Origin of the sequence: Streptomyces sp. NPDC088252, assembly GCF_044740965.1 — a bacterium.
In the GTDB taxonomy this organism is placed as follows: Bacteria; Actinomycetota; Actinomycetes; order Streptomycetales; family Streptomycetaceae; genus Streptomyces.
In genome coordinates, this window is the sequence record NZ_JBIURS010000006.1 from 154541 (window position 1) to 385226 (window position 230686).

General features: G+C 70.9%; 204 protein-coding genes, 8 tRNA genes and 7 pseudogenes (1 of these 219 only partly in view). 145 read left to right on the forward strand and 74 right to left on the reverse strand.

What is annotated here, in order from left to right; genetic code table 11:
• Positions 1-217: 217 nt before the first annotated feature.
• The 3 genes from ACIOHC_RS14640 to ACIOHC_RS14650 form a co-directional block, all read right to left on the reverse strand.
• Positions 218-667: an ASCH domain-containing protein gene (locus ACIOHC_RS14640; protein WP_351084236.1), complete on the reverse strand. Its 450-nt coding sequence runs from the start codon at positions 665-667 to the stop codon at positions 218-220.
• 270 nt (positions 668-937) lie between these two features.
• Positions 938-2335, reverse strand: coding sequence for a gluconate:H+ symporter (locus ACIOHC_RS14645; protein ID WP_351084234.1), 1398 nt, complete (start codon positions 2333-2335; stop codon positions 938-940).
• Between the two features lie 11 nt (positions 2336-2346).
• The gene (locus ACIOHC_RS14650; RefSeq protein ID WP_351084232.1) at positions 2347-2856 is read right to left on the reverse strand and encodes a gluconokinase; all 510 of its coding nucleotides are present in this window, start codon (positions 2854-2856) and stop codon (positions 2347-2349) included.
• A 145-nt stretch (positions 2857-3001) separates the two neighbouring features.
• Here ACIOHC_RS14650 and ACIOHC_RS14655 point away from each other — a divergent pair, with 145 nt between their 5' ends.
• Positions 3002-3703 (forward strand): FCD domain-containing protein, encoded by a 702-nt coding sequence (locus tag ACIOHC_RS14655; RefSeq protein ID WP_351084230.1) that lies wholly within the window; start codon positions 3002-3004, stop codon positions 3701-3703.
• A gap of 130 nt (positions 3704-3833) precedes the next feature.
• On the opposite strand, the gene phsA is transcribed toward ACIOHC_RS14655, so the two are convergent.
• Positions 3834-5738, reverse strand: coding sequence for an O-aminophenol oxidase PhsA (phsA, locus tag ACIOHC_RS14660; protein ID WP_401842908.1), 1905 nt, complete (start codon positions 5736-5738; stop codon positions 3834-3836).
• A gap of 273 nt (positions 5739-6011) precedes the next feature.
• Here phsA and ACIOHC_RS14665 point away from each other — a divergent pair, with 273 nt between their 5' ends.
• Together ACIOHC_RS14665 and ACIOHC_RS14670 are read left to right on the forward strand one after the other, a co-directional pair.
• Positions 6012-7097: an S-(hydroxymethyl)mycothiol dehydrogenase gene (locus ACIOHC_RS14665; protein WP_351084228.1), complete on the forward strand. Its 1086-nt coding sequence runs from the start codon at positions 6012-6014 to the stop codon at positions 7095-7097.
• A complete protein-coding gene (locus ACIOHC_RS14670) occupies positions 7097-7726 on the forward strand; it encodes an MBL fold metallo-hydrolase (RefSeq protein ID WP_351084226.1) in 630 nt (209 codons plus the stop codon). Before ACIOHC_RS14665 ends, ACIOHC_RS14670 begins: the two co-directional genes overlap by 1 nt.
• A 10-nt stretch (positions 7727-7736) precedes the next feature.
• On the opposite strand, the gene ACIOHC_RS14675 is transcribed toward ACIOHC_RS14670, so the two are convergent.
• From ACIOHC_RS14675 to ACIOHC_RS14690, 4 genes are all read right to left on the reverse strand, one after another.
• The gene (locus tag ACIOHC_RS14675; RefSeq protein WP_389638416.1) at positions 7737-8672 is read right to left on the reverse strand and encodes a pseudouridine synthase; all 936 of its coding nucleotides are present in this window, start codon (positions 8670-8672) and stop codon (positions 7737-7739) included.
• Between the two features lie 117 nt (positions 8673-8789).
• On the reverse strand, positions 8790-10055 hold the full coding sequence (locus ACIOHC_RS14680; RefSeq protein WP_401842910.1) for a hypothetical protein: 1266 nt from the start codon (positions 10053-10055) through the stop codon (positions 8790-8792).
• The gene (locus tag ACIOHC_RS14685; RefSeq protein WP_351084219.1) at positions 10052-11116 is read right to left on the reverse strand and encodes a hypothetical protein; all 1065 of its coding nucleotides are present in this window, start codon (positions 11114-11116) and stop codon (positions 10052-10054) included. The genes ACIOHC_RS14680 and ACIOHC_RS14685 overlap by 4 nt, the downstream gene beginning before the upstream one ends.
• A 547-nt stretch (positions 11117-11663) precedes the next feature.
• Positions 11664-11748: transfer RNA gene (locus ACIOHC_RS14690), tRNA-Leu, on the reverse strand.
• 183 nt (positions 11749-11931) lie between these two features.
• On the opposite strand from ACIOHC_RS14690, the gene ACIOHC_RS14695 reads away from it, so the two are divergent.
• The 3 genes from ACIOHC_RS14695 to ACIOHC_RS14705 all read left to right on the forward strand — a co-directional run bounded on the left by ACIOHC_RS14695 (position 11932) and on the right by ACIOHC_RS14705 (position 14565).
• Positions 11932-13257 (forward strand): M20/M25/M40 family metallo-hydrolase, encoded by a 1326-nt coding sequence (locus ACIOHC_RS14695; protein WP_351084217.1) that lies wholly within the window; start codon positions 11932-11934, stop codon positions 13255-13257.
• A gap of 195 nt (positions 13258-13452) precedes the next feature.
• Entirely contained in the window at positions 13453-13686 is a 234-nt protein-coding gene (gene chpH, locus ACIOHC_RS14700; protein WP_365693524.1) for a chaplin ChpH, read from the forward strand.
• A 138-nt stretch (positions 13687-13824) separates the two neighbouring features.
• Positions 13825-14565, forward strand: a complete 741-nt coding sequence (locus tag ACIOHC_RS14705) for a chaplin (RefSeq protein ID WP_351084213.1) — start codon at positions 13825-13827, stop codon at positions 14563-14565.
• Positions 14566-14632: 67 nt separating this feature from the next.
• On the opposite strand, the gene ACIOHC_RS14710 is transcribed toward ACIOHC_RS14705, so the two are convergent.
• Complete coding sequence (locus ACIOHC_RS14710; protein WP_030918345.1) at positions 14633-14821, reverse strand: DUF5703 family protein; 189 nt, start codon at positions 14819-14821, stop codon at positions 14633-14635.
• Between the two features lie 47 nt (positions 14822-14868).
• Between ACIOHC_RS14710 and ACIOHC_RS14715 the strand changes: the two genes are divergently transcribed.
• The gene (locus tag ACIOHC_RS14715; RefSeq protein ID WP_351084211.1) at positions 14869-15528 is read left to right on the forward strand and encodes a hypothetical protein; all 660 of its coding nucleotides are present in this window, start codon (positions 14869-14871) and stop codon (positions 15526-15528) included.
• A gap of 58 nt (positions 15529-15586) precedes the next feature.
• Here ACIOHC_RS14715 and ACIOHC_RS14720 read toward each other — a convergent pair whose 3' ends face one another.
• On the reverse strand, positions 15587-17911 hold the full coding sequence (locus ACIOHC_RS14720) for a helix-hairpin-helix domain-containing protein (protein WP_389638423.1): 2325 nt from the start codon (positions 17909-17911) through the stop codon (positions 15587-15589).
• Positions 17908-18891, reverse strand: coding sequence for an aldo/keto reductase (locus ACIOHC_RS14725; RefSeq protein WP_365693528.1), 984 nt, complete (start codon positions 18889-18891; stop codon positions 17908-17910). Before ACIOHC_RS14725 ends, ACIOHC_RS14720 begins: the two co-directional genes overlap by 4 nt.
• Before the next feature lie 140 nt (positions 18892-19031).
• On the opposite strand from ACIOHC_RS14725, the gene ACIOHC_RS14730 reads away from it, so the two are divergent.
• On the forward strand, positions 19032-20081 hold the full coding sequence (locus ACIOHC_RS14730) for an LLM class F420-dependent oxidoreductase (protein ID WP_351084205.1): 1050 nt from the start codon (positions 19032-19034) through the stop codon (positions 20079-20081).
• 260 nt (positions 20082-20341) lie between these two features.
• A complete protein-coding gene (locus ACIOHC_RS14735) occupies positions 20342-21130 on the forward strand; it encodes a ferritin-like domain-containing protein (RefSeq protein WP_351084202.1) in 789 nt (262 codons plus the stop codon).
• An 89-nt stretch (positions 21131-21219) separates the two neighbouring features.
• Here the strand turns inward: ACIOHC_RS14735 and corA are convergent, their stop codons facing one another.
• A complete protein-coding gene (gene corA, locus ACIOHC_RS14740) occupies positions 21220-22215 on the reverse strand; it encodes a magnesium/cobalt transporter CorA (protein ID WP_351084200.1) in 996 nt (331 codons plus the stop codon).
• Positions 22216-22274: 59 nt separating this feature from the next.
• On the opposite strand from corA, the gene ACIOHC_RS14745 reads away from it, so the two are divergent.
• The 5 genes from ACIOHC_RS14745 (at position 22275) to ACIOHC_RS14765 (ending at position 29078) form a co-directional block, all read left to right on the forward strand.
• Positions 22275-22997 (forward strand): histidine phosphatase family protein, encoded by a 723-nt coding sequence (locus ACIOHC_RS14745; protein ID WP_351084198.1) that lies wholly within the window; start codon positions 22275-22277, stop codon positions 22995-22997.
• A gap of 105 nt (positions 22998-23102) precedes the next feature.
• Positions 23103-23693 carry a DUF3090 domain-containing protein gene (locus tag ACIOHC_RS14750; protein ID WP_351084196.1) on the forward strand — a complete coding sequence of 197 codons (591 nt, stop codon included), beginning with the start codon at positions 23103-23105 and terminating at the stop codon, positions 23691-23693.
• The gene (locus tag ACIOHC_RS14755; protein ID WP_351084194.1) at positions 23657-24520 is read left to right on the forward strand and encodes an SCO1664 family protein; all 864 of its coding nucleotides are present in this window, start codon (positions 23657-23659) and stop codon (positions 24518-24520) included. Before ACIOHC_RS14750 ends, ACIOHC_RS14755 begins: the two co-directional genes overlap by 37 nt.
• A gap of 155 nt (positions 24521-24675) precedes the next feature.
• A complete protein-coding gene (gene mshC / locus ACIOHC_RS14760) occupies positions 24676-25905 on the forward strand; it encodes a cysteine--1-D-myo-inosityl 2-amino-2-deoxy-alpha-D-glucopyranoside ligase (RefSeq protein WP_351084192.1) in 1230 nt (409 codons plus the stop codon).
• Between the two features lie 125 nt (positions 25906-26030).
• On the forward strand, positions 26031-29078 hold the full coding sequence (locus ACIOHC_RS14765; RefSeq protein ID WP_401842914.1) for an NPCBM/NEW2 domain-containing protein: 3048 nt from the start codon (positions 26031-26033) through the stop codon (positions 29076-29078).
• Between the two features lie 58 nt (positions 29079-29136).
• On the opposite strand, the gene ACIOHC_RS14770 is transcribed toward ACIOHC_RS14765, so the two are convergent.
• Positions 29137-30216: a PAC2 family protein gene (locus tag ACIOHC_RS14770; RefSeq protein ID WP_365693534.1), complete on the reverse strand. Its 1080-nt coding sequence runs from the start codon at positions 30214-30216 to the stop codon at positions 29137-29139.
• A 255-nt stretch (positions 30217-30471) separates the two neighbouring features.
• On the opposite strand from ACIOHC_RS14770, the gene ACIOHC_RS14775 reads away from it, so the two are divergent.
• The 5 genes from ACIOHC_RS14775 (at position 30472) to ACIOHC_RS14795 (ending at position 36343) form a co-directional block, all read left to right on the forward strand.
• Positions 30472-31806 carry an L-fuconate dehydratase gene (locus ACIOHC_RS14775; protein WP_351084186.1) on the forward strand — a complete coding sequence of 445 codons (1335 nt, stop codon included), beginning with the start codon at positions 30472-30474 and terminating at the stop codon, positions 31804-31806.
• On the forward strand, positions 31803-32582 hold the full coding sequence (locus ACIOHC_RS14780; RefSeq protein WP_351084185.1) for an SDR family oxidoreductase: 780 nt from the start codon (positions 31803-31805) through the stop codon (positions 32580-32582). Before ACIOHC_RS14775 ends, ACIOHC_RS14780 begins: the two co-directional genes overlap by 4 nt.
• Before the next feature lie 145 nt (positions 32583-32727).
• On the forward strand, positions 32728-33768 hold the full coding sequence (locus ACIOHC_RS14785; RefSeq protein ID WP_365693538.1) for a sugar ABC transporter substrate-binding protein: 1041 nt from the start codon (positions 32728-32730) through the stop codon (positions 33766-33768).
• Between the two features lie 2 nt (positions 33769-33770).
• Positions 33771-35294, forward strand: a complete 1524-nt coding sequence (locus tag ACIOHC_RS14790) for a sugar ABC transporter ATP-binding protein (RefSeq protein ID WP_365693540.1) — start codon at positions 33771-33773, stop codon at positions 35292-35294.
• A complete protein-coding gene (locus ACIOHC_RS14795) occupies positions 35291-36343 on the forward strand; it encodes an ABC transporter permease (protein WP_351084180.1) in 1053 nt (350 codons plus the stop codon). The genes ACIOHC_RS14790 and ACIOHC_RS14795 overlap by 4 nt, the downstream gene beginning before the upstream one ends.
• A gap of 112 nt (positions 36344-36455) precedes the next feature.
• On the opposite strand, the gene ACIOHC_RS14800 is transcribed toward ACIOHC_RS14795, so the two are convergent.
• The 6 genes from ACIOHC_RS14800 to ACIOHC_RS14825 all read right to left on the reverse strand — a co-directional run bounded on the left by ACIOHC_RS14800 (position 36456) and on the right by ACIOHC_RS14825 (position 43454).
• Positions 36456-37127 (reverse strand): FadR/GntR family transcriptional regulator, encoded by a 672-nt coding sequence (locus tag ACIOHC_RS14800; protein ID WP_351086597.1) that lies wholly within the window; start codon positions 37125-37127, stop codon positions 36456-36458.
• Positions 37128-37266: 139 nt separating this feature from the next.
• Positions 37267-38325, reverse strand: a complete 1059-nt coding sequence (locus ACIOHC_RS14805; protein WP_401842918.1) for an LLM class flavin-dependent oxidoreductase — start codon at positions 38323-38325, stop codon at positions 37267-37269.
• A 136-nt stretch (positions 38326-38461) separates the two neighbouring features.
• On the reverse strand, positions 38462-40072 hold the full coding sequence (locus ACIOHC_RS14810) for a glycerol-3-phosphate dehydrogenase/oxidase (RefSeq protein ID WP_351086593.1): 1611 nt from the start codon (positions 40070-40072) through the stop codon (positions 38462-38464).
• 5 nt (positions 40073-40077) lie between these two features.
• Entirely contained in the window at positions 40078-41604 is a 1527-nt protein-coding gene (gene glpK, locus ACIOHC_RS14815) for a glycerol kinase GlpK (RefSeq protein ID WP_351086591.1), read from the reverse strand.
• Between the two features lie 56 nt (positions 41605-41660).
• Positions 41661-42452, reverse strand: coding sequence for an MIP/aquaporin family protein (locus ACIOHC_RS14820; RefSeq protein ID WP_351086589.1), 792 nt, complete (start codon positions 42450-42452; stop codon positions 41661-41663).
• Positions 42453-42689: 237 nt separating this feature from the next.
• Positions 42690-43454: an IclR family transcriptional regulator gene (locus ACIOHC_RS14825; RefSeq protein ID WP_351086587.1), complete on the reverse strand. Its 765-nt coding sequence runs from the start codon at positions 43452-43454 to the stop codon at positions 42690-42692.
• 239 nt (positions 43455-43693) lie between these two features.
• On the opposite strand from ACIOHC_RS14825, the gene metH reads away from it, so the two are divergent.
• From metH to ACIOHC_RS14840, 3 genes are all read left to right on the forward strand, one after another.
• Positions 43694-47206, forward strand: coding sequence for a methionine synthase (gene metH / locus ACIOHC_RS14830; RefSeq protein WP_401842920.1), 3513 nt, complete (start codon positions 43694-43696; stop codon positions 47204-47206).
• 120 nt (positions 47207-47326) lie between these two features.
• Positions 47327-48028: an HAD family phosphatase gene (locus ACIOHC_RS14835; RefSeq protein ID WP_351086584.1), complete on the forward strand. Its 702-nt coding sequence runs from the start codon at positions 47327-47329 to the stop codon at positions 48026-48028.
• Between the two features lie 364 nt (positions 48029-48392).
• The gene (locus ACIOHC_RS14840; RefSeq protein ID WP_351086582.1) at positions 48393-50003 is read left to right on the forward strand and encodes an ABC transporter substrate-binding protein; all 1611 of its coding nucleotides are present in this window, start codon (positions 48393-48395) and stop codon (positions 50001-50003) included.
• A gap of 81 nt (positions 50004-50084) precedes the next feature.
• On the opposite strand, the gene ACIOHC_RS14845 is transcribed toward ACIOHC_RS14840, so the two are convergent.
• Positions 50085-50756 carry a response regulator transcription factor gene (locus tag ACIOHC_RS14845; RefSeq protein WP_093541287.1) on the reverse strand — a complete coding sequence of 224 codons (672 nt, stop codon included), beginning with the start codon at positions 50754-50756 and terminating at the stop codon, positions 50085-50087.
• 9 nt (positions 50757-50765) lie between these two features.
• Positions 50766-51611: a PD-(D/E)XK nuclease family protein gene (locus ACIOHC_RS14850; protein WP_351087152.1), complete on the reverse strand. Its 846-nt coding sequence runs from the start codon at positions 51609-51611 to the stop codon at positions 50766-50768.
• Positions 51612-51782: 171 nt separating this feature from the next.
• Here ACIOHC_RS14850 and ACIOHC_RS14855 point away from each other — a divergent pair, with 171 nt between their 5' ends.
• From ACIOHC_RS14855 to ACIOHC_RS14865, 3 genes are all read left to right on the forward strand, one after another.
• On the forward strand, positions 51783-53033 hold the full coding sequence (locus ACIOHC_RS14855; protein WP_351087154.1) for a site-2 protease family protein: 1251 nt from the start codon (positions 51783-51785) through the stop codon (positions 53031-53033).
• A gap of 60 nt (positions 53034-53093) precedes the next feature.
• Positions 53094-53999: a tRNA (adenine-N1)-methyltransferase gene (locus tag ACIOHC_RS14860; protein WP_351087144.1), complete on the forward strand. Its 906-nt coding sequence runs from the start codon at positions 53094-53096 to the stop codon at positions 53997-53999.
• 227 nt (positions 54000-54226) lie between these two features.
• Positions 54227-54805, forward strand: a complete 579-nt coding sequence (locus ACIOHC_RS14865) for a hypothetical protein (protein WP_351087146.1) — start codon at positions 54227-54229, stop codon at positions 54803-54805.
• Between the two features lie 39 nt (positions 54806-54844).
• On the opposite strand, the gene ACIOHC_RS14870 is transcribed toward ACIOHC_RS14865, so the two are convergent.
• Positions 54845-55156 (reverse strand): ferredoxin, encoded by a 312-nt coding sequence (locus ACIOHC_RS14870; protein WP_351087148.1) that lies wholly within the window; start codon positions 55154-55156, stop codon positions 54845-54847.
• 241 nt (positions 55157-55397) lie between these two features.
• Here ACIOHC_RS14870 and arc point away from each other — a divergent pair, with 241 nt between their 5' ends.
• The 6 genes and pseudogenes from arc (at position 55398) to prcA (ending at position 61239) form a co-directional block, all read left to right on the forward strand.
• Positions 55398-57164, forward strand: a complete 1767-nt coding sequence (arc, locus tag ACIOHC_RS14875; RefSeq protein WP_351087150.1) for a proteasome ATPase — start codon at positions 55398-55400, stop codon at positions 57162-57164.
• A 236-nt stretch (positions 57165-57400) separates the two neighbouring features.
• Positions 57401-58912 (forward strand): depupylase/deamidase Dop, encoded by a 1512-nt coding sequence (gene dop, locus ACIOHC_RS14880; protein ID WP_351079182.1) that lies wholly within the window; start codon positions 57401-57403, stop codon positions 58910-58912.
• A 120-nt stretch (positions 58913-59032) separates the two neighbouring features.
• Positions 59033-59251: a ubiquitin-like protein Pup gene (locus tag ACIOHC_RS14885; RefSeq protein ID WP_108011740.1), complete on the forward strand. Its 219-nt coding sequence runs from the start codon at positions 59033-59035 to the stop codon at positions 59249-59251.
• Positions 59252-59353: 102 nt separating this feature from the next.
• Positions 59354-59541, forward strand: a pseudogene (locus ACIOHC_RS14890) (endonuclease domain-containing protein); the annotation flags it as partial.
• Positions 59493-60338, forward strand: coding sequence for a proteasome subunit beta (prcB, locus tag ACIOHC_RS14895; protein ID WP_365691491.1), 846 nt, complete (start codon positions 59493-59495; stop codon positions 60336-60338). The pseudogene ACIOHC_RS14890 and the gene prcB, both read left to right, overlap by 49 nt.
• 58 nt (positions 60339-60396) lie before the next feature.
• A complete protein-coding gene (gene prcA / locus ACIOHC_RS14900) occupies positions 60397-61239 on the forward strand; it encodes a proteasome subunit alpha (RefSeq protein WP_351079187.1) in 843 nt (280 codons plus the stop codon).
• A 54-nt stretch (positions 61240-61293) separates the two neighbouring features.
• On the opposite strand, the gene ACIOHC_RS14905 is transcribed toward prcA, so the two are convergent.
• Positions 61294-62334: a LacI family DNA-binding transcriptional regulator gene (locus ACIOHC_RS14905; RefSeq protein WP_351079190.1), complete on the reverse strand. Its 1041-nt coding sequence runs from the start codon at positions 62332-62334 to the stop codon at positions 61294-61296.
• A gap of 132 nt (positions 62335-62466) precedes the next feature.
• Between ACIOHC_RS14905 and ACIOHC_RS14910 the strand changes: the two genes are divergently transcribed.
• From ACIOHC_RS14910 to ACIOHC_RS14965, 12 genes are all read left to right on the forward strand, one after another.
• Positions 62467-63726: an MFS transporter gene (locus ACIOHC_RS14910; RefSeq protein WP_365691492.1), complete on the forward strand. Its 1260-nt coding sequence runs from the start codon at positions 62467-62469 to the stop codon at positions 63724-63726.
• A 9-nt stretch (positions 63727-63735) separates the two neighbouring features.
• A complete protein-coding gene (gene pafA, locus ACIOHC_RS14915) occupies positions 63736-65097 on the forward strand; it encodes a Pup--protein ligase (RefSeq protein WP_351079195.1) in 1362 nt (453 codons plus the stop codon).
• Between the two features lie 127 nt (positions 65098-65224).
• The gene (locus tag ACIOHC_RS14920; protein WP_365691494.1) at positions 65225-66172 is read left to right on the forward strand and encodes an FKBP-type peptidyl-prolyl cis-trans isomerase; all 948 of its coding nucleotides are present in this window, start codon (positions 65225-65227) and stop codon (positions 66170-66172) included.
• A 43-nt stretch (positions 66173-66215) separates the two neighbouring features.
• Entirely contained in the window at positions 66216-66590 is a 375-nt protein-coding gene (locus ACIOHC_RS14925; RefSeq protein ID WP_351079199.1) for an FKBP-type peptidyl-prolyl cis-trans isomerase, read from the forward strand.
• A gap of 113 nt (positions 66591-66703) precedes the next feature.
• Positions 66704-67657 carry a WYL domain-containing protein gene (locus ACIOHC_RS14930; protein WP_351079201.1) on the forward strand — a complete coding sequence of 318 codons (954 nt, stop codon included), beginning with the start codon at positions 66704-66706 and terminating at the stop codon, positions 67655-67657.
• 12 nt (positions 67658-67669) lie between these two features.
• The gene (locus ACIOHC_RS14935) at positions 67670-68626 is read left to right on the forward strand and encodes a WYL domain-containing protein (protein WP_351079204.1); all 957 of its coding nucleotides are present in this window, start codon (positions 67670-67672) and stop codon (positions 68624-68626) included.
• 19 nt (positions 68627-68645) lie between these two features.
• The gene (locus tag ACIOHC_RS14940) at positions 68646-68915 is read left to right on the forward strand and encodes a hypothetical protein (RefSeq protein WP_351079207.1); all 270 of its coding nucleotides are present in this window, start codon (positions 68646-68648) and stop codon (positions 68913-68915) included.
• 62 nt (positions 68916-68977) lie between these two features.
• Positions 68978-69175 carry a hypothetical protein gene (locus tag ACIOHC_RS14945; RefSeq protein WP_351079209.1) on the forward strand — a complete coding sequence of 66 codons (198 nt, stop codon included), beginning with the start codon at positions 68978-68980 and terminating at the stop codon, positions 69173-69175.
• Positions 69176-69539: 364 nt separating this feature from the next.
• Positions 69540-69830 (forward strand): Sec-independent protein translocase subunit TatA, encoded by a 291-nt coding sequence (tatA, locus tag ACIOHC_RS14950; RefSeq protein ID WP_351079211.1) that lies wholly within the window; start codon positions 69540-69542, stop codon positions 69828-69830.
• 64 nt (positions 69831-69894) lie between these two features.
• Complete coding sequence (tatC, locus tag ACIOHC_RS14955) at positions 69895-70845, forward strand: twin-arginine translocase subunit TatC (RefSeq protein WP_351079214.1); 951 nt, start codon at positions 69895-69897, stop codon at positions 70843-70845.
• A gap of 17 nt (positions 70846-70862) precedes the next feature.
• Positions 70863-71771, forward strand: coding sequence for a diacylglycerol kinase (locus tag ACIOHC_RS14960; RefSeq protein WP_351079216.1), 909 nt, complete (start codon positions 70863-70865; stop codon positions 71769-71771).
• 44 nt (positions 71772-71815) lie between these two features.
• Positions 71816-74650 (forward strand): DEAD/DEAH box helicase, encoded by a 2835-nt coding sequence (locus ACIOHC_RS14965; RefSeq protein ID WP_351079219.1) that lies wholly within the window; start codon positions 71816-71818, stop codon positions 74648-74650.
• Between the two features lie 134 nt (positions 74651-74784).
• Here the strand turns inward: ACIOHC_RS14965 and ACIOHC_RS14970 are convergent, their stop codons facing one another.
• Positions 74785-75885 carry an LLM class flavin-dependent oxidoreductase gene (locus ACIOHC_RS14970; protein WP_351079222.1) on the reverse strand — a complete coding sequence of 367 codons (1101 nt, stop codon included), beginning with the start codon at positions 75883-75885 and terminating at the stop codon, positions 74785-74787.
• 231 nt (positions 75886-76116) lie between these two features.
• Positions 76117-77643, reverse strand: coding sequence for a helix-turn-helix domain-containing protein (locus ACIOHC_RS14975; RefSeq protein WP_351079225.1), 1527 nt, complete (start codon positions 77641-77643; stop codon positions 76117-76119).
• Between the two features lie 88 nt (positions 77644-77731).
• On the opposite strand from ACIOHC_RS14975, the gene ACIOHC_RS14980 reads away from it, so the two are divergent.
• The 5 genes from ACIOHC_RS14980 to ACIOHC_RS15000 all read left to right on the forward strand — a co-directional run bounded on the left by ACIOHC_RS14980 (position 77732) and on the right by ACIOHC_RS15000 (position 84418).
• A complete protein-coding gene (locus ACIOHC_RS14980) occupies positions 77732-78835 on the forward strand; it encodes a DUF917 domain-containing protein (RefSeq protein WP_351079228.1) in 1104 nt (367 codons plus the stop codon).
• Positions 78832-80172, forward strand: a complete 1341-nt coding sequence (locus ACIOHC_RS14985) for a hydantoinase/oxoprolinase N-terminal domain-containing protein (protein ID WP_351079231.1) — start codon at positions 78832-78834, stop codon at positions 80170-80172. Before ACIOHC_RS14980 ends, ACIOHC_RS14985 begins: the two co-directional genes overlap by 4 nt.
• A 97-nt stretch (positions 80173-80269) precedes the next feature.
• Positions 80270-81706 carry a purine-cytosine permease family protein gene (locus ACIOHC_RS14990; RefSeq protein ID WP_401842926.1) on the forward strand — a complete coding sequence of 479 codons (1437 nt, stop codon included), beginning with the start codon at positions 80270-80272 and terminating at the stop codon, positions 81704-81706.
• Positions 81707-81756: 50 nt separating this feature from the next.
• On the forward strand, positions 81757-83352 hold the full coding sequence (locus ACIOHC_RS14995; protein ID WP_401842927.1) for a hydantoinase/oxoprolinase N-terminal domain-containing protein: 1596 nt from the start codon (positions 81757-81759) through the stop codon (positions 83350-83352).
• The gene (locus tag ACIOHC_RS15000; protein WP_351079240.1) at positions 83345-84418 is read left to right on the forward strand and encodes a DUF917 domain-containing protein; all 1074 of its coding nucleotides are present in this window, start codon (positions 83345-83347) and stop codon (positions 84416-84418) included. The genes ACIOHC_RS14995 and ACIOHC_RS15000 overlap by 8 nt, the downstream gene beginning before the upstream one ends.
• 91 nt (positions 84419-84509) lie before the next feature.
• Here ACIOHC_RS15000 and ACIOHC_RS15005 read toward each other — a convergent pair whose 3' ends face one another.
• From ACIOHC_RS15005 to ACIOHC_RS15035, 7 genes and pseudogenes are all read right to left on the reverse strand, one after another.
• Positions 84510-84953, reverse strand: coding sequence for an SPW repeat protein (locus tag ACIOHC_RS15005; RefSeq protein WP_351079242.1), 444 nt, complete (start codon positions 84951-84953; stop codon positions 84510-84512).
• 97 nt (positions 84954-85050) lie between these two features.
• Positions 85051-85654 (reverse strand): annotated as a pseudogene (locus tag ACIOHC_RS15010) (ADP-ribosylglycohydrolase family protein); the annotation flags it as partial.
• A 230-nt stretch (positions 85655-85884) separates the two neighbouring features.
• A pseudogene (locus ACIOHC_RS15015) lies at positions 85885-86531 on the reverse strand (fasciclin domain-containing protein).
• 110 nt (positions 86532-86641) lie between these two features.
• Positions 86642-88177, reverse strand: a complete 1536-nt coding sequence (locus ACIOHC_RS15020) for a molybdopterin-dependent oxidoreductase (RefSeq protein WP_401842991.1) — start codon at positions 88175-88177, stop codon at positions 86642-86644.
• 427 nt (positions 88178-88604) lie between these two features.
• A complete protein-coding gene (locus tag ACIOHC_RS15025) occupies positions 88605-90038 on the reverse strand; it encodes a cryptochrome/photolyase family protein (protein ID WP_401842929.1) in 1434 nt (477 codons plus the stop codon).
• 13 nt (positions 90039-90051) lie between these two features.
• Positions 90052-90831: an anti-sigma factor gene (locus tag ACIOHC_RS15030; RefSeq protein ID WP_351079246.1), complete on the reverse strand. Its 780-nt coding sequence runs from the start codon at positions 90829-90831 to the stop codon at positions 90052-90054.
• Positions 90828-91412, reverse strand: coding sequence for a sigma-70 family RNA polymerase sigma factor (locus tag ACIOHC_RS15035; RefSeq protein WP_365691502.1), 585 nt, complete (start codon positions 91410-91412; stop codon positions 90828-90830). The genes ACIOHC_RS15030 and ACIOHC_RS15035 overlap by 4 nt, the downstream gene beginning before the upstream one ends.
• A gap of 117 nt (positions 91413-91529) precedes the next feature.
• On the opposite strand from ACIOHC_RS15035, the gene ACIOHC_RS15040 reads away from it, so the two are divergent.
• The 3 genes from ACIOHC_RS15040 (at position 91530) to ACIOHC_RS15050 (ending at position 94100) form a co-directional block, all read left to right on the forward strand.
• On the forward strand, positions 91530-92096 hold the full coding sequence (locus ACIOHC_RS15040; RefSeq protein WP_401842931.1) for a PadR family transcriptional regulator: 567 nt from the start codon (positions 91530-91532) through the stop codon (positions 92094-92096).
• A 214-nt stretch (positions 92097-92310) separates the two neighbouring features.
• A complete protein-coding gene (locus ACIOHC_RS15045; protein WP_389636799.1) occupies positions 92311-93324 on the forward strand; it encodes an ATP-binding cassette domain-containing protein in 1014 nt (337 codons plus the stop codon).
• Entirely contained in the window at positions 93321-94100 is a 780-nt protein-coding gene (locus ACIOHC_RS15050; RefSeq protein ID WP_401842933.1) for an ABC transporter permease, read from the forward strand. The genes ACIOHC_RS15045 and ACIOHC_RS15050 overlap by 4 nt, the downstream gene beginning before the upstream one ends.
• A gap of 9 nt (positions 94101-94109) precedes the next feature.
• Here ACIOHC_RS15050 and ACIOHC_RS15055 read toward each other — a convergent pair.
• A pseudogene (locus ACIOHC_RS15055) lies at positions 94110-94575 on the reverse strand (ABA4-like family protein).
• A pseudogene (locus ACIOHC_RS15060) lies at positions 94572-94976 on the reverse strand (hypothetical protein); the annotation flags it as partial. The pseudogenes ACIOHC_RS15060 and ACIOHC_RS15055, both read right to left, overlap by 4 nt.
• 26 nt (positions 94977-95002) lie before the next feature.
• Between ACIOHC_RS15060 and ACIOHC_RS15065 the strand changes: the two are divergent.
• Positions 95003-95626 carry a MerR family transcriptional regulator gene (locus ACIOHC_RS15065; protein WP_401842934.1) on the forward strand — a complete coding sequence of 208 codons (624 nt, stop codon included), beginning with the start codon at positions 95003-95005 and terminating at the stop codon, positions 95624-95626.
• Positions 95627-95714: 88 nt separating this feature from the next.
• On the opposite strand, the gene ACIOHC_RS15070 is transcribed toward ACIOHC_RS15065, so the two are convergent.
• Both ACIOHC_RS15070 and ACIOHC_RS15075 read right to left on the reverse strand, forming a co-directional pair.
• Positions 95715-96557: a siderophore-interacting protein gene (locus tag ACIOHC_RS15070; protein WP_351079257.1), complete on the reverse strand. Its 843-nt coding sequence runs from the start codon at positions 96555-96557 to the stop codon at positions 95715-95717.
• 46 nt (positions 96558-96603) lie between these two features.
• Positions 96604-97512 carry a 5'-3' exonuclease H3TH domain-containing protein gene (locus ACIOHC_RS15075; RefSeq protein WP_389636840.1) on the reverse strand — a complete coding sequence of 303 codons (909 nt, stop codon included), beginning with the start codon at positions 97510-97512 and terminating at the stop codon, positions 96604-96606.
• 345 nt (positions 97513-97857) lie between these two features.
• Between ACIOHC_RS15075 and ACIOHC_RS15080 the strand changes: the two genes are divergently transcribed.
• From ACIOHC_RS15080 to ACIOHC_RS15095, 4 genes are all read left to right on the forward strand, one after another.
• The gene (locus tag ACIOHC_RS15080) at positions 97858-98922 is read left to right on the forward strand and encodes a glycine betaine/L-proline ABC transporter ATP-binding protein (protein ID WP_365691507.1); all 1065 of its coding nucleotides are present in this window, start codon (positions 97858-97860) and stop codon (positions 98920-98922) included.
• Complete coding sequence (locus ACIOHC_RS15085) at positions 98915-101548, forward strand: ABC transporter permease/substrate binding protein (protein ID WP_401842937.1); 2634 nt, start codon at positions 98915-98917, stop codon at positions 101546-101548. Before ACIOHC_RS15080 ends, ACIOHC_RS15085 begins: the two co-directional genes overlap by 8 nt.
• A gap of 149 nt (positions 101549-101697) precedes the next feature.
• On the forward strand, positions 101698-102243 hold the full coding sequence (locus tag ACIOHC_RS15090; protein WP_351079264.1) for an XRE family transcriptional regulator: 546 nt from the start codon (positions 101698-101700) through the stop codon (positions 102241-102243).
• Positions 102244-102259: 16 nt separating this feature from the next.
• Complete coding sequence (locus ACIOHC_RS15095) at positions 102260-102967, forward strand: helical backbone metal receptor (RefSeq protein ID WP_351079266.1); 708 nt, start codon at positions 102260-102262, stop codon at positions 102965-102967.
• Here ACIOHC_RS15095 and ACIOHC_RS15100 read toward each other — a convergent pair.
• Positions 102906-104057: a TDT family transporter gene (locus ACIOHC_RS15100; RefSeq protein ID WP_365691510.1), complete on the reverse strand. Its 1152-nt coding sequence runs from the start codon at positions 104055-104057 to the stop codon at positions 102906-102908. The two genes, ACIOHC_RS15095 and ACIOHC_RS15100, sit on opposite strands and share 62 nt — an antisense overlap.
• 70 nt (positions 104058-104127) lie before the next feature.
• Between ACIOHC_RS15100 and ACIOHC_RS15105 the strand changes: the two genes are divergently transcribed.
• Entirely contained in the window at positions 104128-105051 is a 924-nt protein-coding gene (locus ACIOHC_RS15105; RefSeq protein WP_351079271.1) for a LysR family transcriptional regulator, read from the forward strand.
• 45 nt (positions 105052-105096) lie between these two features.
• Here the strand turns inward: ACIOHC_RS15105 and ACIOHC_RS15110 are convergent, their stop codons facing one another.
• Both ACIOHC_RS15110 and ACIOHC_RS15115 read right to left on the reverse strand, forming a co-directional pair.
• A complete protein-coding gene (locus ACIOHC_RS15110) occupies positions 105097-105849 on the reverse strand; it encodes a gamma-glutamyl-gamma-aminobutyrate hydrolase family protein (protein ID WP_365691511.1) in 753 nt (250 codons plus the stop codon).
• 143 nt (positions 105850-105992) lie between these two features.
• Complete coding sequence (locus ACIOHC_RS15115) at positions 105993-106688, reverse strand: FCD domain-containing protein (protein ID WP_351079350.1); 696 nt, start codon at positions 106686-106688, stop codon at positions 105993-105995.
• 125 nt (positions 106689-106813) lie between these two features.
• Between ACIOHC_RS15115 and ACIOHC_RS15120 the strand changes: the two genes are divergently transcribed.
• Genes ACIOHC_RS15120 through ACIOHC_RS15130 form a run of 3 tightly spaced genes read left to right on the forward strand, consistent with a single transcriptional unit; the run spans position 106814 to position 110367 of the window.
• Complete coding sequence (locus tag ACIOHC_RS15120) at positions 106814-108181, forward strand: glutamine synthetase family protein (protein WP_365691512.1); 1368 nt, start codon at positions 106814-106816, stop codon at positions 108179-108181.
• 8 nt (positions 108182-108189) lie between these two features.
• Positions 108190-109569, forward strand: coding sequence for an aldehyde dehydrogenase family protein (locus ACIOHC_RS15125; protein ID WP_401842940.1), 1380 nt, complete (start codon positions 108190-108192; stop codon positions 109567-109569).
• Positions 109570-109575: 6 nt separating this feature from the next.
• Positions 109576-110367 (forward strand): 3-oxoacyl-ACP reductase, encoded by a 792-nt coding sequence (locus tag ACIOHC_RS15130; protein ID WP_351079279.1) that lies wholly within the window; start codon positions 109576-109578, stop codon positions 110365-110367.
• 215 nt (positions 110368-110582) lie between these two features.
• Here ACIOHC_RS15130 and ACIOHC_RS15135 read toward each other — a convergent pair whose 3' ends face one another.
• Positions 110583-111785 (reverse strand): amino acid deaminase/aldolase, encoded by a 1203-nt coding sequence (locus ACIOHC_RS15135; RefSeq protein ID WP_351079281.1) that lies wholly within the window; start codon positions 111783-111785, stop codon positions 110583-110585.
• A 619-nt stretch (positions 111786-112404) separates the two neighbouring features.
• Between ACIOHC_RS15135 and ACIOHC_RS15140 the strand changes: the two genes are divergently transcribed.
• Together ACIOHC_RS15140 and mycP are read left to right on the forward strand one after the other, a co-directional pair.
• Complete coding sequence (locus tag ACIOHC_RS15140; protein ID WP_401842994.1) at positions 112405-113313, forward strand: hypothetical protein; 909 nt, start codon at positions 112405-112407, stop codon at positions 113311-113313.
• The gene (mycP, locus tag ACIOHC_RS15145; RefSeq protein ID WP_365691515.1) at positions 113310-114503 is read left to right on the forward strand and encodes a type VII secretion-associated serine protease mycosin; all 1194 of its coding nucleotides are present in this window, start codon (positions 113310-113312) and stop codon (positions 114501-114503) included. Before ACIOHC_RS15140 ends, mycP begins: the two co-directional genes overlap by 4 nt.
• Positions 114504-114527: 24 nt before the next feature.
• Here mycP and ACIOHC_RS15150 read toward each other — a convergent pair whose 3' ends face one another.
• A complete protein-coding gene (locus ACIOHC_RS15150) occupies positions 114528-115439 on the reverse strand; it encodes a serine hydrolase (protein ID WP_351079286.1) in 912 nt (303 codons plus the stop codon).
• A 132-nt stretch (positions 115440-115571) separates the two neighbouring features.
• Here ACIOHC_RS15150 and ACIOHC_RS15155 point away from each other — a divergent pair, with 132 nt between their 5' ends.
• Entirely contained in the window at positions 115572-116300 is a 729-nt protein-coding gene (locus tag ACIOHC_RS15155) for an SseB family protein (RefSeq protein ID WP_351079288.1), read from the forward strand.
• A gap of 187 nt (positions 116301-116487) precedes the next feature.
• Here the strand turns inward: ACIOHC_RS15155 and ACIOHC_RS15160 are convergent, their stop codons facing one another.
• A complete protein-coding gene (locus ACIOHC_RS15160; protein ID WP_093896122.1) occupies positions 116488-116850 on the reverse strand; it encodes a DUF1844 domain-containing protein in 363 nt (120 codons plus the stop codon).
• Between the two features lie 340 nt (positions 116851-117190).
• On the opposite strand from ACIOHC_RS15160, the gene infC reads away from it, so the two are divergent.
• The 4 genes from infC to ACIOHC_RS15180 all read left to right on the forward strand — a co-directional run bounded on the left by infC (position 117191) and on the right by ACIOHC_RS15180 (position 119671).
• Complete coding sequence (gene infC, locus ACIOHC_RS15165) at positions 117191-117886, forward strand: translation initiation factor IF-3 (protein WP_351079291.1); 696 nt, start codon at positions 117191-117193, stop codon at positions 117884-117886.
• Between the two features lie 121 nt (positions 117887-118007).
• Positions 118008-118202 (forward strand): 50S ribosomal protein L35, encoded by a 195-nt coding sequence (gene rpmI / locus ACIOHC_RS15170; protein WP_114243588.1) that lies wholly within the window; start codon positions 118008-118010, stop codon positions 118200-118202.
• Positions 118203-118310: 108 nt separating this feature from the next.
• Positions 118311-118694 carry a 50S ribosomal protein L20 gene (gene rplT, locus ACIOHC_RS15175; protein ID WP_018103794.1) on the forward strand — a complete coding sequence of 128 codons (384 nt, stop codon included), beginning with the start codon at positions 118311-118313 and terminating at the stop codon, positions 118692-118694.
• Positions 118695-118837: 143 nt separating this feature from the next.
• Entirely contained in the window at positions 118838-119671 is an 834-nt protein-coding gene (locus ACIOHC_RS15180) for a TrmH family RNA methyltransferase (RefSeq protein WP_401842942.1), read from the forward strand.
• A gap of 15 nt (positions 119672-119686) precedes the next feature.
• Here ACIOHC_RS15180 and ACIOHC_RS15185 read toward each other — a convergent pair whose 3' ends face one another.
• Positions 119687-120961, reverse strand: a complete 1275-nt coding sequence (locus tag ACIOHC_RS15185) for a helix-turn-helix domain-containing protein (RefSeq protein ID WP_351079298.1) — start codon at positions 120959-120961, stop codon at positions 119687-119689.
• Between the two features lie 122 nt (positions 120962-121083).
• Here ACIOHC_RS15185 and ureA point away from each other — a divergent pair, with 122 nt between their 5' ends.
• The 9 genes from ureA to ACIOHC_RS15230 all read left to right on the forward strand — a co-directional run bounded on the left by ureA (position 121084) and on the right by ACIOHC_RS15230 (position 133934).
• On the forward strand, positions 121084-121695 hold the full coding sequence (gene ureA, locus ACIOHC_RS15190) for an urease subunit gamma (protein WP_351079300.1): 612 nt from the start codon (positions 121084-121086) through the stop codon (positions 121693-121695).
• Positions 121692-123377 (forward strand): urease subunit alpha, encoded by a 1686-nt coding sequence (locus ACIOHC_RS15195; RefSeq protein WP_401842943.1) that lies wholly within the window; start codon positions 121692-121694, stop codon positions 123375-123377. Before ureA ends, ACIOHC_RS15195 begins: the two co-directional genes overlap by 4 nt.
• Positions 123378-123411: 34 nt before the next feature.
• Positions 123412-125154, forward strand: a complete 1743-nt coding sequence (locus ACIOHC_RS15200) for an amidohydrolase (protein WP_351079305.1) — start codon at positions 123412-123414, stop codon at positions 125152-125154.
• Positions 125151-126473 (forward strand): MFS transporter, encoded by a 1323-nt coding sequence (locus ACIOHC_RS15205; protein WP_351079308.1) that lies wholly within the window; start codon positions 125151-125153, stop codon positions 126471-126473. The genes ACIOHC_RS15200 and ACIOHC_RS15205 overlap by 4 nt, the downstream gene beginning before the upstream one ends.
• A 138-nt stretch (positions 126474-126611) precedes the next feature.
• Positions 126612-127775, forward strand: a complete 1164-nt coding sequence (locus ACIOHC_RS15210) for an ATP-binding protein (RefSeq protein WP_351079311.1) — start codon at positions 126612-126614, stop codon at positions 127773-127775.
• A gap of 190 nt (positions 127776-127965) precedes the next feature.
• The gene (pheS, locus tag ACIOHC_RS15215) at positions 127966-129093 is read left to right on the forward strand and encodes a phenylalanine--tRNA ligase subunit alpha (protein ID WP_351079314.1); all 1128 of its coding nucleotides are present in this window, start codon (positions 127966-127968) and stop codon (positions 129091-129093) included.
• On the forward strand, positions 129093-131606 hold the full coding sequence (pheT, locus tag ACIOHC_RS15220; RefSeq protein WP_351079316.1) for a phenylalanine--tRNA ligase subunit beta: 2514 nt from the start codon (positions 129093-129095) through the stop codon (positions 131604-131606). The genes pheS and pheT overlap by 1 nt, the downstream gene beginning before the upstream one ends.
• A gap of 349 nt (positions 131607-131955) precedes the next feature.
• The gene (locus ACIOHC_RS15225; protein WP_401842944.1) at positions 131956-133305 is read left to right on the forward strand and encodes a transcriptional regulator; all 1350 of its coding nucleotides are present in this window, start codon (positions 131956-131958) and stop codon (positions 133303-133305) included.
• Between the two features lie 98 nt (positions 133306-133403).
• On the forward strand, positions 133404-133934 hold the full coding sequence (locus ACIOHC_RS15230; RefSeq protein ID WP_351079322.1) for an NUDIX hydrolase: 531 nt from the start codon (positions 133404-133406) through the stop codon (positions 133932-133934).
• Positions 133935-134007: 73 nt separating this feature from the next.
• Here the strand turns inward: ACIOHC_RS15230 and ACIOHC_RS15235 are convergent, their stop codons facing one another.
• Positions 134008-134868, reverse strand: a complete 861-nt coding sequence (locus tag ACIOHC_RS15235; protein WP_351079325.1) for a 3-hydroxybutyryl-CoA dehydrogenase — start codon at positions 134866-134868, stop codon at positions 134008-134010.
• A gap of 198 nt (positions 134869-135066) precedes the next feature.
• Here ACIOHC_RS15235 and ACIOHC_RS15240 point away from each other — a divergent pair, with 198 nt between their 5' ends.
• Positions 135067-136359 (forward strand): glycoside hydrolase family 10 protein, encoded by a 1293-nt coding sequence (locus ACIOHC_RS15240; RefSeq protein ID WP_389636842.1) that lies wholly within the window; start codon positions 135067-135069, stop codon positions 136357-136359.
• A 105-nt stretch (positions 136360-136464) separates the two neighbouring features.
• Here ACIOHC_RS15240 and ACIOHC_RS15245 read toward each other — a convergent pair whose 3' ends face one another.
• Positions 136465-136677 (reverse strand): DUF1918 domain-containing protein, encoded by a 213-nt coding sequence (locus ACIOHC_RS15245; protein WP_351079328.1) that lies wholly within the window; start codon positions 136675-136677, stop codon positions 136465-136467.
• Positions 136678-136762: 85 nt separating this feature from the next.
• Positions 136763-137713 (reverse strand): DMT family transporter, encoded by a 951-nt coding sequence (locus ACIOHC_RS15250; protein WP_401842945.1) that lies wholly within the window; start codon positions 137711-137713, stop codon positions 136763-136765.
• On the opposite strand from ACIOHC_RS15250, the gene ACIOHC_RS15255 reads away from it, so the two are divergent.
• The 3 genes and pseudogenes from ACIOHC_RS15255 to ACIOHC_RS15265 all read left to right on the forward strand — a co-directional run.
• Complete coding sequence (locus ACIOHC_RS15255) at positions 137712-139169, forward strand: PLP-dependent aminotransferase family protein (protein ID WP_351079333.1); 1458 nt, start codon at positions 137712-137714, stop codon at positions 139167-139169. The two genes, ACIOHC_RS15250 and ACIOHC_RS15255, sit on opposite strands and share 2 nt — an antisense overlap.
• A 186-nt stretch (positions 139170-139355) precedes the next feature.
• Complete coding sequence (locus ACIOHC_RS15260; RefSeq protein WP_365691526.1) at positions 139356-139931, forward strand: histidine phosphatase family protein; 576 nt, start codon at positions 139356-139358, stop codon at positions 139929-139931.
• Positions 139932-140087: 156 nt separating this feature from the next.
• Positions 140088-140408 (forward strand): annotated as a pseudogene (locus ACIOHC_RS15265) (serine hydrolase); the annotation flags it as partial.
• Positions 140409-140699: 291 nt separating this feature from the next.
• Here the strand turns inward: ACIOHC_RS15265 and ACIOHC_RS15270 are convergent.
• From ACIOHC_RS15270 to ACIOHC_RS15280, 3 genes are all read right to left on the reverse strand, one after another.
• Positions 140700-141443 (reverse strand): Clp protease N-terminal domain-containing protein, encoded by a 744-nt coding sequence (locus tag ACIOHC_RS15270; RefSeq protein WP_365691527.1) that lies wholly within the window; start codon positions 141441-141443, stop codon positions 140700-140702.
• Between the two features lie 74 nt (positions 141444-141517).
• The gene (locus ACIOHC_RS15275) at positions 141518-142018 is read right to left on the reverse strand and encodes a hypothetical protein (protein WP_351079339.1); all 501 of its coding nucleotides are present in this window, start codon (positions 142016-142018) and stop codon (positions 141518-141520) included.
• A 124-nt stretch (positions 142019-142142) separates the two neighbouring features.
• On the reverse strand, positions 142143-142640 hold the full coding sequence (locus tag ACIOHC_RS15280; RefSeq protein WP_351074210.1) for a peptidylprolyl isomerase: 498 nt from the start codon (positions 142638-142640) through the stop codon (positions 142143-142145).
• Between the two features lie 373 nt (positions 142641-143013).
• Between ACIOHC_RS15280 and ACIOHC_RS15285 the strand changes: the two are divergent.
• From ACIOHC_RS15285 to ACIOHC_RS15310, 6 genes and pseudogenes are all read left to right on the forward strand, one after another.
• Positions 143014-144119: pseudogene (locus ACIOHC_RS15285) on the forward strand (hypothetical protein); the annotation flags it as partial.
• Positions 144120-144244: 125 nt separating this feature from the next.
• Positions 144245-145273: an N-acetyl-gamma-glutamyl-phosphate reductase gene (gene argC / locus ACIOHC_RS15290; RefSeq protein WP_365690428.1), complete on the forward strand. Its 1029-nt coding sequence runs from the start codon at positions 144245-144247 to the stop codon at positions 145271-145273.
• Positions 145270-146424 carry a bifunctional glutamate N-acetyltransferase/amino-acid acetyltransferase ArgJ gene (gene argJ / locus ACIOHC_RS15295; RefSeq protein ID WP_365690426.1) on the forward strand — a complete coding sequence of 385 codons (1155 nt, stop codon included), beginning with the start codon at positions 145270-145272 and terminating at the stop codon, positions 146422-146424. Before argC ends, argJ begins: the two co-directional genes overlap by 4 nt.
• Positions 146421-147323 carry an acetylglutamate kinase gene (gene argB / locus ACIOHC_RS15300; protein WP_351074243.1) on the forward strand — a complete coding sequence of 301 codons (903 nt, stop codon included), beginning with the start codon at positions 146421-146423 and terminating at the stop codon, positions 147321-147323. Before argJ ends, argB begins: the two co-directional genes overlap by 4 nt.
• Complete coding sequence (locus tag ACIOHC_RS15305; protein ID WP_365690424.1) at positions 147320-148516, forward strand: acetylornithine transaminase; 1197 nt, start codon at positions 147320-147322, stop codon at positions 148514-148516. Before argB ends, ACIOHC_RS15305 begins: the two co-directional genes overlap by 4 nt.
• Before the next feature lie 10 nt (positions 148517-148526).
• Positions 148527-149063 (forward strand): arginine repressor, encoded by a 537-nt coding sequence (locus ACIOHC_RS15310; RefSeq protein WP_351074245.1) that lies wholly within the window; start codon positions 148527-148529, stop codon positions 149061-149063.
• A 23-nt stretch (positions 149064-149086) separates the two neighbouring features.
• Here ACIOHC_RS15310 and ACIOHC_RS15315 read toward each other — a convergent pair whose 3' ends face one another.
• Entirely contained in the window at positions 149087-149788 is a 702-nt protein-coding gene (locus ACIOHC_RS15315) for a L,D-transpeptidase family protein (RefSeq protein ID WP_351074246.1), read from the reverse strand.
• 56 nt (positions 149789-149844) lie between these two features.
• Positions 149845-150444 carry a pyridoxamine 5'-phosphate oxidase family protein gene (locus tag ACIOHC_RS15320; RefSeq protein ID WP_351074247.1) on the reverse strand — a complete coding sequence of 200 codons (600 nt, stop codon included), beginning with the start codon at positions 150442-150444 and terminating at the stop codon, positions 149845-149847.
• A gap of 229 nt (positions 150445-150673) precedes the next feature.
• On the opposite strand from ACIOHC_RS15320, the gene ACIOHC_RS15325 reads away from it, so the two are divergent.
• From ACIOHC_RS15325 to ACIOHC_RS15340, 4 genes are all read left to right on the forward strand, one after another.
• Entirely contained in the window at positions 150674-151867 is a 1194-nt protein-coding gene (locus ACIOHC_RS15325) for an argininosuccinate synthase (RefSeq protein WP_351074248.1), read from the forward strand.
• A gap of 88 nt (positions 151868-151955) precedes the next feature.
• Positions 151956-153389 carry an argininosuccinate lyase gene (gene argH / locus ACIOHC_RS15330; RefSeq protein WP_365690421.1) on the forward strand — a complete coding sequence of 478 codons (1434 nt, stop codon included), beginning with the start codon at positions 151956-151958 and terminating at the stop codon, positions 153387-153389.
• Between the two features lie 114 nt (positions 153390-153503).
• Positions 153504-154514, forward strand: a complete 1011-nt coding sequence (locus ACIOHC_RS15335) for an aldo/keto reductase (protein WP_351074250.1) — start codon at positions 153504-153506, stop codon at positions 154512-154514.
• Positions 154515-154639: 125 nt separating this feature from the next.
• Positions 154640-155539, forward strand: a complete 900-nt coding sequence (locus ACIOHC_RS15340; RefSeq protein WP_389636809.1) for a sigma-70 family RNA polymerase sigma factor — start codon at positions 154640-154642, stop codon at positions 155537-155539.
• Between the two features lie 19 nt (positions 155540-155558).
• Here ACIOHC_RS15340 and ACIOHC_RS15345 read toward each other — a convergent pair whose 3' ends face one another.
• On the reverse strand, positions 155559-156086 hold the full coding sequence (locus ACIOHC_RS15345; protein ID WP_351074342.1) for a hypothetical protein: 528 nt from the start codon (positions 156084-156086) through the stop codon (positions 155559-155561).
• An 84-nt stretch (positions 156087-156170) separates the two neighbouring features.
• Between ACIOHC_RS15345 and ACIOHC_RS15350 the strand changes: the two genes are divergently transcribed.
• Together ACIOHC_RS15350 and ACIOHC_RS15355 are read left to right on the forward strand one after the other, a co-directional pair.
• Complete coding sequence (locus ACIOHC_RS15350; RefSeq protein WP_351074252.1) at positions 156171-156722, forward strand: helix-turn-helix domain-containing protein; 552 nt, start codon at positions 156171-156173, stop codon at positions 156720-156722.
• Positions 156719-158263 (forward strand): MFS transporter, encoded by a 1545-nt coding sequence (locus ACIOHC_RS15355; RefSeq protein WP_401842948.1) that lies wholly within the window; start codon positions 156719-156721, stop codon positions 158261-158263. The genes ACIOHC_RS15350 and ACIOHC_RS15355 overlap by 4 nt, the downstream gene beginning before the upstream one ends.
• A 93-nt stretch (positions 158264-158356) precedes the next feature.
• On the opposite strand, the gene ACIOHC_RS15360 is transcribed toward ACIOHC_RS15355, so the two are convergent.
• Entirely contained in the window at positions 158357-159028 is a 672-nt protein-coding gene (locus ACIOHC_RS15360; RefSeq protein ID WP_351074254.1) for a lysophospholipid acyltransferase family protein, read from the reverse strand.
• A gap of 233 nt (positions 159029-159261) precedes the next feature.
• Between ACIOHC_RS15360 and ACIOHC_RS15365 the strand changes: the two genes are divergently transcribed.
• The 3 genes from ACIOHC_RS15365 (at position 159262) to ACIOHC_RS15375 (ending at position 161652) form a co-directional block, all read left to right on the forward strand.
• Complete coding sequence (locus ACIOHC_RS15365; RefSeq protein ID WP_365690419.1) at positions 159262-160452, forward strand: glycerophosphodiester phosphodiesterase; 1191 nt, start codon at positions 159262-159264, stop codon at positions 160450-160452.
• A gap of 94 nt (positions 160453-160546) precedes the next feature.
• Positions 160547-161158: a sigma-70 family RNA polymerase sigma factor gene (locus ACIOHC_RS15370; protein WP_351074256.1), complete on the forward strand. Its 612-nt coding sequence runs from the start codon at positions 160547-160549 to the stop codon at positions 161156-161158.
• Positions 161149-161652: a GNAT family N-acetyltransferase gene (locus ACIOHC_RS15375; RefSeq protein ID WP_351074257.1), complete on the forward strand. Its 504-nt coding sequence runs from the start codon at positions 161149-161151 to the stop codon at positions 161650-161652. The genes ACIOHC_RS15370 and ACIOHC_RS15375 overlap by 10 nt, the downstream gene beginning before the upstream one ends.
• Positions 161653-161737: 85 nt before the next feature.
• On the opposite strand, the gene ACIOHC_RS15380 is transcribed toward ACIOHC_RS15375, so the two are convergent.
• Both ACIOHC_RS15380 and ACIOHC_RS15385 read right to left on the reverse strand, forming a co-directional pair.
• On the reverse strand, positions 161738-162175 hold the full coding sequence (locus ACIOHC_RS15380; RefSeq protein ID WP_351074258.1) for a hypothetical protein: 438 nt from the start codon (positions 162173-162175) through the stop codon (positions 161738-161740).
• Between the two features lie 2 nt (positions 162176-162177).
• The gene (locus ACIOHC_RS15385) at positions 162178-162537 is read right to left on the reverse strand and encodes a hypothetical protein (protein WP_401842951.1); all 360 of its coding nucleotides are present in this window, start codon (positions 162535-162537) and stop codon (positions 162178-162180) included.
• A gap of 149 nt (positions 162538-162686) precedes the next feature.
• Here ACIOHC_RS15385 and ACIOHC_RS15390 point away from each other — a divergent pair, with 149 nt between their 5' ends.
• The 9 genes from ACIOHC_RS15390 to ACIOHC_RS15430 all read left to right on the forward strand — a co-directional run bounded on the left by ACIOHC_RS15390 (position 162687) and on the right by ACIOHC_RS15430 (position 174701).
• Positions 162687-163334 (forward strand): HAD family hydrolase, encoded by a 648-nt coding sequence (locus ACIOHC_RS15390; RefSeq protein WP_389636812.1) that lies wholly within the window; start codon positions 162687-162689, stop codon positions 163332-163334.
• 389 nt (positions 163335-163723) lie between these two features.
• Positions 163724-164785, forward strand: coding sequence for an ATP-binding cassette domain-containing protein (locus tag ACIOHC_RS15395; RefSeq protein WP_351074261.1), 1062 nt, complete (start codon positions 163724-163726; stop codon positions 164783-164785).
• Positions 164782-165450, forward strand: coding sequence for a methionine ABC transporter permease (locus ACIOHC_RS15400; RefSeq protein ID WP_351074262.1), 669 nt, complete (start codon positions 164782-164784; stop codon positions 165448-165450). The genes ACIOHC_RS15395 and ACIOHC_RS15400 overlap by 4 nt, the downstream gene beginning before the upstream one ends.
• A 69-nt stretch (positions 165451-165519) precedes the next feature.
• Entirely contained in the window at positions 165520-166383 is an 864-nt protein-coding gene (locus ACIOHC_RS15405) for a MetQ/NlpA family ABC transporter substrate-binding protein (RefSeq protein WP_351074263.1), read from the forward strand.
• A 101-nt stretch (positions 166384-166484) separates the two neighbouring features.
• Positions 166485-167162, forward strand: a complete 678-nt coding sequence (locus tag ACIOHC_RS15410) for a GNAT family N-acetyltransferase (RefSeq protein WP_351074264.1) — start codon at positions 166485-166487, stop codon at positions 167160-167162.
• A gap of 106 nt (positions 167163-167268) precedes the next feature.
• Positions 167269-168507, forward strand: coding sequence for a precorrin-6y C5,15-methyltransferase (decarboxylating) subunit CbiE (cbiE, locus tag ACIOHC_RS15415; protein ID WP_365690413.1), 1239 nt, complete (start codon positions 167269-167271; stop codon positions 168505-168507).
• Positions 168508-168840: 333 nt separating this feature from the next.
• Positions 168841-172278, forward strand: a complete 3438-nt coding sequence (cobT, locus tag ACIOHC_RS15420; protein WP_401842952.1) for a nicotinate-nucleotide--dimethylbenzimidazole phosphoribosyltransferase — start codon at positions 168841-168843, stop codon at positions 172276-172278.
• A 242-nt stretch (positions 172279-172520) separates the two neighbouring features.
• On the forward strand, positions 172521-173783 hold the full coding sequence (gene cobA / locus ACIOHC_RS15425) for a uroporphyrinogen-III C-methyltransferase (RefSeq protein ID WP_365690410.1): 1263 nt from the start codon (positions 172521-172523) through the stop codon (positions 173781-173783).
• Between the two features lie 99 nt (positions 173784-173882).
• Positions 173883-174701, forward strand: a complete 819-nt coding sequence (locus ACIOHC_RS15430; RefSeq protein WP_351074268.1) for an RNA methyltransferase — start codon at positions 173883-173885, stop codon at positions 174699-174701.
• 16 nt (positions 174702-174717) lie between these two features.
• Here ACIOHC_RS15430 and ACIOHC_RS15435 read toward each other — a convergent pair whose 3' ends face one another.
• Together ACIOHC_RS15435 and ACIOHC_RS15440 are read right to left on the reverse strand one after the other, a co-directional pair.
• Positions 174718-176082, reverse strand: coding sequence for a serine/threonine-protein kinase (locus ACIOHC_RS15435; RefSeq protein ID WP_401842955.1), 1365 nt, complete (start codon positions 176080-176082; stop codon positions 174718-174720).
• A gap of 301 nt (positions 176083-176383) precedes the next feature.
• Positions 176384-176650: a hypothetical protein gene (locus tag ACIOHC_RS15440; RefSeq protein ID WP_401842956.1), complete on the reverse strand. Its 267-nt coding sequence runs from the start codon at positions 176648-176650 to the stop codon at positions 176384-176386.
• Between the two features lie 367 nt (positions 176651-177017).
• On the opposite strand from ACIOHC_RS15440, the gene ACIOHC_RS15445 reads away from it, so the two are divergent.
• From ACIOHC_RS15445 to ACIOHC_RS15455, 3 genes are all read left to right on the forward strand, one after another.
• On the forward strand, positions 177018-177227 hold the full coding sequence (locus ACIOHC_RS15445) for a hypothetical protein (RefSeq protein ID WP_351074270.1): 210 nt from the start codon (positions 177018-177020) through the stop codon (positions 177225-177227).
• 365 nt (positions 177228-177592) lie between these two features.
• Positions 177593-178609, forward strand: coding sequence for an aminoglycoside phosphotransferase family protein (locus ACIOHC_RS15450; protein ID WP_351074271.1), 1017 nt, complete (start codon positions 177593-177595; stop codon positions 178607-178609).
• A 68-nt stretch (positions 178610-178677) separates the two neighbouring features.
• Complete coding sequence (locus ACIOHC_RS15455) at positions 178678-178962, forward strand: zf-TFIIB domain-containing protein (RefSeq protein ID WP_351074272.1); 285 nt, start codon at positions 178678-178680, stop codon at positions 178960-178962.
• A gap of 172 nt (positions 178963-179134) precedes the next feature.
• On the opposite strand, the gene ACIOHC_RS15460 is transcribed toward ACIOHC_RS15455, so the two are convergent.
• The 5 genes from ACIOHC_RS15460 to ACIOHC_RS15480 form a co-directional block, all read right to left on the reverse strand.
• Positions 179135-179209: transfer RNA gene (locus ACIOHC_RS15460), tRNA-Val, on the reverse strand.
• Positions 179210-179232: 23 nt separating this feature from the next.
• Positions 179233-179304, reverse strand: a tRNA-Val gene (locus tag ACIOHC_RS15465).
• Positions 179305-179324: 20 nt separating this feature from the next.
• A tRNA-Val gene (locus tag ACIOHC_RS15470) sits at positions 179325-179396 on the reverse strand.
• 1 nt (position 179397) lies between these two features.
• Positions 179398-179471 (reverse strand) — tRNA-Cys (locus tag ACIOHC_RS15475).
• Positions 179472-179508: 37 nt separating this feature from the next.
• Positions 179509-179581 (reverse strand) — tRNA-Gly (locus tag ACIOHC_RS15480).
• A gap of 163 nt (positions 179582-179744) precedes the next feature.
• On the opposite strand from ACIOHC_RS15480, the gene ACIOHC_RS15485 reads away from it, so the two are divergent.
• From ACIOHC_RS15485 to ACIOHC_RS15495, 3 genes are all read left to right on the forward strand, one after another.
• Positions 179745-180779 carry a chorismate-binding protein gene (locus ACIOHC_RS15485; RefSeq protein ID WP_351074344.1) on the forward strand — a complete coding sequence of 345 codons (1035 nt, stop codon included), beginning with the start codon at positions 179745-179747 and terminating at the stop codon, positions 180777-180779.
• Positions 180779-181600, forward strand: coding sequence for an aminotransferase class IV (locus ACIOHC_RS15490; protein ID WP_401842958.1), 822 nt, complete (start codon positions 180779-180781; stop codon positions 181598-181600). Before ACIOHC_RS15485 ends, ACIOHC_RS15490 begins: the two co-directional genes overlap by 1 nt.
• 64 nt (positions 181601-181664) lie before the next feature.
• A complete protein-coding gene (locus ACIOHC_RS15495; protein WP_351074274.1) occupies positions 181665-182501 on the forward strand; it encodes a GNAT family N-acetyltransferase in 837 nt (278 codons plus the stop codon).
• 42 nt (positions 182502-182543) lie between these two features.
• On the opposite strand, the gene ACIOHC_RS15500 is transcribed toward ACIOHC_RS15495, so the two are convergent.
• Positions 182544-183059, reverse strand: a complete 516-nt coding sequence (locus ACIOHC_RS15500; RefSeq protein WP_351074275.1) for a DsbA family protein — start codon at positions 183057-183059, stop codon at positions 182544-182546.
• Between the two features lie 205 nt (positions 183060-183264).
• On the opposite strand from ACIOHC_RS15500, the gene ACIOHC_RS15505 reads away from it, so the two are divergent.
• The 3 genes from ACIOHC_RS15505 (at position 183265) to ACIOHC_RS15515 (ending at position 185483) form a co-directional block, all read left to right on the forward strand.
• Positions 183265-183723, forward strand: a complete 459-nt coding sequence (locus ACIOHC_RS15505; protein ID WP_351074276.1) for a hypothetical protein — start codon at positions 183265-183267, stop codon at positions 183721-183723.
• 246 nt (positions 183724-183969) lie between these two features.
• Positions 183970-184989: a LacI family DNA-binding transcriptional regulator gene (locus ACIOHC_RS15510; RefSeq protein ID WP_351074277.1), complete on the forward strand. Its 1020-nt coding sequence runs from the start codon at positions 183970-183972 to the stop codon at positions 184987-184989.
• A 338-nt stretch (positions 184990-185327) separates the two neighbouring features.
• Positions 185328-185483 carry a hypothetical protein gene (locus ACIOHC_RS15515; RefSeq protein ID WP_351074278.1) on the forward strand — a complete coding sequence of 52 codons (156 nt, stop codon included), beginning with the start codon at positions 185328-185330 and terminating at the stop codon, positions 185481-185483.
• A 4-nt stretch (positions 185484-185487) separates the two neighbouring features.
• On the opposite strand, the gene ACIOHC_RS15520 is transcribed toward ACIOHC_RS15515, so the two are convergent.
• Positions 185488-186075: a CGNR zinc finger domain-containing protein gene (locus tag ACIOHC_RS15520; RefSeq protein ID WP_365690400.1), complete on the reverse strand. Its 588-nt coding sequence runs from the start codon at positions 186073-186075 to the stop codon at positions 185488-185490.
• Between the two features lie 353 nt (positions 186076-186428).
• Positions 186429-186842 carry an SsgA family sporulation/cell division regulator gene (locus ACIOHC_RS15525; protein ID WP_003959770.1) on the reverse strand — a complete coding sequence of 138 codons (414 nt, stop codon included), beginning with the start codon at positions 186840-186842 and terminating at the stop codon, positions 186429-186431.
• 190 nt (positions 186843-187032) lie between these two features.
• On the opposite strand from ACIOHC_RS15525, the gene ACIOHC_RS15530 reads away from it, so the two are divergent.
• Entirely contained in the window at positions 187033-187512 is a 480-nt protein-coding gene (locus tag ACIOHC_RS15530; protein ID WP_351074280.1) for a TIGR02611 family protein, read from the forward strand.
• A gap of 54 nt (positions 187513-187566) precedes the next feature.
• Positions 187567-187638, forward strand: a tRNA-Val gene (locus tag ACIOHC_RS15535).
• A 400-nt stretch (positions 187639-188038) separates the two neighbouring features.
• Here the strand turns inward: ACIOHC_RS15535 and ACIOHC_RS15540 are convergent.
• The gene (locus ACIOHC_RS15540; RefSeq protein ID WP_401842959.1) at positions 188039-190561 is read right to left on the reverse strand and encodes an SCO7613 C-terminal domain-containing membrane protein; all 2523 of its coding nucleotides are present in this window, start codon (positions 190559-190561) and stop codon (positions 188039-188041) included.
• A gap of 83 nt (positions 190562-190644) precedes the next feature.
• Between ACIOHC_RS15540 and ACIOHC_RS15545 the strand changes: the two genes are divergently transcribed.
• Positions 190645-191091 (forward strand): SRPBCC family protein, encoded by a 447-nt coding sequence (locus tag ACIOHC_RS15545; RefSeq protein WP_401842961.1) that lies wholly within the window; start codon positions 190645-190647, stop codon positions 191089-191091.
• Positions 191092-191130: 39 nt separating this feature from the next.
• A tRNA-Val gene (locus ACIOHC_RS15550) sits at positions 191131-191202 on the forward strand.
• 96 nt (positions 191203-191298) lie between these two features.
• Here ACIOHC_RS15550 and ACIOHC_RS15555 read toward each other — a convergent pair.
• On the reverse strand, positions 191299-192024 hold the full coding sequence (locus ACIOHC_RS15555) for a 3'-5' exonuclease (RefSeq protein WP_351074283.1): 726 nt from the start codon (positions 192022-192024) through the stop codon (positions 191299-191301).
• Between the two features lie 192 nt (positions 192025-192216).
• Here ACIOHC_RS15555 and ACIOHC_RS15560 point away from each other — a divergent pair, with 192 nt between their 5' ends.
• The 3 genes from ACIOHC_RS15560 to thrS all read left to right on the forward strand — a co-directional run bounded on the left by ACIOHC_RS15560 (position 192217) and on the right by thrS (position 196171).
• The gene (locus ACIOHC_RS15560) at positions 192217-192783 is read left to right on the forward strand and encodes a DUF4365 domain-containing protein (protein WP_351074284.1); all 567 of its coding nucleotides are present in this window, start codon (positions 192217-192219) and stop codon (positions 192781-192783) included.
• Complete coding sequence (locus ACIOHC_RS15565) at positions 192783-194051, forward strand: hypothetical protein (protein ID WP_365690396.1); 1269 nt, start codon at positions 192783-192785, stop codon at positions 194049-194051. Before ACIOHC_RS15560 ends, ACIOHC_RS15565 begins: the two co-directional genes overlap by 1 nt.
• Positions 194052-194185: 134 nt before the next feature.
• Positions 194186-196171: a threonine--tRNA ligase gene (thrS, locus tag ACIOHC_RS15570; protein WP_351074286.1), complete on the forward strand. Its 1986-nt coding sequence runs from the start codon at positions 194186-194188 to the stop codon at positions 196169-196171.
• Positions 196172-196244: 73 nt separating this feature from the next.
• Here thrS and ACIOHC_RS15575 read toward each other — a convergent pair whose 3' ends face one another.
• Positions 196245-196922 carry a potassium channel family protein gene (locus ACIOHC_RS15575; protein WP_351074287.1) on the reverse strand — a complete coding sequence of 226 codons (678 nt, stop codon included), beginning with the start codon at positions 196920-196922 and terminating at the stop codon, positions 196245-196247.
• Between the two features lie 66 nt (positions 196923-196988).
• On the opposite strand from ACIOHC_RS15575, the gene ACIOHC_RS15580 reads away from it, so the two are divergent.
• Positions 196989-197549: an HIT domain-containing protein gene (locus ACIOHC_RS15580; protein WP_351074288.1), complete on the forward strand. Its 561-nt coding sequence runs from the start codon at positions 196989-196991 to the stop codon at positions 197547-197549.
• A gap of 56 nt (positions 197550-197605) precedes the next feature.
• Here ACIOHC_RS15580 and ACIOHC_RS15585 read toward each other — a convergent pair whose 3' ends face one another.
• Positions 197606-199276 (reverse strand): hypothetical protein, encoded by a 1671-nt coding sequence (locus ACIOHC_RS15585; RefSeq protein ID WP_401842964.1) that lies wholly within the window; start codon positions 199274-199276, stop codon positions 197606-197608.
• A 147-nt stretch (positions 199277-199423) separates the two neighbouring features.
• A complete protein-coding gene (locus ACIOHC_RS15590) occupies positions 199424-201649 on the reverse strand; it encodes an elongation factor G-like protein EF-G2 (RefSeq protein WP_365690393.1) in 2226 nt (741 codons plus the stop codon).
• A gap of 265 nt (positions 201650-201914) precedes the next feature.
• Between ACIOHC_RS15590 and pgsA the strand changes: the two genes are divergently transcribed.
• From pgsA to ACIOHC_RS15670, 16 genes are all read left to right on the forward strand, one after another.
• A complete protein-coding gene (gene pgsA, locus ACIOHC_RS15595; RefSeq protein WP_351074290.1) occupies positions 201915-202598 on the forward strand; it encodes a phosphatidylinositol phosphate synthase in 684 nt (227 codons plus the stop codon).
• Positions 202595-203530 (forward strand): phosphatidylinositol mannoside acyltransferase, encoded by a 936-nt coding sequence (locus tag ACIOHC_RS15600; protein WP_365690390.1) that lies wholly within the window; start codon positions 202595-202597, stop codon positions 203528-203530. Before pgsA ends, ACIOHC_RS15600 begins: the two co-directional genes overlap by 4 nt.
• On the forward strand, positions 203527-204735 hold the full coding sequence (locus ACIOHC_RS15605; RefSeq protein WP_351074293.1) for a glycosyltransferase family 4 protein: 1209 nt from the start codon (positions 203527-203529) through the stop codon (positions 204733-204735). Before ACIOHC_RS15600 ends, ACIOHC_RS15605 begins: the two co-directional genes overlap by 4 nt.
• Before the next feature lie 252 nt (positions 204736-204987).
• Entirely contained in the window at positions 204988-205485 is a 498-nt protein-coding gene (locus ACIOHC_RS15610) for a hypothetical protein (RefSeq protein WP_351074348.1), read from the forward strand.
• A 172-nt stretch (positions 205486-205657) separates the two neighbouring features.
• Positions 205658-206578, forward strand: coding sequence for a pyridoxal 5'-phosphate synthase lyase subunit PdxS (gene pdxS / locus ACIOHC_RS15615; RefSeq protein ID WP_093898403.1), 921 nt, complete (start codon positions 205658-205660; stop codon positions 206576-206578).
• Between the two features lie 6 nt (positions 206579-206584).
• Positions 206585-207178, forward strand: a complete 594-nt coding sequence (gene pdxT / locus ACIOHC_RS15620) for a pyridoxal 5'-phosphate synthase glutaminase subunit PdxT (protein ID WP_351074294.1) — start codon at positions 206585-206587, stop codon at positions 207176-207178.
• A 61-nt stretch (positions 207179-207239) separates the two neighbouring features.
• A complete protein-coding gene (locus ACIOHC_RS15625) occupies positions 207240-207992 on the forward strand; it encodes a YebC/PmpR family DNA-binding transcriptional regulator (protein ID WP_351074295.1) in 753 nt (250 codons plus the stop codon).
• Positions 207993-208115: 123 nt separating this feature from the next.
• A complete protein-coding gene (gene ruvC / locus ACIOHC_RS15630; RefSeq protein WP_389636818.1) occupies positions 208116-208691 on the forward strand; it encodes a crossover junction endodeoxyribonuclease RuvC in 576 nt (191 codons plus the stop codon).
• Positions 208688-209314 (forward strand): Holliday junction branch migration protein RuvA, encoded by a 627-nt coding sequence (gene ruvA / locus ACIOHC_RS15635; RefSeq protein WP_365690385.1) that lies wholly within the window; start codon positions 208688-208690, stop codon positions 209312-209314. The genes ruvC and ruvA overlap by 4 nt, the downstream gene beginning before the upstream one ends.
• 84 nt (positions 209315-209398) lie before the next feature.
• Positions 209399-210472: a Holliday junction branch migration DNA helicase RuvB gene (ruvB, locus tag ACIOHC_RS15640; RefSeq protein WP_351074300.1), complete on the forward strand. Its 1074-nt coding sequence runs from the start codon at positions 209399-209401 to the stop codon at positions 210470-210472.
• A gap of 164 nt (positions 210473-210636) precedes the next feature.
• Positions 210637-211131, forward strand: coding sequence for a preprotein translocase subunit YajC (yajC, locus tag ACIOHC_RS15645; RefSeq protein WP_351074301.1), 495 nt, complete (start codon positions 210637-210639; stop codon positions 211129-211131).
• Between the two features lie 147 nt (positions 211132-211278).
• Positions 211279-213015: a protein translocase subunit SecD gene (gene secD / locus ACIOHC_RS15650; RefSeq protein ID WP_365690380.1), complete on the forward strand. Its 1737-nt coding sequence runs from the start codon at positions 211279-211281 to the stop codon at positions 213013-213015.
• 1 nt (position 213016) lies between these two features.
• Complete coding sequence (secF, locus tag ACIOHC_RS15655; protein ID WP_351074304.1) at positions 213017-214117, forward strand: protein translocase subunit SecF; 1101 nt, start codon at positions 213017-213019, stop codon at positions 214115-214117.
• Positions 214117-214671: an adenine phosphoribosyltransferase gene (locus ACIOHC_RS15660; RefSeq protein WP_365690378.1), complete on the forward strand. Its 555-nt coding sequence runs from the start codon at positions 214117-214119 to the stop codon at positions 214669-214671. The genes secF and ACIOHC_RS15660 overlap by 1 nt, the downstream gene beginning before the upstream one ends.
• A 275-nt stretch (positions 214672-214946) precedes the next feature.
• Entirely contained in the window at positions 214947-215264 is a 318-nt protein-coding gene (locus ACIOHC_RS15665) for a hypothetical protein (protein WP_351074306.1), read from the forward strand.
• A gap of 332 nt (positions 215265-215596) precedes the next feature.
• Complete coding sequence (locus ACIOHC_RS15670) at positions 215597-218158, forward strand: RelA/SpoT family protein (protein WP_401842966.1); 2562 nt, start codon at positions 215597-215599, stop codon at positions 218156-218158.
• Between the two features lie 109 nt (positions 218159-218267).
• On the opposite strand, the gene ACIOHC_RS15675 is transcribed toward ACIOHC_RS15670, so the two are convergent.
• Positions 218268-219497: a DUF349 domain-containing protein gene (locus ACIOHC_RS15675; RefSeq protein ID WP_351074309.1), complete on the reverse strand. Its 1230-nt coding sequence runs from the start codon at positions 219495-219497 to the stop codon at positions 218268-218270.
• Positions 219498-219681: 184 nt separating this feature from the next.
• Entirely contained in the window at positions 219682-220464 is a 783-nt protein-coding gene (locus ACIOHC_RS15680) for a peptidylprolyl isomerase (RefSeq protein WP_351074310.1), read from the reverse strand.
• Positions 220465-220613: 149 nt separating this feature from the next.
• Between ACIOHC_RS15680 and ACIOHC_RS15685 the strand changes: the two genes are divergently transcribed.
• The 4 genes from ACIOHC_RS15685 (at position 220614) to ACIOHC_RS15700 (ending at position 225356) form a co-directional block, all read left to right on the forward strand.
• Positions 220614-221300 (forward strand): MBL fold metallo-hydrolase, encoded by a 687-nt coding sequence (locus ACIOHC_RS15685; protein WP_351074311.1) that lies wholly within the window; start codon positions 220614-220616, stop codon positions 221298-221300.
• 14 nt (positions 221301-221314) lie between these two features.
• Positions 221315-222577, forward strand: a complete 1263-nt coding sequence (hisS, locus tag ACIOHC_RS15690; RefSeq protein ID WP_351074313.1) for a histidine--tRNA ligase — start codon at positions 221315-221317, stop codon at positions 222575-222577.
• A 686-nt stretch (positions 222578-223263) separates the two neighbouring features.
• On the forward strand, positions 223264-223899 hold the full coding sequence (locus ACIOHC_RS15695) for a vitamin K epoxide reductase family protein (RefSeq protein WP_401842969.1): 636 nt from the start codon (positions 223264-223266) through the stop codon (positions 223897-223899).
• Between the two features lie 74 nt (positions 223900-223973).
• Positions 223974-225356 (forward strand): replication-associated recombination protein A, encoded by a 1383-nt coding sequence (locus ACIOHC_RS15700; protein ID WP_401842970.1) that lies wholly within the window; start codon positions 223974-223976, stop codon positions 225354-225356.
• 81 nt (positions 225357-225437) lie between these two features.
• On the opposite strand, the gene ACIOHC_RS15705 is transcribed toward ACIOHC_RS15700, so the two are convergent.
• Complete coding sequence (locus tag ACIOHC_RS15705; protein WP_351074317.1) at positions 225438-226139, reverse strand: DUF2470 domain-containing protein; 702 nt, start codon at positions 226137-226139, stop codon at positions 225438-225440.
• A 188-nt stretch (positions 226140-226327) separates the two neighbouring features.
• On the opposite strand from ACIOHC_RS15705, the gene rpsD reads away from it, so the two are divergent.
• Positions 226328-226942, forward strand: a complete 615-nt coding sequence (rpsD, locus tag ACIOHC_RS15710; protein ID WP_351074319.1) for a 30S ribosomal protein S4 — start codon at positions 226328-226330, stop codon at positions 226940-226942.
• A gap of 17 nt (positions 226943-226959) precedes the next feature.
• Here rpsD and ACIOHC_RS15715 read toward each other — a convergent pair whose 3' ends face one another.
• On the reverse strand, positions 226960-229164 hold the full coding sequence (locus ACIOHC_RS15715) for an ATP-binding protein (protein WP_401842972.1): 2205 nt from the start codon (positions 229162-229164) through the stop codon (positions 226960-226962).
• Between the two features lie 217 nt (positions 229165-229381).
• Here ACIOHC_RS15715 and ACIOHC_RS15720 point away from each other — a divergent pair, with 217 nt between their 5' ends.
• The 3 genes in view from ACIOHC_RS15720 to alaS are tightly spaced (at most 7 nt apart) and all read left to right on the forward strand, a layout consistent with a single transcriptional unit that may run on beyond the window.
• Entirely contained in the window at positions 229382-229831 is a 450-nt protein-coding gene (locus ACIOHC_RS15720) for a DUF948 domain-containing protein (RefSeq protein ID WP_351074349.1), read from the forward strand.
• Between the two features lie 7 nt (positions 229832-229838).
• The gene (locus ACIOHC_RS15725) at positions 229839-230201 is read left to right on the forward strand and encodes a DUF6167 family protein (protein WP_351074322.1); all 363 of its coding nucleotides are present in this window, start codon (positions 229839-229841) and stop codon (positions 230199-230201) included.
• On the forward strand, positions 230201-230686 hold the beginning of the coding sequence (alaS, locus tag ACIOHC_RS15730) for an alanine--tRNA ligase (protein WP_351074324.1). Its footprint extends 2184 nt past the window's final position; 486 of the gene's 2670 nt are visible here — the first part of the coding sequence; it begins with the start codon at positions 230201-230203; its stop codon lies off the right edge, out of view. The genes ACIOHC_RS15725 and alaS overlap by 1 nt, the downstream gene beginning before the upstream one ends.

Below are 230686 nucleotides of genomic sequence, written 5' to 3' on the forward strand. Positions count from 1 at the left end.
GGGGCTGTGGGGGGTGGCGGGGGGGTGGCGGGGGGGGGGGGGGGGGGGGGGGGCGGCGGCCGCCCCCCCCCCGCCGGGGGGGGGGGGCGCCCCCCCCCCCCCCCCCCCACCGCGGGTGCCGCCTTCGCCCGCACCGGCCGTCCCGGCACCGTCGCCCCACCCCTGACCTGCCACGAGATCCCCGCCCCGCGGCCGTAGGGGCCCGACCGGGTCCCGCCTACCGTTCCGCCGCGCCCACGACGGGATCGAGCAGTTCGACGACCCGGAACCGTTCGGCGACGACCATGGTGTCGTCGTCGACCGTGAACTCCGGGTCGCCGAGTGCCTCCCGCATCTCCTGGCTGTGCCAGAACTTCTCGTGCCCCGCACGCCACTGGGCCACCGAGGTGTCGCCCTCGCCCTCGTCGATCGCATGCTGAAGATCGATGTCCCCGAGGCGTAGCACCCGCACCTCCGTCACCTCCAGCACCGCGATCTCCCGGCCGTCCGAGTCGATCAGCGCGGACCGCTCACCCACCGGGGGCAGCTCCTCCTTCTCCGCCTCGTACTCCGCGAGCAACCCGGTCGTCGACACCTTCTCACCGGCGAGCACCGCCCCCACCAACCGGTCGCGCAGCGGCCCGGGGAAGGTGAGCAGAAAAGGCTTGAGAGGTTCACGGTTCGACATGGCACCAAGTCTGACATGTTCGACCGGGCGCGGCGCCGGGACGCGCCCCCGATCGGGGGTCGTCAACTGTGTGGTGAAAGGGCTGAGTTGGCATCGGGCGCGTGGTAGGCGCCCGGGGCCCCGGCGCTCGCGATCGCGCCGGCCGGGCACATGGCGAAGGCGCTCGCCGACCCGGAGGCATGCCGTGGCATGCGTACCGGGTCGGTCGAGCGCCATCGGGCACGGTCCCGGCACGCGCCGTGGGGGGAGGACCGTGCGGGCAGCCGCTCGCTAGAGGACCAGCGACAGCAGCAGGATGAAGGCCAGCGAGACCACGGAGATGATGGTCTCCATCACCGACCAGGTCTTGATCGTCTGACCGACGTTCATTCCGAAGTACTCCTTCACCAGCCAGAATCCGGCGTCATTGACATGGCTGAAGAAGAGCGAGCCCGCGCCGACGGCGAGGACCAGCAGGGCGGCGTGGGACGTCGACATGTCCGCGGCCAGCGGGGCGACCAGGCCGGCCGCCGAGATGGTCGCCACCGTCGCCGAGCCGGTCGCGAGCCGGATCGCGACGGCGATCAGCCAGCCCAGCAGCAGTGCCGGGATCGACCAGTCCTTGGAGAAGTCCAGGATCATCTGGCCCACACCGGCGTCGATGAGCGTCTGCTTGAAACCGCCGCCCGCACCCACGATGAGCAGCACGCCCGCGATCGGGGCGAGGGACTTCTCGACGGTGGTGGAGAGCCGGCCCTTGGAGAAACCGGCCGCCCGGCCCAGCGTGAACATGCCGACTATGACGGCCGCGAGCAGCGCGATCAGCGGCGAGCCGATCACGTCGGTGATCCGCTGGACGTGGTTCTCCGGGTCGTCCACGATGATGTCGACCAGGGCCTTGACCAGCATCAGCACGACGGGCAGCAGAATCGTCGCCAGGGTGGCGCCGAAGCCGGGACGACGGTCCAGATCCTCCGAGGGGCGCTGCGGGATCATCTTCTCCGGCGCCTTGATGTCCACCCAGCGAGCGGCGTAGCGGGAGAAGACCGGGCCCGCGATGATCACGGTCGGGATGGCCACCAGCACACCCAGCGCCAGCGTGACACCGAGGTTGGCACCGAGGGCGTCGATCGCCACCAGCGGGCCGGGGTGCGGCGGGATCAGCCCGTGCATCACGGAGAGACCGGCCAGCGCCGGGATGCCGATCCGCATCAGCGAGTAGTTGCCGCGCTTGGCGACCAGCAGTACCACGGGGATCAGCAGCACGATCCCGACCTCGAAGAACAGCGGCAGGCCGATGATCGAAGCGATCAGAACCATCGCCCACGGCATGGCCCGCCCGCTCGCCTTCGCGAGAATGGTGTCGACGATCTGGTCCGCGCCGCCGGAGTCGGCGAGCAGTTTGCCGAGAATGGCGCCGAGTGCGATGAGGACACCGACACCCGCGACGGTCGAGCCGAGGCCGGCGGTGAAGCTGGCGATCGTCTTGGCCGGTGCGGCGCCGGCGAAGGAGCCGAGCGCCAGCGAGCCGATGGTCAGCGCGAGGAACGCGTGCATCTTGAACTTGGTGATGAGCAGAACGATGACGGCGATGCCCGCCAGGACTGCGATGCCCAACTGCGCGTTGCCTGCCGAAGTGATGGGTTCGACGGCGTCCGCTGCCAGCATCTCGACGCTGAGACTGGTCACGGTGGTGATCCTTAGTTATCGAGCCGGCGCAACGCGGCGACGGCTCGCTGGGTGATTTCTTCGGGGGTGCCGGACACATCGACCGAGACGCCGGCCTCGTCCTCCTGCAGCGGCTGCAGGGTGGCGAACTGCGAGTCGAGCAGCGCGGTGGGCATGAAATGGCCCTTGCGCTCCGCCATGCGCGCCTCGATCAGAGCCCGGTCGCCGGTCAGGTGGAGGAAGACGGCGCCGGGTGCCTCGGCCCGCAGCCGGTCCCGGTAGGCGCGCTTGAGCGCCGAGCTGCTCACCACTCCGCCGAGCCCCGCCCGTCCGTGCGCCCACTGGCCGATCGCGTCGAGCCAGGGCCACCGGTCGGAGTCGTCCAGCGGTGTGCCGGCCGACATCTTGGCGATGTTCGCCGCGGGATGGAAGTCGTCGCCCTCGGCGTACGGAACGCCGAGTTCGGCGGCGAGCAGGGGGCCGATCGTGGTCTTGCCGGTCCCTGCGACGCCCATCACCACGACGACGTGGGGGGTGCTCATTGGTGGTGCCTCGCTGTCCTCTTCGACGTCTTCCTCGACATCGGTCCGTCGCGCTACTGAAACCCATACGTACGACTTATTCAAGATGCTGTGACATAAACGTCGTACTTTTTGTTCCCGAAGGGGGCCCCGTAGGCTGGTGCCCATGACCACACAGGGCCCTGGGCTGCATACACATGTGCTGGACACCCTGGGCCTGGAGATCGCCGCGGGGGAGCACCGGCCGGGACAGGTACTGCGCACCGACGAGCTGGCCCAGCGCTTCGACGTCTCGCGCACGGTCGTACGCGAAGTGGTCCGCGTCCTGGAATCCATGCACCTGGTCGAGTCGCGGCGCCGGGTCGGCGTGACCGTGCGTCCGACCGAGGCGTGGAACGTCTACGATCCGCAGGTCATCCGGTGGCGGCTGGCCGGCGCCGACCGGCCGCGCCAGCTGCGCTCCCTGACCGTGCTGCGCTCGGCGATCGAACCGGTCGCGGCCGGGCTCGCCGCCCGCAACGCGACCCCGGAGCAGTGCGCGGCCCTCACCGAGTGCGCGCTCGGTATGGTCGCCACCTCGCGCGGCCAGCAGCTGGAGGGCTATCTGGAGCACGACATCGCGTTCCACCGGATCGTGCTCAACGCCTCCGGCAACGAGATGTTCGCCCGACTCGGCGATGTCGTCGCCGAGGTCCTGGCGGGACGAACCCACCACCAGGTGATGTTCGAGGACCCGGACCCGGCCGCGGTCACGCTCCACGTACGGCTCGCCGAAGCCGTGCGCGAGGGCGACGCGGTGGCGGCGGAGCGGCTGACGAAGGAGATCGCGGTGGGCGCCCTGCACGAGCTGGACGTACTCGCGCCCTGAGGCCCGTACCACCGTGCACAGCGTACGGCTGGTCGGCCCACGGGCAGGGCGGGTCCACGAGGTCCGGGACACACGACCGCCCCCGCGGGAAGAACCCGCGGGGGCGGTCGGCAGGAGCCGGGGCGGCGGGTCAGCCGCCGTGCCCCGGGTGGCCGCCGTGCCCGGCGCCGTGGTCGAACTTCATCGCCTCCGGCGGCATCACGACGAACGGCCGCATCATGCCCATGTCCTCGTGCTCCAGCAGATGGCAGTGGTACATGAACCGCCCGTACGCCCCGTCGAACGTGCCGAGCACCTTCACCAACTGCCCCTGGGGCACCCGGAAGACATCTTTCCAACCCTGCTCGTTCGGCGGCGTCGGGATCTTGGTGCCGTGGTCGAACGCCACGGGGGAGCGGGTTCCGCCGACCGCGGGATCGAAGCCGTCCAGCGTGTACGCCTCCCGCCCCATCACCTGGAAGTCCGTCAGATGGATGTGCATCGGATGTGTCGGGCCGCCCAGGTTGAGGAACGACCACTGCTCGTACGCGCCCTCGCCGACGGTGAAGCCGAGCCCGTCGTTGAACGTCCGGGCGATCCTGCGGTACGTGCGCACCGTGCCGTCCTCACCCCGCACCTGGATGACCCCGTCCGAGGGCACCCGCACATCGGCGCCCTCCTCGACCTCGGCCATCTCCCAGATCTCCGGGTGGCCACCGCCCCCGACCGTGCCCGGCGCCGTCAGCACGACGAGCCGGTGCCTGTGCTCCACCCGGCCGTGTTCGTACCGCCGGAAGGAACCGGACAGCACCTCGGGCAGCTCGAAACCGTCCCGCCGCCCCGTCTCCCGCACCCGGAACTCCATCACCTGCGGGAACGGCACACTCGCCGCCGGATCCGGCACCCCCGCCGCGAGCCTGCCCCGGTTGACCAGGCGGACCCGGCGGCCGGCCAGCGCCGAGAAGTCGATCAGCAGATCCATCCGCTCGGCCGGGGCGATCGTCAGCTGCGGCAGCACCTCGTCGAAGTCGACCGGCACCGGGCGCGGCAACAGCCCGCCGTCGCTGCCGATCTGCCGGATCACGCCCGGGACCGGATTGTTCTCGTCGTCGACCAGCACCAGATCGTAGATCCGGGCATTGGACGCGTTGACGAGCCGGAAGCGGTACCACGCGTCGTCCACGTCGAGGTGCGGCCAGATGCGGCCGTTGACCGTCGTGTACGGGCCGAGGAACGGAATGGACACCGGCTTCCCGGACTCCGGGTCGGCCTCCACGACCACCGTCGTCTTGTGCAGCAGCCGCCCGTTGAGCCGGCCGTCCTCGTCGGTGTCCAGGTTGCGGTCGGCGAGGATCAGCGGCAACTCCCGCTCGCCGGAAGGCAGACCGAGCGCGTCCTCCTCGTCGTCCCTGATCAGATACGTACCGACGAGCCCCGCGTAGACATTCCACCGGGTGATGTTCATGGCGTGGTCGTGGTACCACCACTGGGCGGCCTGGTGGTCGTTCGGGTACTCCGAGAGCTGCGCGTCGCCGAAGCCGACGGCGTTGTCCGCCCAGCCGTCGTTCCCGCCACCGGTCTGCGCGCCGTGCAGATGCGTCACCGTCCAGGCGGGCAGCGCGGCCACATCCGCGTTCGGCTCGGCCCCGTCGCGACCGGGCCGGTTGTGCGGCAGCGGCTCGCCCGGCTCCACCGGGCCGACCTCCACGGCGGTGACCGGGTACTCGCTGCCCCTGGGGATGCGGTTGGTCCAGGCGATCCTGATCCGCTCCCCGCGCCGTACCTCGATGGTCGGCCCCGGCACCGTGCCGTTGTACCCCCACATCAGCGTCGGCGGCAGCTGCGCGTGCAGCCGCACCCAGGTGGGTGACAGGGTGATCTCGGTCTCGCGGAGCACGTCGCCGCTGTCCGGGCGCAGAACCGGCGGCACGGGCAACGCGTCGGTGTACGGCACGAGTCCGCCGACGGGCGCGCCGGGCGCGGTCGCTCCGGGAGCCGGTCCGAGCCCGTCGGCCCGCTCGCTGATCTTCTCCGTGATCTCGGCAATCTCGGTCAAGGTGCTTCCCCCGTGATCCGTCATTCCCTCTGCGGTCGGACCGATGAACCCCTGCCCCCGCAGGTGTCGGTTCAGCGGTCCCTCTGCATCGAAGGACCCCCTGGGGGCCGACGGAGTTCAGCAGTCGGCATCATCTGACCGGAATCGGTACATCCCGACGGGCGGACGGCAGTCGTTTCCCGCCAATGCGGCGCGCCGCCGTGACACCCTCACGGGGCGTACGGTTGTTCGTGTTCGATCTTCGCGAAATGACGGAAACAGGGAGACCACGGTATGTCGCAGCAGGTGCAAGGGGTCATCGCACCGGGAAAGAACGAGCCGGTACGGGTGGAGACGATCGTGATCCCGGACCCGGGCCCCGGCGAGGCCGTGGTGAAGATCCAGGCGTGCGGCGTGTGCCACACCGATCTGCACTACAAGCAGGGCGGCATCAACGACGACTTCCCGTTCCTGCTCGGCCATGAGGCCTCGGGCGTGGTGGAGTCCGTCGGCGAGGGCGTCACGGATGTCGAGCCCGGCGACTTCGTCGTCCTCAACTGGCGTGCCGTGTGCGGACAGTGCCGCGCGTGTCTGCGCGGCCGCCCCTGGTACTGCTTCAACACCCACAACGCCCGGCAGAAGATGACCCTGCTCGACGGCACGGAACTGTCTCCGGCGCTCGGCATCGGCGCCTTCGCCGAGAAGACCCTGGTCGCCGCCGGTCAGTGCACCAAGGTCGACCCGGAGGTCTCCCCGGCCGTCGCCGGACTGCTCGGCTGCGGCGTGATGGCAGGCATCGGCGCCGCCATCAACACCGGGCAGGTCGGCCGCGGCGACTCGGTCGCCGTGATCGGCTGCGGCGGCGTCGGTGACGCGGCGATCGCGGGCGCGCGGCTGGCGGGCGCGGCGAAGATCATCGCCGTGGACATCGACGACCGCAAGCTGGAGACGGCGAAGACGATGGGCGCCACGCACACCGTCAACTCCCGCTCCACCGACCCGGTCGAGGCGATCCGCTCCCTGACCGGCGGCAACGGCGCGGATGTCGTCATCGAGGCGGTCGGCCGCCCGGAGACGTACAAGCAGGCCTTCTACGCCCGCGACCTCGCCGGCACCGTCGTCCTGGTCGGTGTCCCGACCCCGGAGATGCAGGTGGAACTGCCGCTCATCGACGTCTTCGGCCGCGGCGGCTCGCTCAAGTCCTCCTGGTACGGCGACTGCCTGCCCTCGCGCGACTTCCCGATGCTCATCGACCTGCACCAGCAGGGCCGGATCGACCTCGGTGCGTTCGTCACCGAGACCATCGGACTCGGCGACGTCGAGCGGGCCTTCGACCGGATGCACGAAGGTGACGTGCTGCGCTCGGTGGTGATCCTCTGATGGCCGCCCGCATCGACCACCTCGTCACCTCCGGAACCTTCGCTCTCGACGGCGGGGAGTGGGACGTCGACAACAACGTCTGGATCGTCGGCGACGACAGCGAGGCGATCGTCATCGACGCCGCCCACGACGCCGCCGCCATCGAGTCCGCGCTGAACGGCCGTACGCTGCGCGCCATCGTCTGCACGCACGCGCACAACGACCACATCGACGCCGCCCCGGCGCTCGCCGACGCCACCGGCGCACCGATCCTGCTCCACCCCGACGACCTGCCGCTGTGGCAGCAGACCCACCCGGACCGCGCCCCGGACGGCGAACTGGCCGACGGGCAGGAGCTGGAGATCGCCGGGACGACGCTCCGGGTCCTGCACACGCCCGGTCATGCCCCGGGCGCCGTCTGTCTGTACGCCCCCGAGCTGTCCACCGTCTTCACCGGCGACACGCTCTTCCAAGGCGGGCCGGGCGCCACCGGGCGGTCGTTCTCGCACTTCCCGACCATCATCGACTCCATCCGGGACCGGCTGCTCGGCCTTCCGCCGGAGACCACGGTCCGGACCGGACACGGCGACTCCACCGCCATCGGCGCGGAGGCCCCGCATCTGGACGAGTGGATCGCCCGCGGTCACTGAGAACGGCGGCTCACCGGTCCGGCCACGCGGAGAGCCGCAGCCCGCTCGCGAAGCGGCGCGGCTCGCCCGTGACCGGATCGGTGAATTCCAGCAACCGGGCGAGGAGCTGGAGAGGGCGCGACCAGTCGTCGGTCGCTCCCTCCGGCCGGACCACGGGGTAGACCGGGTCGTGGACGAGCGGCAGTCCCAGACCGTTCATGTGGACCCGCAGCTGATGGGTGCGCCCGGTGGCGGGCAGCAGCCGGTAGCGGCCCCGCCCCTCCCGGTGCTCCAGCAACTCGATCCGGCTCTCGCTGTTCGGCTCGCCCGGCTCCTCGCGGGCGGCGATGACGCCGCGCTCCTTGACGATGCGGCTTCGCACGGTCCGCGGGAAGTCCAGGCCGGGATCGTACGGTGCCACCGCCTCGTACTCCTTGCGCACCAGGCGGTCCCGGAACAGCGTCTGGTACGCGCCCCGCTCCCCGGGCCGGACGACGAAGAGGACGAGGCCCGCGGTCAGCCGGTCCAGCCGGTGTGCGGGCTGCAGCTCCGGCAGGTCCAGCTCACGGCGCAGCCGGGCCACCGCCGTCTCGGTGATGTGCCGGCCGCGCGGCGTCGTCGCCAGGAAGTGCGGCTTGTCGGCGACGACGAGATGCGCGTCGCGGTGGACCACACCGACCGGGAACGGCACCGGCTCCTCCGGCGCGAAGTCCCGATGGAACCAGATGTACCCGCCCACGGCGTACGGCTCGTCCGCGGCCACCGGGCCGCGCACGGAGACGAACCGGCCCTCGGCGAGCATGGCGTCCACCCGCGCCGCCCCGATCACGCCCGCGAACCGTGCCAGCAGATGATCGCGGACCGTCGCCCATCGCCCGTCCGGATCCTCGGGGAGGCGCAGCCGGACCGGATCGATCCCGTCCCGCTGCGGCAGCGGCGCCGACGGGGGCTTCGCGCGCCCCCTCATCGGGGTGCGCCTGCCGGTACGGCGGTGAACATGGTGCGGTGGGCCCCTCTTGTCGTCTCCCAGGTGTGCGGACAGTATCGCCCGTTCCGCCCGCCCGGCGGGGCCCTGCCCCCGGACTCAGACGCTCGGTGACGTCACCTTCTCCGGGCCGCACCCGATGCGCTCGGCCTCGGCGGCGACATAGCCGGGCAGCAGCCGACGGGCGAGGTCGATGTCCTTGTCCGTCGGCCGGCCCAGCTGCTCCACCATGAAGATCACGGGCCCGGTCTGGCAGCTCGCCCGGTAGACGGCCCGCGATCCGTCGAGCCGACCGAACCCCTTGGAGCCCTTGAGCGGCAGACCGGCCTTGCGCGTCTCCCCGGAGAAGATCTCGGTCAGCGCCGGGTCCGTCACCGTGGTCATCCGCACGATGGGTTCGTAGCCCCCACTCGCCTCGCAGACCCGGGCGGGCCCGCCGTCGTCGCTGACGCGAGTCCGGCTCAGAGCCTTGCGGTACGCCGCAGGGACGGTGAGGCCCTTGACGCCGCAGAAGGCATCCGTCTCCGATTCCTGCCGGTCCACGAGGGCGGGCAGGGCGCGAGGTATCCGGTAGGTGCCGGAGCAGCCGAATTCGCGGATGACTCCATTGGTCGCCTCCACCACCGCACGGGTCAGGGCGGCGCGGTCCCTCCGGTCGTACTCCGACCCGCCGTCCAGTCCGGCCAGCCCCATGCCGATGTCCACCACGGTGGGACCGGTGAACCCGTGCCGGCCCGTGCAGGTCTGCGGCAGCGCCAGCCAGGCACGCGAGGCCGAGGTCATCCCGGGCAGCCCGTCACCGAGCGACACCATGCCTGCCGCGAGGAACTCCTGCGGCCACTCGTGCGCGTCGGTACCCCGAAGGCCGTCCAGCTCGTGCACCCGCAGGGTCACCTGACGGCGGGGATTGCCGTCCTTGTAGCTGGTGATGCGGCACTGCCCGAACGACGGCCCCTGTCCGCGCGGACTGGCCTTCAGCGACTCCTCCTCGACCACGGTCCGGCGATCGCCGAAGAGGTCCGACATCGTCGTGTCGCCGAGCGAGTCCCAGCAGGGCGCGGGACCGAGCAGCGGGAGCGTGTCCGTCCGCCAGGCCACGGCACCGGCGCCGAGGAGCGCGCCGACCAGACCGGCGGCGGTGACGGCGAGGGCGGTGCGGCTGCGGAACAGGCGGCGCAGCGCGGGCGGGCGCCCGGGAGCGGGCGACTGCTCGGGGGACGGGTCGGGCCGGGGCTCCTGTGTCCGTTCCCCCCGCTCCTCCCGTTCTTCCTCCCGAGGAACCGAGGGCTGTTCCCCTTCCCCGGGAACCGGGGTCTGCTCGTGGTCCACCGATGCCCTGCTCTCTGCGCTCTCTTCGCCGTTCACGCGACCTCACCGGCCTCGCACCCGATGCGCCTGCTCACGGACTCGGTGAAGTTCATGAACACCCGCCGCTCGTGTTCGCGCGCACCCTTCAGCCCCGACTGGACGTTTCCGTAGAACACCGTCTGCCGCCCATGGCACTCGGCGCGTACGAGCCCCTTGTCGGCTCCTTCGGGAAGCCCCTTGAACAGCGCGACCATGCGCGGCTCGCCCGCCATCACGAACTGCGCCGCCGGCTCGTCCGGCTCCCCCCGCGTGCGCCACACCACCGAACAGGTCTGAAGGCGCTCGGCGACCACTCCGACCTGCTCCCGGTACCGGGAGCCCTGGCTGAAATCGAGGGTCAGCCCGGGTATCCGGCACAGCGGGTTCCCGGCGGTCTCGTCGTCCTCGGCGACCGTCACGATGGGCGATGTCGCGCTCAGGGGCTTGTCCGGTGCGCAACCGGCCGCACGCATACCGGTGTTGGCGGCATCCAGCAGCATCCGGGTGACATCGGACCGGCTGCCGATCGTGAACGGCATGTTGACTCTGCCCAGATGGCCGTCACCGGTGCTCTCGCTGTGGATCGTCACCGCGGACGGCCTGCCGTCCACGTCGCAGCCGGCGGGCAGCACCAGCATGGCACGGTCGCCGGCGACCAACCCGTCGAGCCCGTCGGGCAGTCGGGAGGCCGAGCCGTCGAAGTACCGGGCCGTCCAGGCACGATGCTCCGCGACCCCGGTCGGAACGGGACCGTACTCGACCGTCACCTGTTCCTTGAACCTGAGCGGCTCGTCCGAGTCGTCGTCGGGGACCGTGGAGGTCACCGCGACGGTGCAGCGGGCGTGGTGACGTCCGGCCGAGGGCGGCGCGGACTCGGTGGCGCGCCGCTCGGAGCCGGACTTGGCGACACCGCCGTCACCGAGAAAGGCGGCCCCGCTGTTCTGCTTCCACGCGCCCCAGCAGTAGCTGTCCCGGAAAGGCCAACTGTCCGTCGCCCAAAGCCCGATGCCGGAGACGAGCACCGCCCCGGCCACCGCCCCGGCGAGGAGTGTGCCGCGCCGCCTGCGACTGCCGCCCATCACTTCCCCCTTGCGAAGTACGAAGATCGCGCAAAACCTTGATGTTACGTCGTCCGGCTTCCGGGGCGGATCCGGGCCTCGCACGCCCGGTTCGGCCCGACACGCTGACCACGAAGGAGAGCTCCGCAGCCTCCGCGTCGAGCCGGTGCTCCGACGGTGCACGCGGGAGCCCCGCCGCCCCTTGCGACGCCCGGCGCGCGGATTGCGTTTGTTCCCCGCCCCGAAGCGTCGGGACCCGGCTGTGCGAACGACGCGTCCTCGTCGGCGGAGCCGCGGGGAGAGCCGCCGGGCGCCACTCCCCGTTCGGCGCGATCCCCCCGGCAACCGACCCGGCGTACCGGGCCCGCGGCGCCGGTCCGAGCGAACCGGGACCCATGCCCTCGTACGTCCCGTTCCGGGGCAGAGAGGGTATGTGTGTACGGCCCATGGGGCGCCGGTGCGGTGAACCGATTCAACAAGGTTGGCCCGGCGCCGGGCTCGTGAGCAGCCGGCGAGGGTGCAACGCAGAAGTGCCGATCAGGATCTCTCCTGATCGGCACTTGCTCTGTGTCCGAGGGGGGACTTGAACCCCCACGCCCGATAAAGGGCACTAGCACCTCAAGCTAGCGCGTCTGCCATTCCGCCACCCGGACAAGGTGTCTGTCTCGCGGGCCCGGCCCGTTCCGACGTGGAAAACAATAGCAAACATTCGGGGGTGCTCGATCACGCCAGGGGGAGTGTGAAGGGCGCATGACGGGGGGTGGGGGGCCTTGGGCGCGCGGGCCGGGCGCGGGAGGATGAGGGGGAGCACCTCAGCGACAGTGGAAGGAACCAGTGTGAGCGAGACCAACGCGGCTCGGACCGTCTCGGGCGAGGACGAGGTCGTGGACCTCTGTCGTGAGCTGATCCGGATCGACACCAGTAACTACGGGGACCACTCGGGACCGGGGGAGCGGGTCGCCGCCGAGTACGTCGCGGAGAAGCTCGCCGAGGTCGGGCTGGAGCCGCAGATCTTCGAGTCCCACAAGGGCCGGGCCTCCACCGTGGCGCGGATCGAGGGCGAGGACCCGTCCAAGCCCGCCCTGCTGATCCACGGCCACACCGACGTGGTTCCGGCCAATGCCCACGACTGGACGCACCACCCGTTCTCCGGCGAGGTCGCGGACGGCTGTGTGTGGGGCCGCGGCGCGGTCGACATGAAGGACATGGACGCGATGACCCTCGCGGTCGTCCGTGACCGGATGCGCAGCGGGCGCAAGCCTCCGCGCGACATCGTGCTGGCCTTCCTCGCGGACGAGGAGGCCGGCGGCACGTACGGCGCGCGGTACCTCGTGGACAAGCACCCGGGCCTCTTCGAGGGCGTCACCGAGGCGATCGGCGAGGTCGGCGGTTTCTCCTTCACGGTGAACGAGAAGCTGCGGCTCTACCTCGTCGAGACAGCCGAGAAGGGCATGCACTGGATGCGGCTCACCGTGGACGGCACCGCCGGTCACGGCTCGATGACCAACGACGACAACGCGATCACCGAGCTCTGCGAGGCGGTCGGACGGCTCGGGCGGCACAAGTGGCCGGTCCGGGTGACCAAGACCGTACGGTCCTTCCTCGACGAGCTGTCCGACGCGCTCGGCACGCCGCTCGACCCGGAGGACATGGATGCCACGCTGGCCAAGCTGGGCGGCATCGCCAAGATGATCGGAGCCACGCTCCGCAACTCCGCGGCTCCCACCATGCTCGGCTCCGGCTACAAGGTGAACGTGATCCCCGGACAGGCCACCGCCCATGTGGACGGCCGTTTCCTGCCCGGGTTCGAGGACGAGTTCCTGGCCGACCTGGACCGGATCCTCGGCCCGCGGGTGAAGCGCGAGGACGTGCACGGGGACAAGGCGCTGGAGACCAGTTTCGACGGCTCGCTCGTCGATGCGATGCAGATCGCCCTCAAGGCCGAGGACCCGATCGCCCGTGCGGTCCCCTACATGCTCTCCGGTGGCACCGACGCCAAGTCCTTCGACGACCTCGGTATCCGCTGCTTCGGATTCGCCCCGCTGAAGCTGCCGCCGGAGCTCGACTTCGCGGGCATGTTCCATGGTGTGGACGAGCGTGTTCCGGTGGACGGTCTGCAGTTCGGTGTGCGGGTGCTCGACCGTTTCATCGACAACTGCTGACTCCCGCCGCCCGGCTCCGGCGTCCAGCCGGTCCTGCGGTGATTCTCCGGCGATTTTTCGCGCCAACAATCGTCTGTGTGTGCGCATTTGACCGGAACGAGTGAAAGGAACCATACGCTCGTAGCCCAATTACCTCTTCCTCGTTACAAGTGATGCGGTCCGCGGCTGGGACCGCATTGTCAACTAGGAGGAATAATGATCAAGAAGGTCGTCGCTGCTGCGGCTGTCACTGGTGGTCTGGTGCTCGCGGGTGCGGGCATGGCCGTCGCGGACTCCGGTGCCCAGGGCGCCGCTGTCGGCAGCCCCGGCGTGCTCTCGGGCAACGTCGTCCAGGCCCCGATTCACGTGCCGGTGAACGTGTGTGGCAACACGATCTCCGTGATCGGGCTGCTGAACCCCGCCTTCGGCAACACCTGCACCAACGCCTGACGTTGTGCGTCAACCCGTAAGGGTTTGAATCCGGTCGGCCCCGAAGTGCACACCATGCGCTCCGGGGCCGCTGGGTACTCCGCCCCCGCACGGTCAAGTCCGGGGGTACTCCGGAAGGCAGAAGGCAGGAAACAACCTATGCGACAGGTCACGCGTAAAGGCCTGATCACCGTGGCGGCCGCGGGCGGCGTGCTCGCGCTGAGCGGCGGATACGCGCACGCCGACGCGGGAGCGTCCGGCGGCGCATCGAATTCCCCGGGGGTGATTTCAGGGAATTCGGTCCAGATCCCGGTGCACGTACCGGTCAATGTCTGCGGCAACTCCGTGAGCGTCGTGGGACTGCTCAACCCGGCGGCGGGAAACGCCTGTGGAAACGGTTCGGGCAGCACCGCGCAGGGCCGGCACGCCTCGGGCAACCAGGTGTCCGGGGACCGGACCCAGGCCCGCAGGGCGGGGACCGGCAAGCACCGGGCCGTCACGGGCGACGCCGGGAGCGGGGCGACGGCCGAGGGGGTCGCGCAGGGCTCGCCCGGTGTGCTCTCGGGCAACAACATCGCGGTGCCCATCGACATCCCCGTGAACGCCTGCGGGAACAGCGTCACCATCGGCGGGCTGCTCAACCCCGTCACCGGCAACGCGTGCGAGAACGACACGGATGTCGTCACCCCGCCGGTCGGCACTCCGGTCACACCGGTCACGCAGCGCAAGCCGCCGGCACCGGGACCGCGAACCGTGCCGAACACGCCCGAGGTACAGAACGTCGCACAGCTCGCACACACCGGAGCAGGCGGGCTCGACCTGCTGATCCCGGCCGGTGCGGGCCTGCTGCTGGCGGGTGCGGGCACGGTCCTCTACCGCCGCGCCCGGATGTCCGCGTAACGGACCGGACCGGCGACGAGAGCAGGGCGAAGGGAGCGGGTCCCGCGACTGCGGGGCCCGCTCCGTCTCACCAGGTGGCCCGGAGCTGGCGGATGATCCGTCGGCGCAGCCGCACCCTGCGGCTGCCGTCGCGGCGCAGCGTCAGTCGGTCCAACTCCCAGTGCCCGTACTCGGCGTGGTCGGTCAGCAGGCGTGCCGTCTCCTTGCGGGACACCCCGCGCGGCACGTACACATCGACAAATTCGTATTCCGGCATCGCATCTATTGTGCGGGCAGAGCCCGTGTACGGATAGCGTCTGCACTATGTCTGATGCTGCGCAGCCCACCGCTGCCGAGGTACGTGCCGCCGCCGAAGCGATCAAAGCCGCGCTCGACCGTCACCTCGATGCGGTCGAACGCCGGACCGGGAACGACGATCCCGCCGTCTACGAGGCGTTCAACGCACTGGCCGCCGCTGCCGAGTTCTACGACGAACTGCTCTACGACCGCTACGACGAGGTCACTCCCTTCGAGATCCCGGGTGCGGAGGACTCCCTGCCGCCGTACGCCGGCCCCGAGGAGCCGAACGCGCTCAGCGTGCTGATCCGGCGCGACTACGCGGTGGCGGAGCCGCCGCGCCTGCTCGCCCAGGCCCAGCGGATCGCCGACCTCGATCCGGACGACCGTGCGCGCGGAAGCGCCGCGGTCGTCGGCTCCAGCGTCCACGCGGCGCTCGGGGTGCTCTTCGGTGAGTACGAACCGGACGAGATCGCTTCCCGGCACACGGAATTCGGTCTGGAGGAGGGTGACTCCACGCTGTGGGTCACGGCCGCGGAGGAGCTTCCCGAGGCGGGGGAGTGGCTCGGCGCACCGTTCGACGAAGCCGATCCCCAGCTGGTGGTGTGCCGCTTCGACGTCAGCGCCGTCTTCGACGAGGACGAGTCGGACGAGAAGCGGACGGGCCTGGTGGTGGACGGTTCCTGAGCCGCTCGCCGGACGGGCCCGGGGCCCGTCCGGCGGTGCGGGACGGGCATCGGCCCGGTCATCGGGCCGATGCCCCCAGCAGGGTGCGCAGTCGCGTCGTTCGGTCCTGGGCCGGTGATTGGGCGACCGCGCGCTGGAGCGCCTGATCCACCCCGTGCACGACGGACAGATGCCGCTCCGCACGGCTGAAGGCGGTGTACACCCAGGGGCGGCTGAGACCCTGCGCTGCGTCGCCCGGCAGCACGACGACCACTGCGGGCCAGCGCATCGCGGCCGCCTGGTGGGCGCTGAGGGCCCAGCCGTGGCGCACGGACGCCTCCACCCGGCCCTGGGGCACGACGGTCTTCGTGCCCGCGCAGTCCAGGTGCAGGCCCTCGGCGTCGGCCGAGACGACCACCCCGGGCACGGTCCTGCCCGGCGCCGGGACGTGGACGACGCGGTCGCCGGGGTCGAAGCCGCCGAACCGCCCCGGACCGGGGTTGAGCCGCTGCTTCAGCGCCGCGTTCAACGCCCGGGTGCCCGCCGAGCCGCCGTGGCCGACGGTGATCACCTGGGTGTCGGCCGACGGCACGCCGATGGCGCGCGGCACCGAGTCGGCGACCAGCTGCACGGTGCGGTGCACCGCCTCGCCCGCGTCGCGCACGGGGACGATCACCACCTCCTTGCCCGGCGCCTCGACCTGGTTCAGCTCACCGATGCCGATGCCGGAGACCAGTTCGCCGATCGGCCCCGGATCCGGCGTACGGGACACGATCTGCGGGCAGGCGCGGGCCGCCAGCACGTCCGCGAACACCCGTCCCGCACCGGCCGAGCCCAGTACGCCCGGGTCGCCGCTGAGGACCAGCCGGGTGCCGTCGGCCAGCGACTCCACGAGGATGGCGGCGGTCTCGACGTCCAGCTGCGGGGCGTCCAGCACGACGAGCAGATCGACGGCGATCGCACCCTCCTCGTCCCGGCCGGGGCCCTCCGTGCCGCAGAGCAGTCCGGCGAGGGTGACGGCCGCCGACGGATCGCCGGCCGCCTCGGCCAGCCGGTGCCTGCCGTCGACGCTGTGCACGGCGCCCAGGGCGCGCAGTCCGAGGCCGCGTGCCGCGGTGAGCAGCGCGGCGGGCTCGGCCCTGGCGGCCTCGCCGCCGGTGTGTGCCACCAGGCCGTGGGCAGCCACCGCACGGATCAGCTCGGCCGCCGACGGGGAGGCCGCGGCCGAGGCCGCCTGTGTCCAGTCGGCGTCCTTCTCGCAGGCGTTGACGAGCCGGGCCAGACCGTCGGCGAGGCTCTCCTCCGCGAGCGCGTACCGATCGAGACCGAGCAGCACCTGTACCGGCTCCCGCACGCCTTCCTCGGCGTCCTCGTCGGGGCCCGCGGACGCTTCGGAATCCCGGACGTCCTCGTCGCCCTCGTCGTCCTGGAACACCAGGACGACGCCCTCGGCGACCGCGTGCCGGACGGCCGCCGCGGGGTCGGTCACCGAGCGCTCGGCGAGGGCTGCACGAACCGCCGTCGCGTCGAGCGCCGTGTGGCCCTGGAGCGCGGCCCGCTCCAGCAGCCAGCCGACCAGGGCGGCGGTCCGCCGCTCGTCGTCCGGACCGCACGCGGAGCCCAGCAGGGCGCGGGCGAACCCGTCGGCCTGCTCGGGCCTGACCCCCGGCACGGTCAGAAGCCGCCAGGGATCCGCGCGCAGAGCGTCGCCCGCCTGCTCACCGAGTGCCTCGGCCGCCGGGCCCGCCAGTGCTCCGGGAGCCCCGCCCTCGGCCAGCACGGCGGCTGTGGCGGCCACGGCCTCCGGCGAGGCGCCCTGCGGAGCCGGGGCCTGCTCGGGCATGCGGGGGCGGGCGGGCGCGGGTGCGGGAGCGGCCCGGCGGGGAGCGGTGGGCGCGGGCGAGTCGAAGAACGCGGCAGCGGGCCTCTCGCCGCTCTCCACGGCACGCACGGCCGCGAGCAGATCGGCCGCCTGGCCACTCAGCTTCGCACCGGCGGCGATGGGGCCGCCCTTCTCGGCCTTGCGCTTCTCGATCCGCTCCCGGAGATCCCGCTGGGCGGCCAGTTCGGCCTCGGCCTCGGAGAGCGGTGCGGGGGCGTCGGCAGCCCCTTCCGCGGCGCCGTCGGCCGCGGTTGTCCGGTCGGTGTCGGAAGGGCCGTCGGTCTCGGTGGCCGCCGCGTCGGACTCGGCGTCCGCGCTCGCCGCCCCGTTCGCCCCGGAGCCCGTGTCGGTGCCGCCGTCCGTCTCCTCGGCGGCACCGACGTCGGCCGTCGGCGACCCCTCGTCCGCCTCGTGACCCTCGTCCCGCGCGGACGGTGCGGGCGCGGCGGCGGAGGGGGCCGCGACATCGGCGTCGTCGGCGGCCGGGGAGCCGGGGGTTTCCCCCCGGGGAAGCGCAGTCACAGCGTGCTCCAGTCCTGGTCGGGATAGCGGTGCACGGGCGCCGACACATCGTCGAGCGCCTGGCAGATCTCGTCAGGAAGACTAAGCGCCTCCACTGACAATGCCTCGGTGAGCTGCTGCGCGTTGCGGGCGCCGACGATCGGGGCCACCACTCCGGGCCGGTCCCGCACCCAGGCGAGAGCCACCTGGAGCGCCGTCGTGGCCAGGCCGTCGGCGGCGGTCGCCACCGCGTCCACGATGCGGCTCGCCGGGTCGTCGAGATACGGCTCGACGAACGGAGCCAGCAGTTCCGAGGCGCCGCGCGAGTCCGCCGGAGTGCCCGTCCGGTACTTGCCGGTCAGGACCCCTCTGCCCAGCGGGGAGGAGGGCAGCAGCCCCACCCCCAGATCGCGCGCGGCCGGCAGGACCTCGCGTTCCACGCCCCGCTGCAACAACGAGTACTCCATCTGCGTGCTCGCCAGCCGGGTGCGCACCCCCGGCGAGGCGAGCTGCCACGTCGCCGCCTTGGCGAGCTGCCAGCCGCAGAAGTTCGACACGCCCGCGTACCGGGCGCGTCCGGTGGACACCGCCAGATCCACCGCCTGAAGGGTCTCCTCCAGCGGGGTCACCGGATCGAAGGCGTGGATCTGCCACAGGTCAACGTAATCCGTGCCGAGCCGTTCCAGGGAGGCGTCCAGCGCGGCCAGCAGATGCCCGCGCGAGCCGTTGAACCGCCGGTACGGGTCGGCCACGCTGCCCGCTTTCGTGGCGATGACCAGATCGTGCCGTGGCACCAGGCCCTCGGTGAGCCGCCCGAGCAGATATTCGGCCTCCCCGCCGCCGTACACATCGGCCGTGTCGACCAGTGTGCCGCCCGCCTCCCAGAAGGCCTTCAGCTGTTCGGCGGCGTCGTGCTCGTCGGTGTCCCGGCCCCATGTGAGGGTGCCGAGCCCGATCCGGGACACTCGAAGGCCGGTGCGGCCGAGATGCCTCTGCTCCATGGGCGCTGAGATTACTGGCCAGAACCCCACTCGGCGGAAGCCTGTGGACAACCCGGCACCAAGTCGCCCCTGCCGGATCACGTCGCCGCGCGCTAGAGTCCGGAGCTCAGGGACGTTACTGATCAGTAAGGGGTGCGGTTATGCGGCTCGGCATCAATCTCGGTTACTGGGGCGCGGGGATGGACGGCGACAACCTCGCCGTCGCCCAGGAGGCGGACCGCCTCGGGTACGACGTCTGCTGGGCGGCCGAGGCGTACGGATCCGACGCGCCGACCGTGCTCTCCTGGGTCGCCGCCCAGACCGAATCCATCGACGTCGGCTCCGCGATCATGCAGATCCCGGCCCGTCAGCCCGCCATGACGGCGATGACCGCCGCCACTCTCGACTCGCTCTCCGGCGGCCGGTTCCGGCTCGGCCTCGGCGTGTCGGGACCGCAGGTCTCCGAGGGCTGGTACGGCGTCAAGTTCGACAAGCCGCTGGCCCGCACCCGGGAGTACGTCGAGATCGTCCGCAAGGCGATGTCCCGCGAGCGGCTGTCGTACGAGGGACAGCACTGGACGCTTCCGCTGCCGGACGGTCCGGGCAAGCCGATCAAGCTCACCGTCCATCCCCAGCGCGAGCACATCCCTCTCTACATCGCCGCGATCGGTCCGAAGAACCTGGAGCAGACCGGCGAGATCGCCGACGGCGCGCTGCTGATCCTCCCCTCCGCGGAGCACCTCGAGGACACCGCCGTGAAGTACCTGCGGGCGGGCCGGGAGAAGGCCGGCCGGACCCTGGAGGGCTTCGACGTCTGCCCGACGCTGCCGCTCGCCGTCGGTGACGACGTCAACGGTCTCGCGGACATGTTCCGCCCGTACACCGCGCTGTACGTGGGCGGCATGGGCAGCCGCAAGCAGAACTTCTACAACCAGCTCGCGCAGCGCATGGGGTACGAGAAGGAAGCCGCCGAGATCCAGGACAAGTACCTGTCCGGCGACAAGAGCGGTGCCGCCGCCGCGGTGCCGCACCGGCTGATCGACCAGACCACGCTGCTCGGTCCGGTCGAGCGGATCGCCGAGCGCATGCAGGCGTATGCCGCGGCGGGTGTCACGACGCTGACCCTGGCCCCGGCCGGCTTCACGCTCGACGAGCGGATCGCGGCCCTGCGGGCAGGTACGGACGCGCTGGAGCGTTCCGCTCTCGCGTAGCGCCGACACCCGGCCCGGGGCCGCGGACGGCGCCACGGCCGTGGTGGGGGCTCGGGGGTCCTCCCCGCCACGGCCGTTACGCGGAACAACGCGTTCGGGCGCCCGGGGTTACGCCGAATGGTGCGGGGGCCGAGGGCGTCGCTGTACGCGGCGGGCCGGAGCGGCCCCGTCCGGCGTAGCCGGGGGGCGTTCCTGTTGCCTGGGTGGGCGCCCCGCATTTGACTGGCGATGGGTGTGACGCCGGTACGGAGGTGGCAGCGATGCTCTCGGCAAGGAACCTGTTCCAGGAGATTCTCGACGAAGACGAGTCGTTCCGGCTGTTCTGTTCCATCGCGGCCAGCGGGGAGTCCCAGGGCGGCTGGGAGAACGGCCGGATCGCGGAGCTCGTGCCCGAGAGCCAGCGGGCCCTGGCACCCAAGATCGCGCGGCACGGCGCCGACGAGGACAAGCACGGCCGGATCTTCCATGCGCTGCTGAGGAAGCGCGGACTGCAGCCCGTCGAGGTTCCGCACGAGACCGACTACACGATGCTCCTGGAGAAGCACGGCATCGGCCTCGCCCATGAGCAGCTGGGGCGCAGGGAACCGCTCTCCGAGGGCGACATCATCACCTACCTCGCGCACAGCCGGGTCACCGAACAGCGCGCCTCCGAGCAGATGGCGCTGTTGCGCAAGTACTTCGCCGACCACCCCGACGTCGGCCGGGCGGTGAGGATGATCTCGAACGACGAGGACAACCACCTGGCGTACTGCCACGAGGAGTTGCTCCGCTTCGCCCGCTTCGGGCACGGTCGTACGATCCAGCGCATCCTCCGCGAGTGCGCGCTCGCGGAGATCCGGGTGTACCGCGACGTCAGCCTCGCCGTGATGGATCACATGGGCCGCATCCTGCACTGGTCACGGGCCAGGGCGGCGGTGCTGGCCGCCGGGATCCACGGGGTCTACGCGTACGAACGGCTCGTGGGATGGCGGCGCATGGTGAGTCTGGAGCCGCCCGAGCGGCGCGACGCGCTGGGCGGTCCCGCGGCACAGGCCCACGAGTTCGCCTGATCCGTCGTACCGGGCCGCCCCGGGCCGCGTCGTACGGTGTCCCGGGGCGGCCCGCGGGGGCGTGGCCGGGGTGCCGGGCCCGGCCTCCGTCAGAGCCAGCCGCGGCGCTTGAACTGCCGGTACAGGCCGAGGACCACCAGGACCATCAGCAGGACCACCGCCGGATAGGCCCACACCCATCGGAGCTCCGGCATGTGGTCGAAGTTCATGCCGTAGATGCCCGCCACCATCGTCGGTACGGCGGCCATCGCCGCCCACGCCGAGATCTTGCGCATGTCGTCGTTCTGCCGCACGCCCACCTGGGCCAGGTGCGCCGAGAGGATGTCCGAGAGCAGCCGGTCCAGCCCTTCCACGTACTCGTTGGCGCGCGTCAGATGGTCGCTCACGTCACGGAAGAACGGCTGCGAGTGCTCGTGGACGAACGGCACCTCGGCGCTCGCCAGCCTGGCCATCGGGGCACTCAGCGGCCCGGCGGCCCGGCGGAACTCCATGATCTGCCGCTTGAACGTGTAGATGCGGGACGCGGTGTTCTTGGTGTCCACGGTGCCGGTGGGCGCGAACACCTCGGTCTCCAGTTCCTCCAGGTCGACCTGGAGCTCGCCGGCCACTTCGATGTAGTGGTCGACGACGGCGTCACCGATCGCGTACAGCACCGCGGTCGGCCCGTGCTTGAGCACATCCGGCTCCGCCTCCAGACGACGGCGCACCGCGGCGAGCGGCGCGCCCTCTCCGTGGCGGACCGTCACGACGAACGAATCGCCGATGAAGGCCATCAGCTCGTCGGCGGTGACCGTGTCGCTCAGGTGCTCGTACACCACCGGCTTGATGACCGCGAAGAGCGAGTCGTCGTACACCTCCAGCTTGGGCCGCTGGTGCGCGCTCAGGGCGTCCTCCACGGCCAGCGGATGGAGCCCGAACTCGCTGCTGACGCGTTCGACCTCCTTCTCCGTCGGCTCGTACAGGCCGATCCACAAGAACGCGTCGCCGGTCGCCCGTGCCTCCGCGAGAGCTTCGGAGAGGTCGGCGGGGCCTTCGGTACGACGCCCGTCCCGGTAGATCGCACAGTCCACAATCACGGCGCGCATTCTTCCCTGCCCCGGTCCCCGGCGCACCTCACCGGCGGCGGCGGCCTACGCTGGCCCGTATGCCCACCCTCATCCTCGTACGCCATGGACGCTCCACCGCCAACACGGCCGGGGTGCTCGCGGGCCGCACACCGGGTGTCGCGCTCGACGAGCGCGGAGCCGCACAGGCCGCGGCGCTCCCCGGGCGGCTGGCCGAGCTGCCCCTCGCCGCCGCCGTCAGCAGCCCCCTGCAGCGCTGCCGGGAGACCCTGAAGCCGCTCCTGGACGCCCGGCCGGAGCTGGTGCTGCACACCGAGGAGCGGATCAGCGAGTGCGACTACGGCACATGGTCGGGACGCAAGCTGGCGGAGCTGACCGACGAACCGCTGATGAGCGTCGTGCAGCAGCACCCGTCGGCCGCGGTGTTCCCCGGCGGCGAGTCCATGCGCGCCATGCAGGCGCGTGCCGTGGACGCCGTGCGGGACTGGAACGCGCGGATCGAGTCCGAGTACGGTGACGACGCCGTCTATGTGATGTGCTCGCACGGCGACATCATCAAGGCCCTCGTCGCCGACGCGCTCGGCATGCATCTCGACCTCTTCCAGCGGATCCACGCCGACCCCTGCTCGGTCACCGCGATCCGCTACACCAGGCTGCGGCCCTTCCTGCTGCGGCTCGGCGACACGGGGGATCTCGCCCCGCTGGCGCCGCGTGAGAGCACCGCCGGGACGGAGCCGGGACGGCGTCCGGCGGCGGAGAGCGATGCGGACGCGGCGGTCGGGGGCGGCGCTGGGGCGCCGTGATCGCTTCGCGCAGTAGGGTGGACGCGCCGTAGGCGCCTTCCCGGGGGGAATCCCCCGGACCCCGGCCGCCCCTCATCTGCCGTCAATTTTCAAGGGAGACAGGACGTGTCCCGTCAGGTGTTCCTCTACGACCCCCCGGACCGCTTCGTGGCCGGTACGGTCGGGTTGCCTGGACGTCGTACGTTCTTCCTGCAGGCCTCCTCAGGCGGACGCGTCACCAGCGTGGCCCTGGAGAAGACTCAGGTCGCCGCGCTCGCCGAGCGCATCGACGAACTGCTCGACGAGGTGGTGCGGCGGACCGGCGGAAACTCTCCGGTGCCTGCCGTGGCACCCATGGACGTCACCGACACAGCCCCTCTCGACGCGCCGGTCGAGGAGGAGTTCCGGGTCGGCACGATGGCGCTCGCCTGGGACGGCGAGGAACAGCGCATGATCGTCGAGGCGCAGGCGCTGGTCGAGCTGGACGTGGACTCCGACGAGGATCTCGCGGAGGCCGAGGAGCGGCTGCTGCAGGACGAGGAGAACGGTCCGCCGATGCTCCGGGTCCGCCTCAGCGGTGCGCAGGCCCGTGCCTTCGCCAAGCGCGCCCTGGACGTCGTGAACGCCGGGCGTCCGCCGTGCCCGCTGTGCAGCCTGCCGCTCGACCCGGAAGGACACGTATGCCCGCGCCAGAACGGGTACCGTCGCGGAGCCTGACCGACACCGAGCCGGCCACCGTGCTCACGGTGCTCGCCGAGGGGCGGCTCACCGTGCGCGGCCAGGTCCGCGGGGCGTCCAACGCGGTGCTCTACTGCACCGTCGCCCACGAGGGCGAGGAAGTGACCTGCGTCTACAAGCCCGTGGCGGGCGAACAGCCCCTGTGGGACTTCCCGGACGGCACGCTCGCCCAGCGCGAGGTGGCCGCCTACGAGATCTCCGAGGCGACCGGCTGGGGGCTCATACCGCCCACCGTGCTGCGGGACGGGCCGTACGGCCGGGGGATGTGCCAGCTGTGGATCGAAGCGGCCCCGCGGGACGAGGGGCCGGACGAGGCCGGGGAGCCCCCGCTCCTCGCGCTCGTCGAGGACGAGGAGCCGGGGGAGGGCTGGAAGGCCGTCGCCCTCGCCGAGACCGGGGAGGGGAGGACGGCCCTGCTGGTGCACGCGGACGATCCGCGGCTGCGGCGGCTGGCGGTCCTCGACGCCGTCATCAACAACGGTGACCGCAAGGGCGGCCATCTGCTGCCCGCGCCCGGCGGTCGGCTCTACGGCATCGACCACGGCGTGACCTTCAACACCGACGACAAGCTGCGCACGCTGCTGTGGGGGTGGGCGGGGGAGCCGTTGACGGCCGAGGCCGTCGCCGTCGTGGAGCGGCTGGGCGCGGAGCTGGCGCCGGGGACCGCGCTCGTCACCCGGCTGGGCGAGCTGATCACCGCCGTCGAGATCGAGGCGTTGCGGGGGCGCGTGGAGGGGTTGAGGGCGTCGGGGAGACATCCGGAGCCGAGCGGTGAATGGCCGGCGATCCCCTGGCCGCCGGTGTGAGGACAGCGGGCCGGTCGGGGGTCGGGCAAGGCGGCGGCACGGGGCGGAGCGGCCGCACCCGAAACAGATGAAGCCACGAAGCGCAAGACCGCCTCTTCGGCCAGGTTCCGGTATCCGGTTCGTATCCGGAACATGCATCCGGTTACGCTCGTGGCATGCATGCCTGGCCCGCTTCTGAGGTCCCCGCCCTGCCTGGCAAGGGCCGCGACCTTCGGATCCACGACACCGCGACCGGCGGACGGATCACCCTTGACCCCGGTCCCGTCGCCCGCATCTACGTCTGCGGCATCACGCCGTACGACGCGACCCACATGGGTCATGCGGCGACCTACAACGCGTTCGACCTCGTTCAGCGCGTGTGGCTCGACACCAAGCGGCAGGTTCACTACGTCCAGAACGTGACGGACGTGGACGACCCCCTGCTGGAGCGGGCCGTGCGCGACGGTGAGGACTGGACCGAGCTCGCGGAGCGCGAGACGGCCCTGTTCCGCGAGGACATGACCGCCCTGCGCATGCTCCCGCCGAAGCACTACATCGGTGCCGTGGAGGCGATACCGGGCATCGTCCCGCTCGTCGAACGGCTCCGGGACGCCGGCGCCGCCTACGAACTCGACGGGGACGTGTACTTCTCCGTCGAGACCGACCCGCATTTCGGCGGGGTCTCCAACCTCGATGCCGAGGCGATGCGGCTGCTCTCCGCCGAGCGCGGTGGCGATCCGGAGCGCCCCGGCAAGAAGAACCCGCTCGACCCGATGCTCTGGATGGCCGCCCGTGAGGGCGAGCCGAGCTGGGACGGGGCCTCGCTCGGCCCCGGCCGGCCCGGCTGGCACATCGAGTGCGTCGCCATCGCCCTGGACCACCTCGGCATGGGCTTCGACGTCCAGGGAGGCGGGTCCGACCTGGCCTTCCCGCACCACGAGATGGGCGCCTCCCACGCCCAGGTGCTGACCGGCGAGCACCCGTTCGCCCAGGCGTACGTGCACGCCGGAATGGTCGCCCTGGACGGCGAGAAGATGTCCAAGTCCAGGGGCAACCTGGTCTTCGTCTCGAAGCTGCGCCGCTCCGGCGTGGACCCGGCGGCGATCCGCCTCGCCCTGCTGTCGCACCACTACCGGTCCGACTGGGAGTGGACCGACCAGGTGCTCGCCGATGCCGTCGAGCGGCTCGGGCGGTGGCGTTCCGCCGTCTCCCGGCCCGACGGACTGCCCGCAGAGGCCCTCGTCGAGGAGGTCCGCGAGGCCCTCGCCGACGACTTGGACGCACCGGCCGCCCTGGCCGCCGTGGACCGCTGGGCCGAGCGTCAGAACGCCCAGGGCGGTTCGGACGAGGGCGCACCCGGCCTCGTCTCACGCACCGTCGACGCGTTGCTGGGCGTCGCACTGTAGTGCAGCGCGCGGTGACATTCCGCTGACCTTCATCCGCCGAGCCGGCCTTGGACTTCTTGACGAAGTTCAGGGCCGGTTCCGTTTTGTCCATGGTCAAGTGCTCGATGTTGCGCTAAAAGCGCTCTATGCAATCATCAATGAGCATCAGAACGGCGGCAGTTGCAGCCTTGCTGGGGCTGCTCGCCGTCCTCGCGGGGCCCGGTGCCGCCCAGGCCGGCGCCGCCGAACCGGACACCACCACGGTCGGCGACCTCACCGGATTCTCCGCCGACGGTCCCGTCTACCGCCTGAGGGCCGGCACCGCCGAGGCCCGGGTCAGCTTCGTCTCCGACGAGACCTTCCGGATCGAACTCGCCCCGGACGGCGCGTTCTCCGACCCCACCGGCGACGACATCGTCCTGCCGCAGGGCACCCCGCCGCGCACCCGGTGGAAGGAGCGGGGCGACCGCTACGAACTCTCCACCGGCAGCGTCACCCTGCGCGCCTACAAGTCACCCCTGCGCTTCGCGCTGTACCGCGCGGACGGCACCCGGGTCTGGTCCGAGGCCAAGGGGCTGAGCTGGGACGGGAAGCAGACCACCCAGACCCTGGCCCGCGGCGCCGACGAGCAGTTCTACGGTGCCGGGATGCAGAACGGACGCGGCAACACCTCGCACCGCGACAAGACCGTCGAGGTGGGCGTCGACTACAACTGGGACGACGGCGGCCACCCCAACTCGGTGCCGTTCTACCTCTCCTCGGCTGGGTACGGCGTCTTCCGCAACACCTACGCGCCGAACACGTACGCCTTCACCGACCCGGTGACCACCACGGCGAAGGAGAAGCGTTTCGACGCCTACTACTTCGCGGGCGACAGCACCAAGGACGTCATCGGCCAGTACACGAAGCTCACCGGCAAGCCCTTCCTGCCGCCCGTGTACGGCATGGAGATCGGCGACGCGGACTGCTACCTCCACAACGCCAACCGCGGTGAGCGCCGCACCCTGGACTCCCTGAAGGTCGCCGACGGCTACGTCGAGCACGACATGCCGAACGGCTGGATGCTCGTCAACGACGGCTACGGCTGCGGCCACGAGAACCTCGCCGAGACCGCCAAGGGCCTCCAGGACCGCGGCATGCAGCTCGGCCTGTGGACCGAGGACGGCATCGACAAGATCGCCGACCAGGTCAAGGCGGGCCAGCGGGTCGCCAAACTGGACGTCGCCTGGGTCGGCTCGGGCTACAAGTTCGCGCTCGACGGCTGCAAGGACGCGTACCAGGGCATCGAGGACAACAGCGACGCCCGCGGCTTCACCTACGCCCCGGAGAGCTGGTCGGGCGCGCAGCGCTGCGGTGTCCAGTGGTCCGGCGACCAGTACGGCACCTGGGACTACATCCGCTGGCAGATCCCGACCTACGCGGGCGCCACGATGTCCGGTCTCGCCTACACCACCGGCGACGTCGACGGCATCTTCGGCGGCAGCGCCAAGACGTACACCCGTGATCTCCAGTGGAAGATGTTCCTCGGCACCACGATGACCATGGACGGCTGGGCGGCCAGCGACAAGCAGCCCTTCCGGTACGGGGAGCCGTACACCTCCATCAACCGCGACTACCTCAAGCTCAAGGAGTCGCTGCTGCCCTACCAGTACTCCTACGCGCACGAGGCGACGAAGACCGGCGTCGGCATGGTCCGGCCCCTGGTCCTCGAATACCCGGACGACCCGAAGGCGGCGACGGACGCGGCGAAGTACGAGTTCATGTCCGGCGAGGACTTCCTCGTGGCGCCGGTCTACCAGGACGGCACCGAGCGCAACGGCATCTATCTGCCGAAGGGCACCTGGACCGACTACTGGAGCGGTCGCACCTACGAGGGGCCGACCACCCTCGACCACTACAGCGCTCCGCTCGACACCCTGCCGCTGTTCGTCAAGGGGGGTGCCAGTGTGCCGATGTGGCCGGGCATCCGCTCGTACCGGGACCGCACCGCCGACTCGCCGCTCGCCTGGGACATCTACCCGCAGGGCACGTCGTCCTTCACGCTGTACGAGGACGACGGCGTCACCCGGCAGCATCGCGACGGCAAGTACGCCACGCAGACCGCCGAGGTGAAGGCGCCGCTGCGGGGCGCGGGCGACATCACCGTGCGGATCGGCGCGAGCGAGGGGCAGTTCACCGGCAAGCAGCGCACCCGTCCGTACGAGTTCAGCGTGCACACCGGCTCCGCGCCGAGCGCGGTGCAGCTCGGCGGCAAGCTGCCCCGGCTGACTTCGGCGGCCGCGTACAAGGCGGCGAAGCAGGGCTGGTGGTACGACCAGGACGACCGCGGCGGTGTCGTGAAGATCAAGACCCTGCCGCTCCCCACCGACAAGAAGTTCTCCGTGAAGCTGCGCGGGACGAGCGCGGTCGGCGGGCGGAACGCGGCGGCCACGGCCGTCGTCTCCGCGCCGGCCGGGCAGGAGATCGGTGCCGGGACCGAGGGCGCCGTCGCCGTCGATGTCACCGCGGGCGACGCCGATGTGACGGACGCCGCGGTCACCCTGGACGTCCCCGAGGGCTGGCAGGTCGCGCGGCCCGCGACCGTGGACCGGATCCCGGCGGGCACCACCCGGCGGGTCGAGGTGTCGGTCACCCCGGCGAAGGACGCCACGGCGGGGGAGGCGCGGCTCACCGCACTCTCCCGGTACCGGGCGGCCGGCGAATCCCGCACCGCCGCCCAGCGGTTCGCGGCCGGAGTGATGCCACCGCCGCCCACCGGTGAGGTGTGGGCGAGCGACATGGTGTGGCTGAAGTCCGTCAACGGCTACGGCCCCGCCGAGCGGGACCGCAGCAACGGCGAGTCGGGCGCGGCCGACGGACACCGGCTGACCCTCGCGGGCAAGACGTACGAGAAGGGCATCGGCACCCATGCCGACTCCGACATCGAGGTCTACCTCGGTGGGCGCTGCACCGCCTTCACTGCGGACGTCGGGATCGACGACGAGATCAACGGCTACGGCGAAGTGGCGTTCTCCGTCGAGGCGGACGGCAAGGTCCTGTGGACCTCGCCGAAGGTGACGGGGGCGTCGGCGACCGTACCGGTCGAGGTGAAGCTCGACGGTGCGCGCCATGTGCACCTGAAGGTCACGGACACCAATGGGTCCAAGACCGGTGACCACGGGGACTGGGCCGCGGCGCGGTTCACCTGTTCCTGAACGACCCGCACCGCACAGGAGCGCCGGGCGTGCGTCCGCCCGGCGCTCCGCGGTCCCGTCAGTCCTCCGAGGAGTCCTCCGACGAATCCTGCGGGCCCTCGCCGTCGCCGTCTTCGTTCTCCTTGCCGGCCGCCCGCCGTCGGCCGGGTCCGCTCGTGGGTGGCGCCCCGGGACCGGGGGTACCGTCGGCATCGGGCCGGACCGGCTTCGGCGGACGGGTGCGACCGCTGGAGGTGTCGCGCAGATACGAGGCGTCCCCGCTCTCCGTAGCGTGCCCGCCGGGCGACTGTCCCGGTCCGACGTCCCTGCGGCGCAGATAGCGCTCGAACTCCCGGGCGATGGCCTCGCCGCTCGCCTCGGGAAGCTCCGCGGTGTCCCGGGCCTCCTCCAGCGTCTGCACATATTCCGCCACTTCGCTGTCCTCGGCGGCCAGTTGGTCGACACCGAGCTGCCAGGCGCGGGCGTCCTCCGGCAGTTCGCCCAGCGGGATACGCAGACCGATGAGGTCCTCCAGGCGGTTCAGCAGCGCGAGCGTCGCCTTCGGATTGGGCGGCTGCGACACATAGTGCGGCACCGCCGCCCACAGGCTCACCGCGGGAACGCCCGCGTGCGTGCAGGCCTCCTGGAGGATGCCGACGATGCCCGTCGGACCCTCGTACCTGGTCTCCTCCAGGTCCATGGTCCGCGCCAGATCCGGGTCGGAGGTCACCCCGCTGACCGGTACCGGTCGGGTGTGCGGGGTGTCGCCCAGCAGCGCGCCCAGGATCACCACCATCTCCACGCCCAGTTCATGGGCGAAGCCCAGGATCTCGTTGCAGAACGAGCGCCAGCGCATGGACGGCTCGATACCGCGGACCAGGACGAGATCGCGGGGCGTCTCCCCGCCGATACGGACCACGGAGAGGCGGGTGGTCGGCCAGGTGATCTTGCGTACCCCGCCGTCCAGCCAGACCGTCGGTCGGTTGACCTGGAAGTCGTAGTAGTCCTCGGCGTCAAGCGCCGCGAAGACCTCGCCCTTCCACTCCCGGTCCAGGTGCGCGACCGCCGTGGATGCGGCGTCACCCGCGTCGTTCCATCCCTCGAACGCGGCCACCATGACCGGGTCGATCAGCTCGGGAACCCCCTCGAGCTCGATCACCCAGGCCTCCTTCCGAAGTTCCCTTGCGTACGAACCAACCTTACGGCTTCCGGCCACTCCCGCCGCAGCCCCTGCGCACAGCCGGGTGAACCTGCTCCACGAGGGTGCATCACCGGTCGAATCGGGGCATGGTCTCTGGATACATCCGAGCTGTGTTCGGTCAATTTCGTACCAGCCCTGGACGTTGGGGCCCGCATGACGCTATACATCGGATGACCAGAACAGAGGTCCGATGTTATTCCCCTGGGGGCGCGCATGAGCCAGACCGTCACGGATTTCGAGGTCCACGACATCCGTTTTCCGACCTCGGAACAACTGGACGGCTCGGACGCCATGAACCCCGATCCCGACTATTCGGCCGCCTACGTCGTACTGCGTACCGAACCCCTGCACGACGGCGCGGTCTTCGAGGGACATGGCTTCTGCTTCACCATCGGGCGAGGCAACGAGGTGATGGCCGCCGCCATCGAGGCGCTGCGGCCGTATGTGGTCGGACGTCCGGCGCCGCGCACCGCGGCCGACCTCGCGGCACTGCACCGCGAGCTCACCCACGACTCCCAACTGCGCTGGCTCGGCCCCGAGAAGGGCGTGATGCACATGGCGGCCGGCGCGGTCGTCAACGCGGCCTGGGACCTCGCGGCGAAGCAGGCGGGCCGGCCCGTCTGGCAGTTCCTGGCCGAGATGACGCCCGAGGAGCTCGTCTCCCTCGTCGACTTCCGCTACCTCACCGACGCGCTCACCCCCGATGAGGCCCTCGCGATCCTGCGCGCCGCCGAACCGGGCCGCGCCGAGCGGGCCGAGCGGCTGCGCGCCGAGGGCTACCCGGCGTACACCACCTCCCCCGGCTGGCTGGGATACACCGACGAGAAGCTCGTCAGGCTGGCGAAGGAGGCCGTCGCCGACGGCTTCACCCAGATCAAGCTGAAGGTCGGCGGCGATCTCGGCGACGACGTCCGCAGGCTGGCCCTGGCCCGCGAGGCCGTCGGGCCCGACGTCCGGATCGCGGTCGACGCCAACCAGCGCTGGGACGTGGCCGACGCGGTGAAGTGGATGACCGCGCTCGCGCCGTACGAGCCGCACTGGATCGAGGAGCCGACCAGCCCCGACGACGTCCTCGGCCACGCCGCCGTCCGTGCCGGGCAGCCGGTCAAGGTCGCCACCGGCGAACACGTCGCCAACCGGGTCGTGTTCAAGCAGCTGCTGCAGGCCGGGGCCGTCGACTTCGTCCAGATCGACGCGGCACGTGTCGCCGGCGTCAACGAGAATCTGGCGATCCTGCTGCTCGCCGCGAAGTACGGCGTGCCGGTCTGCCCGCACGCGGGCGGTGTCGGGCTGTGCGAGCTGGTCCAGCACCTCTCGATGTTCGACTATGTGGCGGTCTCAGGAAGTCGGGAGAACCGTGTGATCGAGTACGTCGACCATCTCCACGAACATTTCGCCGACCCCACCGTGATCGAGTCGGGCCGCTACGCCGCCCCGAGTTCCCCGGGCTTCTCCGCCCGGATGCTCCCCGAGTCGATCGCCGCACACCGCTATCCGGAGGGCCCCGTATGGCAGGCCCGCCGCACCACCGAGGAGGCTGCCCGATGACCGGCACAAGCGACTTCGAGGGAATGAACGCCCTGGTGACGGGCGGTGCCTCCGGCATCGGCGCCGCCGTCGCGACCATGCTGCTGGCGCGTGGCGCGCAGGTGGCCGTACTCGACCGGGAGACCGCGGGCGCCCCCGAGGGCGTGCTGGCCGTCACGGCGGACGTCACCGACGACGACGCCGTGCGCGAGGCGGTCGACCGGGCCGCCGCCGAGCTCGGCGGCCTGCACACGCTCGTGTCCAACGCGGGCATCGGTTCCATCGGCACGGTCGAGGACAACGCCGACGAGGAGTGGACCCGGGTCCTGGACATCAACGTCCTCGGCATGGTCCGCACCGCCCGGCACGCCCTGCCCCATCTGCGCAGGGCGGCGGCCGACCGCCCCGGCGCCGTCTCGATCACCCAGACCTGCTCGATCGCCGCGACCGCCGGGCTGCCGCAGCGCGCCCTGTACAGCGCGAGCAAGGGCGCGGTCCTCTCGCTGACTCTCGCGATGGCCGCCGACCACGTCCGCGAGGGCGTCCGGGTCAACTGCGTCAACCCGGGCACGGCGGACACCCCGTGGATCGGGCGGCTGCTGGGCCAGGCCGACGACCCGGCCGCCGAGCGCGCGGCGCTCAACGCCCGCCAGCCGTTGGGACGGCTGGTCTCCGCCGACGAGGTGGCCGCCGCGATCGTCTATCTCGCCAGTCCCGGCGCCGCCTCGGTCACCGGCACGGCACTGGCCGTCGACGGCGGTATGCAGGGACTGCGCCTGCGCCCCGCCCAGAGCTGATCAGGGGCGCGCGGTCCCGGGCCTGTCCGGCCCTGATCCGCCGGACGGGCCCGAGCCGCATCACCGGGCCGCGCTCCCCGGCACCACGCACCCCTGCTTTGCCCACAGAGCTCCGAGCCGGTACTCCACAAAGGACGGGACACCAATGAGAGTGCGTACGACGAGTGCGGCAGCCTGCGCCGTACTGCTGGCCGTCACTGCCCTCGCGGGCTGCAACCGCGAATCCACCGCCGACGGCGCGGGCGGCGGAAAGGTCGGGATCGACCTGCCGCGCAGCGACAGCGACTTCTGGAACTCGTACCAGAACTACGTGGAGAAGGGGGTCGAGGCGGGCGAGGTCAAGGCGCTGCCGCTGACCAACTCGCAGAACGACATCGGCAAGCTGGTCGCCAACGTCCAGACCTTCACCGACCAGGGCGCCAAGGCCGTCGTGATGGCGCCCCAGGACACCGGTGCGATAGCCGAGTCGCTCAACACGCTGAACGAGAAGAAGATCCCGGTCGTCAGCGTCGACACCCGCCCCGACAAGGGCGACATCTACATGGTGGTGCGGGCCGACAACAAGGCGTACGGGACCAACGCCTGCAAGTACCTCGGCGAGCAGCTGAAGGGCAAGGGCAAGGTCGTCGAGTTCCAGGGCGACCTGTCCTCGATCAACGGCCGGGACCGGTCGGAGGCGTTCAAGGCCTGCATGGACAAGGACTTCCCCGGCATCAAGGTCTTCGAGCTGGCCACCGACTGGAAGGGCGACGTCGCCTCCGCCAAGCTCCAGGCCACCCTGGCCGCCAACCCCGACATCAACGGCATCTACATGCAGGCCGGCGGGGTCTTCCTGCAGCCCACCCTCGCGCTCCTGGAGCAGAAGAAGCTGCTGAAGCCGGCCGGTACACCGGGCCACATCACGATCATCTCCAACGACGGCATCCCGGAGGAGTTCGACGCCATCAAGGCCGGGAAGATCGACGCCACGATCTCCCAGCCCGCCGACCTGTACGCGAAGTACGCGCTGTACTACGCCAAGGCGGCGCTGGACGGGAAGACCTTCAAGGTGGGCCCGACCGACCACGACTCGAACATCATTAAGATCCCGAACGGCCTGGAGGATCAGCTTCCGGCGCCGCTGGTGACCAAGGACAACGTCGACGACCCGAAGCTGTGGGCCAACCAGCTGGAGAAGAAGAGCTAGCCATGGACCAGGCACCACCACGCGCCGTACAGGCGGAAGGCGTTGTCAAACGCTTCGGGCCCACCGTGGCGCTCGACGGGGTCCGGCTCGCCGTGCGGCCCGGTGAGTCCCATGCCCTCGTCGGCCGCAACGGCGCGGGCAAGTCGACGCTGGTCGGCGTCCTGACCGGGCTCCACAAGGCGGACGCGGGCACGGTCACGTTCGGCGGGGAGCCCGCGCCCGCCTTCGGAGACACCACGGCCTGGCAGTCGAAGGTCGCCTGCGTCTACCAGAAGTCCATGGTCGTCCCCGATCTGACCGTCGCCGAGAACCTCTTCCTCAACCGGTTCGACGAAAACTCCCGCTGGATCAGCTGGGGGAGGCTCCGCAGGCGCGCGGAGCGGCTCCTGGCCGACTACGGCGTCCAGGTCGACCCCGGCACCCGGGCGCGCGATCTCGCCGTGGAGCAGAGGCAGTTCGTCGAGATCGCGCGGGCGCTGTCCTTCGGCGCCCGGCTGATCATCCTGGACGAGCCGACCGCCCAGCTCGACGCCCGCGGCATCGGGCGGCTCTTCGACAAGCTCAGGGAGCTGCAGAGCCAGGGAGTGGCGTTCCTCTTCATCTCCCACCATCTGCAGGAGGTGTACGAACTGTGCACGGCGGTCACCGTCTACCGCGACGCCCGCCATGTACTGACCGCACCGGTCGCCGACATCGCCAAGGCGGAACTGGTGGCGGCGATGACCGGCGAGCAGTCCGCCGGCGCCACCGCCTGGCACGCGGGCGCCGACGGCGCGGCGGTACGGGACGAGTCGGCCGCACCCGTCCTGCGTACTGAAGGGCTCACCCTGGAGGGCCAGTTCGAGCCACTCGACCTGGAGGTCCGTCCCGGTGAGGTGCTCGGCCTGGCAGGCTCCGCGGCCAGCGGCAACACGGCCCTGGGCGAGGTGCTGGCAGGCATGCGCAAGGCGGGCGGCGGCACGGTCCGGGTGCACGGCAGGGCCGTGCGCTCGGGCAGCGTGCCGCACGCGCTGGACGCCGGGATCGGCTACATCCCCGAGGACCGGCACGACCAGGGCCTCGTACTGGACCGCAGCGTCGCCGAGAACGCCACCCTCACGGTCACCGACCAGCTCGGCCCCTGGGGGACCGTACTGCCCTCCCGCACGAGGGAGTTCGCACGGTCGATGATCGCCTCGCTGGACATCAAGACACAGGGGCCCGAGCAGCCCGTCTCCGGGCTCTCCGGCGGCAACCAGCAGAAGGTGGTGGTCGCCCGCGCGCTGGCCCGCAGGCCCAGCGTGCTGGTGGCGGTCCGCCCCACCGCGGGTGTGGACATCAAGTCCAAGGACTCGCTGCTCGGGGTCGTACGGCGGGTGGCCGACGAGGGCGACGCCGCAGTGATCATCTCGGACGAACTGGACGATCTGCGGGTCTGTGACCGGGTGCTCGCCCTGTTCCACGGGCGCGTGGTCGCCACGTTCGCAAGCGGGTGGACCGACGGGGAACTCGTCGCCGCCATGGAAGGTGTGGGGGAAAGGGAATGACCGGCACGGTACGGCCCCCGGCGGCCGACGACATCGACGGAGGGCTGAAGGGCTCCCTGACGGGCGAGAGCCCGCTGGACCGGCTGAAGCTGATCCGGTGGAGCGACTTCTCCCTGGTACCGGTGATCCTGGTGCTGATGGTGATCGGGTTCATCGTCTCGCCGGTGTTCCTGACCTCCGAGAACCTGATCAGCGTCGTCCAGCAGTCCTCGGAGCTCAGTCTGCTGGTCCTGGGCCAGGCACTGATCCTGATCTGCGGACGGATGGACCTGTCGCTCGAGTCGACGATCGGCATCGCACCGGTCGTCGCGATGTGGCTGGTCCTGCCCGCCGAGGGCGGCCGCTTCGCGGGCCTGGGCCTGCTGCCCACCTGGTCGGCGATCCCGCTCTGTCTGCTGGTGGGCCTCGCCATCGGGGCGGTCAACGGCTTCCTGATGCTGAAGCTGCGGGTCAACGGCTTCATCGCCACGCTCGGCATGCTCACCATGCTGCGCGGCCTCCACATCGGCATCACCGAGGGCAAGTCCATCACCGACGTCCCGGAGTCCTTCCGCTACCTCGGCAAGAGCGAGTGGCTCGGCGCACCGGCCGCCGTCTGGATCTGCCTGGCCCTGTTCGCCGTCGGCGGCGCCGCGCTGGCCTGGCTGCGGCACGGCCGCTCGCTGTACGCCATCGGCGGCAATCCGGAGGCCGCGCGCGCAGCGGGCATCCGGGTGGACCGGGTCACCTGGATCGTGCTCGCGATCGGCGGTCTGCTGGCGGCCTTCGCGGGCATCCTCTACACCGGCCACTACGGATCGGTCGCCGCGACCCAGGGCAACGGCTGGATCTTCCAGGTGTTCGCCGCGGCGGTGATCGGCGGCATCAGCCTCAAGGGCGGTCGCGGCACCCTGTTCGGCGCGCTGACCGGTGTACTGACGCTCCAGCTGGTGGTCAATGTGATGACCCTCGGCGGTGTCCCGGCGCTCTGGAACCAGTTCCTCAACGGCGCGATCATCATCGTCGCCCTGGTCATCTCCCGCTTCGCGAGCGGAGAGAAGCAGGACTGAACGGGTCGGGTCCCGCCGCCGGCGTGCGAGACGCGCGGTCCGGGGCGGAGCCCGGCAACGGGGAAGGGGCGGACGGGGGGAACGCCCCGTCCGCCCCTTCCCCGTTGCCGCGCTACAGCGTCGACCGCAGCCACTGCTCCACGCTCGCCACATGCACCGTCGCCCAGGCCCGCGCCGCCTCCGCGTCCCGGTCCCGCAGCGCCGAGACGATCGCCCGGTGCTCGTGGAGCGTGCGGGTCACCGCGTCCTCCTGTGTCAGGCCGCGCCAGATCCGCGCCCGCGTCGTCGGCCCCGAGAGCCCGTCGAGCAGCGAGCAGAGCACCGAATTCCCGGACGACTGCACGATGCCGCGGTGGAACTCCAGATCGCTGGCGACCAGCTCCTCCACCGATGGCTGTGCGCCGAGGGCGTCCAACTGGGAGCTGAGCACGTCCAGTTGGGCCTCGCTGATCCGGGTGGCCGCCATCGCCGTCGCGGCCGGTTCCAGGATCCGGCGGACCGCGAGGAATTCGAGCACCGTGTCGTCGCGGTGGAAGTCCACCACGAAGCTCAGCGCCTCCAGCAGCAGCTGCGGATCGAGGCTGGTCACATACGTGCCGTCGCCCTGCCGCACATCGAGAATGCGGATCAGGGACAGGGCGCGCACCGCCTCCCTCAGGGAGTTGCGGGAGAGCCCCAGCTCCGCCGCGAGTTCGCTCTCCTTGGGGAGTCGGTCGCCGGGTCGGAGCGCACCCGAGACGATCATTCCCTTGATCTTCTCGATCGCCTCGTCGGTGACAGCCATGACGGTCCTCCTGGATCCGGACTGGAATCAGACATCCGATGTCTCTCCTCATTATGCGGGTCGGGGGAGCCGCATGAGCCAGGTCTGCCGCAGGTCGTCCCGGGCACGCGCCGGCCGGGCGGTCTTCGGGGCCGGCCGGTCAGTCCCAGAGTGCCGACGGCGCCTCACGCCGTACCACCGGGGCGATGTCCTCGGCGAACCGCTGCAGCGTCTCGATCTGCTCGGGGCGGCTCAGTCCGAAGCCGTCCACAGTGATCGACTGGAGGTCGTGCCCGTACACCTCGTGCCAGCCGAGGATCTTGTCGATGATCTGCTGCGGGCTGCCGATCAGCTGGGGCCCGTCCGCGATGGCCTCCTCGATGGTCCGGAACGGCGTGTTGTAGCCGGCCCGGCCCTCCAGATGCGGCCGGAAGGACTGCGCCACCTTCGCCTCGTACAGCTCCTTGTAGCGCTCCACCGCCTGCTGCGAGCCGTCGGCGATCAGCAGCCCGCCGGATCCCGCCGCCACGTGCGCGCGGGCCGGATCGTGTCCGTACGCCTCGAAACGCTCCCGGTAGTGGTCGACCAGCCGGGCATAGGCCGCACGGGGCTGGATGGCATTGGCGGTGAACAGCGGATCGCCGTGGCGCGCGGCCAGTTCGGGGGAGTTGAGGCTGGTGGCCGAGCCGTGCCAGATCCGCGGCGCCCCGGCGTACGGGCGGGGCAGGGTCGTCGTGTTCTTCAGCGCGGGCCGGAACTCGCCCTCCCAGTCGACGCCCTCCTCGGTCCAGAGCCTTCGCAGCAGCTCGTACTTCTCCTTCTGGAGATCCCACTGCCGCTCCTCGTCGAGCCCGAACAGGTCGAAGTGACCCGCCTCCGCGCCCTTCCCGACGACCAGTTCGATGCGGCCCCTGGAAATCTGGTCGAGCGTCGCGAAGTCCTCGGCCACCCGCACCGGATCGAGGATCGCGACGACCGTGACACCGGTCAGGAGACGGATGACGGACGTGCGGGCCGCCAGCGCGCCGAGCACCACGCTCGGGCTCGACGAGAGGTACGGACCGGCGTGCCGCTCGCCGATCGAGTACGCGTCGAAGCCGAGCCGCTCCGCGACGACCCCGCTTTCGATCACTTCCTCGAACCGGTCGGCGGGGGAGGGGAGTCGGTGACCGAGCGGGTGCGGGGCATGGCCGATGAGGGAGAGCACGGAAAACTTCATGGCTCAACTGTCCCCGCGCCGTATTGCACCCGTATGGCAGCCGTATGGCGCGTTCACCGCACGGCGAGCCGCCGGACATGAGGACGGACGAGGCGGCTCCAGCGCTGGAACCGCCCCGTCCGCGTGTCCGGCCCCGTCAGTCCCGGTCGCCGAGCACGGCCTCGACACCGGCCCGGATCTCGTCCGTCGCCAGGCCCCGGATCGTCAGCGTAGTCCGGCGGCGCAGCACGTCGTCCGCCGTCTCGGCCCACTCGTGGTCACGCGCGTAGGCGACCTGTGCCCAGATCTCCGGCGCGTCCGGGTGGATGCGCTCCGCCAGGGCCGGGTTCTCGTTCGCCAGCCGTGCGATGTCGAAGGAGAGCGAGCCGTAGTGCGTGGCGAGGTGCCGCGCCGTGTCGGCAGCCATCCGCGGGCCCGGCGTACCGCCGTCGATCAGCAGCCGGTGCGCCACCGCGTTCGGATTGGCGATGCCGGGCAGCGGGAGCTTCTTCGGCAGGTGCGACATCGGCTCCATGTCGTCCGCCAGAGGGTGCCCGGGGAGGGCGGCCAGCTTGTTCATCACCGTACGGCCGATGTGGCGGAAGGTCGTCCACTTGCCGCCCGCGACCGACAGCATGCCGCCGCGCCCCTCCGTCACGACCGTCTCGCGCTTGGCCTTGGACGTGTCGCCGGGACCGCCCGGCAGCACCCGCAGGCCCGCGAAGGAGTAGGTGATCAGATCGCGGGACAGCTGCTGGTCCCTGACGGAGAAGGCGGCCTCGTCCAGGATCTGCGCGGTGTCCTTCTCGGTGACCGCGACGTCCGCCGGATCGCCCTCGTACTCCTCGTCCGTCGTGCCGAGCAGCAGCATGTCCTCCCAGGGCAGGGCGAACGTGATGCGGTACTTGTCGATCGGGGTGGCCAGCGCGGCCTTCCACGGGCTGGTGCGCTTGAGCACCAGGTGCGCGCCCTTGGACAGACGGATCGAGGGCGCCGCGTTCGGGTCCTCCATCGCGCGCAGGTGATCCACCCACGGGCCGGTGGCGTTCAGCACGAGCCGGGCGTCGACGCCGAACTCCGTGCCGTCCGTGCGGTCCTCCAGGTCGGCGCCCGTCACCCGGCCCTTGGTGAAGCGCAGCCCGGTCACCGCCGCGTGATTGAGGACGACCGCGCCCGCGTCGACGGCCGCGCGGACCGTCATCAGCGCCATCCGGGCATCGTTCATCTGGTCGTCGCCGTACACCGCGACGGCCTTCAGATTGTCCGTGCGCAGCTCCGGCACATCGCGCTGCGCCTTCGCCGGGCTGATCACGTGCCCGACCCCGTCACCGAACGCGGAGAGTGCCGAGTACGCGAACACACCCGCACCGAGCTTGGCCGCGCCGTGCGGTCCGCCCTTGTAGACCGGCAGGTAGAAGGTGAGCGGGTTGGCCAGGTGGGGAGCCACCTGACGGGACACCGCGCGGCGCTCGAAGTGGTTCTCCGCGACCAGCTTCACCGCACCGGTCTGCAGGTAGCGCAGACCGCCGTGGAGCAGCTTGGAGGAGGCGGAGGAAGTGGCGCCGGCGAAGTCGCCGGCGTCCACCAGGGCCACCCGCAGCCCGGACTGCGCGGCGTGCCAGGCGGTGGAGATGCCCAGGATGCCGCCACCGATCACCAGGAGGTCGTACGCCGCCTCGGACAGCTGCTCCCGAGTCTCGGCGCGGCTCGGAAGGGAGCCGGAGGCCGGGTGTGTCCCGAGTGCCGGGACGCTCTGCAGGGTGGTCATGGTGATTACTCCTCGTCTTCGAGCCAGCCCATGGTCCGTTCCACGGCCTTGAGCCAGCTCTTGTACTCGCGGTCGCGGGTGTCCGCGGCCATGCGGGGTGTCCACTCGGCGGCCCGGCGCCAGTTGGCGCGCAGCGCGTCGGTGTCCGGCCAGAAGCCGACGGCCAGACCGGCGGCGTAGGCGGCGCCGAGGCAGGTCGTCTCGGCGACCATGGGCCGCACCACGGGTGCGTCCAGGAAGTCGGCGAGCGTCTGCATCAGCAAGTTGTTGGAGGTCATGCCGCCGTCGACCTTGAGGGCGGCGAGCTCGACACCGGAGTCCTTCGTCATGGCATCGGTGATCTCACGGGTCTGCCAGGCGGTGGCCTCCAGGACGGCACGGGCGATGTGCGCCTTGGTGACGTACCTGGTCAGACCGGCGATGACGCCGCGGGCGTCGGAACGCCAGTAGGGGGCGAAGAGGCCGGAGAACGCGGGCACGAAGTACGCGCCGCCGTTGTCCTCGACCGAGGAGGCCAGCGTCTCGATCTCGGCCGCGGACTTGATCAGACCCATCTGGTCGCGCATCCACTGCACCAGCGAGCCGGTGACGGCGATGGAGCCTTCCAGCGCGTAGACCGGCTTCTGGTCGCCGATCCGGTACCCGACGGTCGTCAGCAGTCCGTTGTACGAGTTGACGGGCGTCTCGCCGGTGTTCATGAGCATGAAGGTGCCGGTGCCGTACGTGGACTTGGCCTCGCCCTCGGAGAAGCAGGTCTGGCCGAAGAGGGCCGCCTGCTGGTCGCCGAGCGCGGAGGCGACCGGGACACCGGCCAGGACGCCGCCCTTGGCGGTGCCGTACACCTCGGCGGAGGAGCGGATCTCGGGCAGCACGGCCGCCGGGATCTCCATGGACGCGAGGATCTTGTCGTCCCAGGCCATCGAGTGCAGGTTCATCAGGAGGGTGCGCGAGGCGTTGGTGACATCGGTGACATGGACGCCGCCGTCGGTGCCGCCGGTCAGGTTCCAGATGACCCAGGAGTCCATGGTGCCGAAGAGGATGTCGCCGCGCTCGGCGCGCTCGCGCAGGCCCTCGACGTTGTCCAGCAGCCAGCGGGCCTTGGGGCCCGCGAAGTACGAGGCGAGCGGCAGACCGGTCTCGCGGCGGAAGCGGTCCTGGCCCACGTTGCGGCCGAGCTCCTTGCAGAGCGCGTCGGTGCGGGTGTCCTGCCAGACCAGGGCGTTGTGGACGGGCTCACCGGTGTTCTTGTCCCAGAGCAGCGTGGTCTCGCGCTGGTTGGTGATGCCGATCGCCTTCACGTCGGCGGCGGTGATGCCCGCCTTGACGATGGCGCCGGCGACGACCTCCTGGACGTTCTCCCAGATCTCGGTCGCGTCGTGTTCGACCCAGCCCGGCTTGGGGAAGATCTGTTCGTGCTCCTTCTGGTCGACGGAGACGATCCGGCCGTCCTTGTCGAAGACGATGCAGCGGCTGGAGGTGGTGCCCTGGTCGATGGCCGCGATGAACGGGCCGGTGGTGTGTGCGTCGGTCACGGTGTGCTCCCGGGAGTCTGTGTGGTCTGGAGGGTCACGGCTCTGTGCGTCACGGCTCAGGCGAAGGCGACGTTGTAGAGCCCGCCCGCGATCGCGCCGCCGATGAGCGGTCCGGCGACCGGGATCCAGGCATAGCCCCAGTCGGAACCGCCCTTGTTCGGCAGCGGCAGCAGCGCGTGCACGATACGCGGACCGAGGTCGCGAACCGGGTTGATCGCGTAACCCGTCGGGCCGCCGAGCGAGAGACCGATACCGACGACGACGAGAGCGGTGACCATGGCGCCGAGCGTGCCGAGGCCGTTCCCGTCGTTGTTGAGGCCCTGGGTGAGGATCGCCAGGACGAGCACGACGGTGGCGATCACCTCGGTGGCGAGGTTCTGCACGGCGTTGCGGATCTCGGGACCGGTGGAGAAGACGCCCAGGACCGGGCCCGCCTTCGGGGCGGAGGCCTGGTCGACCATGGCCTCTTCACCCGGCTGGGTGCCCGTGATCTCCGGATCCGTTAGATGCGCCCGGAACTGCCCGTAATACGTCAGCCAGACCAGTACGGCGCCGATCATCGCGCCGAGCAGCTGGGAGCCGAGGTACAGCGGTACGTCGCTCCACTTGGTGCCGCCCTCGATCGCGAGACCGATCGTGACCGCCGGGTTGAGATGCGCGCCGGAAACGCCACCGGCCAGATACGCGCCGGTCAGCACGGCGAAACCCCACCCGAAGGTGATGGCGAGCCAGCCGGCGTTCTGCGCCTTGGAGCGCTTGAGAGTGACGGCGGCACAGACACCACCGCCGAGCAGGATGAGTACGGCGGTACCTATGGTCTCGCCGATGAAGATGTCGGAGCTGGACACCCGCGACTCCTTTGTCCTTCGTCCAGGGAAGCCGAACCCCGGGTCCCTCCGGTGGTCCGCGCCCTCACGTGAGGGCGTTTTCCGGCCCTTGGCGCTGTCACACCCTAACGCGGATTTCCGTTAGCTGTTCGACAATGCCGACCGATGAACGGCAGTGTTTCTCCCAGGTGAATCAGGCGTCAAGGGTTGTGTGGCCTATAACTCGATTAACTCGATCGCCACCGCCGGCCGCGGCGGTCAGAAGGGCCGGGCGCCCAGGTCCCTGGAGACGGCGCGGGCGCAGTCGCGCACCGCGGCGATCAGCTCGGGGCGCAGCTTCCCGTCCGCGCAGACCCGCTCCACCGCCCCGGTCACGGCAACGGCGCCGACCGGCATCCGGCGCCGGTCGTGGATCGGGGCGGCCACCGCGGCCACGCCCTCCCAGGTCTCCTCCACGTCGGCCGCCCAGCCGCGCGCCCGGATCAGGTCGAGCATCGCCTCGAACTCCTCCGCGTCGGTGACGGTGTGCGGGGTGAAGGGCTGCCGCTCGGCCTCCAGGGCCTCGGTGTGCGCCACCGGGTCGTACGCCGCGAGCACCTTGCCCAGGGCCGTGGAGTGCAGTGGCTGCATGGCCCCGACCTCCAGGACCTGCCGGCTGTCGTCGGGCCGGAAGACGTGGTGGACGATGAGCACGCCCTGCTGGTGCAGGACTCCGAGGTGGGCGCTCTCGCCGCTGGAGCGGGCCAGGTCGTCCGTCCAGACGAGCGCGCGGGCCCGCAGCTCGTGTACGTCCAGGTAGCTGTTGCCCAGCCGCAGCAGCTCGGCGCCCAGCTGGTAGCGGCCGGACGCCGTGTCCTGTTCGACGAAGCCCTCGTGCTGGAGCGTGCGCAGGATGCCGTGTGCGGTGCCCTTGGCCAGGCCCAGTGAGGAGGCGATGTCGGACAGTCCCAGCCGACGCTCGCCACCTGCCAGCAGGCGCAGCATCGCCGCCGCCCGTTCCAGCGACTGGATGTTCTTGGCCATCGCGCCGTACTCCTCCACCTCGGTTCGACAATGCTGAACACTATCGGTCGATGCCGACCCATGCTCGATCACACAGGAAAACCGCGGGCACCACTCGATTCGGACATCCCCCCGCACAGCATGCCGTCCGTTCCGTGGGACGGAGTGACGGCCCCGGGTGCCGCCCGGCTAGGCTGGCCTGGTGCGCCTTCCACCGAAGCCGCAAAGCCGACAGCCGTCGCATCCCAGGGAGTAAATCCATGGCCTCGTTGCCGACCCCTTCCGCCGACAGCCGGAACCGAGCCGAAGCCCTCCGTGAGGCGCTCGCCACCCGGGTGGTGGTGGCCGACGGTGCCATGGGCACCATGCTGCAGGCGCAGGACCCGACCCTCGAGGACTTCCAGAACCTCGAAGGCTGCAACGAGATCCTGAACGTCACCCGCCCGGACATCGTGCGCTCCGTCCACGAGGAGTACTTCGCCGTCGGCGTGGACTGCGTCGAGACGAACACCTTCGGGGCCAACGCCTCGGCCCTGGGCGAGTACGACATTCCCGAGCGGATCCACGAGCTCTCCGAGTCGGGCGCGCGCATCGCCCGTGAGGTGGCGGACGAGTTCACCGCATCGACCGGGCAGCAGCGCTGGGTGCTCGGCTCCATGGGCCCGGGTACGAAGCTGCCCACCCTGGGGCACGCCCCCTACACCGTGCTGCGGGACGGCTTCCAGCAGAACGCCGAGGGGCTGATCGCCGGCGGCGCGGACGCGCTCATCATCGAGACGACGCAGGACCTGCTGCAGACCAAGGCCGCCGTACTGGGCGCGCGGCGCGCCCTGGAGGCGATGGGCAGCGACCTCCTGGTGCTGTGTTCGCTGGCGTTCGAGACCACCGGAACCATGCTGCTCGGTTCCGAGATCGGGGCCGCGCTGACCGCCCTGGAACCGCTCGGCGTCGACATGATCGGTCTGAACTGCTCGACCGGCCCCGCCGAGATGAGCGAGCACCTGCGCTACCTCACGCGCCACTCCCGTATCCCGCTGCTCTGCATGCCGAATGCCGGACTGCCGGTGCTCACCAAGGACGGGGCGCACTTCCCGCTCGGACCCGAGGGGCTCGCCGACGCCCAGGAGACGTTCGTCCGGGAGTACGGCCTCTCGCTGGTCGGCGGTTGCTGCGGTACGACCCCCGAGCACCTGCGGCAGCTCGTCGAGCGTGTCCGCGGCTCCGCGCTCACCTCCCGCGCGCCCCGTCCCGAGCCGGGCGCCGCCTCCCTGTACCAGACCGTCCCGTTCCGCCAGGACACCTCCTACCTGGCGATCGGCGAGCGTACGAACGCCAACGGTTCGAGGAAGTTCCGCGAGGCGATGCTGGAGGCCCGCTGGGACGACTGCGTGGAGATGGCGCGCGACCAGATCCGCGAGGGCGCGCACATGCTCGACCTCTGCGTGGACTACGTCGGCCGGGACGGTGTCGCCGACATGGAGGAGCTGGCCGGACGTTTCGCGACCGCCTCCACGCTGCCGATCGTGCTGGACTCCACCGAGCTGCCGGTCCTCCGCGCAGGCCTGGAGAAGCTCGGCGGCCGGGCCGTCCTCAACTCCGTCAACTACGAGGACGGAGACGGCCCCGAGTCACGGTTCGCCAAGGTCACCGCGCTGGCCGTCGAGCACGGCGCCGCGCTGATCGCGCTCACCATCGACGAGGAGGGCCAGGCCCGTACCGTCGAGCACAAGGTCGCCGTCGCCGAGCGGCTGATCGAGGACCTGACCGGCAACTGGGGCATCCACGAGTCGGACATCCTCATCGACACCCTGACCTTCACGATCTGCACCGGCCAGGAGGAGTCCCGGGGCGACGGCATGGCCACCATCGGGGCCATCCGCGAGCTGAAGAAGCGCCACCCCGACGTCCAGACCACGCTCGGCCTGTCCAACATCTCCTTCGGCCTCAACCCGGCCGCCCGGGTCGTCCTGAACTCCGTCTTCCTCGACGAGTGCGTCAAGGCCGGCCTCGACTCCGCGATCGTGCACGCCTCCAAGATCCTTCCGATCGCGCGCCTCGACGAGGAGCAGGTGAAGGTCGCGCTCGACCTCATCCACGACCGCCGCGCCGAGGGCTACGACCCCCTGCAGAGGCTGATGGAGCTGTTCGAGGGCGTCAGCACGAAGTCGATGAAGGCCGGCAAGGCCGAGGAACTCCTCGCCCTGCCGCTCGACGAGCGCCTCCAGCGGCGCATCATCGACGGCGAGAAGAACGGCCTGGAGGCCGACCTCGACGAGGCCCTGCGGACCCGCCCCGCCCTCGACATCGTCAACGACACCCTCCTGGAGGGCATGAAGGTCGTCGGCGAACTCTTCGGCTCCGGTCAGATGCAGCTGCCGTTCGTGCTCCAGTCCGCCGAGGTCATGAAGACCGCGGTGGCCTATCTGGAGCCCCACATGGAGAAGTCCGACGCCGAGGGCAAGGGCACGATCGTGCTGGCCACGGTCCGTGGCGACGTCCACGACATCGGCAAGAACCTCGTCGACATCATCCTGTCCAACAACGGCTTCAACGTGGTCAACCTCGGCATCAAGCAGCCCGTCTCCGCGATCCTGGACGCCGCCCAGGAGCACCGGGCCGACGTCATCGGCATGTCCGGTCTCCTGGTGAAGTCCACCGTGATCATGAAGGAGAACCTGGAGGAGCTGAACCAGCGCAAGCTGGCCGCCGAGTACCCGGTGATCCTCGGCGGCGCCGCGCTCACCCGCGCCTACGTCGAGCAGGACCTCCACGAGATCTACGAGGGCGAGGTCCGCTACGCCCGCGACGCGTTCGAGGGGCTGCGTCTGATGGACGCCCTGGTCGCGGTCAAGCGCGGCGTCCCGGGCGCCACCCTGCCCGAACTCAAGCAGCGCCGCGTACCCAAGCGCGACACGGCGGTGCTGGAGGTGGAGGAGCCCGAGGAGGGCGTCCGCTCCGACGTCGCCGTCGACAACCCGGTCCCCGAGCCCCCGTTCTGGGGCACCCGGGTCGTCAAGGGCATCCAGCTCAAGGAGTACGCGTCCTGGCTGGACGAGGGCGCGCTCTTCAAGGGCCAGTGGGGTCTCAAGCAGGCCCGCGCCGGTGACGGACCGACGTACGAGGAACTGGTCGAGACCGAGGGCCGCCCGCACCTGCGCGGCTGGCTCGACAAGCTCCACACCGAGAACCTGCTGGAAGCCGCCGTCGTGTACGGCTACTTCCCCTGCGTCTCCAAGGGTGACGATCTGATCCTGCTCCACGAGGACGGCTCCGAGCGCACCCGCTTCACCTTCCCGCGCCAGCGCCGCGGCCGGCGCCTCTGCCTGGCGGACTTCTTCCGCCCCGAGGAGTCCGGGGAGACGGATGTGGTCGGCCTCCAGGTCGTCACCGTCGGCTCGAAGATCGGCGGCGAGACCGCCAAGCTCTTCGAGGCCAACTCCTACCGCGACTACCTGGAGCTGCACGGCCTGTCCGTACAGCTGGCCGAGGCGCTGGCCGAGTACTGGCACGCCCGGGTCCGCTCCGAGCTGGGCTTCGGCGGCGAGGACCCGGCCGATGTCGAGGACATGTTCGCGCTGAAGTACCGCGGCGCGCGCTTCTCCCTCGGCTACGGCGCCTGTCCCGAGCTGGAGGACCGGGCGAAGATCGCCGAGCTGCTCGGGCCCGAGCGGATCGGGGTGCATCTCTCGGAGGAGTTCCAGCTCCACCCGGAGCAGTCCACCGACGCGATCGTCATCCACCACCCCGAGGCGAAGTATTTCAACGCGCGGTAAGACCGCGTTCAACGCGCCGTAGCAGGTCAAGTCGTACACTTGTCGGTCCAGTGCAGGCCGGTCGTCCTTCCCACGGGAAAAGACGGCCGGCCTTCTCGTCCCTTACGGAAGGTGTGCCGGATGACCAGCACGGTTCCCGCGTCCATGACCCGCACGGCCGAAGGCGCCGCGCTGCAGGCCGTCCTGCTCGACATGGACGGCACCCTCGTCGATACCGAGGGCTTCTGGTGGGACGCCGAGGTGGAGGTCTTCGCCGAGCTCGGGCACCAGCTCGACGAGGCCTGGCGGGACGTGGTGGTCGGCGGGCCGATGACCCGCAGTGCCGGCTACCTCATGGACGTCACCGGTGCGGACATCACCCTCGCCGAACTCACCGTGCTGCTCAACGACCGCTTCGAGGAGCGCATCGGCCGCGGTGTGCCGCTGATGCCGGGCGCGGCACGGCTCCTGGCGGAACTGGCCAGGCACGAGATCCCCACCGCCCTGGTCTCCGCCTCGCACCGGCGGATCATCGACCGCGTGCTGGACTCGGTGGGACACCACCACTTCTCCCTCACCGTCGCGGGCGACGAGGTCTCCCGTACCAAGCCGCACCCGGAGCCCTACCTCACCGCCGCGTCCGGCTTCGGGGCGGAGCCCGAGCGCTGCGCGGTCATCGAGGACACGGCCACCGGCGTCGCGGCCGCGGAGGCCGCGGGCTGCCGGGTGGTCGCCGTCCCGTCCGTCGCACCGATCGCCCCCGCGTCCGGCCGGGTCGTCGTACGGTCGCTGGAAGAAGTCGATCTCGCATTTCTCCGGGGCCTGGTAACGGGAATGCAGTGATCCGCGCACCGAGAGTATTTCTGTGAATGAACCGAAAAGCTCTCGGCGTCGAATCGTGTGCTTTCTGTCGTACGTCAGTGTGTGAGCCGGGCGCGCGGCAGGGACGAAAAAGGGGTCTCGGGCGTGAGCTTTGTCACCCGAATCGCAACCGAAGACTTTTCAGGATCCGCCCGGGTGCCCGTTTCGTGGTGTCGAACTGTCCCGGTTGGTGGGGACCTGTGCGAAACGGTCCCGGCGGGGGAAAACGGCTCGCCGATATTCCCATCACCGTCCGATTACACATCCGGACAGCTCTGGTCCGGCATTGCCTACGGCGCGCACTAATCTCGCTGTCTCAATGCCGGGATGAGGGAGAGCGTCCAAGATGAACCGCAAGACTCTGGTGCTGCCGGCCGTCGTCGGCCTGCTCGCGCCCGTACTCGCCGCCTGCGGCGCGTCGGGCGACGGGGACGATGGCAGGGCCGCCATCGTCGTCGGCACCACGGACCAGTTCGTCGCCTCCAAGGACACTCCCGCGCCGCTCGACCCCGCCATCGGCTACGAGGCGGGGGTGTGGAATGTGCTCCGGCAGACCGTGCAGACCCTGATGCACGTGCCGCGCGGCGGCGGGCAGCCGGTCCCCGAGGCGGCGCAGAGCTGCACCTTCACGGACACGCAGAACGAGAGCTACCGCTGCAAGCTGCGCAGCGGTCTGAAGTTCGCCGACGGCAGGGCCGTCACCGCCGATGACGTGAAGTACTCCATCGACCGCGTCATCCGCATCAACGCTCCCAACGGGCCCGTCGCCCTGCTCGCCAACATCGACACGGTCGAGACGCAGGGCGAGCGTGAGGTCGTCTTCCATCTCCGCACCCCGGACGCGACGTTCCCGTACAAGCTCGCCACTCCGGTCGCCGGGATCGTGCCGCGGAACAAGTACGCGGCGAAGTCCGCGCGTACCGGATTCCAGGTGGACGGATCCGGTCCGTACACCATGAAGCCGGAAGTCGAGCACAACCAGGTCGTCAAGGTGGTCTTCACCAGGAACCCCCACTACAAGGGGGATCTGAAGGTGCGGAACGAGAAGGTCGAGCTGGACGTCTTCCCCGATTCGACGGCCATGGGCAAGGCCTTCGACGACAAGAAGATCGACATGATGACCCGCACCATGTCGCCCGAGCAGTCCCAGCAACTGCTCGAAAAGCCCGAGGACGGCATCAAGCTCACCGAGATACCCGGACTCGCCATCCATTTCCTGGGCTTCAACACCGACGACCCGGCCGTGAAGAACAAGGCCGTCCGCCAGGCCATGGCCCAGGTCGTCGACCGCGGAGAGATCGCGAGCAAGGTGTACGGCGCCACGGCCGAGCCGTTGTACTCGCTGATCCCGTCCGGCATCACCGGGCACGCCAACTCGTTCTACAACAAGTACAGCGAACCCAGCACCACGAAGGCCGCGGCGATCCTGGAGGCCGCAAACATCGACACCCCTGTGAAGCTCACCCTCCACTACCCGTCCGACCGTGCCGGCGCCGGCAACGCCGCCGAGTTCGAAACCCTGAAGAAGCAGTTCGACGACACCGGCCTGTTCGATGTCACCGTCGAGAGCTCCCCCTGGGCGAAGTACCGCCCCGCACAGGTGCGCGGCGACTACGCCGTGTACGGCATGGGCTGGTTCCCCGACTTCCCGGACCCCGACAACTACATGGCGCCGTTCCTCGACAAGAACAACTTCCTCAACTCGCCCTACAGGTCGACGCTCGCCCAGAAGACGCTCATTCCGCAGTCGCGGCGCGAGGCCGACCGCAGCGCCTCCGCCAAGACCTTCGAGCGGCTCCAGGACATCGTCGCCGACGATGTCCCCGTACTGCCGATCTGGCAGGGCAAGCAGTACGTCGCGTCGCGCGAAGACCTCACCGGTGTCGAATGGGCGGTCAACTCCTCCGCCGACCTCCAGCTCTGGGAGTTGGGCGACGGCACCGTCCGAACCTCCTGAGCACGGACGACGCCCCGGCCGAACCCGGCCGGGGCGTCGTCCGTGCCCCGGGCCGATTCCGGGGCCGCCGCTCGGAGCCGCTCACTGGGCCCCGGGGCGCACCAGACCGCTCTCGTAGGCGTACACCGCCGCCTGTACCCGGTCGCGCAGGCCGAGCTTGGTCAGCACGTGGCCGACGTGCGTCTTGACCGTCGTCTCACTGACGAACAAGTCCGCGGCGATCTCCGCGTTCGACAGTCCGCGCGCCACCAGCTTCAGCACCTCGACCTCACGGTCCGTCAGCGTGTGCAGGGTGTCGGGCACCGGCTCCTCGCCGGACGGCAGATGGTCCGCATACTTGTCGAGCAGCCTGCGGGTGATGCTCGGCGCCAGCATCGCCTCACCCGCCGCGACCACGCGGATCGCCTGCACCAGCTCATTGGCGGGAGCGTCCTTCAGCAGGAAGCCGCTGGCGCCCGCGCGCAGCGCCTCCACCACGTACTCGTCGAGATCGAACGTGGTCAGCACCAGGACCTTCGCCGGACCGTCCCGGCCGGGACCGGTGATCTGGCGCGTCGCCTCGACGCCGTCCATCCGCGGCATGCGGATGTCCATCAGCACCACATCGGGCTGCAGCGCGCGCACCTGGTCGAGAGCCTGGAGACCGTCACCGGCCTCTCCCACCACCGCGAGATCACCTTCCGCCTCCAGGATCATCCGGAAGCCGGTGCGCAACAGCGGTTGGTCATCGACCAGTAGGACGCGGATAGCCACAAGGTCTCCTCAAGGTCCTTCGGGGGCCACAGGCCGGCCGGCCTCGGTACGGACCGGATCCATTCTGCCCTGCACGTCCTGCTCCGACTCCGCCGGGCGTACCGACAGCGGATAGACCGGGGGAGTACCGCCGAATTCGGGACAGACCGCCTGGTGGTCGCACCAGCCGCAGAGCTTCGTCGGCCGGGGCCGCCACTCACCCGTCTCGGTCGCCAGCCGGATCGCGTCCCAGAGCGCCAGCAGCTTCCGCTCCACCCGCTCCAGGTCCGCCACGACCGGGTCGTACGTCAGGATGTCGCCGCTGCCGAGATAGACGAGCTGGAGACGGCGCGGCACCACGCCCTTCAGCCGCCAGATCACCAGCGCGTAGAACTTCATCTGGAAGAGCGCGCCCTCCGCGTACTCCGGGCGCGGCGCCTTCCCCGTCTTGTAGTCGACGATGCGGACCTCGCCCGTGGGCGCCACGTCGATCCGGTCGATCACCCCGCGCAGCCGCAGTCCCGACTCCAGCTCCGTCTCGACGAACAGTTCGCGCTCGGCGGGTTCCAGCCGCGTCGGGTCCTCCAGCGAGAACCACCGCTCCACCAGGCTCTCCGCCTCCGAGAGCCAGCGCGCAAGACGCTCGCCCCCGGCGTCCTCCGAGAACAGCTCGGACAGCTCCGGCTTCGACTCCAGCAGCCGGTCCCACTGGGCGGGGATCAGCGCCGCGGCCCGGCCGGCCGTGCGCTCCGCCGCCGGATTGTCGAAGAGCCGCTCCAGCACCGCATGCACCAGCGTGCCCCGGGTAGCTGCTTCGCTGGGCTTCTCGGGCAGTTTGTCGATGACCCGGAAGCGGTACAGCAGAGGACATTGCATGAAATCACCGGCCCGCGACGGCGACAGGGACGTGGGCGGCTGAGCGGGCCGCGGCAGGGAGGTCATGTCGAAGACCCTACGGCCCGCCACCGACACTCGGCGGCATACCATCGACCACACACTCCCGAACACTGAACGACCGTGCCGCAGGGCACCGACCGAAGGGACCTCGTGGACGAGAGCGGCGACAGCGGGCGGCCGCAGCCCGGCGCAGGGGGAACGGCCCCCGGCGCCGGCCCCGACAAGGGCGGACCGCGGCGCCCCGAAGAGCCCGGAGGCGGCCTTCTCATGGGCCGTCCTTTCGGTGTGCCCGTGTACGTCGCGCCCAGTTGGTTCATCGTCGCCGCGCTGATCACCTGGGTCTTCGGCGGCCAGCTCGAACGGGTGCTGCCCGAACTCGGAGCGGCGCGCTACCTGGTCTCCCTCTTCTTCGCGATCGCCTTCTACGCCTCCGTACTCGTCCACGAACTCGCGCACACGGTCGTCGCCCTGCACTACAAGCTGCCGGTGCGCCGCATCCAGCTCCAGTTCTTCGGCGGCGTCTCCGAGATCGAGAAGGAGTCCGAGACCCCCGGCCGCGAATTCCTGCTCGCCTTCGTGGGCCCCCTGCTCTCCCTGGTGCTCGCCGGACTCTTCTACGTCGGGATGACGTTCGTCGCGCCCGGCACCGTGCCGGGAGTCCTCCTCGCCGGGCTGATGATCTCCAACCTCCTGGTGGCCGCCTTCAATCTCCTCCCCGGCCTCCCCCTCGACGGCGGACGCATGCTCCGTGCCGTCGTCTGGAAGTTCACGGGCCGCCCGATGAGCGGCACCGTCGCGGCCGCCTGGGTCGGCCGCGCCCTCGCCGTCGTCACCCTCATCGGCCTCCCGCTGCTCACCCGCACCGGCTCCTTCGGGAACAACCCCCGCGACGTCAGCGGCATGGACACCGTCACCGACGCGCTGCTCGCCGCCATCCTCGCCGCCATCATCTGGACCGGAGCGGGCAACAGCCTGCGCATGGCACGCCTGCGCGAGCACCTTCCCGAGCTGCGCGCCCGCACCCTCACCCGGCGCGCCGTCCCGGTGGAGGCCGACACCCCGCTCTCCGAGGCCCTGCGACGCGCCAACGAAGCGGGCGCCCGCGCCCTCGTCGTCGTCGACGGCCTCGGCGAACCCAAGGCCGTCGTCCGGGAAACCGCCATCGTCTCCATCCCCGAACACCGCCGCCCCTGGGTCGCCGTCAGCGGCCTCGCCCAGGACCTCACCGAGGGCATGAAGATCTCCGCCGAGCTCTCCGGCGAGGCGCTGCTGGACCGGCTCAAGGCCAGCCCCGCCACCGAATACCTCGTCCTCGAGGAGACCGGCGAGATCTACGGTGTGCTGTCCACCGCCGACGTCGAGCGGGCGTTCGTCGCGGCCCTGGCCAGGCCCGCCGCCTGACCGTCCGGCATCGTCCGGGCTCGCGGTCGGGGCGCGGGGAATCACCGGTAGGCTGGTCACATGTCTGAACCGACCGGTGCCGCCCGCCGACGCGGGCCCTTCAAGGTCGGGGACCAGGTCCAGCTCACCGATCCCAAGGGACGCCACTACACCTTCACGCTCGAAGCCGGGAAGAACTTCCACACCCACAAGGGTTCCTTCCCGCACGACGAGCTGATCGGTGCCCCCGAGGGCAGTGTTGTCCGAACCACGGGAAACGTCGCCTATCTCGCGCTGCGCCCCCTGCTCCCCGACTACGTCCTGTCCATGCCCCGCGGCGCCGCCGTGGTCTACCCCAAGGACGCGGGGCAGATCCTGGCCTTCGCCGACATCTTCCCCGGCGCCCGCGTCGTGGAGGCCGGTGTCGGTTCCGGCTCGCTCTCCACCTTCCTGCTGCGCGCCATCGGCGACCAGGGAATGCTGCACTCCTACGAGCGCCGCGAGGACTTCGCCGAGATCGCCCGGCAGAACGTGGAACGCTACTTCGGCGAACCGCACCCCGCCTGGCAGCTCACCGTCGGCGACCTCCAGGACAACCTCTCCGACACCGACGTCGACCGCGTCATTCTCGACATGCTCGCCCCCTGGGAGTGCCTGGAGGCCGTCTCCAAGGCGCTCGTGCCCGGTGGCATCCTGTGCGCGTACGTCGCGACCACCACCCAGCTCGCGCGGACCGTCGAGTCCATCCGCGAGATCGGCTGCTTCGCCGAGCCGCAGCCCTGGGAATCGATGATCCGCAACTGGCACGTCGAGGGCCTGGCCGTCCGCCCGGACCACCGCATGATCGGCCACACCGGCTTCCTCGTCACCGCCCGCCGCCTGGCCGACGGGGTCGAGCCCCCGCTGCGCCGCCGCCGCCCCGCCAAGGGCGCCTACGGCGAGGACTACGACGGTCCCGGCAGCCAGAGCGGCTCCTCCCGCGGCTGAGCCGCACAACGTACCGGCGCCGCCGCCGAGTTCCCGGACCGACCCGGGAACTCGGCGGCGGCGCCCTTTCGTTGCCCGTACGGGACGCACGTCCCGGCCGACCCCACCGTTCCACTGTGCCGCGTGGTGTGGCACGATGCTGGCCACCCCACGCCACCGCGGACGTCCCACCGGCGGCAGCGCCCACCCAGATCCTCGAACCACAGGAACCACAGGAGACATCCCGCGTGCAGACCTCCGAGCTCCCGGACCTCGCGCACACCGACACCAAGCCGCTGCACTGGCTCGCCACCGCGACAGCCATGGCCGCCGTCGTCGCAGCCGCCGGCATGCTCCAGCCGGACCCCGCGGCCTCCGCCTCGACCCCGCATCGCACCACCGCGCAGCACGGCACGGCGCCCGTCGCCGCGCCCGATCCCGAGCGGGCGACCTACCCCCTGGAGTGCGGGGGGCTGGGGAACACCGTGGCCGAACAGCAGCCCGGCGACCTGGACGGCGACGGCCGGCCCGAGACGGTCGCCGTGGTCCACTGCGCGGCAGGGTCCGGCACCCCGCCCAGCGGCGTCTACGTCCTCACAGGAGGAAGCGGGGTCACACCCCGGGTCGTGGCGACCCTGGTGGACCCCGCCGAGAAGCTGAGCGTCGGCGACTTCGCGGTGCGTGACGGGATCATCTCCGCCACCCTGTTCGGCTACTCCTCGGCCGATGTGCCGCAGTGCTGTCCCGACCAGCAGGAGAAGGTCACCTGGCAGTGGCGGGGCGGCGCCTTCGTCCGAGCCACCCGGTCCGCCACAGGCAGTGCCTGAGCGGTCACCGCGCGTACTCCACCGCCCGGAACCGCGTGGTCACCCGGCCTCGGGGCCGTACACCTCGACCCTGTCCGAAACGCGACGTACATGGATGCAGTCGCCCGGGCATTCCTTGGCCGAATCGACGACATCCTGGAGGAGCGGCAGCGGCACCGGTGTCGTCGCGCCCTTGTCCTGCAGGAGTTCGTCGTCACCGCTCTTCACATACGCCAGACCGTCGATGTCCAGCTCGAACACCTCCGGCGCGTACTGCACGCAGATACCGTCGCCCGTGCAGAGGTCCTGATCGATCCAGACCTCCAGGTCCTGCGTGTCGCTGCCGGTGGGAGCGTCCTGCTGCACGGTCATTTCTCCTGCCGTTCCCTGCGTATCCGAACCAAAAGAAGCCAGCCCTGACGGGTGTTGACCGGTTCGACGATACAACCGGCCGCTTTCCGATGTTGAAGGGTGGGTATTCCCCTGACACGAGGGGGAACGCAAGGGTGAAGATCGGACACGCCCCGCAGTCTTTGTGATCTAGGGGTTTCAATCATCACCCACCCAGGTAGGGTCAGGAAGCGTCCAGCTCCCCTTGGAGGAGGTGAGGACCGTGGCAGCCCACGACGACGACATCAACCGCGGCATCCGGCCCGGGCGGGGGTCCGAAGACCCAGCCGGCCAGGTCGCCTATCTTGAGCAGGAAATCGCCGTCCTGCGACGTAAGCTCGCCGACTCTCCGCGCCATACGAGGATTCTCGAAGAGCGGATCGTCGAGTTGCAGACCAACCTGGCGGGCGTGTCCGCGCAGAATGAGCGGCTCGCCAACACACTCCGCGAGGCCCGCGACCAGATCGTGGCACTCAAGGAAGAAGTCGACCGGCTCGCACAGCCGCCGGCCGGATTCGGTGTGTTCCTGCAGGGCAATGAGGACGGCACCTGCGACATCTTCACCGGGGGCCGCAAGCTCCGGGTGAATGTCAGCCCCAGTGTCGAGCTCGACGACCTCCGGCGCGGCCAGGAAGTCATGCTCAATGAAGCGCTCAATGTGGTCGACGCCATGGAATTCGAGCGGGCCGGGGACATCGTCACCCTCAAGGAAATCCTTGAGGACGGCGAGCGGGCCCTGGTCATCGGGCACACCGACGAGGAACGGGTGGTGCGGCTCGCCGAGCCGCTGCTGGACATCACCATCCGCCCCGGCGACGCCCTGCTGCTCGAACCCAGGTCCGGCTACGTCTACGAAGTGGTCCCCAAGAGCGAGGTCGAAGAGCTCGTCCTCGAAGAGGTACCGGACATCGACTACGACAAGATCGGTGGCCTGGGCGACCAGATCGAGCTGATCCGGGACGCGGTCGAGCTCCCCTATCTCCACCCCGACCTCTTCAAGGAACACGAACTGCGGCCGCCGAAGGGCATCCTGCTCTACGGCCCGCCCGGCTGCGGCAAGACGCTCATCGCCAAGGCGGTGGCCAACTCCCTTGCCAAGAAGGTCGCCGAGGTCACCGGCCAGCCGGCGGGCAAGAGCTACTTCCTCAACATCAAGGGCCCGGAACTCCTCAACAAGTACGTCGGCGAGACCGAGCGGCACATCCGCCTGGTCTTCCAGCGTGCCCGCGAGAAGGCGGGCGAGGGCACCCCCGTCATCGTCTTCTTCGACGAGATGGAGTCCCTCTTCCGTACCCGGGGATCCGGCGTCAGCTCGGACGTGGAGAACACCATCGTTCCCCAGCTGCTCGCCGAGATCGACGGTGTCGAGGGCCTGGAGAACGTCATCGTCATCGGCGCCTCCAACCGCGAGGACATGATCGACCCCGCGATCCTGCGCCCCGGCCGCCTCGATGTGAAGATCAAGATCGAGCGCCCCGACGCGGAGGCCGCGAAGGACATCTTCGCGAAGTACCTCACTCCTTCGCTGCCCCTGCACGCGGACGATCTCGCGGAGCACACCGGCTCCAAGGAAGCCGCCGCACACGCCATGATCCAGTCCGTCGTCGAGCGGATGTACACCGAGTCCGAGGAGAACCGCTTCCTCGAGGTCACGTACGCCAACGGCGACAAGGAAGTCCTCTACTTCAAGGACTTCAACTCCGGCGCGATGATCCAGAACATCGTCGACCGGGCCAAGAAGATGGCCATCAAGGCCTTCCTCGACCAGGGCCAGAAGGGCCTTCGCGTCTCCCATCTCCTCCAGGCCTGCGTGGACGAGTTCAAGGAGAACGAGGACCTGCCGAACACCACGAACCCGGACGACTGGGCCCGGATCTCCGGCAAGAAGGGCGAGCGGATCGTCTTCATCCGTACGCTCGTCACCGGAAAGCAGGGCGCGGACACCGGTCGCTCCATCGACACGGTGGCGAATACCGGGCAGTACCTGTAGAACGCCGACCGGCTGCGGATGCCCGGCCGGGCATCCGCAGCCGGTTGCTTTCCGGACAGCTCGCGCGACACCGCAGCAATGACGTAATTGATCTCCCCACCACCGCAGAGTCGCTCTAGGCTCTTGCGTACCGCCCGGTCGCGCAGTGCGGGGACGGGCACCGCACACGCACCGGACAAGCAGCGGTACTTGAGCGCCGCCCCCGAGAGGGGGTGCCGCCGGGCAAGGAGGGCCGCATGACCGTACGGCGAGTAATGGGCATCGAGACGGAGTACGGGATCTCCGTCCCCGGCCACCCCAACGCCAATGCCATGCTCACCTCGTCCCAGATCGTCAACGCCTACGCAGCGGCGATGCACCGGGCGCGCCGCGCCCGCTGGGACTTCGAGGAGGAGAACCCGCTGCGGGACGCGCGAGGGTTCGACCTCGCCCGTGAGACCGCGGACTCCAGCCAGCTCACCGACGAGGACATCGGCCTCGCCAATGTCATCCTCACCAATGGGGCCCGCCTCTACGTCGACCACGCGCACCCCGAGTACAGCTCCCCGGAAGTCACCAATCCGCGTGACGCGGTCCTCTGGGACAAGGCCGGCGAGCGGATCATGGCCGAGGCGGCCGACCGCGCCGCCCAGCTTCCCGGCGCCCAGCCGATCCACCTCTACAAGAACAACACCGACAACAAGGGCGCCTCGTACGGCACGCACGAGAACTACCTGATGAAGCGGGAAACCCCCTTCTCCGACATCGTGCGCCATCTGACCCCGTTCTTCGTCTCCCGCCAGGTGGTCACCGGGGCCGGACGCGTGGGAATCGGCCAGGACGGCCATGAACACGGCTTCCAGATCAGTCAGCGCGCCGACTACTTCGAGGTCGAGGTCGGTCTGGAGACCACCCTCAAGCGCCCCATCATCAACACCCGTGACGAGCCGCACTCCGATGCCGAGAAGTACCGCAGGCTCCATGTGATCGTCGGTGACGCGAACCTCTCGGAGATCTCCACCTATCTCAAGCTCGGCACCACGGCCCTGGTCCTGTCCATGATCGAGGACGGTTTCATCAACGTCGATCTCGCGGTCGACCAGCCGGTGCGCACCCTGCACCACGTCTCCCACGACCCGACGCTGAAGCACCTGATCACGCTGCGCAGTGGCCGTACCCTCACCGCGGTGCAGCTCCAGATGGAGTACTTCGAGCTGGGCCGCAAATACGTCGAGGAACGGTACGGGGCGGACGCCGACGAGCAGACCAAGGACGTCCTGATCCGCTGGGAGGACACCCTCAACCGGCTGGAGAACGATCCCATGAGCCTGTCCGGCGAGCTGGACTGGATCGCCAAGCGGGAGCTCATGGAGGGCTACCGCCGTCGGGACAGCCTGGACTGGGACGCGGCGCGTCTGCACCTGGTCGATCTCCAGTACGCCGACGTGAGGGCGGAGAAGGGCCTGTACAACCGTCTGGCGGCCCGCGGGAAGATGAAGCGCCTGCTGGACGAGGGTGACGTCGAGAAGGCCCGTACGGCCCCTCCGGAGGACACCAGGGCCTATTTCCGCGGCCGCTGCCTGGACCAGTACGCCGACGACGTGGCCGCGGCGTCCTGGGACTCGGTCATCTTCGATCTCCCGGGCCATGACTCGCTGCAACGGGTGCCCACCCTGGAGCCGCTCCGCGGCACCCGCAATCACGTCAAGGAGCTCCTGGACCGCTGCCGCACGGCGGAAGAGCTGGTCCAGGTGCTGTCGGGAGGCTGAAACGGCCGCGATCGGGGAATCATCGGGATGACCCCCGGACGTCTGGACAAGTACCGGGCCAATGTCGGACCCCGTGGGTAGGGTCTGATCAAGTGCTTCGAACCGAGCGGGGTGAGCTAGATGGCGACCAAGGACACCGGCGGCGGACAGCAGAAGGCGACGCGCTCCACCGAGGAGGTCGAGGAGCAGGCTCAGGACGCGCAGGCGTCCGACGACCTCAAGGAGCGCCAGGAGAAGCTGAGCGACGATGTCGACTCGGTTCTGGACGAGATCGACGACGTACTCGAAGAGAACGCGGAGGACTTCGTGCGTTCCTTTGTTCAAAAGGGTGGACAGTAGTTCACGAATGTGAACGGCGCGGAGTGGGACGTGCGCGCGGTACGGGCCGGGTCGGCCCGTACCGCGCGGGCACAGGCGGGGCCGCAGGCCGTGCGGAGCCGCCCCGCACTTCATGTGGATCACCGCCACGGGACGGGTAGGGTCCGTGGCGTAACCACATCGACTGCAATTCGGCCATCGGTACGTCGGGAGACGCTCCTGACACCCTGCGCAGGGCCGTCGCTTACCTGGAGGGAAACGCGTGGAAGCCAACACTCGTAGCACCGGGCGTCTACCAGCTGCCTTCCTGACGCCGGGATCCTCTTCGTTCATGGATTTCCTGTCCGACCAATCTCCCGAGATGCTCCCGGGCAACCGCAGCCTGCCGCCCCTGCAGGGGGCGATCGAGGCGCCGCACGGGACGACCATCGTCGCGGTGACGTTCCCCGGCGGAGTGGTCCTCGCCGGTGACCGGCGAGCGACCATGGGCAATGTGATCGCGCAGCGTGACATCGAGAAGGTCTTCCCGGCCGACGAGTACTCGGCGGTGGGCATCGCCGGCACGGCCGGGCTGGCCGTGGAGATGGTCAAGCTCTTCCAGTTGGAGCTGGAGCACTTCGAGAAGGTCGAGGGTGCCCAGCTCTCCCTGGAGGGCAAGGCGAACCGGCTCTCCACGATGATCCGCAGCAATCTGGGGATGGCCATGCAGGGCCTCGCCGTCGTGCCGCTCTTCGCCGGTTTCGACCTCGACCGCGAGAAGGGCCGGATCTTCTCGTACGACGTCACCGGCGGCCGTTCCGAGGAGCACGGGTACGCGGCCACCGGCTCCGGGTCGGTCTTCGCCCGCGGGTCGATGAAGAAGCTCTACCGGGAGGACCTGACGGAGCCGCAGGCGCTCACCCTGGTCGTACAGGCGCTGTACGACGCCGCGGACGACGATTCGGCGACCGGCGGCCCCGATGTGGCCCGGCGGATCTACCCGATCGTCACCGTCATCACCGACGAAGGCTTCCGGAGGCTGGACGAGGCGGAATCGTCCCAGATCGCCCGTTCGATCCTGGAACACCGGATGGAACAGCCCGACGGCCCGCGCGCCGCGCTGCTCTGACCGCCGTTCCGCTGCTTCTCCGATGCTCCAGTCACTGACAGAAAGGGACGGATAACCGGTGTCGACGCCGTTCTATGTCTCACCTCAGCAGGCCATGGCCGACCGGGCGGAATACGCCCGGAAGGGCATCGCCCGTGGTCGCAGCCTGGTTGTGCTGCAGTACGCCGACGGCATTGTGTTCGTCGGCGAGAACCCGTCCCGTGCGCTGCACAAGTTCAGCGAGATCTATGACCGGATCGGTTTCGCCGCCGCCGGCAAGTACAACGAGTACGAGAACCTCCGCATCGGCGGTGTGCGCTACGCCGATCTGCGCGGATACACCTACGACCGTGACGACGTGACGGCCCGTGGGCTGGCCAACGTCTATGCGCAGACGCTGGGCACCATCTTCTCCAGCGCGGCCGAGAAGCCGTACGAGGTGGAGCTGGTGGTCGCCGAGGTGGGGGTCGAACCCGAGGGCGACCAGATCTACCGGCTGCCGCACGACGGCTCGATCGTCGACGAGCACGGCTCGGTCGCGGTCGGCGGGAACGCCGAGCAGATCAGCACCTTCCTGGACCAGCGGCACCGGGACGGGATGACGCTCGCCGAGGCGCTCAAGCTGGCGGTGCAGGCACTGTCCCGCGATCCCAACGGCAGCGAGCGGGAGATCCCCGCGGAGCGGCTGGAGGTCGCGGTCCTGGACCGTACGAGGCCGCAGCAGCGCAAGTTCAAGCGGATCGTCGGTCGCCAGCTGGCGCGGTTGCTGGAGGCGGACGGCGGCTCCGCACCGACGGACGCGCCCTCCGACATCGAGGACGACGAGGGGGCCGGGGCCTCCGGGACGGCGTCCCCTGCGGGCACGACGGACGTCACCAAGTCCACCGAATCCGGTGGGGACGTGGAGTCCTCCGAGGAGTAGTCGAGCACTGCGCCGGTGCCCCGGTCCGCCCTTGTCCGGCGGTCCGGGGCACCGTCATGAGCGCGGGCTGTTTGCCGGTGGCGGCGCGGAGGAGCCGCGGGCCACCAGGCGCACCGGCAGGCTGCCGGGCTCTGCGGGGCGGCCGTCCAGGACCGCCAGCAGGGCCGCCATGCCCCGCTCGCCGACCTGTTCGGCGGGCAGCCGCACGGTGGTGAGCTCCGGTTCGACGGCCGTGGCCAGGGCCAGATCGTCGAAGCCGGTGACGGAGAGGTCGTCGGGGACGCGGAGTCCGAGCCTTCGAGCGGCCTTGCAGGCGCCCGCGGCGAGGATGTCGTCGTCGCAGACGATGGCCGTGGGCCGGGGGCCGGGGGTGGCGAGTGCCCGCTCCGTGGCCTCCCGGCCCGCGTGCACATCGAGTGCCGCCGCGACGGTCCGCACACAGGTGCCCGGCGCTGCCGCCAGGGTGTCGTGGAGGGCTCGGGCCCGGACGGCGAAGGTCCAGGAATCGACCGCCGACGCGAGGTGGACGAAGCGGCGGTGGCCGAGCGCGAGCAGATGGTCCGCGATCTGCCGCATGCCGTCGGCGATGTCCAGATTGACCCGGGCCGCGACCCCGGTGTCGGCCGGGTCGCTGTCGAGCATGACCAGCGGCAGGCCGGCGTCGCGCAGCGCGTCCAGCGCGCCCGCGGCCATGGACGAGGCGATCACCCCGTCGAGGGAGGCACGCGCCGAGGCGAAGGGGTCCCTGGCCGGCCCGGTGCCCTCGGGGGACGGGTAGAGGACGACCCCGAAGCCGTGCTCGGCGGCGACCGCGGCGGCGCCGGTGTAGACGCGCGCGAAGAACTCGTTGGTGAGCGCGGGGACGACCAGGAGTGCGGTCCTGGTGCGGCCGAGCCGGAGATTGCGGGCGGCGAGATTGGGCTGGTAGCCGAGGCCGCGGGCGGCGTCCCGTACGCGTCCGGCAGTCGCCTCGGAGACTCTTCCACGCCATTTGTCGCCGAGCACGAGGGAGACGGTGGCCTGCGAGACGCCTGCGGCCCGCGCGACATCGCGGCTGGTGGGCCGGGCCGGGGCGGGCTGTGGTGCGCTGGTCACTCGGGCCTCCGGGCCGATCGGGGGCAGGCGCCGTGCGGTGGACCTGCGGACTGGGCACATGGTACGTATGGACCTCGACGTTATACGTAAAACCCCAGGGCGCCGGAGAGTGCCCGAAGGAAAGGGCGGGACATGGCCGCGGGATATCTGGACATCCTCCGGGCGCGGCATGCCGCCCGGCTGCTGGCGGGGACCCTGGTGGGGCGGCTGCCGAACGGCACCGCGCCGGTCGCGATCGTGCTGTTCACCCGCGCCGAGGGCGGCAGTTACACCCTCGCAGGCGCGCTCGCGGCCGTGTACGGGCTCGCCACCGCGGTCGGGCAGCCGCTGCTGGGCCGCGCGGTGGACCTGTACGGCCAGCCCCGCGTCCAGCTCCCGGCCTCCCTGGCATCGGCGCTGGGCATGATCGTGCTGGCCCTGGTGGGCCTGGGGTCGCTGCCGCTGGCCTACGGGGCGGTGATGGTGGCCGGCGTGTTCACCCCGCCGCTGGAGGGCGGTCTGCGGGCCCTGTGGCCGTCCGTCCTCGGCAGCGAGGACCGGGTGCACCGGGCGTACGCGATGGACGCCGTCGCCCAGGAGGTCATGTTCACCGTGGGCCCGCTGCTGGTGACGGTGCTCGTCTCCTTCTGGTCACCCGCCGCCGCCCTGCTCGTCATCAACGTGATCGGCGTCCTGGGGGCGCTCTCGGTCGTCCTCTGCGAACCCTCGCGTGCCTGGCGTTCCGCGCCCCGCGAGGCACACTGGCTGGGCGCGCTGCGCTCGCCGGGGCTGCTGGCGCTGCTCGGCTCGTTCTTCTTCGTCGGGCTCGCGCTCGGTTCGATCACCGTGGCCGGGGTGGCGTACGCCGACGACCACGGCCGGGAGTCGGTGTACGGCTGGCTGATGGCCGCGCTCGGGCTGGGTGCGCTGATCGGCGGTTCGGTGTACGGGGCACGCCGGTGGGCCGGGGCGCCGGAACGCCGGCTGCGGGTCATCGTCGCGCTGCTGGCACTGGGCTATCTGCCGTTGATGCTGACCCCCGGAGTGGTCGCCATGACCGTTCTGGCGGCGGTGTCCGGAGTCTTTCTGGCGCCCGCGATCGCCTGCTCGTTCATCGTGGTCGACCGGCACGCTCCGCGGGGCACGGTGACCGAGGCGTTCTCCTGGCTGGTGACGACGTTCGGGGTGGGTGCGGCGGCGGGAACGGCCGTGGCGGGCCCGGCCGTCGAACTGGGCGGCACGACGTGGAGTTTCGCCGTCGCGGGGGCCGGTGGGGTGGCGGCACTGCTGGTTCTGCTGGCCACGGGAAGGTTCCTCGCAGTTCCCGGACATACGTCTGTTGCCGCACGGGGATCGGAAAATGATCGAAACGGTGCTGTCGAACCCGGTTTCAGCTCTGGCCATCAGGCGTAATGTTCAGTCATGGACCGCCGCATTTTCGGGCTGGAGAACGAGTACGGCGTCACGTGCACGTTCAGGGGACAGCGCCGACTGTCCCCTGATGAAGTGGCGCGCTACCTCTTCCGCCGTGTTGTGTCATGGGGCCGCAGCAGCAACGTCTTTCTGCGGAACGGCGCCCGCCTCTACCTCGACGTGGGATCGCATCCGGAATATGCAACCCCCGAATGCGACAACCTGACTGAATTGGTCACGCACGACAAGGCCGGCGAGCGCATTCTCGAAGGCCTGCTCGTCGACGCCGAACGCCGCCTGCACGAGGAGGGAATCGCGGGCGACGTCTATCTCTTCAAGAACAACACCGACTCGGCGGGAAACTCCTACGGCTGCCACGAGAACTATCTCGTGGCGCGGCACGGGGAATTCTCCCGGCTCGCGGACATCCTCATTCCCTTCCTCGTCACGAGGCAGCTGATCTGCGGCGCGGGCAAGGTGCTGCAGACACCGCGGGGCGCCGTCTACTGCGTCAGCCAGCGTGCCGAGCACATCTGGGAGGGCGTCAGCTCCGCCACGACGCGTTCCCGCCCGATCATCAACACACGCGACGAGCCGCACGCGGACGCGGAGCGGTACCGCCGCCTCCACGTCATCGTCGGTGACTCCAACATGTCCGAGACGACCATGCTGCTCAAGGTCGGGGCGACGGACCTGGTGCTCCGGATGATCGAGGCGGGCACCGTGATGCGGGATCTGACGCTGGAGAACCCGATCCGGGCGATCCGGGAGGTCAGCCACGACACCACGGGGCAGCGCAAGGTGCGTCTGGCCAGTGGCCGTGAGGCGTCCGCCATCGAGGTACAGCGCGAGTACTACGAGAAGGCCGTCGACTTCGTCGACCGGCGCGGCATCCGTACCGGTACCGTCGCGCGGGTCCTGGAGCTGTGGGGCCGTACGCTCGACGCGATCGAGGCCGAGGATCTCGACCGGATCGAGACCGAGATCGACTGGGTCATGAAGTACAAGCTCATCGAGCGGTACCGGGCCAAGCACAACATGACCATGTCGCATCCTCGGGTCGCCCAGATAGACCTCGCGTACCACGACATCCACCGCCGCCGCGGGCTGTACTACCTGTTGGAGCGCAAGGGACAGGCGGCCCGTGTCTGCAACGACCTGAAGATCTTCGAGGGGAAGTCCGTGCCCCCGCAGACGACCAGGGCGCGGCTGCGCGGGGACTTCATCCGCCGGGCCCAGGAGCAGCGGCGGGACTTCACCGTCGACTGGGTCCATCTGAAGCTCAACGACCAGGCGCAGCGCACGGTGTTGTGCAAGGACCCGTTCCGTTCGGTGGACGACCGGGTGGAGAAGCTGATCGCGGGTATGTGAGCCGGCGACAGGACGCCCTCGGCCTCCGACGCGACGCGGGCCCCGTACGTTCCTCGTACGGGGCCCCGCGTACGCCCTAGAGTGTCGGGGACTCAACCAACCGTGCCGTCTGAGATCTGAGGAACAAGTGCGCCGACTTGCCGGCCTTCTCGTCGTCCCCCTGTTGCTGCTGGCAGCGGCTTGTGGCAACGAGAAGGGCTCCGCTTCCGCTTCCGCTTCCGCCGCGTCCGAGAACGGGTTCCCCGCCATCACCGCGGGCGCGAAGTTCGGCGAGAAGCCCACGCTGTCCAAAGGGACCGGGAACCCGCCCAAGGAGCTGAAGACCAGAGTCGTCAGCCAGGGTGACGGGGCCACGCTCAAGAACGGCGACGCGATCCAGGTCAACTACCTCGGGCAGGCCTGGGACTCCGACAAGCCCTTCGACAACAGCTTCGACCGCAAGCAGCCGTTCGATCTGACCCTCGGCGCCGGCATGGTCATCCAGGGCTGGGACAAGGGCCTCGTCGGCCAGAAGGTCGGCAGCCGGGTCGAGCTGGTCATTCCGCCGGACCTCGGCTACGGGGCGCAGGGCCAGGGCGACATCAAGCCGAACGCCACGCTCGTCTTCGTCGTCGACGTTCTGAAGGCCACGCAGATCCCGGCGTCCGCCAAGGGCACCGAGGTGGCCCAGGACAATGCCGACCTTCCGAAGGTCGGCACGAACACGGACGGCAAGGCCCCGAAGGTCACCATCCCCACCAAGACCGCCCCGCCGACGAAGCTCGTCTCCAATTACATTCTGGAGTCCAAGGGCGACGTCGTGAAGGACACCGACAGCGTCGTCGTGAACTACGTGGGGCTGCTGTGGAAGGACGGCAAGACGTTCGACAGCACCTACTCCACCGGCAAGACACAGACCTTCCCGCTCGCCCAGGTCACCCTCAAGGGGCTCAAGAACGGCCTCGTCGGCAAGAAGATCGGCAGCCGGGTGCTCCTCGTCATTCCGCCGGACCAGGGTTTCGGGGACAAGGCGCAGCAGACCATTCCGGCGAAGTCCACGCTGGTCTTCGCCGTGGACATCCTGGCGAAGATGTAAGACTGTCCCGGTTGCCCAGTTCATCATTAAGAGGAGCAAGTCAGTGAGCATCGAGAAGCCCGAGATCGACTTCCCGGGTGGCGAGCCGCCGGCCGACCTGGAGATCAAGGACATCTGGGAAGGCGACGGCGCGGTGGCCGAGGCGGGCGCCACCGTCTCCGTCCACTACGTGGGCGTGGCCTTCTCCACCGGCGAGGAGTTCGACGCCTCCTGGAACCGCGGCGCCCCGCTGCAGTTCCAGCTCGGTGCCGGCCAGGTCATCTCCGGCTGGGACAAGGGCGTGCAGGGCATGAAGGTCGGCGGCCGTCGCCAGCTGACCATCCCCGCGCACCTCGCGTACGGCGACCGCGGCGCCGGTGGCGGCCGTATCGCCCCCGGCGAGACGCTGATCTTCGTCTGCGACCTGGTCGCCGTCTGATCCGCGCCCATACGCCGCGAGGGCCCGTGCCGCAAGGCGCGGGCCCTCGCTTTTGCCCGGACACCGCGTAGCGGTACGGTCGACGGTCGTAGAGCAAAACAGAAAGGGCGTCGATGGCGATTGCCAAGGCCGAGCGGCTGATGAACCTGGCCCTGTGTCTGCTGGGGACCCGGCGCCCGCTGAGCAAGCGCGAACTGCGCGGCTCCATCGAGGCCTATCTGGAAGCGGGCTCCGACGACGCCTTCAACCGGATGTTCGAGCGCGACAAGGACGACCTGCGCGAGCTCGGTCTGGTCATCGAGACCGTGGAGAGCCTGGACGGCGACACGGGCTATCTCGCCCGCCGCGACAGCAACCGGCTGCCCCCCATCACGCTGGACGCCGAGGAGGCCGCCGCGCTGGGACTGGCCGCCAAGGTCTGGCAGCAGGCACGGCTGGCCGGTGCCGCCAGCGGTGCGCTCCAGAAGCTGCGGGCCGCGGGCATGCCGGAGGCCGAGGACGCCTACGAGGTGCACAGCGCCCTCGAACCCCGCATCCCCGTTCACGAGGCCGCGTTCGAGCCGTTGATGCTGGCCTGCCGGGACCGCCGCCCGGTGACCTTCGACTACCGCAAGGGCAACGCCGCCCGGCCCGAGCAGCGCCAGGTCGAGCCGTGGACGCTGGAGTGCTGGCGCGGCCACTGGTACCTGGCCGGCTGGGACCGGGACCGCGGCGCCGAACGGGTCTTCCGGCTCTCCCGGATCACCGGCCGGGTCCGCTCCCGGGCCGGAACCTTCACCGCCGAGGTGCCCGACGTCGTGACCGTCCGCGAGACGGTGGAGAGCTGGGCGGGGGAGACGGCGACCCGGACCGCGCTGATCCGGCTGCGGACCGGTGCCGGATACCCGCTGCGCTCGCGCGCCATATCGGTCCGGGAACTCGGGGACGGATGGGACGAGTTGGAGATTCCGTACGGACACGGTCTGGACGCCTGGCTCGTCGAGTTCGGTCCGGACGTCGTCGTACGGGAACCCGCCGATCTGCGGGCCGATGTGGTGGACCGGCTGCGCGCCGTGGCCAAGGACTGAGGGGGCCCGATCATGGCCACGAACGCGATCGACCAGACCCGCCGGATGCTCTCCCTGGTGACTTATCTGCGTGAGCGCCCCGGTGCCCACGTCCAGGACGTGGCCCGCGCCTTCGGGATCAGCGAGGACGAACTGATCTCGGACCTCGACGTGCTGCCCATGTGCGGCACGAGCTTCCGCGGCGGGGACCTGCTGGACATCGACACCGACGGCGACCGGATCTGGTGGCACAACCCGGACGACGTCGCGGAGCCGCTGCGGCTCGCGGCCGACGAGGCGACCGCGCTCCTGGTCGCCGCCCGCGCCGTGGCCACGCTGCCGGGGCTGCGCGAGAGCGACCGGCAGGCGTTGCTGCGGGCCACCGCGAAGCTGGAGACCGCGGCGGGCGAGGTCGGAGCGGCGAGCTCGCGACTCTCGGTCACCTTCGAGTCCGAGGGCGGTGTCTTCGCCGACGTCGACCGGGCTATCTCCGAGCGGCGCCGGCTGTGGCTGCGCTACTACTCGCCCGCGCGCGACGAACTCACCGAGCGCGAGGTGGACCCGATCCGGCTGTTCGCCGTGGGGCACACGTACATGGAGGCCTGGTGCCGGTCCTCGGAGGACCGGCGTACGTTCCGGCTCGACCGTGTGGCCGAGATCCGGCTGCTGGACGAGCCGGCCGCTCCGCCCGAGCTCGAACTGCGGGATCTGTCCGAAGGACTCGTCCAGCCGGCGGCCGAGGACCCGGAGGTCGTGGTCGAGGTCGGCCCCGGCGGACGGTGGGTCGCCGAGTACTATCCGCACGACAGCGCCCAGGAACTGCCCGACGGAGGGCTGCGGATCACTCTGCGCACCCCCGACCCGGCCTCGCTGCGCAGACTCGCGCTGCGGCTCGGTGGAGAGGGGCGCATCGTCTCCCCGCCGGAACTGGCACAGAGCGCGCGGAGAGCGGCCCGTGCGGCGCTCGCCGCCTACGACGACCCGGCCTGAGCGGATACCCGAGGGAGATATGAGCAATATGCCTGTGGTGTCGGGCGTTCCGACCGTGGTGGTGCCCGAATCCGTACGGTTCAAGGCCGCATGCCCGGACTGCAGCGAACGGTTCGAACTGGCCGCCGGTGCCATCCGCCTCGCCGTGGGTGCCAGCCGCCGGACGACGTTCTACTCGTTCACCTGCCCGGCGTGCGGCGCGGCCGTCCGCAAGCCCGCCGGGGAACGGATAGTCGAACTCCTCACCGTCGGCGGGGTGCGGACGTTGCGTCTCCACACCAGCCTTTAGGCCGACCGGCGTACCGGTCGATCTCGGAACTTCGGACACCTAGACACATTGAGGCTCTGCGCATGTTCTGGCCCATGCTCGCCATCGCCCTGGGGTTTCTCGGGATCGCCGTCCTCGGGGTGCTGGCCGTCAAGGTATTCGTCGAAGCCCAGCGCCTGGGCCGTCAGGTGACCCGGACCACCCAGCGCATCAACCGCGCGGCCGAGGACCTCGAACGGGCCGCGACGGATCTTGCCGCCACGGGTGAATCGCTGCGCTGAGGGCTGTCCCATGGCCCCTGGCGCCCGCCAGGGACCACGGGACGGCCCTCGGGGTCCCTCGTTCGGATCCTGCCGGGCCCGTGTGCCGGACGAACGACCCCGGATCCACCGACCCCACGTTCGTGTGAGGCTGTGAGCTGGGCCGATGGATCGGCGCGGGCGCGGCCTCCAGTTTCCCGGGTTCGGGGGGTACGCTGCTGGCGGCGGCCCTGAGAGCGAGGCATGGGCCGTAATCGCAAGGATGCATGGGTATTGCCCTGCGTTTACTCCTGCGGGATACGATCGCTGACAGTACGACGATCGGACGTCCGTCCGACGTTCGGTCCGCCCCACCCCTGCTGCCTCGGTGAGAAGGTACACGCATATGTTCGGAAGGCTCGGCGCTCCCGAGATCATCCTGATCCTCGTCGTCATTGTTCTGCTGTTCGGCGCGAAGAAGCTTCCTGACATGGCTCGCTCGCTCGGCAAGTCGGCCCGCATCCTCAAGAGCGAGGCCAAGGCCATGAAGTCCGAGGGCAGCCCGTCGGCCACCCCGGCCGAGCCGGCGAACGACACCGCCCAGGACCAGGCCGCCCCGCGCACCATCAAGGCCGCGCCCGGTGACGTGACCAGTTCGCGTCCGGTCGCCGAGCCGACCGACTCGACCAAGCGCTGACAAGAACCGGGCCGACGCAGGCGCCGTGACCGGTGGGGCCTGCTGCACGAGATGAGGACGTGGGTTGCTCAAGTCTGCCCGCAAGCAGGAGACGGACCCAGAGGGCCGCATGCCCTTGGTGGAGCACCTGCGTGAACTGCGTAACCGGCTGGCGAAAGGCCTGCTCGGGATCGTCGTCGTCACGATCGTGGCCGCGTTCTTCTACAAGGGGATCATCGAGTTCTTCACCGATCCGGTACTGAAGTCGGTCGGTTGCGAGTCCAGCTTCGCCGAACTCGCCAAGAAGGAAGACGGTACGTGCGCGCGTATCGTCCTGAACGGCCTCCTCACCCCGTTCACCCTCGCGCTCAAGGTCTCCTTGATGGCAGGCGTCGTCCTTGCCTCGCCGGTCTGGCTCTACCAACTGTGGGCCTTCGTCGCGCCGGGACTGCACAAGCACGAGAAGAAGTACTCGCTCGCTTTCGTCGGCGCGGGCTTCCCGCTCTTCCTCGCCGGCGGCTTCTTCGCGTACAAGACCCTGCCCACGATGGCGCGAGTGCTCCTGGACTTCTCGCCGGGCGGCGTCGACAACCAGTTGCCGCTGGATGAACTGCTCGACCTGATCACGCGCATGGTGGTGGTCTTCGGGCTCTCCTTCGAGCTGCCGCTGCTGCTCGTCATGCTGAACTTCGGCGGGATCATCACCGGCAAGCGGATGCTCGGCTGGTGGCGGGGCATGATCATGGGCATCACGGTCTTCGCCGCGGTGGCCACCCCCAGCACCGACCCGATGACCATGCTGATGCTCGCCGGACCGATCTGGTTGCTCTACTTCGTGGCCACGGGGATCTCGCTGCTCAACGACCGACGCAAGGCAGAGCGCGCGGCGGCGGGGCCCGCCGACGACGAGGCGTCGGAGCTGGACCTCACCCCCGAGGACATCGGTGAGATCGAACCCGTCTCGTCCGGCCGTTCGTTGCCCGACCAGGCGAACTCGGACCATGACCGGGTCAACGGTTACGACGACATCACCTGACCTTGTAGGGTCCCCGGGTGACCAGCGAGATCACCCTCTTCGTCAATCCCACCGCAGGAAGCGGCCGGGGCGCGCGCGCCGCGCAGCCGGCCGCTTCCGCGTTGCGGGACGCCGGATTCTCCGTACGCACGGTTCTCGGCGAGGACGCCGACGACGCGCTGCGACGGGCTCGTGAGGCCGTCGCCGGTGGGACCGGAGCGCTGATAGCCGTGGGCGGGGACGGCATGATGTCCCTCGCCCTGCAGGCCGTTGCCGGGACGACGACGCCGCTCGGGGTCGTCGCCGTGGGGACCGGGAACGACTTCGCCCGCGCGCTCGGGATGCCGATACGGGATCCGGCCGCTGCCGGACGGCTGGCCGCGGAGGCGCTCAAGGGCGGTGTCGTCCGCGAGATCGACCTCGGCAGGGTCGGCGAGCGGTGGTTCGGCTCCGTGCTCGCCTCCGGCTTCGACTCCCGGGTCAACGACCGGGGCAACCGGATGCGCTGGGTCGGCGGACGGTTCAAGTACGACCTCGCGATCCTCGCCGAACTGGCCGCGTTCAGGCCCATCCCGTACCGCGTCAGGCTGGACGGCGGACCGGTCCGGGAGATCGAGGCCACGCTCATCGCCGTCGGCAACGGATCGACCTACGGCGGAGGCATGCGGATCTGCGCGGACGCCGCCATGGACGACGGCCTCTTCGACGTGACCGTCGTAGGGGACTGCAGCCGCACCACACTCCTCAAGGTCTTCCCCCGCGTCTACAAAGGGACGCACCTCAGCCACCCCCGGGTCACCGTGCACCGGGTCACCTCGATCGAGCTCGCCGCGGCCGGTGTCACCGCGTACGCGGACGGTGAGCAACTCGGGGCGCTGCCGCTCACCGCGACCTGTGTGCCGGGTGCGGTGCGAGTGCTGGCCCCGGGTTCTCCCGGCGGGATTTAAAGATCGCGTCACTGTCGGAGGTGGCGGGTAGGCTCATAAGCAAGATGACAGAGGACCTCTCACCAGCTGAGCGATACCAGGCTTCTCGGATCCGCGCCGCCGAGCTGGCCACCGCACTCGCGCCCTTCCGCGAGCTGTACGAGTTCGATCTGGACCCTTACCAGATCGAGGCCTGTGAGGCGCTGGAGGCCGGCAAGGGGGTGCTCGTCGCAGCCCCCACCGGCTCGGGCAAGACGATCGTCGGCGAATTCGCGGTGCACCTCGCCCTCGAACAGGGCCGCAAGTGCTTCTACACCACCCCCATCAAGGCCCTGTCCAACCAGAAGTTCACCGATCTGGTCAAGCGCTACGGGCCCGACAAGGTCGGTCTGCTGACCGGGGACAACAGCGTCAACGGCGATGCCCCCGTGGTCGTGATGACCACCGAGGTGCTGCGGAACATGCTGTACGCGGGTTCGCAGGCGCTGCGCGGCCTCGGCTATGTGGTGATGGACGAGGTGCACTACCTCTCCGACCGTTTCCGGGGCGCCGTCTGGGAGGAAGTGATCATCCACCTCCCGGACTCCGTGACCCTGGTGTCACTGTCGGCGACCGTGTCCAACGCCGAGGAGTTCGGCGACTGGCTCGACACGGTCCGCGGTGACACCCAGGTCATCGTCTCCGAGCACCGCTCGGTGCCGCTCTGGCAGCACGTGCTCGCGGGCCGCCGGATGTACGACCTCTTCGAGGAGGAGACCGATCACGGCGGCCGGGGCACGGGGCGCCGTGAGGTCAACCCCGACCTCGTGCGGCTCGCCCGGATGGAGAACCAGCGGGGATACAACCCGCGCGAACGCCGTCGCGGCAAGATGGTCCGTGAGGCGGACCGTGAGCGCGAGCGGCGCCAGCGCGCCCGGATCTGGACCCCGGCCAGGCCCGAGGTCATCGACCGGCTGGACGCCGAGGGGCTGCTCCCCGCCATCACCTTCATCTTCAGCCGGGCCGGCTGCGAGGCCGCCGTGCAGCAGTGCCTGCACGCCGGACTGCGGCTCAACGACGAGGACAAGCGGCGCCTCGTCCGCGAGATAGTCGAGGAGCGGACCGCGTCCATCCCCGGCGAGGACCTCCACGTCCTGGGCTACTACGAATGGCTCGAAGGGCTGGAGCGGGGCATAGCCGCGCACCACGCGGGCATGCTGCCCACCTTCAAGGAAGTCGTCGAGGAACTGTTCGTACGAGGCCTCGTCAAGGCCGTCTTCGCGACGGAGACCCTCGCCCTCGGCATCAACATGCCCGCGCGTTCGGTCGTCCTGGAGAAGCTCGTCAAGTGGAACGGCGAGCAGCACGCCGACATCACCCCCGGCGAGTACACGCAGCTGACCGGCCGGGCCGGGCGGCGCGGCATCGACGTCGAAGGCCATGCGGTGGTGCTGTGGCAGCGTGGCATGGACCCGGGCGCCCTGGCCGGACTCGCCGGCACGCGGACGTATCCGCTGCGCTCCAGCTTCCGGCCCTCGTACAACATGGCCGTCAATCTGGTGCATCAGTTCGGGCGGCACCGTTCGCGCGAGCTGCTGGAGACCTCCTTCGCACAGTTCCAGGCCGACCGGTCGGTGGTCGGGATCTCCCGGCAGGTCCAGCGGAACGAAGAGGGACTGGAGGGGTACCGGGAGGGCATGACCTGTCACCTCGGTGACTTCGAGGAGTACGCGCGACTGCGCCGCGACCTCAAGGAGCGGGAGAACGAGCTGGCCAAGCAGGGGGCGTCGCAGCGGCGGGCCGCCGCCGCGGCCTCCCTGGAGAAGCTCAAGCCCGGCGACGTCATCCATGTGCCCACCGGAAAGTTCGCCGGGCTGGCACTGGTCCTCGACCCGGGGCTCTCCGCGGGACGCACCAACGGGCACGGGCACCGCGGGCTCGAATACCACGACGGACCACGGCCGTTGGTGCTGACCGCGGAGCGTCAGGTCAAGCGGCTCGCCTCGATCGACTTCCCCGTTCCGGTGGCGGCCCTGGAGCGGATGCGGGTGCCGAAGTCGTTCAACCCGCGCTCACCGCAGTCACGCCGCGATCTTGCCTCCGCGCTGCGGACCAAGGCCGGGCACATAGCGCCCGAGCGGCACCGCAAGGGGCGCTCCGTCGCGGCCGACGACCGTGAGATCGCCCGCTACCGGGCGGAGTTGCGCGCACACCCCTGTCACGGCTGCGACGAGCGCGAGGACCACGCGCGATGGGCCGAGCGCTACCACCGGCTGCAGCGCGACACCAGGCAGCTGGAGCGGCGGATCGAAGGACGGACGAACACCATCGCCCGCACCTTCGACCGGATCGTCGCACTGCTCACCGAGCTCGACTACCTGCGCGGCAACGAGGTCACCGAGCACGGGCGGCGGCTCGCGCGGCTCTACGGCGAGCTGGATCTGCTGGCGAGCGAGTGCCTGCGGGCCGAGGTGTGGGAGGGCCTGAACCCCGCCGAACTCGCGGCGTGCGTCTCCGCGTTGGTGTACGAGGCGCGGCAGGCCGATGACGCGGTGGCGCCCAAGCTGCCGTCCGGGCCCGCGAAGACGGCGCTGGGCGAGATGGTCCGGATCTGGGGCCGGCTCGACGCCCTGGAGGATGACTTCAAGATCAACCAGGCGGAGGGGGTCGGGCAGCGCGAACCCGATCTGGGGTTCGCCTGGGCCGTCTACATGTGGGCGTCGGGACGGACGCTGGACGAGGTGCTGGGCGAGGCGGACATGCCGGCGGGCGACTTCGTGCGGTGGTGCAAGCAGGTGATCGACGTGCTGGGGCAGATCGCGGCGGCGGCCCCGCGCGAGGGGAGTTCCGTGGCGCGGAGTGCGCGCAAGGCGGTGGACGCGGTGTTGCGGGGGGTCGTGGCCTACAGCTCCGTGGGGTGAGGGCGCGGTGTCGCGGGCGGAGCCGGAGGCGCGGGGTGAACCTGCGGCGGTCCTGCCCGGCCCCTCCGGGCGAGCCGGAGGGGCGGGGGTGCCGGGCGGGTTGGGCTTCACCGGGCCGCCCGGCACCGCCGGTCCTACGCGGCCGTACGGGCCGCGTCCCGCTTCGCCACTTCCTCGCGGACGATCGGGATGACATGCCGTCCGAAGTCGATGGCGTCGTCCAGCAGGTCGTAGCCGCGGGCGGACAGGATCTCCACACCCAGGTCGTAGTAGTCGAGCAGCGCCTGCGCGACCGTCTCAGGGGTGCCCACCAGAGCCGTCGAGTTGCCGGCTCCGCCGGTTTCCGCCGCGGTCGGCGTCCACAGCGCCCGGTCGTGGCGCTCCCCCTCGGCGGCCACCGCCAGAAGCCGTCGGGAGCCGGTGTTCTCCGGGCTGTTCAACGGGTGGCGGCGGTTCGGCGGCGCGCCGGCCTTGCGGGCCTTGATCCGTGCCAGCGTTCGATGGGCCTTCTCCCAGGCGAGTTCCTCGGTCGGGGCGATGATCGGCCGGAAGGCGACCTGGATCCTCGGTACGTCCGTACGGCCCGCCGCCTGCGCCGCTGCCTTCACCGACGCGATCTGCTCCGCGGTCCGGGCCAGCGGCTCGCCCCACAGGCAGTAGATGTCGGCTTCGGCGCCCCCGGCCGCGTACGCCGCCGGTGAGGAACCCCCGAACGAGACGCGCGGACGGGGCTGCTGCACGGGGAAGGTGTCGCTCACGAAGTCGTTGAAGCGGTAGTGCGTGCCCTCATGGTCGAAGGGTTCGTGCGAGGTCCATGCCTTCTTGATGATCCGGATGGCCTCACGGGTGCGCGCGTACCGCTCGTCCTTGGTGAGGAAGTCGCCCTCGCGCTGCTGCTCGTGGTCGTTGCCGCCGGTGATGAAGTGCACGGCGAGTCGGCCGTCGCTGATCCGGTCCAGGGTCGCGAAGGTCTTTGCCGCGAAGGTCGGGTACGAGACGTTGGGGCGGTGCGCCACCAGGATCTGGAGCTTCTCGGTGCGCGCCGCGACGTAGGCCGCGGCCGGGGACGGATCCGGGGAGCCGGACCCGTAGGCGAACAGCACCCGGTCCCAGCCGTGGTCCTCGTGCGCGCGGGCCAGTTCGAGCGTGTACTCCTTGTCGAAGGACGCCCCGGAGCGGGGGGTCACCTCGGAACCTTCGTTGGTTGCTGCGATGCCGAGAAACTCGACGGGCATGGCAAAGCCTCATCTCGTGCTGCGGGAAACCGGTCGTGTGAAGTGCTGACGTCGGAGCTGTCAGGAACAACACGAGGCGGACCACACTCGACCGAAGTCGATGTGGTCACGGGTGACCAGCCGCAGCTGAGGGCGCATCTGCCCAGTGGAACAGGCGTGTTGGTGCCGCGTCAACCGTTTCTGGCGTCGACGGCCCCGATACGCCCGGCGGCGTTCGGGGCGGCGCGGGAGTCAGGGCCCGGCGGCCGGTGGTGCGGACGGCTCGGCGGGGCGCGTGGACAGGCCCGCGCGACAGGCCAGTTGGAGTGCGAGGCGGACATCCGGCTCGTTCAGATCGGCGCCCGTGAGCTGGACGATCCTGCGGATGCGGGCGCCCACCGCGTTCCGGTGCAGATGCAGGGCCTGTGCCGCTCGGGCGGGCGAGTTGTTGTGGTCCAGGTACCCCTGGAGCGTGCGCAGCAGTGGCTCGGCACGTTCCGGACCCAACGCCAGGACCGGGGCGAGGAGTTCGGCCACCGCCTCGCGCGCCGTGTCCGAGGCGTACCACTCCATCAGCATGCGGTCGAGGCCCACGGCGTCGTGGGCGGCCACCGCCGCCCCCGCGCCGCGCGGTACGACCGCGCGGGCCTCACGGGCGGAGGTGCGGATGCCCAGCGGGCCCCGGTGCGGTGAGCCCACACCGCATCTCAGCCCGGCCTCCGGGCGCAGTCCGGCCAGCCGGTCCACCACGCGCCGGGCACGGGCCGAAGTGGCGTGCCGCCCGTCCGCCCCCGGATCGGCGGGCCAGGTGCTCAGCAGGACGAGGGCGTCGTCGACCAGGGCGGCGTTCCACTGAACGGTGTCCGCGGGCGGGGAAGCGGGCGTGCCGGGAGGCGGCGTCGGCCGGTCCCAGGTCCGCAGCAGGGTCAGTGCCTGGGACATCACGGCGTCCAGGGTCCTCGGCCGGTCCGTCGCGTCGACGCCGCCCGCCTCCACCCGCAGCGCGATGTGCCAGCCGTCCACGGGCAGCGCGAGCGCCCGGCCCCGGGCGGCCAGCCGGGCGGCCTGGTCCTGCGGCGCCACGAGCAGCTCGGCCAGCAGACGGCCACGGGAACGCACGGGGACGTCGCCGTGGCCGCCGCCCGCCGCGGCGAGGGCCGCCAGCGCGAGCACGGAACGCACCGCCGCTCCCGCGTGACCGGGGCGGGCCGGGGCCGCGAGCCGGATCTCGCCGTCCGGGCCCGCGGCGGCGGCACCCTCCTCGCCGGGACCCGCTGTCCGCAGCTCCACCGGTACGCCGAGGGCGCGGGCCGCCGCCGCGGCCACCCGGTCCGGGTCGCCCGCGACCGTCGTCACCTCCTGCGCCGCAGCGGCGACCCGGGCCAGCGCGTCGGCCGCGGACCCGGCCACCGCCCGTTCCACGGCCACCACGAGCGCGGCGAGATCCCCCTCCGCGTACAGCACCGCGACGCGGCCCCGCTCGGCGAGCGCCCGTGCCGTGGCCGTCACCTCGGCGGGCAGCCCGTGGGGTGTCTCCGTCACGCCGGTCAGCACCAGCGCGGCGGCCCCGGCCGCCGCCGCGTCCCGCACCGCCACGTCCAGCAGATGCCCCGGCACCGGCGTCAACAGCACGGCGATCGTCCCGGTGGGCATGGCGGCGAGCCGGTCCGGGCGCGGCTCCAGACGCACCCCCGTGACCTCCATCGCGTCGAGCGGACCCACCAGCGGGCGGACCTCGTCGAGTCCGGGGGAGGAGAGGAGTTCCAGGACACTCGGCATGCGTCCAGTGTGCCGGAAGCACATCGACCCGTTCAATCATGGGCCATCAGCCCATTCGGGGCGCGTTCCGTCTCCCTACGCTGGATTCATGCACGTGGACGCCGGAGCACTCGCCGACTTCGCGCGGGGCTGTGCCGTCCTGGGATCAGGGGGCGGCGGACCCGCCGATGTGACCCTTCCCGTCGCCGGACAGGCGATCGAGGAGTGCGGTCCGGTGCCGGTCGTCGACCCGGCCACGCTGCCCGCGGAGGCGCTCGTCATGCCCATCGGGCTGGTGGGGTCGCCCGCGGTCGCCGCAGAGCGGATCGGCGGCCGGGAAGAACCCGCGGGCCTGCGCGCCCGCTTCGAGGTGCTGCACGGTGCGCCGGTGGCCGCGGTGATGAGCAGCGAGATCGGCGGCCTCAACGGCTGCGTGGCAGTCGCCTGGGCGGCCCGGCTGGGTCTGCCGCTGCTCGACGCCGACTCGATGGGGCGCGCCTTTCCCCGCATGGACCAGAACGTCCTGGAACTCGCCGGGCTGCGCCCGGGACCGGCCGTCCTCGCCGACGAACACGGCCACACCGTCGTCATCGACGAGGTGGACGGCGCGCACCTCGAACAGTTCGCCCGCGCCGCCGTCGTCGCCTTCGGCGGGCGTGCCGCCTCCACCGACTACCCCCTCACCGCCGGGCAGGCGGCACGGTACGCCGTCGCCGGATCGGTCACGCGCGCACTCGCCCTCGGCCGCGGTGAGGGGCCCGCCCCGCTGCTCACCGGCAAGGTCTCCTCGGTCCGCAGGTACGCCACCGAGGACGCAGACGGCGACGACGCGACGGGCGTCCTGCTGGAGGGCGCGGGCCCCGACGCGGGACGGCTGGTGCTGGTCGAGGGCCGCAGCGAATTCGTCGCGGCCCTGGAGGACGGCACACCGCTCGCCGTCGTGCCGGACGTGATCGCCCTGGTCGACGTGACGACGGGCTGGGCCGTCCCGGTCGAGGAGGTCCGCTACGGTCTGCGCGTCCATCTCGTCACGATGTCCTCCGCCCCGGCCTGGTACACGCCGAGCGGCCTGCGCCTGGCGGGTCCGTCCGCCTTCGGCCTCGCGGGCCTCGGAGCCGACGGAGGGGCCGACGGTTCCCCGGGACCCCGTGGACGTGTGCGGGACGGTTCTTCGAGCGCCGACGGCCGCCCCTCGCGGGGAGGCGCCCCGTGATCCTCGGAGTGGATGTCGGCCCCACCAACACCGATGCCGTCCTTCTCGACGGCGACCGGGCGGTACGGGCCGTCAAGGTGCCCTCGATCCCCGGTGACGCCGTCGGGTCGCTCGCCGCCGCCGTCGGTGCGCTGCCCGTCGAACCGCGCCGCCGGGCCACCCAGCTCGCGGTGGGTCTGCGGGTCGCCGCCCGCGCGGTGCGGGAGCGGGACGGACTGGCCCGGGTCGGAGTGCTGCGCGTCGGAGGCGCCGCCGCCGACGCCGTGCGGCCGTTGTTCGGCTGGCCCGAGGCGCTGCGCGACGCCGTGTGCGCCGGCACCGCGAACGTCGCGGGCGGCGGGGGCCTCGCACCGCGTGACACCACACCGCTCGACCGGGACGCCGTCGCCCGGTTCGGCGCCGCGCTCGCGGGCCGTGCCGAGGCCTTCGCCGTCACCGCCGTGTTCTCGCCCGTCGACGGCAGCCAGGAGCGGGAGGCCGCGGAGATCCTGCGCGCCGAGACGGGCCCGGACACGACCGTTCTGCTCTCCAGCGACGTCGGCACCCTCGACCTGCTGGCCCGCGAGAACGCCACGGTCCTCGACGCGGCGCTGTCCGTGCTCGTGGCGCGGGTCGCCGACGAACTGACCGCCACCCTGCCGGGCCTCGGCCTCGCGCCCGGCGCCGCCGTCCTCGTCACCCGCAGCGACGGCACGCTGATGAGCCTGGAGTATCTGCGCCGCCAGCCCGGACTCAGCCTGGGCAGCGGCCCGGCCTGCACCATCCGCGGCGCCGGGCTCCTGGCCGGACTCCGCGACGCCGTGGTCGCCGACATCGGTGAACTCCGCGCCCGGGTCGGCGCCCTGACCGGCGGCTACCCGCAGGAAGCCGGTCCCGGCGAGCGTATCGGCGGTGTCCCGGTCGCCCTGCGCTTCCCCGACCTGATCACCGTGGGCGCCGGCGCACACCGCGAACTGGCCGAGGCAGCCGACCGGATGCGCCCCTCGGCCGGCCTGCTCCCGCTGATCCTGGTCGGCGGCGGCGCGGACGGCGTGCCCGGCCGCGTCCTGACCGGATTCGACGTCGTACGGCCCGAACACGGCGGCGTCGCCGGGGCGTTCGGCGCGGCGGCCAGCCCGGTCGGCGGGCAGTACGACCGCATCGTCCGCCGGGGCCCCGGCCGCCGCCTCGACGCCGTACGCGACGAGGTGCGGGACCTGGCCCGCGCCGGTGCCGTACGGGCCGGGGCCGATCCCCGGCGCGTGCACACCCACGCGGAACCGGACCTGCCGGTGCCGTATCTGCCGGGTGCGGTGCTCCTTCGCGCACGAGCCGCAGGACCGCCGCTCCCGCTCTGAACCCCCGCTCCCCACCCCCGATTTCTCCCCTTCGGAGCAGCCCGGTGCCGTGCTGCTGCGCCCTTCTGCCCGCCCCGCCCACCCGAGGACCGTCCCCATGACCCAGCAGTTCGATGTGCAACCACAGCCATCCGTGCGCCGACAGCCGGAGCGACAGGAGTCGCAGGCGGACGACGACTACCCGCTGGAGCGGGTGCCGCGTGCGGCCCGCTACTCCTGGTTCAACGTCGCCGTGCAGCGCTTCGGCCAGCTCTCCGACCTGACGCAGTTCCTGCTGGGCGCCGCGCTCGGCGCCGGGCTCTCCTTCTGGGGCGCGTTCTGGGCGTTCACGCTCGGCTCGGTGATCCTGGAGATCGTCTGCATCTTCGTCGGCATCGCCGGTATGCGGGAGGGCCTGTCCACCTCGATGCTGGTCCGCTGGACCGGCTTCGGACGTTACGGCTCCACCCTCATCGGACTCGTCATCGCGGTCAGCCTCTTCGGCTGGTTCGGTGTGCAGACGGCCGTGTTCGCGGCCGGACTGCACTCCATCGTCCCCGCGCTGCCCGTCTGGGCGTGGTGCCTGATCTGCGGACTCGGGGTCACCGCGCTCGTGCTGCGCGGCTTCCGCGCCATGGGCTGGACCGCGCTCGTCACCGTCCCCGCCTTCCTGGGCCTGGCGGGCTGGGCGATGATGGTCGAGTTCTCCCGGCACGACATCGGCGATCTGGTGGCGTCCGCGCCGTTCGGCGCCCACATGTCCATCGCCACCGGCGCGACGATAGTCGCCGGCTCGTACATCGTCGGCGCCGTCACCACCCCCGACATGACCCGCTTCAACCGCAACACCGGCGATGTCGTCAAGCAGACCGTCGTCGGCATCAGCCTCGGCGAGTACGTCCTCGGCCTCGGCGGTGTGCTGCTCGCCTACGCGGTGAAGTCCTCCGACCTGATCGCCATCATCACGTCCTCCTCCGGCGTCATCGGCGTCATCGTCCTGGTCTCCGCCACCGTGAAGATCAACAACTGGAACCTGTACTCGTCGTCACTCGGCCTGATCGGCGCCGTCGAGGCGCTCTTCAAGGTCCGGCTGAACCGCGTCGGTACGACCGTCACGATCGGTGTGCTCGGCAGCCTCACCGCCGCGGCCGGAATCCTGGACCGCTTCACCGACTTCCTGACGGTGCTCGGCGTCCTCACCCCGCCGGTCGCCGGGATCATGGTCGCCGAGTACTTCGTGGTGAAGAAGTGGCGCCCGCAGCTCGACGCGTCCCGCTCCCTCGGACGGCTGCCCGAGACGGAACCCGGCTGGGTTCCGGCCACGATCGTCCTGTGGGCCGCCGCGTCCCTGTTCGGCTGGCTCGGCGACCACTACCAGTGGTGGGGGATCCCGGCGCTCAACTCCCTGCTGCTGGCCGGGCTCGGCTATGTCGTCCTCGGCAAGCTCGGCCTGGTGCGTGGCGCCCGGGAACTGCCGTTCGACCAGCCCGCACGCCCTGCTGCGGCGATCGAGGTGGAAGCGGGCACGGCCTGGTCGTCGAAGGCCACCGCCTGACCCGTACGCCCCCACCCGAAACCCCACCCCCTACGAAAGACGGACACACCATGCGCATCGGAATCGACGTCGGAGGCACCAACACCGACGCCGCCCTCCTGGGGGACGACGACCGCATCATCGCGACCGCGAAGACCCCCACCACCTCCGACATCACCTCCGGCGTCACCGCGGCGATCCGGGCGCTCGACCCGCCGATGGACTCCGTCGACGCCGTCATGATCGGCACCACCCACTTCCTCAACGCCCTGATCGAGGGCGCCCGCCTCGCACCCGTCGCCGCCGTACGCCTCGGCCTGCCCGCGACGGCCGCTCTGCCGCCGATGACCGACTGGCCCGAGCGCCAGCGGGCGGCCGTCGGCGGGCACGGCTACCTCTGCCACGGTGGACGGGAGTTCGACGGACGGCCGTTGTCGCCGCTCGACCCGGAGGAACTGAAGCGCACCGCCGCCGACATCGCCGCGCGCGGACTGACCTCGGTGGCCGTCTCGTCCGTGTTCTCCCCGGTCGCCGAGGACGACGAGCGCCGGGCCGCCGAGATCCTCGGCGCGGAGCTGGGACCCGGCGTCCACTTCTCGCTCTCGCACGAACTGGGCAGGGTCGGGCTGCTGGCCCGGGAGAACGCCACGATCATCAACGCGGCCCTGCGGGACCTGGCCACCGCGATCGTGGAGTCCTTCGCCAAGTCGCTCGCCGAGGTCTCGCTGACCGCCCCGTTCTTCCTGTCGCAGAACGACGGCACCCTGATGGACGTGGACTTCGCCCGCGCCTACCCGGTGGCGACCTTCGCCTCCGGGCCCACCAACTCGATGCGCGGCGCCGCGTTCCTCTCCGGTCTCGGCGACTGCGCGGTCGTGGACGTCGGCGGTACGACGGCGGACGTCGGCATACTGGCCGGCGGATTCCCGCGCGAGGCGGCGGGCGAGAGCGAGGCCGCGGGCATCCGCACCAACTTCCGTATCCCCGACGTCCTCTCGCTCGGCATCGGTGGCGGATCCCTGGTGGCGGCCGACGGCGAGACGGGCCCCCGCTCGGTCGGCTTCCGGCTCACCGAGGAAGCACTCGTCTTCGGCGGCAGCACCCTGACGGCGACCGATCTCGCGGTCGCGGCGGGCCGCGCCGACATCGGCGACCGCTCGCGCGTCGCCCACCTGGACCGTGAGTTCACCGCCCGCGCCCTCGACCGGATCGCCGAGCGGCTGGCCGAGACCGTCGACCGGATGCGCACCTCGGCGGGTCCGCTGCCGGTCGTCGCGGTGGGCGGCGGCAGCGTACTGGTGCCCTCGGCGCTGCCCGGCTTCGACGATGTGCGCCGCCCCGGCCACTTCGGCGTCGCCAACGCCGTGGGCGCCGCCATCGCCCAGGTCGGCGGAGAGGTGGACCGGGTCTTCCAGGTTCCCGAGGGGCGTCGGGACTCCGTACTCGCCGAGGCCCGCGAGGAGGCCGTGGCGCGGGCCGAGAGCGCGGGCGCCAGGCCCGGCACGGTCCGCATCGTCGACGTGGAGGAGGTGCCGCTCGCCTATCTGCCGGGCGGCGCGACCCGCATCCGGGTCAAGGCGGTCGGGGACCTCGACCTGAACGGCATCGGCAGCACCCACGCCCCGGCCGGGGCACGCGACACCCATGGAGCAGCGTCACATGCGTGAGATCAACCTCGACAACCTGGACGACATCGCGCGCGGCGCGGGCATCCTCGGCACCGGCGGGGGCGGCGACCCGTACATCGGCAAGCTGCTGGCGCGGGAGGCCATCCGTGCACACGGCCCGGTCCGGCTCGTCGCCTTCGACGAGGTGCCGGCCGATGCGACCGTCGTACCCGTCTCGGGCATGGGTGCGCCGACAGTGCTGCTGGAGCGCGTCCCGGCCGGCGGCGAGGAAGTCGCGGCGCTGCGGGCCCTGGAGAAGCACATCGGCCGCCCCGCCACCCACATCGCCCCGATCGAGGTCGGCGGCGTCAACTCCATGCTGCCCATCGCCTGCGCCGCCGAGGCGGGGCTGCCGCTGGTCGACGGCGATGCCATGGGCCGCGCGTTTCCCGAGGCGCAGATGGTGCTGCCCGGCCTGATCGGAGTGGCCAACACGCCGATGGCGCTCGCCGACGACAAGGGCAACAGCATCATCGTCGACGCCGTCTCCAACCACGCCGCCGAGCGCATCGCCCGAGCCGTCTGCGTGGAGCTCGGCTGTCAGATCTCCAGCGCCGACACCGTGATGCGAGGGGACCAGCTCGCCGACGGACTCGTCCCCGCCACGATGACGCTCGCCGAACGTCTCGGTGCGGCCGTCCGCGAGGCGCGTGCGTCACACGCCGACCCGGTGGGCGCGGCCCGTGCCATGCTGTCCGGCACCCATCTGCTGACCGGCAAGGTCGTCGACGTCAGCCGTCGCACCCAGGGCGGTTTCGCCCGTGGCGGTGCCCGTATCGAGGGCATCGGTGACGATGCGGGCCGGGTCCTGGAACTCGGTTTCCAGAACGAGCACCTGCTCGCCACCCGCGACGGCGAGACGGTCGCCACCACGCCCGACCTCATCTGCGTGCTGGACACCGACACCGGTGACCCGGTGACGACGGAGGGCCTGCGCTACGGCCTGCGTGTCAGCGTCCTCGCGGCCCCCTGCGACCCGCGCTGGACCACCCCGGGCGGTCTGGCCCTCGCCGGACCGCGGTACTTCGGGTACGACGTGGACTACCTCCCGTTCCGGCAGGCCTGACCACCCGCGGACCCGGGCATCGGACCGGCGTCACCGCTCCTGTCCGTCGACGGCCGGTCCGCTTCACGCGGACCGGCCGGGGCGCCTTGTCTCAGACCGCCTTCCTGCCGCTCTTCATCGAAGCGCCCACGCAGACCAGACCCAGCAGCACGGTCAGTCCGCCGATGATGACGTTGTTGAGGATGACGCCGAGGCTCGGACCGCTGCCGACGACCCACGTCGAGATGATCATCCAGGCACCGATCGCGCAGATGGCCCAGCTCAGGCCGTACATCCGCTCCGGCATGACGGTGAACCCGAGGCCCAGCGCCGCGATCGCGATGCCCATGATCAGGTTGTGCGCCACGAGGGTGGGCTGAGTTGCCGTGAAGTGGAGCACCCAGGGCGAGATGGCGCAGTACAGACCGATGAGGAACACCGGTGCGTCCACGAGGGCCACGTCACGGCCACCGAGCATTCGGGCATAGCGGTCGCGCATTTCGGAAACATCGGGGTGACTGGCCATGTCACGGCCGGTGTGCGAGAGGTTCGACATGGGTTCGTCTCCTTCGCTCGTGCAGGCCGGAATTCCGTTCTGTGCACCGAATGGCCTGTATATCCATTCTGCTCTTATCTCACCCTTATGTGTAGATTCAAGGCGTGCGGAAGTCCGCCGAATCCGCAACGGGCGGGCCCGAGTCCAGCCGTCGGGCGAGGGTCGCGAGATCGGCAGTCCGCAGCACGCGGTCCCCGTGTCCCTGCAGCGGCACATGCAGGGGGCCCGGTCCAGCGCACCGGAATCGCGGCGAAACCGTACACCGCCCCCGCCAGGCCACCGGTCACCGCCGCGACCGTGTCCGTGTCACCACCGACGTCGACCGCCGCGGCCAGGGCGTTCTCGAATCCACGTGTCGTGCGCAGCGCCCACAGCGCGGTGCCCAGGCACGGCCACACCGCACCGTTGAACTCCGTCGCGGCGTCGGGGTGCCAGCCGGGCGCGAGGACGGCGGCCCAGCGCTCACGGTGATCCTCGTGCACGAGGTCCAGGACACCCGGCACGGCAGCGAGCGGATCGCCGCCGTCCAGCGCCACCCGGATCGGCTCGTGCAGCACGGCGGTGCCCTCCCAGGCGGCCCGGTCGCCATGCGTCAGCGCGGCGATCCGGCGGGCGGCCTCCATCGTCGCCACCCGGCCCGCCCGCGCGAAGTACACCGCTGATGCGGCGGCCCGCATCAGCGAACCGTTGCCCGCCGCCCGCCCACCGCCGATCCGACAACGGCGCCCACCGCCCGATCCTGCCGGTCGACCGCACTCGGATGCTTCATCCGGCCAGCGTACGGAGCGCGATCCATGGGGGTGCCCGCCGGGGTGGCGCCTCGTCCCGTACGGGCGGCCCGCCGTTCGTACGGGCCGAGGGGGCGTCGGCGGGGTGCGGGTCACCGGCCGCGCGGGGCCGAGCTGTTCGCGCCGGCCCCGCGCGACGGCGCTCACCGCTTCGGGGGCATCAGGACCGTGTCGACGATGTAGACCGTGGCGTTCGCGGTCGGAACATTGCCGCAGACGACCTTCGAGGAGTCGTTCACGGTGTACGTCATGCCCGAGCCGGATGTGGTCACCCTGCTCTTCTCCAGAGTGTCGAACGCCCCGTTCCCCAACTGCTTCGGCGTCAGCTTCCCGCCCACCACGTGGTAGGTGAGCACCTTGGTGAGCGCGGCCTTGTCGGCGAGCAGCTCGTCCAGGTCGGCCTTCGGGATCTTGGCGAAGGCGTCGTCGGTCGGCGCGAACACGGTGATGTGCTTCGTGTTGTTGAGCGTGTCGACCGGACCGGCCTGCTTGACCGCGGCGACCAGGGTGGAGAGTGCCGGGTTGTGCGAGGCGGCCGTCGCGACCGGGTCCTCGGCCATGCCGGCGAAGGGGCCCGCGCCGTTCTTCGGTACGGACGAACAGGCCGGTCCGAAGGCTGGTTCATGTTCATCGACTTGTCCGGCTCGGCCGACGACGAGGACTTGGCGGCGTCGGCGGCGGCGTCGGACGCGTTGTTCTTCCAGTCGCCTGAGCGGGCCGTCAGGGCCGGCGGCAGTGCGATCGCCGCGACCACGGCTCGTGCGGCACGACGGGCGTGAAGGGTCTTCATGGCGACCTCCGATGGGCTTTCAGTGATTGATTGATTGCTTTAAGTAACTTTCTTGGGTGCGGTGACACGTGCTCCGAGGAGCGGTCCATGCGATCGGCGCGTGCCCCGGCTCAGGGCACGTCGACCACCACCGAGTGCCAGCCGGTCGCACCATCGGGTACGGTGCCGACGCGGTCGCCGGTCTGGGTGGCGCCGGTCCCGTCGGTGGCGCGGACCTCCAGGGTGTGCCGGCCGGAGGTGGCGGACCACTCCCACACCCACTGACGCCAGGTGTCACGGCTGTCCGCGGCGGCCAGCCGGGCCGTGTGCCAGTCCCCGCCGTCCACCCGGACCTCGACCCGGGAGATGCCCCGGTGCTGGGCCCAGGCGACCCCGGCCACCGGCACGACTCCGGCCTTCGGGGAGGCGAACGGGCGGGGGGTGTCGATCCGTGACTCGGTCTTGATCGGTGCCTGCTGCGACCAGGACCGTTCGACCCAGTAGGCGTCGTAGGCATCGAACGTGGTCAGCTCGATGTCCTTGATCCACTTGCAGGCCGACACGTATCCGTAGAGGCCGGGCACGATCATCCGGACGGGAAAGCCGTGCTCGAAGGGCAACGGCTCGCCGTTCATGCCGACAGCGAGCATCGCGTCGCGCCCGTCCATGACCGTCTCGACCGGTGTGCCGATCGTCATGCCGTCGACGGAACGCGCCACGATCTGGTCGGCCGGGCCGCCCTTCGACGGGGGGCGCACACCGGCCTCGCGCAACAGATCGGCCAGCCGTACACCGATCCACCGGGCATTGCCGACCAAGGGCCCGCCGACTTCGTTGGACACACACGTGAGCGTGATGTCCCGCTCGATGATCTCGCGGCGCAGCACATCCCGGAAGCCGATCTCCAACGGCCGCGCGACACCCGTTCCGTGGATCTTCAGACGCCATTCGACGGCGTCGACCCGGGGTACGACCAGAGCCGTGTCCACCCGGTAGAAGTCCTTGTTCGGGGTGATGAAGGAGCTCAGCCCCCGGATCCTGAGATCGGCGCCCGGCGGGATGGCCGGTGCGGCGGAATCGGGTACCGGGAGGACCAGGTTGTGACGTGAGGCGGCGGCCCCGGCCTGGACGGATGACGTGAGCCGCCGACCCAGGAGTCCCGCGCCCGCCGAGGCCGCCGCCGCCGCGGTCGCCGCGACCACGAAGCCGCGCCGGTCGAAGGTGCCTTGCCGTTCCGCGTCCCTCTCCCCGGCCGCGGGAGAGCGACGCGGAACCGGTGCGAGCCGTCCGACCAGGAGATGCAGCACTCCTGCGGCCACCACGGCACCCACCACCGAGGGCAGGGCGTCGGCCGGTGCGCCTTCCGGACGTCCCACCGCCGACACGGCCCCGAGCAGACTGAAGACCAGGACGGCAGCGGGACCGAGCCGTCGGTGCCGCAGCGCCAGCATTCCGATTCCTGCGGCGAACAGCGCCAGGAGAACCAGAATGCCGAGCTGGAGCACCAGCTTGTCGTCGGTGCCGAAGTTCCTCACGGCGAAGTCCTTCACGGCCGGGGGAGTGCGGTCGATCACCGCACCGCCCACCGCCGTGACCGGTCCTGCCTCGGGACGTACGACAGCCGCGACCAGTTCGGCGACGGCCAGGGCGCAGAACCCGGCGATCAGACCGCTGAGCGCGGCGAGAGCCGCGCGCGCCCGGCGGGACCGCCCGGACCGTGCGGCCCCGGCCTGCTTCGAATCGTCTCGGTCTTCACTCACGAGGGGGATTCGTCGCCGGAGGCCGGACGGATTGGTCCATCACCCGAATGGGCGTTCCTTCCGGCCGATCCGGCGGACGACCTGTGACGAACCACCACCGACCGGCATCCGGAAGACGCCGGAGACGCAGGACCGTCCGACGGGTGCGGACCGGGGCGAGGGAGCGGCACGGCGGCGCAGCGAGACGGACGGCCGTGGTGGACGGCGGGGTGGCCGGGCCGGTCGCCGCGTACATCCTGTGCACCGCCCACGACATGACGCTGTTCCAAGCGGACCACCGGGTCGGCGGACCACGGAATGTTCACGAGCGGCGGACCTCCGGCGTGGCGGACCGTCACCGGGGGACGACACCGCCGAGCCGTTCGACGCGGTCGTCGTCCGGGTACGTTCCCCTGCCGCCCTGTCGGCCCGGGTCCCGCGCCCGCTCGAACCGGGCCCGTGCCTCCGCCAGGTCGACGAGCGGATCCGGGTAGTCGATCGCGGCCCGGCGCGGACCGGTCAGTTTCCACGGCTCATGGATCTCGCCGTCCGCCAGCTCGGCGAGCTCCGGCACCCAGCGGCGCACATAGGCCCCGCGCGGATCGAACCGCTTGCCCTGGACCACCGGGTTCAGGATCCGGTTGGGGCGGGTGTCGGTGCCGGTACCGGCCATCCACTGCCAGTTGAGCTGGTTGTTCGCCAGGTCCCCGTCGACCAGTAGGTCCAGGAAGTGCCGGGCACCGACCCGCCAGTCCACGTACAGCGTCTTGGTGAGGAAGCTCGCCACCAGCATGCGCCCCCGGTTGTGCATCCAGCCCTCGTGCGCCAGCTGCCGCATCGCCGCGTCGACCACCGGGTAGCCGGTGCGTCCCGTGCGCCAGGCCTCGATCTCGTCCACGTCGGACCGCCAACGGTCGCGCCGTGGACGGTAGTCGTCCCGGGCGGCGTCCGGCCGGGCGGCGAGCACCTGGTGATGGAAGTCCCGCCACGCCAGCTGCCGCACGAACGCGTCGGCGCCCGGCCCGCCCCGCTGCCGCGCCCGGTCGATCACTTCCACCGCCGAGAGAGTGCCGAAGTGGAGATGGGGGGAGAGCCTGGAGGTCGCGTCGTCGGCCAGATCGTCGTGGCCGCTCTCGTAGTCGGCCACGGGGCCGTTCAGCCAGGAGGACAGCAGCCGGCGTCCGATCCTCTCGCCGCCCCTGGCGAGCCCGGGGGAGACCCCGGCCACCTCGGCCCGTTCCGGCAACGGCTCGGACTTCATGCCTTCGGGCAGCCGCACCGTGCGCGGGGCGGCCAGTGTGCCCCGCACCCCCGCCGCCTCCCAACGGCGGAAGTACGGGGTGAACACCGCGTAGTGATCACGGCCCGCCGGGACGACCCGGCCCGGCGCGAGCGCGGTGACCACCGCGTCATGGACGTGCAGCGCGCAGCCGACTTCGGTCAGAGCCGCGCGCAGAAGCTCCTCACGCCGCAGCGCGTACCCGCTCACCCCGCCCGCGATGTGCAGGCTGCGTGCGCCGGTCTCCGTGACCACGTCGAGGACGCCGGCCACGGCCTCCGCGTCGCGGACGATCAGCCGGCCACCGCGGAGGCGCAGCTCCGTGTCGAGATCGGCCAGGCAGTCGGCGAGGAACGCCCGCCGGTTCGGTGCGTCGAAGCCGGTCCGGCGAATGCCCGCGTCCCGCACGAAGACGGGGACGACACGGTCCGCGTCGCGCAGCGCGGCGTGCAGCACGGGGTTGTCGTGCAGCCGTAGGTCCGAGGTGAACAGTGCCACCGAGACGGTCATGGTCGAGCACCTCTCAGCGAAGGGTGGGTCGGGCGGTCGGGAAGGTCAGCAGGGCCACCGGCTCGGATGTCGGTCGAGTGGACCCACCGGCCGGTTCCATGGTGATGCCTATGCCGGAGGCCCGGTCGACAGGGCCGTCCAGCAGCGTCGCGTACTGCGTCGTCGAGGTGTTCGCCGCCTTCATGAGGCCCGCGGAGCGCATCGTGCCGGCGTCGTCGAACCACAGCTGGTACACCTTGCCGCCGGGTGGTTCGCGCATGCCCGACGCCAGGAGGACGGCGCGGTTCTCCTTCTCGGAGACGACCACGGTGCCCCTCGCCCCGCCCCCGAGCGTGCGGGTCCCGGTACGGGCGTCCGGTGCTGCCAGGACCTGGGTCAGCTGCTCGTTCTGCCGCTGTGCGGTGCGGGCGTCCTGCCGCGCGGCGCGGGCCTCCTGCTGCTGCCACACGGCGATCCCGCCGAATCCGGCGGTGGCCGCCAGACATGCGGCGAGGGCGAACCCCGGCCAGCGGCCCGTCCGGTTCGTACTGCCCCCGGTGCGCGACCGCAAGGTGTCCGACGGCGACTCCTGCCGTACGGTCGCGATCTCCCGCAGCACCCGTTCGCGCAGGTCGCGAGGCGGGACCGCGGCCACCGCGAGCCCGAGCCGAACAGCGGTCCCGGACAGCTCCCGTGCCTCGACGGCGCACGCCCGGCAGTCGGCGAGATGCCGCTCGAACTCGTCGTGCTCGGAGTCGGGCAGCGCGTGCAGGGCGTACGCCCCCGTCAGCGTGTGCAGTTCGGCGTTGCTCATGTGCTCACCCCGAGGCAGTCGCGCAGCCGGATCAGTCCGTCGCGCAGGCGTGTCTTGATCGTCCCGAGCGGTACGGAGAGCAACTCCGACACCTCGCGATACGTCAGCCCCCGGTAGTACGCGAGGGTCACGGACTGTCGTTGCAGTTCGGACAGGGTCCGCATGCAGCGGCGGACCTGCTCACGCTCCAGTCGGCTCTCGACCTGCTCGGTGACCTCGTCGAAGGCCGGAGTACGGTCCAGCAGCGCGGCCCTGTGCTCGCGGGCCGCGGCTGCCTCGGCCGAGCGCACCCGGTCCACGGCCCGACGATGTGCCAGTGTCAGCACCCAGTTCATGGCGCTGCCGCGGGCGGCCCGGAACCGAGGGGCCGTGCGCCACACCTCGACCAGCACCTCCTGCGTGACCTCCTCGGACTGGGCGGGATCGCGCAGCACGCTCCGCACCAGTCCGAGGACCGGCCCGCTGACCGCGTCGTACACCTCGGCGAAGGCGTCCCGGTCACCTCGGGCGACCAACCCCAGAAGCTCCTGGAGATCGGGCCCCGCCGGGGGCGCCCCGCCGATGTACACGGCTTCTTTCACGCGGGCTTCCTCCCTGATTGCGCGTCTGCTCCCCAGGTGATCCGGAGCCGACGGCGGCGCGGATCGGTCGGTGCGCGAGATCCTTCCACGCCACATTCATTTCGCGATACATCGTGGTTGCGGCGGCGCGGCAAGGAACACAGCGTCAAGATCAATTTCGGCTCGCTGTACACCGTCGTCCAGAACCTGGAGAAGCACGGATACGTCGAGGTCGCGGGCGTCCAGCGACAGGGCAATCGTCCCGAGCGCACGCTCTACGGGATCACCGAGGCCGGGCGGGCGGAGATGCTCGACGGGCTCTCCGATCTGCTCGCCGTACCGGCCGCCGAGTGTCCGGTCTTCGAGACGGCGCTCTCACTTCTTCCGGCGCTCCCGCCGGAGGACGTGGCGGAGCTGATGGAGACCAGGGAGGCGGCGCTGGCGGTCCAGGCCGCGGCGCTCCGGGGAGTGCTCGGTCAACTGGGGGAGAAGCTGCCCCGCGTCTTCGTCGTCGAGACCGAGTACCAGCTCCACATGATCGACGCCCAGCTGGAGTGGATCAAGAACTTCCACACGGAACTCACCGAGTGCACGATCGGTGGCATCGACGAGTGGAAGTCCTTCCACGAAACCGGTGAAGTCCCGCAGAAATGGCAGGACCTGGACGAACAGGAAATCGTCCTGGACCCGGAGCGGAAGGCCTGACACAGGACCGAAGAAAGAGAAAGACCCCGGTGGAGGCTGTTGGAGCAGCGACCGCCGGGGTCTCGAACCCCGGACCGGCCACGCCGTGAAGGCGAGCCCGGCGATCGAGGTGCGGCACACCCAGGATAGCCCGGCGCTCTTCACACGGATCGGCTCGGCATGCCCGAGTGCTCGGTGTACCCGAGCACCCCGCTGACCACAGGAGAGCTCTGTCATGAGCACCCGTGCGCCCGGAGTCGCGGCGCGACACCTGATCAAAACCTGTCCCGGCGACGTCACCGCACTGGCCGGCATGGACCTAGACGTCGATGCCGGCACGGTCTTCGGACTCCTCGGCGCCAATGGCGCCGGGAAGTCCACCACCGTCAAGATCCTCACCACCCTGGCCCGCCCCGACTCGGGCACCGCGAGCGTCGCCGGACACGACGTGCTGCGCCACCCCGACCGGGTCCGCCGAGCGATCGGCGTCGTCGCCCAGAAGTCCGGCGCCGACCCGGTCGCCACCGGCCGCGAGAACCTTCTGCTCCAGGGCAGGCTCTACGGAATGCGGGGCGCCGCCGTCCAGCGCCGCGCCGATGAGCTGCTGGACCGCTTCGCTCTCGCCGACGCCGCGAATCGCCGGGTCAAGGGGTATTCCGGCGGAATGCGGCGACGCCCCGACGTGGCGCTCGGCCTGGTCCACCGGCCCGAGGTGCTCTTTCTCGACGAACCCACCACCGGACTCGACCCCGAGGCCCGCACGGCCATGTGGGACGAGATCTCCCGGCTGGCCGGTGACGAGGGGCTGACCATCGTCCTCACGACGCACTATCTGGAGGAGGCCGACCGGCTCGCCGAACGCATCGTGATCGTCGACCGCGGCCGGGTCGTCGTCGAGGGAGCCCCCGACGACCTCAAGGGCGAACTCCGTGCCGACGCCGTCCATCTGGAGCTGCGTGCGGAGGGCGACACGAGGGCGATCGGCGCCGCGCTCACCGGACCGCCCGGGGTGCACGAGGTACTGGTCGACGGCCGCCGCGTGAGCGTCCGTGCCGAGGACGGCGCCGCGGCGGTCCCCGTCCTGCTCGCCGCCCTGGAGCGGGCCGGCGCGGCGGTCGCAGCCGCCACCGTGGCCCGCCCCTCCCTCGACGACGTCTATCTGCGCTACGCCGGACGCCGTTTCTCCGAGGCCGAAGCCGCGGGCGCTCGACAGGCCCCCGTCCTCACGCCCGCCGGAGGCGCCCGATGAGCAGTCAAGTCCTCGCACGGAAGCGGTACATGACGCAACGCCAGCTCATGGCGATCGTCCGGCAGTCGATCTTCCTGGCGATCTCCCTGGTCCAGCCGGTGATCTGGCTGTTCCTGTTCGGCAACCTCTTCAGGAAGGTCGTCGAACTGGGCGGCTTCGGTACCACGTCCTATCTGGACTATCTGATCCCGGGCATCGTGGTGATGAGTGCTCTCGGATCCAGCATGTGGGCCGGCATGGGAACCCTGGAGGAGATCGAGCGGGGCACGCTCAACCGCTTCCTGACCACCCCGGTCAGCCGCAACGCGCTGATGAACGCCAACGTCGTGCAGAACGGCATCAGCACCGCCGCGCAGTCCGTCGTCATCGTGCTGCTCGGCCGGGCCGCCGGGGCCACCTATCCGGGTGGCGCGGGCGGTCTGCTGATCCTGGTCGTGGCGTCCATCCTGCTCGGTACGGTCTTCGGCGCGCTCTCCAACGCCCTGGGCATGCTGGTTTGTGAGCGTGAGTCGATCATCGGCATCAACACCTTTCTGCTGTTGCCGCTGACGTTCCTCTCCTCCTCCTTCATGGCCCCGGGTCAGATGCCGTCCTGGATGCGGCACATCGCCGACTTCAATCCGGTCAACTGGGCTATGGTCGCGGGCCGTTCGGCGCTGACCGCCGAGCCCGAACGGGGTGTGGTGCTCAGCCGCGGCGGAGCCCTGCTGGTACTCGCCGTGGTGGCGGTCCGGCTGTCGACCCGCACCTTCCGCTCGTACCAGAAGTCCGTCTGACGGGCACCGCTACGGCGACGCACGCCCGGCCCCGTCCGGGATTCCCTTCCCGGACCGGGCCCTCGGCCCCAGCACCGCCCGTAGCGCGAGGAAGACCAGCAGCGCGAACGGCGACAGCGGAATCGTCAGTACCAGCAACGGCCCCATCACCAGTGGAGAGATCCCCGGCCGGCGGCCCTCCAGGAACATCCACTGGCCCAGCAGCAGATCCCGGGCGATGACCTGCGCCCAGACCGCCCCCGCGCCGTTGGCCAGGGCCGTCAGATCGCGGAAGGTGTCGATGTCGGGGCTGCGCACCGTCCCAGAGCTCGGGGAAGACCGGCAGGGCCACGAGGAGATGGACCGTCAGCACCGGCAGAACGGTGAGCGGGGAGGCCGCGAGGCGTGCGGTGGGGCGCCAGTTCGGCGCGAGGATCATGAGCAGCCAGAACGAGGCTGCCAGCAGGAACGAGATCTCGAAGAGCGCGCCGGTCATGCCGCAGGCTCCCGCTCGGCGGAACCGGAGTCCACATCGGTACGGGCCGTCCGCGGTACGGGAGCCGACCGCAGTGCCCCGTAGCCGCACACGCCGGTCGCCGCCACGATCAGCGCCGCGGCGCCGAGTGTCGCGCCGTCCGGGTGGATCAGTGGCTGGCCGCGCAGCGCCTGCCAGGTGACCAGTGCGACGAGAGCCGCGTACGCACCGGAGGCGACCATCACCAGCCGCAGCCGGACGCGTGGGTCGCGCAGCCGGGGGAGGCGTGCGGCCAGGGAGGCCGGCGCGAGCAGGAGGAGCGGCAGCAGTTGGAGCGCGTGCATGCCGACGAAGTGCGGTATGCGCAGATCGCCACCGGTCGTCGACCAGCCGGTGAGGGGCATCGACGGACCGCCGTCCGGGGGCGGTCCAGGACCCGGAGCAGCGGGTGCACAAGGTGCTGGGCGTCGCGGCGAAGCGCCTCGCCCCGCTGCAGGGGGACGAGCGCGGGCCCGAACTGGACGACGCCCGCGAAGAGGTGGCGGAGCTGGTGGAGCGGCGTGGGTGGCGGGCCGAGGCGCACGGCCCGGCAGGTGAGTGCCTGGCCGGGGTGATCGTCGCGCTGCGGCGGGCCGGGCACGGCGGGTTCGTCGAACTGCTCGACGACTACGCGGCCGCCGCCGAGCCGGTCGCGCGGGCCGACCTCGACTATGTGGGGCGCCGGGTGGCGCGCGAGGACATGGTGGAGAGCGTGGTCGTCGGCACGATGCTGGGGGAGGCGATGTTCAGCGCGCTGCGACGGCTCGCGCATGTGGACGCGTCCTCGCGTGCGTACAGAGACGGTGGTGGCGACGACGGTGTCGGCGCGGGCCGGGGCGTCGTCGGGGGCGGGCCCGGTGGTGGCGGGAGTGGTCCGGGCCGGGGCGGGGGCCGACGGGCCGGGTCCGGCCCCGTAGGCCGCGAGGCCGGTCCGGGCGGCGCGAGACGGGGCCGGCCGGGCTCGGGGCCGGCCGGGTCGACCGCGAGGCCGGTCCGGGTGGCGGTGATCGGGGGTGGTGCGGGCCGCCGGTGAGTGTTCCGGCGCCCTTCCGGGACGGTGCGCCCCTCCCGGAAACACCCGTGCCCCGGCCTGTGGCCGTGGCACGGGCCGTGCGTGTCGGTCAGGCCGCGTTCTCCTGCTCGCGCTCCACCCGGGCGTTCCACTCGCGCTTGACCGAGCGCCAGGCGTCGTCGTTCTGGCCGAGCCGCCAGTAGCCGGAGATCGACAGCTGGGGGAGCGGGATCCGGCGGTCCAGGCGCAGATGGCGGCGAATCTCCTTCACGAAGCCCGCCTCGCCGTGGACGAACGCCTGGACGTCGCCCGCCGGGAACTCCAGCTCCTTCACCGCGGCCGTCAGCGCCTCGCCGACCGGGCGCTCCCCGCGGTGCAGCCAGGTCACCTCGACCCCGTCGGGCGTCACGATCTTCTGCTCCTCCGCCGCGTCCGACACCTCGACGAACGCGTGCACCACCGCGCCCGCCGGCATCTGCTCCAGGGCCGCGGCGATGGCAGGCAGGGCACTCTCGTCACCCACCAGGAGGTGCCAGTCCGCCGACGCGTCCGGACCGTAGCCCCCGCCGGGGCCCAGGAAGGTCACCTGATCGCCCGGGGCCGCCCGCATCGCCCAGGGCCCGGCGAGACCCTCGTCGCCGTGGACCACGAAGTCGATGGCCAGCTCCCGGGCGACCGGGTCCCAGGAGCGCACGGTGTAGGTGCGGGTGGTCGGCCACAGCTCGCGCGGCTGCTCCTCGCGGATGCGGGCCACGTCGAACGGGTGCGCGTAGTCCGCGCCCTCGGGGGCGAAACAGAGCTTGACGTAATGGTCGGTGAACCCGGAGAGCCCGAAACCGGCGAGGCCGTCGCCGCCGAGCACGACACGCACCATGTGCGGGGTGATCCGCTCGGTGCGCAGAACACGGGCTCCCTGCGCCTTGGGTGCCTGCCGCGCCGGTCGTTCTGCCACGAGGTTCTCCCTGCTCCGATTGCTTAGGCTTACCTAAGCTAGCACCTCATTCGTGCAGTGTGGAGCGCAGGCGCTGCAGCGCACCGCCCAGTCCCCACCGCTTCGCGAGGGCTTCGAGGGCGTCGGGATCGCGCGGCTCGGCGGGCAGCGCGGGGTCGAACTCCGGCAGGGGCACGTCACCGGCGACGCGGACCACCCTCGGCGCGACGGCCACGTAGTCCCGGGCCTCGTCGAGCCGCTTGCGCTGCGAGGGCGTCAGCTTGGCGCCCGGGTCGTCGACCGCCGCCATGATCCCGTCCAGATCGCCGAACGCGTCCAGCAGCTTCGCCGCCGTCTTCTCGCCGATGCCGGGGACGCCCGGGAGTCCGTCGCTCGGATCGCCGCGCAGCAGGGCCAGATCGGCGTAGCCGGAACCGTCCACCCCGTACTTCTCCCGCAGCCAGGCCTCGTCGGTCAGCTGGAGCGAGCCGACCCCCTTCAGCGGGTAGAGGACCCGCACCCCGCGGGCGTCGTCGACCAACTGATAGAGGTCCCGGTCGCCGGTGACGATGTCCACGGGGCCGGCGGCCAGGCCGGTGAGCGTGCCGATCACGTCGTCCGCCTCGTAGCCGGCGACACCGACGCGGGCGATGCCGAGCGCGTCGAGCACGGCCTCGATGACCGGTACCTGAGGGGCCAGGGTGTCGGGGGTCTCCTCCTCGTCGGGCAGCCCCTCGGCCGTCTCCACCGCCACGCGGTGCGCCTTGTAGGAGGGGATCAGCTCCACCCGCCAGTGCGGCCGCCAGTCGGCATCCATGCAGGCGACCAGCTCGTCCGGCCGGTGGTCCTGCACCAGGCGCCCGATGAAGTCGAGCAGCCCTCGCACGGCGTTGACCGGCGTTCCGTCCGGAGCGCGTACCGAATCGGGGACCCCGAAGTAGGCGCGGTAGTAGAGGGAGGCGGTGTCGAGGAGCATCAGGCGTCGCGTCACACACCGATGATGCCGCACCCCACTGACAGCGGCCGTCCCGTACACCGGTGGGCGTCGAGGTCAAGAGGCGCGCGGCCCCATGGGGGCCATTTGCATGTGACTCGGGTCACTCTTGTGTTTGGCTCGTGTAAGTGGGGGCAGGCGCGCGACCGGAGCGGATCACGTAGCAATTTCAACTGATGCACGTGCCATGCGGGCCGAATCCGTGCCGCTCCACGGTCTGCCGGAGGGGGTGGCGGACCGTTTTTCGGTTCAACGCGCGAGGTGTATGTGTCAAGGCTGCAAGCTGAGCACTTGTACAAAGTGTTCGGCAGACGACCCGATCAAGCCGTGCAGAAGCTCGAAAGCGGCGCCGACCGCGACGAGCTGCGCGCCGACGGAACGACCGCAGCGGTGATCGACGCCTCGTTCACCGTCGACCCGGGACAGATCTTCGTCGTGATGGGTCTGTCCGGGTCCGGGAAGTCCACGTTGCTGCGCATGCTCAACGGACTTCTGGATCCCACAGCCGGACGCGTGTTGTTCGACGGCCAGGACCTGACCGCCCTGAGCCCAGCCGAACTGCGCCACGTCCGGTCCTCCAAGATCAGCATGGTGTTCCAGCACTTCGCGCTCTTCCCCCACCGGAGCGTGCTGGAGAACGCCGCGTACGGACTCGAAGTGCAGGGCGTGCCGCGCGCCGAGCGCGAGAAGCGCGCCGCCGAGGCGCTGGAGCTGACCGGTCTCGCCGGCTGGGAGAAGTCCTGGCCCGACGAGCTGTCCGGCGGTATGCAGCAGCGCGTCGGCCTGGCCCGAGCCCTGGCCACCGACGCCGACCTGCTGCTGATGGACGAGTCCTTCAGCGCGCTCGACCCGCTGATCCGCCGTGACATGCAGGACCAGCTGCTCGAACTCCAGAAACGCCTGAAGAAGACCATCGTCTTCATCACCCACGACCTCAACGAGGCCATGCGCCTCGGGGACCGTATCGCCGTGATGCGCGACGGGAGGATCGTCCAGCTCGGCACCGCCGAGGACATCCTCGTCACCCCGGCCAACGACTACGTCGCCTCCTTCACCCAGGACGTCGACCGCACCCGGGTGCTGACCGCGGGCGCCATCATGGCGGAGCCGCACACCGTCATGGGCACCGGCGCGGACGGCGGCGAGGAATTGCGTACCGCCGACGACGTCCTCAGGGCGGCCCCGGCCACCGTCACCGAGTCCACACCGATCATCGAGCTCTTCACGCCCTGCTCGCGGAGCGGAGTCGCGGTCGCCGTGACCGATGCCGAGGGCAAGCTCGTCGGCGTCGTACCGCGGGCCCGGCTGCTCGCCGTCCTCGGCGAGCCGATGACCCCCACCGAGGCCCCCGAGGACGTCACGGCCACCGCGAAGAAGGTGGCCAGTGTTTAGGCTCCACCTGGGTGACTGGGTCGACTCCGCGGTCGCCTGGCTGCAGACCCACCTGTCCTGGCTGTTCGACGCGATCAGCTCCGTCGTCAGCGGCATGTTCGACGGCATAGCCGCCGTCCTCTCCGCCCCCGCCCCGCTGCTCTTCGCGGGCATCGTCGCCGTCATCGCCTGGTGGCTGCGCGGCCTGCTCGCGGGGGTGCTCGCCTTCGTCGGCTTCGCCGTCATCGACTCCGTCGAGCTGTGGGACGAAGCGATGGACACCCTCACGCTGGTCCTCGTCGCCACCATCATCGCGCTGGTGCTGGCCGTGCCGGTGGGCATCTGGGCGTCCCGCTCCAAGACCGTCAGCGCGGTGATCCGGCCGGTCCTGGACTTCATGCAGACCATGCCCGCCATGGTCTATCTGATCCCCGGCGTCATCTTCTTCGGCGTGGGCGTGGTGCCCGGCATCATCGCCACGATCATCTTCTCGCTGCCCCCGGGCGTCCGGATGACCGAACTCGGCATCCGCCAGGTCGACGCCGAACTCGTCGAGGCGGCCGAGGCCTTCGGCACCACCCGGCGCAACACCCTGCTGCGGGTCCAGCTGCCGCTGGCCCTGCCCACGCTCATGGCGGGCATCAACCAGGTCATCATGCTGGGCCTGTCCATGGTGGTCATCGCCGGCATGGTCGGCGGCGGCGGCCTCGGCGGCGCCGTCTACCGCGCCATCGGCAATGTCGATGTCGGCCTCGGCTTCGAGGCGGGCATCTCCATCGTCATCGTGGCGATGTACCTGGACCGGATGACCAGCGCGCTCGGCCGTGAGGTCTCCCCGCTCGCCCGGCGCGCGCTCGCCAGGGCGCAGGCGACGGCCGGCGGGTTGAAGATCTGGAACCACCGCCCGCAGCCCGTCGTCGCCGTCGTCGGCATCGTCGTCCTCGCGCTCGTCGCGGGCGGCATGGGCCTCTTCGGCTCCTCCCGCTCGGACAAGTCCACCGCCGCCGGCGCCTCGGACATCGGCGCGGGCAAGAAGATCAGCATGGGCTACATCCCCTGGGACGAGGGCATCGCCTCCACCTTCCTGTGGAAGGAGATGCTGGAGCGGCGCGGCTTCCAGGTCGACGTCAAGCAGTACGAGGCCGGTGCGCTCTACACCGGTATGGCCAACGGCCAGATCGACTTCGAGACCGACTCGTGGCTCCCGGTCACCCACGCCAGCTACTGGAAGAAGTACCAGGACCGCCTGGAGGACATGGGCTCGTGGTACGGCCCCACCTCGCTGGAGCTGGCCGTCCCCTCGTACTTGAAGGACGTCCGGTCGCTGGACGACCTCAAGGGCAAGTCCTCGCAGTTCAAGGGCCGGATCGTGGGCATCGAGCCGAGCGCCGGCGAGATGGGCCTGCTCAAGGACAAGATCCTGCCGGGTTACGGCCTGGACAAGGAGTACAAGGTCGTCGACGGCTCCACGCCGTCGATGCTGGCCGAGCTGAAGCGCGCCTACGCCAAGAAGGAACCGATCGTCGTTCCGCTCTGGTCGCCGCACTGGGCGTACGACCAGTTCGAACTGACGAAGCTCAAGGACCCCAAGAACCTCTGGGGCAAGGGCGACGGCATCCACACCCTGGCCCGCAAGGGCTTCTCGTCCGACAACCCCGAGGTCGGCACCTGGCTCAAGAACTTCAAGATGAGCGAGGACCAGCTCACCAGCCTGGAGGCGGAGATCCAGAAGGCCGGCTCCGGCAAGGAGCAGGAGGCCGTCCGCACCTGGCTGAAGGCCAACCCGGGTGTCGCCGACAAGTGGACCCCCGTCGCCGAGGCCGGTGCGTCCAAGAGCGCGAACGGCAAGGACGAGCGCGACCGTGCCGTCGAGATGGCCTGGTTCCCCTGGGAGGAGGACATCGCCGCCACGTATCTGTGGAAGGCGGTCCTGGAGGAGCGCGGCTACAAGATCAACCTCAAGCAGTTCGAGGTCGGTCCGATGTACACCGCGATGTCCCGAGGCCAGATCGATGTGCAGTTCGACGGCTGGCTCCCGTACACCCAGAAGAACTACTGGGAGAAATACGGCTCCCGGCTGACCGACATCGGGTCCTGGTACGGCCCGACCTCGATCGAGGTCGCGGTGCCCGACTACGTCAAGGACGTCACGTCCCTCGCCGACCTCAAGGGCAAGTCCTCGCAGTTCAAGGGCCGGATCATCGGCATCGAGCCGGGCACCGCCACGATGGAGAACCTCAAGAAGAACGTCCTGCCGACCTACGGCCTGGACAAGGAGTACAAGGTCGTCGACTCCTCGACGCCCGGCATGCTCGCCGAGCTGAAGCGCGCGTACGCCAAGAAGGAGCCCATCGCGGTGCTGCTCTGGACGCCGCACTGGGCGTACAACGAGTTCGGCATGACCAAGCTGAAGGACCCGGAGAAGGCCTTCGGCGACGGGGACCGGCTGCACACCATCGCCAGCAAGGACTTCCCGAAGCAGTACCCGCAGCTGACGAAGTGGTTCAAGAACTTCAAGCTGAGCGAGGACCAGCTCGCCGGCCTGGAGAACGAGATCCAGAAGCGCGGCACGGGGCATGAGGAGGAAGCCGTGAAGGCCTGGATGGAGAAGAACCCGGGCATCACGGACAAGATGGCTCCGCAGTAGGGCCCGGAGCACCGGAAAGGGGTGGGCGCCGCCGTCGGCGGGCCCACCCCTTCGGGCTGTCCGGACGCTCGTGAACCGGCCGACCTTGCGCAACCGTATGCGTAATGTGCCCGCAGCCGGAAGGATGACGAGTCGGGAGGGAGCCGGACATGGACGACAAGGAAGCACTCCGCGTGGGCGCCGCGGTCCGCCGACGACGCAGATCCCTGGGGCTCACCCTGGCGGCGGTCGCCGGCCGCAGCGGCCTGTCCGTGCCGTTTCTCAGCCAGATCGAGAACGAGCGGGCCAGGCCCAGCGCCCGGTCCCTGGACCGGGTCGCCGAAGCCCTGGAGACCACCACGGCACGGCTGCGCGCCGCCGCGGACTCGGCGCGCGCCGTCGACGTCGTGCGGGCGGGCGAGGGAGACGGGGTACGCAGGGTGGTGCGCGGACGCCACCAGCTCAGCGCCCTGGAGTTCACCGGCGAACTCGACCTCGGGCGCGAGTTCCAGCACCGCAACGACGAGCTGATGTACGTGGTGCGGGGTGCGGCGGAGGTGGAGGCGGAGGGGCAGGCGCACCGGCTGGAGGAGGGCGACACGCTGTTCCTGTCCGGCGGGGTACGGCACCGCTGGCGGGCCACGATGCCGGGTACGCGGCTGCTGGTCGTCGCGGTCGCCGAGCACATCGACGCCACTTTCGAGCCACGTCGCTGAGGGAGGAGCAGCCGCCGTGCGAGTCGTCTCCCTGGTCCCCTCGCTCACCGAGGCCGTCGCCGTCACCGCCCCGGGCCTGCTGGTCGGCGTCACCGACTGGTGCACCCACCCGCCGGGCCTGACCGCCGCCCGGATCGGCGGCACCAAGAACCCCGACGTGGCCGCCGTCGTCGCGCTCCGGCCCGATCTCGTCGTCGCCAACGAGGAGGAGAACCGCGCGACCGATCTCGCGGCGCTCGGGGACGCCGGGATCGAGGTGCTCGTCACCGAGGTCCGCACCCTCGACCAGGCCTTCGAGGAACTGGAAAGGGTCCTGGTCACCGCCTGCGGCCAGGCCAGGCCGCGCTGGCTGGACGAGGCCGAGGCCGCCTGGGCCGCGCTCCCGGCGCCCCGCGCCCCGCGCCGTGCGGTCGTGCCCGTCTGGCGCAGGCCCTGGATGGTGCTGGGCCGTGACACCTTCTCCGGGGACCTGCTGGCCAGACTCGGCGTCGAGAACGTCTACGCGCACCACGCCGAGCGCTATCCCCGCATCCCGCTCGACGCGCTCAACACGGCGGGTGCCGATCTGGTCGTCCTGCCCGACGAGCCGTACCGCTTCACCGCGGACGACGGGCCCGAGGCGTTTCCCGCACTGCCCGCCGCACTCGTCGACGGGCGATTCCTCACGTGGTACGGGCCGTCACTGGCGCAGGCGCCTTCGGCGCTGCGAGCAGCGCTCCGCTGAACAGCCCGCGCAGCGTCCGGAGCCCGGCCACCGCCCATGCCGTCACCAGCAGCACGTACAGCGCGACGGCCAGCCACGTGTACGCCGTCAGCCCGGTGTGCCGGGCCAGACCCGTGGCGCCCGTGACACACGTACCGACCGGGAAGGTGAAGCCCCACCACGTCATGCTGAAGGTCATGCCGTTCCGTGCGGCCCGCACCACCAGGGCGACGGCCAGCGCCAGCCACAGCAGCGCGAAACCCATCACCGGTACCCCGTACAGCACGGCGAACACCCCGAGGCCCGAGGCGTAGGGCGCCCCGATCGCCCCCGGTGCCACGTCGGCGAGCTGGTTGACCGCGGTCGTCGACTGGCCCAGCGGACCGAGGACCAGGAACAGCGTGGGCGTCAGTGCGAGCGGCAGCGGGCCCTGGTGGACGAGGCGGGCGAAGACGAGCGGCAGCATCACCAGCGTGGCCAACAGGCTCAGCCCGAACATCGCGTAGCAGGCCAGCAGCATCGCCTCCCGCCACTGACCGGCGGGCAGCTCCGGCACCAGGAGCGGGCCGAGTGCCGCGGAGACCATCGGGGCGACCACCGGCAGCAGCCACACCGGCGACGCGGTGCCGGGCTCGACCCGGTGACGCACGACCATCAGATACGGAATCGCGACCGCGGAGGCCAGCCCGACGATCGTCCCCGCCGTGTACAGCACGACATCGAGGGTCAGGGCCGCCGGATGCCCGATGACGTCCCGGCCGACCACCATCGTCGAGCCGCCGACGGCCAGCAGCGCCATCGCGAGACAGCCGTAGAACGGCGCGACGGCCGGGTCGAGCAGATGGGTACGGGCCTGGTCGCGATGGGCGATCCAGTGGCCGGTACGGGCCGTGAGCACGGCGACGAGCATCACGGTCGCGAGCGCCCACACCACCGTGCAGACACCCCGGAGACCCGGGACGTGCACGGGCAGGGTGGCACCCGCGCTCGCGACGATGGCGGTGCCCATGACGGTCGCGTACCAGTTGGGGCCGATGTGCCGCAGGTGCGGAAGCCGGGGAGCGGGCGCATACGTGGCTGGGGACTGCTGAGTCTGCGGAAAGATGGCCATGCCACGATTTTCGGCGCGCGGGTCCGGCCCCACCAGGGATCCCGTCTCTATGAGGTCATAAGCTGGCTTTATGTCCGGTGAACAGAACATTCCGCTCGCGCACCGGGTTCCCGACCTCGGTGCGCTGGAGCTGCTCCTCGCCGTCGCCCGGCACGGCAGTCTGGGGCGCGCGGCACGGGACGTGGGCGTCACCCAGCCCGCGGCCAGCAGTCGCATCCGGTCGATGGAGCGGCAGCTCGGCCTGGCCTTGCTGGACCGTTCACCGCGCGGCTCCCGGCTCACCGACGCGGGCGCGCTGGTCACCGACTGGGCGCGCAGGATCGTCGAGGCGGCCGAGGCGTTCGACGCCGGAGCGCAGGCGCTGCGCGACCGGCGGGACTCCCGGTTGCGGGTCGCCGCCTCGATGACCATCGCCGAATACCTGCTGCCGGGCTGGCTCATAGCGCTGCGCGCCGAACGGCCGGACACCGCGGTCTCGCTGCTCGCCGGAAATTCGGCGGCGGTCGCGGGGCGGCTTCTCGTCGGCGAGGCCGACCTCGGTTTCGTGGAGGGCCTCTCCGTGCCGCAAGGGCTCGACGGCACGGTCATCGCCCACGACCGTCTCGTCGTCGTGGTGGCCCCGTCGCACGCGTGGGCCCGCCGCCGCACCGCCCTGACCCCGCAGGAACTGGCCGCGACCCCGCTGATCCTGCGCGAGCACGGCTCCGGCACCCGCCAGGTCCTGGACGCCGCCCTGGCCGTGCACGGCGGCCTCGCCCAGCCCCTGCTCGAACTCTCCTCGACCACCGCGGTGAAGGGGGCGGCCGAGAGCGGCGCGGGACCGTGCGTGCTGAGCGAACTGGCGCTGGGCGAGGAGCTGTCCGCCAGGCGGCTGGTCAAGATCCCGATCGCCGGAGTACGGCTCCGCCGTCAGCTCCGTGCCGTATGGCCCTCGGGCCACCGCCCGACCGGCCCGGCCCGGGATCTGCTGTCGCTCACGGGCCGCGACCTGTAGCGGTCCGGGCTGCGGGCCGACGGCGGGCCCCGCGGCGGCGCACTCTCAGGCCCCCGCCGTCCGCGGTGGCGTGAGGTCCGCGAACGGCGTACGGGCCCGGACCGGTCGGGTCGTGGAGGCCGTCACCAGTGCCCGCGTCAGCCGTGGGTCGTCGCCCATCTCCGGATGCCACTGCACCCCGAGCACCCACTGGGCTCCCGGCAGCTCGACCGCCTCGATCGTGCCGTCCGGCGCGTGCGCGGACACCACCAGCCCCGGTGCCAGACGCTCCACGCACTGGTGGTGGTAGGTGGGGACGTCGGTCTCCTCGGGCACGATCGACGCGTAGAGGGTGTCCGGTACGGGGGTCACGGGGTGGGTGCCGAGGACTCCGGTCGCGCCCAGTGGGCCGGCGTGCCCATCGAGGTGCTGGACCAGGGTGCCGCCGAGCGCCACATTGAGCAGTTGCATACCGCGGCAGATGCCCAGCACCGGTGTGCCGGACTCCAGTGCGGCCCTGATCAGCGCAAGCTCCCAGGCATCACGCTCCCGCGCCGGCGGACCGGTCCGGAAGTCCCGCTCCGCGCCGTACCGTTCCGGTTCCACATCGGCACCGCCCGCGATCACGAGGCCGTCCAGCCGGGCCACCGCGCCCGCCGCCCGGCCGGGGGCGTCCGGGGGGAGCAGCGCGGCGAGGCCGCCGGACCGTTGGACCATGCGTGGGTAGGCGGCCGGGAGGAGGGCGGCGGGCAGTTCCCAGACACCCCAGCGCGCCACGGGCTCCAGATAGGTGGAGACGCCGATGAGAGGTTCGGACACGGGACGGTCCCTCCGGTCGGCCGCCTGTGCGGGCGGACTCGGTTCCATGATGTCAATGGTGGCAGAGGATACCTTTACGATTCCGTGGGACGGTACAGCAGCGGCAGCGGTGCATCCGGCTGCCTGCCGCGGCTCAGAGCCGCTCAGGCCAGGAATCCGCGCAGCAACGCGGCCGTGCCCGCACAGTGCTCGCGCATCACCGCACGCGCCGCCTCCGCGTCCCCGTCGAGAACCGCCTCGACCAGACTCGTGTGCTGATGCTGCGAATGCTCCAGGTTCCGCACCAGCAGCGGTATGCAGTCGAGCAGGTCGTTGAGCGTGGCCCGGACCGCCGCGTACTGCGCGGTCAGCGTTGCGGAGCCGGAGAGTTCGGTCAGGGTGAGATGGAACAGGGTGTCGATCCTGCGGTACTCGGGCAGAGGTGCTTCGTGAGTCGCCGTCAGAGCCGCACGCAGCCGGTCCGCGCCCTCGTCCGTCAATCCCTGTGCGGCGCACAGCCCGGCGGCCCCGGCCTCCAGCACCTCGCGGAAGCGCAGCACGTCCTCGATGTCGACGGACTCCACCTTCCGGCGCAGCTCGTCCTCGCCCGGACTGCCGGTGCGGGGCAGCACGAACGTCCCGCCGTACCGCCCCCGCCTGCTCTCCACCAGGCCCTGGTCCTGCAGGACCTTCAGCACCTCGCGCAGCGTGACCCGGCTGATCCCCATCAGCTCGGCCAGCTCGCGCTCGGCCGGCAGCCGCCCGCCGCCGGGCACCAGGCCGAGCCTGACCACCTGGAGGATCTGCTCCAACGCCTCCTCGAAGCCGTTCCCCGCCCGGACGGGCCGCAGCACGGGCATCGGACGGTCGGTGAACTCGCTCTCCTCGGCCACGTCCCGTTTTCCCTTCACAATTAATGGTTCTCTCGCATACCTTAAGCGTTCCGGCTGACCGATGTTCCGGCTGACCGAAGGAGGAGTATCCCGTGGCAGACCGAACCCCACCGCTCGGGATCGAGGAGCTGCGCGCCCTCGTCGCAAGCGGTGAGATCGACACCGTCGTCCTCGCCTTCCCCGACATGCAGGGACGGCTGCAGGGCAAACGGTTCGCCGCCCGCTTCTTCCTCGACGAGGTCGTGGAGCACGGCACCGAGGGATGCAACTACCTGCTCGCCGTCGACACGGACATGAACACCGTCGACGGATTCGCGATGTCCTCCTGGGACCGCGGCTACGGCGACTTCGCCATGCACGCCGATCTCTCCACCCTGCGCCCGGCGCCCTGGAACGAGGGCACGGCCATGGTCATGGCCGACCTCACCCAGGAGGACGGCTCCCCCGTCGCCGCCGCGCCCCGGCGGATCCTGGGCCGTCAACTGGAACGGCTGGCGGAGCTCGGCTACACGGCCCATGTCGGCACCGAACTCGAATTCATCGTCTTCAAGGACACCTACGAGCAGGCCTGGGACCGCAACTACCGTGACCTGACCCCGGCCAACCAGTACAACATCGACTACTCCGTCCTCGGCACCGGCCGCGTCGAGCCGCTGCTGCGCCGCATCCGCAACGACATGACCGCCGCGGGGCTCACCGTCGAGTCCGCCAAGGGCGAGTGCAACCCCGGCCAGCACGAGATCGTGTTCCGTTACGACGAGGCCCTGGTCACCTGCGACCAGCACGCCGTCTACAAGACCGGCGCCAAGGAGATCGCCGCCCAGGAGGGCGTCGCGCTCACCTTCATGGCCAAGTTCAACGAGCGCGAGGGCAACTCCTGCCACATCCACCTCTCGCTCCAGCCCGTCGACGAGGCCGGGCACAACGCCATGGCGGACGAGGACGGCGGCATGTCCCCGGTGATGCGGCACTTCCTCGCCGGACAACTGGCCGCCCTGCGCGACTTCTCCCTCCTCTACGCGCCCAACATCAACTCCTACAAACGCTTCCAGCCGGGCTCCTTCGCCCCGACCGCCGTCGCCTGGGGGCACGACAACCGCACCTGTGCGCTGCGCGTCGTCGGCCACGGCCGCTCGACGCGCTTCGAGAACCGGCTGCCCGGCGGTGACGTCAACCCGTACCTCGCTGTCGCCGGCATGGTCGCGGCGGGCATCCACGGCATCGAGAAGGGACTCGAACTCCCCGAGCCGTGCGGGAGCAACGCCTACACCGCCGCATACGACCACGTTCCCACCACGCTGCGCGAGGCCGCCGAACTCTGGGAGAGGAGCGAGATCGCCACGGCGGCCTTCGGCGACGACGTCGTCGCGCACTACCGCAACATGGCCCGCGTCGAACTCGAAGCCTTCGACGCCGCAGTGACCGACTGGGAGCTCCGCCGCTCCTTCGAACGACTGTGAGGCACTGAGTGACCACACCCGACCACCCGGTGGAACACCGCGTACTCAACCCGGCCACGGAAGAACTCCTCGCCATCGTCGCGTCCACCACCGTCGCCGAGGTCGACGCGGCGGTCGTCCGGGCCGCGGCCGCCCAGCGCACCTGGGCCGCCCTCGCCCCCGCCGACCGTGCCCGGCTGCTGCGCCGCTTCGCCCTGGCCGTCGACGGCGAAGCCGAGCAACTGGCCCGACTGGAGGTCCAGGAGGCCGGCCACACGCTCGGCAACGCCCGCTGGGAAGCGGCCAACGTCCGTGATCTGCTCGACTACGCGGCCGGGGGAGTGGAACGGCTCACCGGCCGGCAGATCCCGGTGCCCGGCGGACTCGACATCACGCTCCTCGAACCCCTCGGTGTCATCGGCGTCATCGCACCCTGGAACTTCCCCCTGCCGATCGCCGCCTGGGGCGTCGCCCCCGCCCTCGCCGCGGGCAACGCCGTACTCCTCAAACCCGCCGAGACCACCCCGCTCACCTCGCTGCGACTGGCCGGGATCGCCCTGGAGGCAGGGCTTCCGGAACATCTGCTCCAGGTGCTGCCGGGCGCGGGCGACGTGACGGGCGATGCCATGGTCGAGCATCCCGGCATCGCCAAGATCGTCTTCACCGGCTCCACCCGGGTCGGCAGGCACATCATGGCCAAGTGCGCCGCCCGGGTGAAGCGGCTCACCCTCGAACTCGGCGGCAAGAGCCCCAACATCGTCTTCGCCGACGCCGACATCGAGGCCGCCGCGGCCGCCGCGCCCATGGCGTTCCTGGACAACGCGGGGCAGGACTGCTGCGCCCGCACCCGCATCCTGGTCCAGCGATCCGCGTACGACCGTTTCCTGGAACTCCTCGCCCCCGCGATCGAATCGGTCGTCGTGGGCGACCCGTCCGACGAGAACACCCAGATGGGCCCGTTGATCTCCCGGGCGCAGCTGGAACGGGTCCGCGGCTACGTCCCCGAGGACGCGACCGTCCTCAGCGGAAAGGCACCCGAAGGCCCCGGGTTCTGGTTCCCGCCGACCGTCCTCACCGACGCCCGCCCGGACTCGCCCGTCGCCACCGAAGAGGTCTTCGGACCGGTGGCCGTCGTCCTGCCCTTCGACGACGAGGCCGACGCCGTCCGGCTCGCCAACGCCACGGAGTACGGCCTGGCCGGCTCGGTCTGGACCCGTGACGTGGGCCGCGCGCTGCGCGTCTCGCAGGCGGTCCGGGCCGGAAACCTCTCCGTCAACTCCCACTCCAGTGTCCGCTACTGGACCCCGTTCGGCGGCTACGGGCAATCCGGACTCGGCCGCGAACTCGGCCCCGACGCGCTCGCCGCATTCACCGAGACCAAGAACGTCTTCTTCAGTACGGAGGCCTGAGCCCGCATGACCACCACCGACAGCGAGAACATCTGCCGCCGCCTGGTCGGCCGCACCGCCGTCATCACCGGAGCCGCCAGTGGCATCGGCCTCGCCACCGCACGCCGCCTGGCGTCGGAGGGCGCGAACGTCGTCTGCGGGGACATCGACGAGAACGCGGGCAAGGCCGCGGCCGAGGAGATCGGCGGCACCTTCGTACGCGTGGACGTCACCGACCCGGAACAGGTCGAGGCGCTCTTCAGGACCGCGTTCGACACCTACGGTTCCGTCGACATCGCCTTCAACAACGCGGGCATCTCCCCGCCCGACGACGACTCCATCCTCACCACCGGCCTGGAGGCGTGGAAGCGCGTCCAGGACGTCAATCTGACCTCCGTCTACCTCTGCTGCAAGGCCGCCCTGCCCTACATGCGCCGCCAGGGCCGCGGCTCGATCATCAACACCGCGTCCTTCGTCGCGATCATGGGAGCCGCCACCAGCCAGATCTCGTACACCGCGTCCAAGGGCGGCGTCCTCGCCATGTCCCGCGAACTCGGCGTGCAGTTCGCCCGCGAGGGCATCCGGGTCAACGCGCTGTGCCCGGGACCGGTCAACACCCCGCTGCTCCAGGAACTGTTCGCCAAGGATCCGGAACGCGCGGCCCGCAGGCTGGTGCACGTCCCGGTCGGCCGCTTCGCCGAGGCAACGGAGATCGCGGCGGCGGTCGCCTTCCTCGCGAGCGACGACTCCTCGTTCGTCAACGCCACCGACTTCCTCGTCGACGGGGGCATCTCCGGCGCGTACGTCACCCCCCTCTAGACCCTTCCGCGCGAAGTGGCCGAAACAGACCGACAGGGGCTCGAAGGGCCCCTGTCGGCGGCGGAAACCTGGAGTGGGGGGATGAGCGACGCGCCACCGCCGGGCCGGTATCCGCGAGCCGCGACGCCGGGCACCGATCCGGCCGATCGACGACGGCCGGACGAGCGGCGGCATGGGCAGTTCCGTGGCGCCCGGCCCCGGCCAAAGGCCCCGGCTCAGAGAAACGTACGGCCCTCGCCCCGGTACGTCGGCACGGCCGCCGTCACACGGTCGCCCTCGATGAGCTGCAACTCGTCGAAGCGCTCGCACAGTTCACCGGCCTTCGCATGCCGGAACCACACCTTGTCACCGATCAGCAGATCGTCGGCCGGGGCACCGAGCAGCGGGGTCTGCACCTCGCCCGGCCCCTCCTGCCCGTCGTAGCGCAGCCCCTCCGGCAGATACGGGACCGGCAGCCGGTCCGCGCCCGCGGGCCCGGACGCCGGATAGCCGCCCCCGAGGACCGTCACCACACCCACACCCGGCCGACGCACCACCGGCTGGGCGAACAGCGCCGCCGGACGCGCCGTGAACGACGTGTAGTTGTCGAACAGCCGCGGTACGTAGAGCCCGGAGCCGGCCGCGATCTCGGTCACCGCGCGCTCCGCCGTCGTGTGCTGGACGCTGCCGGTGCCACCGCCGTTCACGAACTCCAGATCCGGTGCCACCGCCCGCACCGCCCGCACCACCTCGGCCCGCCGGACAGCCAGCTCCCTGCGGCCCGTGGCCTGCATCAGCCGGATCGCCCGGGAGCGCAGCGGCCGGCCCGCGACCGAGTCGCCGACCCCGGCGATGTGCCCCTCGTACGCCATCAGACCCACCAGCCGGAAGCCGGGCCTGCGCGCCACCGAGCGTGCCAGCTCGGCCAGTTGGGCGGGGGAGCGCAGCGGTGAGCGCAGGGCGCCGATCCTCACCCGGCCGCCGAGCAGCCGCAACGAGGTGTCCAGCTCCAGGCAGACCCGGATCTCCTCGCGGCCACCGGCCCGCGCCGCGTCGATCAGCTCCAGCTGCGCGTGGTCGTCCACCATCACCGTCACGGCGGCGGCCAGCTTCGGGTCGGCGGCGAGCTCAGCGAAGGCGGCCCGGTCGGCCGACGGATAGGCCAGCAGTACGTCCTCGAAACCGGCCCGCGCCAGCCACAGCGACTCGGCCAGCGTGAACGACATGATCCCCGCGAAGCCGGGCCGCGCGAGCACCCGCTCCAGCAGGGCCCGGCAGCGCACCGACTTGCTCGCCACCCGGATCGGCTTCCCGCCGGCCCGGCGCACGAGATCGTCGGCGTTGGCGTCGAACGCGTCCAGGTCGACGATGGCGATCGGGGCGTCCAGATGGGCGGTGGCCCGGTCGTAGCGGGTCCGGTCAGCGGCGCGGGCAGTCATGGCCGCAGCTTGCCAGACGTCCGTACCGCTGGGTAGGGGGATGATCTGCGCAGATCCTCCGGGGGCGCGGCGTCCTGCTCCCGCAGGGGCCGTCCCACCCCGTAGAGTGACGGGCACGCGGCAACCAACAGGCCTGCCTGTGACGTCGATCCGCGCACGGTACGGAACAGGATCAGGGGGGCGGATGAGTACCGAGGCGCAACGTGCTCCTGTCCCGCCCCGCCCCACGACCCCGCCGCCATCGATGACCGCGGGCCCGGCGCGGCGATCTGACGACACCTCGGCCGCCGCACCCCTTCCGCCGCGTCCCGCAACCCCGCCGCCCGGAGCGCCGACACCGAACCCCGGTCCGGCCGTGCCCGTGGTCCCGGCCGCCCCGGCGCCGCACTCCGTGCCCCGGCCACCGCAGCCGGAGCAGCAGCCGGATCGGCCGGCGCCGCCTCAGGGGCCGCGGCCGGTGGTGACACCTCAGGCGCCGCCCGCGGCCGGAGCGCCGCCCGTGGAGACGACGACCCGGCTCCGGCCCGTTCCCCCGGCCCCCTCACCCGCCGTTCCCTCCGCCGCCCCGCCCCGCCCCGGTCAGCCGCCCGCCCCGACCCGCCGGCGGCCCGTCGGTGCCGTGGACCTCACCCCGCACCCGGGTGCGGGGGCATCACCGACCGGGCCGACTTGTCTCCCGCACGCGTACCAGCAGCCCCGGCAGCATTCGTACGGTCATCCGCCGCCCGAGACCCCCGTCGAGACCACGACCCGGCTGCGCCCGATCCGTACCCGCCACCCCCTCAGGACCGCGAGCGCCGCCGCCTGTGTGGTGCTCGGGCTCGGACTGATCGGCGGCGCGGCCACCGGCGCCTGGCTGACCAGCGATTCCTCGGCCGACCCCGCCGCCCACAGCGCCTACACCGTGGGCCGCTCGGCCTGGCACAGCGTCCCCGTGGACACGCTCTTCCCGCGCACGCTGGGCGGTGACGGAGCGGGGCCCGGCGGTGCCGACCGGGTCTGGACCCGGGTCGCCGTCGCCCCGGACGGCGGCTGCGCGCCGGCCCTGGACCCGCTGTTGGCCAGGACCCTCGCCCCCGTCGGGTGCGAGCGCATGCTCCGGGCCACCTACACCGATGCCACCAGCAGCAGCGTCACCACGGTGGGGGTGATCTTCACCGAGGGCGACACCGAGGCCATGAGGGCGCTGAGCACCCGCTTCACCGACCAGCACCTCGACCGGCGCGCGGATCTGATGCCCCGCGCGTATCCCGTCGAGGACACGGTCGCCGCCGGATTCGGCGACCGGCAGCGCGCCAGCTGGACCATCCACGTTCTGACCGAGGTCCCCGTCGTCGTGTTCGCCGTCTCCGGATTCGCCGACGGCCGCACGGTCCCCGATCCGCAACCCGCCGCCAGGGCCGTCGCCGCGAACGCCACCACGGCCGCCGCCCAGGCCGGACTCGGTCACGAGGCCAAGGGAATCGCCGACCGGATCGAGCGCGGCCTGCGCCGGACCGTCACCGACCTCACGGAGAAGCCGGAATGAGCCGCCGCGCACGCCGCCGCGTCCTGGGTGCCGTCTGTGCCGCCGCCGCGTTCGCGTTGCTGCCCGCGGTGCCGGCCAGGGCCGACGCCATCCGGGACCAGCAGTGGGGCCTTCAGGCACTCCACACCGATCAGGTCTGGCGGACCACCAAGGGCAGGGGAATCACCGTCGCCGTCGTCGACACCGGGGTGGACGGGAGCCTCCCCGACCTGGCGGGCCAGGTGCTGCCCGGCAAGGACATGATCGGCTTCGGCGCCGGCCGGGGCGACCGCTCCTGGGCCCGGCACGGCACCGCGATGGCCGGGATCATCGCAGGTCACGGCCATGGCGACGGACACGGCGACGGCGTCCTGGGCATCGCGCCCGAGGCGAAGATCCTTCCGGTCCGGGTGATCCTCGAAGCCGCCGACCCGTCCCGCGCCAAGGCCCGGGAGTCCCGGGGCACGGCCCTCGCCGACGGCATCCGCTGGGCCGCCGACCACGGCGCCGACGTCATCAATCTCTCGCTCGGCGACGACAGCGAGTCGGCCCACCCCGAACCGGGCGAGGACGCCGCCATCCAGTACGCGCTGAAGAAGGGTGCCGTCGTCGTCGCCTCGTCGGGCAACGGGGGCGAGAAGGGCGACCACATCTCGTACCCCGCCGCCTATCCCGGCGTGATAGCGGTCGCCGCCGTCGACCGGTACGGCACCCACGCCGCGTTCTCCACCCGCCGCTGGTACGCGACCGTCAGCGCCCCCGGAGTGGACATCGTCGTCGCCGCCCCCGACCGCCGGTACTACGTGGAGTGGGGCACCTCCGCCGCCGCCGCGTTCGTCTCGGGCGCGGTCGCGCTGGTCCGCGCCGCGCACCCGGGACTGACCCCCGCCCAGATCAAGCGCCTGCTCACGGACACGGCGCGCAGCGCCCCCGCGTCCGGCCGGGACGACGCCCGGGGATACGGGATCGTCGACCCCGCAGCGGCGATCAGGGCCGGGGCCGCGCTCCGTCCGGCCGGCCTGCGTGCCGAGTCCGCCGGGGCCGGATACCGGAAGCGGTACTTCGGCGCCGGCCCCACCCCCGAGCGCCATGACAGCGGTCCCGCGGGCTGGCTCGCCCCCGCCGCGGGCGGTCTCGGAGCGGTCCTGCTGGCACTGGCCGTGGTGCTGTGGCGGGGCAGGGGCGGCAGACCGGCGACCGTACGGCGCTGAACGCGGCACCCGCCCGTCGCCTGCTCACCGCGCGGCGTCGAGCACACCCACCGCCGCTTTCGCCACCGACTCGACGAGCGCGATGCCCGTCTCCTTCGTCCGCTGCCCGCCCGACAGCACCGCCACCAGATAGGTGCGGCCGTCCGCCCGCACCTGTCCGATGCTGTTGATGTCCCACAGCCCGGTCGTCGTCCGGGGCAGCCAGCCGTTCTTCAGGGCCCAGTCGCTGCCTGCCGCCGACACCCCCCACTGCTGGTCGGCCACGACCTGCCCCATCAGCCGCCGCAGATAGGCGCGGGAGGCCGCGCTCAGTTCCGATTCCGTACCGAACACCGCTTTCAGCAAAGCCAGTTGATCCGCCGCCGTGGTCTGGGTCAGCCCCCATGCGTGCGCCGCCGTCGTCCCGGTCAGGCCCAGGCGTTCATTGGCCGCGTCGAGTGCTTCCGCCCCGCCGATCGCCCGCAGCAGCGCGGTGGCGGAGGCGTTGTCGCTCCGCTCGATCATGGCCCTCGCGTGGCCGTGCTCGCCGGCGGTGAGCACGCGCTTCTCGTCCTGGGCCATGAGCAGCAGCGCCGCGAGTATGTCGACCTTGACGATGCTGGCGGTGTCGTACGCCCCGTCCCCGTAGACCGCCCGCGCCCCGCTCCCGGTGTCCAGCACCGCGACGGACACCTCCGCGTCACCCACGTCGGTCAGCAGCGGCTCCACCGCCGCGGCCAGCGCCGCGTCGAGATCCACCGTCGGCTCCTCACTCGTCGTTGCCGGGACCGGAGTGCTCCCGGCGGCCGGTACGGACGATACGGACGCCGCAGTGCGGGGAGTGTGATCCGACGACAGGTCGGCCAGGCAGATGCCACCCGCGGCCGAACCCGCCAGCAGGATCACGACCGTCACGGATGCGAACAGGGCGGAGCCGCGGAATCTTTTTCGGGACATGCCCCGGACGCTAGGAACGGCACCTGGGAACAGGCTGGGTCCGACCTGTTGCCGGGGTGAGAAACCCCCGGTTGCCGGGGTGAGAAACCCCCGGTTGCCGGGGTGGGAAACCCCAGGCACTACGCTCGCCCTGTGGCGCTGAAGAACATTCCGGACCCCGGTTACTCCGACGACGACGGCACGGCCTCCCCGGCCCTGACCGCGGCACTCGCCGCCTGGTCCGAGGACCGGAAGGCCATCGGCCCGGTACTCGAAGCTCTCAAGGGTGCCCGGCTCCTGGTCCCCGTCGTCGCCGTCCTGGGGGAGGTGGAGGAGGACGAGAAGGGGCTGCGTCGCGAGAAGACCAGCGACATGGCCGTCCCCACCCTTCAGGCGGGGGACCGCCGGGCCCTGCCCGCCTTCACCTCGACCGACTCGCTGGCCCGCTGGGATCCGCAGGCCCGCCCCGTCGCCGTGCCCCTGCACCAGGCACTGCAGGCCGCCGCGCACGAGAAGGCGGACACGGTCGTCCTCGATCTCGCCGGACCGGTGGCCTTCGAGCTGACCGGTTCCGCCCTGCTCGCCCTCGCCGAGGGCCGCACCAGTGCCGATCCGCTGGACGACCCCGCGGTCACCTCGGCGGTGCGGCAGGCGGTCGCCGCGGAACCCGCGGTGCTCCGCGCCCACCTCGGTCCCGGGCGGGCGGACGGCACCCTCGCGCTCGTGCTCGCACCCGACGTGGACCCCGCCGACGCCGCCCGGCGGGTCGCGGAACGGCTGGCGGACGATGAGGTCCTGCGCGCGCGCCTCGTGCGCGGCCTGGACCTGGCGCTGCTCCCGGCCGATGCGGCCGCGCCCGGTGAGGCCCTGTTCACGCGCTGACCGTCCGGTCCGTCCCACACGTACGGATGCACGCGTCGACCGGCGTACGGACGGCTGTCTGCTGCCGGAGGGCTTTTCGGCCCCGGCAGGTGCCGGGGCCGAGGAAGACGACGGCCGTGGACCCGGGCCCGGGACGGGCAGGGGCCCACGGCCGTCGTCGTGGAGCAGTACGGACGAGCGGGTGGGCTCAGCCGAAGACGGGACCCGTGTACTTCTCCCCGGGACCCTGGCCGGGCTCGTCCGGAACGAGCGACGCCTCGCGGAACGCGAGCTGCAGGGACTTCAGGCCGTCACGCAGCGGAGCCGCGTGGAACGAGCTGATCTCGGTGGTGCTGGCGTCCAGCAGGCCGGCCAGCGCGTGCACCAGCTTGCGGGCCTCGTCGAGGTCCTTGTGCTCGTCGCCGTCCTCGGTAAGTCCGAGCTTCACGGCTGCGGCGCTCATCAGATTGACCGCGACCGTCACGATCACCTCGACCGCGGGCACCTCCGCGATGTCGCGGGCCATGTCGTCGAAGCCGGGGGAATCGGTGGTGGGGGTCGCGTCACTCATGAGCCATACGATAGGCCCCCTGCGGCGCCCCCCTGTCTGCGGGAGCCGCGAGCTGCAGCCGGTTAGCGCACGCCCGGGGGAACTGCTAACCTTGTGTAACGACCGGCTGGGTACCTATGTGCTCGGCCCACAAGTGGAGGCTCCGATCTCCCACCTGGCCATCCTCCGGGATGGCAGGTCACCGGTCAGGTGGCGCCCATCGTTCCGTACGGACGATGGAGCCGCCCGATGCCCCGCGGTTGACCGCGGCGGTGTTCCGGTTTTCCAGGAGCCCCGCCTGTGTCCCGTCCGGGGCATTTTTGATGCGCTGGTGCGGTTGGTCTCACGAAACAGACGTTACGTGGCTGTCCGCCAGGCGGCCGCGTGGTGCTACCGAGGAGGATCCATCAGCGCCGAGCCCCGCATCAACGACCGGATTCGCGTGCCCGAGGTGCGACTTGTCGGTCCCAGCGGCGAGCAGGTCGGGATTGTTCCGCTTGCCAAGGCCCTGGAACTCGCACAGGAGTACGACCTCGACCTGGTCGAGGTGGCGGCGACCGCCCGTCCGCCCGTGTGCAAGCTCATGGACTACGGGAAGTTCAAGTACGAGTCGGCCATGAAGGCCCGTGAGGCGCGCAAGAACCAGGCGCACACGGTCATCAAGGAGATGAAGCTCCGGCCGAAGATCGACCCGCACGACTATGACACCAAGAAGGGTCACGTCGTCCGGTTCCTCAAGCAGGGCGACAAGGTCAAGATCACGATCATGTTCCGTGGTCGTGAGCAGTCCCGCCCCGAACTGGGCTTCCGACTGCTCCAGCGTCTCGCTTCGGACGTGGAGGAACTCGGCTTCATCGAGTCCAACCCGAAGCAGGACGGCCGGAACATGATCATGGTTCTGGGCCCGCACAAGAAGAAGACCGAAGCCATGGCCGAGGCCCGCGAGGCCCAGGCCGCCCGCAAGGCGGGGCGTCAGGGATCCACCCCGGACGCCGAGGCCGCGGGTGAGGCTGCGCCGCAGCCCGAGGCTTCGGCCGAGACACCTTCCGAGACGTGACCTCAGGGGGCCGCCATCCAGGCGGCCCCGGGTCCCCCCGGAATCCCCACCAAGATCTGACGCCCCTGCTGTCCGGTGCCCGCACCGAGAGGGGCGCCACTGACGAGGAGAGAACGGCGCGATGCCGAAGAACAAGACGCACAGCGGTGCCAGCAAGCGCTTCAAGATCACCGGCTCCGGCAAGGTGCTCCGTGAGCGCGCCGGCAAGCGCCACCTTCTTGAGCACAAGTCGTCCAAGAAGACCCGCTCGCTGACCGGCACGGTCGAGCTGGCCCCGGCCGACGCCAAGAAGGTCAAGAAGCTTCTCGGCAAGTGAGGCCGAAGCCTCCGGTGAGTCCGGGGGCGGCGACCTCGACCAGACCGGGACCAATTCGTTTCCGGGCCGTGTGAGTCCAACCACGGCCCCGCTACAAGGAGTTAAAAAGTGGCACGCGTCAAGCGGGCAGTAAACGCTCACAAGAAGCGCCGGGCAATCCTCGAGCAGGCCAGCGGTTACCGGGGCCAGCGCTCCCGCCTGTACCGCAAGGCGAAGGAGCAGGTCACCCACTCCCTCGTCTACAACTACAACGACCGCAAGAAGCGCAAGGGCGACTTCCGTCAGCTGTGGATCCAGCGCATCAACGCCGCTGCCCGCCAGAACGGCATGACGTACAACCGCCTCATCCAGGGTCTGAAGGCCGCCAACATCGAGGTGGACCGCAAGATCCTGGCCGAGCTCGCGGTCAACGACGCCAACGCGTTCGCCGCCCTCGTCGAGGTCGCCCAGAAGGCCCTCCCGAGCGACGTCAACGCCCCGAAGGCCGCCTGATCCAGGTCGCACTTCTTGGCTTCTGAGCCGGACCCGCAGGCGCTCGTCGTCTGCGGGTCCGGTGCGTTGCAGGACGTGTTCCGTACGTCCGTCACCTCCGTACCCGTCACCACCCCCGTACGCAGAGAGGCTCGCCGCCGACCATGGGCACCCCCGAACTGATCTCCCCGCGATCGCCGCGCGTCACCGCCGCCCGGCGGCTGGCCAAGCGCAATTTCCGCGGCAAGGAGCGCAGGTTCATCGCCGAGGGGCCGCAGGCCGTGCGCGAGGCCGCCGAGCACCGCGGCGACGACGGCCGGGCGACGCTGATCGAACTGTTCGCCACCGTCGAGGCGGCCGAGCGGTACGCCGACATCGTCGAAGCCGCCCACGCGGCCGGTGCCCGGGTGCACCTGGCGGACACGGGCGTGCTCGCCGATGTGTCGCAGACCGTCACCCCGCAGGGCCTGATCGGTGTCTGCCACTTCCTCGACTCGCCGTTCGAGGCCATCCTCGCCGCGAAGCCGAAACTGGTCGCCGTCCTCGCCCACGTGCGCGATCCCGGGAACGCCGGTACGGTGTTGCGCTGCGCCGACGCCGCGGGAGCCGACGCCGTCGTGCTCACGGACGCCTCGGTCGATCTCTACAACCCCAAGTCCGTCCGGGCCTCGGTCGGCTCGCTCTTCCACCTGCCGGTCGCCGTCGGCGTCCCGGTCGAGCAGGCCGTCCAGGGGCTGCGGGAGGCGGGCGTCCGGATCCTCGCCGCCGACGGCGCGGGTGACGACGACCTCGACGACGAGCTCGACGCGGGGACCATGGGCGGGCCGACCGCCTGGGTCTTCGGCAACGAGGCCTGGGGCCTGCCGGAGGAGACCCGGGCGCTGGCCGACGCCGTGGTACGGGTGCCGATCCACGGCAAGGCGGAGAGCCTCAATCTGGCGACGGCGGCGGCCGTCTGTCTGTACGCCTCCGCACGCGCCCAGCGCCCGCGCGGTTAGGGCCTCTCGTTCGGATCACGCCGGGGCCGTCCGGCCCGCCCCGTTCGCGGTCCCTCGGCCGGGACCTGCATCACCCGTCCACAGCCTCCCGGGACAGAACGACTGATCCGCGGACGCGGTCCTGGCTCGCAGGGCCACCGCGACCAGTGCCGCGTCGTCGGGGCGGCGGACGTCTCGGCCGGTCAGCTCGTGGAAGCGGGCGAAGCGGTGCTGAACCGTGTTGCGGTGGCAGTACAGCGCTGCCGCGGTGTCCGCGATGGAGCCGCTGCCGCGCAGATGCTCGGTGACGGTCTCCAGCAGGCGCGCCGCCTCCGAGGCCGACACCTCGGGAGCGTCGAGACCGCCCAGGACATCGGCGGCCAGATCCGTGCCGAAGTCCCCCGCCCGCCGCACCAGCACATCCAGCCAGCTGTCCTCCAGCAGCCTCGGTGAACGGGCGCCCGGCGGCAGCATCTGCGCCGTCGCGATGGCCAGCACGGCCGCCCTGGGGACCGCCGCGAGTCCGTTCGTCTGCGGCGAGACACCGCACGGCGTGGACGCGAGCCGGACCAGCACCGACTGCCAGGTGGTGCGCCGGCCCAGCTCCACCACCAGCACCGCGTCCCCGCCGACCGCCTGGTACTGCACCGGAGCACCCGCCGCGCGCAGCGCCGTCGCGGCCAGGTGCAGCCCCGAACCCTCCGCCGCCGGCGCCGCCGCGCACAGAAAGGTGCCCGCGCCGTCGAAGCCGAGGGCCAGCGCCGCGTTCCGTACCACCGTGGGGTTGTGGCCCTCGCTCTCCAGCAGCCGGGAGAACCACATCCGCCGCTCGTCCTCCTGGCGCCGGCCCATCTCCAGAACCGTGCGCTGATACGCCGTCATGATGCCCGTGACATGGGACTCGACGGCCTCCCACACGTGGTACGCGGACGTCACCAGCTCCGCCATGTCGGACTCGTCCGCCCGTTGGACCAGGGCCGCCCACACCACCCGGAAGTCCAGCCGGGCCGCTTCCAGCAGCGAGTCCAGCGGGACACCCTGGCGGGCCCGCTGCTCCCCCACGCGCTGCGACACCCCCGCGATGTGCGCCGGCACCGGCAGCTGTGCCACGGTCCGCAGCAGCAGCTCGAACGCCTGCCAGGCGGAGCTGCGGAAATCGGCGTCCGGCACCCGGTCCGCATAGGCGCTGCGGACCGGGTTGATCATCTCCATCCACTGGCCGATCAGCCCGTCGATGTTGTCCAGACACTGGCCCGCGAGCTCCGCGATCCGACGGGACGGGGCTGGGAATTCGGAAGCCGGGGTGTGCATATGACCAATGTAAGGGGCTGTACGGGTGATGTTTCGACGTTGGATCTGTGCTCGTTGCCCTCGAAGCTGAGGCAACCCGGAACCCCCTTCCGGGACCCGCCACATTCAGGGAGGTCCTGGCAGTGCATCTGACGCCTCGCGAGCAGGAGCGTCTCCAGCTGTTCACCGTCGCCGAGCTGGCCCGCCGGCGCAGGGCGCGCGGCAGGCGGCTGAACACGCCGGAGGCCATCGCGCTGATCTGCGACGAGGTGCTGGAAGCCGCCTGGGACGGGCTCGGTCTGGACGAGGTGATCGAGGTGGGCCGCTCCGTGCTCACCGAGGCCGAGGTGATGGACGGCGTGGCCGACATCGTCACCACCGTGCAGGTCGAGGCGCTCTTCCCCAGCGGCACCGCCCTCGTCGCCGTCGACCGGCCGATCGGTCCCGGGAGTCCGGACGCCGCGCCGGGTGCCGTCAGGACCGCCCCCGACCCGGTGCGGATCAACGAGGGGCGCCCACGCACCGTCCTCACCCTCCGCAACACCGGCGACCGCACGGTGTTCGTCTCCTCGCACTATCCGCTGCACGAGGTGAACGAGGCCCTGGAGCTGGACCGGGAAGCGGCTCGGGGGCTGCGGCTGGACATCGCGGCCGGCACCGCGCTGGCCTTCGAGCCGGGGGAGTCCCGGGAGGTCTCGCTGATCCCCCTCTCCCGCCACCCGCAGCACGCCCAGTCCGAGGAGCCGCGCGCATGACCAGCATCGACCGCCGTACGTACAACGCCCTGTACGGGCCGACCACCGGTGACCGCATCCGGCTCGGCGACACCTCGCTCTGGGTCGAGGTGGAGGCCGACGACGGCACCCCCGGCGACGAGCTGCTCGGTGGCTGCGGCAAGACCGTACGCGACGGACTGCTCGCCTCCCCGCGCTCCGACCGGGACTCCGCCCTGGACATGGTGGTCGCCGGAGTCGTCCTCATGGACCCGGTTCTCGGCGTACGCAAGACCGACATCGGCATCAAGGACGGCCGGATCGTCTCCGTCGGCGGCGTCGGCAATCCGGACGTGATGCCCGTCGAGTACGCCATCGACTCGCACACCTCGGTCGTCCCCGGCGAGGGGCTGATCGCCACCCCCGGCATCGTGGACAGCCACGTCCATCTCTCCTCGCCCGACGTGGCGCCCGCGGCGCTCGCGGCCGGAGTCACCACGCTCGTCGGCATGGGTCTCGGCGGGGTCTGGGAGATCGGCTGCAATCCGGCCCACAATCTGCACACCCTGATGAGCTCCTGGCAGGGCACCCCGCTCAACATCGCCTTCCTGGCCCGCGGTTCGTCCAGCTCGCGCACCCTGCTCGACGAGTCCGTGCTCGCCGGGGCCGGCGGCTTCAAGATCCATGAGGACTTCGGGGCCACCCCGCGCATCATCGACAACTGCCTCGACACCGCCGAGGCCGCCGATCTGCCGGTCGCCCTGCACACCGACTCCATGAACGAGTCCGGCTATCTGCGCGACACCATCGGCTCCACCCGGGGCCGGACCGTGCACGCGTACCACGTGGAAGGTGGCGGGGGGCACCCCGATCTGCTGGAGATCCTCTCCGAGCCGAACATCTTGCCGTCCTCCACCACGCCGACCATCCCGTACACCCCGAACACCGTCGGGGAGCTCTTCCCGATGACGATGACCGTGCACCGGCAGAACCACCACTCCGCCAGCGACATCGAGATTTCCAAGGGCCGTATCCGGGCCCACGCCATCGCCGCCGAGAACGCTCTGCACGACCTCGGTGCGATCTCCATCGTCAATTCCGACTCCATGGGCATGGGCCGCATAGCCGAGACCGTCCGCCGCACCTGGCAGCTCGCCCATCTCCAGGCCCTGGCGGCCGGCGAGGGCGGCGTGGAGCACCGCGCCAACGGGCGGGCCCTGCGCTATCTCGCCAAGATCACGCTCAACCCGGCGATCGCCCACGGCCTCGCGCACGAGGTCGGCACCGTCCAGGCGGGGCGCCTCGCGGACCTGGTGTTCTGGCACCCGGCGTACTTCGGGTCGAAGCCGGAGCTGGTCATCAAGGCCGGATTCGTGGCCTGGGGCAACACGGGGTCCGGCTCGGGATCGACCCGGCTGACCCAGCCCCGTACGTACCGGCCCTACTTCGGCGCCCTCGGCCGGGCGCCCGCACGGCTCTCCCGGATCTTCGTCGCCGAGGCAGCGCTGGCGGACCGGGCCGCCCGCGCGGCGTTGCCCAAGGGACTCGGCTACGCGCCGATCCGCGGCTCCCGCGGCCTCACCCGCGCCGACATGCTCCACAACACCGCGACCCCGCACGTCCTGGTGCCCCGCGAACCGGCGCCCGTCCTGGTCGACGGCGTCCCCACCGCAGCCCCCGCCGCCGACGCCGTGCCACTCGCCCAGCTGCACCACCTCGCCTGAGCCCGAAAGCCTCGAACCCGAAAGACCCCCGCCCGTGAAACTCGATCTGCTGGTACGCAACGCGAACATCCTGACCCTCGACGACGCCCGGCCCACCGCCCGCGCCCTCGGCGCTCTGCACGGCCGCGTCGTGGGGCTCGACGAGGAGGTCGAGCACCTCCCGGCCGCCCGGGTCGTCGACGCGGGCGGCGCCACGGTCGTGCCCGGCTTCAACGACGCGCACTGCCACACCGCGTGGTTCGGCCTCACCCTCACGCAGCTGGACGTCTCCGGGGCGCGGACCGTCGACGAGGTGTACGAGGCCGTGGCCGCGTACGCCGCAGGGCTTCCCCGGGACGCCTGGGTGATCGGCGCCGGACTCGACCACAACCGGACCGGCGGGCGCTACCCACACCGCGACGCCCTCGACCGGGCCGCGGGCGGCCGACGGGTGTGGCTGAAACACACGTCCGGCCACGCCTGCGTCGTCAACACCCCGGTGCTGCGGCTCGCCGGCATCCTGGCCGACGGCTTCACCGACCCGGACGGCGGCGTCGTCTCCCGGGACGAGGACGGCCGGCCCGACGGGCTCCTGGAGGAGACCGCCCAGCGCCTCGTGCAGCGGCACGTGCTTCCGTACCCCGTGGAGACCGTCGCCGACGCCGTCGGCGCCGCCACCCGCCACTACCTCACCGAAGGCGTCACCAGCTTCACCGAGGCAGGAATCGGCGGCGGCTGGATCGGCCACACCCCCGTCGAACTCGCGGCGTACCAGCTCGCCCGCGACACCGGCAGGCTCCACACCCGTGCCCAGCTGATGGCCGCCTCCGACGTCCTGCACCCGCTGGTCTCGCACGCCGACGACGGCATCGGCCTCGGACTCGACCTCGGGATGCGCACCGGCTTCGGTGACGACCGGCTCTCCCTCGGACCGGTCAAGATCTTCCTCGACGGTTCTTTGCTCGGCCGCACCGCAGCCGTCACCGAGCCCTTCTGCGGCTGCCCGCACAACGAGGCGGAGGCGGCGAATCCCACCGGATACCTCCAGAACGACGCCGACACCATGACCGGGATCGTCGTCGCCGCGCACCGATCCGGCTGGACCGTCGCCGCCCACGCCATCGGCGACCGGGCCGTCGACCTCGCACTCGACGCATTCGCCCGCGCCCAGCGTGAACTCCCGCGCCCCGGCGTGCACCATCGCATCGAGCATGCCGGAGTGGTCCGCCCCGACCAGCTCGGCCGGTTCGCCGAACTGGGCGTGATCCCCGTACCGCAGCACAACTTCCTGCCGCCGTTCGGCGATGCCATGGCCGAGTCGCTCGGCGCCCGGCGCACCGCCTGGTCCTATCGGCTGCGCTCGCTGCTCGACCTCGGCCTGCCGGTACCCGGCAGCTCCGACCGGCCCGTCGCCCCCGGCGCCCCGCTGCCCGCCATCCAGGCCATGGTCCAGCGGCGTACCGGCTCGGGCGCCGTCCACGGACCCGACGAGCGCGTCCCCGTCCTCGACGCGCTGCGCGCCTGGACCGAGGGCTCCGCCCGTGCCACCGGCTTCGGTGACCACAAGGGACGCCTCGTCCCCGGGTACCTGGCCGACCTCACGATCCTCGACGCCGACCCGCTCCGCACCGATCCCGACCGGATCGGCTCGCTCCAGGTCCTCGCGACCGTCGTCGACGGCGATCCCGTCCACGACCCGCACGGCCTCGCGGCCCCGGCCGCCCCCCGCACCCCCGTACAGCCCGTTCCCCCGTCCCCTCAAGGCCACCAGGCCCTCCGTCCCCAGGAGAACGTGTGAGCTCGCCCGACATCAAGGACATCCGGCGACTGCTGATCGCCGCCTTCACCGGCACCGCTCTGGAGTGGTACGACTACTTCCTCTACGGCACCGCCGCCGCCCTGGTCTTCAACCGGCTCTTCTTCCCCGAGCTGGACCCTGCCGTGGGCACCATCGCGTCCTTCGTCACCTTCGCCGTGGGCTTCGTCGCCCGCCCCGTCGGCGCGGCCGTTTTCGGCCACATCGGCGACCGGTACGGCCGCAAGGTCGCCCTGATCATCACTGTGGTGATGATGGGCGTCACCACCGGCTGCATCGGCCTGCTGCCCAGCTACGCCACCATCGGCATCTGGGCCCCGGCCCTCCTCGCACTCCTCCGCTTCCTGCAGGGCATCTCGGTCGGCGGTGAGTGGAGCGGCGCCATGCTGCTCACACTGGAGCACACCCCGAAGGAGAGGCACGGCAGCTACTCCTCGATCCCGCAGCTCGGCTCGCCCGTCGGCACCCTGATCTCGTCCGGCGCGTTCGCCCTCGTCGGGATGCTGCCCGACGACTCGTTCTACTCCTGGGGCTGGCGTCTGCCGTTCCTCGCCGCGTTCCCGCTCCTCGGCTTCGCGCTCTACATGCGGCTGCGGATCGAGGAGTCGCCGGTCTTCCACGCGATGCTCGCCGACGCCGGGAAGAACGGCCCGAAGCCCGCACCGCTCATCGAGGCGTTCCGCCGCACCTGGGGCCGCATGATCATCGGCATCGGCGCGGCCCTGCTCGGTGTCGGCGGCTTCTTCCTGATGACCACGTTCATCATTTCGTACGGCACCGACGAGCTGGGCATCGACAAGTCCGTGATGCTGAACGCCACCGTCATCGGCTCGGTCGTCGAGATCATCGTGCTCGTCGTGGCGGGGCGGATCGCCGACCGGATCGGTGCCTGGACGGTCTGCGCCATCGGCGGCCTCGTCACGATGGCCGTCGCCTTCCCGGCCTTCTGGCTCGTCGACACCGGCAAGCCCGCACTGGTCTACCTGGGGGTGGGGCTCGGGATCGGGGCGCTCTCCATTCCGTACGCCCCCATCGGTGCCGTGGTCTCCGGCATGTTCCCCGAGGCGTTCCGCTACAGCGCCGTCGCGATGTCGTACAACCTCGCGGGCGTCGTGGCCGGATTCGTACCGCTGCTCGCCACCTCGCTGACCGGCGCGGCGAACGGTGCCTCGTGGGGCGCGGCCCTGCTCCTGATGGTGATCGCGGCCTGCACGGCAGCCGGATCGTTCGCCTCCGGATCGCTCATGAGGCGGGAGCGGGCACCCCGGCCGGCCGGGGACCGCGTCGAGGCCGCCGCCTGACCGACGCCGTGCCCCGTACCCCGCCCGACGGCGGACCGCGGCAGTGCGCCCCCGCAGGGTGTCGCTCCGTCACCGACGACTAGTAGGGTGACGAACTCGGGGGCCCACTGCACCGGTTCGAGAGGTGGGGTACGGGATATGGCTGTCGGCATGAGCAGGCCGCGCGACACACACACGGCCGTCGTGCGCCCCCGCGAGGACCCCGGCCCGGCGGACGGGCCGGGCGACGGACCGGACCCGGGACCCTTCGACGCGGCCCTCGACCCCGACGACCTCCCCGACGGTCTGGTCGTCGCCGACGAGACCGGCCGGGTCATCTGTTTCAACGCCGCCGCCGCCCGGATCACCGCCGTGCCCCGGGCCGCCGCTCTGGGCCGCCCCCTGGAGTGCGCGCTGCCGCTGGAGGACCTCAAGGGCCGCCGCTGGTGGGCCCTGACCGACCCGTACGGCGGACTCGCCACCCGGGTCGGCCAGCCCGAGCGCAATCTGCTGCTGCCGGGCGGCCGGGAGGTCCTGGTCTCCGCACGGTACGTACGCGAGCACCCGACCGGTCCCGTACGCCGTCTGGTGGTCTCGCTGCGCGGCACCGAGGCCCGTCGCCGCAACGAACGCAGCCACGCCGAACTGATCGCGACCGTCGCCCATGAGCTGCGCTCGCCGCTGACCTCCGTCAAGGGCTTCACCGCGACCCTCCTCGCCAAGTGGGAGCGGTTCACCGACGACCAGAAGCGCCTGATGCTGGAGACCGTCGACGCCGACGCGGGCCGTGTCACCCGGCTCATCGCGGAACTGCTCGACATCTCCCGGATCGACTCCGGGAGACTGGAGCTGCGACGTCAGCCCGTGGATCTCTCCGCGGCCGTCGAACGCCACATCCGGACCCTCACCGCGAACGGCCAGACCCCGGACCGCTTCCTCGTCCGCACCTGCCAGCCGCTGCCCGTGGTCTGGGCCGATCCGGACAAGGTCGACCAGGTGCTCGGCAACCTGCTGGAAAACGCGGTGCGCCACGGCGAGGGAACCGTCACCATCGAAGTCGCACCCGCACCCGCGAAGAGCGACGAGAAGGGAACGGCCGTCACCGTGAGCGACGAAGGCCCCGGCATCCCCGAGGAATCGATGGGCCGTGTCTTCACCCGCTTCTGGCGGGGGAGCAAGCGCGGCGGTACGGGCCTGGGCCTCTACATCGTCAAGGGCATCGTCGAGGCGCACGGTGGCACGATCACGGTCGGCCGCGGCCCCGGCGGCGGCGCGGAATTCCGATTTGTTCTGCCCGTGAGCGCGCCGGCCTATATGGGATAAGAGGGTTTGCGAAGCAGTCGGGCAGGGTGGTGGCGGGAGGGCCTGAGCAGCCCACGGGCCTCCTGCACATCCTGTGCCCCGTAGACTCGACCTTTGGCACCTTTGCGTCCTCCAGCCGTCGAACGGGGCCGCGGGGTCCGGGGTGTCCCCGGTTCAGAGCAGTATCAGCCAATCGGAAGCACGGGAAGAGATGTCGGCACCGAACAAGTCGTACGACCCAGTCGAGGTCGAGGCACTGAAACCGGAAGAGATCGAGCGCATGCGGGACGAGGCGTTCGCCGCCTTCGCCGCCGCCGGTGACCTCGACGCGCTCGCCCAGGCGAAGACCGCGCACACCGGTGGTACCTCGCCCCTCTCGCTCGCCAACCGGGAGATCGGCGCGCTGCCGCCCCAGGCCAAGGCCGAGGCGGGCAAGCGCGTGGGCCAGGCCCGCGGCGCCGTGAGCAAGGCCCTCGCCGCCCGTCAGGCGGAGCTGGAGGCCGAGCGGGACGCCCGCGTGCTGGTCGAGGAGGCGGTGGATGTCACGCTGCCCTACGACCGCACCCCGGCCGGAGCCCGCCACCCGCTGACGACCCTCATGGAGCGCGTCGCCGACGTCTTCGTGGCCATGGGCTACGAGGTCGCGGAGGGCCCCGAGGCCGAGGCGGAGTGGTTCAACTTCGACGCCCTGAACTTCGTGCCCGACCACCCGGCCCGGCAGATGCAGGACACCTTCTTCGTCCGCGGCGCCGACGGCGGCGACAACGACGAGTCCGGAGTCGTGCTGCGTACGCACACCTCGCCGGTCCAGGCCCGTACGCTGCTCGACCGCGAGCCCCCGGTCTACGTCGTCTGCCCCGGCCGCGTCTACCGCACCGACGAGCTCGACGCGACGCACACCCCGGTCTTCCACCAGATCGAGCTGCTCGCCGTCGACGAGGGCCTCACCATGGCCGACCTCAAGGGCACCCTCGACCACATGGTCCAGGCGCTCTTCGGCCCGGACATGAAGACCCGGCTCCGGCCGAACTTCTTCCCGTTCACCGAGCCGTCCGCCGAGATGGACATGGTCTGCTACGTCTGCCGCGGCGCGTCCGTCGGCAACCCGGACCGCCCCTGCCGCACCTGTGGCAGCGAGGGCTGGATCGAGCTCGGCGGCTGCGGCATGGTCAACCCCAAGGTGCTCATCGCCTGCGGTGTGGACCCCCAGAAGTACAGCGGATTCGCCTTCGGGTTCGGCATCGAACGGATGCTGATGTTCCGCCACAACGTAGAAGACATGCGAGACATGGTCGAGGGTGACGTCCGGTTCACCCGGCCGTTCGGGATGGAGATCTGATGCGCGTCCCGCTTTCCTGGCTGCGGGAGTACGTCGACCTGCCGGCGACGGAGACCGGCCGTGACGTACAGGCCAAGCTCGTCGCCGTGGGTCTGGAGGTCGAGAGGGTCGAGCAGATCGGCGCCGGCCTCAAGGGCCCACTGGTCGTCGGACAGGTACTGACCATCGAGGAGCTGGAGGGCTTCAAGAAGCCCATCCGCTTCTGCACGGTCGACGTCGGCAACGCCAACGGCACCGGCGAGCCGCAGGAGATCGTCTGCGGAGCCCGTAACTTCTCGGTCGGCGACAAGGTCGTCGTGGTCCTCCCGGGCGCCGTCCTGCCCGGCGACTTCGCGATCGCCGCGCGCAAGACGTACGGCAAGACCTCGCACGGCATGATCTGCTCCACCGACGAGCTCGGCATGGGCGACGACGGCACGCACGGCATCATCGTGCTGCCGCCGGAGCACGAGGTCGGCACCGACGCGATCGAGCTGCTCCAGCTCGTCGACGAGGTCCTCGACATCGCCGTCACACCGGACCGCGGCTACTGCCTCTCCATGCGCGGCGTCGCCCGCGAGACCGCCATCGCGTACGGGCTGCCGCTGCGCGACCCGGCGCTCCTCGACGTGCCCGCGCCGAACGCGTTCGGCTACCCGGTCAAGATCGCCGACCCGATCGGCTGCGACAGGTTCACCGCACGCACCGTCGTCGGCCTCCAGCCCGAGGCACGCTCCCCGATCTGGCTGCAGCGCAGGCTGCAGAAGGCCGGGATGCGTCCGATCTCGCTCGCCGTCGACGTCACCAACTACGTGATGCTGGAGCTCGGCCAGCCGCTGCACGCCTACGACCGCTCCCGCCTCGACGGGCCGATCGGGGTGCGCCGCGCCCAGCAGGGCGAGAAGCTCACCACCCTCGACGGCACGGTCCGCGTCCTGGACGCCGAGGACCTGGTCATCACCGACGACCGCGGGCCGATCGGCCTCGCGGGCGTCATGGGCGGTGCCAACACCGAGATCGCGGACGTCCAGGACGGTGCGCACAGCACCACCGAGGTCGTCATCGAGGCCGCGCACTTCGACCCGATCTCGATCGCCCGGACCGCGCGCCGCCACAAGCTGTCCTCCGAGGCGTCCAAGCGCTTCGAGCGCGGCGCCGACCCGCAGGCCGCGGCCGCCGCCGCACAGCGCACCGTCGACCTCCTGGTGCTGCTCGCCGGAGGTACCGCCGAGGCCGGGGTCACCGAGGTCAGCGCCCCGTCCGCGCCGCGCACCATCACGATGCCCGCCGACCACCCCGACCGGGTGGCCGGTGTCGCCTACGGCCGCGAGACCGTCGTACGGCGTCTCCAGGAGGTCGGCTGCGACGTCTACGGTCAGGACGAGCTGCTCGTCACCGTGCCGTCCTGGCGCCCCGACCTCGGCGAGCCCAACGATCTCGCCGAAGAGGTCATCCGGCTCGAAGGCTACGAGAACCTCCCGTCCACCCTCCCGACGCCGCCGTCCGGCCGCGGGCTCACCGACCGCCAGCGGCTGCACCGCAGGGTCGGCCGGGCGCTCGCCGGGGCCGGCTACATCGAGGCGCTGAACTACCCGTTCATCGGTGACGCGGTCCTCGACCAGCTCGGAATCGACGCCGACGACGCCCGTCGCCGCACGGTCGAGCTCGTCAACCCGCTCTCCGACGAGGAGCCGGCGCTGCGCACCACGCTGCTGCCGGGCCTGCTCGGCGCGCTGCGGCGCAACGACGGCCGCGGCAGCCACGACCTCGCGCTCTTCGAGACCGGCCTGGTCTTCAGGCCGAGTGGCACCGAGAAGACGGCCGTGCGGCTGCCGGTCGACCGGCGTCCCACCGACGAGGAGATCGCCGGGCTCGACGCCACGCTGCCGCGCCAGCCGCGCCGCGCCGCGGTCGTACTCGCGGGCGCCCGCGAGCAGGCCGGCTGGTGGGGCAAGGGCCGCCCGGCCGACTGGGCGGACTCCATCGAGGCCGCCCGCACCATCGCCCGCGAGGCCGGTGTCGAGGTGATCGTCCGGAACGACCAGCACGCACCGTGGCACCCGGGCCGCTGCGCCGCGCTGTATGTGACGGTGAACGGCGAGGAGACCCTCTTCGGGCACGCCGGCGAGCTGCACCCGCGTGTCATCAAGGAGTTCCACCTGCCGGAGCGCACCTGCGCCATGGAGGTCGAGCTCGACGTCCTGGAGCAGGCCGTCGACGGCGTGCTCCAGGCGCCCCGGATCTCCGCCTTCCCGGTGGCGACCCAGGACGTCGCGCTGATCGTCGCGGAGAGCGTCCCCGCCGCCGAGGTGGAGCGGGCGTTGCGTGCGGGCGCGGGTGAACTCCTCGAATCGCTGCGGCTGTTCGACGTGTTCACCGGCGAGCAGATCGGTGCGGGCCGCAAGTCCCTGGCGTACGCGCTGCGCTTCCGCGCCGCGGACCGCACGCTGACCGTCGACGAGGCCACGGCCGCCCGTGACGCCGCGGTGGCGCTGGCCGCCGAGCGGACGGGCGCGGTGCTGCGGGGCGCGTAGCACCGCACGTCACGCAGTGTGAATGAAGGGGCGTATCCGGAGACCGGATACGCCCCTTCCGTGCTCGCCGAGCGGCACAGAACCGCTCGCGGGCGCTCCCCGCGCCGTCCTCGCCGCCACGGAGTGCCGGGCAGGTCGGCAGGGACGGACGTTGCGGGTGCGGGTCGTCGACTGTACGAGGGGGAGCAGACGACCCGGCCGCCTCTTGCGAGACGACTGATTCAACCGATCCACGCACCGGTGCAACAGCGTGCGCAGCGGGACGGTTGGGGCATTCCGTTCACACCCCGTGTGAATCGTGCTCCACTGGTGCGACACGCCTCGGCGTGCCGAACCACCGGAGGGGCGCATGGGGGCGACGGAGCCGAACATTCTGCTGGAGGCCCTGATCGAGGAGGCGGGGGTGTCCCGGGCGGGCCTCGCCGCGCACATCAACGGGGTCGGCCGCTCCCGCGGACTGTGCCTGCGGTACGAACACACCGCAGTGGCCCGCTGGTTGAAGGGACAGCGCCCGCGCGGCCAGGTGCCGGACCTGATCTGCGAAGTGCTGGGGAAGCGGCTGGACAGGCCGCTTTCGCTGGACGACATCGGTATGGCGACCCCGGGTGCCGGTGCGGCCGTGCCCGCGTCCACGCTCACCGGATTCGTGGAGCGGGCCACCGCGCTGTGGCGCTCCGACGAACAGCAGCGTCCGCACACACTCGCCTCGGCCGCCGTCACGGGTACCGCCGCGGTGATGCCCGTCTGGGAGTGGGAGAACCCGCCCGAGGACGTCGACGTCTCCCGCGGCGGCGTCACCCGTGTCGGCACGGCCGACATAGTGATGCTGCGTGCGGCCCGTGCCCACTACGAACTGATGTACCGAAGGGCCGGTGGCATCGCGACCCGGTCCCGCATCGTCGGCTTCCTCAACGCCGAGACCGCGCCGCTGCTGCGCGGCGGCTACAGCGACGCGACGGGGCGCCAACTGCACCGGGCGACGGGCGGTCTGGTGGCCGTCGCGGGCATCTGCGCCTACGACTCCGACGCGCACGGGCTGGCCCAGCGCTACTTCCACCAGGCGCTGCGGCTGGCCAAGGCGAGCGGGGACCGGGCGTTGGGCGGATATGTGATCGCCCTGCTGGTCAACCAGTCGCTGTTCCTCGCCGACTACCGGCAGTCGGTGGCCTTCGCGCAGGCGGCGTTGCGGGCCTCGGGCGGGCACATCACTCCTGCGCTGGCCGCGGACCTCTACGCGATGCAGGCCAAGGCGTACGCCCGCATCGGCGACGCGCGCAGCGCCCTGGGGTGCATCCGGCGCGCCGAGTCGGAGGCCGAACGCATCCGGCCGGGCCATGAACCGGACGAGACCGGGTACGTCCAGCCGGGCCTGGTCGACGTGCAGGTGGCCGAGGCCCTGCTGAGCCTCGGCGATCTGCCGGGAGCCCGGGAGCACGCGGCGACGGCCGTGCGGACCCCGGCGCACGACCGGGGACGGGTGCACCGGCTGGCCATGCTCACCCATGTCGAGCTGCGTCAGGGCGAGGCGGACCGGGCCGCGGCCACGGCCGTGGAGATGGCGGAACGGGCCAGGGGCATGGAGTCGCAGCGGCTGCGCGACCGGCTGCGCGCGGTGCGCGAGGACCTGATCGCGAGCGGCTGCGCCGAGGCGGGGCGGGCCGCCGAACTGATCGACGGAGCGCTGCGCGTACCGCTGTGAGTACCGCCGCGCGTGCGGACTCGCGGGTCCGGTACGTTCCCCTCCGATGCCGATCCTGCTGCGATGTTGCCACCTACTAGTCGGAAGGTGGCAAAACTGTGCAATGGGCGAATCTGAACGAACAAACCGTGTATGAGAACCGCTGGTTCCGGGTCAACCTGGCCGATGTGGTCATCCCCGACGGCCGTCATCTCGACCACTACCTCATCCGGCTCCGCCCCGTCGCCGCGGCCACCGCCGTCAACGAGGCCAACGAGGTGCTGCTCCTCTGGCGCCACCGGTTCATCACCGACAGCTGGGGCTGGGAACTGGCCGCGGGTGTGGTCGAGGACGGCGAGGACATCGCGGTCGCCGCCGCCCGGGAGATGGAGGAGGAGACCGGCTGGCGCCCCGGCCCGTTGCGCCCGCTGCTGACCGTGGAGCCGTCGAACGGCCTCACCGACGCCCGGCACCACCTCTACTGGTCCGAGGAGGCCGACTGGACCGGTCATCCCAGCGACGACTTCGAGTCCTCGCGCCGGGAGTGGATACCGCTCAAGCTGGTGCCCGACCTGATCGCCCGCGGCGAGGTCCCGGCCGCAGGCATGGCGGCCGGGCTGATGATGCTCCATCACCTTCGGCTGGGATGAGGCGCCCTGAAACCACGGACGGGGCCGGTCGGGGGATCGCCCCGGCCGGCCCCGTGCGGGCACGAGAGAGGAATCAGGAGTACGGGTAGAAGCCCGAGCCCGTCTTGCGGCCGAGCCGGCCCGCGTCCACCATCCGCTGGAGCAGCGGGGGAGCGGCGTACAGGGGCTCCTTGAACTCCGCGTACATGGAGTCGGCGACAGAGGCCACCGTGTCGAGACCGATCAGGTCGGAGAGCTTGAGCGGTCCCATCGGATGGGCGCAGCCGAGCTCCATGCCGTTGTCGATGTCCTCACGGCTGGCGATCCCCGACTCGAACATCCGGATCGCGGACAGCAGATACGGAATCAGCAGTGCGTTGACGACGAAGCCGGAGCGGTCCTGGGCGCGGATCGGGTGCTTGCCGAGGACGTCCTGCACCAGGGCCTCGGCGCGCTTCACCGTCTCGTCGGACGTCGTCAGCGCGGGGATGAGTTCGACGAGCTTCTGCACCGGGGCCGGGTTGAAGAAGTGGATGCCGATGACCTGGTCCGGACGAGAGGTCGCCACGGCCAGCTTCACCAGCGGGATGGAGGAGGTGTTCGAGGCGAGGATCGCGTCCCGCCGGGTCACCACCTGGTCGAGCACCTGGAAGATCTCGGTCTTGACCTGCTCGTTCTCCACGACCGCCTCGATGACGAGATCGCGGTCGGCGAACTCTCCCAGGTCGGTGGTGAAGGTCAGCCGCGCCAGTGTCTCGTCGCGCTCCTCCGCAGTGATCTTGCCTCGTTCGGCGGCCTTCGAGAGGGAGTTGTGCAGCCGGGTGCGGCCGATCTCCAGCGCCTCGCCGGTGGTCTCGGCCACCATGACCTCAAGACCGCTGCGGGCGCACACCTCCGCGATGCCCGCGCCCATCTGGCCACAGCCCACCACTCCGACGCGTGCAATGTCGGCCATAGAGTCCGTCACCTCGTGCCTTTCGCTGTTCTGCGTGTCGCAGGTTCCCGTCTGATTCCGGTGCCCGCCCCGACCCCACGACGTTACTCCGCGGCCTACGGGTCATCGCGGGCCGGGGCGGGCATGCTCTGCGTTACGCCTGATTACAGGGGCGTCGGATGTTGACGACGAGGACAGAGAGACGGCAGGTGCATGGATATGCGGCAAATGGCCCGAAGAGGCTTTGTGACGGGTGCGGCCGGGGTGGTCGCGGGTGTGGTGAGCACGGTCGCCATGGCGGGTGCGGCCGCCGCGGCACCGTCCCGGCAGGGCGGTTCCGGGCGGACGGGCGCACCGCCGCGCAGGGGCGGTCACCACGTCGATCGGCGTGAGCTGCGCGGCATGTGGGTCGCCACCGTCGCCAACCTCGACTGGCCCTCGGAGCCCGGTCTGACGGCGGCCGCGCAACGGGCCGAGCTGATCGCCTATCTCGACGAGGCCGTCGACCGCCGGATGAACGCCGTGATCCTCCAGGTCCGGCCGACCGCCGACGCGCTGTGGCCCTCCCCCTACGAGCCGTGGGCCCAGTACCTCACCGGGGTGCAGGGCAAGGACCCCGGCTGGGATCCGCTGGGCACCGCCGTCCACGAGGCCCACCGCCGCGGCCTGGAACTGCACGCCTGGTTCAACCCGTACCGGGTCGCCAACCACACCGACCCGTCCCGGCTGGTCGCCTCGCACCCCGCCCGGCTGCACCCCGACTGGGTTCTGCCGTACGGCGGGAAGCTCTACTACAACCCCGGGATCCCCGAGGTCCGTCGCTTCGTCCAGGACGCGATGCTCGACGCGGTACGTCGGTACGACATCGACGCCGTGCACTGGGACGACTACTTCTACCCGTACCCGGTGGCCGGGCAGGTCTTCGACGACGACGCCACGTACGCGAAGTACGGCGCCGGCTTCCCGGACAAGGCCGCCTGGCGGCGCGACAACACCGACAAGCTGGTGCGCGAGACCGCCGAGCGGATCAAGAAGATCAAGAAGAACGTCCGGTTCGGGATCAGCCCGTTCGGGGTGTGGCGCAACGCCGCGACCGACCCGCTCGGCTCCGACACGAAGGCGGGGGTGCAGACCTACGACGATCTGCACGCCGACACCCGCGGCTGGATCAAGAAGGGCTGGATCGACTACATCTGTCCGCAGATCTACTGGAACATCGGCTTCGCGGCAGCCGACTACGCCAAGCTGCTGCCCTGGTGGAGCGAGGTCGTACGGGGCACGGGCGTCGATCTGTTCGTGGGCGAGGCCCTCTACAAGGCCGGTGACCCCGCACAGCCCGCCGCCTGGCAGGACCCGGCCGAACTCTCCCGCCATCTCGACCTGGCCGCCCACCACGACCAGGTGCGCGGTCATGTCTACTTCTCCGGCAAGGACGTGGTGACCGACCGGAACGGAGCCATGGCCCGGGTGGTCGCCGACCACTACCGCAGCAGGGTGCGTCCACCCCGCTGACAGAAGAAGCGGAGGGGACGCACCGGGTGCTGTGGGCGGGCCGCCGCGAAGCCGTCGGCCCGCTCAGGTCCCGGGGGCGAGGAGCAGCGCGTCCGCCGAAGGCCGCTACGTGGTCTCCGGCGCCTGCTTCCGGACGGCGGCGTGCTGCACGACGCTGTCGGGACCGGGTGAAATGAGGTGTTCGTGCCCGTCCTCGGAGCGGACGCGGTACGGGGGAGTGCCCCCGGCACCGAGCACTTCGACGATTTCTGCGACATGGTCGTGCTGCCCCACGGTCCTGCCGTGCGTCAGCAGCCGGTCGCCCGCGTGTGCCTCCATCGGGAGTGACCTCCTCACGGGTGGCGGTCCTTGTCGACAAGTCTATGACCGAACGGTGACTTCGCCCGGTGGAGGAGCGAGGTTCTCATCCGGCCGGGCGGGCGCGCCCCGCCCGCTGGGTGGCCGCGATGCAGACCAGCACCGCGACCGCCGCCACCGGAGCGGCGGCCGAGACCTTCTCGCCGAGCAGGAAGAACGACCACACCAGTGTCAGCAACGGCTGCGCGAGCTGGAGCTGGCTGGCCCGCGGCACCCCGATCTCCGCCATCCCGCGGTACCAGACGTACAGGCCGAGGAAGGTGGACCCTGCCGCCACCCAGGCCAGTCCGGCCACTCCGTGCACGGTCAGCCGCACCGGCTCCGACGGCAGTGCGACCGCCGCCCCCACGACGGCCAGGGGCAGGGAGAGAATCAGAGCCCAGCCGACCACCTGCCAGCCCGGCATGATCCCGGCCAGCCTGCCGCCCTCGGTGTACCCCGCCGCGCACACCAGCAGCGCACCGAACAGATACAGATCGCCGCCGGACAGCTCGCCGCCGCTCTGCTGCACGGTGAACGCGATCACCACACCGGCCCCGGCGAGCGCCGCGATCCAGAAGGCGCGGGACGGCCGCGCGCCGGTCCGCAGCGAGGAGAACACCGCGGTGGTCAGCGGGAGCAGCCCCACCACCACGGCCGCGTGGGAGGTCGTCGAGGTCTGCAGCGCCAGCGTGGTCAGCAGCGGGAAGCCCACCACCACACCCGCCGCGACCACGACGAGTCCGGACCGGTGCCGGCGGTCCGGCAGCGGTACCTGCCCCGCGAGCAGCGCACCGCCCGCGATCACGGCGGCGAGCAGGGTGCGCAGCGACACCAGCGACCAGGGGCCGAAACTCTCCAGGCCCCAGGCGGTGGACGGGAAGGTCAGCGAGAAGGCGACGACGCCGAGCCCGGCGAGAGCCACACCCCCACGGTTCGCCGTACCGGCCGTCATGGGGGTCGCCGATGAAGCAACCGCTATCGCACTCTTACGAGTAGCGCTATTCTTGACTCTCATGCAAGAGCGTAGCAGCGTCGCTGAACTCGTGGAATCTCTTCGTGGTGAGTTGAAGCGCTACTCACCTGGTGGAAAGCTGCCGTCCAGTCGTGCCCTGGTGGAGCGCTTCCGGGTCAGCCCCGTCACCGTCTCCCGGGCCGTCGCCCAGCTCGCCGCCGAGGGCCTCGTCGTCACCCGGCCCGGCTCCGGCGCCTTCCGGGCACGACCCCGTACCGATGCGCCTCCGCCGGGCGACACCTCCTGGCAGGAGGTCTCCCTCAGCGGCGACGGCGGTCCCGAAGCGGTGCCGCGCACCGTCGACGCCTCAGGCGTCCTGGTCACGCTCGCCGCGCCACCGCCCGGCGTCATCGAGCTCAACGGTGGCTACCTCCACTCCTCGCTCCAGCCGGAGCGCGCGCTCGCCGCCGCCCTCGCCAGGGCCGGTCGCCGTCCCGGCGCCTGGGACCGCCCTCCCACCGACGGCCTGATCGAACTACGGGCCTGGTTCGCCCGGGAGATCGGACCCGCCGTCACCGCCGCCGACGTACTGATCACCGCGGGCGGCCAGAGCGCCCTGGCCGTCGCCCTGCGCGCGCTCGCCCCGCCCGGCGCCCCGGTCCTGGTCGAGTCGCCCACCTACCCGGGCATGCTGGCCGCCGCCCGCGCCACCGGTCTGCGGCCCGTGCCGGTGCCCGTGGACGCCGACGGCGTACGGCCGGAGCTGCTCGCCGCCGCGTTCCGGGCCACCGGCGCCCGGGTCTTCGTCTGTCAGCCGCTCTTCCAGAACCCGACCGGCGCGGTCCTCGCCCCCGAACGGCGCGGCGAGGTCGTCCGGATCGCGCGTGCGGCGGGAGCCTTCGTCGTCGAGGACGACTTCGCCCGCCGCCTGGTCCACGACGACGCCGGCCCGCTGCCCACCCCCCTGGCCGCTGACGACCCCGACGGTGTGGTCGTCCATGTCTGCTCCCTCACCAAGGTCACCTCGCCCAGCCTGCGCGTGGGCGCGCTCGCCGCGCGCGGCCCGGTGCTGGGACGGCTGAGGGCCATCCAGATCGTCGACAGTTTCTTCGTCCCCCGGCCGCTCCAGGAGGCCGCGCTCGAACTGGTCGGTTCCCCGGCGTGGAGTCACCATCTGCGTGCCGTGTCGGCCGAGTTGAGGAACCGACGGACCGCCATGACCACAGCCCTGCGGCTGGAGCTCCCCGCACTCACGCTCCCCCTCGTCCCCACGGGCGGCGGCAGCCTGTGGCTGCGCCTGCCCGAGGCGGAAGCCGGCACGGACGAGTCCGCGGTGGTCTCTGCCGCGCTGCGCGCGGGCGTGGCCGTCGCACCCGGCCGCCCGTACTTCTGCGCCGAACCCCCGTCCCCGCACGTCCGGTTGAGCTATGCCGCGGTCGCCGGGGCGGCCGAGATCGCCGAGGGGGTGCACCGTCTGCGCACCGCCTGCGCCGAGGTTCTGACCGGCTTCGGCGCGTGAACCCCGGCCTGACGCGACGCCATGCCCCCACGGGCACCGCCGAGGGTGCCCACGGCGTTCACTGGAGGGGCGGCTTCAAGCCACGGAGGAACCCGAACCGGTGGGCGCGCTTCAGGTTCGGCCGAGCCTGAAGCGCTTGCGAAGGGGCCCTTGACCCGCGTGGCGTTCGGCTCCACGATCGCCGCCATGAATGTTCGAGTCTCGCTCGTCGCTGCGGCGCGCAGCTCCGCCCTGCTCGCCGAGCGCTTCGACGACGACCGGCCGCTCGACCACGCCGGCTGGCACGAGGTGCAGCTCGTCGCGCACACCCTCGTGCCCCTGGGCGCCGCCGAACTGCGCTACTGCTCACCGACCCCGCGCAGCCGCGCCACCGGCGAGGCCCTCGGCTACGCGCCACTCGTCCAGCCCGCTCTGCGCGACTGCGACATGGGCCGCTGGCGCGGCTGCACCCTCGCCGAGGTCGCGGCCTGCGAACCCGCTGCCGTCGACGCCTGGCTCGCCGACCCCCGCTCCGCCCCGCACGGCGGGGAACCGCTGCTCGCCTTCATCTCGCGGATAGGGGGCTGGTTGGACACCCGCCCGGCGTGCGACGGGGCCATCGTCGCCGTCGCCGAACCGGCGGTCGTCCGAGCGGCTCTCGTCTACGCGCTCAAGGCCCCGCCCTCGACGTACTGGAACGTCGATGTCCGACCGCTGTCCGCCGTCACGCTCACCGGTATGCCGGGCCGCTGGAGCCTCAGGCTCGAAGCGGGAGCCCGCTGACCGCCCCGCCCGCGCGAGCCCGGTGCCCGAGGCGGGAGTCGCCGACGACCCCGGTTCCGTGCGTGCACGGAGCCTTCCCGCCGGTCCGATCGGTCGGTACGCCGCGTATCCGTCGAGTCCGCCGGGATGCCCGGGGCGAGGAGGCCACGGTGCCGGATGATCCACGGCCACTGCGACGACCGGTTCTCCGCGGTTCGCGGCGCGTTCGAAGCGAATTTCCGGGAGCGGGAGGAACCGGTCGCGGCCGTGGCCGTACCGGGACGCAGAGCCCGTGGCCGATCTTCGGGGCGGCTGGGCCGACGGTGCGCGCACCCGCTCCCGGGAGCGGGAGACCCTGGTCAACGCCTGGTCCACCATCAACGGGCCGACCGCCCCGTGTGCCCGCGTCCCCGTCGACCGAGCCTGCTCGATCTTGATGCCCCGGTCGCCACGTACTGGCCGGAATTCGCCGCGGCGGACGAGGAGGCGGCCCTCGTGCACGCGGTCCGGCTGTCACGCCCTCGCGTACGCCGCGACCGCCGACAGCCCGCGGGGGCGGGTGGCGGAGATCCCCACGGCCCGATGGCCACGGCACCGCCCGTGCCGCGCTGTACGGGATCCACGCCGGGCGGGGGAGGCCGGGTGACCGGCGGATCCTCTCCGAGGAGGTCGTCGAGCGCCCCCGGCCGACGGGGTCGACCGGGGGCGACGGATGTCCGGCGGCCGGCCCAGGGGCGACGGTGCCGGGGCCCTGCCCCGTTGTGCGCGTCCCAGGCGGTCCGGTGCCGGTCAGGCCTCCTTGTCCGAGGCGCCGGCGACGAGTGTGACGGCCTCGGCGATGCCCGTTTCGGCGGTCGCCTTGTCGAGGCCGAGACCCGTCAGCACGCCCGCGCCGTCCTCCTGCTCCAACAGGGCCAGGAGGATGTGCTCGGTGCCGACGTAGTTGTGGCCCATCCGCAGGGCCTCCCGGAACGTCAGTTCCAGCGCCTTACGGGCCCCGGCGTCGTAGGGGATGATCTCCGGCACCGCTTCGGCCGCGGACGGCAGCGCCTGAGCCGCGGCCCGGCGGACGTTCTCCAGCGTGACGCCCTGGGCCCTGATGAACGCGGGGCCGAGTGCCTCGGGCTCGCTGAGCAGGCCCAGCACGAGGTGCTCGGTGCGTACCTCGTCGTTGCCCGCCGCGCGGGCCTCGTTCTGCGCCGCCATCACGACGTTCCTGGCCCGCTCGGTGAAGCGGCTGAACCCCTGGCTGGGGTCGAGGTCCGACGGCTCGCCCGGGTCCTTGGCGACGAACCGCTTCTGGGCCGCCTGCCTGGTCACCCCCATGCTCTTCCCGATGTCCGTCCAGGAAGCGCCGGAGCGCCGGGCCTGGTCCACGAAGTGCCCGATCAGGTGGTCGGCGACATCACCGAGGTGGTCCGCGGCGATGACCGCGTCGGAGAGCTGGTCGAGGGCGTCGGTGTGGACCTTCTTGATGGCCTCGATCAGCTCGTCGAGGCGCACGGGATTGGTCATGCGTACGGGATTCACCATGTGTCAACCATAGGTTGACACATGTCCACTGTCAACTGATGGTTGACAGTGGGAGCGGCATGCGGCGGCAGGGTTCACAGCAGTGCCGTACAGAAGACGCATCCCTCCTGATGGTCCGGCGCGCACAGGACGCGGTGCCGCACGCACGAGGCCATGGCGGCCTCTTCCGGGCCGGGGAACGAGGAACGGTCGCTCCGCCGCTCGACGTCGGGCGGATCGAACGTCTCGACCATGTCCCGGTACTGCCGCAGGCAGTCCTCGGCGAACGGCGGCTCGTAGTCCAGCTCGTCCCACCGGTGCCTGCGCAGCGCGAGATCGAGCACCCGCAGGACGAAGTCCTTCGCCGCGGCCCGCTCGTGCGGCGAGCGTCCCCAGTCGACGTCCTCCAGATCGAACCCGACGGTCCCACGCCCCATGATGTTCTGGTCCTGCCAGGTCAGCAGCGTGGCGAAGCGGTGGTCCCAGGAGCTCTCGGCAAGATCGGACACGGCCAGCACGAGCACATCGACGAACACGTCCGTGCCCCCGTTGGACATGGACAGACTGCGGCCCCCGCCATGAAACACGTTCCCCATCCCGACACCGTATCGAGCGAAGGTGCGCGGCGCGGGCGCCTTTTCGCCTGCCGGGTACGACGGAGCGCGCCGCCCGACGGGGTCCGTCGGGCGGCGCGCTCGTGTCAGTGATCCCGCGTACGGGTCAGAGGGTGCCGCTGTCGGCGATGGTGATCTTCGCCGAGGGCCGGCCGCTCTGCGAGCCGAGGGCCTCGATCCTGGTGACCAGGTCCATGCTCTCCTGGTTGTCGACCTCGCCGAACACCACGTGCTTGCCGTCCAGCCACGACGTCACGATGGTCGTGATGAAGAACTGGGAGCCGTTGGAGTCGGGGCCGCTGTTGGCCATGGACAGCAGGCCCGGCTTGGTGTGCGCGAGCTTGAAGTTCTCGTCCGGGAACTTCGCCCCGTAGATGCTCTGGCCGCCGGTGCCGTCGCCCCGGGTGAAGTCGCCGCCCTGCAGCATGAAGGCGGGGATGATGCGGTGGAAGGACGACCCCTTGTAGCCGAAGCCCTTCTCGCCGGTCGCCAGCGCGCGGAAGTTCTCCGCGGTCTTGGGAACGACGTCGTCGAACAGCTTGAACGTGATCCGCCCGGCGGGCTCGTCATTGATGGTGATATCGAAGTAAACCTTGCTCGTCATGCAACCATCCTGACATCGACGCGCTCGGAGTCGACGGGCGGGCACGGTATCGGCGCGGTGACCCGGCCGATGCGGAGGTGACCGATACCCCTTTGGGCCAGTGCGCCCAGCGCCCCCGACCTCGTCGCCGAGGCTGCCCGGACCCCGGGCGTCGGCGAGGCCGCCGCCGCCCTGTACCTCCAGCCGCACCCATCCGAACGTCGTCGCGACGTTCCCGCCGCTCACCGCCGGCACGGGCGATGGCCGGCATCCGTTCGCGTGGGGGCCGATGCTCCAGGCCGTGGCGGTGCTCCGGCCCCGCGGCGGACGGAAAACACGTTGGCCGGCCGCCGCCGGGCTGCGACGATGCCCGTGTTTCCCCAGCGGAGGACATTTGTTCGTTTTCGTGTGCGCGGGGTGCGGCGCCAGGCTGACCACCCCGCTGTCCCAGGTCGCCCTGCCGGCCCACGCCCATCAGAAGTACGGGAACGGGCTTCAGCTCCCGGTGCTCATGGAGTCCGGCACGTTCGCCGTGGAACCGGAGCCCTGGGGGCCGCCGTGGCGGACCTGGGAGGCGATCGATCCGGACGAGGTGGCGGCCCGCGGCATTCACGCGCCCGTCCACGCCCTGTCCGACGGCGCACCCGGCGCGATCGTCATCGCGCCCGGAGATGCCCGCGGCACTCTGCTGATCCCGGAGAAGGGTGGCGGCTACTGCTGCGGCCTCGATGGAGCGAACGGCCCCAACATGGCCTGCGAGGCGTGCGGCCTGCCCGTGGCGAGCAGGATCGACGACTGCTCGCTCTGGCAGGCCGTGTGGCTCGCCCCGGGCGCCGTGCACCGCCACCCTGTCGACACCGACACCGACACCCCACCGCTCTCCTGGGCGGAGCTGACGGCGGAAGGGAAGGGCACGCCCCCGTTCGAGCCGATCGCCGCGTGGGGATCGCGGCCGGGGCTGCACCACTGGTGGTCATGGAGCCCGAAGTGGGAGGCAGCGGCCGGCCGGGCGCTCGCCCATCTGTTGGCGGCCTCGGAGGGCCGGCCGGTGACCGTCCCGGACGGTCTGATCGAGGAAGTGTTCCAACGTGCCCTCGACGCCCTGCTGCCCGCGGGTCCGCCCCCGCGACGCGCTGTTCTGGCCGGACCGGGACGGCCCGCCCCCGACACGGAGGCCGACATCCTCCTCGTGCCGGCCCATCCGCAGACGGGGAGGCCTGGACCCCGGCCGGCCCGGCCGCCTCGGCGTACCCGGTGCCGCTGCCGTTCGGGGTGTGGCTGTGGCTGGCCTTCCCCGAGCCGTACCTGCCCGTTCCCGCGTCGGGCGGCATGCCCGACGGCGTCCTTCGCGACGACCCGCCCGCACCGCGCCCCCACCACGCGTTCCGGGTCGACCCGGAAGTGTTCCGGCACACCCTGGTCCGGCTGCCGGCCGTACGCAGCCCGTGGCTGCGCGAGATCCTCGGGAACCTCACGCAGCACATGCGCGCACGCCTCTTCTGGGCGGTTGCCGGAAGGCGCCCGCGCGCTGCTGAAGACGTTCGACAGCTGGGACGAGAGCCTGCGGGTCTTTGCATAAAAGTTCGGTGATGCGTATAGTCATGCCATCGACGAGGAGGATTTCGATGGTGGTACGTGCAGCGGTGGCAGGGGCGAGCGGATACGCCGGTGGGGAGCTGCTCCGTCTCCTGCTGGTCCACCCCGAGGTCGAGATCGGGGCCCTCACCGCCAACTCCAACGCGGGACAGAAGCTCGGTGCGCTGCAGCCGCACCTGCGGCCGCTCGCCGGCCGGGTGCTTCAGCCGACCACGCCCGAGGTCCTCGCCGGGCACGACGTCGTCTTCCTCGCCCTTCCGCACGGGCAGTCCGCCGCCGTCGCCGAGCAGCTCGGCGACCAGGTGCTCGTCGTCGACATGGGGGCCGACTTCCGGCTCAAGGACGCCGCGGACTGGGAGAAGTTCTACGGTTCGCCGCACGCCGGGACCTGGCCCTACGGCCTGCCCGAGCTGCCGGGCGGGCGCGCGGCGCTGGCCGGGTCCAGGCGCATCGCGGTGCCCGGCTGCTATCCGACCGCCGTCTCGCTCGCGCTCTTCCCGGCCTACGCGGCCCAGCTGGCCGAGCCCGAGGCCGTGATCGTCGCCGCTTCGGGCACCTCGGGCGCGGGCAAGGCGGCCAAGCCGCATCTGCTCGGTTCCGAGGTGATGGGCAACATGACCCCGTACGGCGTGGGCGGCGCCCACCGGCACACCCCCGAGATGATCCAGAACCTCAGCGCCGCCGCCGGTGAACCGGTCACGGTCTCCTTCACTCCGACCCTGGCACCGATGCCCCGCGGCATCCTCGCCACGTGCAGCGCCAAGGCGAAGCCGGGCGTGAGCGCCGGGTCCGTCCGTGACGCGTACGAGAAGGCGTTCGCCGACGAGCCGTTCGTCGACCTGCTCCCGGAGGGGCAGTGGCCCGCCACCGCCGCCGTCGTCGGTTCCAACGCCGTGCAGATCCAGGTCGCGTACGACGAGGCGGCGGCCCGGATCGTCGTCGTCAGCGCCATCGACAACCTCGCCAAGGGCACCGCCGGCGGCGCCCTGCAGAGCATGAACATCGCCCTCGGACTTCCCGAGGACACAGGTCTTTCCACGATCGGAGTCGCACCGTGAGTGTCACGGCAGCACAGGGGTTCTCGGCGGCGGGCATCGCCGCGGGAATCAAGGAGAGCGGTAACCCGGACCTCGCCCTCGTGGTCAACAACGGTCCGCGTCGCGCGGCTGCGGGCGTCTTCACCTCCAACCGCGTCAAGGCCGCCCCCGTCCTCTGGTCGGAGCAGGTCCTCAAGGGCGGCGAGGTCAGTGCCGTCGTCCTCAACTCCGGCGGCGCCAACGCCTGTACGGGCCCCCAGGGCTTCCAGGACACCCACGCCACCGCCGAGAAGGCCGCCGAGGTCCTCACCGGTCACAGCGCGGGCGGGATCGCGGTCGCCTCGACCGGGCTGATCGGAACCCTGCTTCCGATGGACAAGCTGCTGCCCGGCATCGAGACCGCCGCCGCCGCGCTGAGCGAGTACGGCGGCGAGAAGGCCGCCATCGCGATCAAGACCACCGACACCGTCCACAAGACCGCCGTCGCGGGCGGCGAGGGCTGGACCGTCGGCGGTATGGCCAAGGGCGCGGGCATGCTCGCCCCGGGCCTCGCCACCATGCTCGTCGTCCTCACCACCGACGCCGACGTGGACGCCCCGGCGCTGGATGCCGCGCTGCGCGCCGCCACCCGCACCACCTTCGACCGGGTCGACTCCGACGGCTGCATGTCGACCAACGACACCGTGCTGCTGCTGGCCTCCGGAGCGAGCGGGATCACCCCGGAGCAGGACGCGTTCGCCGAGGCCGTACGGACCGTCTGCGCCGACCTCGCACGTCAGCTCATCGGTGACGCCGAGGGCGCCTCCAAGGACATCCGGATCGAGGTGATCAACGCCGCCACCGAGGACGACGCCGTCGAGGTGGGCCGCTCCATCGCCCGTAACAACCTGCTCAAGTGCGCCATCCACGGCGAGGACCCCAACTGGGGCCGGGTCCTGTCCGCGATCGGTACGACGAAGGCCGCCTTCGAACCGGACCAGCTGAACGTCGCCATCAACGGCGTGTGGGTCTGCAAGAACGGCGGCGTCGGCGAGGACCGCGACCTGGTCGACATGCGCTACCGGGAAGTGAAGATCACCGCCGACCTCGCCGCGGGCGCCGAGTCGGCCGTCATCTGGGCCAACGACCTCACCGCGGACTACGTCCACGAGAACAGCGCGTACAGCTCATGACCGCGGCGCGGAAGCACACCGCACTCCCGAAGGCGCAGATCCTCATCGAGGCGCTGCCCTGGCTGACCCGGCACAACGGCAAGACCGTGGTCATCAAGTTCGGCGGCAACGCCATGATCGACGAGGAGCTGAAGGCAGCCTTCGCCCAGGACGTCGTCTTCCTGCGACAGGCCGGACTCAAGCCGGTCGTCGTGCACGGCGGCGGCCCGCAGATCAGTGCCCAGCTCGACAAGCAGGGCCTGGTCAGCGAGTTCAAGGCCGGTCTGCGCGTCACCACGCCCGAGGCGATGGACGTCGTACGGATGGTGCTGGCCGGACAGGTCCAGCGCGAGCTCGTCGGCCTGCTCAACCAGCACGGCCCGCTCGCCGTCGGCCTGACCGGCGAGGACGCCCACACGATCACCGCCACCCGGCACCGGCCGACCATCGACGGCGAGCCCGTGGACATCGGCCGGGTGGGCGAGATCACCGCCATCGACACCGGAGCCATCCAGGCACTGCTGGACGACGGCCGGATCCCGGTCGTCTCCTCCATCGCACGCTCCGCCGACGACAACCACGTCTACAACGTCAACGCCGACACCGCGGCCGCGGCGCTCGCCGCCGCGCTCGGTGCCGAGACGCTGATGGTCCTCACCGACGTGGAGGGTCTCTACGAGGACTGGCCCAACAGCGACGACGTGATCAGCCGCCTCACCGCCGACGAGCTGGAGAAGCTCCTTCCGGAGCTGTCCAGCGGCATGGTGCCGAAGATGCAGGGCTGCCTGCACGCCGTGCGCAACGGCGTGGAGACCGCGCGGGTCATCGACGGCCGGGTCCAGCACTCGATCCTGCTGGAGATCTTCACCGACGAAGGAATCGGCACGATGGTCGTGCCCGACGCACAGGGGGAGTCATGAGCAACCAGGAGCTCTCGCAGCGCTGGAGCCACGCGCTGATGGACAACTACGGCACCCCTCAGCTGTCCCTCGTCCGCGGCGAGGGGGCCCATGTGTGGGACGCCGACGGCACCGAGTACCTCGACTTCGTCGGCGGTATCGCGGTGAACGCGCTGGGCCATGCCCACCCCGCCGTCGTCGAGGCCGTCTCCACCCAGATCGCCTCCCTCGGCCACGTCTCCAACCTCTACATCGCGCCGCCGCCCGTCGCCCTCGCCGAACGGCTGCTCCAGCTGTTCGGCCGCGAGGGCCGGGTCTTCTTCGCCAACTCGGGCGCCGAGGCCAACGAGGCCGCCTTCAAGATCGGCCGGCTGACCGGACGGACGCACATGGTCGCCACCGACGGCGGCTTCCACGGCCGGACCATGGGCGCGCTCGCCCTGACCGGCCAGCCCAAGAAGCGCGAGCCGTTCCTTCCGCTGCCCGGCGACGTCACGCATGTCCCGTACGGCGACGCGGAAGCGCTGCGGGCGGCCGTGACCACCGACACCGCGCTGGTGATCATCGAGCCCATCCAGGGTGAGAACGGCGTGGTCGTGCCACCCGCGGGGTACCTGGAGGCCGCCCGGGAGATCACCCGGGCCACCGGCGCCCTGCTCGTCCTCGACGAGGTGCAGACCGGCATCGGCCGCTGCGGCCACTGGTTCGAGCACCAGGCCCACCAGGGCGTGCAGCCCGACATCGTCACCCTCGCCAAGGGGCTCGGCGGCGGGCTGCCGCTCGGCGCGACCGTCGCGTTCGGCTTGGCGGCCGAGCTGCTGAAGCCGGGCCAGCACGGCACGACGTTCGGCGGCAACCCGATCGCCTGCGCCGCCGGACTCGCCGTCCTGGACACCCTGGCGGCCGATGGCGCCCTGGACCGGGTGAAGCGGCTCGGTGAGAAGATCCGGGACGGAGTGGAGGGTCTGGGGCACCCTCTGGTCTCCCACGTCAGAGGCTCCGGGCTGCTGCTGGGTATCGTGCTCACCGAGCCCCTCGCGCCTCAGGTGCAACAGGCGGCTCAGGGAGCCGGAATCCTGGTGAACACGCCCGCCCCCGATGTCCTGCGGCTCATGCCGCCGCTGATCATCGGTGACACCGAGGCGGACGCGTTCCTCCAGGCACTGCCCGGCGCCCTCGACGCGGCAAAAGGGGACGGACGATCCGGAGAATGAGGCGACGACGATGACCGAGGCGCAGGAATCCGAGCACGGCGGGCCGTCCGTGCCGCAGACCCGCACCGCACGCCACCGCCGGATCGTGGACATCCTGAACCGGCAGCCGGTGCGCTCGCAGAGCCAGCTGGCCAAGCTCCTGGCCGACGACGGGCTGAGCGTCACACAGGCGACGCTCTCCCGCGACCTGGACGAGCTGGGCGCGGTGAAGATCCGCAACACCGGCGGCGAGCTGATCTACGCGGTGCCGAGCGAGGGCGGTTTCCGTACCCCGCAGGCACCGCTGGGCGGATCCGCGAAGGAGGAGCGCATGCGGCGCCTCTCCGCCGAACTGCTCATCTCGGCGGAGGCCTCGGCCAACCTCGTGGTGCTGCGTACGCCTCCGGGCGCGGCCCAGTTCCTCGCCTCGGCCATCGACCAGGCCGAACTGCACGACATCCTCGGCACCATCGCGGGCGACGACACACTGATGCTGATCAGCCGTGACCCGGCGGGCGGACAGGCGCTCGCCGACCATCTGCTGCGACTGGCCCAGAACGAGCGCTGAGCCGGCCGGGCTGCTCGGCGCCGTCAGTAGCGGGTGATCGCGGTCGGGCCCGACCGGGTCCCGATCGCGATGTGCGGACGGCGGGCCGGGTCCACCCAGTCGAGGATCCGGTCCATCGCGGCCGCCGGTACGGAGACGCAACCGGAGGTCGCACCACGCCCGTTGACGTGGAGGAAGATCCCGGCGCCGCGCCCGCGCACCGGGCGTTCATAGTTGAAGCCGATGACGAGCGCGCGGGCGTACTGCGTCGGATGGGCGATCAGATGCTCCGCCTCGGCCGCCCGGCAATCGGCGGGACGCGGCTCCACCCAGCGGTTGTAGGACCGTGCCGCGTTGTCCTCGCACCACCAGGACCGGTTGTTGACCCGGCGGTACGGATGGACGGTGCCGGGCGGTGCGGCCTCGACCCCGAAGGCGTACGGCAGGTCGTACAGGCCGGTGGGCGTGGTGTCGGTGCCCTGCTTGCGCGATGCCCCCTCGGCGAGGCCCTTCGCGCCGAACCGAGCCGGTGCCGACCCGCCCTTGACCCAGGTTTCCCGGCGCAGATTCCACCAGGTGACGGTGCCCGTGGTGGAGCCCGCGGCCGCGGCCTGTGCCGTGATCAGCTGGGTGCCGCCGCCGGTGTCGGCGAGCCGTGACGGAAGTGTCGGCGCCGGGGCGGGCCGGGCCGCGACCGGGCCCGCGAGCGCGAGAAGCACCGAACCCGCCACCAGGAGTCTGCGCATGCACCGGACGCTAGACCGTCCGGCGGGACGTCACCCCCGGAGCTGCGCCGTACGGCTCAATCCCCTGTCCCGCGCGGCATGCCCGGCAGCGGGAGCGGCAGACCGGGCAGCCCGTCGATACTCGTCGCGACGTGCTCCTTCTTCTCGAAGTAGGCACTGAGCGACGCGTCGTCCTCGCGGGCGAAGCGATGGGCGTGCAGTGGCCGGTCCTCGTCGTAGGACATGAAGGGCACGGCGAATCCGCAGGTGTCCCGGATCAGCTCGGCCCGGACCACGATGACGGCGCGCAGTCCGTGCGGGCCGGGGTCCACCCCGGGGAAGTGGGTGAGCAGCGGGCCGAAGCGGGGATCGTCACGGAAGACGGGCTCGCCGCGGCCGTGCACCCGCACGATGTTGGGCGGCCCCTGGAAGGCGCACCACATCAGCGTGATGCGGCCGTTCTCGCGGAGGTGGGCGACGGTCTCGGCATTGCTGCCCGCGAAGTCCAGATAGGCCACGGTCAGCTCGTCGATCACGGCGAAGGAGCCGCTGACTCCCTTGGGGGAGAGGTTGACCGTGCCCTCTCCGTCCAGGGGTGCGGTCGCCGTGAAGAAGATGTGCTGTTCTTCGATGAAGGTCCTGATCCGCCCGTCGATACGCTCGTACGTCTTTCCCATGGCGGTCATTATCGCCGCCAACTCCGTTGGCCACCGGTCCGTTTCGGCTGATGGAACGCCGACGGGGGCTTGTCGCCCGCGGCGGCCGCCGAGAAGCCGCGCGTACCGCTCGCGGCGCCCCCACCGCTTCGGCCGGTGCGCGCCGGGAGCTGACCACCCACGCTTTGACAAAACATACGGAGCACTGCATAGTTATGCTCATAAGCGATTGCAGCGTGAGGAGGAACCCGTGACTGAGCGTGTCGTGCTCGCCTACTCGGGCGGCTTGGACACCTCCGTCGCCATCGGCCGGATCGCCGAGGAGACGGGGGCCGAAGTCATCGCCGTCGCCGTGGACGTCGGCCAGGGCGGCGAGGACCTGGAAGTCATCCGCGAGCGCGCGCTCGCCTGCGGTGCCGTCGAGGCCGAGGTCGCGGACGCCAAGGACGAGTTCGCCGAGGACCACTGCCTCCCCGCGATCAAGGCCAATGCCCTCTACATGGACCGCTACCCGCTGGTCTCCGCCCTCTCCCGGCCGGCCATCGTCAAGCACCTCGTCGCCGCCGCCGGCAAGCACCACGCCGGCATCGTCGCCCACGGCTGCACCGGCAAGGGCAACGACCAGGTCCGCTTCGAGGCCGGCATCTCCGCGCTCGGCCCCGGCCTGAAGTGCATCGCCCCCGTCCGCGACTACGCGATGACCCGGGACAAGGCGATCGCCTTCTGCGAGGAGAAGAACCTCCCGATCGCGACCACCAAGAAGTCCCCGTACTCCATCGACCAGAACGTCTTCGGGCGCGCCGTCGAGACGGGCTTCCTGGAGGACATCTGGAACGCGCCGATCGAGGACATCTACGAGTACACCGAGAACCCCGCCACCCCGCGCGAGGCCGACGAGGTCGTCATCTCCTTCAAGGAGGGCGTGCCCGTGGCCCTCGACGGCGAGCCCGTCACCGTCCTCCAGGCGATCCAGCAGCTCAATCGGCGGGCCGGCGCCCAGGGCATCGGCCGGATCGACATGGTCGAGGACCGGCTCGTCGGCATCAAGTCACGCGAGGTGTACGAGGCCCCGGGCGCGATCGCGCTGATCACCGCCCACCAGGAGCTGGAGAACGTCACCGTCGAGCGCGAGCTGGCCCGCTACAAGCGGCAGGTCGAGCAGCGCTGGGGCGAGCTGGTCTACGACGGCCTGTGGTTCTCGCCGCTCAAGCGTGCCCTGGACGGTTTCATCGACGAGGCCGATCAGCACGTCACCGGTGACATCCGCATGACCCTGCACGCGGGCCGCGCCGTCGTGACCGGCCGGAGGTCCGAGCAGTCGCTCTACGACTTCGACCTCGCCACCTACGACTCGGGCGACACGTTCGACCAGTCCAAGGCGCAGGGCTTCATCGAGATTTTCGGCCTCTCGTCGAGGATCGCCGCGAAGCGTGACCTGTCCTGACCCCCATCCGTTACGTCACCGCCTCTCCGGCCCTCCGGGCGGGGAGGCGGTCGCACATCCACCCCCATGTTCTTCCGAGGAGCACGCAGTGAGCAACGGCAACGGCAACAGCGACGTACGCCTCTGGGGCGCCCGCTTCGCCGACGGTCCGGCCGAGGCGCTGGCCAGGCTTTCCGCCTCCGTCCACTTCGACTGGCGGCTCGCGCCGTACGACATCGCCGGCTCCCGCGCCCACGCGCGCGTTCTGCACAAGGCGGGCCTGCTCACCGAGGACGAGCTGAATCGGATGACCGCCGGTCTCGACCAGCTCGAAGCCGATGTCGCCGACGGCTCGTTCACCGGCACCGTCGCCGACGAGGACGTGCACACCGCGCTGGAGCGCGGCCTGCTGGAGCGTCTCGGTCCGGACCTCGGCGGCAAGCTGCGGGCCGGCCGGTCCCGCAACGACCAGATCGCCACCCTCTTCCGGATGTACCTGCGCGACCACGCCCGCGTCATCGGCGGCCTGATCGCCGAGCTCCAGGGCGCCCTGGTCGGTCTCGCCGAGACGCATCCGGACGTCGCGATGCCCGGCCGTACACATCTGCAGCACGCCCAGCCGGTGCTCTTCGCCCACCACGTCCTGGCCCATGCACAGTCCCTCTCCCGCGACGCCGAGCGGCTGCGCCAGTGGGACGAGCGGACCGCCGTCTCCCCGTACGGCTCCGGTGCGCTGGCCGGATCGTCCCTCGGGCTGGACCCGCAGGCGGTCGCTGCCGATCTCGGCTTCGAGCGCGGCTCCGTCGGCAACTCGATCGACGGCACCGCCTCCCGTGACTTCGTCGCCGAGTTCGCCTTCATCACCGCGATGATCGGGGTGAACCTCTCCCGGATCGCGGAGGAGGTCATCATCTGGAACACGAAGGAGTTCTCCTTCGTCACCCTGCACGACGCCTTCTCGACCGGTTCGTCGATCATGCCGCAGAAGAAGAACCCGGACATCGCCGAACTGGCCCGCGGCAAGTCCGGCCGGCTGATCGGCAACCTGACAGGCCTGATGGCCACGCTCAAGGCCCTCCCGCTCGCGTACAACCGCGACCTCCAGGAGGACAAGGAGCCGGTCTTCGACTCCTGCGACCAGCTCGAAGTCCTGCTGCCCGCCTTCACCGGAATGATGGCCACGCTCACCGTCAACCGTGAGCGCATGGAGGAGCTGGCCCCGGCCGGCTTCTCGCTCGCCACCGACATCGCCGAGTGGCTGGTCAAGCAGGGCGTCCCGTTCCGTGTCGCGCACGAGGTCGCGGGCGCGTGCGTCAAGGAGTGCGAGCAGCAGGGCATCGAGCTCGACGAGCTGACCGACGAGCAGTTCGCGAAGATCTCCGAGCACCTCACCCCCGAGGTCCGCTCCGTACTCAATGTGGCCGGTGCGCTCGCGTCCCGCAGCGGCCGCGGCGGGACGGCCCCGTCGGCCGTCGCCGTCCAGCTCGCCGAGGTGAAGGCCGACCTCGCGGTCCAGCAGGCGTGGGCGACCGCGAAGAACTGACGGCGGCGAGGCCGGGATCCGGGCGGGGAGCGGCGGTACGCTCCCCGCCTTCCGGTTTCCCCGAGCCGGGTTACGTTGGCGGGGCAGCGCACCCGACCCCACGAGGAGCCCACGATGTCTTTCGCCCTTCCCCGAGCTCTCGGCTTCGCTCGACCAGGGGAGACCCCATCGGCCACAGCGAAGACTCCGGCCGCCCGCATCGGGCTCGGCCTGGCGGCGGTCGGCAGGCCCGGCTACATCAACCTCCACCGTGACCGCGATCTGCCCGCGGACCGCAGTGTCGAAGCGCTGCGCGAGCGCACCCACGAGCTGTTGGACGCCGCCTACGCGCAGGGTGTCCGCTACTTCGACGCGGCCCGTTCCTACGGCCGTTCGGAGGAGTTCCTGGCCGACTGGCTGACGGCGCGTCCGGAGGTGGACGACGTCGTCATCGGCAGCAAGTGGGGCTACACCTACACCGCCGGCTGGAGCGTCGAGGCCGAGGCGCACGAGGTCAAGGACCACGGCCTCGCCACGTTTCTGCGTCAGCGCGACGAGACCGACGCGCTGCTCGGCGACCGCCTCGACCTCTATCAGATCCACTCGGTCACCACCGACAGCCCGGCCCTCACCGACAAGGAACTGCACGCGCGGCTCGCCGGACTCGCCGCGGAGGGGGTCAGCGTGGGCCTGTCCACCAGCGGGCCCGCCCAGGCCGACACCATCCGGGCCGCCCTCGCCGTCACGGTCGACGGGGAGCCGCTCTTCCGTACGGTGCAGGCCACCTACAACGCCCTGGAGACCTCGGCCGGCACCGCGCTCGCCGAGGCCCATGACGCCGGGCTCACCGTGATCGTGAAGGAAGCCATGGCCAACGGCCGGCTCGCCGGAACGGACGCCCCGGCCGTGATCCGGGAGACCGCCGCCGAGGCCGGCGTCGGCAGCGATGCGGTCGCGCTGGCCTTCGTACTGCGCCGGCCGTGGGCCGGTGTGGTGCTCTCCGGCGCGGCGACCGTCGAGCAGCTCGCAGGCAACCTGCAGGCGCCCGGCGTCGACCTCGACGAGGAGCAGTGCGGCCGGCTCGACGCGCTGGTGGAGGAGCCGGAGGCGTACTGGCGGCACCGCGCCGCGATGCCCTGGAGCTGAGCGGGCCCGCCGGGATCCGCGGCCGGTGCGCCGCGCCGACGGCGGCGAGAGGCGCGGAACCCCTGTCACATCGATGCGGTCCCGTTCGTCATCGCAGGGACGGCACACTACGGAGGAATGTGACTGTGGACGGACACGAGATCCTGGCCCGACGCTTCGAGGAGAACCGGACGAAGCTGAACGCGGTGGCCTACCGGATGCTCGGCTCGACGAGCGAGGCGGAGGACGCCGTCCAGGAGGCCTGGCTCCGGCTCAGCCGTTCCGACGACCGGGCGATCGAGAACCTGGGCGGCTGGCTGACGACGGTCGTCGGGCGGGTGTGTCTGGACATGCTCCGCTCGCGCCGCTCCCGGCGTGAGGAGCCCCTCGACACGGGGATGCCCGAGACCCACGTCCCGGATCCGGCCCTCGGCGCCGGGCCGGAGGCCGACCCCGAGCAGCAGGCACTGATGGCCGATTCGGTCGGTCTCGCGCTGCTGGTGGTGCTCGAAACACTGGACCCCGCCGAGCGGCTCGCCTTCGTCCTGCACGACATGTTCGCCGTGCCCTTCGACGAGATCGCCCGCATCGTGGACCGCACCCCGGCCGCGGCGCGGCAGCTCGCCAGCCGGGCCCGCCGCAGGGTGCAGGGAGCGGACCCGGATGCGGATCCCGATCTCGCCCGCAAGCGCGAGGTCGTCGACGCCTTCCTGGCCGCCGCCCGCGGCGGCGACTTCGAGGCCCTCGTCGCCGTCCTCGACCCGGACGTGGTGCTGCGTTCCGACATCGGCGCCGGTGGCGTCGGTGCGCCGGCCCTGGTACGGGGCGCCGAGGCGGTGGCCCGTCAGGCGATCATGTTCGCGCCGTTCGCCCGGTCGTCGCAGTCGGCCCTGGTGGACGGAGCACCGGCCGTCATCTCGACGCGGGAGGACCGGCGGTTCTCGGTCATGGTCTTCACGATCGCGCGGGGAAAGGTCGTCGAGATGTCCGCGATCAGCGACCCGGCCCACCTTCCCGGCCTCGATCTCGTCGCCCTCGACGACTGACCCGGGGGGCGGGGCGGGCTCAGCACCCGTCGCCGCCCCGGCGGCCGTCCGCCCACGCGGCGAGCGCCTCGAAATCGGCCGGCAGCAGTCCGATCCGCGGATCGATCCACAGCAGCAGCGACTCGGCCGCGCCCTGCCCCGAGACCCACTGCCGGTCCTGCTCGGCGATCTCGTCGTCGACCCAGGCGAACGGCCGGCCGGCCGCGTACTCCACGACGTACTGCGTCTTCCAGTACGTGCCGTCCGGCGCGCTCCCGTGCATCGACGGCCAGTCGATGTACGGCAGCGGGGGCAGGCCGAGATGCGGCCCGATCCACTCGTTGGCCTCGTCCTTCCAGGTCGTCGCCCAGACGAGTTCGAAACGGTCGGCGAGGGCGCGCAGCTCCCGCCCGTGGTCCGGGTTGAGCAGGACGGGCAGTGGCGGTCCGTAGTCCCATCCCGTCGGCCGCATCAGATGCCGCGCATAACCGTCCGGGATCCGGCGGCGCACGAATGCCGCGTAAGGATTGAGCGGGCCGTCGATGTCGATCAGCAGCAGCGGCTTCATGACGACATGGTCCTCCCTCCCTTCCACGGGAGGCGATGCCTTCTCGGTGAGACATTCGTGTCTCATGTGGGTTATGGTTGTCTCATGAGTCTCGACCGTGAGCAGGTGCTGCGCAGCGCCGCCGCCCTGCTGACCCGCAAATCGACCGCCACCATGGACGAGGTCGCCAGAGCCGCAGGCATCGGGCGCGCCACCCTGCACCGGCACTTCGCCGGTCGGGATGCCCTGGTCAAGGCGTTGGAGGACCTGGGCATCCGGGAGTTCGAAGCGGCTCTGGACGCCGCCGCGCTCGACGAGGGCAGCTGCGAGGACGCCCTGCGCCGACTGGTCGCGGCCATCGAGCCGAGCGCCGGACTCTTCTCCTTCCTCGTCACCGAGAACCAGCTCTTCGAGGGCGACGAGGTGAACGAGGGCTGGGACCGCCTCGATGCCCGGGTCTCCGCCTTCTTCCGGCGGGGCCAGGAGCGCGGCGAGCTCCGCATCGACCTCACCCCCGCGTGGCTGACCGAGGCTCTCTACGGGCTCGTCTCCACCGGAGCCTGGGCCGTCCAGGCGGGCCGGGTGGCCGGGCAGGACTTCCAGTACATGATCGTCGAGTTGCTGCTCGGCGGCGCACGCCGGAGCGCAGAGCAATGAGCCGTCCCGAACAGCCCGCGGAAACCACCCATGAGCTGCGTCGTCCGGGGCGGTGGATCGCGCTGGCCGTGCTCGTCCTCGCGGTGCTGCTCGTGGCCGTGGATGCCACGGTCCTCGGTCTCGCCACCCCCTTCCTCACCGAGGATCTCAAGCCGTCCGGCACGCAACTGCTCTGGATCGGCGACGTCTACTCCTTCGTGATCGCCGGGCTCCTGGTCTCCATGGGCAGCCTCGGCGACCGCATCGGCCGCAAGAAACTGCTGCTGACCGGTGCCATGGCCTTCGGTGCGGTCTCCGTGCTCAACGCGTACGCGAGCAGCTCCGAGATGATGATCCTGGCGCGGGCGCTGCTCGGTGTCGCGGGCGCCACCCTGATGCCGTCCACGCTCGCCCTGATCCGCAATCTCTTCCAGGACCCGCGCGAGCGCAGCCTCGCCATCGGTATCTGGGGAGCCATGGCCTCCGCGGGCGCGGCCGTCGGCCCCGTCGTCGGCGGCTTCCTCCTGGAGCACTTCTGGTGGGGCTCGGTCTTCCTGATCAACCTGCCGGTCATGGCCGTGCTGGTGGTCGTCGGCGTCAAGATGATCCCCGAGTCGAAGAATCCGGCACCGGGCCCCTGGGACCTGGTCAGTGTGGCGCTCTCCTTCATCGGCATGATCGGTGTCGTGTACGCGGTCAAGGAGCTGGCCGCACACGGTACGAGCTGGGGGGTCGCCGTCGTGGGCCTCGGCGGCCTGGCCGCGCTCTGCTGGTTCGTACGCAGACAACTCACGCTTCCCGCACCCCTGCTGGACATGCGGCTCTTCCACCACCGGGGTTTCTCGGGCGCGGTTCTCGCCGATCTGCTGACCATCCTCGGCCTGTCCGGGCTGGTCTTCTTCCTCTCCCAGTTCCTGCAACTGGTACAGGGACGAGGACCGCTGGAGGCCGGGCTCGCCGAACTGCCCGCGGCCGTCGGCGCGGTCACCGCGGGTCTGATCGCAGGCGTGGCGGCCCGCCGCTACTCGGTGCGGTCGGTGGTCTCCGGCGGGCTCGGGGCGATCGGCCTGGCGCTCGCCGCGGTCACGCTGTTCCACCGGGAGACCGCCTATCCGCTGATCGGCGTGGTGCTGCTGATCGTCGGAGTCGGCGCGGGCTTCGCCTTCACCGTCACCTCCGACGTGATCCTCTCCAGCGTTCCGAAGGAACAGGCGGGTTCCGCGGGTGCGGTCTCCGAGACGGCGTACGAACTCGGCGCTGCCCTCGGCATCGCCCTGCTCGGCTCCATCGTCACCGGCGTCTACCAGGACTTCGCCACTCCGCGGGGCGTCCCCTCCGCCAACGCCTCGGCGGCCCATGAATCGCTGGGCGGCGCCGTCGAAGCGGCCCACGGCCTTCCGGCCCAGCAGGCGGGCGCGCTGATCTCCGCGGCGCAGGAGTCGTTCGTCGAGGGATTGCGAATCGCCGCCGGGGTCGGTGCGGCGGTCCTGCTGGCAACGGCCGTCGCGGCCTGGTTCCTGTTGCGCGGTCAGAAGCTGGAGGACGGCATCGTCCACCAGTAGCCCCGGCCCGTACGAGCACCGGGTGCATGCGGACGGGCCCGTACCACCGATCGGTGGTACGGGCCCGTCCGCATGCCCTGCTCGCGCGTCAGCTCACGCGGCCTTGGCCTTCGTCGCATACATGTCGACGTACTCCTGACCCGACAGCCGCATGACCTCGGCCATCACGGAGTCGGTCACCGCCCGCAGCACATAGCGGTCGCGGTCCATGCCCTCGTAGCGGGAGAACTCCATCGGCTCACCGAAACGCACCGTCACCTTGCCGGGACGGGGCAGACCGGCACCGCCGGGCTGCAGCTTGTCCGTGCCGATCATCGCGAACGGCACCACCGGCGCACCCGTCATCAGCGTCAGCCGGGCGATCCCCGTGCGGCCCCGGTAGAGCCGGCCGTCGGGGGAGCGGGTGCCCTCCGGATAGATGGCGAACGCCTTGCCCTCCTCCAGCACCCGGCGGCCCGTCATCAGCGCCGCGACACCGCCGCGACCGCCGTCCCGGTCCACCGGGATCATGCCGCAGCCCGTGAAGAACCAGGCCATCGCCCGGCCCTTGAGCCCCTTGCCCGTCACGTACTCGTCCTTGCCGATGTAGTAGACCGGCCGGTCGCAGCAGACGGGCATGATCATCGAGTCGATGAACGTCAGATGGTTGCCCGCGAGGATCACCGGACCGTCGCCGGGGATGTTCTCCACGCCCTCCACCTGGGGGCGGAACATCAGGCGCAAGATCGGTCCGAGCACTGCCTTGATGAGTGCGTGTCGGGACAACGGTTCCTCCGGTGTAGTGGCCGGGCCGGCCGGGCGCGGGATCATGACGGTCCATGCAGGTGAGGACGATACTCGCGGGTTCTCGCCGTTCGCACATCGGGTTCATCGATCGGATACGCAGTGTTGACGTGTGTTTCCGCCAAGTTCGTCCAGGAGCTGCTCCTACGACGGTACGACTCCCTACGCTCGGGCCTCGCCCGACAGGTGCGAGACATCACACGTGAGGAGCATTCATGACTGAGCGCGCGCAGGCAGGACCCGGCCGCAGAACCCTGCTGGGGGCGGGGGCCGCGGTACTGGGCTCCGCCGCCCTCGGACTGACCGGCGGCCCGGCCGACGCCGCCGACGGCATCGTCCGGAGCCCCTCCGAACGGTCGGACGGACACGACGGCGCACACGGCTTCCGCCTCGACCTGCCGGTGCCCACCGTCATCGGACACCGCGGCACCAGCGGGTACCGGCCCGAGCACACCCTCGGTTCCTACCAGCTGGCCCTCGACATGGGCGCGCACATCGTCGAGCAGGACCTGGTGCCCACCAAGGACGGCCATCTCGTCTGCCGTCACGAGAACGACATCACAGCCACCACCGATGTCTCCGCCCACCCCGAGTTCGCCGGTCGCAGGACCACGAAGAAGGTCGACGGCGTCTCCCTCACCGGCTGGTTCACCGAGGACTTCACCCTCGCCGAACTGAAGACGCTGCGGGCCACGGAGCGCATCCCCGGCACCCGTCAGAAGAACACGGTCTACGACGGCCGCTGGGAGGTCCCCACCTTCGAGGAGGTGCTGCGCTGGGCCGACCGCGAGGGCCGCAGGCGCGGGAAGCCGGTCTGGCTGTACGTCGAGACCAAGCACCCCACCTACTTCCGGGGACTCGGCCTCGGGCTCGAAGAGCCCCTCGCCAAGCTGCTGCGCCGCTACAACCGCCACCGCAAGCAGTCGCCGCTCATCCTTCAGTCCTTCGAGCCCGGCAGCATCCAGCGGCTGGCCGGACTCGTCGCCACCCCGCGCGTCGTGCTGCTCTCCGGCGCGGGCGAGCGCCCCTGGGACTTCGTGACGTCCGACGATCCGCGCACCGTCGCCGATCTGGTGAAGCCCGAGGGCCTGAAGTGGATGGCGTCCTTCGCCCAGGGGATCGGGCCCACCCTGGACCTGATCATTCCCAAGGACGCCTCGGGGCGGCTCACCTCGCCGACCACCCTGGTGAGGGACGCGCACGCGCAGGGCCTGGTGCTTCACCCGTACACCTTGCGCAACGAGAACACCTTTCTGCCCGCCGACTTCCGGCGCGGCACGGACCCCACCGCGTACGGTGACGCCTTCGGTGCGTTCCGGACGTACTTCGCGACCGGTATTGACGGCATCTTCTCCGACAACCCGGACACCGCCCTTCTCGCCGCGGCGGACTTCGCCGCCCGGTGAGACCGGCGTCAGCACCCGGCCGGGGCGTGCCCCGGCCGGGTGGTGACCGCCCCGGACGGCAACCGGCCGTCGGCGCGGGCGCGTCGGCCCGGGCATGACGCTTCTCGATCTCGCCCCCGCGGACACCGCCGCCTCCGCGACCATCGTCCGTACCCTGTATCCACTGGTGAGCGCCGAGGCCACGGCCGAGGCGGCCGCCTCGGCGACAGGTGCGGCGATCGAACCCGCCGATCTCGAACAGGCCGTCTGGCTGCGGCTGCTGGAGCGGCTCGCCCGGGGCGGGCCGCCGGTGGACACGGCACGCTGGGTACGGAACGCCGTACGGGCGGAGGCCCGCCGGGCCCGCCGTACCGCCCGGCACGAACGCCCCTACCGTGACGAGACGTCCGCGGATCCGGCCGGCTGCCCCGAGCGGATCGCCGTCGGAGCCGACGAACGCCGGGCGCTGCGTGCCGCGGTGGACCGGCTGCCCGGACGGTGCGCCCGGCTGCTGTCGGCGATGCTCGCCCCCGGTGATCCCACGTACCGGGAAATCGCAGGGAAGTTGGGTATGTCACAGGGCAGCTTGGGCCCGATCCGTTCCCGATGCCTTGGATGTCTGCGCAGAATGCTCGCGGCGGAGGTTGTCGCTCCTGAACCACGGGGAAAGGAGCGTGAGAGACAACCGGTGGATCAGGTGGGTGGAGGCATGCGCAGATGGGCATGAGCGTGATCATCTCGGCGGCGACGGCACGGGACGCCGAAGAGGTCTTGAAACTTCAGTACCTCTGCTTCCAGAGCGAGGCCGAGCTGTACGGGAACTACCGCATCGACCCGTTGGTCCAGAGCCTCGATTCGCTGCGCGCCGAGATCGCCACGCAACTGGTGTTCGTGGCGCGACTGGGCGACGAAGTGGTCGGTTCGGTCCGTGGCTCCACCGATCAGGACGGCACCGGGCAGATCGGCAGGCTCTGCGTTCATCCGAGGCTCCAGGGGCACGGTCTCGGTGCCAGGCTGCTGCGGGCCGCCGAGTCGGGGCTCGCCGACGAGCGGTCGGCCACCCGCTTCCGGCTGCAGACCGGGCATCGCAGCGAGAGCAATCTGCGGCTCTACCGGCGGGCGGGTTATGCCCAGGTGGGCAACGAGACCGGTCGGGACGGCGTCCGGATGATCCTGCTGGAGAAGGACGCGACGGCGCCCGACTACGTGGCCAGCGCGTGAAACGGGCCCGCCCGGCGAACGGGGGCGCGACCGCGGGCCGGCCCCGGCCGACGGTCGATCTCACCGAAGGCCCGTCGGGCGGGAGTCACGCCTTCTTCGCGCTGCGCAGCCACATCATCCCGGTGATCGGCAGGATCACCGGGATGAACAGGTAGCCCATGCCGAAGTCGGACCAGACGGTGGCGTCCGCGAACGCCGACGGCTCCACCATCGTCCAGGTCCCCACGACCAGCACGCCCAGGAGCTCGGCGGCGCAGCACACCAGCGCGGACCTGCGCGCCTTCTCACCGCCGCGCACCAGCGAGTACGTGATGAATCCGTACACGAGAGCGGCGACGGCCGACAGCACATAGGCGAGCGGCGCCCGGCCGAAGTCCAGGATCATCTGGACGATCGAGCGCGAGGCGGCGGCGACGGTGAACACCCCGTAGAACCAGACCAGTACCCGGCCGGGGCCGGCCCCGAGGTCGAAGGGCCGCTTCTCGCCGGTGGCTGCCGCGGGGGCGCGATCGGTGTCGGTCACGGTCAGTTTCCCCAGATGTCGTAGAGCCGTACTTCGAGGACGGCCAGCACGACCGCACCCGCCGCCACCGTCACCGAACCCCACCGGGTCCGCTCGGTGAGCGACAGGAAACCGGCCGCCGGCACGGCGAGGAAGGCCCCGATCAGATACGCGATGAAGATCGTCATGCCCTGGTCGGGCCGCGCGCCCCCGGACAGCCGCACGATGCCCACCACCAGCTGGGCCAGCGCCAGCAGCGACACCACGGCCATGGCGAGGAAGTGCCAGTCCTTGGTCGGCTGATCCCGGTACGCGGCGAATCCGCACCACGCGGCGAGGGCGAGCGCTGTCACGGCGACCGCGACCGTCAGGGCGTCAAGCATGAGGCGAGGGTATTACGGACCAAAGCGCCCTCTGCGTGCGCCCCCGTCCCCGGGGGGACATGGAGCGCGGGCGAGGCTCCGGTGTGGTGACCGGAAGGGGGGCACCGGCCCGGCAGATCCCTCCGGCCGCACCAGTAGTGTCGATGCACATGAAGATCCACGCCCAGGCCCTGCTGTTCGACAACGACGGAACGCTGCTCTCCTCGATCGAGTCGGTGTACCGCTGCTGGACCCGATGGGCCAAGGAGTACGGGATCACGGCGGAGGACTTCGAGGGTCTCGAACTGCACGGCCGGACGGCCGGCGAGATCGTCGCCGAACTGCTCCCGGTGGACCGGGTCGAGGAGGCCCTGGCGCGTATCGAACAGCTGGAGGTCGAGGACGCCCCCGGTGGAGTCGTGATCCTGCCCGGTACCAAGGAACTGCTCGGTGCGCTGCCGGCGCACCGCTGGGCCGTCGTCACCTCCGCCACCCGGTCGCTCGGTCGGGCACGGCTGCGCGAAGTGGGCGTCGACGTCCCCCTGATGATCGCCGCCGAGGACGTCACCCGGGGCAAGCCGGATCCCGAGCCCTACCTGCTGGCCGCCGAGCGCCTCGGCGTCGATCCGGCCCGTTGCGTGGTCTTCGAGGACGCCCCGGCCGGACTGCGGGCCGGAAGGGCGGCGGGCATGACGACCGTGGCCTTGGCCACAACGCACGACCGCTCCGAACTGGTCGCAGATGTGGTCGTCGATGACCTCTCCGCCATATCGGTGCAGGTCACAGCCCAGGGAGTGGAAATCGGGACGATCGGCTGAGCCGGCTCGCAGCACCATCCACGACTGTCCGCTATTCGGACAGGCGGATCGGGCGGAACGTTACGTCTGTTTTACTTGGGGCATGACCACGATGAGCAGCCGCACCCTTGCGACCGAGGCGATCACGACGCCCGGTGCTCGTTGTATGTGTCGAATGCGCACCTTCTGAGGGCCCCCGCCCGCTCCTCGCGCCCCGAAGCGAGACCGAGCCCGAGCCGTCCGCACCCAGCGGAACGAGCCTGCCCGAGCGCCGCTGCCCCGGCCACATGCCGCGTCCAGCCGTGCCGGGATCCCGCTCGGAACGTCCGATCGCCCAGAGCGGTCTCATCGGCCGAATGCCCCGTGCCCGGCGGACACCGCGCCGCGCACTCGACAGTGACGGAAACCCTGTGATCACCACTACGGGCCTCACGAAGGTCTACCAGTCGCACGGCCGTGAGGTCACCGCCCTCGACGGCGTCGACCTGCACGTCCGCGAGGGCGAGGTGTACGGCGTCATCGGACAGAGCGGCGCCGGAAAATCCTCCCTCATCCGCTGCGTCAACCTCCTGGAACGCCCCACCTCGGGCACCGTGACCGTGGCCGGCCAGGACCTCACCGCCCTCGCCGGACGGGGCCGCCGGGCCGGCAAGGAGCTGCGCGAGGCGCGCAGCCGCATCGGCATGGTCTTCCAGCACTTCAACCTGCTGGACTCCCGCAGCGTCCAGCACAACATCGAACTCCCGCTGGAGATCCTCGGCGTCTCCGGCAGGGACCGGGCCCGCAAGGCCCTCGAACTCCTCGACCTGGTCGGACTCGCCGACAAGGCCAAGTCCTACCCGGGTCAACTCTCCGGCGGTCAGAAGCAGCGCGTCGGCATCGCCCGCGCCCTGGCCGGAGATCCCAAGGTGCTGCTCTCCGACGAGGCGACCTCCGCCCTCGACCCCGAGACCACCCGCTCCATCCTCCAGCTGCTGCGCGACCTCAACCAGCAGCTCGGCCTGACCGTCCTGCTCATCACGCACGAGATGGACGTCGTCAAGACGATCTGCGACTCCGCCGCGCTGATGCGGAAGGGACGCGTCATCGAGTCGGGCACCGTCGGCGAGCTTCTCGCCACCCCGGGCTCCGAACTGGCCCACGAGCTGTTCCCCGTCGGCGGTACGCCCTCCGGCCCCGACCGCACGGTCGTCGACGTCACCTTCCACGGCGAGGCCGCCACTCAGCCGGTGATCTCGCAGCTCTCCCGTACGTACAACATCGACATCTCGATCCTGGGCGCCGCGATGGACACCGTCGGCGGCAAGCAGATCGGCCGGATGCGCATCGAACTGCCCGGCCGTTTCGAGGAGAACGTCGTTCCCATCGGCTTCCTGCGCGAGCAGGGCCTGCAGGCCGAGGTCGTGGAGCACGACGCCGCCGGCATCCCCGTACAGACCCCCGTCCCGCTCACCAAGGAGGTGGCGAAGTGACCTGGTCCGACATGCAGCCGCTGCTCACCCAGGGGACCATCGACACCCTCTACATGGTGCTCTGGTCCGCCGTCGTCACCGTCCTCGTGGGGCTGCCGCTCGGTGTTCTGCTGGTCCTCACCGACAAGGGCGGACTGCTCCGGAACGCCCCGGTGAACAAGGTCATCGGCGTGATCGTGAACATCGGCCGATCGCTGCCGTTCATCATCCTGCTGATCGCCCTGATCCCCTTCACCACCTGGGTCGTCGGCACCTTCATCGGTCCCACGGCGATGATCGTGCCGCTGGCCGTCGGCGCCATCCCGTTCTTCGCGCGGCTCGTCGAGACCGCCGTCCGCGAGGTGGACCACGGACTCGTCGAGGCCGTCCAGTCGATGGGCGGATCCATCCCGACGATCGTCCGCAAGGTACTGCTGCCGCAGGCGCTGCCCTCGCTCGTCTCCGGCGTCACCACGACCGTCATCGTGCTCATCGGCTACTCCGCGATGGCCGGCGCGGTCGGCGGTGAAGGGCTCGGCTCCAAGGCCGTCACCTACGGATACCAGCGCTTCGACAACCGGTTCATGCTCGTCACCGTCGTGCTGCTGATCGTCATCGTCACCGTGATCCAGCTGATCGGCGACGCAGCCGTACGGCTGCTGGCCCGCCGGGGCCGCACCACCTGAGACCTTCGCTCCGCCCGAGCCCGCACTCCTTGTCCGGGCGCACCACCACCACCGAAAGAGGCACTTTTCGTGCGCAAGAACATCAAGATCACAGCAGCTGCCGCCGCGACCGCCGCCCTGGCCTTCGGCCTCACCGCCTGCGGCACGTCGTCCGACCCGGCCTCCAAGAGCGACACCGGCGCCAAGGCCGACACCTCCAAGGCGCTCGTCGTCGCGGCGTCCCCGACGCCGCACGCCGACATCCTGAACTTCGTCAAGAAGAACCTGGCGGCGAAGGCGGGCCTCAAGCTGGAGGTCAAGGAGTTCACGGACTACGTCCTGCCGAACACGGCCACCGAGACCGGCCAGGTAGACGCCAACTTCTTCCAGCACCAGCCCTACCTCGACGACTTCAACAAGAAGAACAACACCCACCTCGTCTCCGTCGGCACGGTCCACCTGGAGCCCCTCGGCCTCTACTCCAAGAAGCTCAAGGCCGTCGGCGACATCAAGTCCGGCCAGACCATCGCGGTGCCCAACGACACCACCAACGAGGGCCGCGCCCTCCAGCTGCTCGCGGAGAAGGGGCTGATCACCCTCAAGGCCGGTGTCGGCACCGACGCCAAGCTCAGCGACATCACGGACAAGAAGGGCCTGCAGTTCAAGGAGCTGGAGGCCGCGACCGTGCCCCGCGCCCTGAACGACGTGGACGCCGCCGTCATCAACGGCAACTACGCCATCGAGGCCAAGCTCAAGCCCTCCAAGGACGCCCTGGCGCTGGAGAAGGCCGACGGCAACCCGTACGCCAACATCATCGCCGTGAAGCAGGGCAACGAGAAGGACGCCCGTGTCGAGAAGCTCGTGAAGCTCCTCCACTCCGACGAGGTCAAGAAGTTCATCGAGGACACCTACCAGGGCTCCGTCGTCCCGGCCTTCGGTACGGCCAAGTCCTGACACCCGCACGGCACTTGTCCGAAGAGCCCCGCGCACCCCACCAGGGGGCGCGGGGCTCCGCCGTACGGACCCGCCCATGCACGACACGGGTCCCATGTTGCATGCTGTGCCTTTACACGGTCTTCGGCATGGAGCTGCGCATGACTTCCACCTTTCCGGACATCTCCATCAGCACGGATCGGTTGGTGCTGCGCCCCTTCGACATGGCGGACGTGCCCGCGTACATCGAGATGATGAACGACGAGCTCGTCACCGCCTGGACCGAGGCCCCCCACCCCTACACCCAGGTCGACGCCGAACGCTGGGTCCGCAGGATCGCTCCCGCCCAGCGCACCACCGGTGACGGCATCGTGTTCGCCGTCACCGAGTTCCTCACCCAGCGGCTCGTCGGCTCGGTCCGGCTGCGCAACACCGACTGGCGCACCCTGGCCACCGAGGCCGCGTACATCACCGCCCCCTGGGCACGCGGAGAGGGGTACGCCACCGAGTCGGTCCTCGCGCTGGCCCAGTGGCTCTTCCGCGACCAGGGCTTCGAACGCATCGAACTGCGCACCGCCGCCGACAACACCGCCTCCCAGCAGGTCGCCCAGAAGCTCGGTTGCATCAGCGAGGGAGTCCTGCGCAACGCCCGCATAGCGCGCACCCGGACGGAGGACGGGGGCTGGACCGAGATCAGGACCGACCTGATCGTCTGGGGCCTGCTCCCCGAGGACCTGGAAGGGGTCGCCGAGCAGCTCGCCGACGCGGGCGGCTACGGCGCCTACAACGACTGGAACTGACCCCCCGAGGGGTCCCGACGCCGTACGGGTACGGACCGGGTACTCTCACCCTGCCCTCCCCTCACGGGCAACCCCACCTGCGACAACTCCAGGAGACTGACGACAGATGGCCGATCGGGTCACCGTGATCGGCTGGGACGGCTCGCCACTGACCGGAGCGGCCACGGCCGCCCTCTCGGCCGCCACGCTCGTCGCCGGAGCCGCCCACCACCTCGCGCTCCCCGAAATCCCGGCGCACGCCGAACGGATCCGCCTGGGCTCCATCGACCTCGCCGCCCGACGGATCGCCGGACACCGCGGCAGCGCCGTGGTCCTCGCCGACGGAGACCCCGGCTTCTTCGGCGTCGTACGCAACCTCCGCGCACCCGAGCACGGCCTCGAAGTCGAGGTGGTGCCCGCGGTGTCCTCCGTCGCCACCGCCTTCGCCCGCGCCGGAATGCCGTGGGAGGACGCCCAGGTCGTCGTCGCCCACCCCCGCACCCTGCGTCGCGCCGTCAACGTCTGCCGCGCCCACCACAAGGTCGCCGTCCTCACCTCGCCCGGCGCGGGCCCGGCCGAACTGGCCCTGCTCCTCGAAGGCGTCCACCGCACCTTCGTCATCTGCGAGGAACTCGGCACCGCACGCGAGCAGGTCAGCGTCGTCACCTCCGACAAGGCCGCCGACCACGTCTGGCGCGACCCGAACGTGGTCGTCGTCATCGGCGGTGGCCCCGAACCACAGGCCACCGGCGCCTGGATCGCCGGCCGCCATCCCGCCTACCCCCGTGGCGTACGTGGCTGGGCACTGCCCGCCCGGGCCTACCCGGGCGGCACCACGGACGCCGGGGACGAGAGCGGCGAGGGCGAGTCCCCGGGGCTGCGCGCCGCCCAACTGGCGCGCCTCGGCCCCCGTGTCGGCGACCTCGTGTGGGACATCGGCTCCGGCAGCGGGGCCCTGGCGGTGGAGGCCGCCCGCTTCGGGGCGGCGGTCCTGGCGGTCGACAGCGATCCGGCGGCGTGCGCCCGCACCGCGGCGGCGGCCCGCTCCTTCGGGGTCCAGCTCCAGGTCGTCGAGGGCCGGGCACCGCATGTGCTGGAGCGGCTGCCGGAGCCGGACGTCGTGCGGATCGGGGGCGGGGGAGTCCCCGTCGTCACCGCCGTCACCGAACGTCGGCCGGAGCGCATCGTGACCCATGCGTCGACGCGCGACGAGGCGGAGGCCCTCGGCGCGGCACTTTCCGGGAACGGATACACCGTCCGGTGCTCGCTCCTCCAGTCCGTCGAACTCGACACGGCCGCATGGTCGGAGCGTGAACGCTCGGTCGTCTTCCTGCTCTCCGCGCTCCGTTCCGACCTCGCCCCGTGACCCGGTCGGAGTACAGCGCGAGGTAGGCTGGCCGATCGTTGCACCGCGGCTGGACGTTCGTCGCTTCGTTCGTCAATGTCCGGAAAAGGGGACCGTTTTGGCCCCCGTTGTGGTACGGCAGAACCGGGGGACGCGCGACGTGGCGCAGTCCACAACGGGCCGTGGCGAAATGAGCTGCCGCGGCGGCGAACGGCCGCGAGAATGCAGTACGTCCGCGACCGTTTCGTGCCGCGCGGCGCGCCCGCTCGTTCTTGTTGACGAGCGCCGGCGTGCCGTGGTCGGGCGTCCCGGGCGAAGGGCCGAAGGAGCACTGACGATGGGCGAGGGGTACGCATGAGTGACACCGGCCAGATCCCGGTTGAGGGACTGCCGGAGAACGCAGGCATGGTGGAGCAGCCGGGCATCGCCGCCCCGGATGCCTACGCCTACCTCGCTCCCTCCGAGCAGGTGTCCGAGGACGACGATCTCCTGCTGATGCCGAGCCCCCAGGGAGCCTGGAGCGACCCGCAGGCGGTACCGGCCCCCGGCCAGTACCCCGAGGGCGCTCCCGCCCAGGCACCGCTCCCCGAACAGGGCGCCCATCAGGTCCGGCCCCCGGCGCAGGCTGCCCACTTCCAGCCGGTCGGCGAGGCTCCCGCGCAGCCACAGGGACCCGTGCAGGTTCAGGTCCAGGAACCGGTTCAGGTACAGGTCGCGGACGCGTACGCCGCGCAGCAGGTGGTGGCGGAGTCCCTGCCCGGGACAGGTCAGGGAACGCACGAGTCCGGCGGCCGCGACTCCGGTTCGGTCGACCTGAGGGGCGTACGCATCCCGTCGCCCACCGCGGCTCCCGCCCCGGCGGCGCAGACCCAGGCCCCGGCGCGTCGACCGCTGCACCGCGGCCCGGTCGCGGCCGACGGCGGGCCGTCCTACGGCGGGGCGCCGACCGGCGGTGTCGTCCGTTCGCTCGCCGACCGGGGACCCGCGGGCGCGCCCCAGGCGCAGGCCCAGCCCCAGGCCCCCGCGCGGCAAGCCGGCCCGGCCACGAGCGGACCCGAGTACTTCGGGACGCTGGGCGACGAGGCAGCCGTACTGCCCGGCCCGCAGCTCGGTGAGATCCTGCCGCAGGGCGGGAGCCCCTGGGGGGCCCCGGCGCCGGAGCCGGTCGTCGCCCCGGTCGAGGCGGGACCGCCCACCCCGGGACCGCCCACCCCGGGACCGCCCACCCCGGAACCGGCCACCCCGGAACCGGTCGCCGCTGAGCCGGCCGCCCCGGAACCGGCCGCCGCCGAGCCGGCTGTCGAGCCGGCCCCCGTGGCGCAGCCCGTTCAGGCCGCTCCGGCCGTGGCGCCGGAGGCCGTGAGCGCTCCGTCGTCGGCCGATGAGGCGGCGTCCGTCGTGGAGCCCCCGGCCGAGAGCCCGGTCGACGTTCCGGTGGGGGACACCGCCGGAACGGAGGCCGAGGCCTCCGTCGAGGCGCCCGTGGCAGCGGTGGCAGCGGTGGTGGCCGAGGCGCCGACCGAGGCCGAGGCCGTGACGCCCGTCGAAGCCGCTGCCGCCGCGCTGACGGACGGCGCGTCGCAAGAGGTCGCGCAAGCCGCTCCCACCGGCCGGTTCGAGCCCGTGGAGGGTTCGGTGCCGACGGCCCCGCACCCGGCTCCGACGCCCGCGGTGGAGCAGGCCGTGGAAGCAGAGCCCGAGCCCGAGCGCGTGCCGATCGTCATGGAGCCCGTCCAGCCCGCCGCACCCGAGGCCGTCGCACCCGTCGAAGCCTCCGAGCCGATTCCCGCGCCCGCGCCCGTCCCCGTCCCCGTCCCGGAGGCTGAGCTTCCGGTAGTCGCCGAGCCGGCAGCCGAACCCGGCCCCGAGGTCATCGAGACCCCGGACGTCACGGCCCCCGTCGGTGACGCGGAGTCCGCGCAGGCCGCCCAGGTGGACTCCGTGCAGCCCGAGGCACACCCCGACCCCCGGCCCGAGCCCCGGCCCGAGCCCCGGCCCGGTGCCGAGGAAGCGGAGGCCCCCGAGGGGGCCGGGTCCGAGGAGACCACGGCCCCCGCCCCGCCGCCCGCCCCCGGCTACGACGACGCCGAACGCGAGGCGGTGCTGCGGGTCATGCGCGAGCGCCGCGACATCCGCAACGGCTTCCGCAGCGACCCGATCCCGCACGAGGTCCTGCTCCGCGTCCTCGAAGCCGCCCACACGGCACCCAGTGTCGGCCACTCGCAGCCCTGGGACTTCGTCGTCATCCGCTCGGCGGAGACCCGCCGCTCCATGCACGAACTGGCGCAGCGCCAACGTGACGCCTACGCCAAGTCGCTGCCCAAGGGCCGGGCCAAGCAGTTCAAGGAACTGAAGATCGAGGCCATCCTCGACACCCCGGTCAACATCGTCGTCACCGCCGACCCCACCCGCGGCGGCCGCCACACCCTCGGCCGGCACACCCAGCCGCAGATGGCCCCGTACTCCTCGGCGCTCGCCGTCGAGAACCTCTGGCTCGCCGCCCGCGCGGAGGGACTCGGCGTCGGCTGGGTCAGCTTCTTCGACGAGCGCGAGATGGTCCGCGCCCTCGGCCTGCCCGAGCACCTCGAAGTCGTCGCGTACCTGTGTGTCGGCTACGTCGACGAATTCCCCGAGGAGCCCGAGCTGATGCAGGCGGGATGGTCCAAGCGCCGTCCGCTGTCCTGGGTCGTCCACGAGGAGACGTACGGCCGCCGGGCCCTGCCCGGGGAGGAGCCGCACGACCTGCTGCAGGAGACCATCTCCAACATCCGCCCGCTGGACGCCAAGGCACTCGGTGAGGCGTGGGAGCGCCAGAAGCGGATGACCAAGCCCGCCGGCGCACTCGGCATGCTGGAGATCATCTCCGCGCAGCTGTCGGGTCTGTCCCGGCTGTGCCCGCCGCCGATCCCGGAGCCCGCTGCCGTCGCGATCTTCGCGGGTGACCACGGCGTGCACGCCCAGGGCGTCACCGCCTGGCCGCAGGAGGTCACCGGCCAGATGGTCGCCAACTTCCTCGGCGGCGGCGCGGTCTGCAACGCGTTCGCGGCCCAGGTGGGCGCCGAGGTGTGCGTGGTGGACGTCGGCGTGGCCATGGAACTGCCCGCGACGCCCGGTCTCCTTCCCCGCAAGGTGCGCGCCGGGACGGCCGACTTCACGACCGGTCCGGCGCTCACCCGCGAAGAGGTCCTCGCGGCCGTCGAGGTCGGGATCGAGACCGCCCGCGATCTGGTCGCGGCAGGCAACAAGGGCCTGCTCACCGGTGAGATGGGCATCGCCAACACCACCGCGTCGGCCGCACTCATCTGCGTGTACACGGGCCTGGACCCGGCCGAGGTCACCGGTCGCGGTACCGGCATCAACGACGAGATGCACGCCCGCAAGGTCGATGTGGTCCGCCGGGCCCTCGAACTCCACCAGCCCGACCCGGCCGATCCGATCGGGGTTCTGGCAACGGTCGGCGGCCTCGAACACGCGGCGATGGCCGGCTTCCTGCTGGGCGGTGCCTCGCTCCGCACCCCCGTCATCCTCGACGGCGTGAGCGCGGGCGCCGCGGCCCTGGTCGCGCGAGCCATCGCCCCCGAGGCCCTCGCCGCCTGCATCGCGGGCCACCGCAGCGCCGAGCCCGGCCATGTCGCCGCGCTCAACAAGCTGGGCCTGCGCCCGCTGGTCGACCTCGACCTCCGGCTCGGCGAAGGCACGGGAGCGCTGCTGGCACTGCCGATCGTGCAGAGCGCGGCGCGGGCGATGCACGAGGTGGCGACGTTCGACTCGGCGGGCGTCACGGAGAAGTAGCGGGGTCGCGAACAAGCTCCGACGGGGTTCGGGGCGCGGGGTGCGGCCGTGGTCCCGGTCGGGGGCGGTGGCGGGCAGGGCAACAGGCGGGCACGCCACCGCCCCTCCCCGCTCGGCCACACGCCCCCACCACCTGCGCACGCCACCCCGTATCGTGGATCCAGCCCCACGAACCCGCACGTCACAGCCGCTCCACCGCCGCAGCGGCCCGCACCCCGCACCTCACGAGGAGCCGCACCGCCATGGCCGAGCACGCAGATCACGTCGATCACCCTGCGTACCCCGTCGGACTGCGTCTCAGCGGCCGCCGAGTCGTCGTGGTCGGCGGTGGCCAGGTCGCCCAGCGCCGCCTCCCCGCGCTCATCGCGGCGGGCGCCGACATCGTCCTCGTATCGCCGACCGCGACCCCGTCCGTCGAGGCGATGGCCGACGCCGGCGAGATCCGCTGGGAACGCCGACCGTACGCCGAAGGCGACCTGGCCCACACGTGGTACGCACTCATCGCGTCAGACGACACCGCGGCGAACGACGCCGCCTCCGCCGAGGCCGAGCGCACCCGCACCTGGTGCGTCCGCAGCGACAACGCCGATGCCGCCACCGCCCTCACCCCGGCCACCGGCCGCAGTGAGGGCATGACCGTCGCCGTCCTCACCACCGACACCCACGGCCGCGACCCGCGCCACAGCGCCGCGGTCCGCGACGCCATCGTCGAGGGCCTGCGCGACGGGACCCTCGCCGCACCCCACCACCGCACCCGGACCCCCGGTGTCGCCCTGGTCGGCGGTGGGCCCGGTGACCCCGACCTGATCACGGTGCGCGGGCGCCGCCTCCTCGCCGAGGCCGACGTCGTCATCGCCGACCGCCTCGGCCCGCGCGACCTGCTCGACGAACTCCCGCCGCACGTCGAGGTGATCGACGCGGCGAAGATCCCGTACGGCCGCTACATGGCCCAGGAGGCGATCAACCAGGCGCTCATCGAGCACGCCAAGGCGGGCAAGGCCGTCGTGCGGCTCAAGGGCGGCGACCCGTTCGTCTTCGGCCGCGGCATGGAGGAGGCCCGGGCGCTCGCCGCGGAGGGCATCGCCTGCACCGTCGTCCCCGGCATCTCCAGCTCGATCTCCGTGCCGGGCGCGGCCGGAATCCCCGTCACCCACCGTGGTGTGGCCCATGAGTTCACCGTGGTGAGCGGCCATGTGGCCCCCGACGACGACCGCTCGCTGGTCGACTGGCCCTCCCTCGCCAAGCTGCGCGGCACCCTCGTGCTCCTGATGGCCGTCGACAAGATCGGTGCCATCGCCCGTACCCTCATCGCCCACGGCAAGGCCCCCGGGACCCCGGTCGCCCTGGTCCAGGAGGGCACCACGGCGGCCCAGCGCAGGGTCGACGCCACGCTGGCGACCGTCGCCGAACGGGCCGCGGCCGAAGACGTGCGTCCCCCGGCCGTCATCGTCATCGGCGACGTCGTCGCGGTCGGCACGAGCGCCGCGACGGTGCCCGCCGAATAGCCGGCACGAGCGCTTTCCCCATCCCGACGAGTAACCAGCGGTAACAGATCTTCCTCCCAGCCGTTGGCACCACACACCGGACAAGGCAGTATCAAACCCGTGGCTGATCTCATCACCGTCGACGATCCCGACGACCCCCGCCTGAGCGACTACACCGGACTGACCGACGTCGAACTCCGACGCAGGAGAGAGCCCGCCGAGGGCCTCTTCATCGCCGAGGGCGAGAAGGTGATCAGACGCGCCAGGCACGCCGGCTACGAGATGCGGTCGATGCTGCTCTCGGCGAAGTGGATCGATCTGATGCGCGACGTCATCGACGAGGTCCCGGCCCCGGTGTACGCGGTCAGCCCCGAACTCGCCGAACGCGTCACCGGCTACCACGTCCACCGCGGTGCCCTCGCCTCGATGCAGCGCAAGCCGCTGCCGACCGCCGACGAACTGCTGGCGACGACCCGCCGGGTGGTCGTCATGGAGGCCGTCAACGACCACACCAACATCGGGGCGATCTTCCGCAGCGCCGCCGCTCTCGGCATGGACGCCGTGCTGCTCTCCCCGGACTGCGCGGATCCGCTCTACCGGCGCTCCGTGAAGGTCTCGATGGGCGCGGTCTTCTCCGTGCCCTACGCCCGTCTCGACACCTGGCCCAAGGCTCTGGAGACGGTACGGGAAGCGGGCTTCGAGCTTCTCGCGCTGACCCCGGACGAAAAGGCCAGCAGCATCGACGAGGCGGCACCGCACCGGATGGACAAGGTGGCGCTGATGCTCGGTGCCGAGGGCGACGGGCTGTCCACGCAGGCCCTGGTCGCCGCCGACGAATGGGTCCGCATCCCGATGGCGCACGGCGTCGACTCACTGAACGTGGGAGCGGCCGCCGCGGTCGCGTTCTACGCCGTGGCATCGGGCCGCCCGCAGAGCTGACCGCGGAGCCGGCCGGCTACTGCACCCGCAGGCTCCGCGCCGTCTCGCTCCGGTCCTGTGTCTGTGTCTGCGTCTGCGACTGTGGCTGCTTCACGGGCTGCGTCCGGCCCGTGCCCAGACCGCGGGCCGGGCCCTGGCAGCCCTGTGCCGCCGCGATGCCGAGCGCCACCAGCAGCGTCACCACGACGAAGACGACGAGCCGCTGTCGCAGCAGCCGCGGATTCGCCGGACGACGCCCCGTCGAGGTCTTGCGTGCCCCGGGCCGCGTTCCCGGGCGGCCGTTCGTCCCGTTCGTGCCCTGCGGGCGCCTGCCGGACCGCGTGGTGCTGCGCGGGGGCCGGTACGTGTGATGCGGCGCGGGGCGTGAACCCCCGGTACGGGGCGACCCCGCCCGCGACGACGTGGCCTGCCGGCCGCTCTGAGGCTGCTTCTGCTGACGGGGCGCCGGGGGAGCCGTGCGCCGGGTGTGCTGCTCGGTGTACGGGCCGTCGAGACGGCCGGTCGGCCGGTCCAGCTCCTGTGCCGAACGCTGGACGGGCGGGCGCCTCTCGTGCAGTCCCTGCGCCTCCCTCGCCGCGATCTCCTTGAGCCGCATGGAGAGTTGAAGCGTGCTCGGCCGCTCCTCGGGATCCTTGGCCAGGCAGGCGCTCACCAGCGGCGCGAGCGCGTCGTGCACGTCGTACAACTGCGGCTCCTCGTGCACCACTCGGTACAGCATCACCTCGGAACTGCCGTGCCCGAAAGGTGAGTCGGCCATCGCCGCGTAGGCCAGCGTGGCACCGAGCGAGAACACGTCCGTCGCGGGCGTCACCGCCGCGCCGCGCACCTGCTCGGGAGCGAGGAATCCGGGCGAACCCACTGCCGTACCGACATGGGTGAGCGTCGAGGCGCCGGTCGCCCAGGCGATCCCGAAGTCGATGATCCTGGGGCCCTTGGGGGAGAGGAGGATGTTCGACGGCTTGAGGTCGCGGTGGACGACACCGGCCTCGTGCACCGCCACCAGGCCCTCGGAGAGCGCCGCCCCGATCGAGGCCACCTCGGCCGCCGACAGCGGACCCTCCTCGGCCACCTTGTCGTGCAACGACGGCCCCGGGACGTACTGCGTGGCGAACCACGGGCGGTCCGCCTCCAGGTCCGCGGCCACCAGACGTGCCGTGCAGCCGCCGCGGATCCGCCGCGCGGCGGACACCTCGCGCGCGAACCGCGAGCGGAACTCCTGGTCCTCCGCCAGATCCGGCCGGATCACCTTCAGCGCCACCCGCTGGCCCCGGCGGTCGGAACCGAGATAGACGACACCCATGCCGCCCGCCCCGAGCCGCCGGTGGAGCCTGAACGAGCCGACGACACGCGGGTCCTCGCGCCGGAGCCGCATCATCGCCATGTCTGCCCATCCCCGCTGCCTGGTACGCCTGACGAGGCACAGCTTACGTACCCGGCGCCCGGGGCGCTCAGAGGCCGCGCCCTCGCCCGCCGACCGATTGTCGCTGCGCGGCCCGGTCCATGACGGGGAGTCGGGGCGGACCCCTCCCCGAGACGCCGTGGCGGCCGGTCCCAAAGCGGTTGCGGGGGCAGGAGGTTGGCCGCTCGCATGCGCTCGGCCCGGCGGGCGTGCGACCTCGCAGATCGCCGCTGCGCAGCCGCGGCCGGGGGCGGGGAGGCGGGGGGCGGGCGAGTGAGTGAAGTCACGGCGGCCCGCGGCTCCGCGGGAACACGGTCGTCCCCCCCGGCGTCAGCGCCTCGCGAAACGGCGGACAGGCGGCTACCGGTGTCCGCAGATGCCGTGTGGTCCGGCTGCCCAGAGCCTCCTGCAGCAGCCTGTTCTCGCCGATGCCCGCCTCGCCCTCCCCCGGCACCGCAGCGGGCGTCCGGACGAGCGCGGCGGTCACCCGCTCCAGTTCCGGACCACGACCGATCAGACGGGGAGTGCTGACATCAGAAATCGGGTGCATGTCCTCCGTTGCGACCTGCCGCCGTATCCGTCCGCCCTCCTGATCCCCGATCTGGCGGCCCCAGTCCCTGCTCGGCGCATTCTCACGCGAGGCGCCTCTCGGTGCCGGAGGCCGAATACATCGGCGGTTGCCGGGTGGAAGGCGGCGGGCTCCCCCTCCGGGAAGACCCCGGTACGAGGCGGCCGATCTCCACCCAGGGGAGTACGTCGACTACCCACGGCTCATCCTCCGGGAGGCCCGGCAATCGGTACGCGGGCATGACGTCGTACGTCTCCCGCTTCCCTAATGTTGAGGTCAAGCGGCGGGCGCAGCACTCGTCCCCCGAGGTCACACGCCCGCCGCCCCACATCGAGTCAGGAGAGGAACCATGGCGGACACGGCAACGCGGACCATGATCCGCACGCGGGGACGCAGGTTCCAGGCGTCGTTCGGCAATCGCCCGTCGTCCGGAACGCGGCACCCGCTGGTGGCGACGGCGATGGTTCTTCCTCTGGCGGCCCTGCTCGTAGTCGTCTTCGGCGGCTGGGACGCAGTGGTCACACAGGCGTCGTCCGTGGGCGTGATGCTGGGGCGCTGAGCGGCGCCCCGGGTCCGGAAGAGCGGTCCGGACCGGGACATCCGGCCAACAACCCCGTGGGGACGGGGGTGCGGCGGACGGCAGCGTTTGTCCGGTCAGCTGGGGAGCTGACCGGACATCGCGCTGTCCGGGGCTCTTTTCACGGCAACTCGACGTCCCCGCCGCCCATGGATTCCACACCGCCCAGGGTGTGCGTGGCGCCCGCGCTGTCCGCGCCGTCCAGGGACCACGTGGTGTCCACGGCTTTCGCTCCGCCTCGTTCGCTCCTCGGCGGACCCGTCGCGAATCGAGCCGCCCGTACTCTCGTGGAGGCCCGACACGGAAGCCGGGCCGCAGCCCACACCTGTTCGCCACCGGGGGAGACCGTGACCACCGCAGTCGTACGCGCGCTCGGCGCCCTCGCCCATCGGGCCGCCCACGGACGCCCCGAGCACCCCTGCGACTGCCCGCCCCCGGCGGTGCTCGCCGACCGCGCGGACGGCACCGTGGTCCGCAGCGGAGCCGTCGTCGCCAAGGCCCATGCCCCCGACGCGGACAGCGCCGACCTGCCGGCCCGCCTCGCCCTCGCGAACGACCCGCTCCTCGCCGGCATCCTGCTCGCCCCGCTGCCGTCGTCCACCCCACCGGCCGGTCCGGTGGGGCCGTCCGCCGCACCCGCCGGACCACCCGCGCGTTCCACCGCCCTCCACGGCCGCGCCGTCACCCTGTGGCCCCATGGCGAGCCGGTCGACCCCGGCGACCCCGACGCCGCCCCCTGGCAGGAGGCCGCCGTGTTGCTGGCCGGGCTGCACCGGACCCCGCCCCCGCCCTCCCTCGCTCTCCCGCCCATGCGTGGCCCCGCCAAGGCCGCGCTCGCCGTCGCCCGCATGCGCGCCGCCCGGCCCGGCGACCCGGCCACCGCTCCCGTGCTCGAAGCCTGGCACCGACTGCCCCCCTGGGCCCGGGGCGAAGCCGACACGCCCCCGCACCGCTCGCGCTTCCTCTGCCACGGTGATTTCCACCTCGGGCAGCTCGTCCGTCACCCCGCGCCACGCGGCCCCTGGCTGCTCATCGACGTCGACGACGCCGGCCTCGGCGATCCCGCCTGGGACCTCGCCCGCCCCGCCGCCTGGTACGCGGCCGGGCTGCTGCCCCCCGACGTCTGGCTCCGCTTCCTGGACTCCTACCGGGCGGCGGGCGGACCCGCCGTGCGCGCCGACGGCGACGTCTGGCCCGAACTGGACGCACCCGCCCGGACCCTGACCATTCAGACCGCGGCGCTGGCATTCGCCAGGTCCGCGGCGGAGGGGCGAGCTCCGGATGGGGTGGAGCGGACGATGATCGATGCCTGTGCCCGAATCGCCGCTCTCCCGCCCGAGTTGGCCCCGGAGCACTCGTCGTAGGCTGAACCGACCGTCGGCGGGCACGCATTCCGGCGACGGCGAACCGACGGCGAGGAGTGAGCCGAACCATGCAGTGTCCCAAGTGCCACGCGCAGATGCACACGTACAACCGCAACGGCATACAGATCGAACAGTGCAGCGGCTGCCGGGGGATCTTCCTCGACTACGGCGAGCTGGAGACCCTGACCCGCATCGAGGCGCAGTGGACCCAGCAGGCCCCGCCTCCGCCGCCCGCCCCGCAGGCGTACCCGGCCGCCCCGGCTCCGGCCTGGGGTGCCCCGCAGCACCATGGCGGCCACCACGGCGGTCACTACCGGCACAAGAGCTTCGGCCACATGCTCTTCTCGTCCTGACCGGCCCGACACCGGTGAAGGCCTGAGCGCGGGTCCGGAAACCGTTGAGCGCCCGATCTCGGGCCCGGCCGCCGTGCGTCCGGGCCCGCGAAGCGTTCCGTCGCCCAGCTGCTCACCGGTACGGGCCGCGGAACGACGAAGCCCCGGTCGTCGAGACGACCGGGGCTTCTGCTGGTGCGCGATACTGGGATTGAACCAGTGACCTCTTCCGTGTCAGGGAAGCGCTCTCCCGCTGAGCTAATCGCGCAGGGTGAACCTGCGTGTACTGCGTGCGCGATACTGGGATTGAACCAGTGACCTCTTCCGTGTCAGGGAAGCGCTCTCCCGCTGAGCTAATCGCGCGGGGGATCCTAGTGGACCAGTGGACGATACTGGGATTGAACCAGTGACCTCTTCCGTGTCAGGGAAGCGCTCTCCCGCTGAGCTAATCGTCCTTGGAGGTGGAGACGGGATTTGAACCCGTGTAGACGGCTTTGCAGGCCGTTGCCTCGCCTCTCGGCCACTCCACCAGGAGTGGGGGTTCGGGAAGATCCCCCACTTTCTGCGAGCGGACGACCAGGTTCGAACTGGCGACCTCAACCTTGGCAAGGTTGCGCTCTACCAACTGAGCTACGTCCGCTTGTCTTTCCCGGTCCGCTTGCGCGTCCCGGCGACGTGTTGAACTCTAGCGGATTCCCGGGCCAGTACAAAAACGCGTTTGTGCAGCGTGCTGAGGTGCGTTCGCCCCGGCGCAGGTCATCGGGCGCCGTCCTAGACTCAACGGCGTGCACGACCTCGCTCCAATGGCCCGCTTCGGCGGCCTCGTCGCCTCCGATCTCCAGGACGTGACCAGTGATCCCGCAGCCCTCGACTCGTCCGGCTTCTGGGCCGTATCCGCCGATTTCGAGGGCCGCCTCGTCTGCGCGCGTTTCGGCACCGTACGCACCGAGGCGGTACCCGCCCCGGTGCGCGGCGCCTGGCGCGGGCCCGCGGCCGGCGACTGGAACTCGTCCCTGGACCGTGCCGCGTACACGGAGGGCGTACGGCGGATCCGCGCGTACATCGCGGCGGGCGAGGTCTATCAGGCCAACCTCTGCCGGGTGATGACCGCGGAGCTGCCCGACCCCGCCGCCGCGGACGTGGACGCGCTGACCTCGCTGCTCGCGCGCGGCAACCCCGCTCCGTACGCGGGAACGATCCGGCTGCCCGCGCACGGCGTGGAGATCGCCACCGCGTCTCCCGAACTGTTCCTGAAGCGCGACGGCCGGACCGTCGAGTCCGGACCGATCAAGGGCACCGGACGGACCGAGCACGATCTGCTGGAGAAGGACCACGCCGAGAACGTGATGATCGTCGACCTGGTCCGCAACGACCTCGGTCGGGTCTGCGCCACCGGATCGGTCACGGTCCCCGACCTCTGCGTGGTGGAGAAGCACCCCGGCCTCGTCCACCTCGTCTCCACCGTGCGCGGAGAGCTTGCCGAGGGGGTCGGCTGGCCCGAACTCCTCGCTGCCGCGTTTCCGCCGGGCTCCGTCACCGGGGCACCGAAGTCCAGCGCGCTCCGGATCATCGAAGAGCTGGAGACCGCGCCGCGGGGGCCCTACTGCGGCGGTATCGGCTGGGTCGACGCCGACCGCCGCACCGCCTCCGTGGCCGTCGGCATACGGACGTTCTGGATCGACCGGACCGGGGGCGCCCCGGTACTGCGCTTCGGCACCGGGGCAGGCATCACCTGGGGCTCCGATCCGGAGCGCGAATGGGACGAGACCGAACTCAAGGCGTCCCGGCTGCTCGCTGTGGCGTCGGGCATTGACGAAACAATGGGAAGGACGGCGTGATGAGGATTTGGGTCAACGGCGAACTGCGGGACGCCGACGACGCCCGGGTGTCCGTGCTCGACCACGGACTCACCGTGGGGGACGGCATCTTCGAGACGGTCAAGACCGTCGACGGCAGGCCCTTCGCCCTCACCCGCCATCTCGACCGGCTGACCCGCTCGGCCCGGGGCCTGGGTCTCCCCGAGCCCGACCTCGACGAGGTGCGCCGCGCCTGCTCCGTCGTCGTGGAGGCCAACCCGATGGCGCTCGGCAGGCTGCGCATCACCTATACGGGAGGACTCTCCCCGCTCGGCTCCGACCGCGGTGACGCGGGTCCCGGCCTCGTCGTCGCCCTGGGGGAGGCCGGGCGCCGCCCCGACACCACCGCCGTGATCACCGTCCCCTGGACGCGCAACGAACGCAGTGCGCTCGCGGGGCTGAAGACCACCTCGTACGCCGAGAACGTCGTCGCTCTTGCCCGCGCCCATGAGCAGGGCGCGTCGGAGGCGCTCTTCGCCAACACGGTCGGGCGGCTCTGCGAAGGCACCGGGTCCAATGTCTTCGTCGTGCTCGACGGACAACTGCACACCCCGCCGGTCGCCTCCGGCTGCCTCGCCGGGATCACCCGCGCGCTGGCCGTGGAGTGGACAGGGGCTCAGGAGACCGACCTGCCGTTCGATGTCCTGGAACGGGCCGAGGAGATCTTCCTGACCTCCACGCTGCGCGACGTGCAGGCCGTCCACCGGGTGGACGACCGGGTGCTGCCCGGTGCACCGGGACCGGTGACGGCCAAGGCCATGCGGATCTTCGAGGAGCGGGCCGGGAACGACCTCGACCCGTAGGACGTGCACCTCGGATCGGTAAAACCGGGTGACGGGCCCGGGATCGGCGGATAGAACGTTTGCGATGACCACGACCCTCCGGCCCACGGGGCCGATCCAGCAAGGTGCCGACGGCGCGAAGAGCCGCGCGTACGACGTGTGCGACAACGGGCGCCCGGTCGGCGCCGTCGAGATCGGCACGGATCCGAGGTTCGGTGCGAAGGCCGGTGAGCTCCGCTCCCTGAGCATCGACGAGCCGAGCCGGCGGCGAGGCCGTGGCACCATAGCCGCGCTCGCCGCCGAAGAGGTGCTGCGCGGATGGGGATGCGACCAGGTGTCCCTCTCGGCACCGGCGGGCAACGAGGGAGCCCGGCGGCTGGTCGCCGCGCTCGGCTACACCGAACGCAGCCGGAACATGCTCAAGCACCTCGAACCGACGGCTCCGGAGCTCCCGGACGGTGTCGACGCCCGCCCGATGAGTGCCGAGGAGTTCGCGCAATGGCAGCGCACCAGCGTCGACACGTACGCGCGGTCCTGGATCGACCAGGGCGTCCCCGTCGATCAGGCCCTGCAGAAGTCCCGGTCCGACCACGCCCGTAACCTGCCGAACGGCATCGACACCGCGGGCATGCGTTTCCATGTGCTGGTCGTCGGGGGCGTGGTCGTCGGCCACGTGTGGGTGTCGGTGCATGAAGACGGTCCGGGCGAAACGACCGGATTCGTCTTCGATGTCGAGGTGGGCGAGGAGTTCCGGGGTCGCGGCCATGGACGTGCCCTGATGTGGCAGGCCGAGCGCATCACGCTGGACGCGGGTGCCCATCTCCTCGGGCTCCACGTCTTCGCGTCCAACACACCGGCCCTGCGGCTGTACGAGTCGCTCGGATACCGGACGACTCGGTACAACCTGAGCAAAACGCTGTAGGGCTTTCGGAAGCGGCCCCGTTCGTCCCGGGGCCCCGACGGCTCAGTCCCGCTCTGCGAGCAGCCGGTCGGCGATCTCCTCGATGCGCTCGCGCAGCCCGTCCTGGCTCCTGCCGCCGTCCAGCCGCTCGTCACCGATCACATAGGTCGGCGTGCCGGTGACACCGATCGCCTTGCCCTCGGCCTGGTCGGCATCGACGATCAGCATGTGACGTCCGTCGATCAGAGCGGTGTCCATCTCCTCCGCGTCCAGGCCGAGTTCCCGTGCGACCTCGATCAGGAGCGGTTCACCGGTGCGGCCGAGGTCGGCGGTGCGGGCGAGAACCGCCTCGATGTACGGCCAGCCCCTGCCCTGTTCCACCGCCTCCTCGGCCGCCTGCGCGGCGGCGTAGGCATGCTTGTGCTTCTCCAGCGGGAAGTGCCGCAGCCGCACCTCGATGCGGTCCCCGTATGTGGCCCGCAGGGCCTGTACATCGGTGAGGGCCTGGTGGCAGTCGGGGCACTGGAGCTCGCACCAGAGGTCGAGGACGACAGGGGACGCGGGGGTGGAATCGCTCATGCGGTCAGTCTCCCAGGGCTCCTCCCTGCGTCCCAATCGGCGCCCGGCCCCGTTCCGGCCCGGGATGACCGCAGCGCGGCCGTATCGGCACCTGGGGATGATCCCGGCCCTGAAATGTCCCTGATGTGGGCCCGGACCGTGGCCGCTCGGCCGGTGGGCGGTGCAGGATGGAAGGGTCGTTTCCCCTTGCGCCCTGGAGGCCCCGATGCTTGCCGAGACCATCTGCTCCGCGGTGTCCGCGGCGGGCCTGGGCATCGCCGCCGTCACCGCATACCGGAAGCGCTTCCTCGCCGCGGCCCGGATCGCCGCCTACTCCCTGGTCCCGGTCGGCCTGGTGCTCACCGGGGTCGTGGACTGGGTCGTCGGCATCGCCTTCAAGCCCAGTGTCTGGCTCGGCTTCGGGCTGCTGGCCGTGGCCTGGTTGCTGTTCATGACCACGCGTGCGATCGAGCGCCGCGGCCTCGGAACCCGCAAGGAGCGCAAGGCCGCCGCGCGCGCGGCGCAGGGCGGAGCCGTGGCTCCCGCGGCTTCGGCACCCTCCCTCGGGTCCGGACTCCCGGCGACCCGGACGCAGCCGGGCGCGCCGGCGAAGCCGGAGCGGTCCGCCGCCTCGGGCGACGACTTCAGTGACATCGAGGCCATCCTGAAGAAGCACGGCATCTGACCTCTGCCCCCCTGCCCCCGCCCTCTCGGGGCGGGGGCAGGTGTGTCCCTGGTGATGAATCGATTCATTGATCACCTTGACGACGTCCGGGGATGCGGCTAGCGTCCCGAGGTCGGATTGAAACAATTCATTGTGCAGTGGTGACACCCGGGCGGCGGACCGGGACGACGGGTTCCGCGCACGGCGTCCGTACGACGGTGCGACGCCGCGGACCCGTGCTGCAGAGGGCATCGGTGGGGCAGGGCAGTGGCGCGTGTGGCAGGGATCAAGGATGTGGCCCGGCAGGCCGGAGTCTCCGTGGGCACCGTGTCCAACGTGATCAACCGGCCCGAGGCGGTGCTGCCGGAGACCCGCGCCCGGGTGCTGGCGGCCATCGAGGAACTCGGTTACGTCCGCAGCGAGTCGGCCCGGCAGCTCAGGGCGGGCCGCAGTCGGATCATGGCCCTGCTCGTCCTCGACATGGGCAACCCGTTCTTCGTCGACGTGGCCCGTGGCGCCGAGCGTGCCGCCCGTGCGGCCGGCCTCGGCGTCATGGTCTGCAACAGCGACCAGAGCCCGGCGGAGGAGGCCGAATACCTCGGACTCTTCGCTGAACAGCGGGTGTGCGGCGTGCTGGTCACCCCGGCCGACGCGACCGGCCGCAACCTGGAGACGTTCAGCCGCCACCGCATCCCCTACGTGCTGGTGGACCGGGTGGCATCGGGCACGGGGACCTGCGCGGTCTCCGTCGACGATGTGCGCGGGGGCGCTCTCGCCGTCGGCCATCTGGTGTCGGCCGGGCACCGCTCGGTGGCCTACGTCAGCGGACCCGGCGACCTCCACCAGATCAGGGACCGGCGCGAGGGTGCCCTGTCGGCGCTGGCCGACGCCGGACTGCCGGCCGAAGCACTCGTCGAGATCCCCTCCGACCGCCTGGACGTGGCCGCCGGCCGCGACGCCGGGGCCCGGCTGCTCGGTCTCGTCCCCCGGCCGACCGCGGTGTTCTGTGCCAACGACCTGCTCGCCCTCGGCGTGCTTCAGGCCCTGTACGCGGCGGGCGTGCGCGTGCCGCACGACATCGCCATCGTCGGCTACGACGACATCGAATTCGCCGCAGCCGCTGCCGTACCCCTCACCTCGGTCCGCCAGCCGGCGGTCGTGATGGGCCGGATGGCCGCGGAACTCCTGCTGGAGGAGGCGGACGACGAAGACGGCACCCACGAGCATCGCAGCGTGGTGCTTCAGCCGGAGCTCGTGGTGCGCGCCTCCAGCGCGGCGCCACGCTGAGACCGGGGCCCGTCGGCTCCGCCCCCGCTCGCGCCGTTCCCGTCCAACTCCGCGGCCACGGAGCGGATTTCGGCGATCCGGTCGACCCCGGCCCTTCCGGTGGTGCGTCGGGGGCCGGTCGGACCGTCTTCCTGCGGTTCCCGAATTCGGTGTGTGCGGCCCAGTGTTGGGCAACGCCCCTGTCCGCGCGGGGCCGTTCACCGGCAGCCGTGCCGAAAACCTGACGGCCGATCGGACGCCGGAGCGAATTCCGCCCGGTACGAGGGTGGGTGAACTCCCCGTGCGAAAAAGCGTGTTGATCGCCAACGGGGGCCGAACTGAGTCATGATCGTCCCGAGATGGTCGACACCTCCCCGGGCGATGCCCCCGCACCCCCTGCCGAAGAGCCGCGCGGCTGCCTCTTCGCGCTTTCCCAGCCCCCTCTGATGATCTTCCTCGCGGTGATCGGCAGCCTGCTGCTGATGGCCGCGGTGCATGATCTCTTCATGCTGTGAACGGTCAGTCGGCCGCTTCCTTGCGGCGTGCCCGGTACGCGGCCACATGCAGACGATTACCGCAGGTCCGGCTTGAGCAGTAGCGGCGGGAGCGGTTGCGCGAGAGGTCGACGAAGGCGTGCCGGCAGTCCGGCGCCCCGCAGCGCCGCAGCCGTTCCTGCTCGCCCGCCACCACGATGAAGGCCAGCGCCATGCCGCAGTCGGCCGCGAGGTGATCGGCGATCGAGGCGTCCGGCGCGAAATAGTGCACATGCCAGTCGTAGCCGTCGTGGTTGCTGAGCTGCGGTGTGGTGCCGGCGGCGGCCACGAGGGCGTTGACGAGCGAGGCCGCGGTCCGGGCGTCGTCCGTCGCGAAGATCGCGGCGAAACGCGTGCGCACGTCCCGTACGGCGCGCAGGTCCTTCTCGTGGAGCTCGCCCACGCCGCTGATGCGATGACGTCGCGCGAAGTCGTACAGCGCTTCGATACCGGCGAGCCCGTCGGCCGGCCCGGCCTCCGGCTGCCCGCTCGCCGGTGGCTCGCTCTCCGGTGCGGTGTTCAGCAGATCGACCACCGTGTCGAGGGCGATCCGGGTGTCGTGGGGGATCAGCACGCTTTCGCTCCCTGGCCTCCGGCGGGCGGGTGTCCGCCGATGCCGGCTGACTCTACTGGCTCGGCGGCGGCGCACAGGGGCCGAGAGGGCCCGTCACGGGTGCTGGGAGCGCTTACCGGCCACCTGGTGGCACCGTGGGGCCGCAGGCGTCCGTCCGGGCCCGGAGGGTCTCCCCGGAGCTTCGGCGTGCGCGCCGGTGCTCCGGGGCGTGCGCGTACGACCGCCGGGCGACGCGCGCCGACGCCGTCACCACGGTGGATTCCGTGATGACGGCGTCGGTGTCAGCCCTATGTGGTTGTCCGCGCGGCGCCGTCTCCCCGAGTCGGACGGCGCCGTGCAGCTCTCGGCCTGGCTCAGCTCTCGGCCAGGATGTGTGAGAGCTCCGTGTCGAGGTCGAAATGTCGATGCTCGGTGCCCGGCGGAACTGCGGCGTCGGTCCGCTTCAGGAACGACTCCAGCGCCCTCGCCGGGGCTTCGAGCAGGGCTTCGCCCTCTGGGGAGCTCAGTGCGATGCAGACGACGCCCTGGCCGTGACTACGGGATGGCCAGACGCGGACGTCTCCGGTGCCGGTGGGCCGGTGCAGCCCCTCGGCAAGGAGGTCACGGGCGAAAACCCATTCGACCGTTTCCTCCGCTCCGGTGTGGAAGGTGGCGTGCACGGCATAAGGATCGGCCGTGTCATACCGCAGGCCCGCGGGTACAGGCAGTGAGGACTCGCTCGACACAACGAGGCGCAGGTGCAGCTCGCAGCTGACCGTGGTGTTCATAAGCGCCAGGGCCTTTCGCTCAGTGTGCGCTCGGGGATTCGCACGTCGGCGAAATCGACATGCCACCTACGGTGGCGTTGTAAACCCCTCTGACCTTTTTGTGCCCCTTCAGGTAGCTCGTACGGCGGTGTGTAACTTTGGGTTATGCGGCCATTCCGGTGACGAAGGCCGTTCCGGTAGGTTGGCTCCCATGAACGCGGAGAGCGACGAGCGGGGCGGGGGCGTCGTACCGGCGAGACCGTTGTCCGCCACGGGGGATGTGACGGAAGGCGTCACGGAGGGCGTGACCAGGGAGGGCCGGGAGCTCGGATCCCGGGCGCCCGGTTTCATCAAGGCGTCCAGGACGCTGCATCTGAGCTGGCAGGTCGGCGTCTTCGTGGTCGGCCTCGCAGTGGTCGTGGCGGGGATCATCATGCTTCCGCTGCCCGGTCCCGGCTGGCTGGTGATCTTCGGCGGCATGGCGATCTGGGCGACCGAGTTCGTGTGGGCGCAGCTGGTGCTGCGCTGGACGCGGAGGAAGGTCACCGAGGCCGCTCAGAGGGCGCTCGATCCCAAGGTCCGGCGGCGCAACATCCTCCTCACTGTGACCGGTCTGGTGATCATCGTGGTGCTGGTGGGGATCTACGTCTGGAAGTTCGGCGTCACCATGCCGTGGAAGATCCACGAGTGACCCGGGCGTGGTCATGGGGCACCGCTGACATGGGGTAATGTTTGGCCTGCGCCCGGGCGATTAGCTCAGTGGGAGAGCGCTTCGTTCACACCGAAGAGGTCACTGGTTCGAACCCAGTATCGCCCACCCGGGACAGAGAGTCCGTGAGACCGCAGAGTCTCACGGACTCTCTGCATTTCTTCATCGATTCAATCGCCGTGGCCGCGCACATCGCAGGAATCCACTCTTCGAGAAGAAACATCCGGATATCGGGATCGGAGTGGAGTTCCGCGGCCGCCTCACCGGATCACGGAATTACCGGAAGGCGTTCGGGCTCCGGACCTCGCCGGGCCATCTTTCCCGACGTCTTCCGGAACTTTACGCATTCGGGCAGGCTGAAAGCGCCTGCTGTGCGAATGCCGGGGACAGCTCGGCCGTGTCAGCGCCGTCTCCGGCGCACCCCGCCGGAGGTCCTGACGGCCACCCGCCGGCCCGGACCCGTCAAGGCCCCGGACCGGCCGTGCGGCACACCGTCGACGCATCACCGTCAACGCATCCGGCCCAGGACCTCCTTCAGCCGTCGGGCATCGCGCAGCCGCTGCTCGTATGTCGCGCCGACCACCAGCAGCAGCACCCCGGCCAGCGCGGGCGGCAGCCAGCGCGGCAGCACGCCGACGACCTGGACGACGTAAGGCGCGAGTTCGTGCAGAGCGTCCAGGGCCAGCACCGCACCACCGAGCAGCAGCAGCGCCTGCAGCCGCAGCCGTGCGCCTGCCAGGGTGATCACCAGCGCCGCCACGCCGAGCAGCAGCGGCCGCAACCAGTGCGGATCGGCCCACGCCGTGAAGAGACTCGGCACCAACGTCGCGGCGAGCCCCGCTCCGTACGCCGTCCACGACGACGCCTGCGGATCACGGCGCCGGCGCAGCACGCCGACCGCCAGGGCGGGCACCGTCACCGGGAGGGTGTACGCCTCCGGGACCGACACCCCCGAAGCCGACAGCCGAAGCCAGGCAGCCAGGACGAACAGCACCATCGCAAGAGGGCCGGCCACCGGTCGCCGCTCGGGCCGCACGGCCGTGCCCGCCGCCAGTACCCCGCACAGCGCCAGCACCAGTGCGAGGAACGGCAGGTCCGGCACCGCCATGCCCACCGCCAGCACACCTGCGACGCCTCCGGACAGCTCGACCGGCAGAGCGGGCGGGCGGCTCCGCAGCCGCCCCCCGAGCAGCACCGTCACCGCGGGGACGACCAGCATGACCGGCGCCGCCCGATACCCGGCGAGCCCCAGCGATTCCCCGACCGCGCGGGCCAGCACCGTCGCGCACACCACCGCGCCGCACGCGGGTACCGCCTGCACGAGCTGCGACATCCGCACCGCATGCGCCGCCCGGACGGCCGGGAGCGGCGGCAACGCCCGCGCCGCCGAAGCCGCGGCGCCGCCGAGCACCACCGCGGCCGTCCCGAACACCACCAGCAGGACCGTGAACGCCGTGTACGTCGAGGCCTCCGTGGCGAGCGACAGCATCCCCGCGCCCGCCGCACCGAGCAGACCGCACACCAGGGCGGTCGCCCCCACCGCGCCCGGGCCGCCGCGCAGACCGCGTACCGCGACCGCGAAGACTCCGGCGGTCAGCGCCAATTGCACCGTCACGGCAGCGGCGTACGACCACCCCAGCACCGCGGGGAGGGCGGTGAGTCCCGCCCAGCCGAGCGCCACCGCCCCGGCCCCCGCGGCGGCCCGCCACCCAGGGCCCGGCGACAGCACCGGTCCGGCAGCCCGCAGTACCCGCTCCCAGAACCGGTGCACCGCCCCCAGCAGACCGGCCACCGCCAGCAGCACCACCGGCGCGGAGACCAGATGGGACCAGGCCGGCCCCTCGGCGGCCAGCGCACCTCGGACACCGCCGTCGGGCACCCCCGACCACACCCGGACCAGTTGCGTCACGGTACCGATCAGCGACATGCCGACCGCCGGCAGCGCGGCCGGCACCGCCCCCGCGGTCACCGCGGCCGAAGCCCACGCCAGGCCCTGCGCGACCGGGCGCGGCAGCGGAGTGCGCACCGCCGCCAGCAGCACCACACCGCACAGGAGATACACCGGCACCGACCAGTCCCAGGTCACCCCGGCACGCAGCACACCGCCCACCGCCGCCACCCCGCACAGCCCGGCCACCAGACCACCGGCGACCGCCTGCGCCGACGGCGCACGCCACGCCCCGAACACCGCGACCGCCGCACCCACGAGCAACAATGCGCCCGGTGCCGAAGCGGCCTGCACCCCATCGGCGGAGACCGACTGCGCCAGGGCCACCAGCAGCCCCAGCAGACCCGTCGCCCAGCCACCGACGCAGGCCGTCACCCGTACCGCAACGCCCCTGCCCCACAACGCGATCGCACAGTCCGACGCGGCCGTCAGCAGCAGCGCCCAGCCGAACGTCGTGGCGCCCGCACCCGCCGACCACGCCCACAGCAGCAGCGGCAGCTGCGCACTCACCACCGCGAGCGGCAGCGGCAGCCGGAGCCGGTCGAGAAGCAGTCCGTAGGCCGCCCACAGTGCGGCGAGCACCGCCGCGGCGACAGCGGCGAATCCGCGCCCGTCGGCCTCGGGCACGGCCACCCGGTGCAGCGCGTACGCGTCCAGCACCATCAGCACCGCCGCCAGCGCGGCGAGCGACTCGGCAGTCGAGGCGAGACCGCGCCGCAGCAGCACGGCAGGAGTGGCCAGCGCCGCCACCGTCACCACCGCGAGTACCGCCGAGCGGCCCGCGATCCCCATGTCGCCCCAGCTCACCAGGGTGAACGCGACAGCCGCGACGGTCAGCAGCAGACCGCCCAGGGCGAGCAGCACATTCTGCGCACTGCGCGGCGGTCCGGCCGGTGCGGCAGGGTGTCCGGGCGGAGCCGCGAACGGCGGCGCGGGGGGCGCGGCGGATGGCGCGACCGGGCTCCCGAGCGCACTCAGCAGCCAGGCACGACGCATCAGCAACTGGGACCGGCGGGCGTCCAGCCGGGCCAGCTCACGATCGAGGAGCGCCAATTCCTCGGCGGGTGGCGGCACATGTTCCATGGACCGGAGTGTGGCGCCGGCCGCAGGAGCGGACATGCGCTCGGATACTCAGTTCCCCGGCTGAGTACGAGCAGACTGGGGTCATGGACTGGAGTCACTACCGTTTCGTGAGTGTCTGGGACCTGCCGGGCAAGCCCGACACCGTGTACGAGATCCTCGGACGCCCCGAGGACTACCCGTGCTGGTGGCCGCAGGTCCGTGAGGTCACCTCGGTCGACGACACCACCGGTACCACCCGGATCCGCTCCTTCCTCCCGTACGACCTCGTCATGACCGTCCGTGAGCGCCGCCGCGACCCCGCGGCCCGGGTACTCGAAGCGGCCCTCGGTGGGGACCTCGACGGGTGGGCCAGGTGGACGGTCACCGCGCGCGAAGGCGGCAGCCGGGCCACCTACGAGCAGGAGGTCGAGGTCCGCAGACGGCTGATGCGACTCCTCGCGGTGCCCGGACGCGCTGTGTTCCGGGCCAACCACGCCCTGATGATGCGTGCCGGACGCCGGGGCCTCACGGCCAGGCTGGAAGCGGTTTGAACCAGACCCGCCGGGCCCTGTATGGTTCAACCCGTTCCCGGGCGATTAGCTCAGTGGGAGAGCGCTTCGTTCACACCGAAGAGGTCACTGGTTCGAACCCAGTATCGCCCACCCGGGAGAGGCCGGTCCGTCAGCAGAATCGACGGACCGGCTTCTGCGTGTCCGGACGCGGAGACCGTGCCGGTGTCCACCGCCACGGCCGTCCGGTCATGCCGCGGCCGGGAGCTCCGGGCGCAGCGGCCACGCGGGATCCACCGTCTCCGCCGTGCCGTTCTTCGCGAACCACGCCTGGAGGCCCCGCGCCTGCGCCGCGTGCCAGACGGCCTGCAAGGTGTGCAGCTCCGGCGGCGTGAGCCGCTCCAGACGGGACGAGAAGCGCCGGGCCACCGCCCGTACCAGCTCCAGCGACGCCGTCGCGTCGGCCGCCGCGTCATGTGCGCCGTCCAGCACCACGCCGTACAGCTCGCAGAGATCGGTGAGGGTCCGCCGCCCCTTGCGGTAGCGGTCCAGATGCTTGTCGAGCACGCGTGGATCCAGCACGCACAGCGGAGTGTTCTGCAGATAGCCGGCGAGCGACGACGCGCGATGACGCCTCAGTTCGCGGTCCAGCAGCGTCAGATCGAACGGAGCGTTCATCACGACGAGGGGGCGGCCGGCCGCGCACTGCTCGGTCAGCGCGCGGGCCATCTCCTCCATCACCGGCGCAGGCCAACGGCCGTTGCGCTGAAGGTGATCGTCGGTCAGGCCGTGTATCTCGGTCGCCCCGACGGGTACCGGAACCCCCGGATTCACCAGCCAACGGGTGACCCGCACCCGCCCGCCTGCCGTGTCCTGCACGACCAGGGCGGCCGACACGATCCGGTCCTCCTCGACGTCCACTCCCGTTGTCTCGGTGTCAAAAGCGGCCAGTGGCCCTTCGTACCAGTGAGTCATCCCCGAACTCCTCGTGCCCGAACGGCAGATGGAGTGATTCCCCTGCCCGGTCCGGTGATACCCGCCCTGTTTGCCTGATACGCCGTTTGCGGGCCGCCCCGTGCGGTGACAACACAAGTGACGAGCAAGGAAGTTGCCCGTCGTCCCCGCACCGAGCAACCGATCGGCGCAGCCCGGAAGGCACACGCAGCCATGGCGCTCGCGAAGCCCGAACCGAGCGGGCTGTTGCCCCAGCGGATCGCACCGCTGCGCGGCACACTCGCCACCACCGCCTGTATGGAGACTCTTCAGGTGGGCTACCTGCACGCGGTCGCGGCCGCGGCCGGATGTTCCCTGTCGCAGCCCTTCCCCGACAACGGCATCGACTGGCACGTCAGCCACGGCGCCCCCGGTCATGCCGTGGACGACGAAGTGACCATCAAGGTGCAGTTGAAGAGCACCTACCAGATCCCGCCGCAGCCGCCGGGACCCTCGTTCGCCTTCACGCTCGACAACGCGCACCTCGTGAAGCTCGCCCGCACCCCCGTCTCGGTGCACAAGATCCTGGTCGTGATGATCGTGCCGCGCAGCCGGGACGACTGGCTGCGCGCCGGACACGACCGGCTCGACCTGCGGCACTGCTGCTACTGGACCAACCTGGCCGGCCACGCGGTGACGGGCCGGCACCGGACCACCGTGCGGATCCCGACCTCGCGCGTATTCGACGACCGGGCACTCTGCGAGATCATGACCCGCGTAGGGGCGGGAGGGAGACCCTGATGCACCGGTCGATGGACGAATCCGCCGACGAAGCGATCCCGTCGGCCACCCGCTCGCACCCCGGCGAACCCGCGGCGCCGTGGCCCACCGCCTTCCAGCCGCTCGGGGATGTCCCCGACCCCGCCCGTGTCGACCCGGCGGTGCTCGGCGCCCTGCTCGACCGGCACGGCTGGCACCGCCGCGGCGGGGCGACCGGGCGCTACAGCCGCTGGACGCCACCGGGACCACCGGCTCCGCCCGGCGGGGGTACGAGCCTCCTCGTCCCCGACACCACCGCCTTTCCCGACAGCGAGGACCTTCTCGGCGAGGCGCTGACCGCGCTCGCCCGCAGCGCCGCCCCTTCCGCCCGCGAGGTCCTGATCTCCCTCGCCGTACCCAGCGACGAGATCCGCTGGTGGCGCGAGGCCCCCGAACCGGTCGGGGGAGCGGCCAGCTGGACGGGCGCGGAACAACTGCGCACCGCCGCCCGGCAGGTCCTGCTCGCCGGAGCCCTGGCCGTGCGGGGACGCACGGGCTACCACGGGGCGCGCCACCGCCGCCGGGCCCGCGCGGCCCTCGAAGGCGTCCTCGTCGGACCCGTGTCCGACGGGCGCGACCTCACCGCGTTCGTCCCCGTGGAACCGGGCCGCGCCGTCGCCGTACGGCTCCACCACGCCTTGCACGCCACGCGTGACGCCGTGGACTACCAGCGGGCCACCGGGGGGCTCGAAGCCTTCGACGCCGCCGTCGGGGCGGGTGTCAGCCGGGAACTCACCGAGGCCCTCATCACACTCGTCCGGGGCTCGGAAGGGGCCGGCGTCGCGCTGGAATGGGCACCCGCCGCCGGAATTCCCGCAGGCTGCCCGGCCCGCCCCGAGCCGGTGGAATTCACCCCGGGGGACCTGCCCGCCCTGCGCCTGGCGGGCGCCCGCTACCTGAGGGAGGAGCCCGCGGTGACGGTACGGATCACCGGCGCCGTCGTCGGGCTGCGCCGCTCGGGACCGCGTGGCGCCGGAGTCGTGCGGCTACGGGTGCTGGCCGGCGCCGAGGTACCGCACGTACGGCTGGAGCTGGACGAGGAGGCGTACCGGATCGCCGGCCACGCCCACCTCGTAGGGCTGCCGGTCCGGGTGGAGGGCAGGCTGGAGAGCCGCGGCGGCTTCCGGCGGCTGACCAGGGCCTCGCAGGTGGTGCCCGTGCAGGTGGACGAGGCGGAACGGGACCGGCTGATGAAGTCGCTCCAGGAGAACGTCGACCATTTCGAGGAGGCCTGCACCGGCGAACAGTGACGTGGGGGCGTGCCGCGGGGAGCGAGAGGCCTTCGCGGCTCGACCGTTTCGCAGAGGGGGCCCGCGGCTCGGTACGATTCGTATCGCACGCGCACCACGCATGGCGTGCGTACCCCCTGAGTCAGGAGAGACCGGTGTCAGACGTCCGTGTGATCATCCAACGCGATTCCGAGCGGGAAGAGCGCGTGGTGACGACGGGCACTACGGCTGCCGAGCTCTTCCCCGGCGAGCGCACCGTCGTCGCCGCCCGGGTCGCCGGCGAGCTGAAGGACCTCGCGTACGCCGTCGCCGACGGAGAGGTCGTCGAGCCTGTGGAGATCTCCTCCGAGGACGGCCTGAACATCCTCCGGCACTCCACCGCGCACGTCATGGCGCAGGCTGTGCAGGAGCTCTTCCCCGAGGCCAAGCTGGGCATCGGTCCGCCGGTCAAGGACGGCTTCTACTACGACTTCGACGTCGAGAAGCCGTTCACTCCGGAGGACCTCAAGGCCATCGAGAAGAAGATGCAGGAGATCCAGAAGCGGGGACAGAGGTTCTCCCGCCGGGTCGTGACGGACGAGGCCGCCCGCGAGGAGCTGGCCGACGAGCCGTACAAGCTGGAACTCATCGGCATCAAGGGCTCCGACTCCGTCGAGAGCGCCGGCGACGGCGCGGACGTCGAGGTGGGCGGCGGCGAGCTGACCATCTACGACAACCTCGACCCGAAGAGCGGCGAGCTGTGCTGGAAGGACCTCTGCCGAGGTCCGCACCTGCCGACCACCCGGAACATCCCGGCGTTCAAGCTGATGCGGAATGCCGCGGCGTACTGGCGGGGCAGCGAGAAGAACCCCATGCTGCAGCGCATCTACGGCACCGCGTGGCCCACCAAGGACGAGCTCAAGGCGCATCTGGAGTTCCTGGAGGAGGCCGCCAAGCGCGACCACCGCAAGCTCGGCAACGAGCTGGACCTCTTCTCCTTCCCGGACGAGATCGGTTCCGGTCTCGCGGTCTTCCACCCCAAGGGCGGCATCATCCGCCGCACCATGGAGGACTACTCGCGCCGGCGTCACGAGGAGGAGGGCTACGAGTTCGTCTACTCGCCCCACGCCACCAAGGGCAAGCTCTTCGAGAAGTCCGGCCACCTGGACTGGTACTCCGAAGGCATGTACCCGCCCATGCAGCTCGACGAGGGCGTGGACTACTACCTCAAGCCCATGAACTGCCCGATGCACAACCTGATCTTCGATGCGCGCGGACGTTCGTACCGTGAACTGCCGTTGCGTCTCTTCGAGTTCGGCACGGTGTACCGGTACGAGAAGTCCGGCGTCGTGCACGGCCTCACCCGGGCCCGGGGCTTCACGCAGGACGACGCGCACATCTACTGCACCAAGGAGCAGATGGCGGAGGAGCTCGACAAGACGCTCACCTTCGTCCTGAATCTGCTCCGCGACTACGGTCTGACCGACTTCTACCTGGAGCTCTCCACCAAGGACCCGGTCAAGTTCGTCGGCTCCGACGAGGTGTGGGAAGAGGCCACCGAGACGCTGCGCCAGGTCGCCGAGAAGCAGGGCCTGCCGCTGGTCCCGGACCCGGGCGGCGCCGCGTTCTACGGCCCGAAGATCTCCGTGCAGGCACGCGACGCCATCGGACGTACCTGGCAGATGTCGACCGTCCAGCTCGACTTCAACCTGCCGGAGCGCTTCAACCTGGAGTACACGGGCCCGGACGGTGCCAAGCAGCGCCCGGTCATGATCCACCGTGCCCTGTTCGGCTCCATCGAGCGCTTCTTCGCCGTGCTGCTGGAGCACTACGCGGGTGCGTTCCCGGTCTGGCTGGCCCCGGTCCAGGCGGTCGGCATCCCGATCGGCGACGCGCACATCCCGTACCTCCAGGACTTCGCGGCCAAGGCCCGGAAGAAGGGGCTCCGGGTGGAGGTGGACGCCTCGTCCGACCGGATGCAGAAGAAGATCCGCAACCAGCAGAAGGCCAAGGTGCCCTTCATGATCATCGCGGGCGACGAGGACATGGCCAACGGCGCCGTCTCCTTCCGCTACCGCGACGGATCGCAGGAGAACGGCATCCCCGTCGAGGACGCCCTGGCCAAGATCCAGCAGGCCGTCGAGGACCGCGTCCAGGTCTGACGGCTGCCGAGCCCGGATCCGACAGGTGCGGAGTCCGGGCCCGACGGGAACGGAGTCGCAGGCCCCCGGAGAGCTACCCGCCCTCCGAGGGCCTCTTCTCGTCCTCCCGTCTGAACACATGCAACAGCCACGACGAGAACGAACCGGTCACCGCGCCCAGCAGCCCCAGCCCGCAGGCCATCAGGCACGCCGCGACGGTGCGGCCGCTCGGTGTGACCGGCACCGTGTCCCCGTACCCCACCGTCGTGAGCGTCTCGCACGCCCACCACACCGCGTCACCGAAGGTACGGATCGAGGCCCCCTCCGCCAGGTGTTCCTCGTGGTACACGGCGAGTGAAGCGGAGAAGCCGAGCAGCAGAGCGGACGCACTCGCGTAGGCGATCACGCGGGCGTACAGGCTCAGCCTCGGCTGTTCCCTGCGGCGCTGGACCGCGGTGTAGACGCGGATCAGGCGCAGCGGCCTCAGCAGGGGGAGCAGCAGGACCAGCGTGTCCAGCCAGTGCACCCGGAGGAAGCGGTGGCCGAGTCCGCTGAGGCGGAACCGCACGACGTAGTCCGCGGCGAAGAGCAGCCAGGTGGCGCAGACCAGGGCGAGGGCGAGGCCGCGCCAGGGCTCCGCGTCGTGGGGAGCCAGCACGCGGACCGCGTATCCGAGCAGGAAGAGCAGCGAGGCGCCGAGGAGCGGCAATTCCGTGCGCTGCTCCCAGCGCCTGAAACGAAGGGGGGCGGATTCCGCGGGCCGGTCGCTCATCGCCTCAGCATTGCCGGGCCCCGACGGGTGCGGCCCCGGCGACACGCTGCCAGGGGCTGAAGCAATATGCTGATCGGCATGACGAGTGAGCCGGAGCAGCAGATCGGAGTGGGGACGCCCGACGCGTTCCAGCGCCTGTGGACGCCCCACCGGATGGCGTACATCCAGGGCGAGAACAAGCCGACCGGTCCGGAGGCCGGCGACGGCTGCCCATTCTGTGCGATCCCGTCGAAATCGGATGAGGACGGGCTTGTCGTCGCGCGCGGCGAGAAGGTGTACGCCGTGCTCAACCTGTATCCGTACAACGGTGGGCATCTGATGGTCGTGCCGTACCGGCACGTCGCCGACTACACCGAGCTGGACGGTCCGGAGACCATGGAACTCGCCGATTTCACCAAGCGGGCGATGGTGGCCCTGCGGGCGGCGTCGGGCGCGCACGGGTTCAACATCGGGCTGAACCAGGGGGCTTCCGCAGGAGCAGGTATCGCCGCGCACCTGCACCAGCACCTGGTGCCGCGCTGGGGCGGCGACACCAACTTCATGCCGGTGATCGGGCATACGAAGGTGCTGCCGCAGCTGCTCGCCGATACGCGCAAGATGCTGGCCGACGCCTGGCCCGCGGCCTGATCCGGGCTGTCGTTCCCGCGTGGGCGCCCCGCTTGTGCCGGGGCGCCCACGCGCGTCTACGCGTCGTACAGGTCGGCCTTGCGCGGAGTCGGGTCCTGCACGGCTCCGCTCAGAATCATCGAGCGGTTGTCGAAGCGTTCGGTGTCGACGCCGTTCTCCTCCAGGACGCGCAGGGCGGCGGTGTGCACGGCGCGCAGGACGGGAGTGGCGGCGCGCATCGCGTCATCGGCCATGAAGCGGTGGCGCCACGGCTTCTCGGCCCAGGCGTGCCGCAGCCCGAACGGCTCGGGCAGGGCGATCTTGCCGCCCAGGTAGTCGAGGAGCGGCGGGTACCAGGTGAACGGGGCGCGCAGGGCCAGGCGGACGACCTCGTGGGGTTCGACCAGTGCGAGGGTGATGTCGCGGGTCTCCCAGAACCGGACGGTCTTGTTGACCGTCTTCGTCTTCGCCGACGGCTTGCTGGTGAAGAGCGAGTGGACCGGTCCGAGCGCGTGCCCGGTGACCTCGATGCGCAGGGTTTCGTAGAGCACGGTGACCGTGATCATCATGGTGATGACCAACTGACCGTCCCAGAGCGTGAACTGAACGCCCAGGTAGTGCCGGTCACCGCCGCCGAACTGCTGGTGGTTGCAGATCCGCTGTATCTCGTGCGGCTTGACCTGGAAGGTGGCGACGTCCTCACCGTCGGGGCGGGAGATCGAGTCGGCGTTCTCGCCGACGGGTGACACGATCCAGTGGGTGACCGACGGAGTGGGAAATCCTCCGGTGTTCAGCGGGCCGCGCTCCAGCACCTTGAGCTGGTCGTGGATGGCCCGTATCAGGTCCCAGCTGCGGAACTGGTGGAATTCCTTGCCGGGCTCCTTGGAGACGAGCTCCTCGGCGAGCTGCCAGCTGCCCCAGCGGGTGCCCATGCCGAGGATTCCCTTGGGACCCGCGTAGAAGACCGAGTTGGACTGCTGCTCGGCGGAGAGCTTCTCCAGGCCCTGGCGCAGTGCCTCGCGGGCGGTCTCGTTCGGGTTCTTGGGGACGGCCTCGGGGATCTTGGCGATGACGCCGCCGCCGGAGAGCAGCCCTTCCCAGCGGGCGCGCATGTCCTTGGCGGAGGACTCGGCGATCCGCTTGGCGAGGAGCCAGCCGACGACGGGGGCGACGATCATCGCGCGTGCGTAGATCGCCAGGAATCCGGTGAGCGGCAGCTTGATCAGGAAGAACAGGGCCACGATGCCGACGACCGGGAGCAGGGCGTTGCCCAGGGCGGCGAGGGCCTTGTCCTTGGTGCCGCTGAGCCCGTCGCGCAGCCGGAAGGCGATGACCCACAGGAGCATTCCGGGCAGGAAGAGAAAGCCGAACAGGGCGGTGATGGCGGTCAGCTTGGTATCGCGCGCCCTGCGCAGGCGGGTCGCGGACAGACAGTGCTCGACCACCGTCTGCGGGTCGGTCCCGAAGGACTGGACGAGAGCCTTCCGGGCGCCGCCCAGCATCCGCTCCTGGACGGCACGGGAGAACGCCTCACCGAGATTGGGCTTGAAGTAGTCGGACTTCAGGAATTCGGAACGGCCCGCCTTCACTTCGGACTTGTGCCACTCGCTGTTGGCGTCAAGGATCTGCTCCACCGGGCTGTCGCGGTACGCCGCCGAGGCGAGTGCGTTCGTCGCCACCGCCTGTCCGCCCGAACCCTGGATCGGGATCTGCGCTCCCGGAGAGAAATCGAATCCGTCGTTGGCCACTGTCGCCCCCACTCGCCGCCGAGCATCTGCTCCTGCGGCTGTTTCCCAACTGCCGTGCCCGGCACACCTTCTGAGCTGGCACCACAGCGTATCGTCCGGATCAACGCGCTGCCCGCCCTTGTGGACAAGGGCGGGCAGCACCGTCGATTATGCGTCGTTCGGGTTGTTCTGCTGCTGTTCGCGGATGCGTTCCGCGAGCTGTGGAGGCATGGCCTCATGCCGGGCGTACGCCCGGTCGAACCGGCCGGCGCCATGGGACAGGGAGCGCAGGTCGATCGCGTAGCGGCCGATCTCCAGTTCGGGCACCTCGGCCCGCACGAGGGTGCGTCCGGCGCCGGACTGCTCGGTTCCGATCACCCTGCCGCGCCGCCCCGACAGATCGCTCATCACCGGCCCCACGTAGTCGTCCGGGACCAGGACCTGGACCTCGGCGACGGGTTCGAGGAGCTGGATGCGGGTGTCCGCGGCCGCTTCGCGCAGGGCCAGCGCGCCCGCCGTCTGGAACGCGGCGTCGGAGGAATCCACCGAGTGGGACTTCCCGTCCCGCAGAGTGACGCGTACGTCGACGAGCGGGTGTCCCGCCGCCACTCCGCGGGCGGCCTGGGCGCGCACGCCCTTCTCGACGGAGGGGATGAACTGGCGCGGCACCGCCCCGCCGACCACCTTGTCGACGAATTCGATGCCCGAGCCCGGCGGCAGCGGTTCCACGTCGATCTCGCAGATGGCGTACTGGCCGTGGCCGCCGGACTGTTTCACATGCCGGCCGCGCCCGGTCGAGGGGGCTGCGAAGGTTTCCCGGAGCGACACCTTGTGGGGTACGGCGTCGACCTGGACGCCGTAGTGGCTGCGCAGCCGGTCCAGGGCCACGTCCTGATGGGCCTCGCCGAGGCACCACAGAACCACCTGATGGGTGTCCTGGTTCTGTTCGAGGCGCATGGTCGGGTCCTCGGCGACGAGCCGTGAGAGTCCCTGGGAGAGCTTGTCCTCGTCGGCCTTGCTGTGTGCCTCGATGGCGAGCGGCAGCAGCGGGTCGGGCGTCGTCCAGGGGTCCATCAGCAGCGGCCGGTCCTTGGCGGAGAGGGTGTCCCCGGTCTCGGCGTCGCCCAGTTTGGCGACGCAGGCCAGATCTCCGGCGATGCATGCCGTGAGGGGGCGCTGCTGCTTGCCGAAGGGCGAGGAGAGCGCGCCGACGCGGATCTCCGCCTCGTGGAAGGGCCGGGGCTCGTGACCGGGAGCGGTGAGGCCGTGCCCGAAGACGTGGACGGTTTCGTCGGGACGCAGGGTGCCGGAGAAGACCCGGACGAGGGAGACCCGGCCGACGTAGGGATCGGAGGCGGTCTTGACGACCTCGGCGACCAGCGGGCCCCGCGGGTCGCAGGTCAGGACGGGCCGAGGGGCCCCGTGCAGGGGGGTCACCTCGGGCAGCGGTCGCTCCAGCGGGGTGGGGAAGCCGCCGGTGATCAGGTCCAGCAGCTCGACCGTGCCGATGCCCTGGCGGGCGCCCTCGGCGGCGGGGGCCGCGGTGAGCACGGGGTGGAAGGCGCCGCGGGCGACGGCGCGTTCCAGATCGTCGACGAGTGTCTCGATGTCGATCTGCGCCCCGTCGAGGTAGCGGTCCATCAGGGTCTCGTCCTCGCTCTCCGCGATGATTCCCTCGATGAGCCGGTTGCGGGCCTCCTGGAGCCGGGGCCGCTGGGCGTCGGCGGGCGGGTTCTCCCGTCGCCCGCCCGAGGAGTAGTCGAAGATCCGTTGGGTGAGCAGTCCGGTGAGCCCGGTGAGCGGCGCGTGCCCGTCGGGGCCTTCGGGGCCGAGGACGGGCAGATAGAGCGGGAGTACGGCGTCGGGGTCGTCGCCGCCGAAGATCTCTCCGCAGACCCGGGTCATCTCGTCGAACGAGGTGCGCGCCGTGTCGAGGTGGGTGACGACGATCGCCCGGGGCATGCCCACGGCGGCGCACTCCTCCCACACGGCGCGGGTGGCGCCCGCCACGGCGTCGGCCTCCTGCGCCGCGGACACGACGAACAGGGCCGCGTCCGCCGCACGCAGACCGGCCCTGAGTTCCCCGACGAAATCGGCGTATCCGGGGGTGTCCAGCAGATTGATCTTGTACCCGCCCCATTCGACGGGCACCAGGGAGAGCTGTACGGAACGCTGCTGGCGGTGTTCGATCTCGTCGTAGTCGGAGACCGTGGCGCCGTCCTCGACGCGGCCGGCCCGGTTGACCGCGCCCGCGGTCAGCGCGAGGGCCTCGACGAGGGTGGTCTTGCCGGAGCCGCTGTGGCCGACCAGCACCACATTCCGTACGGATGAGGGCCGGTCGGCCGTCGCTGCCCTGCCGGCGGCCCCGGTGTGTGCGTGTGTCCTGTCGCCCATGATGCGTGCCTCCCAGTGAGTGGCGCGGAGCGGGAAGAAGAACCGGCGCGGTGGGGGAGAAGGTGCTCGGGCACGGCGAGCCGCCGCGGCGGCTGCGGCGACGCCCGCGGTAATTCGAGCTTTCCACTCGGGCCGGATTGCGTCCATACGTCGCTCCCCGCCGCGCGAGGCCGGGTGCCCGGACGGTGGAGTCCGGCGAGCGTGACTACGATGGGCCAGCCGGTGGCCGAAGGGGCCGCTCGGCCCACCGACCCTCGGGAAGGCCATGCTGAACAAGTACGCGCGTGCATTTTTCACGCGTGTCCTCACACCGTTCGCCGCACTGTTGCTCCGTCTCGGCGTGAGCCCTGACGCGGTCACTCTGATCGGTACGGCCGGGGTGATGGCAGGTGCGCTGGTCTTCTTCCCGATGGGAGAGTTCTTCTGGGGTACGGTCGTCATCACGATCTTCGTGTTCTCCGACCTCGTCGACGGCAACATGGCCCGGCAGGCCGGCATCTCCAGCCGCTGGGGCGCGTTCCTGGACTCGACCCTGGACCGGGTCGCCGACGGCGCGATCTTCGGCGGGTTCGCGCTCTGGTACGCGGGCAAGGGTGACGACAACGTGCTGTGCGCGGTCGCGATCTTCTGCCTGGCGAGCGGCCAGGTGGTCTCGTACACGAAGGCGCGCGGCGAGTCGATCGGGCTGCCGGTCGCGGTCAACGGGCTCGTGGAGCGCGCCGAGCGGCTCGTGATCTCGCTGGTCGCGGCCGGATTCGCCGGTCTGCACAAGTTCGGCGTCCCGGGGATCCAGATCCTGCTGCCGATCGCGCTGTGGATCGTCGCCGCGGGCAGTCTGGTGACGCTGGTGCAGCGGGTCGTGACCGTACGTCGCGAGTCCGCGGAGGCCGATGCGGCCGATGCGGCCAAGGCCGCAGCTGCGGACCGGGGGAGCGGGGCCGCGCAGTGAGCAGCGCACCGGGCGGGGCACGGACCGGCCTGCGGGACCGGCTGACCGACGGGCTGTACGGGCTCGGCTGGGCCGCCGTGAAGAAGCTCCCCGAACCGGCCGCCCGCGCTCTCTTCCGCACCATCGCCGACCAGGCGTGGAAGCGCCGGGGCAAGGGCGTGCTGCGGCTGGAGTCGAATCTGGCGCGGGTCGTGCCCGGAGCGTCCCCGGCCCGGCTCGCCGCGCTCTCCAAGGCCGGGATGCGCTCGTACATGCGCTACTGGATGGAGTCGTTCCGGCTGCCCACCTGGAGTCCGGAACGGATCAAGGCGTCCATACACGTGACGGACGCGTACCGGCTGACCGACGGGCTGGACGCGGGCCGCGGTGTCATCCTCGCGCTCCCGCACCTGGGGAACTGGGACCTCGCGGGGGCCTGGGTCACCACCGACCTCAAGGTGCCCTTCACCACGGTCGCGGAGCGGCTCAAGCCCGAGACGCTGTACGACCGGTTCGTGGCCTACCGCGAGGGGCTCGGCATGGAGGTCCTGCCGCACAGCGGCGGCGCTGCCTTCGGCACCCTGGCGCGGCGGCTGCGCGCGGGTGGGCTGGTCTGTCTGGTCGCCGACCGTGATCTGTCGGCGTCCGGAGTCGAGGTGACGTTCTTCGGCGACACCGCGCGGATGCCCGCGGGACCGGCGCTGCTGGCCCAGCAGACCGGGGCCCTGCTCCTGCCCGTCACACTCAGTTATGACGACACCCCCGTGATGAAGGCGCGCATCCATCCGCCGGTCGAGGTGCCGGAGTCAGGCAGTCGTACGGAGACGACGTCCTCCATGACACAGGCGCTGGCCGATGCCTTCGCCGTCGGGATCGCCGAACATCCGGAGGACTGGCACATGCTGCAGCGGCTCTGGTCGGCCGACCTGGAGAACCGGGAGGACCGGCCTTGAAGATCGGCATCGTGTGCCCGTACTCCTGGGACGTCCCGGGCGGCGTGCAGTTCCACATCCGGGACCTGGCCGAACATCTGATCCGTCTGGGACATCAGGTGTCGGTGCTGGCACCCGCCGACGACGAGACACCGCTGCCGCCCTACGTGGTCTCGGCCGGCCGGGCCGTGCCCGTCCCGTACAACGGCTCCGTGGCCCGGCTGAACTTCGGCTTCCTCTCGGCCGCCCGGGTGCGTCGCTGGCTGCACGACGGCACCTTCGACGTGATCCACATCCACGAGCCGACCTCTCCTTCGCTGGGCCTGCTCGCCTGCTGGGCCGCGCAGGGGCCGATCGTCGCCACCTTCCACACCTCCAACCCGCGCTCCCGGGCCATGATCGCCGCGTACCCGATCCTGCAGCCCGCGCTGGAGAAGATCAGCGCGCGGATCGCGGTGAGCGAGTACGCGCGCCGGACCCTGGTCGAGCACCTGGGCGGCGACGCGGTCGTCATCCCCAACGGGGTCGACGTCGACTTCTTCGCCACGGCCGAACCCAAGGCCGAGTGGCAGTCGGAGGGGGCGCGAGGCCCGGTCGAGGGCGGTGGCGGGAGCCGGGAGGGCGGCACGATCGGCTTCATCGGGCGCATCGACGAGCCCCGCAAGGGCCTGCCCGTCCTGATGCGGGCGCTGCCCGCGATCCTCACCGCACGCCCGGACACACGGCTGCTGGTGGCGGGCCGCGGCGACGAGGAGGAGGCCGTCGCCTCGTTGCCCGAGGAGATGCGAGGACGCGTCGAATTCCTGGGCATGGTGAGCGACGAGGACAAGGCACGGCTGCTGCGCAGCGTCGATGTGTACGTCGCGCCCAACACGGGCGGAGAGAGCTTCGGCATCATCCTGGTCGAGGCGATGTCGGCCGGCGCGCCGGTCCTCGCGAGCGATCTGGACGCGTTCGCGCAGGTCCTGGACCTGGGCTCGGCGGGCGAACTCTTCGCCAACGAGGATGCCGACGCGTTGGCGGTGGCCGCGATCCGGCTGCTCGGCGACCCGGAGCGGCGTGCCGAACTGCGTGAGCGGGGTGCGGCGCACGTGCGGCGCTTCGACTGGTCGACGGTCGGGGCGGACATCCTCGCCGTGTACGAGACGGTGACGGACGGAGCGGCATCGGTGGCGGCCGACGAGCGCACGGGTCTGCGGGCACGCTTCGGACTGGCGCGGGACTAGGGCCCCTCGTCCGGATCACGCCGGGCTCGCGGGGCCGATCCGGCCCGATCCGGACGAAACGTCCCAGAGCTCTCGTCCGGATCACGCCGGGCCGGTGCCGCGGGGCCGGGGTGCCCGGCGGCGAAGCCCGTCCGCCCCTGCCGCATCCGCCGCCGTCGGTGGGACGGTCACACCACCCCCGGGCCGACGGTAGCCTTGCCGCCCGTGATCGAAACCCTCATCTGGATCGTCGTCGCGGTGGTCGCGATCGGTATGTACCTCAGCTGGACCGCCGGACGGCTGGACCGGCTGCACACCCGCATCGACGCCGCCCGTGCCGCACTCGACGCCCAACTCCTGCGCCGCGCCTCGGTCACCCAGGAACTGGCCACCTCGGGTGTCCTCGACCCGGCCGCGTCGATCGTGCTGTACGAGGCGGCGCACGCCGCCCGGCAGGCGGAGGAGGAGCACCGCGAGGTCGCGGAGAGTGAGTTGAGCACCGCGCTGCGGGCGGTCTTCGGCGAGCCGGCCCAGGTGGAGAGCGTGAAGGAGATCCCCGGTGGCGAGGAGGCGGCCTTTGAACTCGCCGCCGCCGTGCGCCGGGTCCCGATGGCCCGGCGGTTCCACAACGACGCGGTGCGGGCGGCACGCGCGCTGCGGCGGCACCGCACGGTGCGGTGGTTCCGGCTGGCCGGGCACGCGCCCTTCCCGCTCGCCTTCGAGATGGACGACGAACCTCCGGTCGCCCTGGCGGACCGCCCCGTCAGCTGACCCGGCGGCCTGACCACCCCGTGCGTGACCGGGCTCACAAGCCGTCCCGTACACGTTCAAAACGATCCACCGGCCTTCCATTGGCCCTTGCTGTGGACTGGTCCCGGAGAGTTTGCTCAGCACTGCACCAATCAGCGCTTTCAGCGACTTTTTCTCCGAGTGAGGTCGATCCGTGTCCACGCTTCCCACCACCCCGCAGTCCGCCGACTCCCCGGCCACCGGCACCGCGCGCGTCAAGCGCGGCATGGCCGAGCAGCTCAAGGGCGGCGTGATCATGGACGTCGTCAATGCCGAGCAGGCGAAGATCGCCGAGGACGCGGGCGCAGTGGCCGTCATGGCCCTGGAGCGGGTGCCGGCCGACATCCGCAAGGACGGCGGCGTGGCCCGGATGTCCGACCCGAACATGATCGAGGAGATCATCGAGGCCGTCTCCATCCCCGTGATGGCCAAGTCCCGGATCGGGCACTTCGTCGAGGCCCAGGTCCTGCAGTCCCTCGGCGTCGACTACATCGACGAGTCCGAGGTGCTCACCCCGGCCGACGAGGTCAACCACAGTGACAAGTTCGCCTTCACCACCCCGTTCGTCTGCGGGGCCACCAATCTGGGCGAGGCGCTGCGCCGTATCGCCGAGGGCGCGGCCATGATCCGCTCGAAGGGTGAGGCCGGTACCGGGAACGTCGTCGAGGCCGTCCGCCACCTGCGTCAGATCAAGAACGAGATCGCCCGGCTGCGCGGCTACGACAACAACGAGCTGTACGCCGCAGCCAAGGAGCTCCGCGCCCCGTACGAGCTGGTCAAGGAGGTCGCCGAGCTCGGCAAGCTGCCGGTCGTGCTGTTCTCCGCGGGTGGCGTCGCCACTCCCGCCGACGCGGCGCTGATGCGCCAGCTCGGCGCCGAGGGCGTCTTCGTCGGATCAGGCATCTTCAAGTCCGGCGACCCGGCCAAGCGCGCCGCCGCCATCGTCAAGGCCACCACCTTCTACGACGACCCGAAGATCATCGCGGACGCCTCCCGGAACCTGGGCGAGGCCATGGTCGGCATCAACTGCGACACGCTGCCCGAGGCCGAGCGCTACGCCAACCGCGGCTGGTAAGCACTGATGAGCGACACCCCTGTGATCGGAGTCCTGGCTCTCCAGGGCGATGTACGGGAACACCTGATCGCCCTGGCCTCGGCGGATGCCCTGGCCAGGCCGGTCCGGCGTCCCGAGGAACTCGCCGAGGTCGACGGCCTGGTCATTCCCGGTGGCGAGTCCACCACGATGTCCAAGCTGGCGTCCCTGTTCGGCATGCTGGAACCGCTGCGCGAGCGGGTACGGGACGGAATGCCGGTCTACGGCACCTGTGCCGGAATGATTCTGCTCGCCGACAAGATCCTCGACCCGCGCTCGGGCCAGGAGACGGTCGGCGGGATCGACATGATCGTGCGCCGCAACGCCTTCGGACGGCAGAACGAATCCTTCGAGGCGGCCGTGGAGGTCGCCGGTATCGAGGGCGGCGCGGTCGAAGGCGTGTTCATCCGCGCCCCATGGGTGGAATCGGTCGGCGCACGGGCCGAGGTGGTGGCGGAGCACGGCGGTCACATCGTCGCCGTTCGCCAGGGGAACGCCCTGGCGACGTCCTTCCATCCCGAACTGACAGGGGACCACCGGGTTCACGCCTTGTTCGTGGACATGGTGCGCGCAGTCGGCTGACTCGATCCCGGTAGGATCTCTCGGGTTCGAATCGATTTTGGTGACGCGAAGGAGAAGGCAGATGTCCGGCCACTCTAAATGGGCTACGACGAAGCACAAGAAGGCCGTGATCGATGCCAAGCGCGGCAAACTCTTCGCGAAGCTGATCAAGAACATCGAGGTCGCGGCGCGCACCGGCGGTGTGGACCCCGATGGAAATCCGACCCTTGTGGACGCGATCCAGAAGGCCAAGAAGAGCTCCGTACCGAACAAGAACATCGACTCCGCGGTCAAGCGCGGCGGTGGTCTCGAAGCGGGCGGCGTCGACTACCAGACGATCATGTACGAGGGTTACGGCCCGAACGGCGTCGCGGTGCTCATCGAGTGCCTCACCGACAACCGCAACCGTGCCGCGTCCGACGTGCGTGTCGCCATGACCCGCAACGGCGGTTCGATGGCCGACCCGGGTTCGGTCTCGTACCTGTTCAACCGCAAGGGCGTCGTGATCGTCCCCAAGGGCGAGCTGACCGAGGACGACGTCCTGGGTGCCGTGCTCGACGCGGGCGCCGAGGAGGTCAACGACCTCGGTGAGAGCTACGAGGTCGTCAGCGAGGCCACCGACATGGTCGCGGTCCGCACCGCGCTCCAGCAGGCCGGCATCGACTACGACTCCGCCGAGGCCAACTTCCTGCCCACCATGCAGGTCGAGCTGGACGAGGAAGGTGCGCGCAAGATCTTCAAGCTGATCGACGCGCTGGAGGACAGCGACGACGTCCAGAACGTCTTCGCCAACTTCGATGTCTCGGACGAGGTCATGGAGAAGGTCGACGCCTGAGCCATGCTCGGCACAGCCTTCACCGACGGGCCGACGGGGACACACCCCGTCGGCCCGTCGCATTGTCAGTGCGAGCCGATAGCCTGCGGGAACAGTTGACCGATCGGTACGGAGGGGGCGTCCATGCGGGTACTCGGTGTCGACCCGGGGCTGACCCGGTGCGGTGTCGGTGTCGTCGAGGGCGTCGCGGGCCGGCCCCTGACGATGCTCGGCGTGGGTGTCGTCCGGACCCCGGCCGATGCGGAACTCGGCCACCGGCTGGTCGCCATCGAACGCGGCATCGAGGAATGGCTCGACAAGCACCGGCCCGAGTTCGTCGCCGTGGAGCGGGTGTTCAGCCAGCACAACGTCCGTACGGTGATGGGCACCGCCCAGGCCAGCGCGGTCGCCATGCTCTGCGCGTCCCGGCGAGGCATACCGGTCGCCCTGCACACCCCCAGCGAGGTCAAGGCGGCCATCACCGGAAGCGGCCGCGCGGACAAGGCGCAGGTCGGCGCGATGGTCACCCGCCTGCTGAGACTCGACGCCCCGCCGAGACCCGCCGACGCGGCCGACGCCCTCGCGCTCGCCATCTGCCACATCTGGCGAGCCCCCGCCGTCAACCGCCTCCAGCAGGCGCACGCGGCAGCGGCCGTTGCGGCCCGCACCCCGCGCGTTCCCCGTACACCCGCAGTTCCCGTCCGGAAGGTCCCCCGATGATCGCCTTCGTCAGCGGCCCAGTCGCCGCACTCGCCCCGACCACGGCCGTGATCGAGGTCGGCGGAATCGGCATGGCCGTCCAGTGCACGCCGGACACCCTCGCCGGCCTCAGGATCGGCAAGGAGGCCAGGCTGGCCACCTCCCTCGTCGTGCGGGAGGACTCGCTGACCCTGTACGGCTTCGCCGACGACGACGAGCGGCAGGTCTTCGAGCTGCTCCAGACCGCCAGCGGGGTCGGCCCCCGGCTCGCCCAGGCCATGCTCGCCACCCACAGCCCGGACGCCCTGCGGATCGCGGTCGCCACCGGTGACGAGAAGGCGCTGACCGCCGTCTCCGGCATCGGCAAGAAGGGGGCGCAGAAACTCCTCCTCGAACTGAAGGACAGACTCGGCGAGCCCGTCGGCGCCCACATCGGTCAGCAGGGCATCGGCACCCCGGTCACCTCCTCCTGGCGCGATCAGCTGCAGGCCGCCCTGATCGGTCTCGGCTACGCCACCCGTGAGGCCGACGAAGCGGTCGCCACCGTCGCCCCGCAGGCCGAGGCGGCGCTGGCCGAGAGCGGGCAGGCGCCCGTGGCGCAACTGCTGCGCGCCGCGCTGCAGACCCTCAACCGCGCGCGCTGACCCGAGCGCGCCACATCCGGGGTGCACCCCGACGCCGGGCCGGGCACCGCGCGGCACCGAAACACCCGAGGCGGGACAGACTGAATGAACTGGGACGAGACCGGACCCGACACCGACGAGCGATTCGACGAGCGCCTCGTCGCCGCCGGCGCGGACGGCGAGGACACCGCGGTCGAAGCGGCACTTCGGCCGAAGGACCTCGACGAATTCGTCGGCCAGGAGAAGGTGCGCGAACAGCTCGACCTGGTTCTCAAGGCGGCCAGGGCCCGCGGCGCCACCGCCGACCACGTCCTGCTCTCCGGCGCGCCCGGCCTCGGCAAGACCACCCTGTCCATGATCATCGCGGCCGAGATGGGTGCGCCGATCCGGATCACCTCGGGCCCCGCGATCCAGCACGCGGGTGATCTCGCCGCGATTCTCTCCTCGCTCCAGGAGGGGGAAGTCCTCTTCCTCGACGAGATCCACCGCATGTCGCGGCCGGCCGAGGAGATGCTCTACATGGCGATGGAGGACTTCAGGGTCGACGTCATCGTGGGCAAGGGCCCCGGAGCCACCGCCATCCCGCTGGAACTGCCCCCCTTCACCCTGGTCGGCGCCACCACCAGGGCCGGCCTGCTGCCGCCCCCGCTGCGCGACCGGTTCGGCTTCACGGGACACATGGAGTTCTACGCCCCCACCGAGCTTGAACGCGTCATCCACCGCTCCGCGCGCCTGCTCGACGTGGCGATAGACACGGACGGAGCAGCCGAGATCGCCGGGCGCTCCCGCGGCACCCCCCGTATCGCCAACCGGCTGCTGCGCCGCGTCCGGGACTACGCCCAGGTCAAGGCCGACGGGCGGATCGATCGCGCCGTCGCCGCCGCGGCGCTCGGGGTGTACGAGGTGGACGCCCGCGGCCTCGACCGGCTGGACCGTGCGGTGCTCGGCGCCCTGCTCAAGCTCTTCGGCGGCGGTCCCGTAGGGTTGTCCACCCTCGCGGTCGCCGTGGGCGAGGAGCGCGAAACCGTCGAGGAGGTCGCGGAGCCCTTCCTGGTACGCGAAGGACTGCTGGCCAGGACGCCGCGCGGGCGTGTCGCGACACCCGCGGCCTGGGCCCACCTCGGTCTCGTTCCTCCGCAGCATGGCGGAAAGGGACAACAGGGCCTGTTCGGGGCGTGATGCGTCACAGGTTCACCCGGACAGGAACCACCGGGCGTCGTCGGGCGTTGTTCCATCGATGCGGACTCGCTTAGACTCCGCCGATGCCGCCCTTACAGGTCGGTGTACCCACCCCCGTAGATCAGGCCGCCTTCCAGCGCGGTCGTGCGAAGGAAACTCGTCCCGTGAATCCCGTGACTCTCCTCCCCTTCATCGTGCTCATCGGGGCCATGTTCCTGATGACGCGGTCCGCCAAGAAGAAGCAGGCGGCCGCTGCCCAGATGCGCAATGAGATGCAGCCCGGCACCGGCGTCCGGACGATCGGGGGCATGTACGCCACCGTCAAGGAGCTTCACGACGACACGGTCCTCCTTGAGATCGCGCCCGGCGTCCACGCCATTTACGCCAAGAACGCGATCGGCGCCGTCCTCGACGATGCCGAGTACAACCGCATCGTCCACGGCGACGGCGAGGACGCCCTCGACCTCGACGGCACCGTCGTGCCGGACGACGCCTCCTCGCTGACCGAGGCGGGCGACGACGAGGACACCTCGGACGACGCCAAGATCGACCTGGGCAAGAAGGCCGAGGCCGACGACGCCGAGCCGACGGACGCCGGGTCCGACAAGTCCGACAAGAAGTCCGAGGGCAAGACCGACGGCGAGGCCGACGCGAAGTAGCCCACGACCCGGGGAGTGTCGTGAGCCCATCGGCACCCGGTACTCCCCGGACCGTGCGATCTTCTGCGGGGGCGGGTCCCCACTACACTTCGTGGCCGCTTGGGCGCGTACCCGGCGCGGGGCGGTTGGACAGGGAGAAACGAGAAGGTGGCAGCACCGAAGAAGAGCCGAGGGCCGGCCGGCGGTCAGGGCAGGCCGGGGCGTTCCCTGGCTCTGATCCTGATCGCCATGGTCGCGCTCACCGGCGGGATGTTCTTGTCCGGTCACACCACGCCCCGGCTTGGTATCGACTTGGCGGGCGGCACATCCATCACGCTCAAGGCGCAGAGCCAGCCCGGTAAGCCGGACGCGATCAACCAGACCAACATGGACACCGCGGTCAGCATCATCGAACGCCGTGTCAATGGTCTGGGTGTCTCCGAGGCCGAGGTCCAGACCCAGGGCCGGGACAACATCGTCGTCAACATCCCCAAGGGGACGAACTCGCAGCAGGCCCGGGAGCAGGTCGGTACGACCGCCCAGCTCTACTTCCGGCCCGTGCTGACCGTCGCCGCGGGGGCGCCGACGCCCGAGGACACCGCAAGCCCCTCGCCCTCCGGTTCGCCGAAGCCGGGCGAGTCCGCCGACACCGGCGGGAAGGCGTCCGGCTCCACGGCCACCCCCTCGGCCACTGCCACCACCCAGGGCCGTGCGGTCACCGGCGCCCTGCTGAAGGACACGACGCCCAGCCCCAACGCGTCCGGCACGCCGAAGGCGTCCACGACCCCCTCGGCCCCCGACCCGGCCACCGCCGCGCTGGAGAAGAAGTTCAGCGCTCTGGACTGCTCCACGAAGGCAGGCCGGGCGTCGGCGGGCGCGAATGTGAAGCCCACCGAGCCCACCGTCGCGTGCAGCTCCGAAGGTGACGCCAAGTACATCCTCGGCCCGGCCGAGGTCTCCGGCACGGACGTGGACAGCGCCAAGGGCGCGATCAACCAGCAGAACGGTCAGTGGATCGTTCAGATGGAGTTCACCAAAAACGGCGCCAAGAAGTTCCAGAAGATCACGAGCCGGCTCGCGCAGCAGCAGTCGCCGCAGAACCAGTTCGCCATCGTGCTCGACGGCGAGGTCGTCTCGGCTCCTTACGTGCGCACGGCGCTGAGCGCGAACGCCGAGATCTCCGGCAGCTTCGACCAGCAGTCCGCCGAGGACCTCGCCAACGTGCTCTCCTACGGTGCTCTGCCGCTCAGCTTCAAGGAGCAGACCGTCACCACCGTCACGGCCGCTCTCGGGGGTGAGCAGCTGCGAGCGGGTCTGATCGCCGGCGCCATCGGACTGGCCCTGGTCATCATCTACCTGGTGAGCTACTACCGCGGCCTGGCATTCATCGCCCTTCTGAGCCTCCTGGCCTCGGGCATCCTGAGCTACACCCTCATGGCGCTGCTCGGCCCGGCCATCGGCTTCGCGCTGAACCTCCCGGCGGTCTGCGGTGCCATCGTGGCCATCGGTATCACCGCGGACTCCTTCATCGTGTACTTCGAGAGGATCCGCGACGAGATCCGCGAGGGCCGCACCCTGCGTCCCGCCGTCGAGCGGGCGTGGCCGCGTGCCCGGCGCACCATCCTGGTCTCCGACTTCGTGTCGTTCCTTGCCGCGGCGGTCCTCTTCGTCGTCACCGTCGGCAAGGTCCAGGGCTTCGCCTTCACGCTGGGGCTCACCACCTTGCTCGACGTGGTCGTGGTGTTCCTCTTCACCAAGCCGGTCATGACGATGCTGGCCCGCACGAAGTTCTTCGCCAGTGGCCACCCGTGGTCCGGTCTGGATCCGAAGCGGCTCGGCGCCAAGCCGCCACTGCGCCGCTCGCGCCGTGTCAACGCCCCCACCGACCACCCGAAGGAGGCGTGAGATGTCGCGACTCGGCACTCTCGGCGCCCGTCTCTACCGCGGCGAAGTCGGCTACGACTTCATCGGCAAGCGCAAGATCTGGTACGGCGTCTCGATCCTGATCACCATCACGGCCATCGTCGGCCTGGCGGTCAGTGGCCTGAACATGGGCATCGAATTCAAGGGCGGTGCCGTCTTCACCACCCCGAAGACGAGCGTGAGCGTCGACGAAGCGGAGAACATCGCGACCGAGGCGTCCGGCCATCAGGCGATCGTCCAGAAGCTCGGCAACGGCGGTCTGCGCATCCAGATCACCGAAGTCGACACCGCGAAGTCCGACCAGATCAAGACCCAGCTCTCCAAGGACCTCGACGTCCCGACCGAGAAGATCGCCGCCGACCTGGTCGGCCCCAGCTGGGGTGAGCAGATCGCCAACAAGGCCTGGACCGGCCTCGGCGTCTTCATGGTTCTCGTCGTGATCTACCTGGCCATCGCCTTCGAATGGCGGATGGCCGTCGCGGCCCTGGTCGCACTGATCCACGACATCACCATCACGGTCGGTATCTACGCCCTGGTCGGCTTCGAGGTCACCCCGGGCACCGTGATCGGTCTGCTGACCATCCTCGGCTACTCCCTCTACGACACGGTCGTCGTGTTCGACAGCCTCAGGGAGAGCACCGACGGCATCACCAAGCAGACGCGGTGGACGTACGGCGAGATCGCCAACCGTTCGATCAACGGCACCCTGGTCCGCTCCATCAACACCACGGTCGTGGCCCTGCTCCCCGTCGCCGGTCTGCTCTTCATCGGCGGCGGCGTCCTCGGCGCCGGCATGCTGAACGACATCTCGCTGTCGCTGTTCGTCGGCCTCGCGGCCGGTGCGTACTCCTCGATCTTCATCGCCACCCCGCTCGTCGCCGACCTCAAGGGACGCGACCCGCAGATGAAGGCGCTCAAGAAGCGGGTGCTCGCCAAGCGTGCGGCAGCCGCCGCCAAGGGCGAGTCCGCCGAGGACGAGCGGCCGGAGGACGGCCTCCCGGCGGGCACGGCGCCCGCTGCCGCGGTCGTCGGCCAGCGCCAGCAGCCCCCCAGGGGCCGCGGCCGGACCCCGGGGAAGCGCTGATGACCAGCAGCACCACCGAGAGCATTCGTGAGCTCCTGATCAGCCGGATCCGTGACGTGCCGGACTACCCGAAGCCGGGCGTGATGTTCAAGGACATCACCCCGCTGCTCGCGGACCCGGCGGCTTTCGCGGCCCTCACCGACACTCTCGCGGAGATGTGCGTACGGCACGGCGCCACGAAGGTCGTCGGCCTTGAGGCACGCGGCTTCATCCTGGCCGCCCCGGTCGCGGTGCGCGCCGGTCTCGGGTTCGTACCCGTCCGCAAGGCGGGGAAGCTGCCCGGAGCCACGCTCAGCCAGGCATACGAGCTGGAGTACGGCACGGCCGAGATCGAGATCCACGCGGAGGATCTGTCCGCCGGCGACAGGATCATGGTCATCGACGACATCCTCGCCACCGGTGGCACCGCCGAGGCGTCGCTGGAGCTGATCCGGCGGGCCGGCGCCGAGGTCGCAGGCGTCGCGGTCCTCATGGAGCTCGGCTTCCTGGAGGGGCGTGCCCGCATGGAGCAGGCTCTGGCGGGTGCTCCGCTGGAGGCTCTCATCCGCGTGTGAGTGCGGCGCACATGAATCGGGTGTTCAGGGTTTCTTCTGGACACCCGATTCGCATGTGCGTATCAGAAGCAGCGAAAAGGAAGCTCAGTGATGGCTCAAATTCGCTTTCGCACAGCATGACTGTCTGATTGGATCTTCCTGATGCCACTGACCAGGCATCTCAACGGAGGAAACACATGAGGATTTCGCGCAAGATCGCCACGGGGGCGGTTTCTCTTCTTTCGCTTGCCGCAATCGCTGTGGGAGTTGCTCCTGCGCACGCGAGCCAGGCAGCTGTGCCCGCCCAGAACACCCCGGGTGCGAAGGGCGTCTGCTCCGGCTGGAAGAACGCCGGGTCGATCCCGGGGAAGTGGAGCACGCTCAACGACGGCTGCGCCCACTTCGGTTTCAAGGGCATGAAGATGGTCTACGGCTGGAAGGTCTTCAAGGGCGGCAGCATATGTGTGCAGGTCAAGGGCTTCAATGCCAAGGGCAAGAAGACCTGGCACGAGGCCGGCTGCGGAAAGAGCGGCCAGATCACGGTGCCGTGGGGCAACGTCGCCGCCAACAAGGAGATGAAGGTCAAGGGGGCAGCGCTTCTGCGCTGGAACTGAGGTTTCACCTGACCTCGGTCAGGTCTGCGCGCAGTGACCTGCGGCCCTGACGGGAGAAGTGCAGGAGGCGGCAGTGCACCTCGCCGCTCTCACGGTCCGAACGGCGCCTGTGGCCGTATGGCGGGTCCGCGGTTTCTCCTCGGGCCGGGCCGGCGCTCGGACCATCGGCCCGTGACGGGCTCGCTGCACTCGCAGGCACCAAGGACGGGCACCCGGGAACAACCGGGTGCCCGTCCCGCGTTTCCGGGGGTCCCACGGTCCCCGGGGGAGGTCCGGCCACAGGATCGATACGATGGCCTTTCCGGGTATCCGGATCCGCATGAGGAGCGCTCTTGCCAGACGAGGCCCAGCCAGTCGCCGCCCCGCAGCCCGACAAGCCCGCGGCGGCCCCAGCCACGCCTGGGAAGAAGCAGCCCGCACAGAAGCCGAAGCCTCCGGCTCCCGAGCCCGGCGCGGGCCCGGAGCGGGCCGGTGCCGCGACGCTGCGCCCGGCGCCCGCTGCCCCCGCCCAGCCGGCCGTCCCCGCCTCCTCGGCCGCGTCCGCCCCGAAGCCCCCGGCGAAGCCGGTGACCCCGGCCGCTCCCGCGACCCGCTCGGGCGGATCCTCCAACCGGGTCAGGGCCAGGCTCGCCCGCCTGGGCGTGCAGCGCTCCAGCCCGTACAACCCGGTCCTGGAGCCGTTGCTGCGCATCGTCCGCAGCAACGACACCAAGATCGAGACGGCCACGCTGCGCCAGATCGAGCGCGCCTACCAGGTCGCCGAGCGTTGGCACCGCGGCCAGAAGCGCAAGAGCGGCGACCCGTACATCACGCACCCTCTCGCCGTCACCACGATCCTCGCCGAGCTCGGCATGGACCCGGCGACGCTCATGGCCGGGCTGCTGCACGACACCGTCGAGGACACCGAATACGGCCTGGACACCCTGCGCCGCGACTTCGGCGACCAGGTCGCCCTGCTCGTCGACGGCGTCACCAAGCTGGACAAGGTCAAATTCGGCGAGGCGGCACAGGCCGAGACCGTGCGCAAGATGGTCGTCGCCATGGCCAAGGACCCCAGGGTCCTCGTGATCAAGCTCGCCGACCGGCTGCACAACATGCGCACCATGCGCTACCTCAAGCGGGAGAAGCAGGAGAAGAAGGCCCGCGAGACGCTTGAGATCTATGCCCCGCTGGCACACCGCCTGGGCATGAACACCATCAAGTGGGAGCTGGAGGACCTCGCCTTCGCGATCCTCTACCCCAAGATGTACGACGAGATCGTCCGCCTCGTCGCCGAGCGGGCCCCCAAGCGCGACGAGTACCTCGCCATAGTGACCGACGAGGTCCAGGCCGACCTGCGCGCCGCCCGGATCAAGGCCACCGTCACCGGCCGTCCGAAGCACTACTACAGCGTCTATCAGAAGATGATCGTGCGGGGCCGGGACTTCGCCGAGATCTACGACCTGGTGGGCATCCGGGTCCTCGTCGACACCGTCCGCGACTGCTACGCGGCGCTCGGCACCGTCCACGCGCGATGGAATCCGGTCCCCGGCCGGTTCAAGGACTACATCGCGATGCCCAAGTTCAACATGTACCAGTCGCTGCACACCACGGTGATCGGTCCCAGCGGCAAGCCCGTCGAGCTGCAGATCCGCACGTTCGACATGCACCGCCGCGCCGAGTACGGCATCGCCGCGCACTGGAAGTACAAGCAGGAGGCCGTCGCGGGCGCCTCCAAGGTGCGCACCGACGTCCCCAAGAACACCGGACGGGGCCAGGACACCGTCAACGACATGGCGTGGCTGCGCCAGCTCCTGGACTGGCAGAAGGAGACCGAGGACCCCAGCGAGTTCCTGGAGTCCCTGCGCTTCGACCTCTCCCGCAACGAGGTCTTCGTCTTCACACCCAAGGGCGACGTCATAGCGCTCCCCGCGGGTGCGACACCGGTCGACTTCGCCTACGCCGTGCACACGGAGGTCGGCCATCGGACCATAGGCGCGCGGGTCAACGGGCGGCTCGTACCGCTCGAATCGACCCTCGACAACGGCGACCTGGTGGAGGTCTTCACCTCCAAGGCGGCCGGCGCCGGGCCTTCCCGCGACTGGCTGGGCTTCGTCAAGTCGCCCCGCGCCCGCAACAAGATCCGTGCCTGGTTCTCCAAGGAGCGCCGCGACGAGGCGATCGAGCAGGGCAAGGACGCCATCGCGCGTGCCATGCGAAAGCAGAACCTGCCGATCCAGCGCATCCTGACCGGCGACTCCCTGGTCACCCTCGCCCATGAGATGCGCTACCCCGACATCTCCTCCCTGTATGCGGCGATCGGCGAGGGCCATGTGGCCGCCGCCGGTGTCGTGCAGAAGCTGGTGCAGGCGCTCGGCGGCGAGGACGCCGCCAACGAGGACATCGCAGAGAGCTCACCGCCCTCGCGCAGCCGCGGCAAGCGCCGATCCAACGCCGATCCGGGTGTCGTCGTCAAGGGCGTCGAGGACGTCTGGGTCAAGCTCGCCCGCTGCTGCACGCCCGTACCCGGCGACCCGATCATCGGCTTCGTCACCCGCGGCAGCGGCGTCTCCGTGCACCGTGCCGACTGCGTCAACGTCGACTCCCTGTCGCAGCAGCCGGAGCGGATCCTGGACGTCGAGTGGGCGCCGACCCAGTCCTCGGTCTTCCTGGTCGCCATCCAGGTCGAGGCCCTCGACCGGTCGCGGCTGCTCTCCGATGTCACCCGCGTCCTGTCCGACCAGCACGTCAACATTCTGTCGGCGGCCGTGCAGACCTCCCGGGACCGCGTCGCCACCTCGCGCTTCACCTTCGAGATGGGGGACCCGAAACACCTCGGGCACGTACTGAAGGCGGTACGGGGCGTGGAGGGCGTCTACGACGTCTACCGGGTGACCTCGGCGCGCAGGCCGTAGGGGGCGCTTCACACTGAAAGGGCCCCTTGTACACGTCCTGGGACATGTACAAGGGGCCCTGCCGCACGCCGATCAACGGTGAGGCCGGTCGGCGGCGGATGCCGCCTGCTCAGCCGCCGAACTCCTCCAGGCCCTTGAGCGCCTGGTCCAGCAGTGCCTGCCGGCCTTCGAGCTCCTTGGCCAGCTTGTCGGCACGGGCGTTGTTGCCCGAGGCGCGGGCCGTGTCGATCTGCGCACGCAGCTTGTCCACGGCCGCCTGCAACTGACCGGTCAGACCGGCGGCACGCGCACGCGCCTCCGGGTTCGTCCGGCGCCACTCCGACTCCTCGGCCTCCTGGAGCGCCCGCTCCACCGCGTGCATCCGCCCCTCGACCTTCGGGCGGGCGTCACGCGGCACATGGCCGATGGCCTCCCAGCGCTCGTTGATGGCCCGGAACGCGGCCCTGGCCGCCTTCAGGTCCTTCACCGGCACCAGCTTCTCGGCCTCGACCGCGAGCTCCTCCTTGAGCTTGAGGTTCTCGCCCTGCTCCGCGTCCCGCTCGGCGAAGACCTCGCTGCGGGCGGCGAAGAAGACGTCCTGAGCACCGCGGAAACGGTTCCACAGATCGTCCTCGGCCTCGCGCTGGGCGCGGCCCGCCGCCTTCCACTCCGTCATCAGGTCGCGATAGCGGGCGGCCGTCGCTCCCCAGTCCGTGGAGCCGGAGAGCGACTCGGCCTCGGCGACCAGCTTCTCCTTGGCCTTACGGGCCTCCTCGCGCTGGGCGTCCAGCGAGGCGAAGTGGGCCTTGCGGCGCTTGGAGAACGCCGAGCGGGCGTGCGAGAAGCGGTGCCACAGCTCGTCGTCGGACTTGCGGTCGAGCCGCGGCAGGCCCTTCCACGTGTCGACGAGCGCACGGAGCCGCTCGCCGGCAGAGCGCCACTGCTCGCTCTGCGCCAGCTCCTCGGCCTCGGCGACCAGCGCCTCCTTGGCGTGCTTCGCCTCGTCGGTCTGCTTCGCCTTCTGGGCCTTGCGCTCCTCGCGCCGCGAGTCGACCGTCGCGACCAGCGCGTCGAGCCGCTTGCGCAGCGCGTCGAGGTCTCCGACGGCGTGATGCTCGTCCACCTGGAGCCGCAGATGCTCGATGGCGGTCGTGGCGTCCTTCGCCGACAGATCGGTGGTCTTCACCCGCCGTTCGAGGAGGCCGATCTCGACCACAATGCCCTCGTACTTGCGCTCGAAGTAGGCCAGAGCCTCCTCGGGGGAACCCGCCTGCCACGATCCGACGACCTTTTCGCCATCGGCTGTACGCACGTACACGGTGCCCGTCTCATCGACGCGGCCCCACGGGTCGCTGCTCACAGCGCCTCCTCCACCTGATGCCCGCGAGAGGGTTCGCCCCCCTGGCATCGTCCACAGTTTCCTGGGGCGGGCAGCGCCCGCCCTGCACAACGCCAATCTAGGCGACCGGCCGCCCGGCTGTCCGCACTCAGCGCGGCCGAAAATAATCCGGCCCGCCTCGCCGTCACCGGCCGGCCCGGTCCCGTCACGACTTGTCGACAGCGACCTTCGAGATGTCCACGGCCTTCTTCGGCGCACCGTCGGCCGCCCCGCCGGTCACCCCCGCCGCACCGATGTCCTTGACGGCCTTCAGGGAGGCGTCGTCCATCGTGCCGAACGGCGTGTAGGTGGGCGGCAGTTTGCTGTCCTTGTACACGAGGAAGAACTGGCTGCCGCCGGTGTGCGCCTGGCCGGTGTTCGCCATCGCCACCGTGCCCGCCGGATACGTGACCGTGCCGTCCTTGCCCGCCTTGCCCAACGCCGTCAGATTCTCGTCGGGAATCGTGTAACCCGGGCCGCCCGTGCCGTCGCCCTTGGGGTCACCGCACTGCAGGACGAAAATGCCCTGCGTGGTCAGCCGGTGGCACTTCGTACCGTCGAAGAAGCCCTTGTCGGCCAGCGACTTGAAGGAGTTCGTGGTGTGCGGGGTCTTCGCCCCGTCCATCGTGAACGCGATGTCGCCCTGGCTCGTCTTGAGCGACATCGTGTACTTCGCTTTTTTGTCGATCTTCATCGCGGGCTCGGGCGCGCTGCTCTCGCTCGCCGACGGGGAGTCGGAGGGGCTTGCGGCCGCGTCGCTCCTGTCCTTCTTGCCGTCGCCGTCGATGGCGAGATACGCACCGACCCCGACGACCGCCACCACGGCGACCGCGGAAGCGATGACGACGGTCAGCCGCCGCGTCCTGCGGCGGGCCTCCTCCCGGCGCTGCTGCTGCCGCTCGAACTTCTCCCTGGCGAGCTGCCGCCGCCGCTGATCGCTGCTGACCACCGGGTGATCTCCTTGTGGGTCGTGTGATTGGGGCCTGGGCTGCCCGTACCGTATATGGGTTAGCTGTGGAATGAGGAGCGCCGGTAGGCTCTGAAGTGCTGCGACCTCCTCAGTCGCGATTCGCCGTCGGACGACCATTAAGGACGATCGTGCTCATTGCCGGGTTCCCCGCCGGGGCCTGGGGGACCAACTGCTACCTGGTCGCCCCGGCCGCAGGCGAGGAGTGCGTGATCATCGACCCCGGCCATCAGGCCGCGTCAGGAGTCGAGGAAGCACTGAAGAAGCATCGGCTGAAGCCCGTCGCCGTCGTACTGACCCACGGCCACATCGACCACGTCGCCTCGGTCGTCCCGGTGTGCGGCGCGCACGACGTCCCCGCCTGGATCCATCCGGAGGACCGGTTCATGATGAGCGACCCGGAGAAGGCCCTCGGCCGCTCCATCGGGATGCCGCTCATGGGTGAGCTGACGGTGGGGGAGCCGGACGATGTCCGGGAACTGAGCGACGGGGCCCTGCTGAAGCTGGCCGGTCTGGAGTTCGGTGTCGCGCACGCGCCCGGCCATACCAAGGGGTCGGTGACGTTCAGGATGCCCGAGGCCGCGGATGTTCCGCAGATCCTCTTCTCGGGCGACCTGCTCTTCGCCGGCTCCGTCGGACGCACCGACCTGCCCGGCGGCGACCACGCCGAGCTGCTCGAGTCGCTGGCCCGTGTGTGCCTGCCGCTCGACGACTCGACCGTGGTGCTGTCCGGCCACGGCCCCCAGACGACCATCGGCCGCGAGCGCGCCTCGAATCCGTATCTGCACGGTATGGACGCGCCCCGACGAGGAATGTGACGAGAGAAATACCCGTGAGCACCTTCAAGGCCCCCAAGGGCACGTACGACCTGACCCCGCCCGATTCCGCGAAGTACCTCGCGGTGCGCGAGGCGATCGCCGCACCCCTGAAGAACTCCGGCTACGGCTACATCGAGACGCCCGGGTTCGAGGACGTCGCCCTCTTCTCGCGCGGTGTCGGCGAGTCCACCGACATCGTGACCAAGGAGATGTACACCCTCACCACCAAGGGCGGCTCCCAGCTGGCGCTGCGCCCCGAGGGCACCGCGTCCGTGCTGCGCGCGGCTCTGGAGGCCAACCTCCACAAGCTCGGCAACCTGCCCGTGAAGCTTTGGTACTCCGGCTCGTACTACCGCTACGAGCGCCCGCAGAAGGGCCGCTACCGGCACTTCTCGCAGGTCGGTGCCGAGGCGATCGGCGCGGAGGACCCGGTGCTGGACGCCGAGCTGATCATCCTGGCCGACCAGGCGTACCGCACGCTGGGCCTGCGGAACTTCCGCATCCTGCTCAACTCGCTGGGCGACAAGGAGTGCCGCCCCGTCTACCGGGACGCGCTCCAGGGCTTCCTGCGCGAGCTCGACCTGGACGAGGAGACGCGTCGCCGCATCGAGATCAACCCGCTCCGGGTCCTCGACGACAAGCGGCCCGAGGTGCAGAAGCAGCTGGTCGGCGCCCCGGTGCTGCGCGACTACCTGTGCGACGCCTGCAAGGCGTACCACGAGGAGGTGCGTGACCTGCTCTCCGCGGCCGGTGTGGTGTACGAGGACGACGAGAAGCTCGTCCGCGGTCTCGACTACTACACCCGCACCACCTTCGAGTTCGTCCACGACGGGCTCGGCTCGCAGTCCGCGGTGGGCGGCGGCGGACGCTACGACGGCCTGTCCGAGATGATCGGCGGCCCGGCGCTCCCGTCGGTCGGCTGGGCGCTCGGCGTGGACCGTACGGTGCTCGCGCTGGAGGCGGAGGGCATCGAGCTCGAACTCCCCGCGACCACCAGCGTCTTCGCCGTGCCACTGGGCGAGGAGGCCCGGCGGGTGCTCTTCGGGATCGTCACGCAACTGCGCCGCGAGGGCGTGGCAGCGGACTTCGCGTACGGAAACCGTGGCCTCAAGGGTGCGATGAAGAGCGCGAACCGGTCGGGAGCGCGGCTGACGATCGTGGCGGGCGAGCGGGACCTGGCCGAGGGACTCGTCCAGCTCAAGGACATGGAGTCCGGCGAGCAGACGGCGGTGCTGCTGGCGGACGTGACCGGGGCGATCCGCGAGCGACTGGCCTAGGACCTCTCGTTCGGATCGGACCGGCGCACCTGCGTGGCGCGGGCTCGCGGGACGGGCCGGAACAGCGGTTCGTCCGGCGAGCCCCCTTCCGCGCAGGGCCGGCCGGCGCCGCCCCGCGCGGTGGCCGCCGCGCCGGTCCTTCCGGCGGACGGGAGGCGGGCACGGCGCAGGGCCGCAGGTCCGAGCACCGCACGCCCGTCGCCGACGTGCTGACGTCCTCGTGGCCGTGCGGCCCGGGAAGACCGCGGATGATGTGCGTCACCGCCTCGCACGGCGTCAACCCGGAGGCGGAGGATTCACCCCGCCGGACGGTTCCTGCCCGATACCCCGACGGCGTTCAGTAGATGCCGGGTCCCCGCCGAGCGCCCGGCCCCTCTCCGCACCGGGACACGGCGATCCCGCGGCGCTCCTCCCGGCCCCGCCCGGCCCGAGCGCTCCCTGCCCCTCGCCTCGGCGGATCCCCGGGTCCGAGCCGTCGACCACGGCCGGTTCGCCGCCGCTGCCGCGCGGGACGCCCCCGCCACCCCGGGCGAGGTCCGGGTCCGGGGCCATGACCGGACCGAGTGGTCCGGTCCGGTCGCACATCGGGCTTCACGTACACCTTTATGTCCATCGAACAGAAGCCCAGCGGCGCTGTGCGGCACAATGACCGTGCCCAGCAGGCCACTCACTGATGGAACGGCGATATGACGACTGCAGCGGTTGACCATCCCTCCTCCGACCAGGACGAGGACGGCGTGAAGAGGACCATCGGCGGCAGTCGGGCGTTCGCAATGCTGCTGGTGATCACGGGCGCCGCCGGACTCCTCGCCGCCTGGGTCATCACGATCGACAAGTTCAAGTTGCTGGAGGACCCCAGCTTCACGCCGGGCTGCAGTCTCAACCCGGTCGTCGCCTGCGGCAACATCATGAAGAGCGAGCAGGCCGCCGCCTTCGGTTTCCCGAACCCGATGCTCGGTCTGGTCACCTACTCCGTGATCATCGGCATCGGCCTCGCGCTGCTCGCGGGCGCCCGCTTCCGCAGCTGGTACTGGCTCGGAATGAACGCCGGCACGCTGTTCGGCGTCGGCTTCTGCACCTGGCTCCAGTACCAGTCGCTCTACACCATCAACTCGCTCTGCCTGTGGTGCTGCCTGGCATGGGTCGCCACGATCTTCATGTTCTGCTATGTCACCACGCACAACATCAAGCACCGGATCCTCCCGGCGCCGAACTGGCTGCGCAACGGACTGACGGAGTTCCACTGGGTGCCGCCGGTCCTGTGGATCGGCATCATCGGCATGCTGATCCTGACCCGCTGGTGGGACTTCTGGACCAGCTGACCGGCGCCGCCACCGGGCTCCTGCCGGGCGACGGCCCGGCAGGGATGTCAGTGCCGTGACATAGGGTTCAAAACGTGGAGCCCGACCTCTTTACCGCAGCCGCCGAAGACCGCCAGGACAAGGACCCGTCCAGCAGCCCCCTGGCTGTCCGGATGCGCCCGCGCACCCTCGACGAGGTCGTCGGCCAGCAGCATCTGCTCAAGCCGGGCTCGCCGCTGCGCCGTCTCGTCGGCGAGGGGAACGGCGGGCCGGCGGGCCCGTCGTCCGTGATCCTTTGGGGCCCGCCAGGCATCGGGAAGACGACTCTCGCGTACGTGGTCAGCAAGGCCACCAACAAGCGCTTCGTCGAGCTCTCCGCGATCACCGCCGGCGTCAAGGAGGTGCGGGCCGTCATCGAGGGTGCCCGCCGCGCCACCGGGGGCTACGGCAAGGAGACGGTCCTCTTTCTCGACGAGATCCACCGCTTCTCCAAGGCGCAGCAGGACTCCCTGCTCCCGGCCGTGGAGAACCGCTGGGTGACGCTGATCGCCGCGACCACCGAGAATCCGTACTTCTCGATCATCTCGCCGCTGCTGTCGCGCTCGCTGCTGCTCACCCTGGAATCCCTCACCGACGACGATCTGCGCGGCCTGCTGCGGCGCGCCCTGGCCGACGAACGCGGACTCGGTGGCACGGTGGCGCTGCCGAAGGACGCCGAGTCGCATCTGCTGCGCATCGCGGGTGGTGACGCCCGCCGGGCCCTCACGGCGCTGGAGGCCGCGGCCGGTGCGGCGCTGTCCAAGCAGGAGAAGGAGATCACTCTCCTGACCCTGGAGGAGACCGTCGACCGCGCCGCCGTCAAGTACGACCGGGACGGCGACCAGCACTACGACGTGGCGAGTGCGCTCATCAAGTCGATCCGCGGCTCCGACGTGGATGCCGCGCTGCATTACCTGGCCCGGATGATCGAGGCGGGGGAGGACCCCAGGTTCATCGCCCGGCGGCTGATGATCTCGGCGAGCGAGGACATCGGTCTCGCCGACCCCACGGCGCTGCCCACCGCCGTGGCGGCCGCCCAGGCGGTTGCCATGATCGGATTCCCGGAGGCGGCGCTCGTCCTGAGCCACGCGACGATCGCCCTGGCGCTCGCCCCCAAGTCCAATGCGGCGACACTGGCGATATTCGCCGCCCAGGAGGATGTGCGGAAGGGACTCGCGGGTCCCGTCCCGGCGCATCTGCGCGACGGCCACTACAAGGGCGCCGCCAAGTTGGGCCATGCCGTGGGTTACGTGTATCCGCACGATGTCCCCGGAGGTATCGTCGCCCAGCAGTACGCCCCGGACGCCGTCCGTGACCAGCGGTACTACCGGCCCACGCGCTACGGCGCGGAGGCGCGCTACGCGGATGTGGTGGAGCGGGTCCGCGAGCGGCTCGGCCGCACGGGCTCCGACGGCGGGGCGAGCCCGTCCGCCGACTGAGTACGGCGGAGAGGGACGCGCGGGGCCGCTGAAGACGCGCAGAGCCTTGAGTGCGCAAGGAGCGCAGTCGGGGCCGGCGGCTCAGCCCACCGCGGCCTCGAAGAGCGTGTGCACGGCGTGGCGCAACTCGCCGACGTCGCGCACCGGCCCGGGGAATTCGAAGCGCGCATCGAAGCAGCGGTCGCGGTCCTCGCAGAGGCGTACCCGCAGCCCGTACCGGTCCAGCGCCAGCGGCACGACGACGGGCCGACGTGACGCGCGGGACGGGGCCGGACGCTCGCCGAGCAGCCCGAACAGCGCGTCCAGCTGTTCGCCGTGCGCCGCGTGCAGATGCTGGAGCAGTTCCGCCTCGTGTCCGACGAGCGGGTCGGGGGCCGCGTCCCGGAACGCGTCGGGTTCGACGTCCTCGGCGCCCCACAGATCGTCGATGTACGCCTCGCCCGTCTCCAGCCGCAGCGTCGTCCCGCCCGGCCCGGACATGCCCGGGACGGTGGTGAGCCACCCGGAGACCCACGCGCGACCGCGGATGCGATGGGGCACGGAGACCGGGGCGACGTCCGTGATCTCCAGCACAGCCGTCAGCTCGTCGTCCTCTGCGTGCGTCGCCGCCCGTACGACCGGGGAATCCGTGGGGAGTTCGAGGAACAGATCCCCGTCGGGGCCCACGCCCCTGGTCAGCGGCATCAGCTGATCCGGGCCTGCGGCGTTCAGCCCGGGGACGAGCAGTACCGCCGAACAGGTACTCTGTACGAGAGTTCGTGTGCGCTCGGCTGCTGACGGCATCCGAGTGTTTTCAAGCCCGCCGGGACGCGGCTGACCACGATCTGATCGGTCCTCCGTCGTATCGACGCCCTGAGGGGTGTCGACGCTGTCAGTGCTGTCCGTGACGTGTGTGGTGTTCCCCGGGCGAGACATGCGATCTCCTCAAGTAAGGTGAGCCTAACCTAACCTACAACGGAGGTCTGGAGAACGTGCCTAACCAGTCGCGTCCCAAGGTCAAGAAGAGCCGCGCGCTCGGCATCGCGCTGACGCCGAAGGCCGTCAAGTACTTCGAGGCCCGCCCCTACCCGCCGGGCGAGCACGGCCGTGGTCGCAAGCAGAACTCGGACTACAAGGTCCGTCTGCTGGAGAAGCAGCGCCTGCGTGCCCAGTACGACATCAGCGAGCGCCAGATGGCGCGTGCCTACGACCGCGCCAAGAAGGCCGAGGGCAAGACGGGCGAGGCGCTCGTCGTCGAGCTGGAGCGTCGTCTCGACGCCCTGGTGCTGCGTTCGGGCATCGCCAGGACCATCTACCAGGCCCGCCAGATGGTCGTCCACGGTCACATCGAGGTCGACGGCCGCAAGGTCGACAAGCCGTCCTTCCGTGTCCGTCCCGACAACATCGTGATGGTCCGCGAGCGCAGCCGCGACAAGCACCCCTTCCAGGTTGCCCGCGCCGGTGGCTACGCCCCCGACGGCGAGACCCCGCGCTACCTGCAGGTGAACCTGCAGGCCCTGGCCTTCCGCCTCGACCGGGACCCGAACCGCAAGGAAATCCCCGTGATCTGCGACGAGCAGCTCGTCGTCGAGTACTACGCCCGCTGATCCAGGCGCAGCCGCATTCAGCAGCGCTCCGGCCCGCCCCTCCCCGATGTACGGGAGGCGGCGGGCCTCCGCGTTCTCCCGGGGCCGGGCAGGGGGCCGGGCAGCCGGCCCGCCGGCTGCGCCCGGTTCGCGGGCCCGCTACCGAGCGCCCTGGCCACCGCCGCGTCCAGATCCAGCTGCCCGCCCGCGCGCAGCCCCGACTCGTAGGGGCCGTCGCCCAGCTCCCGGCGGGCCAGCTCCTCGCACCGGACCCGGGGCTGCCCGTAGTAGGCCGATCCGAACAGCGGCAGCCCCACCGACGGCCAGATCCGGTCGGCGGCGCCCTGCAGCACCGCTGCCTCCGCCGCGTCCCCCTCGACCGCCGTGACCAGTGCCAGCAGCTCCAGCGCGAGGACCGAGCCCAGCAGATCGTGGAAGGCGTGACCGATCGACAGACACTCGCCGAGCAGCTCCCGGGCCCGGTCCGGCCCGCCCCGTTGCAATGCGGCGAAGGCCAGCACGTACAGCGCGTACGAGAGGGCCCACCGCTCCCCGTGGTCCTCGCAGATCTCCCTGACCTCCTCGCAGATCGCGGCCGCCCCGTCCAGGTCCCCGTGGAATCCGACCGCCATCGCCAGCTCGATCTGGGCCATCAGTACATTGCTGTTCAGCTCACCGAGTTCCCGGTAGCGGCCGAGCGCGTCGCCCAGCAGCTCCTGTGCCCTGACCATGTCGTCCGTGAGGAGCGCAAGGTACCCCATCCGGTGCACCGCGTACGCGAGCGCCGTGGAGTCGCCCGCCCGGTCCGCCTCGTCCCGGCACTCCTGCAGCGCGGAGACCGCACCGACCGGGTCGCCCTGCAGCACGGCCACATGTCCGAGCACCCACAACGCCTTGAGCCGCGCGGAGTCGTACGGTGACTCCTCCTCCAGCACATGGTGCAGCCAGTGCCGGCCCTCCGAGAGACGTCCGCACCCGACCCAGAGGAACCAGAGGGTGCCCGCCAGGTACTGCGCGAGATGCGCCTCGCCCGCGCTCTCCAGCGAATACTCCATCGCCCGCCGCAGATTCGGCAGTTCGCTCTCCACCCGGGCGGCCACCTCGTCCTGCCGCGGGCTGAACCAGTCGAGCTCGCACATGGTCGCCAGCCCCAGGAACCAGTCCCGGTGGCGGCGTCTCAACCGGTCCGTCCCACCCGTGGCCGCCAGCCACTCGGCGCCGTACTCGCGCACCGTGTCCAGCATCCGGTAGCGGGTGCCGGCCGCCGAGTCCTCACGCAGGACGACGGACTGCGTGAGCAGCCCGGAGAGCACGTCGAGCACCGATTCGGCCGGCAGATCGGCTCCGCTGCAGATGTACTCGACGGCCTCCAGATCGAACTGCCCGGCGAACACCGAGAGCCGCGCCCACAGCAGCCGCTGCTCCGGAGCGCAGAGTTCATGACTCCAGCCGATGGCCGTGCGGAGTGTCTGGTGGCGCGCCAGCACGCTGCGGCTGGAGCCGGTCAGCAGCCGGAAGCGGTCGTCCAGGCGCTGCAGCACCTGTTCGGTGGAGAGCGCGCGCAGCCGTCCGGCGGCCAGTTCCAGCGCGAGCGGGATTCCGTCCAGCCGGTGGCACAGCTCGCGCGCGATCGCTCGGTTGTGGTCGGTCAGCCGGAACTCCGGCCGTACCGCGGCGGCCCGCTCCTCGAAGAGGAGCATCGCGTCCTCGTCGGTCATCGGCGCGAGCGGGAAGGTGACCTCGCCGTCCAGCTCCAGAGGCAGTCGGCCGGCGGCCATCACCCGCAGTCGCGGCGCCCGGCGCAGCAGTTCACGCACCAGCTCGGCACAGGCGTCCACGAAGTGCTCGAAGCCGTTGATCACCAGGAGCAGTTGGCGACCCGCGAGATGTTCGAGGAGCGTCGTGCGCGGTGGTCTGCCGGTGTGATCGGTGAGCCCGAGGGCGTCGACCAGCGCGTGGTCCAGCAGCTCCGGATCGTGGAGGGCGGACAGTTCCGCCATCCAGACTCCGTCGCAGTACCGTTTCTCCAAATGTTTGGCGATCTTGGCGGCGCAGCGGGTCTTGCCCACTCCGCCGACCCCGACCACGGTGACGAGCCTCGACTCGTTCAGCAGCCGACCGAGGGCGGCCAGTTCGTCCTTCCGCCCCACGAATCTGTTCAGTTCCGCCGGGAGATTGCCGAGGGCGCCGACGGGGTCGCTCGGATCGTGGGGGGACGGGCGGGAGCGCTGGGGGCGTCGCATGAAACACGCAGAGTACTGGTTCGGAAGCTCTCCGTACAATCTCCTTATGGCAACTCGCCCCCTCCCGCCGGTAATGCGGTACGGGGCGCGACCACCGGCGCGATAGGCTCGGGAGACGACGACCGGCTGTTGTGACAGCGGTCGCCGGACCGAGCAGAGACAGACAGTACAGAGACAGCGACAAGCTAGAGAGCGGTGCACTGTGTCCGGTGGAGAGGTGGCCGGGATCCTGGTGGCCGTCTTCTGGGCGATCCTGGTTTCGTTCCTCGCCGTCGTACTGGTGAGGCTGGCCCAGACGCTCAGGGCGACCACCAAGCTCGTGGCGGACGTGACCGAGCAGGCGGTCCCGCTGCTTGCCGACGCCTCAGCCACGGTTCGCTCCGCACAGACCCAGCTCGACAAGGTCGACGCGATCGCGACGGACGTCCAGGAAGTCACCTCGAACGCCTCGGCGCTCTCCACCACCGTCGCCTCGACCTTCGGCGGACCGCTCGTCAAAGTCGCCGCGTTCGGTTACGGGGTACGGCAGGCCATCGGCCGCAAGGCCGGTCCGGAGCCCGGCCCCGCCCCTCGGCCGGCCCGTCGCACGGTGATCGTCGGGCGCACGGTGCCGTCCGCGCGTGGCAGGAAGCGCGGCGGCAGAAACTCCCGCGGATCTAAGGACTGACGCAGCGATGCTCCGCCGTACGTTCTGGTTCACCGCCGGTGCCGCCGCCGGTGTCTGGGCCACGACCAAGGTCAACCGGAAGCTCAGGCAGCTGACCCCGGAGAGTCTCGCGGCGCAGGCCGCGGACAAGGCGATCGAGACCGGTCACAAGCTCAAGGACTTCGCTCTGGACGTCCGTGAGTCGATGGCCCGGCGAGAGGCCGAGCTGGGCGAGGCGCTGGGCCTGGAGGCGCCGGTCGCCCCGGACCTCCCCGTACGGCGTCATTTTGCCGTCGAGGCGGCCGAACCCGTCGGACCGGACAGGCCCCTCGAAGTCGGCAACCACCGCAAGCTCCCCTACAACTCGTACAACCGGAATGAGGACCACTGATGGAGTCGGCTGAAATTCGTCGCCGCTGGCTGAGCTTCTTCGAGGAGCGCGGTCACACCGTCGTCCCTTCGGCGTCGCTCATCGCGGACGACCCGACTCTGCTGCTGGTCCCCGCGGGCATGGTCCCCTTCAAGCCGTACTTCCTCGGCGAGGTCAAGCCGCCCGCGCCGCGGGTCACCAGCGTGCAGAAGTGTGTCCGTACGCCGGACATCGAGGAGGTCGGCAAGACCACCCGGCACGGCACGTTCTTCCAGATGTGCGGCAACTTCTCCTTCGGGGACTACTTCAAGGAAGGCGCCATCAGCTACGCCTGGGAGGCCCTGACGGCCTCCGTGGCGGACGGCGGCTTCGGTCTCGACCCCGAGAGGCTGTGGATCACGGTCTATCTGGACGACGACGAGGCCGAGCAGATCTGGCGGGACAAGATCGGCGTACCGGCCGAGCGCATCCAGCGCCTGGGCAAGAAGGACAACTTCTGGTCCATG

Coding starts and splice junctions, on each gene's coding strand:
- ACIOHC_RS15530 (WP_351074280.1), top strand. CDS start 187,033: ATGAACGCGGAGAGCGACGAGCGGGGCGGGGGCGTCGTACCGGCGAGA.
- ACIOHC_RS14805 (WP_401842918.1), bottom strand. CDS start 38,325: ATGAAGTTTTCCGTGCTCTCCCTCATCGGCCATGCCCCGCACCCGCTC.
- ACIOHC_RS14835 (WP_351086584.1), top strand. CDS start 47,327: ATGACCAGCACGGTTCCCGCGTCCATGACCCGCACGGCCGAAGGCGCC.
- ACIOHC_RS15455 (WP_351074272.1), top strand. CDS start 178,678: ATGCAGTGTCCCAAGTGCCACGCGCAGATGCACACGTACAACCGCAAC.
- ACIOHC_RS14785 (WP_365693538.1), top strand. CDS start 32,728: ATGAGAGTGCGTACGACGAGTGCGGCAGCCTGCGCCGTACTGCTGGCC.
- ACIOHC_RS14860 (WP_351087144.1), top strand. CDS start 53,094: ATGTCTGAACCGACCGGTGCCGCCCGCCGACGCGGGCCCTTCAAGGTC.
- cobA (WP_365690410.1), top strand. CDS start 172,521: ATGGCCGAGCACGCAGATCACGTCGATCACCCTGCGTACCCCGTCGGA.
- ACIOHC_RS15365 (WP_365690419.1), top strand. CDS start 159,262: ATGACTGAGCGCGCGCAGGCAGGACCCGGCCGCAGAACCCTGCTGGGG.
- ACIOHC_RS15280 (WP_351074210.1), bottom strand. CDS start 142,640: ATGACGAGCAAGGTTTACTTCGATATCACCATCAATGACGAGCCCGCC.
- tatA (WP_351079211.1), top strand. CDS start 69,540: ATGTTCGGAAGGCTCGGCGCTCCCGAGATCATCCTGATCCTCGTCGTC.
- ACIOHC_RS15695 (WP_401842969.1), top strand. CDS start 223,264: ATGACGACTGCAGCGGTTGACCATCCCTCCTCCGACCAGGACGAGGAC.
- ACIOHC_RS15005 (WP_351079242.1), bottom strand. CDS start 84,953: ATGTCGAACCTCTCGCACACCGGCCGTGACATGGCCAGTCACCCCGAT.
- ACIOHC_RS15715 (WP_401842972.1), bottom strand. CDS start 229,164: ATGCGACGCCCCCAGCGCTCCCGCCCGTCCCCCCACGATCCGAGCGAC.
- ACIOHC_RS15150 (WP_351079286.1), bottom strand. CDS start 115,439: ATGTCCCGAAAAAGATTCCGCGGCTCCGCCCTGTTCGCATCCGTGACG.
- chpH (WP_365693524.1), top strand. CDS start 13,453: ATGATCAAGAAGGTCGTCGCTGCTGCGGCTGTCACTGGTGGTCTGGTG.
- ACIOHC_RS15410 (WP_351074264.1), top strand. CDS start 166,485: ATGCTGTGCCTTTACACGGTCTTCGGCATGGAGCTGCGCATGACTTCC.
- ACIOHC_RS14885 (WP_108011740.1), top strand. CDS start 59,033: ATGGCGACCAAGGACACCGGCGGCGGACAGCAGAAGGCGACGCGCTCC.
- ACIOHC_RS15160 (WP_093896122.1), bottom strand. CDS start 116,850: ATGAGTGACGCGACCCCCACCACCGATTCCCCCGGCTTCGACGACATG.
- ACIOHC_RS15485 (WP_351074344.1), top strand. CDS start 179,745: ATGGCCCGCTTCGGCGGCCTCGTCGCCTCCGATCTCCAGGACGTGACC.
- ACIOHC_RS15025 (WP_401842929.1), bottom strand. CDS start 90,038: ATGACCGTCTCGGTGGCACTGTTCACCTCGGACCTACGGCTGCACGAC.
- ACIOHC_RS14930 (WP_351079201.1), top strand. CDS start 66,704: ATGGCGATTGCCAAGGCCGAGCGGCTGATGAACCTGGCCCTGTGTCTG.
- ACIOHC_RS15310 (WP_351074245.1), top strand. CDS start 148,527: ATGACCGAGGCGCAGGAATCCGAGCACGGCGGGCCGTCCGTGCCGCAG.
- ACIOHC_RS14655 (WP_351084230.1), top strand. CDS start 3,002: ATGACCACACAGGGCCCTGGGCTGCATACACATGTGCTGGACACCCTG.
- secF (WP_351074304.1), top strand. CDS start 213,017: ATGTCGCGACTCGGCACTCTCGGCGCCCGTCTCTACCGCGGCGAAGTC.
- ACIOHC_RS15260 (WP_365691526.1), top strand. CDS start 139,356: ATGAATGTTCGAGTCTCGCTCGTCGCTGCGGCGCGCAGCTCCGCCCTG.
- ACIOHC_RS14715 (WP_351084211.1), top strand. CDS start 14,869: ATGTCTGATGCTGCGCAGCCCACCGCTGCCGAGGTACGTGCCGCCGCC.
- ACIOHC_RS14980 (WP_351079228.1), top strand. CDS start 77,732: ATGCACGTGGACGCCGGAGCACTCGCCGACTTCGCGCGGGGCTGTGCC.
- ACIOHC_RS14870 (WP_351087148.1), bottom strand. CDS start 55,156: ATGACCGTGCAGCAGGACGCTCCCACCGGCAGCGACACGCAGGACCTG.
- ACIOHC_RS14730 (WP_351084205.1), top strand. CDS start 19,032: ATGCGGCTCGGCATCAATCTCGGTTACTGGGGCGCGGGGATGGACGGC.
- ACIOHC_RS15050 (WP_401842933.1), top strand. CDS start 93,321: ATGAGCAGTCAAGTCCTCGCACGGAAGCGGTACATGACGCAACGCCAG.
- ACIOHC_RS14970 (WP_351079222.1), bottom strand. CDS start 75,885: ATGCCCGTCGAGTTTCTCGGCATCGCAGCAACCAACGAAGGTTCCGAG.
- ACIOHC_RS15250 (WP_401842945.1), bottom strand. CDS start 137,713: ATGAGAGTCAAGAATAGCGCTACTCGTAAGAGTGCGATAGCGGTTGCT.
- ACIOHC_RS14945 (WP_351079209.1), top strand. CDS start 68,978: ATGTTCTGGCCCATGCTCGCCATCGCCCTGGGGTTTCTCGGGATCGCC.
- ACIOHC_RS15270 (WP_365691527.1), bottom strand. CDS start 141,443: ATGGTGAATCCCGTACGCATGACCAATCCCGTGCGCCTCGACGAGCTG.
- ACIOHC_RS14670 (WP_351084226.1), top strand. CDS start 7,097: ATGGCCGCCCGCATCGACCACCTCGTCACCTCCGGAACCTTCGCTCTC.
- ACIOHC_RS15440 (WP_401842956.1), bottom strand. CDS start 176,650: ATGCACCCGATTTCTGATGTCAGCACTCCCCGTCTGATCGGTCGTGGT.
- ACIOHC_RS14725 (WP_365693528.1), bottom strand. CDS start 18,891: ATGGAGCAGAGGCATCTCGGCCGCACCGGCCTTCGAGTGTCCCGGATC.
- ruvA (WP_365690385.1), top strand. CDS start 208,688: ATGATCGCCTTCGTCAGCGGCCCAGTCGCCGCACTCGCCCCGACCACG.
- ACIOHC_RS15435 (WP_401842955.1), bottom strand. CDS start 176,082: ATGGCGATGATGCGGCTCCGGCGCGAGGACCCGCGTGTCGTCGGCTCG.
- pafA (WP_351079195.1), top strand. CDS start 63,736: ATGGACCGCCGCATTTTCGGGCTGGAGAACGAGTACGGCGTCACGTGC.
- ACIOHC_RS15100 (WP_365691510.1), bottom strand. CDS start 104,057: ATGGCCATCTTTCCGCAGACTCAGCAGTCCCCAGCCACGTATGCGCCC.
- ACIOHC_RS15590 (WP_365690393.1), bottom strand. CDS start 201,649: ATGGGCGACAGGACACACGCACACACCGGGGCCGCCGGCAGGGCAGCG.
- pheT (WP_351079316.1), top strand. CDS start 129,093: ATGCGCGTCCCGCTTTCCTGGCTGCGGGAGTACGTCGACCTGCCGGCG.
- ACIOHC_RS14990 (WP_401842926.1), top strand. CDS start 80,270: ATGACCCAGCAGTTCGATGTGCAACCACAGCCATCCGTGCGCCGACAG.
- ACIOHC_RS15275 (WP_351079339.1), bottom strand. CDS start 142,018: ATGGGGAACGTGTTTCATGGCGGGGGCCGCAGTCTGTCCATGTCCAAC.
- ruvC (WP_389636818.1), top strand. CDS start 208,116: ATGCGGGTACTCGGTGTCGACCCGGGGCTGACCCGGTGCGGTGTCGGT.
- ACIOHC_RS15355 (WP_401842948.1), top strand. CDS start 156,719: ATGAGCCGTCCCGAACAGCCCGCGGAAACCACCCATGAGCTGCGTCGT.
- ACIOHC_RS15350 (WP_351074252.1), top strand. CDS start 156,171: ATGAGTCTCGACCGTGAGCAGGTGCTGCGCAGCGCCGCCGCCCTGCTG.
- ACIOHC_RS15185 (WP_351079298.1), bottom strand. CDS start 120,961: ATGCACACCCCGGCTTCCGAATTCCCAGCCCCGTCCCGTCGGATCGCG.
- ACIOHC_RS15490 (WP_401842958.1), top strand. CDS start 180,779: ATGAGGATTTGGGTCAACGGCGAACTGCGGGACGCCGACGACGCCCGG.
- ACIOHC_RS15610 (WP_351074348.1), top strand. CDS start 204,988: ATGTACCTCAGCTGGACCGCCGGACGGCTGGACCGGCTGCACACCCGC.
- ACIOHC_RS15555 (WP_351074283.1), bottom strand. CDS start 192,024: ATGACTCACTGGTACGAAGGGCCACTGGCCGCTTTTGACACCGAGACA.
- ACIOHC_RS14840 (WP_351086582.1), top strand. CDS start 48,393: ATGAACCGCAAGACTCTGGTGCTGCCGGCCGTCGTCGGCCTGCTCGCG.
- ACIOHC_RS14710 (WP_030918345.1), bottom strand. CDS start 14,821: ATGCCGGAATACGAATTTGTCGATGTGTACGTGCCGCGCGGGGTGTCC.
- ACIOHC_RS15580 (WP_351074288.1), top strand. CDS start 196,989: ATGCTGATCGGCATGACGAGTGAGCCGGAGCAGCAGATCGGAGTGGGG.
- ACIOHC_RS15135 (WP_351079281.1), bottom strand. CDS start 111,785: ATGACTGCCCGCGCCGCTGACCGGACCCGCTACGACCGGGCCACCGCC.
- cobT (WP_401842952.1), top strand. CDS start 168,841: ATGAGTGACACCGGCCAGATCCCGGTTGAGGGACTGCCGGAGAACGCA.
- ACIOHC_RS15515 (WP_351074278.1), top strand. CDS start 185,328: ATGGTCGACACCTCCCCGGGCGATGCCCCCGCACCCCCTGCCGAAGAG.
- pheS (WP_351079314.1), top strand. CDS start 127,966: ATGTCGGCACCGAACAAGTCGTACGACCCAGTCGAGGTCGAGGCACTG.
- ACIOHC_RS15115 (WP_351079350.1), bottom strand. CDS start 106,688: ATGCCCGTGCTGCGGCCCGTCCGGGCGGGGAACGGCTTCGAGGAGGCG.
- ACIOHC_RS15195 (WP_401842943.1), top strand. CDS start 121,692: ATGACCAGCATCGACCGCCGTACGTACAACGCCCTGTACGGGCCGACC.
- argB (WP_351074243.1), top strand. CDS start 146,421: ATGACCGCGGCGCGGAAGCACACCGCACTCCCGAAGGCGCAGATCCTC.
- cbiE (WP_365690413.1), top strand. CDS start 167,269: ATGGCCGATCGGGTCACCGTGATCGGCTGGGACGGCTCGCCACTGACC.
- ACIOHC_RS15505 (WP_351074276.1), top strand. CDS start 183,265: ATGCTTGCCGAGACCATCTGCTCCGCGGTGTCCGCGGCGGGCCTGGGC.
- ACIOHC_RS15525 (WP_003959770.1), bottom strand. CDS start 186,842: ATGAACACCACGGTCAGCTGCGAGCTGCACCTGCGCCTCGTTGTGTCG.
- ACIOHC_RS14780 (WP_351084185.1), top strand. CDS start 31,803: ATGACCGGCACAAGCGACTTCGAGGGAATGAACGCCCTGGTGACGGGC.
- ACIOHC_RS14650 (WP_351084232.1), bottom strand. CDS start 2,856: ATGAGCACCCCCCACGTCGTCGTGGTGATGGGCGTCGCAGGGACCGGC.
- ACIOHC_RS15540 (WP_401842959.1), bottom strand. CDS start 190,561: ATGGAACATGTGCCGCCACCCGCCGAGGAATTGGCGCTCCTCGATCGT.
- ACIOHC_RS14995 (WP_401842927.1), top strand. CDS start 81,757: ATGCGCATCGGAATCGACGTCGGAGGCACCAACACCGACGCCGCCCTC.
- ACIOHC_RS15575 (WP_351074287.1), bottom strand. CDS start 196,922: ATGAGCGACCGGCCCGCGGAATCCGCCCCCCTTCGTTTCAGGCGCTGG.
- ACIOHC_RS14825 (WP_351086587.1), bottom strand. CDS start 43,454: ATGGCCAAGAACATCCAGTCGCTGGAACGGGCGGCGGCGATGCTGCGC.
- ACIOHC_RS15210 (WP_351079311.1), top strand. CDS start 126,612: ATGGCTGTCGGCATGAGCAGGCCGCGCGACACACACACGGCCGTCGTG.
- ACIOHC_RS14735 (WP_351084202.1), top strand. CDS start 20,342: ATGCTCTCGGCAAGGAACCTGTTCCAGGAGATTCTCGACGAAGACGAG.
- ACIOHC_RS14765 (WP_401842914.1), top strand. CDS start 26,031: ATGCAATCATCAATGAGCATCAGAACGGCGGCAGTTGCAGCCTTGCTG.
- argC (WP_365690428.1), top strand. CDS start 144,245: ATGGTGGTACGTGCAGCGGTGGCAGGGGCGAGCGGATACGCCGGTGGG.
- ACIOHC_RS14640 (WP_351084236.1), bottom strand. CDS start 667: ATGTCGAACCGTGAACCTCTCAAGCCTTTTCTGCTCACCTTCCCCGGG.
- ACIOHC_RS15045 (WP_389636799.1), top strand. CDS start 92,311: ATGAGCACCCGTGCGCCCGGAGTCGCGGCGCGACACCTGATCAAAACC.
- ACIOHC_RS14685 (WP_351084219.1), bottom strand. CDS start 11,116: ATGGGCGGCAGTCGCAGGCGGCGCGGCACACTCCTCGCCGGGGCGGTG.
- ACIOHC_RS15545 (WP_401842961.1), top strand. CDS start 190,645: ATGGACTGGAGTCACTACCGTTTCGTGAGTGTCTGGGACCTGCCGGGC.
- mycP (WP_365691515.1), top strand. CDS start 113,310: ATGAGCCGCCGCGCACGCCGCCGCGTCCTGGGTGCCGTCTGTGCCGCC.
- pgsA (WP_351074290.1), top strand. CDS start 201,915: ATGCTGAACAAGTACGCGCGTGCATTTTTCACGCGTGTCCTCACACCG.
- ACIOHC_RS14755 (WP_351084194.1), top strand. CDS start 23,657: ATGCCCGCGCCAGAACGGGTACCGTCGCGGAGCCTGACCGACACCGAG.
- ACIOHC_RS15105 (WP_351079271.1), top strand. CDS start 104,128: ATGTCCGGTGAACAGAACATTCCGCTCGCGCACCGGGTTCCCGACCTC.
- ACIOHC_RS15090 (WP_351079264.1), top strand. CDS start 101,698: ATGGACGACAAGGAAGCACTCCGCGTGGGCGCCGCGGTCCGCCGACGA.
- ACIOHC_RS15130 (WP_351079279.1), top strand. CDS start 109,576: ATGACCACCACCGACAGCGAGAACATCTGCCGCCGCCTGGTCGGCCGC.
- ACIOHC_RS15375 (WP_351074257.1), top strand. CDS start 161,149: ATGGGCATGAGCGTGATCATCTCGGCGGCGACGGCACGGGACGCCGAA.
- ACIOHC_RS14775 (WP_351084186.1), top strand. CDS start 30,472: ATGAGCCAGACCGTCACGGATTTCGAGGTCCACGACATCCGTTTTCCG.
- ACIOHC_RS14975 (WP_351079225.1), bottom strand. CDS start 77,643: ATGCCGAGTGTCCTGGAACTCCTCTCCTCCCCCGGACTCGACGAGGTC.
- ACIOHC_RS15030 (WP_351079246.1), bottom strand. CDS start 90,831: ATGAGCAACGCCGAACTGCACACGCTGACGGGGGCGTACGCCCTGCAC.
- ACIOHC_RS15385 (WP_401842951.1), bottom strand. CDS start 162,537: ATGCTTGACGCCCTGACGGTCGCGGTCGCCGTGACAGCGCTCGCCCTC.
- ACIOHC_RS14790 (WP_365693540.1), top strand. CDS start 33,771: ATGGACCAGGCACCACCACGCGCCGTACAGGCGGAAGGCGTTGTCAAA.
- ACIOHC_RS15565 (WP_365690396.1), top strand. CDS start 192,783: ATGCACCGGTCGATGGACGAATCCGCCGACGAAGCGATCCCGTCGGCC.
- ACIOHC_RS15370 (WP_351074256.1), top strand. CDS start 160,547: ATGACGCTTCTCGATCTCGCCCCCGCGGACACCGCCGCCTCCGCGACC.
- ACIOHC_RS14705 (WP_351084213.1), top strand. CDS start 13,825: ATGCGACAGGTCACGCGTAAAGGCCTGATCACCGTGGCGGCCGCGGGC.
- ACIOHC_RS15560 (WP_351074284.1), top strand. CDS start 192,217: ATGGCGCTCGCGAAGCCCGAACCGAGCGGGCTGTTGCCCCAGCGGATC.
- ACIOHC_RS15495 (WP_351074274.1), top strand. CDS start 181,665: ATGACCACGACCCTCCGGCCCACGGGGCCGATCCAGCAAGGTGCCGAC.
- ACIOHC_RS14935 (WP_351079204.1), top strand. CDS start 67,670: ATGGCCACGAACGCGATCGACCAGACCCGCCGGATGCTCTCCCTGGTG.
- ACIOHC_RS15320 (WP_351074247.1), bottom strand. CDS start 150,444: ATGGGAAAGACGTACGAGCGTATCGACGGGCGGATCAGGACCTTCATC.
- dop (WP_351079182.1), top strand. CDS start 57,401: ATGACCGTACGGCGAGTAATGGGCATCGAGACGGAGTACGGGATCTCC.
- ACIOHC_RS15180 (WP_401842942.1), top strand. CDS start 118,838: ATGGGCACCCCCGAACTGATCTCCCCGCGATCGCCGCGCGTCACCGCC.
- ACIOHC_RS14665 (WP_351084228.1), top strand. CDS start 6,012: ATGTCGCAGCAGGTGCAAGGGGTCATCGCACCGGGAAAGAACGAGCCG.
- pdxT (WP_351074294.1), top strand. CDS start 206,585: ATGAGCGACACCCCTGTGATCGGAGTCCTGGCTCTCCAGGGCGATGTA.
- ACIOHC_RS14910 (WP_365691492.1), top strand. CDS start 62,467: ATGGCCGCGGGATATCTGGACATCCTCCGGGCGCGGCATGCCGCCCGG.
- ACIOHC_RS15445 (WP_351074270.1), top strand. CDS start 177,018: ATGGCGGACACGGCAACGCGGACCATGATCCGCACGCGGGGACGCAGG.
- rpmI (WP_114243588.1), top strand. CDS start 118,008: ATGCCGAAGAACAAGACGCACAGCGGTGCCAGCAAGCGCTTCAAGATC.
- ACIOHC_RS15305 (WP_365690424.1), top strand. CDS start 147,320: ATGAGCAACCAGGAGCTCTCGCAGCGCTGGAGCCACGCGCTGATGGAC.
- ACIOHC_RS14800 (WP_351086597.1), bottom strand. CDS start 37,127: ATGGCTGTCACCGACGAGGCGATCGAGAAGATCAAGGGAATGATCGTC.
- ACIOHC_RS15390 (WP_389636812.1), top strand. CDS start 162,687: ATGAAGATCCACGCCCAGGCCCTGCTGTTCGACAACGACGGAACGCTG.
- ACIOHC_RS15500 (WP_351074275.1), bottom strand. CDS start 183,059: ATGAGCGATTCCACCCCCGCGTCCCCTGTCGTCCTCGACCTCTGGTGC.
- ACIOHC_RS15240 (WP_389636842.1), top strand. CDS start 135,067: ATGCGGCAAATGGCCCGAAGAGGCTTTGTGACGGGTGCGGCCGGGGTG.
- ACIOHC_RS14850 (WP_351087152.1), bottom strand. CDS start 51,611: ATGCAATGTCCTCTGCTGTACCGCTTCCGGGTCATCGACAAACTGCCC.
- metH (WP_401842920.1), top strand. CDS start 43,694: ATGGCCTCGTTGCCGACCCCTTCCGCCGACAGCCGGAACCGAGCCGAA.
- ACIOHC_RS15315 (WP_351074246.1), bottom strand. CDS start 149,788: ATGCGCAGACTCCTGGTGGCGGGTTCGGTGCTTCTCGCGCTCGCGGGC.
- ACIOHC_RS15245 (WP_351079328.1), bottom strand. CDS start 136,677: ATGGAGGCACACGCGGGCGACCGGCTGCTGACGCACGGCAGGACCGTG.
- ACIOHC_RS15000 (WP_351079240.1), top strand. CDS start 83,345: ATGCGTGAGATCAACCTCGACAACCTGGACGACATCGCGCGCGGCGCG.
- ACIOHC_RS15255 (WP_351079333.1), top strand. CDS start 137,712: ATGCAAGAGCGTAGCAGCGTCGCTGAACTCGTGGAATCTCTTCGTGGT.
- ACIOHC_RS15660 (WP_365690378.1), top strand. CDS start 214,117: ATGACCAGCAGCACCACCGAGAGCATTCGTGAGCTCCTGATCAGCCGG.
- corA (WP_351084200.1), bottom strand. CDS start 22,215: ATGCGCGCCGTGATTGTGGACTGTGCGATCTACCGGGACGGGCGTCGT.
- ACIOHC_RS15705 (WP_351074317.1), bottom strand. CDS start 226,139: ATGCCGTCAGCAGCCGAGCGCACACGAACTCTCGTACAGAGTACCTGT.
- ACIOHC_RS15345 (WP_351074342.1), bottom strand. CDS start 156,086: ATGAAGCCGCTGCTGCTGATCGACATCGACGGCCCGCTCAATCCTTAC.
- ACIOHC_RS15625 (WP_351074295.1), top strand. CDS start 207,240: ATGTCCGGCCACTCTAAATGGGCTACGACGAAGCACAAGAAGGCCGTG.
- ACIOHC_RS15235 (WP_351079325.1), bottom strand. CDS start 134,868: ATGGCCGACATTGCACGCGTCGGAGTGGTGGGCTGTGGCCAGATGGGC.
- ACIOHC_RS14795 (WP_351084180.1), top strand. CDS start 35,291: ATGACCGGCACGGTACGGCCCCCGGCGGCCGACGACATCGACGGAGGG.
- ACIOHC_RS14940 (WP_351079207.1), top strand. CDS start 68,646: ATGAGCAATATGCCTGTGGTGTCGGGCGTTCCGACCGTGGTGGTGCCC.
- ACIOHC_RS14745 (WP_351084198.1), top strand. CDS start 22,275: ATGCCCACCCTCATCCTCGTACGCCATGGACGCTCCACCGCCAACACG.
- mshC (WP_351084192.1), top strand. CDS start 24,676: ATGCATGCCTGGCCCGCTTCTGAGGTCCCCGCCCTGCCTGGCAAGGGC.
- ACIOHC_RS14965 (WP_351079219.1), top strand. CDS start 71,816: ATGACAGAGGACCTCTCACCAGCTGAGCGATACCAGGCTTCTCGGATC.
- ruvB (WP_351074300.1), top strand. CDS start 209,399: ATGAACTGGGACGAGACCGGACCCGACACCGACGAGCGATTCGACGAG.
- ACIOHC_RS15335 (WP_351074250.1), top strand. CDS start 153,504: ATGTCTTTCGCCCTTCCCCGAGCTCTCGGCTTCGCTCGACCAGGGGAG.
- ACIOHC_RS15075 (WP_389636840.1), bottom strand. CDS start 97,512: ATGCTCCTCGACACCGCCTCCCTCTACTACCGCGCCTACTTCGGGGTC.
- ACIOHC_RS14675 (WP_389638416.1), bottom strand. CDS start 8,672: ATGAGGGGGCGCGCGAAGCCCCCGTCGGCGCCGCTGCCGCAGCGGGAC.
- ACIOHC_RS15725 (WP_351074322.1), top strand. CDS start 229,839: ATGCTCCGCCGTACGTTCTGGTTCACCGCCGGTGCCGCCGCCGGTGTC.
- ACIOHC_RS14810 (WP_351086593.1), bottom strand. CDS start 40,072: ATGACCACCCTGCAGAGCGTCCCGGCACTCGGGACACACCCGGCCTCC.
- ACIOHC_RS15225 (WP_401842944.1), top strand. CDS start 131,956: ATGGGGGCGACGGAGCCGAACATTCTGCTGGAGGCCCTGATCGAGGAG.